Genomic DNA, 227,586 nt, shown 5'->3' with positions numbered 1-227,586 from the left:
ATCAGATAGGGCTCGATGATGTCCTCGATGGCATCGCGCGGCTCGGACAAAGCGGCGGCCATGGTCTCGACGCCGACCGGGCCGCCGCCATAATTCTGCGCGATGGTCGTGAGGTAGCGGCGGTCCATGGCATCGAGGCCTGCGGCATCGACCTCGAGCGCGCTGAGTGCGTGGTCGGCGATCTTGCGGTCGATCTTGTCGGCATCGGCCGCCGAGGCGAAGTCGCGGACCCGGCGGAGCAGACGGCCCGCGATGCGCGGTGTGCCGCGGGCGCGGCGCGCGATCTCGTTGGCGCCATCGGCGGTCATGCCGACATTGAGCACGCGCGCGCCGCGGCTGACGATGCTTTCGAGTTCTTCAATGGTGTAGAAATTGAGCCGCACCGGAATGCCGAAGCGGTCGCGCAGCGGATTGGTCAGCAGGCCAGCCCGCGTGGTGGCGCCGACGAGGGTGAATTTCGACAGCTCGATCTTCACCGAGCGCGCCGCCGGGCCTTCGCCGATGATGAGGTCGAGCTGAAAGTCCTCCATCGCGGGATAAAGCACCTCTTCCACCGCCGGACTGAGGCGATGGATCTCGTCGATGAAGAGCACGTCGCGCTCTTCGAGGTTGGTGAGGAGGGCGGCGAGATCGCCGGCCTTGGCAATGACAGGCCCCGAGGTGGCACGAAAGCCGACGCCCAGCTCCTTCGCCACGATCTGCGCCAGCGTGGTCTTGCCGAGGCCCGGGGGACCCACGAACAGCACGTGATCCAGCGCCTCGCCGCGCTTGCGCGCCGCCTCGATGAAGATCGAGAGATTCTTGCGCGCCTGCTGCTGGCCGACGAAGTCGGACAGCGATTGCGGACGCAGCGCGGTGTCGCCGACGTCGTCGCTGCGGCGCTCGGGCGAGACCATGCGATTGGCCTTGGGATCGCTCACTCAGCGAACTCCTCGTAGGGTGGGCAAAGGCGCCCTTCGCGCCGTGCCCACCACGTCACCGGTCGCTCCAAAGGTGGTGGGCACGTTGCGCTTTGCCCACCCTACGAGACCGAGCATTGACGCGCTCACTTCGCGAGCTCCTTCAGGCCGAGGCGGATGAGCTGCGCGGTCTCGGCATTCTCGCCCGCACTACGCGAAGCCGACGCAATCGCCGCGGCGGCCTGCGGTTGGCCGTAGCCGAGATTGACCAGTGCGGAGATCGCATCCGCCACGGGGCGCGGCGCGCGCTGGTCGTCGACGGCGCCGGCGAGATGCACCACTGCCGGATCGACATTGGCAAAGGCCGGCGCCTTGTCCTTCAGTTCGGTGACGATGCGCTCGGCGACCTTGGGGCCGACGCCGGGCGTGCGCGCCACCGCCGCCTTGTCGCGGAGCGCGATGGCATTGGCGAGGTCAGCCGGCGATAAGGTGCCGAGCACGGCGAGCGCGACCTTGGCGCCGACGCCCTGCACGGTCTGGAGCAGGCGAAACCATTCACGCTCCTGGTCAGTGCGAAAGCCGAACAGTTTGATCTGGTCCTCGCGGACATAAGTCTCGATCGACAGCACGGCCGCTTCGCCCGGAGACGGCAGATGCTGCAACGTGCGTGACGAGCAATGCACCTGATAGCCAACGCCGCCGACGTCGAGGATGACGAAATCCTCACCGTAGGAATCGATCAGGCCCTTGAGCTTGCCGATCATATCCCCACGACCTTCAGCCTGAGCGCGGTGCTCTGGCGGTGATGAGCGTGGGTGATGGCGATGGCGAGCGCGTCGGCGGCATCCGCCGACGGCGGCTCGGCCTTGGGCAGCAAAATCTTGAGCATCATCGCGATCTGTTGCTTGTCGGCGTGACCGGCGCCGACCACCGTCTTCTTGACTTGGTTCGGCGCATATTCGGCGACGACGATGCCGAACATTGCGGGCGCCAGCATGGCAACGCCGCGGGCTTGGCCGAGCTTCAGTGTCGCAACGCCGTCCTTGTTGACGAAAGTCTGCTCGACCGCGGCTTCCATCGGCTGGTGATCGGACAGAACGGCCGCGAGCCCCTCATGGATCGCAAGCAGCCGGCTCGCCAACGGCAAGTCGTCCGGCGGTTCCACCGAACCACAGGCGACGTAGATCAGACGGTTGCCCTCAGCCTCGATCACGCCCCAGCCGGTGCGGCGCAGGCCGGGGTCGATGCCGATGATGCGAACGGGGCCGCGAATCGGGAGCGCAGTCATGGGCCAGTGATAGCGGCTGGCCGCCCGAAGCGAAACAGAAACAGAACGGAAGTAACAGGGGAAGTGGGATACCGCGGGGCGCACCGCCGCTCAGCACACATCCGGTGTCATACCCGCGAAGGCGGTTATCCAGTACGCCGCGGCTTATCGGTATTGTTCGAATGTTTCTGGAATACTGGGTCGCCCGGTCCAGCCGAGCGACGACAGCGGAGGGTTGAGGCCCTAGCCGCCCATCTTCGCCATCAGCGCGTCCGACACCTCGAAATTGGCGTAGACGTTCTGGACGTCGTCGTGCTCATTCAGCATGTCCATCAACTTGAGCAGCTTCTCGCCGGTCTCGTCGTCGACCGACACCGTGTTCTGCGGCTTCCAGATCAGCGCGGCCTTGCGCGGCTCGCCGAACTTGGCTTCCAGCGCCTTGGCGACGTCGCGATAGCCTTCGGTCGAGGCGTAGATCTCGTGTCCGCCCTCGCCGGAGATCACGTCGTCGGCGCCGGCCTCGATCGCCGCGTCCAGCACAGCATCGTCAGAGGCGACGCTGCGATCGTATTCGATGACGCCGGTGCGGTCGAACATGAAGGAGACCGAGCCGGTTTCGCCGAGATTGCCGCCGGACTTCGTGAAGAAGGAGCGGATGTCGGACGCGGCGCGGTTGCGATTGTCGGTCAGCGCCTCGACGATGACGGCGACGCCGCCGGGGCCGTAGCCCTCGTAGCGGATCTCGTCATAATTCTCGCCCTCGCTGCCGAGCGCCTTCTTGATGGCGCGCTCGATATTGTCCTTCGGCATGTTCTCCTGGCGTGCTGCGATCACGGCGGCGCGCAGGCGCGGGTTCATGGCGGGGTCGGGTGTACCCAGCTTGGCCGCGACGGTGATTTCCCGCGCCAGCTTGCCGAACAGCTTCGACTTCTGGGCATCCTGCCGCCCCTTGCGGTGCATGATGTTCTTGAATTGGGAATGTCCGGCCATGCGTGGTCTCTTGAAGGGTCTCGGGATCGTTCGCCGATGGGTGGGAGGCGCGGCCTTATAGGCCGCCAACCCACCGGAATCAAAGGGATCTGCTGCTCTAAGGTAGCACTGTAAAGGTAGCCGCCGTAATGGCCTCTGCCTAGGTGTCAGGCATCGTTAACCCTGACTTCATTTCAGCCTGCGAAAATAGCGTCCGACCGTCCCCCGACCAGAGAGACCCGATGGCGTTCGGACTATTTCGGAAGCGTCTGCCGGACATGGCTGCGCCTGCGGCAGCCTCGCAGGCTGCGCAACCGGTGGCTCATTCCGAGCCCGCCGGGATCGCCGATGGCGACTCGGCCCGCGAGATCCTGGAGCTGCTGGAACTCGAGCTCGGCGCGATGATCCGGCAGCTCGAGCGCGCCGCCAATTCGGTGGCCGGCGGAGCCGAGGCGACCGCCGCAACCCTTGCCGCCATTCGCGACCGCACCGACGCCCTGACCGGCCGCACCAACGCGGCGCAATCGACCGCCTCGACGTTCGCCCATGCCGCCGACAAGTTCACGCAGTCCGCACTGGGAATCGGAGCGCAGGTTCGCGAGGCAGGCAAGCTCGCCGACGAGGCCAGCGCCGCTGCGCAGGAAGCCCGCGCCAATGTCGATCGCCTGCGCGAGTCCTCCGCCGCCATCGGCAATGTCGTCAATCTGATCGCGCAGATCGCACGGCAGACGACGCTGCTCGCGCTCAACTCCACCATCGAGGCCGCGCGCGCCGGCGCGGCCGGCAAAGGCTTTGCAGTCGTCGCGACGGAAGTGAAGGCGCTCGCAGTGCAGACCCAGGGCGCGACCGAAGAGATCACCAAAAAGATCGACGCACTCCAGCGCGACGCCGCCGGCTCTGCGGATGCCGTGCACCGCATCTCGCAGGCGATCGAGGCGATCCGCCCGGTGTTCGAGACCGTCAACGGCGCCGTCGCCGAGCAGAACGCCACCACCAGCGAAGTCTCCGGCAACGCTGCCAGCGCCTCGGACTTCATCGTCTCGGTCGGCGAGAGCGCGGCCGAGATCGACGCAGCGACCAAAGCGGCCGAGACCCATGGCGAGAACGTCGCCAGCGCCGGCCGCGCCGTCACCACCTTCGCGCAAAAGCTGAAGTCGCGTTGCGCCGTGCTGCTCCGCCAGAGCGAGCACGATGACCGCCGCAAGACCGAGCGCTTGCCCTGCCATCTCAAGTTCGAAACCGCGCGCGGCGTGATGCCAGTCTACGAGATCGCGATGGACGGCGTGCTGATCGGCGGGGCGGACGCAGGCCGGCTTGCGCCGCAAGCGCTGGTCGAAGGCACCCTCGAGAACGTCGGCGCCTGCCGCCTGCGCGTGGTCGAGCAATCCAAAGCCGGCGCCCGCGCGCATTTCGTCGGCCCCCATGCCGAGCTCCGCGAGAAGATCGAGGACAGTCTGTGGTCGATCCATGAGGAGAACATGGAATTTGTCACCCGTGCCATGGAAGCCGGCAACGCCCTGACCAAGATATTCGAGCAGGCGGTCGCGCGCGGCGAGGTCAAGATCGACGACCTCTTCGACACCGACTACGTGGAAATTGCGGGCACCGATCCGCAGCAATATCGCACAAAGTATCTGGACTGGGCCGACCGCGCGCTACCGCCTTTCCAGGAGGCATTCCTGGCAAAGGATCAGCGCATGGCGTTCTGCGCCATGGTCGATCGCAACGGCTTCCTGCCGGTGCACAACAAGATCTATTCGCATCCGCAGCGGCCGGGCGACGTGGCCTGGAACACCGCCAACAGCCGTAACCGGCGGATCTTCAACGATCCGGCGGGGCTCGCCGCCGCGCGCAACCTGCGCTCGTACCTGGTCCAGAGCTATGCGCGCGACATGGGCAACGGGAACACCGTGATGATGCGGGAGATCGACGTCCCCATCCGCGTGCAGGGCCGGCACTGGGGCGGATTCAGGACGGCCTACAAATTGTAGTGCACGCTCAGGCAAGACGGCAGGCGCGAATCATCCTTTAAAGCTGAAGCTGGAATGGGAATGCTGCCGTGAGCCGGCGAACGGCTCTCCTTGAGGACTCATCGCACATGTCCGCCGTACAACTTGCAGTCATGGACACCGGCTCCAACCGGGCGCTGGCCGAACGGCTGATCGACCAGCTCGCCGACCGCATCGGCGGCCTCGGCGTGGAACTCGCCGACATCGCCGGCAATGTCCAGGAAGTCGCAAGCCGCGTCGCCAATCAATCGGAACGGTTTCACCACCTCCAGAAGACGGCCGAGACGATGGTCTCGGCAAACCACGACATCGCCAACGCATCTCAGGCGGTGCAAACGACGTCGTCCGCCGCGGCCGACGAGATCGCGCAGTCGCGCAGCACAGTCGATACCGCCGTCAGCCACATCTCCGAGCTCGTCGCCGCGGTGGAGCGGATCGAGGCGCGATTGAGCGCCGTCGGCTCGGCGCTGGCCCAGGTGGCAAAGGTCTCCGGCTCGATCGAGGCGATCGCCAAGCAGACCAATCTGCTGGCGCTGAACGCAACCATCGAAGCGGCACGCGCCGGCAATGCCGGTCGCGGCTTCGCCGTGGTCGCGAGCGAGGTGAAGAACCTCGCCGAGGCCACTCGCCAGGCCACGCATCAGATCTCCGACACCATGCGCGATCTCGACGGCCAGATCGAAGGCCTGATCGGCGAGAGCAGCGACGCTTCGCAGCGTGCCAAGACTGCCGGTGAAGGCGCCCAACAGATCTCCAGCATCATCTCGCGCGTCCAGCAGGGTTTCGCCTCAGTAGAGGCGGAGATCGGCGGCGTCACGCGAGCTGCGACCTCCAACCTCGGGCATTGCGACACCGTGATCGGCGAGCTCAACGAGCTTGCCAAGGGCGTCGATCTGTCCTCGCGCGATCTCAGGAGTGCCGACCAACGGATCGCAAAACTGCTCGACACCTCGGAAGGCCTGATCGCGCTGATCGCCGACAGCGGCGTGGCGACGTCGGACGCGCCGCTGATCCGCGTCGTCGTCGAAACCGCCAAGCGAATCTCCGCCGAGTTCGAAGCCGCGATCGATCGCGGCGATATCACGCTCGACCAGCTCATGGACGAGAAGTACCGCGAAATTCCCGGCACCGATCCGAGACAATTCCTCACCAATTACGTCGAGTTCACCGACCGCGTCCTGCCCGCGATCCAGGATCCGATTCAGAAATCCGATCCCCGCATCGTGTTCTGCGTCGCATGGGCCAAGGGCGGCTATCTGCCGACCCACAATCCGAACTATCGTCTGCCGCAGGGCAAGGACCCGGTCTGGAATAACGCCAATTGCCGCAACCGCCGCCTGTTCACCGATCGCGCGGTGAAGAAGGTCGCGGCCAACACAAAACCGTTCCTGCTGCAGACCTATCGCCGCGACATGGGCGGCGGGCAGTTCGTGCTGATGAAGGATCTGTCCTCGCCGATCCTGGTCCGCGGCAAGCACTGGGGCGCCTTCCGAATGGGTTTTCGGCAAAGTTGACGGCCGCAGCGAGGCGCCTCGCAACGGCGCTTCGGCGCCCTCAAATCAAAAACTGAAAAACAACCCCATGCACAGTAGCCGGGGCCAACGAAATCAAAGACTTACGCGGGCAGGCCCAAAGAAGCCGCGACGAAGTTGACGCGTCGGGCAAAACAGGGGCATAATGCGATTATTCCGAAACCGCGCATTTGCACTTTTGCTGCCTCGTGGGCGAGGGCCGCGTAGCCGGCTGCGCCCCCATTCATCTCGCGCGGAGAGCCCTCACACGCTCGCACATGACCCTGATGCTAGCGTTGCGTAGGGCAAGCGAGAAGATCCTGCAGTCAGACGGAAGCCGAATTGCTCTGAGTTACAAGCCAAGCGCGATCTCGGCCCATTTCAACATGCGGTCGCTATTGAGGAACGCCAGCACCGCCGGTTCCAGTGACGCGGGCGCGGCCGATCCAACCAAAGCCGTGGCGGCCACCATGTCGCAGCGCTGATTGAAGGCGAGTGAGAGCGCGTTGCGATTTCCCTCGACGCGATAGGGCCGGCTGCGGCCGCGCATCGGACCGACGATGATCTCTCGACCAGCACCGATCGGCGTTGCCTTGCCAATCAGCGCCAGGTCGCCCATTTTTTCGAGGTCGTCATCGTCGGCGACGCCGGTGGCGCAATTGCAAAACCCGAGCTTGGCGCGAACGTAGAGCTGGACCTCGCCGCCGCAATCCTCCGCTTTGCAGCGGAACGCCTTTCCTTTCCCCCAGGGATCTGCGCCGAAAGGCCAGTCGGTTTCTGACCACACCGGGCGGACCTCGCCGAGTGCCGCTGTAGCGCGCGCCGGTTCGCCGGATCGCAATGTCCAGACCGCAGCGACTGCGCAGAGCAGTGCGGCGGCTGCGCCGATCGCCACGAATTTGCTTGTCAGGCGCATGGAAGCTGCCACGGCACGTTTGCTAGTTCTGAGCCATGAACCTTCGCGCGGCCGCGAGGTCCTCCCGCGAGGAATCGCCATTGCGCGCCATGGCGACGACTTTCGCGTAGTACTGACGTGCCTTCACGGCGTCGCCCGCTTTCTCGGCGGCGTGAGCGGCGCCGATCGTCGCGCCAAAGCGGTTCGGCTCCTTGCGCATGGTGCTTTCGAACGCGGCCAATGCCTCCGTCGCCATGCCGCGTTCGAGCAGCATGGTCCCGTAAAGTTCGCGGGCCGGGGCAAGCGGTCCCGGCGTCACGATGGACTTTTCGGTCTTGTCTTCGGCGTCGGCGGCAAGGCGCATCGCCTCCAACGCGTCCGCCTGTTTTCCCTGGGCATTGAGCTGCCAGGCTGTGGCGACCTGCCGCTGAATGTCGACGATCTCGGCCCAATACGCATCCTTGTCCTGCTGCAGCTTGTCCCGCAGCTCCGCCAGCTTGGCGATGTCCGCCGTTGCTGCGTCTGCATTGCCGGAGCGCGCGGCGCCAAGGGCGCGGGCGAAATAGGTGATCGCATCGACATAGGCAAACCGGCTCGGCTCAACCTTCAGCGCGGCGGCGCCCTGCCAATCGCCGCGCTCGACCATATAGCGCGCCTGGCTGGCCGCTATCGCGTAGGGACCGGCGCGGACGGCCGGCGCATAGCCCGTGGTCGCAACCATGTCCGCAATGACGTCGCGAGCTCGGCTGTCCTGCGCAAGCTGGAGCAGGGCGTAGACCATATAGTCGTCGGCATGCAGCTGCTCGCTGGGGTCCTTGCCCTCCTTGGCAGCCTTGGCGGAACGGCTGTTGGCCTCGATGGATTCGTTCCAGTAGCCGACGCGTGTGAAGATGTGCGACGGCATATGCAAAGCGTGCGGCGCCGCCGGCGCGATCTCGGAATAGCGTTTGGCAGCGTCGAGACCTTGCTCGGCGATCGCCGGATAGTCGTAGAGGTGGATCAGGTAATGCGCGACGCCGGGATGCCGCGGTTGCCGCTTGAAGATCGGCTCCAGGATGGCCGCGCCCTTGAGCTGGTTAGCATAGGTCTTGTCGTTTGGTGACGCCGTCACATTCAGCGTAATGGCGTAGGCGATCTGCGCCTCGTCATCATCGGGATAGCGCGCGGCGACGGCTTCGGTTGCCTTGAGATAGGCCTGCGCGCGTTGACCAAACGTTGTCTTTTCGTCGCCCGAATAGAAGGCCAGCAGCGCATCGATATAGTCGCGCTCGCGTTCGCTCTTGGCGCCGAGTGCCTTGGCCTTCTGCAGCGCGGCGAGGCCCTCGGTGAGGTTTTCCTTTGGCGCGGGAAAATGCGGATTATACAGCAGGCTGAGGGCAATGCCCCAATAGGCGATCGCGCATTCCGGATCGGCCTGCAACGTCTCCTCGAAAATCTCTTTCGCAGGCCGGTACCAGAACGAGTGCTGATAGCGCATCCCGCGGTCAAAGCGGCGCTGCGCCAATTCGTTGCAGGATGTCTGGAAGTGAACCTTGCCAAACTGCTCGTCGGTCCCGTCCTCCGCGCGTGCGTCAGGCGTGGCAGAGATCGAGCCCAGAATAGTGAGGGTAAGAAGAGAGACGGTTCTCAAGGCGAGCGCGCGCATCGGCCCCTCCGTTTCTATTCAGAAAATTGAGTCGGATAGCGCCGATAAAGTCCGAGGCGCCGAAGTTCGCAGTGCTGAAATTGGCAATTGTAATTGCGTTGTTGGAAGGATTTGCCCATTCGCAAGGGGAGTCAATAGGAGCGGACAAATTTGCATTAGGGAAGCACGCCTGTCAGGCTCCGTGAACGCGCTGAGGCTTGGTCACTGCGGAGGTACGCTGCGGCTGAGCAAACTCCTCAACCGCTTCCCGGGCGATCTGCCAATCTGCAGCCCACCAGGTTCGAGTTCGTGATCAACCTCAAAGTAGCGACGTCACTTGATCTTGAAGTCCCACCGGCGGACCTAGGGCGAGGTGCGCCAACGCGCCACCATCACGAGCAGAGCAGGCTCATACGAAATGGAGCGCAAGTTTAAATGTACACGCCCTAGCTCAACCAGAACTTCGGCGTCGTCGGCTCCAGCCTGCCTCCTAGCCGCACCGGCGCGATCCGCAGCGCGAGCCCCGTTGCATCATCGGTCTCCACTGCTACGCCGCTGAGCGTCGCCGTCCCAGCGGCGGGCTCGAACCGGCCCGACGGAATCCCCGAGGTGAACCGGCGCAGCGGCTCTTCCTTCTGCATGCCGATGATCGAATCGTAATCGCCGGTCATGCCGGCATCGGTCATGTAGGCGGTGCCGCCTGACAGGATCTGATGGTCGGCGGTCGGCACATGCGTATGCGTGCCGACGACGAGGCTGGCGCGGCCGTCGCAGAAAAAGCCGATGCCCTGCTTCTCGCTGCTCGCCTCGCAATGGAAGTCGACGATGATGGCATCGGCTGCGACGCCGAGCGGGCAGGCGCCGAGCTCGCGCTCCAGCGCCGCGAACGGATCGTCGAACGGGGTCATGAAGACGCGCCCCAAAGCGTTGACGACGAGCGCATGCTTGCCGTTCTTGGCCTCGACCAGCGCGGCGCCGCGGCCCGGCGTGCCGCGCGGATAGTTCGCCGGCCGCACCAGGCGCTCGGCGCGCTCGATGAAAACCAAGGCTTCACGCTGGTCCCAGGAATGATTGCCGAGCGTTACCGCGTCGGCGCCGGCATCGAGGAATTCCTGGTAGATCGCTTCCGTGATGCCGAAGCCGCCGGCGGCATTCTCGCCGTTGACCACGACCAAGTCGAGCGACCAGTCCTTGACCATGCCAGGCAGATGATCAGCAATCGCCGTGCGTCCGGCGCGGCCAACGACGTCACCCACGAAGAGAATGCGCAACTTCAGAACTCCGGAAATCGAACACGTCCGATTCCGTTAGCACATAATCCAGCGCGACGTCGTGCGATAGTGCAGGAACCGCCTCGATCTCCTGCGCCGCAAAGGCAAGCCCGATCCCGACGATATTCTTGGCTTTCCGCAAATGCGCGAAGGTGAAATCGTAATGTCCCGCACCATAGCCGATGCGATGGCCGAGACGGTCGAAGGCGGCGAGCGGCGTCAGCATGATATCGGGGATGACTTCGCTGGCCGCCGGCGACGGCTCGGGAATGCCGAGCGGACCGAGCATGAGGCGATCGCTCGGATGAAAGAGACGGAAGATCAACGACTGGCCGCGCGCGGTGACGCAAGGCAGCGCCAGCTTCGCGCCTTGCTCGGCGAGCTTTCGCATCAGCGGCATCGGATCGATCTCGCTGCGGATCGGCGAATAGCCGGAGACGATGCTGCCGGGCAGCAGCTTGAACGGCAGTCCGCGCTCCGCGAGCTTCGCGGCGGCAATGGTGCGCTTCTTCTCGCTCAGCGCGTCACGCCTGCCGAGCGCTTTGGCGCGGAGTTCGGCTTTGGAGTTGGACATGCGCGTTTTCCCCCGAGGGCGAAGTCTTGCTCCGCCGTCATCGCCCGCCTTGTGCGCAATTGCGCACTGGAGCGGGCGATCCAGTATTCCAGAGCCGCCAGTGCTTGAACCTCAACGCCGCGGCGTACTGGATGCCCCGCCTGCGCGGGGCATGACACCGAGATTGACTGAACCGCAAGCGTGTCGGGGACGCAATTCGACAAACACGAACCAGAAGCAAACAGTGCGAAGCCGCGGACGCCGTTGAAGCACTCGATCCCGGAGTTCCCTACGAAAGTAGGTGGGCACCATATGTCCGGGCCCACGGGCCCGGCCAGGGACAGTTCCCTAAAGGATCGATAAGGCCCCGGGGATATATGGCTCCTGACGCACGTCGCAGCCTCGCTTGCGCAATGTAACAACGATATTGACGAACCGCCAGCCCGGCGCGGGTGCGGAGCTTCGGTGCAGCCACGGCGGAAGTGCGCTCCCTCCCCGCTTGCGGGGGAGGGCTGGGGAGAGGGTATCTCCACAGGCGAGACTCCCCAAGAGGTGAGAGCCCTCACCCGCGCCTCCGGCGCGACCTCTCCCGCAAGCGGGAGAGGTTGAGCCCGCCGCCACATCGAGAACGACAGCTCAGCGCGTCTATCGCGGCTCTAACCGATTGCGATGCCGTTGCCGACGGTCCGGTTCAGGACCTGGGTCGACTTCTCGATGCGTTCGGCGGCGGCGTTCAGCGCATTCACCACCGCGGTCTGCGTCATCCGGGCGCGCTCGACGGCGGCGTTGCGGAAATCCCTGAGCTCGATCAGCTCCTGCTCCATCGTGCGGATCCGATTGCCGGCGTCGACCAGCTCGTCGCACACGGTCAGCGCTGCCATCACCGTGAGGCGCGCATCGCCGATTTCGCCGAACTTTCCGCGCAGCGACTGGATGCGGGTCTCCAGGCTTTCGGCGAGCTTCAGCAGCCGCACCTCCTGGCCCTCCTCGCAAGCCATGCGGTATTGCCGGCCATTGATGGTGACATTGATGTGGCTCATCCGTCCTCTCCGGTATCGAGCACCGAACGTATCGTGACGATCGCGGAATCCAGCCGGTCGGAGATCTCGCGATTTGTGCGCTCAAGCTTGCGTGCCTTCACCAGCGCACCATCGAGCTCGTCGGCGAGCCGCGAGCGGTCGGCGCCGAGCGCCTGGATTCTCGCCGCGAGCTCGTTCTCGTCGCGATCGGCATCGCGCCGCCGCTCCACCGCGCTTTCGAGTGCGTCGAGCGCCGCCGTGAGCCTGCGGGTCGCGATCTCGATCTCGACGGCGGATGATTCCGTCATGGCAGAGCTGTTGGATACGCGATCGTTCATGCAGTCAGCGGCGGAACCTACCGGCCTTTGCCCAGTGGCCTTGTTACTGGGGCTCGCCGTCCGGCAAAAGACTCGGTTCGGCAAGCGGTTAGAAGCAGAAATTTACGTGGCAAGCTAGCCAAGCGCAACGTCGCCGCGAAACTATGCACCGATAGATCGGGAGAAGGTCGTGCTGATCCGTCAGTTCTCCTGGGCCCGATCCCGGCGGAAAACCGATTTCCACACAGGCAACTTTTGCGGCCAAACCGGCGTTTGATTGCCTTGGACTCCCGGAACCGAGGTGCTATCCCAGCCCCGACCTTCAGTGGCCGCCAGGCTCCTTCCCGCGCGGGCGTACATCGCCTCCAAGCGCTTCATTTCAGACGGATTTCAGACATGACGCAGGTCGATCACACCCGTATGGCCAACGCGATCCGCGGCCTCTCGATGGACGCCGTCGAGAAGGCCAAATCGGGCCATCCGGGCCTGCCGATGGGCGCTGCCGACATCGCAACCGTGCTGTTCACCCAGTTCCTGAAATTCGACGCCTCCGCGCCGGCCTGGCCGGATCGCGACCGCTTCGTGCTCTCGGCCGGTCACGGCTCGATGCTGCTCTATTCGCTGCTGTACCTGACCGGCAATTCAGAGATGACGCTGGACCAGATCAAGCAGTTCCGCCAGGTCGATTCGCTCACCCCAGGACACCCCGAGAATTTCCGCACCAGGGGTATCGAGACCACCACCGGCCCGCTCGGCCAGGGCATCTCCACCGCGGTCGGCATGGCGCTCGCCGAGAAGATGCTGGCAGCCGAGTTCGGCAAGAAGATCGTCGACCACCACACCTACGTGCTCGCCTCCGACGGCGACCTCATGGAGGGCGTGTCGCAGGAAGCGATCGCGATGGCCGGGCACTGGAAGCTCAACAAGCTGATCGTGCTCTACGACGACAACGGCATCTCGATCGACGGCCCGACCACGCTCTCCGATTCCGTCGACCAGGGGAAGCGCTTCAAGTCGGCGGGCTGGGCGGCCGAGAAGATCGACGGCCAGGACCAGGCCGCGATCACCGACGCGATCACGCGCGCCAGGAAATCGAACAGGCCGACGCTGATCGCCTGCCGCACCACCATTGGCTTCGGCGCGCCGCACAAGGCCGGCACGTCGAAAGTGCATGGCGAGGCGCTCGGCGCCGACGAGCTCAAGGCCGCTAAGGAAAATCTCGGCATCTCGCTCGAGCCATTCGCGGTCGCCGAGGATGTGCTGAAGGCGTGGCGTGAGGCCGGCCGTCGCGGCGCAGCAGCGCGCCAGGAATGGGAAGCACGGCTCGGTGAGCTCGGCAGCCGCAAGCGCGCCGAGTTCGAGCGCCGCCTGCGCCATGAGCGTCCGGCCTCGCTGGCAAAGGCGCTGCGGGCGCACAAGAAGGAGCTGTTGGAAAAGCCGCTGACGGCGGCGACCCGCAAATCGTCGGAGGCGGCGATCGAGGCGATCGCGGCCGCGATGCCGATGGAATTCCTGGCGGGCTCCGCCGACCTCACCGGCTCCAACAACAACAAGGCCAAGTCGGCGACCGCCTTCTCCGCCAAGACGCCGAAGGGCCGCTTCATCCATTACGGCATTCGCGAGCACGGCATGGCCGCCGCGATGAACGGCATCTTCCTGCACGGCGGCTTCGCGCCGAACGGCGCGACGTTCCTGGTGTTCACCGACTACGCACGTCCCGCGATGCGCCTTGCCGCGCTGATGGGCGCCGGCGTCGTCTATGTGATGACGCACGATTCCATCGGCCTCGGCGAAGACGGTCCGACCCATCAACCGGTCGAGCATCTCGCCGCATTGCGCGCCATTCCCAATATGCGCGTGTTCCGTCCTTGCGATTCCATCGAGGTCGCCGAGTGCTGGGAGCTCGCGCTCAACCGCGTGGACGGCCCAACCGTGCTGGCGCTGACGCGCCAGAACCTGCCGCAGCTCCGTACCAGCGCACCGAACGACAATCCCTGCGCGGCCGGCGCCTATGAGCTGGTCGCAGCTCAGGGCGACGCCAAGGTGACGCTGTTCGCCTCCGGCTCAGAGGTGGAGATCGCGGTCGCCGCCCAGAAGCAGCTCGCCGAACGCGGCATCGCGTCACGGGTGGTCTCTGTTCCTTCGCTCGAGCTGTTGTTAGCGCAACCAGAGGCGAAACGCGCCGCGATCATCGGGAACGCGCCGGTCAAGATTGCGATCGAGGCCGCCGTGCGCTGGGGCTGGGACGCCGTGATCGGCCAGGACGGCGAATTCATCGGCATGCATTCCTTCGGCGAAAGCGGACCTGCCAAGGAGCTCTACAAGCATTTCGGCATCACCGCCGAGGCCGCGGTTAACGCTGTGCTGAAGCGCGTTTCCTGAGAGTTGAGCTTGCCGCAAAAAAGGACTACCTAATCTCCCATATGATCAAGCACCGCCCGGCCGAACCGGGCGCCCGCCCCTAAAAAACCCTCGCAGGCGCACGAAAGCGCGTTGTGCGGGATGACAACGGTCATTGAAGGAGACGAAACATGGCAGTCCGCGTCGGAATTAACGGTTTTGGCCGCATCGGCCGCAACGTCCTGCGGGCTATCGCGGAGTCAGGCCGCAAGGACATCGAGGTGGTCGGCATCAACGACCTCGGCCCGGTCGAGACCAACGCCCATCTGCTTCGTTTCGATAGCGTCCATGGCCGTTTCCCCGGCACCGTCACGGTCGACGGTGACTCGATCAACCTGGGCAACGGCAAGATCAAGGTGACCGCCGAGCGCGATCCCTTGAAGCTGCCGTGGAAGGATCTCGGCGTCGATGTCGCGCTGGAGTGCACCGGCATCTTCACCTCGAAGGACAAGGCGTCTGCGCATCTGACCGCCGGCGCCAAGCGCGTGCTGGTCTCCGCGCCCGCCGACGGCGCCGATGCCACCATCGTCTACGGCGTCAACCACGACACGCTGACCAGGGATCATCTGGTCGTCTCCAACGGCTCCTGCACCACGAACTGCCTCGCGCCGGTCGCCAAGGTGCTGAACGATCTCGTGGGCATCGAGACCGGCTTCATGACCACGATCCACGCCTATACCGGCGACCAACCGACGCTGGACACGCTGCACAAGGATCTCTACCGCGGCCGCGCCGCCGCGATGTCGATGATCCCGACCTCGACCGGCGCCGCCAAGGCGATCGGCCTCGTGCTGCCCGAGCTGAAGGGCAAGCTCGACGGCGTCGCGATCCGCGTGCCGACCCCGAACGTCTCGGTCGTCGACCTCAAGATCGTCGCCAAGCGTGCCACCGACGCCAAGGAGGTCAACGCGGCGATGAAGCGCGCCTCCGAGCAGCAGCTCAAGGGCATCCTCGGCTACACCACCGCGCCGAACGTCTCGATCGACTTCAACCACGACCCGCACTCCTCGACCTTCCACGAGGACCAGACCAAGGTGCAGAACGGCACGCTGGTGCGCGTGATGTCCTGGTATGACAACGAGTGGGGCTTCTCGAACCGCATGGCGGACACCGCCGTTGCGATCGCGAAGGTGATCTAAGGCCGCTCTCGTGTCCCGGACGCGATGCAGCGTGAAACGCTGCTTCGCAGATCCGGGACCCATTCAACCGCGGGACTCGCCGCAACGTGCGGTCCCGGTTCTGCACAGCGGCACTACGCGCCGCTAGTAGCGCCCGGGACAAGGGGCCTCCAATGACGAAATCATTCCGCACCCTCGACGACGTCGACGTGAAGGGCAAACGCGTATTGCTGCGCGTCGACCTCAACGTACCCATGGAGAATGGGCGCGTCAGCGACGCAACGCGGCTCGAGCGCGTTGCCCCGACCATCAGCGAGATCTCCGACAAGGGCGGCAAGGTCATCCTCCTCGCGCATTTCGGCCGGCCGAAGGGCCGCGATGCCAAGGAATCGCTCAAGCCCGTTGCCGAAGCGCTGTCCAAGGTCGTGAAGAAGCCCGTTGCCTTCGCCGACGACTGCATCGGCGAGCCGGCGGCCAAGGCCGTCGCCAGCTTGAAGGACGGCGACATTCTCTGCCTGGAGAACACCCGCTTCCACAAGGAAGAGGAAAAGAACGATCCCGCCTTCGTCGCGGAACTGGCAAAGCTCGGCGACATCTGGGTCAATGACGCGTTCTCGGCGGCGCACCGCGCCCACGCCTCGACCGAGGGCCTCGGCCACAAGCTGCCGGCCTATGCCGGCCGCACCATGCAGGCCGAGCTCGACGCGCTGGAGAAGGCGCTGGGCTCGCCGACCAAGCCGGTCATCGCGATCATCGGCGGCGCGAAAGTCTCGACCAAGATCGACCTGCTCGAAAATCTCGTCACCAAGGTCGATGCGCTCGTGATTGGCGGCGGCATGGCCAACACCTTCCTGCACGCCCAGGGCGTCGCGGTCGGCAAGTCGCTGGCCGAGAAGGATCTCGCCGCTACTGCGCTGCGCATCATGGAGAAGGCGGAAGCCGCCAATTGCGCCATCATCCTGCCCGTGGACGCCACCGTGGCCTACCATTTCGCCGCCAACGCACCGTCGCATGCCTATGGGCTCGATGCGATCCCCGCCGACGGCATGATCCTCGACGTCGGCCCGCAATCCATCGTGCGCGTTCACGCCGCGATCGACGATGCGGCGACGCTGGTCTGGAACGGACCGCTCGGCGCCTTCGAGATGCAGCCGTTCGACCGCGGCACGGTCGCGGCCGCCAGGCACGCCGCCGAACGCACCAAGGCGAAGAAGCTGATCTCGATCGCGGGCGGCGGCGACACCGTTGCCGCGCTCAACCAGGCCGGCGTCGCCGGCAGTTTCACCTATGTCTCGACCGCCGGTGGCGCGTTCCTTGAATGGATGGAAGGCAAGCCCCTGCCCGGCGTCGAGGTGCTGCGCATCAAGTAAGCTTTAAGTCGGCAAACATTGAGCGGCCTTGCAGGCCCAAACGGGAGAAAAAGACAGATGGCTCGGATCACGTTACGTCAACTGCTCGACCATGCGGCGGAAAACGATTACGGCGTACCGGCCTTCAACATCAACAACATGGAGCAGGCGCTGGCGATCATGGACGCGGCCAACCAGGTCGACGCGCCCGTCATCATCCAGGCCTCGCGCGGCGCGCGCTCCTACGCCAATGACGTCATGCTCAAGCACATGATGGACGCGGTGACCGAGATCTATCCGCACATTCCGGTCTGCGTGCATCTCGACCACGGCAACGAGCCGGCGACCTGCATGACCGCGATCCAGGCCGGCTTCACCTCGGTGATGATGGACGGCTCGCTCAAGGCCGACGGCAAGACCCCCGGCGACTGGGGCTACAATGTCGGCGTCACCAAGACCGTGACCGACATGGCCCATCTCGGCGGCATCTCGGTCGAAGGCGAACTCGGCGTGCTCGGCTCGCTCGAGACAGGCATGGGCGACAAGGAGGACGGCCACGGCGCCGAAGGCAAGCTCAGCCACGACCAGCTCCTGACCAATCCGGACGAGGCCGTGAAGTTCGTGAAGGAGACCAAGGTCGACGCGCTCGCGATCGCGATGGGCACCTCCCACGGTGCCTACAAGTTCACCCGCAAGCCGGACGGCGACATCCTCGCCATGAACGTGATCGAGGAGATCCACCGCAAGCTGCCGAATACGCATCTGGTGATGCACGGCTCCTCGTCGGTGCCGCAGGACCTCCAGGACATCATCAACGCCTATGGCGGCAAGATGAAGCCGACCTGGGGCGTGCCGGTGGCCGAGATCCAGCGCGGCATCAAGAACGGCGTGCGCAAGATCAACATCGACACCGACAACCGCATGGCGATGACCGGCCAGATCCGGAAAGTGCTCAAGGACAATCCGGAGGAGTTCGATCCGCGCAAGTACCTGAAGCCGGCAATGGAGGCGATGACCAAGCTGTGCAAGCAGCGCCTCCAGGAGTTCAATACCGCCGGCCAGGCCTCGAAGATCAAGAAGGTGCTGACCACCGCCGAGATGGCCAAGCGCTACGCCAAGGGCGAGCTCGATCCCCGCGTCGCATAGCGATCGGGGTCGCATAACGCCCTTAGGCATACCTCCCGTCATTCCGGGACACGCGAAGCTGGGCCGGGAATCCATAACCACAGCCGGGGGTTATGGATTCCGGGCCTGCCTTTCGGCGCATCCCGGAGTGACAGAAGGCCCTTTACCCTGCGACGAACGTTAACTCGGCAATTGCCCGAGAACGGTCTATTTTCACGGGCAAGGGCAGAATCGTTTTGGGAGGACCTCTCGATGAATCTGACTGAGCTCAACAGGATTGCGACCGCCATGGTCGCGCCCGGCAAGGGCATCCTTGCCGCCGACGAATCCTCCGGCACCATCAAGAAGCGTTTTGACGCAATCGGCGTGGAATCCACGGAAACCAACCGCCGCGACTATCGCGAGATGCTGTTCCGCTCCAAGGAGGCCATGAGCCAGTACATCTCCGGCGTGATCCTCTATGACGAGACGATCTGGCAGGACGCCAAGGATGGCACGCCGCTGATCAGGCTGATCGAAGAGACCGGCGCCATCCCCGGCATCAAGGTCGACGAAGGTACGCAAGCCTTGCCGATGTGCCCGGGCGAGCTCGTTACCGTCGGCCTCGATAAGCTCGCCGAGCGCCTGAGGAAATATTACGAGCGCGGCGCGCGCTTCGCCAAATGGCGCGCGGTGATCGACATCGGCAGCGGCATTCCCTCGATGACCGCGATCAGCGTCAACGCCCATGCGCTGGCGCGCTATGCCGCGCTGTGCCAAGCCGCGCAGATCGTGCCGATCGTCGAGCCGGAGGTGCTGATGGACGGCGATCACGACATCGATCAGTGCTATGAGGTGACGCAACGCGTGCTCAACACGACATTTCAGGAGTTGCGCGTGCAACGCGTCGCGCTCGAAGGCATGGTGCTGAAACCGAACATGGCGATCTCAGGCAAGAAGTGCGCGAAGCAGGCTTCCGTCGAGGAAGTCGCGGAGAAGACAGTGCGGCTGCTGAAGGCCTGCGTGCCGGCGGCGGTGCCGGGCATCGCCTTCCTCTCCGGCGGCCAGTCCGACGAGGAGGCGACCGCGCATCTGAACGCCATGCACAAGCTCGGCCCGCTGCCCTGGAGCCTGACCTTCTCCTACGGCCGCGCGCTCCAGGCCGCGCCGCAGAAGGCCTGGTCCGGCAAGGCCGAGAACGTCGCGGCCGGACAGCGTGCCTTCAGCCACCGCGCGCGGATGAACGGCCTTGCGTCCAAGGGCGAATGGCAAAGCAGCCTGGAACAGAAGGCAGCCTAGATCTTGTCGAACAAGCCGCCTCCGCCGCGCCCGGCGCCGCGTCTCTATCTCGCGACGCCTGTTGTCGATAATCCGGCATCGCTCGTCGCCGAGCTGCCTGCCCTGCTCGCCTCTGCCGATGTCGCCGCCGTGCTGCTGCGGCTGAAGGAGACCGACCAGCGCACCATGATCTCGCGCATCAAGGCCTTCGCGCCCCCGGTGCAGAAGGCAGGGGCCGCGTTGCTGATCGACGGCCATGCCGAGCTGGTCGCGCGCGGCGGCGCCGATGGTGCGCACCTCACCGGCCTTGCCGCGCTGGAAGAGGCGGCGCCCTCGCTCAAGCCGGATCGCATCGCCGGCGTCGGCGGGCTTGCCACGCGCCATGATTCCATGAGCGCGGGCGAGATGGGCGCCGATTACGTGCTGTTCGGCGAGCCTGACGCCAAGGGGCAGCGTCCGTCGTCACAGGCGATCGCCGAGCGGCTGGACTGGTGGGCCGAGCTGTTCGAGCCGCCTTGCGTCGGCTTTGCCACCTCGCTGGAAGAGGCTTACGACTTCGCCGCCAGCGGCGCCGATTTCGTGCTGGCCGGCGAGTTCATCTGGGCCGATCCGCGCGGGCCCAAGGCCGCGCTGATCGAGGCCGATGCTGCCATCAAGAAGGCCCATGCGACGGCGCCGGCTCGCCAGGAGCACGGCTAGCACCGGACATGAAGCTCCCGCGCATCACCATTCTGGCCACGCTGCTGCTCACAGGGCCTGCGGCGGCGCAGCTCCAGATCACCCCGCCGGCCACAACGCCGAGCGCGGCACCTGAGAAACCGAAGCCGAAGCCGCACGCGCTCACCAACAAGAAGGAGGCTGCACCGGCGCCGAAACCTTCAGCCTCCCCGAAGCCGGGCCCCTCCTCCAAGCCGGCCCCGGCCGCGACGGTGATCCCCGCGCCGCCGACCGACAATTCCAATGTCGATCTGGTGTTCGGCGCCTACCAGCGCGGGCAGTACAAGACGGCATTCGAGCTCGCCACCGCCCGCGCGCAAGGAGGCGATCCCAAGGCGATGACCATGCTCGGCGAGCTCTATTCCAACGCCATGGGCATCCGCCGCGACTACGCCAAGGCGCAGGAATGGTACAAGCGCGCTGCGGACGCCGGCGACCGCGAGGCGATGTTCGCGCTTGCCATGCTGCGCATCTCCGGCCGCGGCGGCCCGGTCGACAAGGGCGAAGCGGTCAAGCTGATGGCGTCCGCCGCCAAGCTCGGCGAGCCGAAGGCGGCCTATAACCTCGCTTTGCTGTATCTCGACGGCCAGACCTTGCCGCAGGACGTCAAGCGGTCCGCCGAGCTGCTGCGCCAAGCCGCCGACGCCGGCCTTCCCGAGGCGCAATACGCGCTCGCGACCTTCTATAAGGAAGGCACCGGTGTGCCGAAGGACCCCGAACGGGCGGTGCGGCTGCTCCAAGCCGCTTCGCTCGCCGACAATATCGATGCCGAAGTCGAATATGCCATCGCCATGTTCAACGGCACCGGCACGCCGCAGAACCAACCGGCGGCTGTCGCGTTGCTCCGCAAGGCATCCCGCCAGGGCAGCGCGATCGCGCAGAACCGGCTGGCCTGGGTGCTGATCAACGGCATGGGCACGCCCGTGGACAAGATCGAAGGCTTCAAATGGCACCTGGTGGCCAAGACCGCCGGCAAGGGTGACCCGGAGCTCGACAAGCAATTGTCCGATCTGCCGGCCGAAGACCGGGCCAAGGCCGAGGCCGCGGCCAGGAAATGGCTTGGGACCAAATGACTTGACCTTGGCGCCCTCGCAGGGCACCCCATCCCTTAACAGGCGCGATTTCGCGCCATTTCCCCCCGATCAAAGACCAGAGCTCATGCTGTACTCCGCAACGATCAATGTCATGGTGAAGGCTGCGCGTCGCGCCGGCCGCAGCCTCAAGCGCGATCTCGGCGAGATCGAGCATCTCCAGGTCTCGCTGAAGGGCCCGGCGAATTTCGTCTCGCTCGCCGACAAGCGGGCCGAGGAGATCGTCTACCAGGAGCTCGCCAAGGCCCGGCCCGGCTACGGTTTCATCGGCGAAGAGGGCGGCACCCGCGAAGGCAGCGACAAGAGCCATACCTGGATCGTCGATCCCTTGGACGGCACCACCAACTTCCTGCACGGCATCCCGCAATTCGCGATCTCGATCGGCCTCGCGCGCGAGGGCACTGTCATCGCCGGCGTGATCTACAATCCCGCTAACGACGAGCTCTACATCGCCGAGCGCGGCAAGGGCGCCTTCCTCAATGACCAGCGGCTGCGCGTGGCCGGCCGCCGCCAGCTCAACGAATGCGTGGTGGCCTGCGGCCTGCCCCATATCGGCCGCGGTGACCACGAGGAATTCCGCCGCGAGATGACCGCGATCCAGGACCGCGTCGCTGGCCTGCGCCGCTTCGGCGCCGCCTCGCTCGACCTCGCCTTCGTCGCCGCCGGCCGTCTCGACGGCTATTGGGAACGGAATCTGTCACCCTGGGACATCGCGGCCGGCCAGATCATGGTGCGCGAAGCCGGCGGCACGGTGAGCGATATCGACACGCCCGGCGATGCGCTGGTGACCGGGCACGTCGTGTGCGGGAACGAGTTCGTGCACGGGGAGCTTGTGAAGATCTTGCGGAAGTCGGCGTAAGGCGCCGCCACAGCGACGCTGCGCTCCCTCGCCCTGCAACCGGGCGAGGCAAGGGATGTGACGCGACCTGCTTAGTGTCGAACCGGCGCCGGTGGTCCGTAGGCCTCGCCTTCCTTCACCGCCGCCGGCTCCCGATCCCCGCCCAGCACGCGCTGCACCGAGACGAAGAACACCGGTACCATCAAGAGCGCCAGGATCACCACCGCGATCATGCCGCCCATCACGACGGAGCCGAGCGCTTGCTGGCTGGCGCCGCCGGCGCCGTGGGCGATCGCCATCGGCAGCACGCCGCAGATGAAGGCGAGGCCGGTCATCAGGATCGGGCGGAAGCGCAGGCGGCAAGCCTCGATGGTGGCCTCCACCAGCGGCTTGCCCTCCTTGCGCAGATCTTTCGCGAACTCGATGATCAGGATCGCGTCCTTTGCGGCAAGGCCGATGATGGTGATCAGGCCGACGGTGAAGTAGACGTCGTTGGGCAAGCTCCGCAGAGTCGCTGCGACGACCGCGCCGACGATGCCCAGCGGCACGGTGAGCAGCACCGCGAGCGGAATGGTCCAGCTTTCATAGAGTGCGGCAAGGCACAGGAACACCACGAACACAGACAGCGCCAGCAGGAACGGCGCCTGCGAGCCCGAGAGCTTCTCCTGGAGCGACTGCCCCGTCCATTCATAACCAAAGCCGCGCGGCAACCTGCCGGCGAGCCGTTCCATCTCGGCGATCGCATCGCCCGAGGTGAAGCCGGGTTTCGCCTCGCCGGAGATGCGCACAGCCGGGTAGTAGTTGAAGCCGGCGATCTGCGTCGGCCCGCGCGCCCATTCCACCGTGGCGAACGAGGAGAACGGCACCAGCTGGCCGCGGCTGTTCTTGACGTTGTAGTTGAGGATGTCCTCGGTCCGCATGCGGTCGCGGGCGTCGGCCTGCACCACGACGCGCTGCATGCGGCCGCGGTTCGGGAAGTCGTTGATGTAGTTCGAGCCGAGATTGGTCGAGATCGTGTTGTTGATGTCCTCGAAGGTGACGCCGAAGGCGCCGGCCTTCTCGCGGTCGATCACGAGATTGACCACGCCGGCCTCGGGCAGGCCTTCGATATAGACCTTCTGCAGCACGGAGCTCGCATTGGCCTCAGCGATCAGTTGATCAGCGGCGCGCATCAATTGCTGATAGCCCTTCTGGCCGCGGTCCTGGAGGCGGAACGAGAAGCCCGAGGAATTGCCGAGATTGTCGATCGGCGGCGGCTGGAGCGCTGAGATCTTTGCATCGCGAACGGAAGACGACAGGTCGCGGTTGATGTCGTTGACGATCGCGGCGGCGGAGTCCTTTGGCCCGCGTTCCGACCAGTCCTTCAAGGTGATGAACGCCTGCGCGGTGTTCATGCCCTGGCCGGAGAAGCTGAAGCCGGTGAGGAAGGTGACGTTATCGACGCCCGGCCGCTGTGCGAGATATTTTTCCACCTTTTCGATCACGGCTTCGGTGCGTGCGTAGGACGAATCGGACGGCGTCTGCACGTCGGTGGTGACGAAGCCCTGATCGTCGACGGGCAGGAAGCCGCCGGGCAGGTTGACGAAGGCCCAGGACAAGCCGACCAGCAGCGCGGCATAGACCAGCATCAGGCGGCCGGTCCGCTTCAGCGAGAATCCGACGGTTCGGGAATAGCGCTCCTTGCCGCCTTCGAGCATGCGGTTGAACCAGCCGAACACGCCCCTCTTCGCGTGACCGTGACCGGCCTCGACGGGCTTGAGCAGGGTCGCGCACAGCGCCGGCGTCAGCGACAGCGCCAGGAAGGCGGAGAAGCCGATCGCTGCGACCATGGTCACCGAGAACTGGCGATAGATGATGCCGACCGAGCCGGGGAAGAATGCCATCGGCACGAACACCGCCATCAACACCAACGTGATGCCGATGATGGCGCCGGTGATCTGCGACATGGCTTTTCGCGTCGCTTCCTTCGGCGGCAGACCTTCCTCGGCCATGATGCGCTCGACGTTCTCGACCACGACGATGGCGTCGTCGACGAGGATGCCGACCGCGAGCACCATGCCGAACATCGAGAGCATGTTGATGGAGTAGCCGGCAAGCAGCAGCGTGGAGCAGGCCCCGAGCAGTGCCACCGGCACCACGATGGTCGGAATGATGGTGTAGCGGATGTTCTGGAGAAACAAGAACATCACCACGAAGACCAGCACCACGGCCTCGACCAGCGTCGACAGCACCTTTTTGATCGAGGCTTCGACCACCGGCGTGATGTTGTAGGGAATCTCGTAGGTGATGTTCGCCGGAAAGAAGCGCGACAGCTCCTTCATCTTCGCTTCGACCGCGCTCGCGGTTGCCAGCGCGTTGCCGGTCGGCGACATCAGCACCGACAGGCCGGCGGTCGGCTTGCCGTCGAGGCGCGTGTTGAACTGGTAGCTGAGGCCGCCGACCTCGATACGTGCGACGTCGCGCAGGCGCACGGTCGAACCGTCGGCATTGGCGCGCAGGATGATGGCGCCGAACTCGTCAGGGGACGAGAGCTGGCCTTTGACCAGCACCAGCGCGGAGGTGCGCTGGCTCGACGTCGACGGCTCCGCGCCGATGCTGCCCGAGGCGACCTGCGCGTTCTGCGCGGCGATGGCCTTGTTGACGTCGTCGGCGGTCAGCCCATAACCGACGAGCTTGGCCGGATCGACCCAGACGCGCAAGCTGCGCTCGGTCGAGTAGAGCGTGGCGCGGCCGACGCCGGGAATGCGGCGGATCTCACCGAGCACGTTGCGGATCATGAAGTCGCCGAGGCCGACCTCATCGAGGCTGCCGTCGGTCGAGTTCAGCGTGATGATCTGAAGCACCGCGCTGGAGGCTTCCTCGATCAAGATGCCCTGCTGCATCACGGCGCGCGGCAGGCGTGCCTCGACGCGCTTGATGCGGTTCTGCACCTCGACCGAGGCTGCGCTGGTATCAGTGCCCGGCTGGAAATTGGCGATGATCTCGACCTGGCCGAGCGAGTCGCTGGTCGATTCGAAGTTGAGGATGTTGGCCGCGCCGTTGAGCTCCTCCTCGATCAGCCGCGTGACGCTGTTGTAGAGGTTCTCCGGCGAGGCGCCGGGATAGCTGGTCGAAACCGAGATCGAGGGCGGCGCGATGATCGGATATTGCGCGATCGGCAGCAGCGGAACCGCAATCGCACCGATCAAGCAGATGAATAGCGCAACCACCCAGGCGAAAATCGGCCTGTCGATGAAGAAACTCGGCATGGCGCGTTACCGCGTGAGCTTCTGGGCGTGCCGGTTATCCGCAGTCGCGTCCGCCTCCGACCAGGATTGCGGTTTGACCTTGTCGCCGGCCGCGAATTTCTGGAAGCCTTCGACCACGACCTTGTCTCCGGCCTTCAGGCCCTCGGTGACGAACCAGAGTCCGTCCTGCACCGAGCCGGTGCGCACCGCCTGCACCGCGATGTGGTTGTCGTCCTTGACGACGAAGACCTCGCTGCCGCCGCCGCCATTGCGCTGGATCGCCTGCTGCGGCACCGCGATCGCGTCGCTATCGAGACCCTGATCGATGCGAACGCGGACATACATGCCCGGCAGGAGCTCGCGCTTGGGATTGGGGAACTCGCCGCGCAGCGTCACCTGGCCGGTATGGGCATCGACCTTGGCGTCGGAAAACAGCAGCTTGCCGTCGAGCGAATAGATGGTGTTGTCATCGAGCACGAGGCGCACCTTGGCGGCGTCGGCCGCAATACGCTCGAGATCGCCGCTTTCGAAGGCGCGCCGGAGCTGGTTGAGCTCGGTCACCGACTGGGTGAAATCGGCATAAATCGGATCGAGCAGCTGGATGCTGGCGAGATTGGTCTCGTTCTGGACCACGAGCGCGCCCTCGCTGACCAGCGCCGCACCGACGACGCCGTCGATCGGCGCGCGCACGGTGGCGTAATCGAGGTTGAGTTTTGCGCGCGCGAGTTCGGCCTTGCGGCCTTCGACCTCGGCCTGGGCCTGCCGCTCGGCGGCGATTGCCTTTTCGTTCTCGGCCTCTGGCGCGGCGCGATCCTTGGTGAGCGCAGCGACGCGGCGTGCCTGCTGGTGCGCTTGCATTGCAGCAGCCTCGGCCTTGGCGACTGCGGCCTCGTTGGCCATCACCTCGACCTCGAATGGGCGCGGATCGATGCGGTAGAGCGGATCGCCCGCCTTCACTTCGCTGCCTTGCCGGAACAGGCGCTCGACCACGATGCCGGAGACGCGCGGCCGCACGTCGGAGACGCGGGTCGGCGCGATGCGGCCCGGCAGCTCACGCACCACCGCACGGGGCTGCGGCTTGACGACGACGATGCTGACGTCAGGATCGGCCGGCGGGGCGGCGGACACGGCGGAGCTGGACTCCTCGCAGCCCGCCAGCAGCGGCGCTAAGGCCGCGAGCATCATTGCAACGCATGCCGATCGCGCACGAAGTCCTGACATGAAGTGGGGTGCCCCGATGTTGTTGAAACTGATCATGCGCGCGCGAGGCCCGTTCTGGGCCTTTTACACGCGGCTGATGCCGCCAAAATAGAATGCATCTGCTGCGATGCAACGCATGGCGCGGGCGGCTCATTGTCACACAGCGTATGATATTGAGTTTAGGCGGTTTTTGCCCTGTCACTTGATTGTGAGTCGGGGTCCACCGCCGCGTGCTGCGACGGAACATCGCAATTACTCGGCGGCCTTCATCCGGTAGTGGCTGACGCCCCATTCGGTTCCATCAGCGTAGCCGAACAGGCCCGACGTCGCGAGGAGAAACCAACGCCAGCGCCGCATCCAGAGTGCGGTCTCCTCGCCATAGACCTTGCGCAACGCCGCCTCGATGGTGTCGCGATGCGCATCGAAATTGGCGAGCCAATCATTCGCGGTGTGTTGGTAATGCGTGCCGCTCCAGCACCATTCCTTCTCGATTGCGAAGATGTCGTCGAATTGCCTGACAAGATGATGGCTCGGCATCAATCCGCCCGTGAAGGCGCGCTGCGCGATCCAATCCTCGGGCTTCGCCGGGTTGAACAGATGTGAGCCGGAGCGATGAGTGACCACATGCATGAAGAAGCGTCCGTCGGGCGCGAGCCATGCGCGCAGGCGTGTCATCAGCTTGCGCCAGTTCATCATGTGCTCGAACGTCTCGACCGAGACGATGCGGTCGAACTGCCCCTCGGGCGCGAACACGTTCATGTCGGCGGTCACGACCCACAGGTTCGACAGCCCGCGCCGCCGCGCCTCATCCTCGACGTAAGTGCGCTGTGCCTGCGAGGCCGACACGGCCGTCACCTTCGCGTGCGGAAACTGCCGCGCGATCCACAGCGACAGCGAGCCCCAGCCGCAGCCGAGCTCGAGGATGGTCTGCCCGTCGGCAAGACCGGCATGCTCGACGGTCTGGCGTAGAGCCTCCTCCTCCGCCTCCTGCAAGGAGGTCGCGTCGTTTTTGTAGAAGCAGCAGGAATGTTTGCGGCTGGGGCCGAGCACTTGCGCGAAGAACGAAGCAGGCACCTGGTGCTGCCGGCCGCCGGCAGCATCGGCGTCCTCGGCGATCGGCCGCAGCATCATCCGCCCGGCGAAGGCGGCATCGTCGGCCGCCCCCAGCGTGGACAGGCGCGTCGCCGTGCGCGAGCACAGGCGCTGGATCGCGGCACGAATCACCACGTCCGGTAACGGCACACGTTCGGCAGTGCCGATGATCGCGGAAACGACGCTCATGCGGCCCCCGAATGGCGAGCTCTTGCAGACACCTGCCTATCAAACTATCAAAGCGCGGCTTCCGGCCCAGGTTCCCCAAGCTCTCCCCGAAATCGGCGCATCCGGCGCTTTTTTTGGGCTGGCGCTGTGCCATAGTGCGCGCCGCAAGCAAGCTTCGTAACGGATGACACCGGCCATGCCGTCTGGCACTTCCCGCTCCACCATGGATATCGAGTACACAAAACTGTCCTCGCCCAGCGTCTTCCTGGTGCGGATGCTGGTCTTCCTGGTTCTGTGTACGCTGGTCGGCGTCGTGCTCTACAAGCAGATCATCCAAGCTTTCTTCGCCAATCCCGGCCTCAACGCCCTGATCGGGGCGGTGCTGTTCATCGGCATCGTGCTGGCCTTCCGTCAGGTCATCCGGCTTTATCCCGAAGTCTCCTGGGTCAACAATTTCCGCATCGCCGATCCCGGCCTGGCCCCGGCCCGGCACCCGAAGCTGCTGGCGCCGATGGCGGCGATCCTCGGCGGCGAGCGCTCGGGGCGGATGACGATCACCCAGACCACGATGCGGCATCTGCTCGATTCGATCGCGACCCGCCTGGACGAAGCCCGGGACATTTCCCGCTACATGACCGGTCTGCTCGTCTTCCTCGGCCTGCTCGGCACCTTCTGGGGCCTGATCGAGACGGTCGGCTCGGTCGGCAAGGTGATCGACGGCCTCAAGGTCGGCGGCGATGCCGGCGCGCTGTTCGACACCTTGAAGGAAGGCCTCGCCGCCCCGCTCGGCGGCATGGGCATCTCGTTCTCCAGTTCGCTGTTCGGCCTCGCCGGCTCGCTGATCCTCGGCTTCCTCGACCTGCAATCGAGCCAGGCGCAGAACCGCTTCTACACCGACCTGGAAGACTGGCTCGCCAGCACCGTGCGCGAATATGGCAATGGCGAAGTGGCGGTCGCTTCCGGCGGCGGTGGCGTCGCCAGCGGCGAACTCCAGGCCGCGGTCGAGCGGCTGCGCTCCGTGTTCGAGGAAGGCAGCGCCAGCCGCGGCACCACCGCGGCGATGGCGAGCCTTGCCGAAGCGATCCAGGCGCTGGTCTCGCACATGCGCACCGAGCAGCAGATGATCCGCGAATGGGCCGACGGCCAGGGCGAGCAGAACCGCGAGATCCGGCGCCTGCTGGAGCGCCTCGCCCGCCAGCCCGAGAAGAGTTGAGCAGCTAATACGGAAAGGCGATCATGGCTCTTGCCCGCGCGCGCCGCAGCGAAGGCACCTTCAACTACTGGCCCGGCTTCGTCGACGCCTTATCGACGCTGGTGCTGTCGATCGTGTTCCTGCTGTCGGTCTTCCTGGTCGTGCAGTTCTTCCTGTCGCAGGAGGTCACCGGCAAGGACAAGGCGCTGGAGCAGCTCAATGCCAAGATCGCCCAGCTCAACGAGCTCCTGTCGCTGGAGAAGCTCGGCAAGCTCACGCTCGACGACCAGGTCTCGCAACTGAAGGCGGGACTTGCCTCGGCCGAATCCGAGCGCGACCGCATCAAGGGCCTGTATGAGGGGCTCGCCAATGCCGGCAACGACGCGCAAGGCAAGACCGCCGAGCTCGGCAAGGCACTGGACTCGGAGAAAGCAGTCTCGGCGCGGGCGCTGGCGCAGATCGAGGTGCTGAACCAGCAGATCAGCGCGCTCAGGCGGCAATTGGCGGCGCTGGAAGAGGCGCTGGATGCCTCCGAGAAGCGCGACAAGGAATCGCAGAACCGGATCGCTGACCTCGGTTCTCGCTTGAACGTTGCTTTGGCGCAGCGCGTGCAGGAATTGTCGCGCTACCGCTCGGAATTCTTCGGCCGCCTGCGCACCATCCTCGGCAACCGCCCCGACATCCGGATCGTCGGCGACCGCTTCGTGTTCCAGTCCGAAGTGTTCTTCGACACCGGACAGGCGACCTTGCTGCCCGAAGGCCGCGCCGAGCTCGACACCTTGGCGGCAGCGCTGATCGAGCTCGACAAGAAGATCCCGAGCGAGATCCCCTGGGTGCTGCGCGTCGACGGCCACACCGATGTGCGTCCGGTCAATGGCCCGAACTTCAAGTCGAACTGGGACCTGTCCGCGGCCCGCTCCATCTCGGTGGTGCAGTACCTGGTCTCGCTCGGCGTGCCGGCCCAGCGCCTCGTTGCCGCCGGCTTCGGCGAATTCCAGCCGCTCGATCCCGGCAACACCGAGGAGGCCTACAAGCGCAACCGCCGCATCGAGCTGAAGCTGACGGAGCGGTAGTGAGCGCCCTCCACCTCCGCCCCTACCGACCCGAGGACGAGGCGGCCGCGATCGACCTCTGGCATCGCACCTGGCAGCAGGCGTATCCGCAGATCGATTTTGTGGCGCGGCTGGACTGGTGGCGCGAGCGCTGGCGCAAGGACCTGGTGCCGAAGGCCTCTATCGTCGTCGCCGAGCAGGATGGCGCGCTCACCGGCTTCGTCACCATCGACGACGACGGCTATCTCGACCAGCTCGTGGTCGATCCCGCGCATTGGGGCTCGGATGCAGCCAGGCTGCTGGTGGAAGAAGCCAAGCGGCTGTCGCCCTCAGGCGTTACGCTGCTCGTCAACAAGGACAACGCCCGCGCCATCCGCTTCTACGAGCGCAACGGCTTTTCCCATGCCGGCGACGATGTGAACCCGACCTCGGGCCGGCCGGTGCTGAAGATGGCGTGGCGGGCGTGAGGCCTGTCACGCCGGGATCCCGCGACGTTCGTTAGTCGTTGTAGTCAGAGCAGCGATGACAAGCGGATGGAGACGATCGATGAAGCTGCGCGATCTGGCCAAGGGTTGCTCGGTCTTTCTGGGTGTCATCGTCGCCGGATATGTGTCGACGACCTATGTCGACCAGCGCTTTGCGACGCAGGTCAACACAACGAGTTCTCCGTCGAGCAGCCCTGCGCCATCGGCCTGCGTCGATAGGGACGGCAGCTGGAAGAACTGGCCGTGGCCGAACGTGCCGGCGCTCTCGCCGAAGTGCCGGTAAACACGGCTCCTTTACAGACCGCTGTCATTACCCGCGCAGGCGGGTGATCCAGTATTCCAGAGACAACATTGATTGAACCGAGACGCCGCGGCGTACTGGATCGCCCGCTTTCGCGAGCGATGACACTGTGCGTGGGGCAGCGATCGCAGCGCCTCACGTCGATCGCTCAGGCTCTCACGCCCCCTCGAACTGCAACCGCGCCAGTCTCGCGTAAAGCCCGTTCGCTGCCACGAGTTCGGCATGCGTGCCCTGCTCGACGATCCTGCCCTGGTCCATCACCAGGATGCGGTCGCAGGACAAGACGGTGGCGAGGCGATGGGCGATCACCAGCGTGGTGCGGTGGCGCATCAGCTCTTCCAGCGCGGTCTGCACCAGCGTTTCGCTTTCAGCATCGAGGGCGGAGGTGGCTTCATCCAGCAGCAGCAGCGGCGCATCGCGCAGGATGGCGCGCGCGATGGCGATGCGCTGGCGCTGGCCGCCGGAGAGCGTCACGCCGCGCTCGCCGAGCGCCGTCTCGAAGCCTTCGGGCAGCCGGCGGATGAACTCGGCGGCATGCGCGAGCTCGGCGGCCCGCTCGACCTCGGCATCGGTCGCATCCGGCCGGCCGAAGCGGATGTTCTCGCGAGCGCTTGCCGCAAACACCACCGAGTCTTGCGGCACCAGCGCGATGCGGGCGCGGACATCGCGCGGGTCGGCGGACCTGACCGGCACGCCATCGAGCGAGATCGCGCCGCTGCGCGGATCGTAGAAGCGCAGCAGCAGATGAAAGATCGTGCTCTTGCCGGCGCCGGACGGACCGACGATCGCGACCTTCTCGCCCGGATGCACGGTGAACGACACCGCATCGAGCACGTTGACGTCGTGCCGCGCAGGATAGGCGAAGCTGACCCGATCGAAGCCGACCTCGCCGCGCGCCGGCATCGGCAGAGCGCGTGGCGCGGCGGGCGCGGTGATCTCAGGCCTTACATGCAAGATCTCGAACAGGCGCTCGGCAGCACCGGATGCCGCCGACACCTCGCCCCAGACCTCGCTGAGCTGGCCGAGTCCCGCCGCGGCGAACACGGCATAGAGCACGAACTGGCCGAGCCGGCCCGGCGTGATCGCACCGGTGAGCACATCATGCGAGCCGATCCAGAGGATCGCGACAATGCTTGCGAACACGATGAAAATGATGATGGCGGTGAGCACGGCGCGGGCCTGAGTCGAGGTGCGCGCCGCCTCATAAGCCTGCTCGACATTTCCGCCGAAGCGCTTCTCGGCGAACTGCTCGCTGGTGTAGGCCTGCACGGTGCGGATCGCCCCGATCAGCTCGCCGGCATAGGCCGAGGCGTCGGCGAGCGTATCCTGCGCATTGCGCGACAGCCGCCGTACCCAGCGCCCGAAAGCCACCAGCGGCAGCACGATCAAAGGTATGGCCAACAGCACGAAGCCCGACAATTTCGGGCTGGTGATCACCATCATGGCGGCGGCGCCGAGAAACATCATCAGATTGCGCAGCGCGATCGACACCGAGGCGCCGACGGCGGATTTGATCTGGGTGGTGTCGGCGGTGAGCCGCGAGATCAGCTCGCCGCTACGCGCGGAGTCGAAGAAGGTCGGCGAAAGCGAGAGCAGATGCCCGAACACGTCGCGCCTGAGGTCGGCGACGATGCGCTCGCCGATCGTCATCACGAGGTAGTAGCGCGCAGCGCTCGCCAGCGCGAGCACGGCGACCACCGCGAGCATCACCGAGAAGTAGCTGTTGATCAGCTCGATGCCCTCGGGCGTCAGGCCGAAATCGATCATCCGGCGCACCGCAACCGGCACCAGCAGCGTGGTCAGTGCGGCGACCGTCAGCGCGAGGAAGGCCAGTGCCGCGCGGCCGCGATAGCGGCTGATATAGGGCGCGAGCGCGAGCAGCGGCCGCAGCTTGGCGCGGCCCTTGGCCGGCTGCTCGATCAGATCGGCCTCGATCGATGGCGTGTCGGCGGAATTCACCTGGGAATTCACTTGGGAATTCACCTGGGAATTCATTTCAGGCTGATCGACATATTGGTCATCAAGCCGTTCCACTGCGCTCATGAGATCCGACCCATTGCATTCGTTTGCTCCCAATAGGCCGGAGCAAGGGTACTGGCAAATCCGGGGCGTCCCTTAGGGAAGCCCGGTTGACCGCCTGCGATGGCTTGTTTTGCAGGGGATGGTGAGGTATAGAGCCGGCCAAATCCGTCATTCGCGAGCCACCCAAGAAGGCGCCGGGGCGCCGAGGAATTGCCATGAAAGCCGAAATTCACCCGAACTATCATACGATTAAGGTCGTTATGACCGACGGAACCGAGTACCTGACCCGCTCGACCTGGGGCAAGGAAGGCGACACGCTGAACCTCGACATCGACCCGAAATCGCACCCGGCCTGGACCGGCGGCAACGCCCAGCTCATGGACCGCGGCGGCCGCGTCTCGCGCTTCCAGAAGAAGTTTTCGGGCTTTCTCAAAAAGGATTGATCCGGCCACGGGCTGGAGACGAAAAAACGCCCCTGGCAGAGCCGGGGGCGTTTTTGTTTTCTATCACGCTGTCGTTCCGGGGCGGCTCGGAGAGCCGAACCCGGAATCTCGAGATTCCGGGCGCGATGCTCACGCATCGCCCCGGAATGACAGTGAGACCTCTACCGCTCGAACGCAGCCTTCAGCGCGTTGAGGTGCGGCACCAGCGGGTTGCCGATCGCAACGTGTTCGGCGGGCGGGGTGTGGATGGTGGTGTCGAGGCGGCGCACGCGGGTCTGCAGGCTCATCGAACGGTGGATCAGGTCCTGGAGCTGCGCGGGCAGCTTCTCGATGGTGTCGGCGGGACCCGGATCGGCGGCGGTCAGCTTCACCTTGGTCTTCTCGCGATTGGCCTGGCTCAGCGTCATCTCGCCTTCTTTCACCGCGCGGTGCAGCAGCAGCCACGAGGCGAGCTGCATCAGGCGGGTGGTGAGACGCATGCTCTCGGTTGCATAAGTCAGGCTGACGGCACGGTCGAGCGCCTTGGCTTCCGTGCGCCCGGCGCCGTCGAGATAGGCGGCGGTTTCCTCGACGAGGTCCATGCCCTCGCGGAACAGGACGCCGAACGCCGCAGAATTGGTGAACCGCTCGCTGAGTTGAACGAGAGCGCCGTCGGCTTGCAAACGTTCCATGGTTAACGCCCCTTACGCAACTGTCTGACTGTCCGGCTTGGCGCCGGCTTATGATGAACAAATCATTGCCCGGGCAGGACGCCGAGTCCAGCCACAAGCGCGGATATGGTTTCCGCGGGTCTTTCCCAGGGACTCAACCGCAACGAGACGCAAAAAAGCGGCGTGGAGGCAAAAAAAGAGCCGCCGGAGACCGGCGGCTTTGAAAGTTGATAACAGGGAGGCGTCAAACAGAGTGGACAGGAGCCACTCGGTGTCCAAACGAGGACAGTTCCAGTCATAAACCCGAAAGCTTAATCTGGAGTAAACGAGCTAATTTTTTGAGAGTTCGTTAGCCATGTCGGCCAATGGCTGAGTGGGGGTGTCGTGTCCCGGACGCTGTGCCGCACGAACGCCCTCACCGTCGTCCCGGGGCGCCACGAGGGTCGCGAGAATCCATAAGCACGGACGGATGGAGCGGCCCGCCTCTATCAGCGTGCCCGTTTCGATTTCCCGGGGTTATGGATTCCGGGCTCGGCGCTGACGCGCCGCCCCGGAATGACGGCGAAGAGATTACGACTTGAAAACACTGTTCGCCGCATCGCGCGAGGCGCGCTTCTTGGTGGCGGCTTCTTCCAACCTTGCGATCTCGGTCTTGAGCAGGACGACGCGCTCGGTCAGTTCCTCGACCGACAAGAGTGAGAGATCCTGTCCGATTTCATGGCCGATCTTCTTGCGCGGCCGGTCGTCGTCTTCCATCGGCATCGTCGTTCCTCCTGCGTTCGCGGCTGGGGCGGTTGCCAGCTTGGAGCGCGCTGGCTAAGCAATGGCCTCGTTCCCATTTCCGCACCTTTGCTCAAGGACACATCATGGACAAGCTGCCCGCGCAAATGACCGTGGTCGCCATCTCCAAGCACGGCGGACCCGAGGTGCTCGTGCCGGAACAACGGGCCGTGCCGCAGCCCGGTCCTGACGAGATCCTGGTCAAGGTCGAGGCCGCCGGCGTCAACCGGCCCGACGTCGCCCAGCGCTCCGGCGCCTATCCCCCGCCGCCCGGCGCCAGCGACTTGCCGGGCCTGGAGATCGCGGGCGAAGTGGTGGCGGTCGGCAGCAATGCCAAGCGGCACAAGGTTGGTGACAAGGTGATGTCGCTCGTCGCCGGCGGCGGCTATGCGCAGTACTGCATCGCGCAGGACGCCCAGGCCATGAGCGTGCCGCCGTCGCTGTCGATCAAGGAGGCCGGCGCACTGCCGGAAACTCTGATGACGGTCTGGCACAACGTGTTCGAACGCGGCGGCCTCAAGTCCGGCGAGACGCTGCTGATCCATGGCGGCTCCTCCGGCATCGGCACCATGGCGATCCAGCTCGCCAAAGCGTTCGGCGCAAAAGTGTTCGTCACCGTGGGCTCGCAGGACAAGATCGATGCCTGCGTCAAGCTGGGTGCCGACCGCGCCATCAATTACAAGACTGAAGACTTCGTCGCCGTGATCAAGGAAGAGACCAACAAAGCCGGCGTCAACCTGATCCTCGACATGGTCGCCGGCGACTATGTCGATCGCAACTATGACGCCGCCGCAGTTGAGGGCCGCATCGTCCAGATCGCGACCCTCAACGGCCCCAAGGTCAACGTCAACATTGCCAAGGTGATGGTGAAGCGCCTCACCCATACCGGCTCGACGCTGCGCCCCCGTAGTAATGCGGACAAGGCGGCGATGGTGGCCGCGATCGAGGCGAAAGTGATGCCGCTTTTGCGTGAAGGTCGCATCAAGCCGCTGATGGACAGCACTTTCCCGCTGGAAAAGGCAGCCGATGCGCACCGGCGCATGGAGACGAGCGCACATATTGGCAAAATTGTGTTGGAGGTGTAGGCCGCCGGCCCACAGGGCAAGGCGGAAACCCTTTGATTTTCCTCGCTTTCATGGCATCTATCGCGACGCACCGAACCAAGTCTGTCCGGTCTGAAATCGCCTTGCACTCGAAGTTTGCGTCGAACGCGGAGAACTGACCTTGCGTCTGATCAGGTGCCTCGCGCCCATCGCGCTGGGCCTCATGATGCTCGTTGCCGCGTCCCCTGCACGCGCGCTCGACGCTGTCAGCGTTCGCAGTGACGCGCCCGCGATCGATCTCACCGGTGTGCTCGAGCATCAGCGCAGCGATGCCGATCGCATCCAGGTCTCGACCGCGCCCGGCACCGACGGCATCGTCCGCCGCATCGAGGTGCGCGCCCGCGAAGGCGGCCAGAACTGGGTGGTGTTCGCGCTTGCCAACAACACCGACGACCAGCTCGACCGCCTGATCGTCGCCCCGCATTACCGCATCGTCTCGTCAGGGCTGCTCTGGCCCGACCTCGGTCTGTCGCGCATCGCCACCATCACGCCTTCGACCGGTGACCGGCCCGAGCGGCAGGAAAGCCCGACCGCCGATGTCTTCCGCATCACGCTCGACCCCGGCGCCGTCATCACCTTCGTTGCCGAGCTGCGTACCGACAAGCTGCCGCAGCTCTATCTGTGGGAGCCGGAAGCCTACAAGGACAAGGTCAACTCGTTCACGCTCTACCAGGGCATCGTGATCGGCATCTCCGGCTTGCTCGCCTTGGTGCTGACCATCCTGTTCGTGGTGAAGGGCAGCATCATGTTCCCAGCCGCCGCGGCGCTGGCCTGGGCGGTGCTGGTCTATATCGGCGTCGATTTCGGCTTCTGGGGCAAGGTCCTCGACATGTCGAACAACGCCGAGCGCATCTGGCGCGCGGCGGGCGAAGCGATCCTGGCGGCGACGCTGCTGGTGTTCCTGTTTGCCTATCTCAACCTCAGTCGCTGGCATGTGCGCTATTCGCACATCACGGTGGGCTGGCTCGCCTTCCTGGGATCGCTGGTGGCGCTTGCGCTATTCGATCCGGCGGTCGCCTCCGGCATCGCGCGTATCTCGCTGGTGCTGATCGCCTTCGCCGGCTTCGCGCTGATCGTCTATCTCTCCACCCACGGCTTCGACCGCGCGGTGCTGCTGATCCCGACCTGGTTCCTCCTGGTGGTCTGGGTCGTGGCGGCGGGAATGACGGTCGCCGGCTCCGTTACCAACGACATCGTCGGCCCGGCCCTGCTCGGCGGCCTCGTGCTGATCGTGATGCTGATCGGCTTCACGGTGATGCAGCACGCCTTCGCCGGCGGCGGCGCTTCGACCGGTGTCGTCTCCGACATCGAACGGAGGGCGCTGGCGCTGGCCGGCTCCGGCGATCTGATCTGGGACTGGGACGTCTCCGCCGACAAGGTCTTCACCAGTCCCGAGACCGAGGCCTTGCTCGGCCTCAAGCGCGGCACGCTGGAAGGCCCCGCTGCCTCGTGGCTCGAAGTGCTGCATCCGCTCGATCAGGATCGCTTCCGCGCCGCGCTGGACAGCGTGCTCGACCAGCGCCGCGGCCGCCTGGTGCAGGATTTCCGCCTGCGTACGCCGGACGGTCACTTCATGTGGTTCGCGCTGAAGGCGCGCCCGGTGGTCGGCTCCGACGGCGAGGTCTCGCGCGTGGTCGGCACGCTCACCGACGTCACCGAGCTGCGCAACGCCGAAGAGCGCCTGCTGCACGATTCCGTGCATGACAACCTCACCGGCCTGCCCAACCGAAAACTGTTCATGGACCGGCTGGGTGCGGTGGCGCATTTCGCCAAGACCATGCCGACGCTGCGACCGACGCTGATGGTGATCGACCTCGACCGCTTCAAGCAGGTCAACGATTCCGTCGGCATCGCGGTCGGCGATTCCATCCTGCTGACGCTCGCCCGCCGCCTCACCCGCATCCTGAAGCCGCAAGACACGCTGGCACGAATGGCCGGCGACCAGTTCGGCCTGATCCTGCTCTCGGAGCAGGACCCCGCCCGCATCACCGCCTTCGCCGAGACCATCCGCAAGACCATCCGCGCCCCGATCGCCTTCAACGATCGCGAGATCTTCCTCACGGCCTCGATCGGCCTCGCTTTGTCTGATCCGCAGACCCAATTGACGGACGAGATCATCAAGGACGCCGAGCTCGCGATGTATCACTCCAAGCGCATCGGCGGCGATCGCATCGACGTCTACAAGCCGGCGATGCGTGCGCGGAAGACCGACCGGCTGACGCTGGAGAGCGAATTGCGCCGCGCCATCGAGCGGCAGGAGATCACGATCCTGTACCAGCCGATCGTGCGGCTGGAGGATCGTTCGATCGCGGGCTTCGAGGCGTTGGCGCGCTGGGACCATCCGAAGCTCGGGCGCATGGCGCCGTCGGAATTCATCACCATCGCGGAAGAGACCGGGCTGATCGTCGACCTCGGCATGTTCGTGCTCGACCAGACCGCAAAACAGCTCGCGGTGTGGCAGCGCGCGATGCGCTCGCGCGAGCCGATCTTCGCCTCCGTCAACGTGTCGTCGCGGCAGCTGCTGCGCCACGATCTGATCCACGACATCCGCACCGTGCTGTCGCGCTCCTCGGTCGCCCGCGGCACGCTGAAGCTGGAATTGACGGAATCGCTGGTGATGGAGAATCCGGAGCATGCGGCGCAGATGCTGACGCGCATCCGCGAGCTCGGCACCGGGCTGTCGCTCGACGATTTCGGCACCGGCCATTCCTCGCTGGCCTATCTCCAGCGCTTCCCGTTCGACACCATCAAGATCGACCAGTCCTTCGTGCGCACCACCAACCGCGGCACGCGCCCGGTGATCCTGAAGTCGATCATCGCGCTCGCGCACGACCTCGGCATGGACGTGGTCGCCGAAGGCGCCGAGACCGATTCAGACGCGGTCGAGCTTTACCAGATGGGCTGCGAATATGCGCAGGGCTTTGCCTTTGGCGAGCCGATGGATGCCGATGCCGCGATGCGGCTGCTGACGGAAGTGCGGCTGGAAGCGGCGAGCTAGGTTACCTCCCCTGGAGGGTGGCAGCGCGCCGGTGCGCTACCGCCGCCGCTCCTTCTTCTGCTTCCTGAACCGCACGCTCGCACCGTCAGGCATGCGCGTCGCCACAAAGCCGGCGGCGAGGCAGGCTTCGCGTTGCGGCATCTGGATGTCGGGGCTGCGCAGGCTGTCCCACCAGGAGGCACGATGCGCCGCGCGCGGCAGGGCCGCGCCGATGATCTCCTCGATCTGCTCGAAGCTCAGCACCAACTCATCCTGCTTCTGCCGCATCAGATAGGCGCGCAACGCGTCGTAGTCGTTCACAATGGTCCTCTCGTCCCGCTCGCATGAGACTGCCCAAAACCCTGCGCCTCATAAACCGATTCTTAACTCATTGCGGCAAGGCCGTCCTGCCTTAAACACTACTCAAGCTTTCGGGCGCATCCACTAGGATCGGGAGCATGCGATGCTGTCTGGATGGCGCGAAGTCACGGCCCGCCGGCCGTGGCGGATTTCGGCGAAGCTGCTGATCATCTCGTCGGTGGTGACGGTGATCGGCTTCTCCGCCATTTGCGTCAACGTGATGCTGGACATGCGCCGCGGCGAGGAGGCGCTCGCCCGCCAGACGCTGGAGAATTTGGCGACGACCCTCGAGTCCGACGTCAGCCGCAACATCGAGATTTATGACCTGTCGCTGAAGGCGGTCGCCGCCAACATGCTGCTGCCCGAGCTTGCGACGGTCTCGAAGCCGATCCGTCATCTGATCCTGTTCGACCATGCGACCACCGCGAGGCATTTCGGCGCCATCCGGGTGTTCAATGCCGAGGGCCGGCTGACCATCGACGCCTCCACCCTCGACCCGCTGCCGGAGGTCAAGAGCGAGGAAGATTACTTCAGGGTTCATCGCGACAGTCCGGACATCGGGCTCTTCATCAGCCGTCCCATGCTGTTTCGCGGCGCCTATTCCATCGTGCTGAGCCGGCGGGTCAGCGATACCGACGGCGGCTTCATGGGCGTCGTCGCCGGCTCGATCCGATTCAGCTATTTCCACGAATTGTTCGAGCGGCTGAACCTCGACCCCGACGACAGCATCACCGTGCTGAAGCGCGACCGCACCATCATGATGCGGCGGCCGTTCGATCTCGACGTCATCGGCAAGAATCTCGCATCGCAGGGGAGCTGGAAGGCCGACAATCTCAAGGCCGGCGGGTCCTATGCCGGCCAGGGTCCGGTAGACGCGACGCCGCGGCTCTATTCCCGGAGCGGCGACAGCGGGCCGCTGTTCGTGGTGGCGGGCAAGCCGCTGACCGCCGTGTTCGAGCTCTGGCAGAGGGAAGCCTATCGCATCGGCGCCGTGGTCCTGGCGCTGATCCTGTTCATGCTGGCCTCGACGCTGGTTCTCGCGCGCGAGATCGGCCGACGCGCCGAGGCCGAGCACAAGCTCGAGGAGATGGCGACGACGGACGCGCTCACCGGCCTGAAGAACCGCCGCAAGTTCGATTCCGTCATCGACGTCGAATGGCGCCGCGCGATGCGCCAGAAGACGCCGGTCGCGCTGTTGATGATCGATGCCGATCACTTCAAGGCTTACAATGATACGTTCGGCCACCAGGCCGGCGACCAGGTGCTGGTCGGCATCGCCATCTGCATTTCCGACTCGGTGAGCCGCGCCGGCGACTGCGCGGCGCGCTATGGCGGCGAAGAATTCGCCGTACTGCTGCCGAACATTTCGGCCACGGATGCCTTCAAGATCGCCGAGACGATCCGGCTCAAGGTGCAGGGCTGGTCCGACGATCAGGCGAGCACAACGGTCTCCTGCGGCATCGCCAGCCTCGTTCCCAGTGCCGGCATGGACTGGCCCGTCCTGGTCGCCGCCGCCGACAAGGCGCTCTATGCCGCCAAGGCCGGTGGGCGCAACCAGTCGGTGGTCGCGAGCTTGCCGCAGTTGTCGCTGGTGGCGTGAGGGATTCGTCTGGATGTCATTCCGGGGCGGCTCGAAGAGCCGAGCCCGGAATCTCGAGCTTCCGGGTTCGATGCTACGCATCGCCCCGGAATGACGTCAAAGGTGAGGTCAGGTCCCCAGATACTTCTTCATCTCCGCGATCAGCCCATCGCGCAGCTCCGGGCGCGTCATGCCGTAGGCGATGTTGGCGCGGAGGAAGCCGGGCTTGGAGCCGCAATCGTGACGCTCGCCCTCGAACTCGACGCCATAGAATTTCTGGGCCTTGGCAAGACCGATCATGGCGTCGGTGAGCTGGATCTCGCCGCCGGCACCGCGCTCCTGGGTTTCCAGGATCTTGAAGATCTCGGGCTGGAGGATATAGCGACCGGTGATCGAGAGATTTGATGGCGCGGTGCCCTTGGCCGGCTTTTCGACCATGCCGTCGACCTCGAACATCTTGCCGTTGCGCTTTCCGACCCCGCAGATGCCGTATTGATGCGTCAGGTGATCGGGCACCGCCTCGACCGCGACCAGATTGGATTTCTCGCCGAGCGACGATGCCATATCGATCATCTGCTTCAGGCAACCGGGCGTGTTGAGCACGAGCTCGTCCGGCAGCACGACTGCAAACGGCTCGTTGCCGACGATGTCGCGCGCGCACCAGACCGCGTGACCGAGGCCGAGCGGCGCCTGCTGGCGCGTGAAGCTCACGGCGCCAGCGTCCGGCTGGTTCTGCGCCAGGATCTCCTGCTCGGCCGTCTTGCCGCGCGCCTGCAGCGTCGCGTCGAGCTCGAACATCCGGTCGAAATGATCTTCGATGACGTTCTTGTTGCGGCCTGTGACGAAGATGAAGTGCTCGATGCCGGCCTCCTTCGCCTCGTCATAGACGTACTGGATCAGCGGCTTGTCGACGATGGTCAGCATTTCCTTCGGCATCGCCTTGGTGGCGGGCAGGACGCGGGTGCCGAGACCGGCGACGGGGAATACGGCTTTGCGAATTTTCATGGGATCGATCGAATACCTGAGGACGTGAACACAGCAATGGCAACTTGCTAGCCTGTTTGCAGCCGCCAACAAAGGCGGATGTGGGGCCTCGCCCCGACAGAGTTAAGAAAAAGGCCGTCACCAAAATTTCACCTTTGTTAAGCTATTGGCAACGCCTACCAGGCCTCCTGATGGCGGAATTTCAGGCCGATGGGTGGGACATGATGCAATCAGTGGCACGACTGGCAGGACGGACTGGGTCCGTGACCGGCGCGACGATGATTGCGGCGGCTTTGCTGCTGCCTGCATGCGCGCACGCCCAGGCGCAGAACGGCCTATCGAACCTGTTCGGCGGCATCTTCTCCGGCCCGAACGCGGCGCCGTCGCAAGCCTCACCCGTCCCCGGCAGCGCACAAACTGGAGCTCAACCTTGGAGCGGCGAGGACGGCGCCTCCGGCCATCCGCTGATGACGGCCGCTGCGATCCGCGAGGCCGCGGGCAATTTCAACAATTGTGTCGCCGCGATGTGGCCGGATGCCGCACGGCGCAGCATCACGCAGGAGAACTTCCAGCGCTTCACCGCAGGCCTCAGCCCCGATTTGCGCATCATGGATCTGATGGACTCGCAGCCGGAGTTCACCAAATCGATCTGGGACTACCTCGACATTCTCGTGAACGACAACCGCCTCGCCAAGGGCCGCGAGATCCTCGCCACATACAAGGCGCAGTTCGACGCCACTGAAAAGGCCACTGGCGTCGACCGCTACATCATCGCCGCGATCTGGGGCATCGAGTCCAATTACTCGACGCAGATGGGCGACCGCAGCGTGCTGCAATCGACCGCGACGCTCGCCTGCATCGGCCGCCGCCAAACCTATTTCAAGGACGAATTCCTCTCCGCGCTGGAGATCCTCAACCGCGGCGATCTCAGGCCTGAGCAGCTGCGCGGCTCCTGGGCTGGCGCCTTCGGCCCGACCCAGTTCATGCCGACCGCATTCAAGCGCTTTGCCGTCGACGGCGACGGCGACGGGCGGCGCGACGTCGTCGACAATCCGTCCGACCTGATCGCGTCGACCGCCAACAATCTGAAGAAGGACGGCTGGCAGGCCGGCCAGACCTGGGGCTACGAGGTCGTGGTGCCGCAAGGCTTCAACTACATGCTGGCCGACCGCGCCAAGGCGATGACGATCGCCCAATGGGAGAAGCTCGGGCTGAAGCGCCCGAACAACCAGCCCTTCCCGCATCCGGCCGAGAAGGCTTATCTGCTCGCGCCGGCCGGCGCGCAAGGACCAGGCTTCCTGATGCTGCAGAATTACCGCGTCATCATGAAGTACAATCCGGCTGAGGCCTATGCGCTGGCGATCGGGCATTTCGCCGACCGCTTGCGCGGCGGGGGCCCCTTCGTGCAGCCCTGGCCGCGGCAGGAACGGGAGCTGTCGCGCACCGAGCGGCTGCAACTGCAGCAGCTGCTGGCCCAGCGCGGCTTCTACAAGGGCACCCCGGATGGCCAGTTCGGCGGCCAGACCCGGGAAGCCCTGCGCAATTTCCAGGCCTCGATCGGCGTGCCCGCCGATGGTTTTGCCTCCTCCGACGTGCTCGACCGGCTGCGCGGCAGGTAAAATCGCGCCGAAAGTAACCCTGAACAGGGATTTTGGCAGGCAGCCTTGACCGGGGCGGCTGTTCCCCGGTGTATGGCAGAAGATTCTGCGACAGAATCTGCCCGTTTGGCGCCTGATTCCGTTATTATATTCGAGCCACTTCCAATCCCGTTGCGCTGCCCGAGATCGCATGTCGAAGAAGTCCCTGTTCAAGGCGCTGACCGAGACCGGCCCGCTGATCGCGCTGGGGACGGCGCTTGCGATCCTGGTGTCGGTCGCGGCCCCGGCCTCGGCGCAATTCTTCAACTTCCCCGGCTTCGGCGGCCCGCCACAGCGCGCGGCGCCACCGCCACCACGTGGTGGAGGTGGCGGCGGCTGGTTCGGCGGCGACTTCTTCGCACCATTCCAGCAACAACAGCCGCAGGCGCCGCGCCAGGATTTTTCGCGCGCGCCGGCGCCGGCCAAGCGCGACACCATCCCCGACAAGAACGTGCTGGTGATCGGTGACGCCATGGCCGACTGGCTCGCCTATGGCCTCGAGGACGCCTACGCCGAGCAGCCCGACATGGGCGTGATCCGCAAGCACAAGACCACCTCGGGCCTGATCAAGTACCAGCCGAAGGGCGAGCCCGCGGATTGGGCGGCTGCGGCGAAGGGGATCCTGGAGACCGAGAAGCCCGAAATCATCGTGGTCATGCTTGGTCTCAACGACCGCATCGCGATCCGCGAGCCTGTGGCCGACAAGTCGGACAAGGCCTCTGACAAGGACAAGAAGAACGACAAGGGCGCGCGCGGCAAGCCACCGGGCAAGCCCGGCGAGGCCAAGCCCGACACCGCTGCCAAGCCTGAGGACAAACCCGCCGCGGATACTGACCTGCCGCAGGATGACGCCGACAACGCCGATACGCCGGCAGCCGCTGCGCCGGAGAAGACGGCGCGCAACCCGAATGGTCTCTACGAATTCCGCGACGAGCGCTGGGTCGAGCTCTACGGCAAGAAAATCGAGGAACTGGCCAACGTGCTCAAGGCCAAGGGCGTGCCGGTGCTCTGGGTCGGTCTTCCCGCCATCCGCGGGCAAAAGGGTACGGCGGACATGCTGTTCCTGGACTCGCTCTACCGTGAAGGCGCGGCCAAGGCCGGCATCACCTATGTCGACGTCTGGGACGGCTTTGTCGACGAGGCCGGCCGCTTCCTTCAGAAGGGCCCGGACTTCGAAGGCCAGATTCGTCAGCTCCGCAGTTCTGACGGCGTCTATTTCACAAAACCCGGCGCGCGCAAGCTCGCGCACTATGTCGAGCGCGAGATCACGCGCCTGCTTGCGGGCCGCTCCGGTCCGATCGCACTGCCGAGCGAGCCGGCGACGCCCGACACCAGCGCCGAGCCGGGCAAGCCCGCGCCGCGGCCGCTGGCCGGACCGATCGTGCCGCTGGTCGCGGCCTCGATCTCGACCGATCAATTGCTGGGCGGGCCAGGCTCGCGTCCAGCCGCGGTCGATGCACTCGCTGCGAAGACGATGGTGAAAGGCGAGCCGCTGAGCGCCCCCGCCGGGCGCGCCGACGACTATGCCTGGCCGCGCCGCGAAGTCGGACGCGAGCAGGCCAAGGGCGATACGCCGATGGCGACGACGACGCCTGACGGCAGCGCTGCTCAGGGTTCACCGGGTGCGGCCGCCGCGATCGCGCCGCCAAAGCTCGCGCCGAAGAAGCCGCAACAGCTTCAGCTTCCGCCGCAGCAGCCGGCACAGGCAGCGCCGTCATTCCGGGATTTCTTCGGCTTTGGCTCTCCGCAGCCACCGCGTCAACTGGCGCCAGCCCCAGGCCCCCGCAATCCGAATCCGGCGATCCCGCGGCCGCCGGGTAATGTCGGGCGCGCGGCGGAAGCGATCCGGTAAATCGTATCTCTGATTTGACTCGTCATTCCGGGCGCGCAAAGCGCGCGCCCCGGATGACGGGTCTAGCTGTTAGCCCTAATAGCGCCAGCGCGGCGGCGGACGGCGGGCGGGGCGCGACATCAGAAGCGCGAGTGCGAAGCCGATGCCGGCCGCGGTCAGCAGCGCGCCGAGCGGGTTGTCCTGCACCTTGCGGGCGATGGCTTGCGTGCCGTCGCGGAACGTATCGCCGCTGGCCTCATAGGCATCCTTGGCGTAGCTGGAGGCGGTATCCGCAGCTTCGCGCGCCGCGTCCTTCGCCTGGCCGTACAGGTTCTGCACCGTGCCTGCGGCTTCCCGTGCCTTGCCTGAGGCCTGCGTTTTTGCATCGCCCGCCATCTCGCCCACGGTGCCTTCCACGCCGCCTGCCATTTCCTTGGCTGATCCAATGATCCGATCCGCGTCCATGATAATCCTCCTCGGTGATCAGCCGAAGTAACCGATCAGAAGCAGCGCGGTTCCTTGCCATGGCCTACAGAATGAGGCCGCCATCGACGACCAGCGTCTGGCCCACGATGTAGGACGACAGCGGCGAAGCCAGGAACAGCGCCGCGCCCGCCATGTCGGCCGGCGTGCCCAATCGCCGCAGCGGGATGCGCGCGAGCGCGCCTTCGAGTCGCTTGGGATTGTCGGTGGTCACCTTCGTCATCTTGGTGTCGACCAGACCGGGCGCGATGCCGTTGACGCGGATGCCGTCCTCAGCCCAGGCTTCGCCCAGCGTACGTGTCAATCCGACAGCGCCCGTCTTCGAGGCGTTGTAGGCGGGATTGCCCATAGTGGAATGATAGGCCGCGGTCGAGGACACCACGATCAGCGCGCCCTTCGCATCCCGCAGCATGGAATGAAACCGCGTGGCGCAGGCCATCAGGCTCATCAGGTTGACCTCCACGACCTTGCGGAAGCCGGCCATCTCGAATTCGCCGCGGCGATAGAGCACCGCGCCTTGCGCGAGCACCAGGATGTCGAGCCGCTCGAAGCATGGCTTGAACGCCTCGATCGCGCCGGCATTGCTGACGTCGAGCTGCGCGTAGGCGAGGCCGGTGAGATCAGAGCCTTCCTCAATCGAATAATCCTCGGGCCGAGCACGCGTGCCGCAGACGGCGACATGCGCACCCCTGGCGCGAAAAGCTTGCGCAATGCCGTTGCCGATGCCGCTGGAACCGCCGACCACCAGCACCTGCCTGCTTGAGAAATCGAGCTCGTTTGCCATCGCGGCCTCCCGTTTGTTTTTGCTTGTTTGACCTGTCTGCGGATCGATGCCAGCCTTGTCAATCATAACAAGAACAAGCAGGGCGCGAGGAAGCAGCATGTCCGAATTCAAACAGCTCAGCCGGTCTGTAAAGGGCCTGACCGTCCTCGTCACCGGCGCGGCCAGCGGCATGGGACGTGCCACCGCGCGCGTGTTCGCCACCGAAGGTGCGAACGTTGCCGTGACCGATTATGATGAGCAAGGCGCACATGCGGTTGCCAAGGAAATCGCGGCAAGCGGCGGAGCAGCGAGGGCGTGGAAGCTCGACGTTGCCGATGGCGGCGAGATCAAGCGCGTGGTCGGCGATGTCGCGGCGCATTTCGGTGGGCTCGACATCGTCGTCAACAATGCCGGCATCTCAGTGCGGGTTGCGATCGACGACGAGGCCTATGAGGACGCATGGGCCAAGGGCCTCGCCGTGATGCTGACGGCGCATCCGCGCGTGATCCGCGCCGCGCTGCCGCATTTGCGCAAGTCGAAGTGCCCGCGCATCCTCAACATCGCCTCGACCGAGGCGCTCGGCGCCACTGCCCTGCACAGCCCCTATTCGGCGGCAAAGGGCGGCGTTGCGAGCCTCACCCGTTCTCTGGCGGTGGAGCTCGGCCGCGAGGGCATCACCGTCAACTGCATCTGTCCCGGCCCGATCCGCACGGCCATCACCGATCGCATCTCGGAGGAGCACAAGACCATCTATGCCAAGCGCCGCACTGCACTCGGCCGTTATGGCGAGCCTGAAGAGGTCGCGCATGTGACGCTCAGCCTGTGCCTGCCGGCCGCCTCCTTCATCACCGGCGCGGTGATCCCGGTCGACGGCGGCCTGATGGCCCGGAACGCGTAAGAGCCATGCGCGCGGCGCGTTGACATCGCCGGGCGCGGGAGGCATTTTTTTCCACAAACAGAGCGGGAAAACTGCTCAGAGATGCGGGAGAAATCGCCATGACGATCGCCATCCGGCAGCTTCAGAAGCATTTTGTCGGCGAGGTTTCGGGCCTCGATTTGCGCAAGCCACTCACGGCGGATGAGGCGCGCGAAGTCGAGGCCGCGATGGACAAATATGCGGTGCTGGTGTTCCACGATCAGGACATCACCGACGAGCAGCAGATGGCGTTCGCGCTGAATTTCGGCCAGCGCGAGGATGCGCGCGGCGGCACCGTCACCAAGGAGAAGGACTATCGGCTGCAATCCGGCCTGAACGATGTCAGCAATCTCGGCAAGGACGGCAAGCCGCTGGCGAAAGACAGCCGCGCGCATCTGTTCAATCTCGGCAACTGCCTCTGGCATTCCGACAGCTCGTTCCGTCCCATCCCCGCAAAATTCTCGCTGCTGTCCGCGCGCGTGGTGAACCCGAAGGGTGGCAACACCGAATTCGCCGATATGCGCGCGGCCTATGACGCACTCGACGACGAGACCAAGGTTGAGATCGAGGACCTCGTCTGCGAGCACTCGCTGATGTATTCGCGCGGCTCGCTCGGCTTCACCGAATATACCGACGAAGAGAAGGAGATGTTCAAGCCGGTGCTGCAACGTCTGGTGCGCACGCACCCGGTGCATCGCCGCAAGTCGCTGTATCTGTCATCGCATGCCGGCAAGGTCGTCGGCATGAGCGTGCCGGAGGGCCGTCTATTGCTGCGCGATCTCACCGAGCACGCGACGCAAGCAGAGTTCGTCTATGTCCACAAATGGAGGCTGCATGACCTCGTGATGTGGGACAACCGCCAGACCATGCACCGCGTCCGCCGCTACGACCAGTCGCAACCGCGCGACATGCGCCGGGCAACGGTGGCGGGCACCGAGCCGACGGTGCAGCAGCAGGCGGCGGAGTAGCGCCTCATTCACGATACGTGGTCATCGCCCGGCTTGCTCCGGGCGATCCAGTACTCCGAGACGGTTGTATCGCGCCGATAGGCTGCCGCGTACTGCATGCCCCCGATCAAGCCGGGGCATGACAGCGAGGGTGACGTACGACACCGGACGACGGCCAACAACTACGCGTGCCCGGCCTCGTTGGAGAGCATGCCGGGATCAATGCCGATTTTCTGCAAAGCGCGGTTGTATTTGTCATCGACGTCGTCGCCGAAGATCAGATCCGCGTCCGCGTCGCAATGCAGCCAGCCGTTGCTCTGGATCTCGGTTTCGAGCTGGCCCGGCGCCCAGCCGGCATAGCCGAGCGCGAGGATGGCGTGCTTGGGGCCGGAGCCGTTGGCGATCGCACGCAGGATGTCGACGGTCGCGGTGAGGCAGACGCCGTCGTCGATCCGCAGCGTCGCGTTCTCGATGTAGAAGTCGCTGGAATGCAGCACGAAGCCACGGCCGGTGTCGACCGGCCCGCCGCGCAGCACCTTCATGCTTTCGGCATTTTCCGGCAGCTTGATGTGCTCGCCCTTTTTGACGATGCCGAGCTGCATCAGGAGCTCGGGGAAATCGATGGAGCCCGCGGGATGATTGACAATGATTCCCATCGCGCCCTCGGCGGAATGGGCGCAGAGATAGATCACGGAGCGCTCGAAACGGGGATCGCCCATCACGGGCATTGCAATCAGGAGCCGGCCGTCGAGATAACCGGCCGAATTGGGCAGCGCGGGGCCTGCGCTGCGGGTGCTGTCGCCCGTCCTCTTGCCTGTAGGAGCCATGGTGAAGCACTCCGGTTTCAATTCCTATCCTGATGTCGGGCCCGGCCGCTGTCAAATCAAGGCTTGCAGAGACCTGGTCCAGATGCATCCATCACAAGCAATTCAATGGTTTGCCCTAGGGCGCCCCTGTAAAGACGTGCCATGACCAGCATAGTTCCCCTGCGTGCGGCGATTGGCGTCGCGACAACCCTGATCGCAGCGTCGCTGGCATCCGCAGCCCGTGCCGACGACGCTTCGCCGTGGCAGCGCGACGGACATTCCGCAGTGCGGCTGGTTGCGGGCTCGCGCAGCGGCGCTGTCCTGCTTGGCGGTATCGCGTTCCAGCTCCAACCGGGATGGAAGACCTACTGGCGCGTGCCCGGCGACTCCGGCGTTCCGCCGCGGTTCGACTTCTCCAAGTCGGACAATGTCGAAGCGGTGACCGTGATGTGGCCGGCGCCGCTGAAGTTCGACGACGGCGCGGGCGGCCATTCGATCGGCTATCGCGACCAGATCGTGCTGCCCCTGCGCATCGTCGCCAAGGCCGCCGACAAGCCAGTGACCTTGCGCGCCGAGATTAACTATGCGGTGTGCGAGAAGCTCTGCATTCCCGTCGAAGCCCGCGCCGAACTCGGCTTCAACAGCGTCGCCTCGACCGAGGACGCCAATCTGCGCGCGGCGCTCGACACCGTGCCCAAGCCGGCCAATATCGGCGATCCCAATCCGCTTACCATCCGCGACGTCAAGCGCGAGGGCAACAAAGTGGTCGTCGACGTGGTCGCGCCGGCGGACGCGCGCAACGTCAATCTGTTCGTGGAAGGGCCGACGCCCGATTGGGCGCTGCCGATTCCGAGCCCGGTCCATCACAGCCCGCCGGACGTGAAGCGATTTTCCTTCGAGCTCGACGGGCTGCCGCCGGGCGCCAAGCCCGACGGTGCGGCGCTGAAGTTCACGCTGGTGGGACCGGACAAGTCATACGAGTTCAATACGAACTTGGAGTAGCGTCGTCCCAATCCGAGCCGTGGTCCGGGACAAGCGCAGCGAATCGGAGCGCGGACCCACTACCTCAGGAGTAGTGGTGGCGCGAACTCGTTGCCCGAGCCTTCGCTCCAACTTCTCCCTGGGGCAACGGATCCTGGCCTTCGCCTGGCCTTCCGGGACGACGTTGCGGTTTCTACAGCACGCCCACCCAACCGAATCTTCCCACCCAACCGAATCTTAACGAGTGGTTGCTAATTCCCGGGCCTGCCGCAGTATGCGGGCGGGGAACTCGAATTGGCCGTGATGGATGCACAACCCGCAACGACCGGACCAGCCGGGTTGATCGCGCGGCTGCGCGGCAGGCTGACGGGCGGCTCGAGCGAGGCCTCGCTGACGCGGCGGCTGGCCGCGACCATCTTCGTCATCCGCGTCATCAGTGCAGGCCTCGCCTATGTCTCGCAGATCCTGCTCGCGCGTTGGATGGGCACGTCCGACTACGGCATCTATGTCTATGTCTGGACCTGGGTGCTGCTGCTCGGCAGCATGATGGATTTCGGCATTTCCGCTTCCGCGCAAAAGATCATTCCGGAGTACCGCGCCAGCGGCGCGCATGCGTTGCTGCGCGGCTTTCTCTCCGGCAGCCGCTGGCTCACCTTTGCCGTCTCCGCTCTGGTGTCGCTCGGCCTTGCCGGCATCGTCAGGCTGCTGTCACCCTGGATCGATCCGGCCGAGGTGCTGCCGCTCTATATCGGCTGCATGACGCTGCCGGCCTTCGTCGTCGCCAACACCCAGGACGGCATCGCGCGCTCGCACGACTGGATGCAGCTCGGCCTGATGCCGCAATTCATCATCCGCCAGGCGCTGATCATCGGCATCACGGCATGCGCTTTCCTGCTCGGCTATCATCTCGGCGCAGTCGCGGCGATGGTCGCGAGCCTAGGTGCGGTGTGGATCGCGATGGCCGGGCAGATGCTGGTGCTGAACCGCAAGCTCGCCGATCACATCGAACCGGGCCCCAAGGCCTACGACATCGGCGGCTGGCTGGCGGTCTCGCTGCCGATCCTGCTGGTCGAGAGCTTCTACCTGCTGCTGTCCTACACCGACGTGCTGGTGCTGCAGCAGTTCCGCCCCTCCGACGAGGTCGGCGTCTATTTCGCGGTGGTGAAGACGCTGGCGCTGGTTTCCTTCATCCACTACGCGATGTCGGCAACGACCGCGCATCGCTTCGCCGAGTTCAACGCAAGCGGCGACAAGGCGCGGCTGTCTGCCTATGTGGCGCACGCCATCAGCTGGACATTCTGGCCGTCGCTGGCGGCGACCATCCTGCTGCTTGCGTTCGGCAAGCCGCTGCTCTGGCTGTTCGGGCCGCAATTCACCGTTGGCTACGATCTCATGTTCGTCGCCGCGATCGGGCTGGTGGTGCGCTCTGCAATCGGGCCGGTGGAGCGGCTGCTCAACATGCTGGGCCAGCAGAAGATCTGCGCGCTCGCTTATGCGCTGGCTTTCGTCATGAACGTCGTGCTCTGCATCGCGCTGGTACCGCGCTACGGCAGCCACGGCGCCGCCGCAGCGACCTCGATCTCGCTCACCTTCGAGACGGTGCTCCTGTTCTGGATCGTGCGGCAGCGCCTCGGCCTGCACGTGCTGGCGTTTGGCAAATAGGGGACGCGCGACCCTACTCCTGGGGAACGGCACGTTCGCAGCATGCCTCGGAACGAAGCGAAATTCCTACCGATTTGCCGTCCGCAGCATGATTTTTCTTATTGGACCCAGGTAGTTGCATGCGGGAGGAATTTCATTCTACGTCATGTTGCTCAACCGACGAGATCGACCTAAGATTCCCCGGACATGTTTGATCCACTCTACGTCGCCTCTGGATTCGGCGTCGGCTTGCTCGTCGGCATGACCGGCGTTGGCGGCGGTTCGTTGATGACGCCGCTGCTGATCCTGCTGTTCGGCATTCATCCCTCCACGGCGGTCGGGACCGACCTGCTCTATGCCGCCGCCACCAAGACCGGCGGCAGCCTGGTGCATGGCTGGTCGCGTAGCGTGCACTGGCCGGCGGTGCTGCGACTCGCCTGCGGCAGCATTCCTGCGAGCGCCGTGACGCTGCTGGTGCTGTGGAAGCTCGACCTCAGAAGCGATTCCGAGCGTAGCCTCGTCAATCTCGTGCTGTGCTTCGCGCTGATCCTGACTGCGACGTCGCTGATCTTCCGCAAGGCCATCATGGATCGCTACCGCAAACGCCTCGAGCAGGTCGACGAGCGCACCACCGCGATCGCGACCGTGATCACCGGAATCGTACTCGGCGTGCTGGTCTCGATCTCGTCGGTCGGCGCCGGCGCAGTCGGCGTCACTGTGCTCCTGCTGCTCTATCCGCGCCTGCCGATGGCGAGCATCGTCGGCTCCGACATCGCCCATGCGGTGCCGCTGACGCTGGTTGCCGGCATCGGGCACTGGGCGCTCGGTGACGTCGACTGGGCGCTGATGGGCGTGCTGCTGCTGGGCTCGCTGCCCGGCATCATCGTCGGCAGTTTTAGCGCAACGCGCGTGCCCGAGACGGTGCTGCGCCTGACGCTGGCGAGCGTGCTGTTCGTGGTCGCCGGCAAGATCATGTTCGCGGAGCTGAACTTGTCATCGGCGATCGTGACGGCCCTAGCGTGGACGCATTAAACCAGAGACCGCGCCCCACTCTCACTGTCGTCGCCCGGCTTGAACGGGCGATCCAGTATTCCGAGAAAGCTGTGATTGAATGGATAAGCCGCGGCGTACTGGATGCCCCGGCCAAGCCGGGGCATGACAGCGAGCTAGCTGAACCGACGCGAACTACTCCGCGGTCCAGCCGCCGTCGATCGACAGATTGCTGCCGGTGATCTGCGCGGCATCGTCGCTGCACAGGAACAGGGCGAGCGCGGCAACCTGCTCGGAGGTGACGAACTCCTTGGTCGGCTGCGCATCGAGCAGCACGTCGTTGATGACCTGCTCGCGCGTCAGATTGCGCGCCTTCATCGTGTCGGGGATCTGCTTCTCCACCAGCGGCGTCCAGACATAGCCCGGGCTGATGCAGTTGCAGGTGATCTTGTGGGTCGCGAGCTCCAGCGCCACGGTTTTGGTGAGACCGGCGATGCCGTGCTTGGCCGACACGTAAGCCGATTTGAAGGGCGAGGCGACGAGTGAGTGTGCCGACGCCGTGTTGATGATGCGGCCCCAGCCCTTCTTCTTCATGCCGGGCACGGCGGCGCGAATGGCATGGAAGGCCGACGACAGGTTGATGGCGATGATCTGGTCCCACTTCTCGAGCGGAAACTCCTCGATCGGCGAGACGAACTGGATGCCGGCATTGTTGACGAGAATGTCGACCGAGCCAAACGTCTTCTCGCCGAGCGCGATCATCCCGGCGATCTCGGCGGGCTTGGTCATGTCGGCCGGCGAGTAGATCGCCTTGACCTTGAACTCGGACTCGATCTTGGTGCGCTCCTTCTCGATATCCTCGGGCGAGCCGAAGCCGTTGATGACCACGTTGGCGCCGGCGGCGGCGAAGGCGCGTGCGTAAGCGAGCCCGATGCCGCTGGTCGATCCGGTCACAACGGCGTTCTTGCCTGACAGACTACCCATTCTATTCGCTCCTTTTTGCCGGGGGTGCGGTGACGTCCCCCGTGAGATCGTAGGTCACCATGGTCTCGCCGGACTGCGGCTTCTCGAGCCAATCCTTGTGGCGCATCGACAGATGCACGTCGCGCACCCCGGCTTCCCAATGCTCGACCATGGCGACATGCGAGAAGTCGTAGTCCTTGGACGAGGATTCGTAGTTCTTGCTGCGATAGATCAGATGCACCACCGTGACGGTGCTTTCGCGCGACGCTTTCGCGAGGAATTCGACGGAAGGATCGTTCTTCAGGTAATCCGGCAACTTGCTGATGAGATCTCGCACCGCCCTGCGGGCGTTGTGCAGCTGCTTGTTCTTGTCGGTGTTCATCCGCGTGCGGCTGGAATAGCGGATGTCTTTCTCGCGCTCGGCGGCCTCGAGCAGCGAGGTGGGCAGATCGCCGCGCGCGGAAAACAGGTCGACCTGGAAGATCAGCATGTCGCGGTCGACCTCGGCATCGAGCACGTAGTCGAGCGGCGTGTTGGAGGCGATGCCGCCGTCCCAGTAATGCTCGCCGTCGATCACGACGGACGGAAAGCCCGGCGGCAGCGCACCGGAGGCCATGATGTGCTCGGGTCCGATGGTCTTGCCGAGCTTCTTGAACGCGTAATTGTCGAAATATTTGAAGTTGCCGGAGGTGACGCCGACCGCGCCGACGGACAAGCGCGTCTTCAGATCGTTGATGCGATCGAAATCGACCAGACGCTCCAGCGTCTTCTTGAGCGGCGCGGTGTCGTAATAGCTTTCCGCCTCGGGGTGCCCCGGTGGCCAGAGCGGCGCCGGCGGCACGCGGGGTACGAAGAAGCCGGGCACACCGAAGGTCGCGATCAGCGCTGCGCTCGTCGAGTTGAACAGCTCGCGGCTGCGATCGCTCTTGCCGATCGGCTTCCACGGCACCGGCGCCGACACCATCTCCCAGAATTCCTTCAACCGCTTGACGCGGGTGTGGCCCTCATTGCCGGCGATGATCGCTGCGTTGATAGCACCGATCGAGATGCCGGCAACCCATTCCGGCTCGAAGCCGTAGCCGCATAGCGCCTGGCAGGCGCCGGCCTGATACGAGCCGAGCGCGCCACCGCCCTGGAGAACCAGGACGCGTTGCGCATTCGCGGGGATGCTGGCGGTATCAGGACGATGATCTGTCATGAGGGAACATTAGCAAAAGGCAAGCCACCGTGGCGACACTCCGCCGCGGCGTCAATGCATCCAGGATCAAGTCTGGCTTATCGAGGGTCCGCCGAAGCCAAGATCATGGTCCAGAACACCTTGTACTTGGTGCCGGGAGCATAGCCCGCTGCGATGCCAAGTTTTGTGACACCGCTTTTGAGCATGTTGGCGCGGTGGGGTGGCGAGTCGCGCCAGCCGGAAAACGCTTCGGCCAGCGTATGATAACCGGCCGAGACGTTCTCGACGGCCACGGTCGCAGGATAGCCGCCGGCGGCGAGCCGTTTGGCGAGCGGCGCGCGAACGTCGTGGTCCATCTTGTTGGCGGCCGCCATAGCCTGGGACTGGGATTCGGCGAGCCGCATCAGATCGGAATCGATCACGACGGTGCCGAGCCCGTTGTTCTGGCGGTATTGCGAGATCATCACGGCGGCGGCCTGCGCATCGAGCTTGGCGCCCGGGACAGCCATGTCAGTATACATGGACGGCTGCTGGACCAGCGCTTCGTTGCCGGCGCAGCCGGCTAGAAGCAAAGTGATGGATATTGCGGCCGCAGCGCGCATGAATCAGGCCCCCAAATGAGGGGCCGTTGTTGCATATCAACCGTGGCTGAAAGGTGAATTTTGGGGAAAAATTTGACCCGACGAGTCGGCTCAGGCGCCCGCAAATATGCGGTAGCGGCGCGGCTCCAGCCCAATCGTGTCGCCGGCGCGCAGTTCCTTGTCACGGGGGGCATCGATCTCGATGGTCTCGCCACCTGATAGCGCGACCTCGGCGCGCTGCACGGGACCGAAATTGCGGACATGCCGAACCGCGCCCTCGAAGGCGCCGCTGCCGGGCGGGCCGACCAGCATGTCGTGTCGCCGCACGAACAGTTTTGACGCGCCAGGCGCAAGGCCGTCCGCGGCAAGCCGCAGCGGCCGGTCGCCCAGCCTGATCAGGCCGCCCTCGACCTGGATCGGCAGCTCGATGGATTCGCCGATGAAGCCGTGGACGAAGGCGGTCGCCGGGCTTTCATAGACGTCGTCGGGCGAGCCGATCTGCTCGATTCTGCCCTTGTCCATCACAACGACGCGGTTGGCGACTTCCAGCGCCTCTTCCTGGTCATGGGTGACGAAGATCGAGGTGACGTTGATCTCATGATGCAGTGAGCGCAGCCATCGGCGCAGCTCCTTGCGCACCTTGGCATCGAGCGCGCCGAAGGGTTCATCGAGCAGCAGGATGCGCGGCTCGATCGCGAGCGCGCGGGCGAGCGCGATGCGCTGGCGCTGACCGCCGGAGAGTTGGCTCGGATAGCGGTCGGCAAGCCAGTCGAGCTGCACGAGATCGAGCAGCTCCTTCACCCGCGTACGGATCGCGGCCTCGTCCTTGCGAATCGCGCGCGGCTGCACGCGCAGGCCGAAGGCGACGTTCTCGAACACCGTCATGTGGCGGAACAGCGCATAGTGCTGGAACACGAAGCCGACATGCCGTTCGCGCGCGCCCTGCGCCAGCGCGTCCTCGCCGTTGAAGGAGACGTCGCCCGCATCGGGCCAGTCGAGGCCGGCGATGATCCGCAGCAGCGTGGTCTTGCCGGAGCCGGACGGGCCGAGCAGCGCCAGCAGCTCGCCGTTGTCGACCTTAAGATCGACGCCGTCGAGAGCTTTAAAGCTGCCGAACTTCTTGACGAGATTCTTGACTTCAATGGTCACGGGGCTCGTGTCCTTCGTCCAGGTGACGTTCGAGAACAGCTTTTGCGATCAGCGTGATCAGCGCCAGCATCGCCAGCAGCGAGGCGATCGCAAACGCGGCGACGAACTGGTACTCGTTGTAGAGGATCTCGACCAACAGCGGCATGGTGTTGGTCTCGCCGCGGATATGTCCGGACACGACCGAGACGGCGCCGAACTCGCCCATCGCGCGGGCGTTGCAGAGCAGGACGCCGTAGAGCACGCCCCATTTGATGTTGGGCAGCGTGACCCGGAAAAAGGCTTGCAGACCCGAGGCGCCGAGCGAGATCGCGGCCTCCTCCTCCTGCGTGCCCTGCTCCTGCATCAGGGGGATCAGTGCGCGCGCCACGAATGGGAAGGTCACGAAGGTGGTGGCGAGCGCAATGCCGGGCACCGCGAACAGGATCTGGATGTCGTGCTCACGCAGCCAGCTGCCGAAATAGCCCTGCGCGCCGAACAGCAGCACGAAGACGAGGCCCGAGATCACCGGGCTGACGGAGAACGGCAGGTCGATCAGCGTAATCAGAAAGGTCTTGGCCTTGAAGTCGAACTTGGCGATGGCCCAGGCGGCGACGAGGCCGAACACGAGATTGAGGCCCACTGAAATCGCGGCCACCAGCAGCGTCAGCCTGATCGCAGCCAGCGCTTCCGGTTCGGCGAGCGCAGTGAGATAGGCCATGACGCCCTTCGAGAGCGCCTGTGCGAACACCACGACCAACGGCAGCACGACGAAGACGGTGAGGAAGATCATCGCCAGCGCAATGATGGTGATGCGCACCGTCTGTGGCTCGGTGCGAAGGCTGTCGCGCGCGGCAGCCGCATGCGCACGTGCCTTGGCGTCGGGGGCCGGGAGAGAGACCGAATCTGCAATCTGCATCGTCATGGTCGGCCCTTAGCGCTCCGGAATCCGGCTCTGTGCCCAGCGCTGGAGCCGGTTCACAGCGAAGATGATGACGAAGGAGACGACGAGCATGACCACCGCGATCGCAGTCGCATCGGCGTAGCGGAATTCGGACAGCCGGATCACGATCAAGAGCGGCGCGATCTCGGAGATGTTAGGCAGATTGCCGGCGATGAAGATCACCGAGCCGTATTCGCCGACCGCACGCGCGAAGGCGAGCGCAAGGCCGGTGAGCAGCGCCGGTGCGAGTGACGGCAGGATCACGCGGATGATGGTCTGCCAGCGGCTTGCGCCCAGACTGCCCGCGGCCTCCTCGATCTCGGGGTCGAGATCCTGGAGCACCGGCTGCACCGTGCGCACCACGAAGGGAATGCCGATGAAGATCATGGCGACGAAGATGCCGACCGGCGTGAATGCGACCTTGATGCCGAGCGCCGCGAGCGGGCCACCGAGCCAGCTCTTCTCGGCGAACAGCGCGGTCAACGCGACGCCGGCGACCGCAGTCGGCAGCGCGAAGGGCACGTCGACAATCGCATCGAACAGCCGCCGGCCGGGAAAGCGGTAGCGCACCAGCGCCCAGACGATGATGCTGCCCATCACGAGATTGACGCAGGCAGCCGCGAAGGCGAGGCCGAAGGAGACGCGGAGCGCGTTCAGCGTGCGGCGACTGGAAAGGATATTCCAGAACTGTTCCGGGCTCAGCTCGAGCGACCTCAGGAACAGGCCGGCGAGCGGAATCAGGATGATGACGGAGAGCCAGGAAAGCGTCAGCCCCATGGTGAGACCGAAGCCCGGCAATGTCCGGCGTCTTGCTGCGAGTGCGCTCACCAGGCCCCCCTGCTAAAAGCCTCCTAAGACGGCGCTCGATCAGTTCTTGTAGATCTGATCAAAGACGCCGCCGTCGGCAAAATGTTCCCGCTGCGCCTTGGTCCAGCCGCCAAAGACGTCGTCGATCGTGAACAGCTCGACCTTGGCGAAGGCACTTTCGTGCTTCTTGGCGATCTCGGCATCGCGCGGGCGGTAGAAATTGCGCGCTGCGATCTCCTGCCCCTCTTTGGTATACCAATACTGGAGATAGGCGTCGGCGGCGTTGCGCGTGCCTTTTTTATCGGCAACTTTGTCGACGATGGCGACCGGCGGCTCGGCGAGGATCGATTGCGGCGGCGCCACGATCTCGAACTTGTTCGCGCCGAACTCCTTCAGCGCGAGAAACGCCTCGTTCTCCCAGGCGAGCAGCACGTCCCCGACGCCACGCTCGACGAACGTCACGGTGGCGCCGCGTGCGCCGGTATCGAGCACCGGCACCTGCTGATAGAGCTTTCCGATGAAGTCCTTGGCCTTGTCGGCCGAGCCGAACTTTTTCTGCGCAAAGCCCCACGCTGCGAGGTAATTCCAGCGCGCGCCCCCTGATGTCTTCGGGTTCGGCGTGATCACGGCGACGCCCGGTTTGATCAAATCGTCCCAGTCCTTGATGCCCTTGGGATTGCCCTTGCGCACCAGGAAGACGATGGTCGAGGTGTAGGGTGATGAATTTTGCGGCAGCCGCTTCTGCCAATCGGCTGCGGTGAGGCCTTTGGCGGCGATCGCGTCGATGTCATAGGCGAGCGCGAGCGTCACCACATCGGCTTGCAATCCGTCGATCACCGCGCGCGCCTGCGAACCGCTGCCGCCATGCGACTGCTTGATCTCGACGCTCTTGCCGGTTTCCTTCTGATAGGCGGTCGCGAACGCCTTGTTGAACTCGACATAGAGCTCACGCGTCGGATCGTATGACACGTTCAGCAGATTGATGTCAGCGGCGAGAGCCGAGCTTGCCCAGAAGAGTCCTGCAGCGAGCGGAACGATACGGCGCATCATCTCCATCTCCATTCACTTCGGCGACGTCGGTGTCAGCGAAGGCGTGCAGGCATAACTCGGGTCGAAACGCTCTTAAGTCAACGGAACCGGATTTTCTTGTTCACAGCGTGGCAGCGTAACCGTGCTACGAAGTCTCCATCGTGTGAATGCCGCATTCTGTCTTGGCCCGGCCGCGCCAGCGGCCGGCGCGTACATCCTCGCCTTCGGCCGTTCTGCTGGTGCAAGGCATACACCCAACCGACAGGAAACCGGAGGCGACGAGAGGGTGACGCGGCAATTTGGCGCGGACGAACATCGCCTCGAGTTCCTCGCGCGAGACGTTGGCAAAGGGATTGAACTTCAATCGGGCGCCATCGTTCTCGACGACCGGAATGTCGGCCCGCGCATTGCCCTGGAAACGCTTGCGGCCGTTGAGCCAGGCATCGAACGGTTTCAGCGCACGCGCCAGCGGCTCGACTTTACGGATGCGGCAGCACGCGTCGGGATCGGAGAACCAGAGGTCGCGGTCGGGATCCTCGCGCGACAGCGTCTCCTCGGCGGGCTGGACCGAACGGACGTCCTTCAGGCCCAGCGTCGCGATCAAGGTGTCGCGATAAGCGAGCGTCTCCTCGAACAACCAGCCGGTGTCGAGAAAGATCACCGGGATCGCCGGATCGACGTCCGCCATTACTTTCAGCAGCGTCGCCGATTCCGTACCGAAGGAAGATACCAGGGCGAGCTTGTTGCGCCCGACCGCCTTCAGCGCCGCAGCGATAACCTCTGCGGGCGAGGCATCGCGCAAGCTCCGATCGAGCTCGTCCGCCGAGGGCAGCGCAGAGATGGATGAAACCTGAGGCGCGATCGCGTTCACGTGCCGACACCTTCGGAATGGCGCAACTGCATGCGCCGATGCAGGGCCGTGATGCGGCCGTCGCCGGTCGGCTGGTAGAACACCGAATAGCGCTTGGCGGTCTGCATGAACGCTTCCGCGTCGGCCTGCTTCTTGACCTCGAAGGCGTCGAAACCGGCGCGCAGCATGAACACGAACTGATCGCGCAGCACCTGGCCGGTGGCGCGCAATTCGCCGCGGTAGTTGTAACGCTCGCGCAGCAACCGGGCCTGGCTGTAGGCGCGTCCGTCACGGAAAGTCGGAAACACCAGCGCGACCGTGGCGACCTTGCTGAGATAGGGCACGAGTTCGGCGATGTCGCGATTGTTCGGCCAGATCACGCCGACCTTGCCGGCGCGCTTGAGCAAGCCTTCCGCTTCACCGAGGAAACGCTCGGCCGGCACCAGGATATCGCCGCTCTCGGGCAGCGGGGTATCGACGGCGAGCTTGGCGAAGCCGTCGTCGACGATCTTTCCGCCGTTAACGAGTGGCATAGACGCGCTCCTTGAAGGGTTCGACGCCGAGGCGTCTCACCGTGTCCATGAATAGCTCTTCGGGCCGTTCGCGCAGCGCCAGGTAAGCTTCCACGATGTCCTCGACGACGTCGGCGACCTCGTCGAACTTCACCCCGGGGCCGATCAGGGTGCCCAGCGCTGCGTTCTCGTCGGCGCGGCCGCCGATGGTGATCTGATAGACCTCCTCGCCATTCTTCTCGACGCCGAGAATGCCGATGTGGCCGACATGGTGATGGCCGCAGGCATTGATGCAGCCGGAGATGTTGATGTGGAGACGGCCGATCAGGTTGGCGAGCTCGTGATTGGCAAACCGGCGCGTCAGCTCCTGCGCGATCGGGATCGAGCGCGCATTCGCCAGCGAGCAATAGTCGAGGCCCGGGCAAGCGATGATGTCGGTGATCAGATTGACGTTGGGCGTCGCAAGCCCGAGCTTGTCGAGCGCCTTCCAGAGTGCCGGCAGGTCGCGCTTGGCAACGTGCGGCAGCGCAAGGTTCTGCTCGTGGCCGACACGGATCTCGCCGAAGGAATATTTGTCGGCGAGGTCGGCCAGCGCGTCCATCTGCTCGGCGGTGGCATCACCCGGAGGCCCACCGATCGGCTTCAGCGAGATCGTGACGATCGAGTAACCCTGCACCTTGTGCGGGGCCACCGAGTTCTTGCGCCACGCCTCGAAATCCGGATCGGCCGCGGCCTGGCGCAGCTCGTCAGGCATGTGCGGCAGCTTCTCGTAAGCCGGGTAGGTGAAGCGCGAGCGGATGTCCTCGATCACCTCGTCGTCGATCTGGAGCGAGGAGTTGCGGATGTGCTGCCACTCGTCCTCGACCTCGCGGGAGAACTTTTCGATGCCGAGCTCGTGCACCAGGATCTTGATGCGCGCCTTGTAGATGTTGTCGCGGCGGCCGTACTGGTTGTAGACGCGTAGGATCGCCTCGATGTAGCTGAGGATGTCGCGGCCATGCACGAAGTGCTTGATGGTCTTGGCGATGAAAGGCGTGCGGCCGAGGCCACCGCCGACCAGAACCTCGAAGCCGGTCTCGCCCTTCTCGTTCTTGATCAGCCTCAGGCCGATGTCGTGAATCTTGATCGCCGCGCGGTCGTGGTCGGACGCGGTAATCGCGATCTTGAACTTGCGCGGCAGGAACGAGAATTCCGGATGCAGCGTGGTGTGCTGGCGGATCAGCTCCGACCAGATACGGGGATCCTCGATCTCACCGGGCGCGACGCCGGCCCACTGGTCCGAGGTGACGTTGCGCATGTTGTTGCCGGAAGTCTGCATCGCATGGATGCCGACCTTGGCGAGGTCGGCCAGCGCATCCGGCAGCTCGGCGAGCTTGATCCAGTTGAACTGGATGTTCTGCCGCGTGGTGAAATGGCCGTAGCCGCGATCGTATTTGCGCGCGACATGGGCGAGTGCCCGCAGCTGGTTCGTCGCCAGCGTGCCGTAGGGAATCGCGACCCGGAACATGTAGGCGTGCAGTTGCAGGTAGACGCCGTTCTGGAGCCGCAGGATCTTGAACTCGTCCTCAGTGAGCTCGCCGGACAGGCGCCGCTTCACCTGGTCGCGGAACTCCGAGACGCGCTCATTGACGAGCGTGCGATCGATTTCGTCGTAAGCATACATAAGAGAGCGCCTTAAACCTGGGCCGGCTGTCCGATGGTGACGCCGGTGCGGCGGATCTGTTCGCGCAGATTGCCGGGCTGGACCTTGCCGTCCGCACCGACCTGCACGGGCGCGATATAGGGACCGATCGCGCCGACGTCATCGGCAACGGACTCCGCAAGCAACGCCTTCGCCTCGTCGGAGTTGCGTACGATCGCGGCTTCCGAGAGGTCCGCGGACCAGCTCTTGGCGGCGGTGCGATAAACCACGATGCCATCCCAGGTGCGGTTGGCGGTCACGACCGAGGGGCCAGCGATTTTGATCTTCTTCTGTTCAAGCGGGGAGGTCATTCGGCTGCATCCAGGAGGTCAGAGATGATTTGGTTTGGGGTTTTCTTGGGAGTTTGCCGGCCAAGTGAGCCGGCATGCCGGACCACCTCGCCGATGATGAGAATGGCAGGACCGCCATTGGTCCGCCGCACGAGCTCGGGCAGATCGCGCAGCGTGCCGATCACGCCTTGCGCATCGGGGCGCGTGACGCGGGCGAACACGCCGACCGGGGTTTCCGGCGAACGGCCGGCGGCGAAGAGGCCGGCGCGTACGGCGGGCGCGGCGGTCGCGCCCATGTAGACCACAACAGTCATCTTGGCGTCCGTCAGCGTCGACCAGTCCACGACTTCCGCGTCGCGCGCCTTGTGTGCGGTAAGAAAGGTGATGCGGGTTGCTTCATGACGGTAGGTCAGCGGCACCTCGAAGTCGGCGGCACCGCCGAGACCTGCGGTGATACCGGGAATGATCGAATAGGCGACGCCGGCGGCGCGCAGGGCTTCCATCTCTTCGCCGCCACGGCCGAACACGAAGGGATCGCCGCCCTTCAGGCGCACCACGCGCTGACCGGATTGCGCGGCCTCGATCATGCGCTTGTTCATGGCGTCCTGCCCGATGCCGGGCTTGCCGATACGGCGGCCGACGGCAACACGCGTGGTATCGCGGCGGATGCGGTCGAGAATTTCGGGCGAGACCAGCTCGTCGTGGAAGACGATGTCGGCATCCTGCAGCGCGCGCAGCGCCTTGATGGTGAGAAGATCGGGATCGCCGGGGCCTGCCCCGACCAGCGCGACCGAGCCTTCCGGCTTCTCGGCGCGCGCGAAGGCGGAGGGATCGGCGATAGCCTTTAGCGCAGCGTCGGCCTCGGTCTTGCGGCCGGCGAGCACGGCGGCGCCGATCGGCCCGTCAATGACCCGCTCCCAAAAGCGGCGGCGCAGCGGAAATTCAGCGATGCGCTCGTTGATGGATTTGCGGAAGCCGCCGATGAATTCAGCGAGCTCGCCGATGCGGGCGGGCAGCAGCGCCTCGATCTTCTCGCGCAGGCGCCGCGCCACCACCGGCGAGGTGCCGCCGGTGCCAACCGCGACCACGACATCGCCGCGATCGACGATCGCGGGGAAAATGAAGCTGGAATGTTCAAGATCGTCCATCACGTTGACAGGCAAACCCAGCGCCTTGGCGCGAACCGACATCGCTAAACCAACATCACCCGCGCCTGCGCAGACGACCGCGATGATGCCTGAGAGATCGGCAGTAAGCGGATCCCCGGACATGATTTCGACACGCGCTGCGTCCTCGGAGCTGAGGCTCAGATCACGATCGCCGTCGATCGCATGCACGCGGATGCGCGCGCCGGCAGCGGCGAGCACGCGCAGCTTGGCGCGCAAAAGCTCGCCCGCGCCGATGAGGACCACCGGACCGGTCTTGAGATCGAGAAACACCGGCAAGAACCGCATGCGATACCCGCTTCCCCACAAACGGGGTTGACTGGAATTATTTTCTATATATGTCTCGTTTCGAGCGCGCAAAGAGAAAATTTTTTCTTCTCTTCCGCAGTGCGACTATAGAATTTTCGCCTCCAAACGCAAAGTGGCAGAGATGCATCTTCTCAAGGACGATTCCGCTGCTGATCGACTGAGCAATCCGGCGCTGGCCGAGCGCGTGCGCGCGCAAGAATTTTCTGGCGAGCTTGCCCCAAGCATGGATCATCTCGACCAGCTCGAGGCGCAGAGCATCTACATCTTCCGCGAGGCCTTCGCCCGTCTGAAGAAGATTGCCCTGCTGTGGTCGCTCGGCAAGGACTCCAATGTCATGATCTGGCTGGCGCGGAAAGCGTTCTTCGGCAAGATGCCGTTCCCCGCCCTTCATGTCGACACCGGCAAAAAGTTTCCCGAGATGTATCGCTTCCGCGATCACTACGGGAAGGAGTGGGATCTCGATTTGCGCGTCGAGCCCTGCCCGCCGATCGACGCCGTCGACCCAACGCTGCCGCCGGCCGCACGCTCCGCCGCGCGCAAGACCGAAGGCCTCAAGATGGCGCTCGCAAAGTACGGCTTTGACGGCCTGATCGCCGGCATTCGCCGCGACGAGGAGGCGACGCGCGCCAAGGAGCGCGTGTTCTCGCCGCGGGGATTGGAAGGCAATTGGGACGTGCGCGACCAGCCACCGGAGTTCTGGGATCATTTCAATGCCTCGCCGCCGCAAGGCGCGCATTTGCGCATCCACCCGATCCTGCATTGGACCGAGGCCGACATCTGGGCCTACACCAAGCGCGAGAACATCCCGATCATTCCGCTGTATCTCGCCAAGGACGGCAAGCGCTATCGCTCGCTCGGCGATCAGGACATCACCAATCCGGTCGCTTCGACCGCCTCGAGCATCGACGAGATCCTGATCGAGCTCGAACAGACCAAGGTGCCGGAGCGCGCGGGACGCGCGCTCGACCACGAGACCGAGGACGCTTTCGAGCGCCTGCGCGTCGCCGGCTATCTCTGATTCCCAAGGACGCGAGCGTCGCATGAACATGATCGTCACCACGGCTTCGCCGGCCACTCCGAACGGCACCACGCGTCCGCAAGTGCGCATCGTCATCGTCGGCCATGTCGACCACGGCAAGTCGACGCTGGTCGGCCGCCTCCTGCACGAGACCGGCAGCCTGCCCGAGGGCAAGCTCGAAATGCTGAAAGCCGTCAGCGCGCGGCGCGGCATGCCGTTTGAATGGTCGTTTCTGCTCGATGCGCTCCAGACCGAGCGCGATCAGGGCATCACCATCGACACCACGCAGATCCGCTTCCGCACCAATTCGCGTGACATCGTGCTGATCGACGCGCCCGGCCACGCCGAATTCCTGCGCAACATGATTACCGGCGCCTCGCAGGCCGACGGCGCGGTGCTGATCATCGACGCGCTCGAAGGCGTGCGCGACCAGACCCGGCGCCACGGCTATCTGCTGCATCTCTTGGGCGTGAAGCAGGTCGCGATCGTCGTCAACAAGATGGACCGCGTCGACTTCTCCGCCGAGCGCTTCAAGGACATCAGCGACGAGATCTCGGCACATCTGAGCGGCCTCGGCGTGACCCCGACGGCGGTGATCCCGATTTCCGCCCGCGACGGCGACGGCGTTGCGATGCGCACCGACCGGATCGGCTGGTACAAGGGCCCGACGGTGGTCGAGGCGCTCGACCGGCTCGAACCGGCGCGGCCGCTGGAAGCGCTGGCGCTGCGCCTGCCGGTGCAGGCGATCTACAAGTTCGACGACCGCCGCATCGTCGCGGGCCGGATCGAATCCGGCAGCCTCATTGCGGGCGACGAAATCGTGATCATGCCGGCCGGCAAGATCGCCAAGATCAAGACGGTCGAGAGCTGGCTGGTGACGCCGGTCGCGGGCCGACAGGGCGCCGGCCGCTCGGTCGGCATCACGCTCGACCGCGAATTGTTCCTCGAGCGCGGCGACATCATCGCGCATGCAGGCAGCGCACCGCGCGAGACGCGGCGGCTGCGCGCGCGCATCTTCTGGCTGCACGACAAGCCGCTCGCCAAGGGCGACCAGCTCCTGGTCCGCTGCGGGCCGAAGGAAAGCCGCGCCACCGTGGTTGCGATCGAAAAGGCGGTCGATCCCGGCGAATTGTCGAGCGTCGAGAACAAGGCGATCGGCCGCAACCACGTCGGCGAGATCGACATTTCGCTTTCGAATCCGATTGCAACGGATCCCTATACCGACAATCCGCGCACCGGCCGGCTCGTGATCGAGGTTTCCGGGCGCATCGCCGGCGGCGGCCTGGTGCTGTCGGTCGACGCCGGCCAGCGCGCCGTGCCGGTCGACATCGTGCCGGTGGAATCGGCGCTGCGCTCCGACGAGCGCTCCGCGCGCTACCGCCATAACGGCGCCGTGGTCTGGCTCACCGGCCTGCCGGCCTCCGGCAAATCGACCTTGGCGAAAGCGCTGGAGCGGCGCCTGTTCAGCAATGGCGGCTCGCCGGTCCTGCTCGATGGCGACACACTGCGCGCCGGGCTCAACAGCGATCTCGGCTTCTCCGCCGCTGATCGCAGCGAAAACATCCGCCGCCTTGCGGAAGTCGCCACCCACCTCGCCCGCAACGGCCATATCGCGATCGTCGCGGCGGTCTCACCGGCGCGCGAGGATCGCGCCACCGCGCGCCGGATCGCCGACACCGCGTTCCGCGAGATCCATGTCGCGACGCCGGCTGAAGTGTGCGAGGAGCGCGACCCCAAGGGTCACTACAAGAAGGCCCGCGCCGGCACGCTGGCCTCGTTCACCGGCATCGGCAACGACTACGAGACGCCGCAGGCGGCCGAGCTTGTGATCGATACATCGACACGGACGGTCGCCGAAGCGGCAGATGCGATCGAAGAGATGCTGAAGACCACCGGCGTGCTGTTCGACGAAGTCGTGGACCTCGCCGCGAATATTTGAATGCTGTCGTCGCCCGGCTCGACCGGGCGACCCAGCTTTCCAGAGACAGCGCTGGATACGGAGAAGCCGCGGCGTTCCCCGCTTTCGCGGGGAATGACAGCGGTGCGCTGAGCCCCACCTCACCTTGACATTTTGACAAAGGCCTGGGGGTCTTCTCACGGCCTTGATTTTGGGGCTAATAGGCCCCCGAAAGCTGCCCTATGGGCGCATTTTGCTGCTGACGGGTGAAAAGCAGCCAAAAACAGTCATTTCCAACAAGAAAGCCCATCATGAAACGCGTCGATGCCTACGGATTGAAGATCGCTCCCGTTCTGTTCGATTTCATCGCCAAGGAAGCGGCCCCGAAAACAGGGATCGCGCCGGATGCGTTCTGGGCCGGGCTTGCCGGCATCATCAAGGAGCTGGGGCCGAAAAACCGGTCGTTGCTCGCGTTCCGCGACACGTTGCAGGCCAAGATCGACGACTGGCACCGGGCCAACAAGGGCAAGGCGTTCGACCTCAACGCCTATACCGCCTTCCTGAAGGAGATCGGCTATCTCGTTCCGGAGCCGGCGACGCAGAAGGTCGAGACCGCCAATGTCGACGAGGAGATCGGCAAGATCTGCGGTCCGCAGCTCGTCGTGCCGCTCACCAATGCGCGCTATGCGTTGAACGCGGCGAATGCGCGCTGGGGCTCGCTCTATGATGCCTTCTACGGCACCGACGCGATTCCGCATGATCCATCCGAGAGCGGCAAGGGCTACAATAAGGCGCGCGGCGACAAGGTGATCGCCAAGGCCAAGGCGTTCCTCGATACCGCCGTGCCGCTCGCGACCGGCAGCCACACCGACGTCACCGCCTATAGCGTCGTCGCGGGCCAGCTCGCGGTGAAGCTGAAGAGCGGCAACGCCACCGCGCTGAAGAACGCGGCGCAGTTCGCAGGCTTCCAGGGCGATGCGGCCGCGCCGTCCGCCGTGCTGCTCGTCAACAACGGCCTGCATGTCGAGGTCAAGATCGACCGCAGCAGCGCGATCGGGAAAGACGATCCGGCCGGCGTCGCCGACATGATCATGGAGGCCGCGGTCTCCACCATCCTCGACATGGAGGACTCCGTCGCCGCGGTCGACGCCGAGGACAAGGTGCTGGTCTACCGCAACACGCTCGGCCTGATGAACGGCACGCTGTCGGCCGATTTTGAGAAGGGCGGCAAGACGCTGACGCGCTCGCTCAACGCGGACCGCAGCTACAGGACGCCCGATGGCAAGGGCGAGCTCAAGCTGCACGGCCGCAGCCTGCTCCTGATGCGCAATTGCGGTCACCACATGTTCACCGACGCGGTGCTGGACGAGAAGGGCGAGGAGATTCCGGAGGGCCTGCTCGATGCCGCCGTGTCGGGCCTGCTCGCCATTCACGACCTCAAAGGCAATTCCAAGGTCAGGAACAGCCGCACCGGCTCGGCCTATATCGTCAAGCCGAAGATGCACGGCCCCGACGAGGTGTCGCTGACCTGCGAGATTTTCGATCGTGTCGAGAAGATGCTGGGCCTGCCCGAGAACACGCTCAAGGTCGGCATCATGGACGAGGAGCGGCGCACCACCGTCAACCTCAAGGCCTGCATCCAGCGTGCGTCCAAGCGCATCATGTTCATCAACACCGGCTTCCTCGACCGTACCGGCGACGAGATCCACACCTCGATGGAAGCGGGCCCGATGATCCGTAAGAACGAGATGAAGGCGCAGGCCTGGATCAAGGCTTATGAGGACTGGAACGTCGATATGGGCCTGATCTGTGGCCTGCCCGGACATGCCCAGATCGGCAAGGGCATGTGGGCCGCGCCCGACAAGATGGCGGACATGCTGGCCCAGAAGCTTAGCCACCCGCAGGCCGGGGCCACCACCGCCTGGGTGCCCTCGCCGACGGCGGCGACGCTGCACGCGCTGCACTATCACCAAGTCAACGTCATTGCGCGCCAAGAAGAATTGGCCCAGGGCGGCCCGCGCGCAAAACTGTCGGACATCCTCACCATCCCGGTGTCGAAGTCGAACTGGGCGCCTGACGACGTCAAGCAGGAGATCGATAACAATTGCCAAGGTATTTTGGGCTATGTCGTGCGCTGGATCGACCAGGGCGTCGGCTGCTCGAAGGTGCCCGACATCCACGATGTCGGCCTGATGGAAGACCGCGCCACATTACGCATCTCCAGCCAGCATCTCGCCAATTGGCTGCACCAGGGCGTCATCACCGAAGCGCAGGTGATGGAATCCTTGAAGCGCATGGCCGTCGTCGTCGACAAGCAGAACGCGGGCGATCCGATCTACAAGCCGATGGCGCCCGCCTTCGACGGCGTCGCCTTCAAGGCAGCCTGCGACCTCATCTTCAAGGGCCGCGAGCAGCCGAACGGTTACACCGAGTACATCCTCACCGCGCGCCGCCGCGAGGCGAAGGCAGCGGGTTAAATAGCCTCAGTTCGAAGGGCGAAACCGTCCCGGCGCGCAGCGGAACGGCTGCGCGCCGCTTGCGTTGTAGGGCCATCAACTCGATGGAGATGGTCATGGACTGGAATCGCATCGAAGGAAACTGGAAGCAGTTCAAGGGATCGGCCAAGGAGAAATGGGGCAAGCTCACGGACGACGACCTCAGCTCGATCGAGGGACGCCGCGAGCAACTCGAGGGCCGGCTCCAGGAACGTTACGGCAAGGCCAAGGACCAGGTCCGTCAGGACGTCGACGACTGGCTCAAGTCGCTGCATTGAGGCAGCACGAAAAAGCCCCGGCCCAAGCCGGGGCTTTTTTGTTGGAATATCCGGAGGCCCGCTAAAACACCGCGAGATATTTCAAGAGCGACACGATACCGATGATGATGACGATCACGCGCGCGATCTGCTTGGCGCGGCCGTCCATCGGAAGCATGTTGATGAGATAAAGCACGAGAATGACGACGAGAAAGGTGACGAGTACGCCGACCAGCATCGTGAGGGCCCCCCTTCAGGCAAATTACCAATGAGGTCTTAACGCCGGTCGCTCGCGCTGGTTCCATTGCCGCAACCCGCTGCAATTTCTATAGATTACGTACTTCTACGATCGGGTCGCAGCCCGAAGTTTCACCCTTCGCTCTCAGATATCTGTGCGCTCGCGCCGCGAGCGGCGTGCGATTGCCGATGCCACCGCTCGACGGCGGAGATTGAGGCGCCAGCGGCGCCGCTCACTCAACGGCTCCCCCTACTCCTTCGCCACCACCGGTACCTGACGGAATCTGGCGCGCACCGATTCCGGCAGCGGCGAGAAATTCATCGCAACGCCGCGGCGGTCGTTGGCATTGCGGTTGGCAACCACCAGACCGTTGGCACCGGCGACGATGTCGCCCTTGCGTAAGGTGGGATCGTCCTCGATCTTGACCTGGGCCAGGCCGGCCGGATCCTTGCCGTTGCAGGTGCAGCCCGCGACGATCTCGTTGCGGTAACGGAAGGCGTTCGGCAGATCGGAATAGGACTTTCCGTTCTCCGTCGTGGCCTCGTCGATATTGCTGCCGTAGACCAGCGAGGTCTCGGACGCCGGGCAGAAGCTCTTGCAGGACTGCGCCTTGCTTTCGGCATCCGTTCCTTGTGCCGGAAAATAGCGGCCGTCGCATCCGCGCACGCAATAGGCGGTGCCGCCACCATAGGCGGCTCGCTGGCGCGGCACGTCATATCGCGGCATGTCATCGTTCGGGAACGGCGTCCGGATCTGCGGAGGCCGCGCGCCGAACGCACCGAACAACGCCGAGAAAAAGTCCTCCGCATGCGCCGGCGGCGTCAGTGCGAGGCCGAGAGAGATGATTGTGAGCACGGCCGCCGCACCGCCGGTCAGCTTGCCAATCGAGCGTTTACACATCTGACCTCGCTCAATCCTAGTTCAGCGCCGACGTCGTGATGTTCAGCGCCTGCCGCCCCGAAGGCAACGCGGTCACCGCCGGACGCTTGCGCACGGAATCGCCGCCGCCTTTCGCCATCAGAGGCGCGTTCTTCGGCAGCACCACGACCTTGGCGCCGACACTGACGCGGTTAAAGAGATCGATGACGTCCTCGTTGGTCATGCGGATGCAGCCGGACGAGACGAACTTGCCAATGGTGCTGGGATCGTTGGTGCCGTGGATGCGGTATTCGCTCGAGCCGAGATACATCGCGCGGGCCCCGAGCGGGTTACCCGGACCGCCCGCGACGAAACGCGGGAGATAGGGCTGGCGCGCGATCATTTGGGCCGGCGGATGCCAGTCCGGCCACTCCGCCTTACGGCTGACGCTCTGCACGCCCGACCAGGTAAAGCCTTCGCGGCCGACGCCAACGCCATAACGAATGGCGCGGCCATTGCCGAGCACGTAGTAGAGATAGGTGTTGCTGGTATCGATGACGATGGTGCCGGCCGGCTCGCTCCTGTCGAAGCTGACGATCTGCCTGCGCAGGCGGTCGGGCAGCTGGGCATCTTCGTCGGCGGCTTGCGGCGCCTCGCTTCCATAGCCCTGTGAATAGCTCTGATCCTGCGGATACAACTGCGGCCGGATCGGCGCAAAGCCGAGGGTTTGCGCACTCGCGCTGCCAAAGGGCACGGTGAACAGAACGGTCGCGAAGGCAAACGCAGTGACGGCACGCGGCGAGAAGCGGCGGACGAGAGAGAAGCTTGTCATGTGCTGCCCCATTGGATGTGTGCATCCGGGTGATGCGCCAGCCAAGCAACGCCATCGGGCTGATCTAAGTTCCGGCGCGGAGCGCGGCCGCGACGTCACAGTCAAGCGAGCGTTTCTTCACGAAGGCGCGATGGAACTGCTACCGCGATCACGCGTTCTCACCTCGTAAATGGGCGCGCGGATCGCGGCTTCCGTGCGGGAGAGGTATTGTGCGCGTCCTTCCCAGCGAACGTCTGCCTCCCGGCAAAAGCGAAGGTGAACCGCTTCCCGACAGCCATAGCGAGCTGCCGCCGGTCATCCGCCGCACCGAGTTCGTCGCTTTCGCACTCGCAGGCCTGCTGCTGATTGCGGTCGTCACCGTACTCTATGTCGGAAGAGCTTTTTTCCTGCCCGTGGTGATGGCCTTCGTGATCGGCACCATGCTGTCGCCGGCGGCGAGCTTCCTGGAGCGATGCAAGGTGCCACGCGCGCTCGCCGCCGTGCTGATCGTGGTCGCGGGGACCGCGGTGGTTGCCTTCGCCCTGGCGCTGATCGCCTCGCCGATTATGGAGTGGAGCACGCGCCTGCCGGAGCTCGGCGCGCAATTGAGGGACAAGCTGCACGTGTTCGACCGGCCGCTGGCGCTGTGGCGCGAGCTGCAAGGCATGGTCGGCGGCTCGGAGGCATTCCCGAGCTTCCAGATGCCGAAGGTCGAGTGGGTGCAACCGACGCTGGAATTCCTGTCGCCGACCTTCACTGAATTTCTGCTGTTCTTCGTCACCCTCATTCTGTTCATCGCAAGCTGGCGCGACCTGCGCCGGGCCATGATCATGACCTTCAGCGATCACGACGCGCGGCTGCGCACGCTGCGTATTCTCAACGAGATCGAGGTCCATCTCGGCAACTACCTGCTGACCGTCACTCTCATCAATGTCGGCGTCGGCGTCGCCACCGGCCTGATCTGCGCGCTCACCGGCATGCCCAATCCGGCCGGGCTCGGCGCGCTGGCGGCAACGCTCAATTTCATCCCGATCATCGGGCCAGTCGCGATGTTCGCCGTGCTGGTCGTGGTTGGGCTGGTCGCCTTCCCGACCATCAGCGGTGCCCTCATGGCGGCGCTCGCCTTCGGCGGCCTCACCTTCCTGGAAGGGCACTTCATCACCCCGACCATCATCGGCCGGCGGCTGGCGCTGAACGCACTTGCGGTCCTGCTTGCGCTCGCATTCTGGACCTGGATGTGGGGCCCGATGGGCGCGTTCCTGTCGTCGCCGCTCCTGATCGTCGGCCTGATCCTCAAGGAGCATCTGTTGCCGGCGGATTCGCCGCAGTTGCCGCAGGCCTGAGGCGGTTTCCGCAAACGGAACTTCCCCGACGACGAAACGTTCTCCGGCTATCTCAGCCGTCAACAGTTTGGAGCTCCCGATGTCCACGACCAATGCCGAAACCGGGATGAAAGACTGGACCGACAAAGCCACCAGAGAACGCCTCGAGAAGGATGTAGCAGCCGTGAAAAGCGATATCGCCGCCCTCACTGAACAAATCACCGACGCGCTCAATACCTTCGCCAATTCCAGCAGCAAGCAGGCTCGCCGCGGCTATCGCCAGGCGCGCGAGAACGTGGATTCCGCGATGGACGATATGTCCGAGCGCGGCAGCGCGATGATGGAGGCTGCGCAAGACGCCTACGGCTCGATCGAGGAGACGCTGGAAGAGGCCATCACGCAGCGGCCGCTCGCGACCGTCGGGCTCGCCCTCGGCATCGGCTTCCTGATCGGCGTCGCCTGGCGCCGGTAGGTTTGCGGAACGGATCTTGAGACGGCGACGCTGCCGCGCCGCCGATGTCGGCGTGTGGCGGTTCGGCTTGTGGGGATTTGAGGAGCAAGGCCATGTTTCAGCGCATCATCGACGGGATCAGTGCATCCACCGGGACCACTGTGCGACTGACCTCCCTTGCCGCAGGCGCGGCATTCGCGCTCTTCATCACCACGTGCTTCCTCTGCGCCGCGGCCTTCATCTTGGTGCTGGAGAAATATGGTCCGGTGCAAGCCTGCCTCGCGGGTGCCGGCGTTTTCTTTCTGCTTACCTTGGCCGCAGCAGTGAGCTACTGGGCCTATAAGCGGCAGTTGCGCAAGCAAGCCCAGATCGCGGCCGAGCGTGCCGCGAAGTCGGCGGCGCAGAGCATGCTCGCGGACCCCATGCTGCTCGCCACGGGACTCCAGATCGTCCGCGCCATCGGAATCAAGCGGCTGTTGCCGATCTTGGCGATCGGTGGCGTCGCTCTCGGAATCATGGCGAGCCGCGCCGGCGTTCCCGACGAGGCATCGGCCGAGCCCGCCGAGTGACGACCAGCGTGGGTTAGAAAATTTCGCCGCAACTGCTGCCATCTGATCTGGTGGAGCTCGGCAGGAAGGCGCTGCGCAATTTTGCGCCATCCGGCACGGATGTCCCCGCCATCACGCAAACGCTACTCGGATGGGCAGGCGGTTGCCGCTAAAAGCGGCGCCCCTGATTCCAAAAGTCTTTTTCGCAATGAAACCGTCCGTCAAGGCGAACCTCGCCGCATTCCAACCCGACGCCAGGCTGTATTTGACACTCGGCATCGCCAACTGGTCGGTTTTCGTCGACCACATCCCGAACAACGTCGTCAACCTGCTGACGCTGCGAAATTTCGGCTTCAGCGGCGCTGCGGATTTGTTCGTGTTCGTGGTGGGCTATGGCGTCGCCATCATCCACGGCCGGATGGCGCTGGAGCGCGGCTACGTCGTCGCGGCGACGCGCATCTTTCGACGTGTCTGGCGGCTCTACGCCGCCTACGTCGTCCTGTTCGTCATCTATATCGACACCATCGCCTATGTCGCCTCGCAATCGATGGCACCGGAGATCATTCACGAATACAACATCTCGGGGATTCTCGAGCACCCGCTGCGCATCCTGATCCGCGGCCTCGTGCTCCAGGAGGAGCCGCTGAACCTCGATCTCCTGCAATTGATGATCCCGCTGATGGCCTTCTTTCCGCTTGTGCTGTGGGGCCTGTTGCGGCGGCCGAATGTGACGCTCGCGGCATCGGTCGCGCTGTACCTTGCCGCACGCTGGTTCGACTGGAATTTCCGGGTCTACCCGGATCAGGAGTGGACCTTCAATCCGCTCTGCTGGCAGGTGCTGATGGTGCTGGGCGGCTGGTTCGCGGTGACAGGCGCACCCGGACGGACGTTGCGCAGCATGCCCTGGCTGCGGATCCTCGCAGGGACCTATCTCGTTTTGGCGATGGCGGTCACCTTGATGCGCCATTCACCGGCGCTCTCCGCTTATCTGCCGAACTTGCTCCTCGACGCCATTGCGCCGACGGAAAAGGAAAACCTCGCGCCTTATCGCGTGCTTCACTTCCTCGCCCTCGCCTTCGTCGCGACCCATCTCATTCCGGCCGGTCATCCCGGCCTGCAGTTGAAGCCGCTTCAGGCGGTCATCCGATGCGGCGAGGAATGGCTCGCCGTGTTCTGCGTCGGCGTGTTCCTGTCCTTTGCTGGGCATCTCGTCCTGATCACGGGGCCCAATCTGGTGGTGATGCAGGTCGTGGTGAGCCTCGCAGGCTTCGCCGCGATGACCGCGGTCGCCTACTACATCGCCTGGTCGAAGTGGCAGGACCTGCCCGCAGCCCTGCGGCACCAGGCCTAGCGGGGAGCCCATTTCCGATTCTCCTAGGCTCGCCGCCGCGGCTGCGCTATGCGAATCGAGCGCAGGTTGCGCGAGGAGACCGGGCCAGGTCATGGCGAGAAATGAGGGTGAAGAGTCTGACGGCGCGCCGCCCCGGCGCGGCCGGCCGCGGTCGATCGAGACCGCCAACGCCATTCTCGAAAGCGCGTACGCGCTGATGGCTGCGACCGGCCTTGCCGCCACCACCATCGACGCAGTCGCGCGCAATTCCGACGTCTCCAAGATGACGATCTACAAATGGTGGCCATCCCGGGAGGCGCTTTTGATCGACGCCTTTCTTCACCACGCCGCACAGATGCTGCCGCTGCCCCCGGAGAGCTCCGGCACGCCTGCGGCGCGTGCGCGCCGCCACGCCGCGGCCTATGCCGAGGCACTCCAGGGCGAGTTCGGCAAGGTGCAGCTTGCCGTGATCTCCGAATGCATTTCGAAGACCGGCTCCGCCGAACTGTTCTACGCCCGCTATCTGCAATTCCGCCGCGACGCTCTGGTGGAGATGATCGCAGCAGGCCAGAAGGACGGCAGCATCCTGGCCGAGGGACTGCCCGAGGATCTCTATGACGCGATCTACGGCGGCCTGTTCTACCGCTACGTCTTCGGCATCGCGCCGGTCACGCCGGCCTACGCGCGCAATCTGGTCGACCTGGTGTTGCAGCCGAAGGGCTGAGGTGCCGCTCTACCGCACCGGCTGCGAAAACTTCTCGGTGCGATCGCGCTCGGACATGTCGACCACCGTCTCCATCGGCGCGGTCAGCTCGTAGACGTAGGAGACGTCGGTGAAGTAGCGCTTGGCGGTGCCGCCGAGCGCCTCGGGCGCCACGCGGTCGAGCAGGATCAGGCCGAAATCGGAATCGGGGCGGCGCGTCGCCTCGCTGGTGTTGAACTCCTCCCAGCGGAAATTGAAAATCTCGTCGGGCTCCTCGCCCGTCACCGTCCAATTGGCGGTGATGTGCGGATGCTTTCCGACCAGCGACAGGCCTTCGTCGGAATGCGAGGCGAGCTCGAAGAACAGCAGAGACAGGCTCTGCGCCGCGCGCGCGCTGACCGCGATGTCGGGACCGGTGACGGCGATGCGTTCGGCATGCGGGATGGCGCGCGCTTCGAACAGGCCCTTCAGCTTGACACCCTGCCATTGGCTCTCGCTGAGCAGCGAGACCACGTTCGACATGGCGTGGATGCGGCCGATCAGGAGCTCGCGCGCGACGTCGATGTCCGAGCCGTGGCGCAGCGTGCGCGTCACGATCGACTGGATCACCGCCAGGATGTTCTTGACCCGGTGATTGAGCTCGTCGATGACAGCGGTCAGCCGCCGCTCGAAGCCAATCCGCACCTGGATTTCCCGGCTGAGCCGCAGGTTGTTGTAGGCGACATAGCCGAACAGGCCACACACCATCGCGGTGATCGCAAAGCCGATCGCCGCCACGATGATGGCAGTCTGTTCGGCGCGACGCGCCGAATTGGTCTTCGCGTAGTAGGCGAGCTGCCAATCACGGCCACCGAAGCTCACCGTGCGCATGGCCGACGGCGCCAGCCCGTCCGCCGCCGTCGCGCGCGTGGAGACCACGCCCTGGTCGTTGGCAACGAGCTCGCCGCCGTCCTTGCGCGGATCCCTGAGCGCGACCGAGAACAACGACATGTCGTCATTGGTCAGCATCAGCGAGGCAAGCTCATAAGAGAATGTGACGAACCCGGCCGGCTCCGTTGCTCCCTCGGGAATGACGGGCGCGGCCACGATGACGCCGATCGGCCCGTCGCCGCTGAGCAGCGGAATCGGATCCGAGGCAACCGACCGCTTCTCGGCGCGCGCACGCGTCAGCATGGCGCTGGAAACCGGATCCTTATCGTAGCTGCGGCCGGGCAGCGTCTTGGTCTCGTTGCTGCGCGGCTCGAGATCCATCAGCACGTCGATCGGCTGAGTAACCTCGGCGGGATTGATCGGCTTGTCGTCAAACGTGCGGATCCGCGGATTGGGGAAGCCGGCGCCGGCAATGGCAGCCTGCGCTGCGGCAAGCTCATTCGGCTTCAGGCGGGCGATCCAGCCGGCCACCACGAAATCGGTCTTGAAGGCGTAGATGGCCGAGCGCAGCGGCTCCAGCATGTTCGGCTTGATCACGGATGGCGCACGGAACAAGCCGGAGGCGACACGCGCGAGCAGCTCCCGCTCGGTGAGGCGGTCCTGGACCAGGCTTGCGTGAACGTCAATCGCACGCGCGAGCGCGATCCGGTCCAGCGCCAGCTCCTGATCGTGAACGCGATAGGCCGCAAGCCCGGAGAGCAGGGCTCCGAGCAGAGCGATGAAGCCGATGATGAAACCCAGCCGGACCACTTCGACTACTCAGGCGAAAGCAAGAGGTCGGCAATAATTGTGGACCATATGAACGCCGCTCGAACGGCCATCTGCCGAAACAGGGTGAACCCCAGTGGCGGAGATAATGGAGGAGGAGGCATCAGTACGCAACGTAGGTCGGCTGACAAGCTTAATCCGCCCGGCCGATGGTCAGGCCGGAATGGCTGCCCCGAGGCGGAGGTAGTTAATCTCCATGTCTAAAATTTGTTCCGCCGCTCTGAGCCTGCTTCACCCGTCAACCGCGAAAACCACCTGCGCCAAGTCGTCGCGTCGGTCAGCCTGCCCGCCTCAGGCCACCTTTGGCTTCGATGAACGCGACAATGCGGTCGAGCCCCTGGCTCTTCTTCAGGTTGGTCATGACGAAGGGACGCTGGCCGCGCATGCGCTTGGCGTCCGTCTCCATCTTTTCCAGGGAGGCCCCGACATGGGGCGCCAGGTCGATCTTGTTGATGACAAGAAGGTCTGACCGGGTGATGCCCGGGCCGCCCTTGGACGGAATCTTGTCGCCGGCGGCAACGTCGATGACGTAGATGGTGAGGTCGGCCAGCTCCGGGGAAAAAGTGGCAGCGAGATTGTCGCCGCCGGACTCGATCAGCACGAGATCGAGGCCCGGAAACTTCGCGCGCATGTCCGCCACCGCCGCGAGATTCATCGAGGCGTCCTCGCGAATCGCGGTGTGCGGGCAGCCGCCGGTCTCGACGCCGGCGATCCGATCCGGCGTCAGCGAACCCGAACGCACGAGGTATTCGGCATCCCATTTGGTGTAGATGTCGTTGGTGATCGCGGCAATGTCGTACTGCTCGCGCATGGTCTTGCAGAGCAGGTCCATCAGCGCGGTCTTGCCCGATCCGACCGGGCCGCCGACGCCGACACGTAAGGGGCCGTGAGACGTAGCCATTGATTCCTTCCTATCGTCGTCCTGGCGGAGTGTGACGCAACGTGCTCACGATCTGAACAGCCGCGTATATTGTGTCTCGTGCCGGAGGCTGGCGAGATCGGCACGGAAGGTCGCGCTGCCGAGATCGTCCAATGTCGCATTCAGCGCACGATTGGCGGTCGCGACGACGGCGGCTTCCAGCCTCACCAGCACACGCTGGCTGTCGGTCTGGCCGAGCGGAATGAGACGGCTGGCCGCGGAAATCCAGTTCGAGACCAGCGCATGCAGGAAAGCGTGCAGCGTCGGCGCCAGCGGCACACCATGCATCGCGGCGACCACGCCGACGGCGACGGGATAGACCAATGGCGTGCGGCATGCCGCGACCATCGCATCCAGCCCATCGGCATCCCACGCCGCGCGCGCGATGTCGATGAAGGCGCGGCCTTGGGAGGTCGTTTCCAGCTGTCGTTCGCGCGACGGCACGAAGGCGGCCGCGAGCTCGGCGATATCGCTCAAAGTGGTGGTCTCGTCGGCTTCCGCGGCGCGATAGGCATGGACCAGGAACGTTGCATCGCAAAGCCCGGAGCCGTCGCCGAGCATAGTGTCGAGCCAGTCGACCAGCGTCGCGGTATCCGTGATGTCGCCGGCCTCGACCGCCCATTCGATGCCGCTGGAGTAGGAGAAACCACCGACAGGAAACGCCGGCGACAACCAGGTCATCAACCGGTACAGCGCCGCCGCCTCGCGCTCGGCGAGATCAGCGGCGCCGACCGGCTCATTTGTGGTCATGAGCATGCTTATGGCCGTGGTGATGGTCGCGGTGGTCGCAATGCTCGTCGTGGTGATGGCGATGATCGTGACCATGATCAACATGGCCATGTTCGTGATGATGGTGGCCGTGATCGTGATGCGCATGGGCGTCGTGACCATGCGCATGACCGGCGTCGGCATAGGCGCCGCCTTCGGGATCGAACGGCGCCTCGATCTCGATCACGCGGGCGCCGAGACCTTTCACCATGGCTTCGATGACGTGGTCGCGGCGGATACGCAAGGCCTTGGCCATGATCTGCGTCGGCAGGTGGCGGTTGCCGAGGTGCCAGCCGACGCGGATGAGATGGTGCGGATCGTGGCCGCGGATTTCCAGCAGCGGTTCGGGCGCCGCCACCACCTCCACCAGCCGGCCGTCCTCCAGCACCAGCGCATCGCCGCCGCGCAGCGCGACAGCATGCTCCAGGTCGAGCAGGAATTCGAGCCCCCGCGTCCCCGTCATGGCCATGCGGCGACGGTGCCGATCGTCGAAATCGAGCACCACCGTATCCACGGGTGCTTCCGTGAAGCGGTGCTGCCCCCTGACCTGCGTCGCCCGGATCATGCATTTACCCTGTTTACCGTGTCTCGACCTTCTCGGGCGTGATCACCTCGATCTTCGGCGGCGCCGTGAAGCACTTCACCGCGACGCGGCCGAACGTCTTCATATGCTCCATGGCACGATGCGGCACCAGCGCCTCGGCGTTCTCCCACTGCTCGACGAACACCATTTTGGCAGGGTCGGTGACGCTCTCGTGCAGATCATAAGCGATATTGCCGGGCTCTTTGCGCGTCTCCTTGATGCAGGCGGTGGCGGCTGCAATGAATTCGGCGCGCGTTTCGGGCTTGATGGTCAAGGTGGCAACAACATAGATCACGAGAAATCCTCCCGGCTTTTCTTCTGGGTTCAAGATACCGGCGGGACATTAGACCAGGCAGGGTCGAACTCAAGACCGGAAAACAACCCCGAGGCATGCAGCACAGGCTATTTCAGTACATGAAATATCGCTGTGCCATCGGCAGCACCTCGGCGGGGGCGCAGGTGAGCAGCTCGCCGTCGGCGCGGACCTCATAGGTCTCCGGATCGACTTCGATCTTGGGCGTGGCGTCGTTGTGGACCATGCTCTTCTTCGAGATCTTGCCGCGGGTGTTCTGGACCGCATAGAGCTTCTTGTCGATGCCGAGTTTTCGCGCAAGACCTCCGGTGACGGCGGCCTTCGAGGTAAAGACAACGGAGGACGCCGTGCGCGCCTTCCCGAAGGCACCGAACATCGGTTGGTAGTGCACCGGTTGCGGCGTCGGGATCGAGGCGTTGGGATCGCCCATGGGCGCTGCGACGATGCTGCCGCCCTTGACGATGCAGTCCGGCTTGACGCCGAAGAAGGCCGGCGACCACAGCACGAGATCGGCGAGCTTGCCCTTCTCGACCGAGCCGATCAGTTTCGACACGCCGTGCGCGATTGCGGGATTGATCGTGTATTTGGCGATGTAGCGCTTGACGCGGAAATTGTCGTTGTCCTTGCCCTTGTCCTGCGGCAGCGATCCGCGCTGCTTCTTCATCTTGTCGGCGGTCTGCCAGGTCCGGATGATGACCTCGCCGAGACGGCCCATCGCCTGGGAGTCCGAGGACATCATCGAGAGCGCGCCGAGATCATGCAGGATGTCCTCGGCGGCGATGGTCTCCTTGCGGATGCGGCTCTCGGCGAAAGCCAGATCTTCCGCGATCGAGGGGTCGAGGTGGTGGCACACCATCAGCATATCGAGATGCTCGTCGATGGTGTTGCGCGTGAAGGGCCGCGTCGGATTGGTCGAGGACGGCAGCACATTCTTCAGGCTCGCGACCTTGATGATGTCAGGAGCGTGACCGCCGCCGGCGCCCTCGGTGTGGAAGGCGTGAATGGTGCGGCCCTTGAACGCCTTGATCGTATCCTCGACGAAACCGGATTCGTTGAGCGTGTCGGTGTGGATCATGACCTGGATGTCGTGATCGTCGGCGACCGACAGGCAGTTGTCGATCGCTGCTGGCGTCGTGCCCCAATCCTCGTGCAGCTTCAGCGCACAGGCGCCGGCTCTGATCATCTCGACCAGCGCGGCGGGCCGCGAGGCGTTCCCTTTGCCGGAAATGCCGAGATTAACCGGAAAGGCGTCGAACGACTGGATCATCCGGGCGATATGCCAGGGCCCCGGCGTGCAGGTCGTGGCGAAGGTGCCGTGCGACGGGCCGGTGCCGCCGCCCAGCATCGAGGTGACGCCGCTCATCAGCGCGTGCTCGATCTGTTGCGGGCAGATGAAATGGATGTGGCTGTCGAAACCGCCGGCCGTGAGAATCTTGCCTTCGCCCGCGATCGCATCGGTGCCAGGACCGATGATGATGGTCACGCCCGGCTGGATGTCTGGGTTGCCGGCCTTGCCGATCGCGGAAATCATGCCATCCTTGATGGCGACGTCGGCTTTCACGATGCCCCAATGATCGACGATCAGCGCATTGGTGATGACCGTGTCGGCGGCGCCCTGCTTGTTGGTGACCTGCGACTGGCCCATGCCGTCGCGGATCACCTTTCCGCCGCCGAACTTCACCTCTTCGCCATAGGTTGTGAAATCCTTCTCGACTTCGATGATGAGGTCGGTATCAGCTAGACGCACCTTGTCGCCGGTGGTCGGGCCGAACATGTCGGAATAGACGGAACGCTTTATTTTGACGGACATCACAAGCCCCGTATGCGTTTGAATAACTGGTCGGTCACAGCACGGCCCTCGCTGCTTTCACGGCATCGTCGAACTTCTCGTCGAGCCACGCGTTGCCGCCGCGGCAGCCCGCAACGATTTGCGTGGCCCACTCAACGTAATCGACGAGTTCGTCGCGCTCCTCGGCACTCAAATCGGTTTGAATGCGCGCCCCTGTATTGCTGATCTTGTCGGCAATCTTGATCAGCTTCGCGCCGACGGATTTTTTTGGCGCGTCCATCACCTGCCGACGCCGTCGCTCGGCTTTCGGCAGACTCCTGTCGTCGGTGCATTCCGCGACGAGGGCGGCGACACGCTCGGAGAATCTCTGCGCGAGCTCCTCGCGCGTGGTGTCGGTGTCCTCGATGGAATCATGCAACCATCCGGCCGCCACCAGCTCGGCATCGGCTCCATCGGTCGCGGTCGCAAGCAGGTTCGCGACCTCGGCAAGATGATTGATATAGGGCTCGTTGCCGCGCCCCTTGCGCGCCATGCCGTTGTGGCGGCGCGCGGCGAATTCGGCAGCTTCGGAGACGAGGCGGATAGCAGGCAGCATGGCAGATCCCTCCACTTTGGCCTCAACCGTGCCGCATCGCGCTCGTTCCTCCTGATGTCACAGCTTCCCCATCACCTCGCCACGAAAACCGTAGATCGTCTTCTTGCCGGCCATGGCGACGAGCTGGACATCGCGGGTCTGGCCCGGCTCGAACCGGACGGCGGTGCCGGCGGCGATGTCGAGGCGCATGCCGCGGGCGCGTCTGCGGTCGAAATTCAACGCCGGGTTGGTCTCGAAAAAATGGTAGTGCGAGCCGACCTGGATCGGACGGTCGCCGGTGTTGGCGACTGTCAGCGTCACGGTCTTGCGGCCAGCATTGAGCTCGATTTCGCCGTCCTGGATGAAGAGTTCGCCGGGGATCATGCTCTGCTCCTACCTGATCGGCTCGTGGACGGTGACGAGCTTGGTGCCGTCCGGAAAGGTCGCTTCGACCTGGATGTCGTGGATCATCTCCGGAATTCCGGGCATCACCTGATCGCGGGTCAACACCTGCGCGCCAGATTGCATCAGTTCGGCGACGGTGCGGCCGTCACGGGCGCCTTCGAGGATAAAATCGGAGATGATCGCGACCGCCTCGGGATGGTTGAGCTTGACGCCACGCTCCAGCCGGCGGCGCGCCACGATGGCGGCCATCGAGATCAGAAGCTTGTCCTTTTCGCGGGGAGACAGGTTCATGCGAAATCTCTTCCGTTCAACACGTCAATTCAACCACAGCCGCGGCAGCACGGCGCCGGTGCGCGCCAGCACCGCCATCATGTCAGTGCGCAAACGCGCCGCATCTTGGGCACAGAACCGCGCCATTGCAAAGCCATTCCAGGCGGATATCCCGACCTCGCCGGCGAACGAGTCCGATGCTTCGCGCAGGCGCTCAACCAGGGCCTCGTCTCCAGGCAGGATCAGGGCCGTGCCGATCGCGGCGCCATCTTTGGCAACGGCAGATCGGCCGAGTTTTGCGCCGATATTGCCGTCGAGCCTGATAGTTTCGGCGAACACCAGCTTGCCGCCGCGAGAGAGCCGCCAGCGATCGACAAACTCGCCCTGCTCCATCCGCTCGCCCATGGCGGTGCGACCGAACACCACGATCTCGCAGAGCAGAAGCGAAGCCTTCTCATCGAGCGCGATGTCGAAGCGGCGATAGATACGGGCGCGATCGAACAGGATCATCTCCTGAGGCAGCCAGGACAGATGCGCGCCTGCGCCGACCTTCAGCGCGATATTGAGCTCGGCCGCCTGTCCCGGCGCACGATAGACCTTTTCTGCGGCCGCCGTAGTCAGCGTCAGCCGCGCAGCATCAGCGGCCGTGATCTCAATGTCGAAGCGATCGCCGCCAGCGACCCCGCCGGCCGTGTTGACGAACACGCCAGACAGCCCCTCGCCTTCCGGCGATGGAAAGCGCACGCGCAGCGAGCCGCTTTCATGCAACGTGCCACGCCGCGTCACGCCGTCGCGCGCCTGAACATCGAAGCGCACCTCGCCGCGGGCACGGTTCGCCTCGAAAACGGTTGATGTGACTGAAACGTCGCTGCGCATCCGCCTCCCCACCCGGTCGCGGCAGAATGGCCTAGAGCGCCATCTGGCGGCTGATTTCGCTCGCGTCGAGATTGGAGCGGTCGCAGGTGAACTTCACCGCGCCGCGATCCATCACCGCGAAACTGTCGCCGAGTTCGCAAGCAAAGTCGAGATATTGCTCGACCAGCACGATCGCAATGTTGCCGAGGTTGCGCAGGTAGGAGATGGCGCGGCCTATGTCCTTGATGATCGATGGCTGGATGCCCTCGGTCGGCTCGTCGAGCAGCAGCAGCTTTGGCCGCATCACCAGCGCGCGCCCGATCGCGAGCTGCTGCTGCTGACCGCCGGAGAGGTCGCCACCGCGCCGGCCGAGCATGGATTGCAGCACCGGAAATAGCGAGAACACGTCGTCCGGAATGTGCTTGTCCTCGCGCTTGAGCGGGCCGAAGCCGGTCTTGAGGTTCTCCTCGACCGTGAGCAACGGAAAGATCTCGCGGCCCTGTGGCACGAAGCCGATGCCCCTGCGCGCGCGCTCGTAGGGCTTCAGGCCCGTGATGTCTGTGCCGTCGAGCACGATCGCGCCCGAGGAGATCGGATATTGCCCGACCATGGCGCGCAAGAGCGAGGTCTTGCCGACGCCGTTGCGGCCGAGCACGCAAGTCACCTTGCCCGGCTCCGCCGAGATCGAGACGCCGCGCAGCGCCTGCGCCGCGCCGTAGAACAGGTTGATGTCTTTAACTTCAAGCATCGGAAACACCTTTATGGGCGAATAGCGAATGGCGAGTAGCTAGTAAGAGAAGCGGCCAATCCATTCGCCATTCCCTATTCGCCATTCGCTACCTGCCCAGATAGACTTCGATGACCCGCTCGTTGGACGAGACCTGGTCGATGGTGCCTTCCGCCAGCACGGTGCCTTCATGCAGGCAGGTCACCTTGACTCCGAGCTCGCGCACGAAGGTCATGTCGTGCTCGACCACCATCACGGTGTGGGTCTTGTTGATCTCTTTCAGCAGCTCGGCGGTGAGATACGTCTCGACGTCGGTCATCCCGGCGACCGGTTCGTCGACGAGGAGCAGCTTTGGGTCCTGCGCGAGCAGCATGCCGATCTCGAGCCACTGCTTCTGGCCATGGCTGAGGCTGCCGGCGAGACGGTTGCGGGCGTCGGTGAGCCGGATCGTCTCCAGCACCTTGTCGATGCGCTCGGACTCCGCTTTGCTGCCGCGCCAGAACAGCGTGCCGCGGACCGAGTGATCGACATTGAGCGCGAGCAGGAGATTGTCCTGCACGCTCTGACTCTCGAACACGGTCGGCTTCTGGAATTTGCGGCCGATGCCGAGCTCGGCGATGCGGGTCTCATCGAGCCGCGTCAGATCGGTGACCCCGTCGAACAGCACAGTGCCCTCGTCCGGCTTGGTCTTGCCCGTGATGATGTCCATCATCGTGGTCTTGCCGGCGCCGTTCGGACCGATGATGGCGCGCATCTCGCCGGGCTCGAGCGTCAGCGACAGGTTGTTGATGGCGTGGAAGCCGTCGAACGAGACGTGCACGCCGTCGAGATAGAGCATCGCGGAGGTCGCGCGGGTATCCATGACGTTCATCGCGCTACTCCGCCATCTTGGGTTCGGTGACGCCGTCTTCGGCCGCAGCGCTCGCAATGGCCGCGGCGGTGCGCTTCTCCTTCGATGAGTCCCACCAGGCGTTGAAGGTGCCGACGATGCCCTTCGGCAGCAGCAGCGTCACCAGGATGAACAACGCACCCAGCATGAACAGCCAGTACGGCGCGAGCACGCCGGAGGTGAAGAAGGTCTTGGCGTAATTGACGACGACGGCGCCGAGCGCCGCGCCGACCAGCGTGCCGCGGCCGCCGACCGCAACCCAGATCACCGCCTCGATCGAATTGCCCGGCGCAAATTCGGATGGATTGATGATGCCGACCTGCGGCACGTAGAGCGCGCCGGCGACGCCGGCCATGCATGCCGACACCGTGAACACGAACAGTTTGTAGGATTCGACGCGGTAGCCAAGAAAGCGCGTCCGCGATTCCGCGTCACGCACCGCAATCAGCACCTTGCCGAGCTTGGAGGAGACGATGGCGCGGCAGATCAGGAAGCCCAGAATCAGCGCCAGGCAGCTCAGCGCGAACAATGCGGCGCGCGTGCCCTCCGCCTGCACGTTGAAGCCGAGGATGTCCTTGAAATCGGTCAGGCCGTTGTTGCCGCCGAAGCCAAAATCATTGCGGAAGAAGGCGAGCAGCAGCGCATAGGTCATCGCCTGCGTGATGATCGACAGATATACGCCTGTGACGCGGGAGCGGAAAGCAAGCCAGCCGAAGCAAAAGGCGAGAAGGCCCGGCACGACCAGCACCATCAGCGCTGCAAACCAGAACATGTCGAAGCCGTACCAGTACCAGGGCAGCTTCTGCCAGTTCAGGAACACCATGAAGTCGGGCAGGATCGGATTGCCGTAGACGCCGCGGGTGCCGATCTGTCGCATCAGATACATGCCCATGGCGTAGCCGCCGAGTGCGAAGAAGGCGCCGTGGCCGAGCGAGAGGATGCCGCAATAGCCCCAGATCAAGTCGATCGCGAGCGCGAGGATGGCGTAGCAGACGTATTTGCCCCAGAGCGCGACGAGATAGGTCGGCACCTGAAGGAACGAGCTCGCAGGCAGCAGCAGGTTGGAGAGCGGGATGAGGATGCCGCAGGCCGCGACGACGGCAAGGAAAATCGTCGCGCTTCGGTCCAGCGATCGCGTCAGCATGTGAGGGGTCATGCTTCCACCGCACGGCCCTTGAGCGCGAACAAGCCGCGCGGCCGTTTTTGGATGAACAGGATGATCAGAACCAGGATGGCGATTTTGCCGAGCACGGCGCCTGCGACCGGCTCCAGGAATTTGTTGGCGATGCCGAGCGTGAAGGCGCCGACCAGGGTGCCCCAGAGATTGCCGACGCCGCCGAACACCACGACCATGAAACTATCGATGATGTAGCTCTGGCCGAGATTGGGGCTGACATTGTCGATCTGCGACAACGCCACGCCTGCAATGCCGGCAATGCCGGAGCCGAGCCCGAAGGTGAGCGCATCGACGCGCGAAGTGGCGATGCCCATCGAGGCCGCCATGCGGCGGTTCTGCGTCACCGCGCGCATCTCGAGGCCGAGCGCGGTGTAGCGCAGCATCGCGAGCAGGATCGCGAACACGGCCAGCGTGAAGCAGAGGATCCAGAGCCGGTTATACGTGATAGTGATCTGGCCGAGTTCGAACGCGCCGCTCATCCAGGAGGGGTTGCCGACCTCGCGGTTGGTCGGGCCGAACATGGTGCGCACCGCCTGCTGCAACACCAGCGACAGGCCCCAGGTCGCCAGCAGCGTCTCCAGCGGACGGCCGTAGAGGAAGCGGATGATGCTGCGCTCGATCAGGACGCCGATGGCGCCGGCGACGAGAAAGGCGAGCGGCACGGCAATCAGCAGCGAATAGTCGAACAGGGCGGGAGAGCGGGTACGGATCACCTCCTGCACCACGAAGGTGGTGTAGGCCCCGATCATCACCATCTCGCCATGCGCCATGTTGATGACGCCCATCACGCCAAAGGTGATGGCGAGCCCGATCGCAGCGAGCAGCAGCACCGAGCCGAGCGAGAGGCCGTACCAGGCGTTCTGCACCATTGACCAGACCGCAAGCGAGCTTTGGATCGAGCCGATCGCGCTCGCGGCAGCCTTGCTCACCGAGGCCGGCTGGTCGCCCATGCCGGTGAGCAGCGCCAGCGCCTCCTGGTCGCCGCGCGCCTTGAGCGTGGCGACGGCCTCCAGCTTCTCGACCTCGGTGGCGTCCGACTTGAACAGCAGGATGGCCGCACGGGCTTCGCCGAGCACCGTCTTCACGGCTCTGTTGGTTTCCTTGGCGAGCGCACCGTCGACTGCCTCTAGCGCCGATTCCTCATGCGACTTGAAGACGGATTGCGCGGCCTGAAGGCGCGTCGACAGATCTGGCGACTGAAGCGTCAGGCTGCCGACCGCGGCATCGACGCTGCGGCGCAGACGGTTGTTGAGCCGAACCGCGCTCGCGCTGTCGGGAATGCTGGTCACCGCCTGGCCGGACGCGGCGTCGATCGACTTGCCGTCGGCGCCGGTGACGTAGACCTTCTTGCTGTCTGGATCGGCCATGAGGCGGCCGTCTTGCAGCGCGCTGATGATCGGCAATGCCAGCGGGTTGCCGCTGCTTGCGACCGCGCCGATCGCCTCTTCCGTGTCGGAAAAATCGTCGTTGGCGAATTTTGCGACCGCATCCTCGAACGGACCGGCGAAGGCCGGCAGCGCGAACGCGATCAGGAACAACGAGAGCAGGAGCGAACGGAGACGGGCGGACAAATGGGCTAGCACTGTGAATGACCCCGGCGGAAATGGATGGAGAAGGCGGCGGGATCGCCGCCCTCTCCAATCTTGGAGCGTCAGATCGGGATCAGGAGCCCGAACCGAGGCACTTGTTGGTCTTGGTGTTGAAATTGCCGCACTTCTTGCCGACCCAGTCGCCGATCAGGTCCTTGGAGCCCTCGAGCTCCTTCGACCAGGCATCGCCAGCAACGAGACCCGGGGTCTTCCAGACCACGTCGAACTGGCCGTTGCCCTTGATCTCGCCAATGAACACCGGCTTGGTGATGTGGTGGTTCGGCAGCATCTTCGACACGCCGCCGGTCAAGTTCGGCGCCTCGATGCCGGGAAGCGCATCGATCACCTTGTCCGGATCAGTCGACTTCACCTTCTCGACCGCCTTCACCCACATGTTGAAGCCGATCACGTGCGCTTCCATCGGGTCGTTGGTCACGCGCTTCGGGTTCTTGGTGTAGGCCTGCCAATCCTTAATGAACTTCTCGTTCGACCCGTCCTTGGTCTTGATCGACTGGAAGTAGTTCCAGGCGGCGAGATGGCCGACCAGCGGCTTGGTGTCGATGCCGGCAAGCTCTTCCTCACCCACCGAGAACGCGACCACGGGGATGTCCTTGGCCTTGATACCCTGGTTGCCGAGTTCCTTGTAGAAGGGAACGTTGGCGTCGCCGTTGATGGTCGAGACCACCGCGGTCTTCTTGCCAGCCGAGCCGAACTTCTTGATGTCGGCAACGATCGTCTGCCAGTCGGAGTGGCCGAACGGCGTGTAGTTGATCATGATGTCTTCCTGAGCCACACCCTTCGACTTCAGATAGGCTTCCAGGATCTTGTTGGTGGTGCGCGGATAGACGTAGTCGGTGCCCGCGAGCACCCAGCGCTTCACCTTCTCTTCCTTCATCAGATAGTCGACGGCGGGAATCGCCTGCTGGTTCGGCGCAGCGCCGGTGTAGAATACGTTGCGCTCGCTCTCCTCGCCCTCGTACTGCACGGGGTAGAACAGGATGTTGTTCAGCTCCTTGAAGACCGGCAGCACGGACTTGCGCGACACCGAGGTCCAGCAGCCGAACACGACCGCGACCTTGTCCTTCGTGATCAGCTCGCGCGCCTTCTCGGCGAACAGCGGCCAATTGGAAGCGGGGTCGACGACGACGGCCTCGAGCTTCTTGCCGAGCACGCCGCCCTTCTTGTTCTGCTCGTCGATCAGGAAGAGGATGGTGTCCTTCAGCGTGGTCTCGCTGATGGCCATGGTGCCGGAAAGGGAGTGAAGCACGCCGACCTTGATCGTGTCGTCCGCGGCCTTGGCGCCGGTCAATGAAGCCAGACCGAGCATCAGCCCGGCCGTCGCGGCGAGGACGCCGCGGCGGCTAAATGACGCCGCTATATCGTGAGTGGATTTGCTAAGCATGAGTGTATCATCTCCCTGACGCAGACGTGAAAAACGCTGCGAAACGGCCCCACGGCCGCCTGCGATTAACGGATTCGCAAGAACCATGCCATGGACTGAGCACCCCTCAAGCCATTGTTCTTGCTAGCAAAACAGACAGAATTCCAAGTCTCGAGGCGATCTGTTCGCCCAAACCCTAGGCAGTGGGGATGTATGCGAAAGCGGCAGACGGCCTATTTTATATGCAAATCGTCCGCTCTGGCTAAATTTCCGGCACAACTATTTCTGCGCCGCAACCGTCGTTTGGGGCGAACCTGCCTTGAAAGCGCCCCCACGATGTTCCATATGAACGGTCGAGACTGCTTGCGAATCAAGCCGTCGTTGCGAGCTGCGTGTTCTTAAGCCCCTACGGGCCTCTGGCTTGCCCCATATCTCCCAAGCCCATCCGACACCCCAAACACGCAGGTGTCTTCTCGACACCCTATGCGCGCGCCGCGCCGAATGCGCCGGGCGCCCGCCTTTGACATGGAAAGAACCCCTCTTTTGACTTCGTTTCAGGATTTCGGCCTCGCCGAACCCATCGCACGCGCTCTTCGTGAAGAGAACTACGTCACCCCCACCCCGATCCAGGCTCAGACCGTCCCGCTGGCGCTGACCGGCCGCGACGTCGTCGGCATTGCCCAGACCGGCACCGGCAAGACCGCGTCTTTCGCGCTGCCGATCCTGCATCGCCTGCTCGAGAACCGCATCAAGCCGCAGCCCAAGACCGCCCGCGTCCTGGTGCTGTCGCCCACCCGCGAGCTGTCCGGCCAGATCCTCGACAGCTTCAATGCCTATGGCCGCCACATCCGCCTGTCCTCAACACTCGCCATCGGCGGCGTGCCGATGGGCCGCCAGGTCCGCTCGCTGATGCAGGGCGTCGAGGTTCTGGTCGCCACTCCCGGCCGTCTGCTCGATCTTGTCCAGAGCAACGGGCTGAAGCTTTCAAGCGTCGAATTCCTCGTGCTTGACGAGGCCGACCGCATGCTCGACATGGGCTTCATCAACGACATCCGCAAAATCGTTGCCAAGCTGCCGATCAAGCGGCAGACGCTGTTCTTCTCGGCCACCATGCCGAAGGACATCGCCGAGCTCGCCGACGCCATGCTGCGTGATCCCGCCCGCGTCGCGGTGACCCCGGTCTCCTCGACCGCCGAACGGATCAACCAGCGCATCCTCCAGGTCGACTTCTCGGCCAAGCCGGCCTTCCTCGCCAAGCTGCTGAAGGAAGAACCGGTCAACCGGGCGCTGGTCTTCACCCGCACCAAGCACGGCGCCGACAAGGTCGTAAAGACACTGGAGAAGGCGGGCATCCCCGCCAGCGCCATTCATGGGAACAAGTCACAGAACCATCGCGAACGAACGCTGGGCCAGTTCCGGTCGGGCGAGATCCGTACCCTGGTCGCCACCGACATCGCTGCCCGCGGCATCGACGTCGACGGCATCACCCACGTCATCAATTTCGATCTGCCCAACGTGCCTGAGACTTACGTCCACCGCATCGGCCGCACCGCGCGCGCCGGCGCCGACGGCACCGCGATCTCGCTGGTTGCCGGCGGTGACGAGCTCGGCTATCTCCGCGACATCGAGCGCCTGATCCGCGTGGCGTTGCCGCGCGAGGACCACCGCACCGACGCCGGTCGCCGGGATGCCGGTCCTCCCCCGCCGCAGCAACGACAAGGTCGGCCAGGCCGTCCGGGCCAGCGTCCGCAAGGCGCACGGCACGGGCAGGGTGACGGGCGGCGTTCCGACGAGAGGCATGCCGACGGGCGCCACCACAGCGCCGGCAAGCAGGGGGACGGACGCCCCGGCGAGGGACGGCATATTGACGGGCGGCCCGGCACTGGCCCGAAAGCTTCGAAGGCATCTCGTCGCCGCCGTTCCGGTGCTAAGATGCATTCGTCGCTAACCGACCGTCCGGAACAGCGTTCCGCGCATAGCGCCGGGACGCCTGATGGGATACAAGGCGTTGCCTTTTTGCGCCGCGAGAGTCGGCCGAACGGTCAACCGAATCGCAAACCCTTTTCGCACTAGCCGTCCACGACCTGGAGAAATTCATGGCTAAGGAAGAGCTGATCCAGTTCGAAGGACTGGTCACCGAAATCCTCCCCGACGCACGCTACCGCGTGCAGCTCGACGCCGGACACGAGATCGTTGCTTACACCGCCGGCAAGATGAAGAAGAACCGGATCAAGACGCTCGCGGGCGACCGCGTGACGGTGGAGATGTCACCGTATGACCTCGAGAAGGGCCGGCTGATTTTCCGCCACAAGGACGAACGTCCGAGCACGGGAGGCGGACCGCCTCGTCCCGGCCAGCGCGGCGGCCAGTTCCGCCGCCGTTAGTCCTTCGGGCGCGTCAGCGCGGAAGTAAAATTCTGGTCTGTATGCTGATCCGCCGCGCACCTCGCGGCGGATCAAAAAATCGTGCGCTCCGGATTGTTTTGAAGCCCTAATTCCGATAAACTGAATTAATCGATTTTCGGCCGGACGACATTAGCATCCACCGGTACAGCCGGTTCAGACACGCTGACGACCCTTCCAAAAATTCGATCTAACCTGCCTGCGCGAGCGGGCTCTTACATGGTGCTATCTAGAAGGGACTACCCCAGTGAGCATGGGAACCGTGAAGTGGTTTAACGCGACCAAGGGTTATGGCTTCATTCAGCCCGATGACGGTGGCAAGGACGTGTTCGTTCACATCAGCGCCGTCGAGCGCGCCGGCCTCGGCTCGCTGCACGAAGGCCAGAAGGTCTCCTACGAGATCGTGGCCGACCGCCGCTCCGGAAAGTCGGCAGCGGACAACCTCCGCGCCGCAGGCTGAGCCCGCCGGGCCCATAGTCCGGATATTGCCCCGGACCGGCTCAGGCGAGCCAAGGAATCGAAAAGGCCGTGCGCAACGCACGGCCTTATTCATGTCGGAAGGAGGCGCTGCGGTCAGTAGGCCGTGCAGGCCGTAGCCGGGCTGTAATAGACGCAGGTGGACTGGCGCGGGCGGGTATAGGCGACATCGCTCAGCGTGACCGCGTTCTTGAGCACGTAGCCGATCGTCGGCGTGTAGGTGTAGCTGACCTCACTGAAGATCAGGTAGGTGCCGCCGACCGCAAGCGTCGTGGGAATCGTGACCAGGGACTTCTCCGTGCGCGGCACGGATCCCTTGCTCCACTGCACATGCGCCTGCAGGGTCGATGGGTCGACATAGAGTTCGCTGATCGTCGCCGACACCGTCGTGGTGGGATACGGCGTCATGACGCCGGTCGAGGCCGCGAAGAAATTGGTCATGTCGGTATCGCCGACCGAAATCGATTGCGAGGTGAGGTCGGACAGCGTCCGCGCCATCAGCGTCACCTTGCGATCGATCGCCACCGCCGACGAGAACTCGACTGTGCCGAAGAACATCACCAGCATCAGCGGCACGATCACCGCGAATTCGGTCGCCGCGAGCGCCCTGCTGTCCGCGACGAACTCGCCCACGGCGCAATGGGCCACCCACCAGATTCTCGACATCGTCTGCATCGTTCCGTCCAGATCCATTGGTCCTAGTAAGGCTCGTTCTTGAACGCGGCCGTGGCAACCAGCAGCCGCTTGCTGCCGGCAAGATTGGAGGTGTTGTAGCCGAACCCGGTGACGAACAGCGGCCACTGATAGAACACCCGCACCACCACGATGTCGCCCGCACCGCCCGGGCTGTAGCTCGTGTTCGTGTCGAAATTTCCGCTGCCGTCGATATGGGTCGGCAGCGTCACCGCGGCGAAGGACGAGAAGCTGGTGACTTCGACATAGAGCTTGTTGCAATCGAACAGCGCCGGAATCTGGCTACAGACATAGGATTTGAACGTTGCTTGCGTGCAGGGCTTGCTCACGCCGGAGACGGCGCAGGCCGTCACTGAGCCGGATTGTGCCTGCCCGGTCAGAACCACGCGCGCGGAATTCTGGGTGATGGTCTCGAGCACCTGGCCCGCGAAGAACATCAGCGCCGTCTCGATAATGGCGAACAGCAACGCGAAGAACACCGGAGCGACCAGCGCAAACTCGACGACCGCGGAGCCGCGGCGGTTGCCGCGAAACCGGCGCAGCGCGGCGAGCGGCGTGAACCTCGTAGGCGCAGGCGATGGCATCGCGTCAAATTCCCCGGCAACGGCAATCATCTGCCCGCTTCAATAGCGAAAACTGATTGTTTAAGTGTTTCAGGCGATCCGCTCCGGTCAGACCGCCTCGTTAAGCATGCGTTAACCACGAACGCCCAAGCACAGGGGAGGCAGGAAGGCCACGCGGAAACAAGGCGCGCGGAGAGAAGAGCTCCTCGTGAGAGGCGCCAGCGCCCGGGCCGGTGAGGCGATCCTGCCCGAGCAACTTCGCCGGTTCTGCTAGTTGGTCTTGGCGCCGGCTCCGGCCGTGCCGCTGGCATTGCCGCTCAGTGTGCCCGCCTGGTTCATCGTGTTGTTGAAGTAGGCATCGCTGTCGCCGAGCGTGACGCGGCGCTGGCAAAGCGGCAGGCAGCTATAGGACTCGCGCTCGATCCCGCGATAGACGGTGACGAGCCGATCGCTCGGACCTTCGACCTGGATCTGGCGGTCGACCAGAATCTCGCCGCCCCGGTCGAGCGCGATAAAATTGGTGGCACCATAACCTTTCCCGGTCACGACGATCATGCCGCCAGGCTGGAGCGTGACGTCCGCGATCAGGGGATTGCCGACCACGATGGTCGCGACCTTGCCGGGGAGCCGTACCAGCTTGGCCTGGTCGACATTGACGGCGATGGTATCGGCGGTGGGCTCGGCAAGGCCGGCACCAGGCGACGCCAGCACCGCGGCCGCAACCAGAAGGCAGACGCGCGCCTGACGGCGCAGCAACTCTTTACGCATACTCTTACCCCCGGGACGTCACAAACCGGCAGAAACGATCAAACAGCGGAGCCGGTGCCCGACCCGGCTAACCTGCGCTTAATTCGTGAACGTTCCGCAAACTCGCCGACTATTGTTTGAAGGGAGCTTCCGAATCGTCGGCGCCGCGCTAACGGCGGAACGGATAGGCGAGTTGCCCGCCGATTTCCTTCGGCATGGTCGCTTCGTCCTTGCCATAATCCTGCGGCAGCCTGCCCTCCGGCATCCGGAAGGTGCCGAACAGCACGTCCCAGATCGGGAACGTCCCGGCAAAGTTGGTATCGCCGCCCTCTTCGAGCGAGGTGTGGTGCCAGCGGTGGAATACCGGCGTCGCCAGCACATATCTGAACGGTCCGAAGGTCCAGTTCAAATTGGCGTGCACGAAGGCCGAATGAAAGGTGGTGAACGGACCGACCCAGATCATGACGTTCGGGGAGATACCGGCCATCAGCAGCACGACGTCGACGCTGATCGTCCCGAGCATGAGGTTGACGGGATGGAAGCGCGCCGCGGAAATCCAGCCGATCTCCTCCGACGAATGATGAATCGCGTGGTACTTCCAGAAGCCACCGTCGTGGAAAAGCCGGTGCAGCCAGTACAGCATGAAATCGGACAGCACCAGGAACAGCACGGCCTGTAGCCACAGCGGCAGCTGTGACAGCGGGCCATGGCCGTTGTCGTAGAAAGCGATGAGGTCGTCGGCATCGTGGATGCTGAAGACCACGCCGGCGCCCACGATCAGCAGTCCGATCCGCATGGTGCGGGCGAACACCGGTACGAAGAACCAGTAGCAGATGTCGGTGAGGATCTCCCGCTTGCGCCACCACGGCGCGCCGGGATTGCAGGCCCAGAAATGCTCGAGCACGGTGAAGATTGCCGCGAGCACCAGGGTGACGGGGACCATCTTCTGGATCGTCTCGCCGAGCATCAGGGCGACTTGCATGGGCAGGCTCGACATCGTCGCCTCACTTCCGAATTGCTGGTCCCGCCTAGGCCTACTCCGCTAGATTTAAAGGAGGGTGAAGCCGGCGGTGCATGCGCTGCATTCGGAACAGACCGAATTCAACTGCCTTATTAAGACGAAATTCACTCTGGCCAAAAGCACCGCGCCACAAGCGGGTTTGCTCGAATGAATTAACGCTACCGAAAGAGCTCGACTCTCATGTTCGTCGCGTCAAAGACAGCGCCGAACGAGGCGATCCCATCCAGACGGAGTTTTGTTCATGAAGAACCTGATTGCGCGTTTCGCGAAGGACGAATCCGGTGCCACCGCCATCGAATATGGTCTGATCGCCGCCGGCATCGCGCTGGCCATCATCACCGTCGTCAACAATCTCGGCAGCACGTTGAACAGCAAGTTCGGCTCGATCAGCACGTCGCTGAAGTAAGCGGCTTGACGAGCGACCGCAAAAGCCCCGGACCTCCGGGGCCTTTGTTTTTCTGAAGACGGCGAGTTCCAGTGGCGTTGCGCGAGTACAGAACCGATGCCGCCGTCGCGGCGAACGAGGCGGTGTCGCAGACCAGCTCGCCGGCCTATTGGGTCTGCCTTGCGCTGCTGCTGGCGACGCTCGTCCTCGCCGTGCGCATCGCCAGCCTCTGGTGAGCACGCTTGCGGCGGTGCCACCCCCGCCGCCCGGCTGCCGTTGTCGGTTTGTTTAGCACTGCCGGCTAGCATCCGCGCCGCCAGCTTCGGCGACACAACCAGGCCTCAAGACGCAGCCCATGATCCTCGACCTTGCGCGCCTTCTGCTCTTCCCGGCCCTCATGGCGTTCGCCGCCGCGAGCGATCTCTTCACGATGACGATCTCGAACCGCGTCTCGCTGGCATTGGTCGCAGGCTTCTTCGCCCTCGCCCTCGCCGGTGGCATGGCGCCTTACGAGGTGCTGAGCCATCTCGGTGCCGGCGCACTTCTCCTGGTCGTGGCCTTCACCTGCTTTGCGATGGGCTGGGTCGGCGGCGGCGATGCCAAGGTCGCGGCCTCAGTCGCACTCTGGTTCGGCTTTGCACATCTGATCAACTTCCTACTCTACGCTTCGCTGTTCGGTGGCGCGCTGACGCTGCTCCTGCTCCAGTTCCGGCAATGGCCGCTGCCCTACGGACTGGCGGGCCAAGCCTGGCTCGCACGGCTGCACGCCAAGGAGAGCGGCATTCCCTACGGAATCGCGCTCGCACTGAGCGCGCTGATGGTCTACCCAGAGACCGAATGGGTGAAGGCGATCGACCTCGCTCACCTCGCACTGCGCTGAACGCACCGGGTAAACCGGGCGTTGAGGCGATTTAGATACGCCTCATTAACCATGCTTTGACGAATAGCTGGTCAACTGCCGATTACGGCGGCGGCAGCGTCGCGGCGTTTTTGTTGGAAAGTGAAGCGTATGAATAGGGCACGCATTGTCGTCCTGACGGTCGCTATCGGGGCCGGCGGCGTCGCCGCGTACCTGGCGAGCGGCACGGACAATTCTGCGCCGCCTCCGGCTCCGGTCGCGCAGCTTCCGACCGTCGACGTTCTGGTGGCCAAGAACGATATCGGTCTCGGCCAGACCGTGAAGCCGGACGACGTGCAATGGCAGACTTGGCCGGCCGCGACCGCCAGCGCCACCTTCATCCGCCGCAACGAGCGTCCCGAGGGCGCGACCCAGGTGACCGGCTCGATCGCGCGCGCTCCCTTCATCCAGGGTGAGCCGATCCGCGACCAGAAGCTGGTCAAGGCCGAGGGCTCCGGCTTCATGGCGGCAATCCTGCCTTCCGGCATGCGGGCGATCTCGACCGAGATCTCGCCGGAGACCGGCGCAGGCGGCTTCATCCTGCCCAACGACCGCGTCGATGTGATCCTCACGCGCCGCCTCAAGAACCCGGACCAGAGCAGCGGCGCCCCGGACATCGTCACCTCCGAAATCATCCTCGCCAACATCCGCGTCCTGGCCATCGACCAAGCGCCGAAGGAGAAGGACGGCCAGAACACGGTGGTCGGCAAAACCGTGACCTTGGAGCTCAATGCGGCGCAGACCCAGGCGCTTTCGTCGGCCCGCCAGGCCGGAACGCTGTCGCTGGCGTTGCGCAGCATAGCCGACGTCAAGCTCAGCGAGATCACGCTCGACGAATCCGCGCAGAAGCGCGACGGCGTTTCGATCATTCGCTACGGCATTCCAAGTCAGACGGCGAAAGCACGATGAAGACAGTCGATATGAAATGCAGGGCAAATCTGGCGACGATGCGAACCTCACTGGTTCGCGCCCTGTCGTTTTCGGCCGTCCTCGCGCTGACGCTGAACCCGGCCCTTAGCCCGGTGGTCGCCGCCGACTACCGCGCCGTGGTGCCGGTCGCGGCCGACGGCCAGATGAACGCGCGTTTCCTCTCGCTCGGCATCGGCAAATCTGTCGTGGTCGATCTGCCGCGGGACATCAAGGATGTGCTGGTCGCAGACCCCAAGATCGCCAATGCGGTGGTCCGCTCGGCGCAGCGGGCCTACATCATCGGCGCCTCGGTCGGCCAGACCAATATCGTGTTCTTTGATTCCGCCGGCCAGCAGATTGCGGCCTATGACATCGCGGTCAAGCGCGACCTCAACGGCGCGCGGGCCGCACTGAAACAGATCCTGCCCAACTCCGACATCCAGATCGACGGCCTCGGCGACGGCATCGTCCTGACCGGCACGGCTGCGAACCCGCTCGAAGCGCAGCAGGCCAATGATCTCGCCGCGCGCCTCGCCGGCGGCGCCGACAAGGTGGTGAACTCGATCGTGGTCCGCGGCCGCGATCAGGTCATGCTGAAGGTGACGGTGGCTGAAGTTCAGCGCAACATTGTTAAGCAGCTCGGCATCGACCTCTCCGCGAACCTGAACTACGGCACCTCCGTGGTGAGCTTCTCCAATTCCAACCCGTTCACGGCCCTTGGCCACAATCTCGTGGACGGTAACAACCTGACTACGAAATTCGGCGCGACGCCGTCCGTGCAGGCCACCCTGCGCGCGATGGAGACCGCGGGCGTGATCCGTACGCTGGCCGAGCCGAATCTGACCGCGATCTCCGGCGAGTCGGCGACCTTCATTGCCGGCGGTGAATTCCCCGTGCCGGCAGGCTATGCGTGCGATCCGACCACGCATGTCTGTACCACCCAGATCAGCTTCAAGAAGTTCGGCATCTCGCTCAACTTCACTCCGGTGGTCCTGAGCGAGGGCAAGATCAGCCTGCGCGTGATGACCGAAGTCTCGGAACTGTCGAACGAGAATGCGATCACGCTGTCCCAGGCGGTGACCTCGACGTCGGTGAACTCGCTGACGGTGCCCTCGATTAGGACCCGTCGCGCCGAGACTTCGCTGGAAATTCCCTCGGGCGGCGCGATGGCGATGGCCGGCCTGATCCAGCAGCAGACCAAGCAGGCGGTCAGCGGACTGCCGGGGCTGATGCAGCTCCCGATCCTCGGCACGCTGTTCCGCAGCCGCGACTTCGTCAACAACGCGACCGAACTGGTCGTGATCGTGACGCCTTATGTCGTTCGCGCGGTTGCGCAAAAGGATCTTTCGCGGCCGGATGACGGCTTTGCCGCGCCTTCCGATCCGCAGGCCGAGCTGATCGGCAACATCAACCGCATCTACGGCGTGCCCGGACGGACCGAACCGGCCAGAAATTACCGCGGCACCTACGGCTTCATCACCGACTGAGGCGGAACGGGGACTTCACGATGATCATAAGACCACCCCAGCTTCGCAAACGCGCCATCCGCCTCGGTGGCGCGCTCGTCGGCATGGCGCTCGCCCTCGGCGGCTGCCAGCACGACGAAGCGGTCACCGCCTCCATTCCCGACGATTACAAGCAGCGCCATCCGATCGCGATCGAAGAGCAGAACCGCTCGATCGTCGTCTTCGTCGGCCACGCCCGCGGCGGCTTGACCGCCGCCCAGCGCGCCGACGTGATGGGCGTCGCCTCGGCCTGGCTGCACGAGGGCACCGGCGCGATCCGGATCGACGTGCCATCCGGCACGCCCAACGCACGTCCGGTCGCGGACACCATGCGTGAGATCCAGGCGATACTGGCGGCGGCCGGCGTTCCGCCGCGCGGCGTCAACGTTCGCCCTTATCAGCCGGACGACAAGCGCTTCCTGCCGCCGATCCGGCTCACTTACTCCAAGATCGCCGCGGTCGCGGGTCCCTGCGGCCTGTGGCCGGAGGACATCGGCCCCTCGATGAAGAATAAGAGCTGGTTCGAGAACAAGGACTATTACAATTACGGCTGCGCCTATCAGCGCAACCTCGCTGCGATGGTCAGCAATCCGTCGGACCTCGAGCAGCCGAGGGCCGAAACGCCGTCCTACATGGCGCGTCGCACCACGCTCCTCGAGAAATATCGCAAAGGAACGCCGACGGCGGTCTCCTATCCTGAAGCCGACAAGGCCAAACTCAGCGACACCGGCAAATGATCAGCTACGCTCGCCAGCCTCAAGAAGAGCAGCCGGAGGCCCCACCCCCGCCGCTTGATGAGCATATTGCGCCCTCGCCGCGTGTCTCGGTCCAGGCCTTCTGCGAGACCGTAGAGACCGCTGCCGCGGTGCAGTCGGCCGGCGAGGATCGCCGTCTCGGCAAAGCCCATCTGAAGATCCAGATGGGCGGCATGGCGGCGGCGATCGAAGCCTATCGCTCCGCCCCGACACCAAACGTGATCGTGCTCGAAAGCGACGGCCGCAACGATCTCCTGGGCGGGCTCGACCAGCTTGCCACCGTCTGCGACGCCGGCACCCGCGTGGTCGTGATCGGCCGCATCAATGACGTCATGCTCTACCGCGAGCTGGTGCGCCGCGGTGTCAGCGACTACGTGCTCGCGCCGGTCTCCGCGATCGACGTGGTGCGCTCGATCTGCAACCTGTTCTCGGCGCCCGAAGCCAAGGCGGTCGGCCGCATCATCGCCGTCGTCGGCGCCAAGGGCGGCGTCGGCGCTTCCACCATTTCCCACAACGTTGCCTGGGCGATCGCGCGCGATCTCGCGATGGATGCGGTGGTCGCCGATCTCGACCTCGCCTTCGGCACGGCCGGGTTGGACTACAACCAGGACCCGCCACAGGGCATCGCCGACGCCGTGTTCTCACCCGATCGCGTCGATACGGCCTTCATCGACCGCCTGCTGTCGAAATGCACCGACCATCTCAGCCTGCTGGCGGCGCCCGCGACGCTCGACCGCGTCTATGACTTCGGCTCGGACGCTTTCGATGCCGTATTCGACACGCTGCGCTCCACCATGCCCTGCATCGTGCTCGACGTGCCGCACCAATGGTCGGGCTGGACCAAGCGCGCCTTGATCGGAGCGGACGATATCCTGATCGTGGCCGCGCCGGATCTGGCCAATTTGCGCAACACGAAGAACCTGTTCGACCTTTTGAAGGCCTCGCGCCCCAACGACCGGCCGCCGCTCTACTGCCTGAACCAGGTCGGTGTTCCGAAACGTCCCGAAATCGCCGCCACGGAATTCGCCAAAGCGATCGAGAGCCAGCCGGTCGCCTCGATTCCGTTCGAGCCGCAGATCTTCGGCTCGGCGGCCAATAACGGGCAGATGATTGCGGAGATCTCGGCCAATCACAAGTCGATCGAGATGTTCCTTCAGATCGCCCAGCGCCTGACCGGCCGGAGCGAGACCAAGAAACAAAAGTCGTCCTTGTTTTCACCCCTGATTGAGAAGTTGCGGGGAAAATAGCCGCCGCATGGAGTTGTTAAGTGTTCGGTAAGCGTAGCGGAACAGACACCGACCTTCGGGCTCCCAAGCCCGGCGCCGTGTTGCCCGAGCCTTCCCAGGCTCCGGCGGCGACGGTGTCGCGCGGCCCGCTCCCGCCGGCCGTCGCCTCGCCGCCGCTTGCCCCTGCCAAGGCCCCGCCGCCTCCCGCCATGGAGAGCCGGCGGTCGGACAATTATTACGAGGTCAAGGCCACCATCTTCGGCGCGCTGATCGAGGCCATCGACCTCGCCCAGCTCGCCAAGCTCGATTCCGAGTCCGCCCGCGAGGAAATCCGCGACATCGTCAACGAGATCATCGCGATCAAGAACATCGTGATGTCGATCGCCGAGCAGGAGGAACTGCTCGACGATATCTGCAACGACGTGCTCGGCTATGGCCCCCTCGAGCCCCTGCTCGCGCGCGACGACATCGCCGACATCATGGTGAACGGCGCCGGCACCGTCTTCATCGAAGTCGGCGGCAAGATCCAGCGCACCGGAATCCGGTTTCGCGACAACCAGCAGCTCCTCAATATCTGTCAGCGCATCGTCAGCCAGGTCGGCCGGCGCGTCGACGAATCCTCACCGATCTGCGACGCGCGCCTCGCCGACGGCTCCCGCGTCAACGCTATCGTGCCGCCGCTCGCGATCGACGGCCCCGCCCTCACCATCCGCAAATTCAAGAAGGACAAGCTGACGCTCGATCAGCTCGTCAAGTTCGGCGCGATTTCGCCGGAAGGCGCAGAGATCCTCCAGATCATCGGACGGGTCCGCTGCAACGTGCTGATCTCCGGCGGTACCGGCTCGGGCAAGACGACGCTGCTCAATTGCCTGACCAACTACATCGAGCACGACGAGCGGGTCATCACCTGCGAGGACGCGGCCGAGCTCCAGCTCCAGCAACCTCATGTGGTCCGGCTCGAAACCCGCCCACCCAACATCGAAGGCGAAGGCCAGGTCACCATGCGCGAGCTGGTGCGCAACTGCCTCCGTATGCGCCCCGAACGCATCATCGTCGGCGAAGTCCGCGGCCCCGAGGCGTTCGACCTGCTTCAGGCCATGAACACCGGCCATGACGGCTCGATGGGAACGCTGCACGCCAACAATCCGCGCGAAGCGCTGTCGCGCTGCGAATCCATGATTACTATGGGCGGCTTCTCTCTGCCCTCGCGCACCATCCGCGAGATGATCTGCGCATCCATCGATGTCATCGTTCAGGCCGCACGCCTGCGCGACGGCTCGCGGCGGATCACCCACATCACCGAAGTGATGGGCATGGAAGGTGACACCATCATCACCCAGGATATCTTCCTCTACGACCTGATCGGCGAAGACGCCAACGGCAAGATCATCGGCCGGCACCGCTCGACCGGCATCGGCCGCCCGAAATTCTGGGAACGCGCCCGCTATTACGGCGAAGAGAAGCGCCTTGCCGCCGCGCTCGACGCCGCGGAAGTGGCGCCGACAACGTGAGCAGGTCAGCGTCATGAACATGCAGGTCCTCGCGCTCGCGTTTCTCGCCACGGCCGCCGTCGGAGGCATCGCCTGGGTCTTCCTCTATCCACTCCTGTCAGGGGAGCGGAAAGCCGAAAACCGCCGCGCGGCTATCGCGCGCGCCGACGCGCCCGCGGCCAAGCAGACCGACAAGAGCCAACGATCGCGCCGTGAGCAGGTCGAGACTTCGCTCAAGGATCTCGAGGCGCGGCGCCAGCAGGAGAAGAGGATTCCGCTCAGTGTCCGCCTCTCGCAAGCAGGGCTCGACTGGACGGCGCAGAAATTCTGCGTCGTGTCCGCCGTTGTGGCGGGCGTGCTGTTCGCGGCCGCTCTGTTCGTCGGGGGCGGCCTGCTCGGTGCCGCCGGCCTGGCTTTTGCTGGCGGCTTCGGCCTGCCGCGCTGGGCACTGGGTTTCCTCAAGAAGCGCCGCGAGTCCAAGTTCCTGGCGGCGCTGCCTGATGCGGTCGACGTGATCGTGCGTGGCATCAAGGCGGGTCTGCCGCTGTTCGAATCGATCAAGGTCGTCGCTGCCGATGCACCGGAGCCGCTGCGCACCGAGTTCCTCCAGATCATCGAGACGCAGGCGATCGGCATGCCGCTCGGTGAGGCCTGCTTGCGTCTCTATGAGCGCATGCCGCTCCCAGAGGCGAACTTCTTCGGCATCGTGATCTCGATCCAGCAGAAATCGGGCGGCAACCTCTCCGAAGCGCTCGGCAACCTCTCCAAGGTGCTGCGCGACCGCAAGAAGATGAAGGAAAAGATTCAGGCGATGTCGATGGAGGCCAAGGCCTCGGCAGGCATCATCGGCTCGCTGCCGCCGATCGTGATGTTCCTGGTCTATCTCACGACGCCGCACTACATCTCGCTGCTTTGGACCCACCCGACCGGCCAGCTGATGCTGGTCGGCTGCGTCGTCTGGATGTCGATCGGCATCATGGTGATGAAGAAGATGATCAACTTCGATTTCTGACGGTGCCGTATGGTCGAGTTTCTCGTTTCGAAGCTACATGACGTCCGCTTCATGACCATGCTGCTGGCGGCCATTGCCGCCAGCGCCACCGTCTATACGCTGGTGATGCCGCTGTTTGCCGGCGAGGGACTCTCCAAGCGCATGAAGGCGGTGGCGAGCGAGCGTGAGCGCCTCCGGCAGCGCGAGCGCGAGCGCCTCAACAAGAACGAGAAGGTCTCGCTGCGCCAGTCGCCGAAGCAGCTCGTCTCCAAGGTGGTCGAGGACTTCAACCTCACCAAATGGCTGGCGCAGGAGGCCGCCCGCGACAAGCTCATCATGGCGGGCTACCGCGGCCAGGCGCCCTACATCACCTTCCTGTTTGCCCGCATGGTCGCTCCGATCGCGCTCTTCATCGGTACCGCCATCTACGTCTTCTTGATCGCGCATTTGGAGCAGGCGCTGCCGGTCAAGATCGGCATCTGCGTCGGCGCGGCCTATCTCGGCCTCCAGGCGCCGATGCTGTTCCTCAAGAACGCGATCTCCAAACGCCAGCTCTCGATCAAGCGCGCCTTTCCGGACGCGCTCGACCTGCTGCTGATCTGCATCGAATCCGGCATGTCGGTCGAAATGGCGTTCCGCAAGGTCGCCACCGAGATCGTCGGCCAATCGATCGCGCTGTCGGAGGAGTTCGCGCTGACCACGGCCGAGCTGTCCTACTTGCAGGACCGGAAGATGGCCTATGAGAACCTGGCGCGGCGCACCGGGCTCGAAGGCGTCAAGTCGGTCTGTCTGGCGCTTCAGCAGGCAGAGCGCTACGGTACGCCGCTCGGGCATTCCCTGCGTGTCATGGCGCAGGAAAACCGCGACATGCGCATGAATGAGGCCGAGAAGAAGGCCGCTGCGCTACCGCCGAAATTGACGGTGCCGATGATCCTGTTCTTTCTTCCGGTCCTGTTCGTCGTCATTCTCGGACCGACCGGCATCAAGATCACCGAGCTGCACTGACGCGAGAGGCCCTGCGCGCGGTCCAAGATCAGGCCGATCAATCGGGCTGGCCGAGCGAGGCGACCGGCGTCCGCTTCGGTGCCCCGCGCGGAGCGTCGTTGCGGTTCAGCATCTCTTTGAGATAGGCGACATTGGCCGCGGCTTGGTCCGGCGGCAGGTCCGCCTTCACGATGGTCTCGGCTTCGGCGAAGCGCCCTTGCAGGCCGACGACCAGACCGAGATTCTGCCGCACCCGGGCGCTCGCGCGCGGCGAAGCGTAAGCTTGTCGCAGCGCCTCTTCGGCCTTCGGCAGGTTCCTCGTCAACATGTAGGACAGGCCGAGATTGGAGAGGACGCCGGGATCACCTGGTGCGATCTTCAGGGCGCTCGCATAATAGGAGCGCGCCTCGTCGTGCCGGCCCATCTGATCGAGCGCAGTACCTTGCACCGAGAGCAGGCGCCAGTCCGGATTGTCGGGCGAATGCGCCTTCGACAGCACGTCGAAGGCCTGCTGGAAATTGCCGTTGTCGGCGAGCGCGCGGCCGTACTGGGCGAGCAGCGCCTTGTTGCCGGGATTGGCGATGGTCGCCTGCTCGAGCACGGCGGCGGCCTGGGCGCGCTGGCCATTGGCGCGCAAGGCCTGGCCATAGGCGAGCGCGGCGTCAGCATCCTTGGGATTGGCCCGATAGCGCTCGCCATAGACTTCGGCAGCGCGCGCGGGATCGGCCGGAGCGGCTTCCGCCCGCGGCCCGACCGAGCCGGTGATCTCGGAGAGCTTCGACATGCCCGTGCAGCCGCCGAGGCCCATGGCCAACGCCGCGGCCAGCGAGGTGGACGCAAGAAGCCGGGCAAGACTGAATCGTTGACGCATGACGCTTTGAATCTCGAGCCGATTGATCGAGCCGAACGCGCCAGCAATAGACTGTTAACCCTAACGGCCAGTTAACACCGACGAGTGGGAGATACGAGAGCTTCCCGACGGCGGTTGCGCCCCGCCGGTCAATATTCGATGGCAAGTCGCTTGCGGATTTCATCGACGCGCTTGTCCAGCGCATCGAACCGCGCATGGACCGAGCGGTCGTGCAGATAGAAGACGTAGCCGCCGGCAAGGAACGCGAAGATCCAGTGATGATGCTCGACATAGCCGAAAATCGCCTCGACGGCCTGGCCGATGAATGTGACTGCGCTCCACACAATTTCCATTGCATCCTCCCGGCAGGCGTCGTCGGCCCCCGGCGATTTCCATATGTGGCGGCCGTGCTCGGAACCTAGCATGGCCTCCTCGCTGCGAGTAGCGGCTCGCTGAACGGTGACAGCAAAGCCGATTGCGGCGGCGCCGAAACTCTGCGAAGTCTCGTCCGTTCGCACGACTGCTTGATCTGACGATCCGGACCCGCCAATGCCTTCTGTCTTCGAGACGTCGCCCACTGCCATACCGATCACCTTCGTCACCAAATCGAGCTGGGATCAGGTCGCCGAAACGCTACCCGCGGCGCAGCGCCAGTTCGCGGCCGCGAGCGCCTTTGCCGCCAAGCCTGGCGGCTATCTCGCGCTGCCCGCGCCGGACGGCGCAATTGCACAGGTGCTGTTCGGCCTCGAGGACGAAGGCGCCAGATCGCGCGACCTGTTCCGGCCGGGCGCCCTGCCTGGCCTGCTGCCGCCGGGCACCTATCGCTTTGCCAATTCACCGCACGATGCACGGCTGGCGGCGCTGGCCTTCGCGCTCGGCAGCTACCGCTTCGCCCGCTACCGCAAGGCTGACCGGCCCGGCGTCCGGCTGGTGCCGCCTGATGGCGTCGACGCGACCGAGATCAATCGCATGGCCGATGCGGCGATGCTGGCACGCGATCTCATCAACACGCCGGCCAACGACATGGGACCGGAGCAGCTCGCCGCAGCCGCGCAGGCGCTCGCCGCCGACTTCGGCGCAAGCTTCGCCTGCACCATCGGTGAAGATCTGAAGACGAATTTTCCGCTGATCCATGCCGTCGGCATGGCCTCGAGCCGTGCGCCGCGACTGATCGACATTGGCTGGGGCGATCCGGCTCATCCCAAGGTGACGCTGGTCGGCAAGGGCGTCTGCTTCGACACCGGCGGACTCGACCTGAAGCCGTCGAGCGGCATGCTGATCATGAAGAAGGACATGGGTGGCGCCGCCAACGTGCTGGCGCTCGCAGGCATGGTGATGGATGCGAAGCTGAAGGTCCGATTGCGCGTGCTGATTCCGGCCGTGGAGAACGCGGTCGCCGGCAACGCGTTCCGCCCCCTCGACATCTTCACCTCGCGCAAGGGCATCACGGTCGAGATCGGGAATACCGACGCGGAAGGCCGCCTCGTCCTCGCCGACGCGCTGGCGCTGGCCGATGAGGAAAAGCCGGAGCTGCTGATCGATTTGGGCACGCTGACCGGCGCGGCACGCGTTGCGCTGGGGCCGGATCTGCCGCCTTTTTACACCAATGATGAGACGCTGGCGGCCGACGTCGCACGTTGCGCGGTGAGGGAGAACGATCCGTTGTGGCGCATGCCGCTGTGGCCGCCTTACGATGCCTGGCTGGACTCCAAGACGGCGACCATCACCAATGCCCCGTCGGGCGGCTTTGCCGGCTCGATCACCTGCGCGCTGTTCCTGCAACGCTTCGTCGAGCATGCCAGGAGCTGGCTGCATGTCGACATCTACGGCTGGACGCCGTCGGCGAAGCCGGCGCGGCCGGAGGGCGGCGAGTGCCAGGCTGCGCGCGCTCTCTATTCATTGCTGAGTGAGCGCTATGCATGATCCACGGCTGACGCCGGTGCGGGGCGACATCGCCGCGAAATATCTCGAAGGCAAGGTGGAGGCGAATCGCTTCGTCACTGGCGAGGAATTCGAGGTGGTCGAGGCCATCGCAGCCGTGCGTGAGCAGCCATCCTCGAATGCGACGTTGATGACCGAGGCGCTGCGCGGTGAGCGCGTCACCATTTACGACCGCAACGGCGAAGGCTGGGCCTGGGGCCAGCTCAATGCCGACGGGTATGTCGGCTGGTTGCCGGATGCAGGCCTGGCTCGCCCCGCGGCAACGCCAACCCACGTCGTCAGTGTACTCCGGACGTTTGCGTTTCCCGGCCCTTCAATCAAGCTACCGCCGGCCGACACGCTGGTGCTTGGATCAAAGCTCACGATCGTGCGCGAGCATGGGGCCTTCGCGGTGACGCGCGCCGGAACGTTCTTGCCGAAGACCCATCTCGTCCCGCTCGATCATCGCGAGCCGGACTTCGTCGCCGTCGCCGAGCGCTTCGTCGGCACGCCCTATCTCTGGGGCGGTAAAAGCAGCTTTGGCATCGATTGCTCGGGCCTGGTGCAAGTCTCGCTGACTGCTGCCGGCATCGGCTGCCCGCGCGACAGCGACATGCAGCAGGCAGGCGTCGGCCGCGCGCTCGAGGCGCATGAGTGGGACAAGCTGCAACGCGGAGATCTGATCTTCTGGAAGGGCCACGTCGCCATCGTGCGCGACGGGGCCACCATGGTTCACGCCAACGCCTATCACATGGCCACCGTGATCGAACCGACCGGGCCGGCGATTGCGCGGATCAGGCAAGCCGGCAGCGAGGTCGCCGCGATCAACCGGCTCGCTTAATCTCGTAGCGGCGGGCGACAGCTCTCCCGTACGGAGAGCTGAAGCACTACGTCGCGACCGAGCCGTTGCCCGCAGTCTCCAGCCGGAACGCGGCGGCGAACAACGCTCGGGTGTAATCCGTCTTCGGGTTGTTGAACAGCTCGGCGGCCTGCCCCTCCTCGACCACCTTGCCGCCGCGCATCACGATCAGATGGCTGGCGAGCGAGGCGACGACGCGCAGGTCGTGCGAGATGAACATGTAGGTGAGCTCGCGCTTGCGCTGGAGCTCCCGCAAAAGATCGACCATCTGCGCCTGGAACAGCATGTCGAGCGCGCTGGTCGGCTCGTCCAGCACGACGAAATCCGGCTCCAGCACCACCGCCCGGGCGATGCTGATGCGTTGGCGCTGGCCGCCGGAGAATTCATGGGGATAGCGGAAGCGCGTCTCTGGATTGAGTCCGACATCCTCGAGCGCCTTGACGACGCGGCCCTCGCGCTCCTCACGCGAGAGATTCGGCTGATGCACGGAGAGGCCTTCGGCGATGATGTCGGCGACCGACATGCGCGGGCTGAGCGAGCCGAACGGATCCTGGAACACGATCTGCATGTCGCGCCGGAAGGGTCGCATTTCCTTGAAGCGCAGGCCCTGGATGTCCTTGCCCAGGAACACGATCCGGCCGTTCGACGAGATCAGCCTTAGCAGTGCGAGCCCCAGCGTGGTCTTGCCCGAGCCAGATTCGCCGACGACGCCAAGCGTCTCGCCCTTGCGCACGGCGAGGCTGACGCCGTCGACCGCCTTGATGTGGCCGACCGTCTTGCGCATCAAGCCGCGCTTGATCGGGAACCAGACCTTCAGATCGTTGGCCGACATCACCAGCGGCGCACCCGGCTGCGGCGGCGCCGGATCGGGCTTCGGCTCCGCCGCGAGCAGGTCGCGCGTATAGGGATGCTTCGGGGTCTTGAAGACCTGCTCGACCGGCCCGTGCTCGACGATCACGCCGCCCTTCATGACGCAGACCGTATCGGCGATGCGGCGGACGATGCCGAGATCGTGGGTGATGAACAGCAGGCTCATGCCGAGCCGCGCGCGAATCTCAGCGAGCAGTGCCAGGATCTGCGCCTGCACGGTGACGTCGAGCGCCGTGGTCGGCTCGTCCGCAATCAAGAGGTCCGGCTCATTGGCGAGCGCCATCGCGATCATCACGCGCTGGCGCTGGCCGCCGGAGAGCTGGTGCGGATAGCTCTTCAGCCGCGTCTCCGGCTCGGGAATACCGACCTGGGTCAATAGCTCGAGCGTCCGCTTGCGCGCCTCGGCATTGCTGGTCGGATTATGCAGCTGGATCATCTCGCCGATCTGCGCCTCGATCGTGTGCAGCGGATTGAGCGAGGTCATCGGCTCCTGGAAGATGATGGAGATGTCGCTGCCGCGAATCTCCCGCATCTGCTGCTCGGACTGGTCGATCAGCTCCTGCCCCTTGAAGCGGATGCTGCCGGAGGGATGCGAGGCGTTCGGATAGGGCAGTAGCTTCAAAATCGAGAGCGCGCTGACCGATTTGCCGGAGCCGGATTCGCCGACCAGCGCCACGCATTCGCCGCGCTTGATCTGGAACGAGACCTTGTCGACCGCGAGCGTGGTGGCGCCGCCCTGGTGGAAGGCGACCGAGAGATCGCGCACGCTGAGCAGAGGCTGGTTGATCGCGTCCATCGGCTCACCTGAACGTCTTGCGCGGATCGAAGGCGTCGCGCACGGCTTCGCCGATGAAGATCAACAGCGACAGCATGATGGCGACCGAGAAGAAGCCGGAGAAGCCGAGCCAAGGTGCTTGCACATTGGCTTTCGCCTGGGACAGCAATTCGCCCAGCGAAGGCGATCCCGGCGGCAGGCCGAAGCCCAGGAAATCGAGCGCCGTCAGCGTCATCACCGAGCTCGACACGATGAAGGGCAGGAACGTCATGGTCGCGACCATGGCGTTCGGCAGCAGGTGGCGGAACATGATGACCTGATTGGACACGCCAAGCGCCCGCGCCGCCTGAATGTATTCGAAGTTGCGCCCGCGCAGAAACTCGGCCCGCACGAGACCTACCAGTGAGACCCAGGAGAACAGCAACAGGATGCCGAGCAGCACGAAGAAGCCGGGCACGAGGACCGAGGACAGGATCAGGAGAAGGTAGAGCGAGGGAATCGCCGTCCAGATCTCGATGAAGCGCTGGAAGATCAGATCGACCCGACCGCCGAAATAGCCCTGCACCGCCCCCGCCGCGATGCCGATCACCGACGAGATGATGGTGAGGCACAGGCCGAACAGTACCGAGATGCGGAAGCCGTAGATCAGTCGTGCGACCACATCGCGCCCCTGGTCGTCGGTGCCGAACCAGTTGTATTCGAGGTCGCGGCAGCTCTTCAGCCCCTTCTTCTCCACCACCGGCTTGCATTGCTTCTCGGTCAGCATCCAGGTCGGCGGCGACGGCGCCGGCGTCGGCAGGTCAAGATTGTGGGTGTCGTAGGAATAGCGGATCAGCGGCCAGACGATGCTGCCGCCCTTGTCCTTGATCAGCTTCTGCAAATAGGGATCGCGGTAGTCGGCCGCGGTCTCGAAGTCGCCGCCGAAGGTGGTTTCCGAATAGGTCACGAAGGCGGGCCAATAGAGCCGGCCGTCGAACTTGATCAGGAAAGGCCGGTCGTTGGCGATCAACTCGGCGAACAGTGAGACCACGAACAGAATAATGAAGATCCAGAACGACCAATAGCCGCGGCGGTTCGCCTTGAAGTTCTGCCATCGCCGCCTGTTGAGCGGCGAAGGTGCGAACGACTTGCGGGTGATTGGAACGACCTCACCCAGCGGAGACTGCGTCGTGGTCTCGATCGGCGTCGGCGCGGTAATTGTCATCAGACCTCCCGCGCCTCGAAATCGATTCGTGGGTCGATCCACATATAGGTCAGGTCGGAGATCAGGTTGATCACGAGTCCGACCAACGAAAAGATGTAGAGCGTGCCGAACACCACGGGATAGTCACGGTTGAGCACGCTCTCGAAACTGAGCAGCCCGAGCCCGTCCAGCGAGAAGATGGTCTCAATCAGCAGCGAGCCCGAGAAGAAGGCGTGGATGAACGTCCCTGGAAAACCGGCGATCACGATCAGCATCGCATTGCGGAACACATGCCCGTAAAGCACCCGGCCCTCGCTGCACCCCTTGGCGCGCGCGGTCATAACATATTGCTTGCGAATCTCGTCCAGGAACGAATTCTTGGTCAGGAACGTCATGGTGGTGAACGCGCCGAGCCCCATGGCAATCAGCGGCAGCGTCAGATGCCAGAAATAATCGAGGATCTTCCAATACCAGGGAAACTGCGACCAGCCGTCCGAGGTCAGTCCACGCAGCGGGAACCAATTGAAGAAGGAGCCGCCGGCAAACAGGATGATGAGGAGGATGGCGAACAGAAATCCGGGAATGGCATAGCCAAGCACGAGCACGGTCGACGTCCAGGTGTCGAAGCGCGTGCCGTCCTTGACCGCCTTGCGGATGCCAAGCGGGATCGAGATCAGATACGTAATCAGAGTGAGCCAGATCCCGAGCGAAATCGAGACCGGCAGCTTCTCGTTGATCAGCTGGATCACGCTGACGTCGCGGAAATAGCTCTTGCCGAAATCGAAGCGCACGAAATTCCAGACCATCAGGAGAAAGCGTTCCGGTGCCGGCTTGTCGAAACCGAACTGTGCCTCGAGCTTCTTGATGAAGTCAGGATCAAGACCTTGCGCGCCGCGATATTTCGAGTTGATAGCGTCGCCACCGGCCCCGACTTGCCCCGGTGCACGCTGAGCGAAGTCGCCGCCGCCCGATATGCGCGAGCTGCCGCCGGTGTCAGCGCCGGAGAGCTGCGCGATCACGCGCTCGACCGGGCCGCCCGGCGCGAACTGCACGACGATAAAGGACACGAAGAGGATCCCGAGCAGCGTCGGGATCATCAAGAGGATGCGGCGGGCGATATAGGCGCTCATGATTATTTCGCCTGCTCGAGCTTGGCGGCCTTGGCGGGTTCATGCCACCAGATGTCGGGTGCGCCGACGCCGTTGGCATAACGCGGCAGCTTCTGAGGGTGGCCGAACTGATCCCAATAAGCCAGCCGGTGCGTCTTGTTGTACCATTGCGGCACCCAATATCGGCCGGCGCGGAACAGACGGTCAAAGGCGCGGCACGCGACGGTCAAATCTTCTCGGCTGTCCGCCGCCATGATCTTTTCGATCATGGCGTCGATGGCCGGGCTGGCGACGCCTGCGAGATTGTATGAGCCTTTGGTCGCCGCAACCTGCGAAGAAAAGAATGCGCGCATGGCGTCGCCCGGCGTCGCCGACATGCTGAAGCGCTGGATCGTCATGTCGAAGTCGAACTCTTCCTGGCGCGCCCTGTATTGCACCGCATCGACGAGGCGCACGCTCGCTTCGATGCCCAGCGTCCCCAGGTTCTTTATGTAGGGCGCATGGTGCGGCTGGAAGGAGGGCTCGTCCAGCAGGAATTCGATCCTGAACACCTCTCCGTTCGGCAGCACCCGCTTGCCATCCTTGATCGGCACACCGGCTTCGTTTAGCAATTGCTGCGCCTTGCGCAACAGGCTCCGGTCTTGCCCGGAGCCGTCCGAGACCGGCGGCGTGAATGGGGTCGCGAACACGTCGTCCGGCACATGGCCGCGAAACGGCTCCAGCAGCTTCAGCTCGTCCGGCGAAGGAGGCCCATCGCCCGCCATGAGATCCGAGTTCTGGAACGGCGACACCGTACGGGCATAAGCGCCGTACATGATAGTCTTGTTGGTCCACTCGAAGTCAAAGGCATTGATGAGGGCTTCGCGCACGCGGGGGTCTTTGAACTTGTCACGCCGCGTGTTGATGAACCAGCCCTGCGCGCCTGACGGCGTTTCGTCGGGCACGACCTCGAGCTTGACGCGACCATCCTTGACGGCCGGGAAGTCATAGCGCGTCGCCCAGATGCGTGAGGTGAATTCCTCACGGTAGAGATAGTTCTTGCCGGTGAAGCCTTCGAAGGCGACATCACGGTCGCGATAGAATTCATAACGCACGACGTCGAAATTGTAGCTGCCGCGGCAAACCGGCAGATCGGCAGCCCACCAGTCCTTGACCCGCTCGAATTCGATGTAGCGATTGACCTCGAATCTCCCGACCCTGTACGGCCCCGAGCCGAGCGGAATGTCCAGCGTCGATTCGTCGAACGGCCGGGACGTGTAATACGCTTTCGAAAAGATCGGCAGGCCCGCGGCATAGAGCGGCACGTCGCGCGCCCGCCCCTTGGCAAAGGTGACGACGAGCGTGGCATCGTCGATCGCTTCCGCGCTCACCATGTCGCGGAGCTGCACGATGAGCAGCGGATGCCCCTTGGCCTTCAGCGCGGTCAGTGAGAACGCCGCATCATGCGCGGTGAGCTTGGTGCCGTCGTGGAATTTCGCCTCCGGCCGCATCGTGAAGCGATAGACCAGCCGGTCCGGCGATATCTGCACGGATTTGGCTGCGAGCCCGTACATCGCGTCCGGCTCGTCACTCGCCCGCACCATCAGCGGCGAAAACGTCATGTCCATGCCTTGCGCGCCGTCGCCCTTGAGGATGAAGGCATTGAGCGAGTTGAAGGTCTGGTAGGACTGGTTATACGATTTCGTCGACGGGATGAGCGAGAACGTGCCGCCCTTCGGCGCGCCCGGATTGACATAATCGAAATGATGGAAATCGGCGGGATATTTGAGATCGCCGAACGCCGAGATGCCGTGGGCCTCGGCCGGCATTTCCGATGCCGTTGCGCCGCGCTGCCAGGTGGCGCCGAGCGCACCGGCGGCAGCCAGAGCAAGCACATGCCGGCGTGAAAGCTGCGCCATGCGCAAAGGCTCCCTCAAGAGCGTTTTCCGATCCGCGCCGCTTTTTCGGCGTCATACCACCACAGCGTCGGCAGGCCGGACCGTCCATATTTCGGCATTGGCTCGGCGTGGCTGAAGCGATCCCAGCGGGCATAGCGCGCGAACGGATAGGTGAACTGCGGAACCACGTAGAAATTCCAGAGCAGCACGCGATCGAGCGCATGGGTGGCGGCGACGAGGCCAGCGCGATCCTTGGCGAAGATCACCTTCTCGATCAAGGCATCCACGGCAGGGTTCTTGATGCCGATGGTGTTGCGCGCACCAGGCACGTCGGCAGCCTGCGAGCCCCAGAACTCGCGTTGCTCGTTGCCCGGCGAGAGCGACTCGCCCCATTGATCGATGATCATGTCGAAGTCGAAGCTGCGCAGCCGATTCTGGTACTGCGCATCATCGACGGTACGAACCGATGCATTGACGCCGATTCGCTCCAGTGACGGCTTGTAGAACAGTGCGATTCGCTCGGATGAGGGGTCCTGCACCAGGATTTCGACCGTCAGAACCTTGCCCGAGGCGTCCACCAGCTTGTGGTCGCGAACTTCGAAACCTGCCTCTTTCAGCAGCTTTGCCGCTTCGCGCAGATTGGCGCGCACGGCCTCTGGAGTGCCGCCAACCGGATTCTGATAAGGCGTGGTGAAAACTTCCGGCGGCACCTTGTCCTTTACGGTTTCAAGGATCTGCAGCTCCTCGCCCTGGGGCAGCCCGGTCGCGGCGAGTTCCGTGCCTTCGAAATAGCTGTTGATGCGCTTGTACTGACCAAAGAAGAGCTGCTTGTTCATCTCCTCGAAATCGAAGGCATAGTTGAAGGCGCGCCGCACCCGCGCGTCCTTGAATTGGGGACGCCTGATGTTGACGACGAAGGCCTGCATGCGGCCGGAATCGTTGATCGGAAATTCTTCCTTGATGACCCGCTTCTCCGCCACCGCCGGGAAGTCGTAGGCCGTCGCCCACTGCTTGGCGGAGTTTTCCGCGATCCAGTCGGCCTGGTCGGCCTTGAAGGCTTCCAGCGCCACGAGGTTGTCACGGAAGAACTCGAAGCGGAGCTCGTCGAAATTGTTGGTGCCGATCTGGCTGGGGAGATTGGCACCCCAATGATCTTTCACCCGCTCCAGCTTGATCGAGCGTCCCGCCACGAATTCCTTGATCCGGTACGGCCCGGAGCCCAGCGGGATCTCCAGCGTGGTCGCGCTGACGTCGCGTTTGCGGCCCTGGGCGTCGGTGCCTTCCCACCAATGTTTCGGCAGCACGGTCAATTCACCGACGATGGTCGGCAGTTCGCGGTTGCCCGGCCCGTCGAAGCTGAACTTGACGTCGCGCTCGCCAACCTTCTCCGCCTTGGTCACGTGGCGATAGTAGGACGCGTACATGGGGCTCTGCTGCTTGAACGTCTCCAGCGAGAAAATGACGTCCTCCGGCGTCACCGCCTTGCCGTCATGCCAGCGGGCTTCCTTGCGCAGGCGATAGATCACCCAGGAAAAATCGTCCGGATGTTGTGCCGCCTCGGCAAGTTCGCCGTACTCGGTCGCCACCTCGTCCTGCGCCCGGGTCATGAGCGTTTCGTAGATCATCGCCGCAGCTGGAGCGAGGGAGCCCTTGATGCCGGCGACCGCGAGGTTGAAATTGTCGAAGGTGCCGATCGAGATCAGGCGGGCGACGCCGCCTTTGGGCGCATCCGGATTGACGTAATCGAAGCGCTTGAAGTCGGCGGGGTACTTGATGTCGCCGAACAGCGACAGAGCATGGCGCCAAGGAAGCCCATTTTCATTGGCTGATTGCGCCGCTGCCGTGCCGATGACGGAAACGCGGCCCATGGAACCGAGGGCGGGGAGAGCTGCGGCCGCAGTGCCGGTGAGCAGGAGATCGCGTCGGGTAATGGCCAAATCAACATTCCCTGTCTTGAAGGAGGCTACTCCTTTAAGTTCCCAATATAGGCGAGGTTTCGACCGAATATGTTGCTTTTTGCTCATCTTGAAAGCCCAGCCGGCCTCTCGGATGCGGCCAAACGCCCCGATAGCGTTGCCGCGAGGCCGGATAAGCAAACGGCCAGGCTTTTCAGCCTGGCCGCAGATTCCAAGAGAGAACTTTGAGGCTTACTTAGACGCCGTCGGCAGCGGCTGCGGATGCTCCGACAACGAATTCAGATAGGCAATGACGTCGGCCCGCTCGGAATCCTTCGGGATACCGGCGAAGCCCATTGCAGTGCCCGGGATGAAGCCCTTCGGATTGGCGATGAACTTGTTGAGATCCTCGAACGTCCAGGTGCCGCCCTTGGCTTTCATGGCCGCCGAGAAGTTGAACCCGCGGCCTTCGCCCTTCGGCTCGCCGACGACGCCATAAAGGTTCGGACCGACGCGATTCGGGCCGCCCTTTTCGAAAGTATGACAGGCGCCGCACTTCTTGGCGGCCGCCGCGCCCTTTTCGACGGAGGCGGTCTGGAGCAGTTTTTCGATCGGCTCCGAGGAGGCCGCAGCGGCGGCGCCGCCCTCCTTGCCGTGGCCGGCATCTTCCTTCACCGCGATCTCGAAGCCCGGCTTTTCCGGCATCTTCGGCGAGAAAAGCGCCTGGGCGGTGAAGCTCGTCACCAGCAGCACGAGACAGGTGCCAAGAACAGCACCGAGAATCTTGTTGAGTTCGAAAGAATCCATTTCCGGCCAGGCCCCACCGCAAGAAGGAAACGGCGGCCCAAGCGGCCGCCAGGACGAGCCTCGGGAGAAATCGTTCCTTATTGTTTCCCCGAGTTTTGCCATTGAGATATCGGTTTGCCCCGGGTCTGGCAACCCGTATAAGCGACCCGGCTTTCAGCCCGTCCCCATGCCATTTCTCGGCGCGGAAAGCGCTCCGTTTCCAGGCCCTTGACCCAATGATCGATCCCCGCATCCTGGTGCTGATCCCGGCCCGCATGGCCGCCACACGCCTGCCCGGCAAGCCGCTCGCCGATATCGCGGGCCTGCCGATGATCGTGCACGTGCTGCGCCGCGCCGAGGCCGCTGCCATCGGCCGGGTCGCGGTCGCAACCGACACGGCGGAGATCGCCTCGGTCGTCACAGCCCACGGCGGTGAGGCGGTGATGACCCGCCCGGACCATCCCTCGGGCTCGGACCGCATCCACGAGGCCATGCAGAAGCTCGATCCGGACGGCAAGGCCGAGATCGTGATCAATCTCCAGGGCGATTTCCCGACCATCACGCCGCAGACCATCCGCGAGGTGCTGCCACCCTTTACCGAGCCTGCCGTCGATATCGTGACGCTGGCCTCGCAGATCCACACCGAGGAGGAGGATCTCGCCCCGAGCGTCGTGAAGGCGGTAGGCTCGCCGATCGGGCCGCGGCGGCTGCGGGCGCTCTATTTTACCCGTGCCACGGCCCCCTACGGCGACGGACCGCGTTACCACCATATCGGACTCTACGCGTACCGCCGCGCGGCGCTGGATCGATTCGTGTCGCTGCCACGGTCTCCCCTGGAAGTTCAGGAAAATCTTGAGCAGCTCCGGGCGGTGGAAGCCGGCATGCGCATCGACATCATGATCGTCGACAGCGTGCCCCGTGGCGTGGACACGCCGCCCGATCTCGAAACCGCGCGCAGCATCCTTTCCAAATCCTGAGCCGCTGTTACAAGGCCGATCATGAGCAAGCTGAAAGTCGCATTCCAGGGCGAGCCTGGGGCCAATTCCCACATCGCCATCGTCGAGGCCTATCCCGACGCCGAGCCGATGCCCTGCGCCACCTTCGAGGACGCGCTGTCAGCGATCTCGTCCGGCGAGGCTGATCTCGGCATGATCCCGATCGAGAATTCGGTCGCGGGCCGCGTCGCTGACATCCATCACCTGCTGCCGGCCTCCGGCCTCTTCATCATCGGCGAATGGTTTCTGCCCGTTCGACATCAGCTGATGGCGGTGAAGGGTACCAAGCTCGACGACGTCAAGAGCGTGGAGAGCCATGTCCACGCACTCGGCCAGTGCCGGCGCATCATCCGCAAGCTCGGCATCAAGCCAATCGTGCACGCGGACACTGCCGGCAGCGCCCGCGACATTTCCGAGCGCAAGGACAAGACCGTCGCCGCGATCGCCTCGCGCTTGGCCGCGAAAATTTACGGCCTCGACATCCTCGCCGAGGACATCGAGGACGAGGCCCACAACACCACGCGCTTCGTGGTGCTGGCGCGCGAGCCGAAATGGGCAGCCCAAGGCTCGGGCCCGCTGGTCACGACGTTCGTCTTCCGGGTGCGCAATTTGCCGGCCGCGCTCTACAAGGCGCTCGGCGGCTTTGCCACCAACGGCGTCAACATGACCAAGCTCGAAAGCTACATGATCGACGGCAATTTCTTCGCCACGCAGTTCTATGCCGACGTCGACGGACATCCCGACGACAAGGGCCTCGCCTTTGCCATCGAGGAGCTGAAATTCTTCTCGCGCGAATTCCGCATTGTCGGCGTGTATCCGGGGCATCCGTTCCGCGCGACGTTCAACGAGGCGCAGGATTGATAACTGTCGTTCCGGGACACGCGAAGCGTGAACCCGGAACCTCGAGATTCCGGGTTCGATGCTTCGCATCGCCCCGGAATGACGGTGAGTGACTAGGACGCCTGCTTCGCCAGCCCGAACGCCTCCGCCAGCAGCGAATACGACCTCTTTCGCGCCTCGTGGTCATACACGGCGGTGATCACCATCAGCTCGTCCGGCTTGCTCGCGTAGATTAGCGGCTGAAGCTTCTTCTGCACGGTTGCCGGGCTGCCGACGAACAGGCGCGAGCGGTTGCGGAGAATCGAGATGCGCTCGGCGTCCGTGTAGGGATAGGCCAGCGCCTCCTCGATACTCGGCAGCGGAAGATATTGACCGCGGTCGCGGCGAAGGCGGTTGAGATCGAAGGAGCTGGCGAGCCTTTCGGCCTCCTCATCTGTGTCGGCCACGATGGCCGCGACCGCGAGGATCGCATGTGGGCTGGCGCGCCAGGCGGAGGGCTGGAAGCGGTTGCGGTAATGCACCATCGCATCGATGGCGTCGTGGGAAGCGAAATGATGGGCGAAGGCGAAGCCCATGCCGACCTGCGCGGCGAGCTCCGAGGAATAATCGCTCGAGCCGAGCAGCCAGATCGGCGGCAGGGCGGTGTCGTCAGGCATGGCGACGACGCTGTTGTAAGGGTGGCCCGCGGGGAATTTGCGGGTCTCCCACAAGATCAGTTCGTGCAGCCGCTCCAGAAAATCTTCGCCCTCGCGGCGGTCGAGCCGGCTGCGCAGCGCGTAGGCGGTGGCGCCGTCGGTGCCCGGGGCGCGGCCGAGACCGAGGTCGATACGTCCGGGAAACAGCGCCTCCAGCATCTTGAAGCGCTCGGCCACGACCAGCGGCGCGTGGTTGGGCAGCATCACGCCGCCGGAGCCGACGCGCAGGTGCTTCGTCACCGCCGCGATCTGCCCGATCATGACGTCGGGCGCGGGGCTCGCGACCGAGGCGAGGTTGTGATGCTCGGCGAGCCAGTACCTGACATAGCCGAGCCCGTCGACGTGGCGTGCCAGATCGATGCTGTTGCGCAGCGCCGCGGCGGGCTTGGTACCGGTGGTGACGACCGACAGGTCGAGGACTGAGAGCGGGATCATGGTGCGTCAACGTAACGGAGGGCTGTGCGGCGGCAATGGCAGGCTGCGCAGGCCTGACGTGTAGGACTTGGCGGGTACGCTAAGATCCCTGATTGGGACAATTGTTACTTCTATATGCCAAAATTCGGTCCGCCCACCTGCAAAATCGGAACAAAGAAAATGCAATATCGGCAATAGCGTTTTTGTATCAATACATTATGTCTCTGGATGTCTTTCCCAACGAGATCGCAAACTGCGCCAGAATTCGTTCTGGTCATATCCTGGTGGGCAATTTCCCATCCCCGATGGGCTGTCGACTAGACCGCCTTTGCCCTATTTTAGGCCTCCGCGAGATGATCCGACCGCCGGCCGAAATTCGGAGTGAATGGTGCCATGACTGACGTGACGACGCCTGGCCAAGCCAACGGGCAAGACGGGCACCTGAAGCGGCCTGCGATTTCCTTCGAGTTTTTTCCGCCCAAGACCGAGGAAATGGAGCGGAATCTCTGGGACACCATCAACCGGCTCGCCCCGCTCGACCCGCAATTCGTCTCGGTGACCTACGGCGCCGGCGGCTCGACCCGCGAGCGCACCCATTCCACCATTTCCCGCATCCTGAAGGAAACCGCGCTGCTGCCGGCCGCGCATCTGACCTGCGTCGGCGCCTCGCGCGGCGAGATCGACGAGATCGTCGACCGCTATCACGAGGTCGGCGTCCGCCACATCGTGGCCTTGCGCGGCGATCCCGTCGGCGGCATCGGCACGCCCTACTTCAGCCATCCCGACGGCTACCAGACGTCCGCCGCACTCGTTGCCGGCATCAAGAAACGGCATTCCGACATCGAAGTGTCCGTATCCGCCTATCCCGAGAAGCACCCGGAGGCGCGCGACTTCGATGCCGACATCGACACGCTGAAGGCCAAGGTCGATGCGGGTGCGACGCGCGCGATCACCCAGGTGTTCTTCGATAACGACCTCTATTTCCGCTATCTCGACCGCGTCCGCGGGCGCGGCATCAGCATTCCGATCGTGCCGGGCATCATGCCCATGCACAATTTCAAGCAGGCCCGTAATTTCGTCACCCGCGCCGGCACATCTGTGCCCGACTGGTTCGCCGCGAAATTCGACGGCCTCGATGACGACGCCGAGACCCGCAAGCTGGTGGCCGCAACCGTTGCGGCCGGCCAGGTGCAGAAGCTCGCCAAGCACGGCGTCGACACCTTCCATTTCTACACCATGAACCGCGCCGATCTCGTGTTCGCGATCAGCCATTTGCTCGGCATTCGCGCCAAGAGCGCGCAGAAGGCGGCGTAAGACAACATGACCGTAACCATCTCTCCCAAGCGGACTGCCCTGCTCAACGCCGCGCGCGAACGCATCCTCGTGCTCGACGGCGCTATGGGCACGATGATCCAGAACCTCCAGCTCGACGAGGCCGCCTTCCGCGGCGAGCGCTTCAAGAGCTTTCACCGCGACCTGCGCGGTAACAACGATCTCTTGATCCTGACCCAGCCGCAGGCGATCGAGGACATCCACGCCGCGTACTTGCGCGCCGGCGCTGACATCGTCGCCACCAACACGTTCTCGACGACCTCGATCGCGCAGGCCGATTACGATCTCACCGACATCGTCTACGAGATGGCGCGTGAAGGCGCTCGCCTCGCCGGCAATGCGGCAGGGCGCGTCGCGGCCGAGGACGGCAAGCCGCGCTTCGTCGCCGGTGCCATCGGGCCGACCAACCGCACCGCCTCGATCTCGCCCGACGTTTCCAATCCCGGCTATCGCGCCGTCACCTTCGATGATCTGCGCCAATCCTATGGCGAGCAGATCCGCGGCCTGATCGACGGCGGCGTCGATCTGCTGCTGGTCGAGACCATCTTCGATACGCTCAATGCCAAGGCGGCGCTCTACGCGATCGCCGAGATCACGGAAGAACTCGGCATCGACATGCCGGTGATGGTATCGGGCACCATTACCGACAAATCCGGCCGCCTGCTCTCCGGACAGATGCCGGAAGCGTTTTGGAATTCGGTGCGCCACGCGAGGCCGATCACCATCGGTTTCAATTGCGCGCTCGGCGCCGAGGACCTGCGCGCGCATATCGCCGATATCGGCCGCGTCGCCGATACGCTCGTCTGCGCCTATCCCAATGCCGGCCTGCCGAACGAGTTCGGCCAGTATGACGAAAGCCCGGAGTACATGGCGCGCCTGATCGGCGAATTTGCCCGTGACGGCCTCGTCAACATCGTCGGCGGCTGCTGCGGCACCACGCCGGAGCACATTGCAGCGATCGCCGCCGCGGTGGCCCCGCACAAGCCGCGCATCGTGCCGGAGATCGCGCCGCGCTTGCGGCTCTCCGGCCTCGAGCCGTTCGTGCTGACGGATGCGATCCCCTTCGTCAATGTCGGTGAGCGCACCAACGTCACAGGATCGGCGCGCTTCCGCAAGCTGATCACCGCCGGCGACTACACGGCCGCGCTGCAGGTCGCGCGCGATCAAGTCGAGAACGGCGCGCAAATCATCGACGTCAACATGGACGAGGGCCTGCTCGATTCCGAAGCGGCGATGGTGACCTTCCTCAACCTCGTCGCCGCCGAGCCCGACATCGCGCGCGTCCCCGTGATGGTCGATTCCTCGAAATTCTCGGTGATCGAGGCCGGCCTGAAATGCGTGCAGGGCAAGCCGGTCGTCAACTCGATCTCGATGAAGGAAGGCGAGGACAAGTTCATTCACGAGGCCAAGATCGCGCGCCGCCATGGCGCGGCCGTCGTGGTGATGGCGTTCGACGAGGTCGGCCAGGCCGATACGTTCGCGCGCAAGACCGAGATCTGCAAGCGCGCCTACGACATCCTGGTGAACCGGGTCGGCTTCCCGCCTGAGGACATCATATTCGATCCCAACATTTTTGCGATCGCGACCGGCATCGAGGAGCACAACAATTACGGCGTCGACTTCATCGAGGCGACGCGCTGGATCCGCCGGAACCTGCCCGGCGCGCACATCTCGGGCGGCGTATCCAATCTGTCGTTCTCGTTCCGCGGCAACGAGCCGGTGCGCGAAGCCATGCACTCGGTGTTCCTGTATCACGCCATCAAGGCCGGCATGGACATGGGCATCGTCAACGCCGGGCAGATGATCGTCTATGACGACATCGACCCCGAGCTGCGCCAGACCTGCGAGGACGTTGTCCTTAACCGCGATCCGGGTGCGTCCGAACGTCTGCTGGCGCTCGCGGAAAAATTCCGCGGCAAGAAGACGGAAAGCAAGGAAGCCGATCTCGCCTGGCGCGAATGGCCGGTGGAGAAGCGGCTGAGCCACGCGCTGGTGCACGGCATCACCGAGTTCATCGAGCAGGACACGGAAGAGGCCCGCAAATTGTCCTCGCGCCCGCTCGACGTGATCGAAGGACCGCTGATGGCCGGCATGAACGTGGTCGGCGACCTCTTCGGCGACGGCAAGATGTTCTTGCCGCAGGTGGTGAAGTCTGCGCGTGTCATGAAACAGGCCGTTGCTTACCTCATGCCGTTCATGGAGGAGGAGAAGGCGCGCAATCTTGCGAACGGCATCGGCACGGAGGGCTCCTCGTCCGCCGGCAAGATCGTGCTCGCGACCGTGAAGGGCGACGTTCACGATATCGGCAAGAACATCGTGGGCATCGTGCTCCAGTGCAACAATTTCGAGGTCATCGATCTCGGCGTGATGGTGCCGGCAGCCAAGATCGTCGAGACCGTGAAGGCGGAGAAGGCCGACATCGTCGGCCTGTCCGGCCTGATCACGCCCTCGCTCGACGAGATGGCATTCTTCGCCGGCGAGTTGCAGCGCGAAGGCCTCAAGCTGCCGCTGCTGATCGGCGGCGCCACCACGAGCCGCGTGCATACCGCGGTGAAGATCGACCCGAGCTATCGCGCCGGCCCCGTCGTGCACGTCAACGACGCCAGCCGCGCCGTCGGCGTTGCCTCCGCACTGCTCTCGCCGGAGAAGCGCGAGGCCTATGCCGCCGAGGTGCGCGCCGAATACGCCAAGATCTCGGAGGCGCATCTGCGTGCGCAGGCGGACAAGAAGCGGCTGAAGCTCGCGGCTGCCCGCGCCAACCGCGTGCCGGTGGACTTTGCAGCAAACAAGCCGGTGAAGCCGACCTTCCTCGGCATCAAGAGCTTCGACGACTACGACCTCGGCGAGCTCGTCGACTGCATCGACTGGACGCCGTTCTTCCAGACCTGGGAGCTCGCCGGACGCTTCCCCGCCATTCTCCACGACCCCAAGGTCGGCGAGGTCGCGCGCTCGCTCTACGACGATGCGCGCAAGATGCTCGATACCATCGTGAAGGAGAAATGGTTCCGGGCACGCGCGACGATCGGCTTCTGGCCGGCGAATGCGCAAGGCGACGACATCGTGCTCTACTCCGATGAAAGCCGGACCAAGAGCATCGCGACGCTGCACACGCTGCGCCAGCAGCTCGAAAAGCGCGAGGGCCGCTTCAACGCGGCGCTCGCCGACTTTGTCGCGCCCGTCGGCACCGGCGTGCCCGACTATGTCGGCGGCTTCGTCGTCACCGCTGGCATCGGCGAGGACGCGGTCGCCGATCGTTTCAAGATGGCGAACGACGACTATTCCTCGATCCTGTGCAAGGCGCTGGCCGACCGCCTGGCCGAAGCCTTCGCCGAGCGCATGCATGCCCGCGTCCGCCGCGAGTTCTGGGCCTATGCACCTAGCGAGGCGCTCTCCAGCGAGGAGCTGATCCTCGAAAAATACCAGGGCATTCGCCCCGCGCCTGGCTATCCCGCGCAGCCCGATCACACCGAGAAGGCGACATTGTTCGAACTGCTCGATGCGGAAAACACGGCCGGCGTGAAGCTGACCGAGAGCTTTGCAATGTGGCCGGGCTCGTCCGTCTCGGGGCTCTATTTCGCAAACCCTGCGAGCTATTATTTCGGCGTCGGCAAGATCGAGCGCGACCAGGTCGAGGACTATGCCGCACGCAAGGGCATGAGCGTAGCGGAAGCCGAGCGCTGGCTCGCGCCGGTGCTGAACTACATCCCGTCCCAGCCGGAGGCGGAAAAGGCGTTTGCCGCGACGCCCGCGAATGACGAGATGCCGAAAGACCTCGCCTCGCATCCGCCGGGCTGCACCTGCGCGGTGCACCTCGTCTGGCAGAAGAAGCGCGCGGGGGCGGGGTAGGCACCCCTCCAAAACAAAACTGAGAAAACAACCCCATGCACAGTAGCGATGGGGTTGAAAAGCTTGAATAATTTCGGACTTACCGAAAGCGGGTTGCGGCGTCGGGCAAAACAGGGGTAATATTCCATCATCGGCTGCTGCCCCGTCTGACAGTCTCGCCAAGCCCAGCGCCGTCATTCCGGGGCGCGCCTCTTGGCGCGAGCCCGGAATCCCTTTGCCTCGCATCATCTGCTGCGCGATGGATTCCGGGCTCGCGCTGCGCGCGCCCCGGAATGACAGGGGAAGTCCCTCACCCCTTCGGCCGCACCAGTGGCTGCACGATCTCCACTGGAAAAGCGGCAGGGCCGTGAACGTACCGCGCGCTCGCCGCGACCAATGGCGATCGCCGCCGACGAGCAGGAAATCAGATGCTGGATGCCCAGGGATTGATGTGGACGCAGATTGCCGCCGGCATCTCGGTGCTATTGTTTGGATTGATGCTGTTCAATCTGGTCCGCATGCGGGGCCGGATGCTGGCGGCGCGGAGCTGGGACAAGGTCGAGGGCATAATCACGGTCTCCAGGGTCGATCGGCCGGCGACGCACGCCTCGGACGATCAGAACGATGCCAAGCCCATCATCCGCTATCGCTATCACGCCCGCGGCGAAGAGCTGGAAAGCGACAAGGTCTTTGTTGGCGGCACTGCCATGACCACAGGGGTGCTCGCCGAAAAACTGGCGGGACGATATCCCGTTGGCGCCCATGTCGACGTCTATGTCGATCCGAAGTCCCCGGTCGAGGCGCTGTTGGAGCCCGCCGCAGCGCAGAACGTCGCGGCGCTCGTGGCATTCACGATCGTGTTCGGTTTCATTGCCGCCACCCTGACCGCGCACTCGCTCGCCGGTCACGTGCTTTACGCCGACAATGGCGTTCCGCTGTTCGCGTTCGCGCTGCCGATCATCGTGCTCGTGGGCGGCGTGTTCTGCATCGTCGAATATATCAGCACGCGCCGGCTGGCGAGCGCCAGCCTGCGCTGGCCGACTGCGGCCGGCAGGGTTACTCGTTGCGCCGTGATCGAGGAAATCATCGAGGACAAGGGCAGTGACGACGACAAGTCACGGACCACCAAGCTCCAACACCGCTATCAGGTCGACCTCCGCTACGCCTACAAGGTCGGCAAGCGCGACTTCATCGGCACCGAAGTCAATTGGGGCGGCACCATGATCTCCGGGCTGCGCGAGGTCGCCGAACAGGCCGCGGCGAAGTACCGTCCGGGGCAGAACGTCAAAGTTTATTACGATCCGGAACAGCCGGGACATGCGGTGCTCGAGCCTGCAAGCCGTGAAGGCACGCTGGGGCCGCTGATCGGAGCCGCGGTTTGCGCGATCGTCGGAGGCCTTTTCCTGACATTGCTGATCAAGGTCGGGTTCGCATAGCGGCGCTTGATGTCTTTCCGGGAGAAAGCGCGCATCCCGGAAATGACCTCATGGGGCTCACCCCTTCGGCGGCGCCAGCGGCTGCACGATCTCCTTGAAGGGAGCGAGGGCTTCGCAGCGCTCGGCATGCGCTGACAAGGCAGGGTAACGCGACGCGTCGAACAGCTGCGGGTGCGCTTCGCGGGTGAAGCGGACGACGCAAGCCACTGCGACGTCGGCATGACCGATGCGGTCGCCCAGCCAGTACGGCGTCGTCACCTTGGCGCGCTCGACCTCGAGCACCTTCAGCACGTCCGCGATCTGTGCTTGGCAGCGCTCGACCCATAGCGCAAGCTGCTCCTTCCGCAGCACGCGCTCGTAGAGCAGGCTCACCGCCTTGTCGCCGAGGCCGGAGGCGAGCGCGCAGATGCGCAAGTGGCGCCGCCGCTCGGCGCCACCGCGCGGCAGCATCGCCTTCTCGGGACCAACGAGCTCGTCGAGATAATCCAGGATGATCGTGCTCTCGATCAGCGCCTCGCCGTCGTCGAGCACCAGGGTCGGCACGCGGCGCAGCGGATTGTATGGCGCGATTCTGTCGGCATCGCCGAAGGTCGACCATGGCTTGTGCTCGAAGGCGAGGCCATAAAGCTTCAGCGCGATGGCGACGCGGCGGACGAAGGGGGAATCGTATTGGCCGATCAGGAACATGGGTCTCGCTCTTCTCGATCATTGAACAAGGCAGGGCCGATCAGTCTCCACGACCAGCTCGGTGCGGCGCAACAAAAATCTCGGAAATGGAGCATTGCGCCGGCTGCAACGAAGCGTCAGCCGGACGGTACGGACCGCCCGCTCAAAGGCCGTCCTGAATCGAGCGCTTGATGGCGGCGATCGCCGTCTCGTTGCGCTTGTACATCGTCCACTGCTTGATCCGTTTGGCGCGCACCAGTTTCGCGGCGGTCAGCACCCGCATGTGCTCGCTCAATGTTGGTGCGCTGACGCCGAGCTTTTCGGCGATCAGCAATCCGCAGACGCCGTCCTTGACCAGGTCGCCGTCGGCCTGCTCGCGAAAATGCTTCCGCGGATCCTGCAGCCATTCCAGGATCTGCAGGCGGCGTTCGTTGGCGAGCGCGCGCAAGGCAACGGCGAACTTCATTTAGCCATTTTGCTAATTACCTAATGGATGTCAACGCTCCCTTGCGCTATCTGGACGGTATCATGACAAAGACCATGGACATCACGCGGGAGCGGATTGCGGCGACCGAGGCGGTCATCCGTCCGCATATCAGGCGCACGCCGCTTCTGAAGGCCGATCTCGCCGATTTCGACCTGCCGGCCGCGCCCGTCACGTTCAAGCTCGAGATGCTGCAGCATTCCGGATCGTTCAAGGCGCGCGGCGCCTTCGCCAATCTGTTGCTGCGGCAGGTGCCGCAGGCGGGTGTCGTCGCCGCATCCGGCGGCAATCACGGCGCGGCGGTCGCCTATGCGGCGCAGCGGCTCGGCATTCCCGCCACGATCTTCGTGCCCGACATCACCTCGCCGGCCAAGGCCGAGCGGATCAGGGGGTATGGCGCCAAGCTCGTGATCGCGGGCAGCCGCTACGCCGATGCGCTCGCCGCGAGCGAGGCGCATGTCGCGCAGACCGGCGCGCTGGCCGTCCACGCCTACGATCAGGCCGAAACCCTGCTCGGCCAGGGCAGCGTCGGACTGGAATTGGAGCAGGATGCGCCCGGCATCGACACGCTGCTGGTGGCGGTCGGCGGCGGCGGGCTGATCGGCGGCATTGCGGCCTGGTACGCCGGCAGGACGCGTATCGTCGCGGTCGAGCCGGAGCAATCGCCGACCCTGCACGCTGCGTTTGAAGCGGGCGCTCCGGTCGATGCGCCGGCCGGCGGCATCGCCGCCGACAGCCTTGCGCCGCGGCGCGTCGGCGAATTGATGTTTCCGGTCGCGCGCGCCCATGTCGAGCGCGTCATCCTGGTCAGCGACGACGCGATCCGCCAAGCCCAGGCCGCCCTGTGGTCGCACTTGCGCCTCGTGGCCGAGCCCGGCGGCGCAGCCGCCTTTGCCGCGCTGCTCTCGGGCCGCTACCGTCCCTCAGCAGGAGAGCGCGTCGCGGTTCTGGTCTGCGGCGCCAATACGACGGCGGTAAAGTTCGACGGCTGAGTGAGAATGACATGAGGGGACCACGTGGACTGCCGCGCGTTGCTCTGGGAATTGGAAGAGCGATGGCGGCGGTCACACGCCGTCATCGCGAGCCAACGGGTCCGCGCGAAGCGCGGCCCGATGACAGGGTCCGCGAACCAATCCAGAATCTCTCTGCGAAGACAGTCTGGATTTGCTTCGTCGCAAGAGCTCCTCGCAACGACGGTGGGGGGACGGCTGCGATTAATCAATAATTGGCACATGCTTCGCCGCCGACCGCCGCAGCGTTCCGTCAAGGCGCGGATCATCCGCCACCTCGATCTGGCGGCGGAAGGCGCGGAAGCCGGAGCGCTGGTAGAAGGCAACGGCCGATGGATGATCGAGTGTGCAGGTGTGGACCCAGACCCGACGGACGTCGCGTGACCACGCAAGCTCCAACGCGCGGTTCATCAGGAAGCGCGCGGCGCCGGTGCCGATTAGCCCAGCGGTGACGCCGAAATAGGTCAGCTCGCACTGGCCGGGCTCGCGGAAGTCGAGCTCGAGCAGGCCTTCGTCGCTTCCGTCCACGACCAGGGCGTAGACCTCGATGCCAGGCGCGTGGATGATCGCAGCGAGCTCTGCATCGGTCATGCGGGCTCGCGAGAACCACAACCACTCCTCGCCGACACGGCGGAAGAGGTCGCGATACCAATAAAGCGCGGGGGTATCCACCTTGCGCAGGGTCCACGCGCCAGGGGGATCGTCGCGGCGCGCCGGAGGTGCGGTCATCTCCAAATGCGTGACGACGGCTGCGATCTTGCCGGCGGGCACGTCGGAATAGCCGTCCGGTATCATCATCGCGGCGTCAGCGTGATGGCTTCTGCGGTGGCGGCTTCGACCGCGGCTTGGCTGTAGAGCAGCGGCACATATTGTCCGGTCGCCCAGAGCGGGGCGAGGTCGCGGTAGTGGCCGCTGAAGGGATCGCCGGATTGCCCCGGCGTGTTGATGGTGCGGCTCGCGTCCCAATTGCCGACATCGAGCACCATCCGAAACGAGGCGCCTGAGATGAGCTGGTAGTCGGAGCGGCGATAGGTGGCGGCGCGCGGAACGTTGGCTGCGCCGCCGAAGGCGAGCGGGCCCACCGACATTTGCGCTGCGGTCGCCTTGTCGGCAAGCGGGATCAGCGCGTGGTCGAACTTGGCGACATGCAGGCGGCCCCAGCGCCAGCTGGATGCATCGTCCCCGAGCTTGCCGGCGACGTCGGCAACCGCAGCGCCCAAGCTCTCGCGCAGGATCTGGTCGCGTGCGGCAGCGGGATCGGCGCCGAGCGCGGCATCAGGGGACTCGAGATAGGCGACGATCGCCGAAATGCTGGATGCCTCGGGCGCGATCAGGGCCACCGCCTTGGGCGCCGTGGTCTTCAGCAGCGTGGGGCCGAGATGATTGGCGATCCAGACCTCGAACAATGCGGCGGCGGCACTGTCGGCGGCATCGCGCGCGTCCCATGGCCTCAACAGCTCGAGACCCTTCTTCACATTGGCATCGTCCGAAGTCAGAGGCTGCAGCAGCTTGACGAGGCGCCGCCCCAGCATCGCGGTATCGTCGTTCTGCAAATCCATGGCGTCGGCGAGTGTAACCTTGCTGTTGGCCTGGAGCACCTCAACAATGCGCTGCCAGCGGGCGCTGTCAGCCCATTCGAAGCCGACCTTGCGTTCGCTGATGGGGTAATCGGACGGAAGGTTCATCTGATTGGCGGTGGCCAGAAAGCCCTGCTTGGGCTGATAGGCTTTTGGCAGATCGTCGAGCGACAGAAAGCCCTGCCAATCATAGCGGCCGTCGCCGGGCACCGGCATCAGGCCGTCATAGTTGACGCGGCGCGGAGTCTTGCCCGCGGCAACCCAGCCGATACTGCCGCGCGTGTCGGCATAGACCTGGTTCTCCGAGGGCGCGCCCCAGCGCCGCATCGCCGCGAGAAAGCCGTTCCAGTCCTTCGCGGTCATGTAGTCGGACGAGCCGAAATAGGCGGAAGTGCCGGGCTCGAACCAGATCGAGCGCACCGCGAAGGCGCGCTTGTTGCCTTCATCGACATAAATCACCGGACCGTGCCGGGTGAACTTCAGCTCGACGTCGCGATCGCCCTCGCCTTTCACCTGCTCGGTCTCGTGGACGATGCGCATGTCCTCCCAGCCATTGCCGTAACGGTACTGATTGGGATTTTGCGGATTGAGCTCATAGACGTAGAGGTCTTCCTGGTCGACATTGAAGATGGTGAGGCCAAAGGCAATGGTGCCGTTATGGCCGATCGAGATGCCGGGCAGCGCCGGCTCACCGGCGCCGATCACGGAAAGGCCGGGCGCATTCAACCCGACGATATAGCGCAGCGACGGCACGCTGTGCTCGCGATGCGGATCGTTGGCGAGGATCGGGCGTCCGGTCGCGGTGCGCGAAGGCGCGATCACCCAATTGTTGGAGCCGATGGTGTCGCGCTGTTGATCGGCCGCGTCCAGATAGGTGTCGGGATCATGCGCGAGCGCGGCCTGTCGGTCTTTCGGCTGCGGAAAGGCGACCGGGCGCGTCGCAAGGTCATAGGCCGCGAGCACCGCCTTCGGGACGCTACAGGGATCGAGGCCATCGGGGACTTTCGTCGTCCAGGCCGGCTCGAGCTTGACGCGAAACCGATCGGCCTCGAGTCCTGCCGCGCAGGCAACCAGCGAGCGCTTGACCTCCGAGGCGATGTTGCGGGTGAGCCCATGGCTGCGAATACGGACCACGTCGTCCGCGGTCCAGAGATCCGGCCTGGTGCCGGCGATCCTGAACTCGATCGGCAGCGGCCGCTTGCCATCGCGGACATCCGCGACATAGGCATTGATGCCGGCAACGAACGCTTCCGCGTAGGTCTTCGCCCTGGGGCCATAGGACGCCCACTCCGCATTCATGTCGCCGCGATACAGGAAGAGCCGCAGCGCCTTATCCTGCTCGGCATAGGCCGGGCCGAAATCCCGGGCGAGCAGCCCGAGCCCCCGCTTACGCCAGAGATCGATCTGCCAGAGGCGGTCGCGCGCGGCGTTGAAACCCTGCAGAAAGAACAGGTCGTGCTCGTTACCGGCATAGATGTGCGGAATGCCCCAGACGTCGACCAGGATCCTGGCGGGCGCATTGAGGCCGGCGACGTCGGTCTTGACCTGACGCGCGTTCGAGAGCGGGTTCTCCTTTTCGCGTGCGGTTGCGCCGGAAGCAAGCAGCACGCTGCAGACCGCCGCGCTGCACAGCGCCCGCATGACCCGGTTGATATCCGTGTTCATTGTCGTTTCTCCCGTTGTTGTTATTTGAGCGAGCGACGTGAATCCGCTTACCCCTCCCCCTCGTCGCTCGCCAGCACGCCCTTCACCGCTCTTGCCCATCCGGCCAGCTTTCGCTCGCGCGTCGCCTGGCTCATGTTCGGCTTGAAGCGGTGCTCGAGGCGCCAGTTGTCGGCGAATTTTGTCGGCTCGGGATAGACGCCCGCCTGGAGACCGGCGAGGTAGGCAGCCCCTAAGGCCGTGGTCTCCTGGATCACGGGGCGATCGACCGGGGCGTCCAGGAGATCGGCGAGGCGCTGCATGGTCCAGTCGGATGCTGTCATGCCGCCGTCGACGCGGAGCACGACGCTGGCCGTTTCCGAGCTCGGCCAGTCCGCGCGCATCGCGGCCCAGAGGTCAAACGTCTGGTAGCACACGCTTTCCAGCGCGGCGTGGGCGAGCTCGGCAGGGCCGGTGTTGCGGGTGAGGCCGAACAAGGCGCCACGCACGCGCGGATTCCAATAGGGTGCGCCCATGCCGACGAAGGCAGGAACGAGATAGACGCTCTGCGTGGAATCGGACTGGTCGGCGAGCGGGCCGGTTTCGGCGGCGTGCTTGATGATGCCAAGGCCATCGCGCAGCCATTGCACCGCCGAGCCTGCCACGAAGATCGAACCTTCCAGCGCGTAGGTGCGCTTGCCGTCGAGCTGATAGGCGACGGTGGTGAGCAGCTTGTTCTTCGACACCACAGGCGTGGTGCCGGTGTTGAGCAGCGCAAAGCAGCCGGTGCCGTAGGTCGACTTCATCATGCCCGGGCGGAAGCAGGCCTGACCGATGGTCGCGGCCTGCTGGTCGCCAGCGATGCCTGATATCGCAATGGGCCCGCCGAACAGGTCGGGCGTGCTCTCGCCGAAGCGGGCGGAAGAGTCCTTCACCTCGGGCAGCATCGAGCGCGGCACGCCGATGATCTCCAAGAGCTCGTCGTCCCACTGGCCGGTGTGGATGTTGAACAGCAGCGTGCGCGAGGCATTGGTGGCATCGGTGGCATGCACCTTGCCGCCGGTGAGGCGCCAGAGCAGATAGCAGTCGATGGTGCCGAACATCAGCTCGCCGCGCGCGGCGCGCGCCCGCGCACCGGGAACGTGATCGAGGATCCAGGCCACCTTGGTGCCGGAGAAATAGGGATCGATGATCAGGCCGGTCTTCTGCGAGATCACGGGCTCGCGGCCGTTGGCTTTCAGCTTGGCGCAGATGTCGGCGGTGCGGCGGTCCTGCCAGACGATGGCGCGGTGCACGGCCTGACCGGTGGCGCGGTCCCACACCACGGTGGTCTCGCGCTGGTTGGTGATGCCGATCGCGGCGATGTCCTTTGCATTGATGCCGGCCTGCGCGATCGCCTCGCGGCACACCATCACGGTCGAGGTCCAGATGTCCTCCGGCTCGTGCTCGACCCATCCCGAGGCCGGGAAATGCTGCGGAAACTCGGCCTGGGCCTTCGCCGCGATCGAAATGTCGCTGCGAAACACGATGGCGCGCGAAGAGGTGGTGCCCTGGTCGATGGCGAGGACGAAAGACATGGCGGCTATCTCTGGCGTTTTCTTGGCGTTTCCCTGGAAGGGATCATTGTGTCGCGGCAAGAAAACGGGATTGCCGGCAAGAGGTCAAGGCGGCTCTCCGCTTACCTTCCCCTGGAGGGTCAGGGTAAGAGAAGCCGCGCCTCGATGCAACTGAACGTGGTTTCGCCGGCTACACCGCTGCCGTGGTGACGCCGCCGTCGATGACGATGGTCTGGCCGGTCATGAAGCTCGATGCGTCGGAGGCGAGGTAGGCGACGGCGCCGGCGATTTCGTCGGGTTCGCCGATGCGGCGGAGCGGCGTGGTGGCGGTGCGGCGTTTCAGATTGGCTTCGTCTTCCCAGAGCGCGCGGGCGAAATCGGTCTTGACGAGGCCGGGCGCGATGCAGTTGACGCGGACGCCTTTGGGGCCCCATTCGCCGGCGAGCGAGCGGCACAACGCGAAGTCGGCGGCTTTCGAGATGCCGTAGGCGCCGATCACGGTGGAGCCGCGCAAGCCGCCGATCGAGGAGATGATGATGACGGAGCCATTGCCGCGCTCGGCCATCTCAGGGATCGCGAGCGCGGAGAGCCAGATGTTGCTCTTGACGTTCGAGCCCATGATCTTGTCGAAGGCTTCGTCGGTAATGTCGAGCAGTGGGCCGTAATAGGGGTTCACTGCGGCATTGCAGACGAGGATGTCGACCTTCCCGTAGTGCTTCGTTGCGCCGGAGATCAGCGCCTCGACCTCGTTCTTGCGCGCGATGTTGCAGGGAATGACGATGGCATCGCCGCCGCCGGCAATGATGCCGTCGGCGACCTCCTTGCAGGCATCCGCCTTGCGCGAGGAGACCACGACCTTGGCTCCTAATTTTGCCAGCAGCTCGGCGGAGGAGCGGCCGATGCCGCGGCTGGAGCCGGTGACGACGGCGACCTTGCCGGTGAGATCGAACGGGGTGTTTTTCATTTGTTGGGCTCCGCTATGGCCGCATACTCAGTGTCATCGCCCGCGAAGGCGAGAAACGGCGCGGCTGGAATCGAGAAGCCGCGGTGTACTGGGTCCCCCGCTTTCGCGGGGGACGACAGGCGTCGTAAGACTAGATCAATCCGCCCGCGTCGGCGACACGGCGCTGGTGGTAGTCGGTGTCGCCAAAGGTATTTTCGATCATGGTGAGGCGCTTGAAGTAGTGGCCGATCTTCGCCTCCATGGTCATGCCGATGCCGCCGTGGAGCTGGATCGACTGCTGGCCGACGAATTTGGCCGACTTGCCGATCTGCACCTTGGCCGCGGCGATCGCATTGCTGCGCTCCCTGGCGTCCTCGAAATCACCGGCCATGGTCGCGAACATCGACATCGAGCGCGCCTGCTCGGCTGCGACGAACATGTCGGAGGCGCGGTGCTGGAGCGACTGGAACGAGCCGATCGGAACGCCGAACTGCTTTCGCGTCTTGATGTACTCGACCGTGGTCTTGAGCGACTCGTCCATCAGGCCGACCGCCTCGGCGCAGAGCGCGATGCGGGCCTCGTCGACGACGCGCTCGATCAGCGCGAGCGAATCCTCGGGGTTGCCGAGCACGGAATCCGCGCCGATTTCGACGCCGGTGAAGGTGACGTCGGCAGCATGCAGGCCGTCCTGGGTCGGATAGCCCTTCTTAGCTACGCCTTTTGCATTGGCGGGTACCAGGAACACGCCGATGCCCTTATGATCGCGGCGCTCGCCCTTGGTGCGCGCGGTGACGATCAGGGTGTCGGCGTTCTCGCCGTTGAGCACGACGAACTTCTCGCCGTCGATCACCCAACCGTCGCCCTTCTTCTTCGCCGTCGTGGTGACGTCGAACAGATCGTAGCGCGAGTTCTTCTCGAGCTGGGCGAACGCCAGCGTCTTGCTGCCGTCGATGATCCCCGGCACGTGCGCGGCCTTCTGCGCCTCGCTGCCAGCATGGCGCAGGAAGCCGCCGCCGATCACCACCGTGGCGAGATAAGGCTCAAGCACCAGCGCCTTGCCGAGCGCTTCCATCACGATCATGGTCTCGACGCCGCCGCCACCGAAGCCGCCATCGGCCTCTGCGAAGGGCAGGCCGAGCAGGCCCTGCTCGGCGAGCTTGAGCCAGACGGTTTTGCTCCAGCCGCCCTTCTCCTTCATGTACTTCTTGCGGCTCTCGAAATCGTAGGAATCGGTCAAGAGGCCGTCGATGCTTTCCTTGAGAAGCCGCTGCTCCTCGGACAGGTCAAAATCCATGTTGCTTGGTTCCTCGTACCCGGAATTTATGCTTCGTCATTCCGGGACACGCGCGGTAGCGCGTGGACCCGGAATCCAGAGATGTGGCGCGAGATTCCGGGTTCGCGCTGACGCGCGCCCCGGAATGACGCTAAAGCCCCAGCACCGCCTTGGCGATGATGTTGCGCTGGATCTCGTTGGAGCCGCCGTAGATCGAGACCTTGCGGTTGTTGAAGTAGCTCGGTGCGATCTGGGCGGTCCAGTCCATGGCCTCGTTGGAGCCGTCATCCCCGTGCAGGTCGTAAGGCGCGGCGAACGGGCCGATCACTTCCATCAACAGCTCGGTGGTGGTCTGCTGGATCTCGGAGCCCTTGATCTTCAGCACGGACGAAGCCGGATTGGGCTTGCCCTTGCCGTGCTTGCCTTCGTCGGCGACGACGCGAAGCTGGGTCAGCTCGAGCGCTTTCAGCTCGATCTCGCAGGCCGCGAGCTTCTCGCGGAAGGCGGGATCCTGGATGATCGGCTTGCCGCCGGACTCGACCTTCGACGCCAGATCCTTGATGCGGCGGATGCGCTCCTTGGAGACGCCGACGCGGGCAATGCCGGTGCGCTCATTGCCGAGCAGGAATTTGGCGTAGTCCCAGCCCTTGTTCTCCTCGCCGATCAGGTTCTCGTAGGGCACTTCGACGTCGTCGAAGAAAACCTCGTTGACCTCGACGCCGCCGTCGATGGTCTGGATCGGACGCACGGTGACGCCTTTCGACTTCATCGAGAACACGATGAAGGAGATGCCCATCTGCTTCTTTGCGGCGGGATCGGTGCGGCAGAGGCAGAAGATCATGTCGGCGTGCTGGGCCAGCGTGGTCCAGGTCTTCTGGCCGTTGATGATCCATTTGTCGCCCTTGCGCTCGGCTTTCGTCTTCAGCGAGGCGAGATCGGAGCCGGAGCCGGGCTCCGAAAATCCCTGGCACCACCAATCGTCGACATTGGCGATGCGCGGCAGGTACTTCTTCTTCTGCTCCTCGTTGCCGAAGGTGTAGATGACCGGGCCGACCATGCTGACGCCGAAGGCGAGCGGCTGCGGCGCCGGATAGGACTGCAGCTCCTCGTTGAAGATGTAGTGCTGCACGCTTGTCCACCCCGTGCCGCCATATTCCTTCGGCCAGTGGCTGACGCCCCAGCCCTTCTTGTTGAGGATGCGCCACCATGTCACCATCTCGTCCTTCGAGAGGTGGCGGCCCTCGACCAGCTTGCGCCGCGTATCCGGCGGCACGTTGTCGCGCAAGAACTGCCGCACTTCCTCGCGAAACGCCTGCTCTTCTTTCGTGAATGCGAGATCCATCGGATCCTCCTGTGAGCTTCGTCGTCCTGGCGAAAGCCAGACGGTGAACTATTGCAACACCTCGAAAAGTCCCGCCGCGCCCATGCCGCCGCCGACGCACATGGTGACGACCGCGTACTTCGCCTTGCGGCGGCGGCCTTCGATCAGAGCGTGGCCGGTGAGGCGCGCACCCGACATGCCATAGGGATGGCCGACCGAGATCGCGCCGCCATTGACGATCTTGTCGGGGTCGATGCCGAGCTTGTCGCGGCAATACAGCACCTGCACCGCGAAGGCCTCGTTGAGCTCCCACAGGCCGATGTCGTCAACCGTGAGATCATGACGCTTGAGCAGGCGCGGCACGGCGAAAACCGGGCCGATGCCCATCTCGTCCGGCTCGCAGCCGGCGGAGACGAAGCCGCGGAAGATGCCGAGCGGCTTGAGGCCGCGCTTGGCCGCTTCCTTGTCGCTCATGATGACGGAGGCGCTGGCGCCGTCGGAAAGCTGGCTGGCATTGCCGGCGGTGATGGTGAAACCGTCGCCGCGCACGGGCTTGAGGCCGGCGAGGCCTTCAGCGGTGGTCTCCGGACGCGGACCTTCGTCCTGCGACAGCGTGACTTCTTTCATCGAGACCGTACCGGTCGCCTTGTCGGTAACCGCCATCTGCGTGGTGATCGGCGCGAGTTCGTCCTTGAACTTGCCGCCCTGCTGCGCGGCCGCGGTGCGGCGCTGGCTCTCCAGCGAATATTCGTCCTGGCGTTCGCGCGAGATGCCGTAGCGCTTGGCGACGACCTCGGCCGTGTCGATCATGGGCATGTAGACCTCGCCCTTCATCTTGAGCAGCGCCGGATCCTGGGCGTGGAAGCCGTTCATCTTGTCGTTCTGCACGAGGCTGATCGACTCGCCGCCGCCGCCGACCGCGATCTCGACGCCGTCGAAGATCACCGAGCGCGCCGCGAGCGCGATCGCCTGCAGGCCCGAGGCGCATTGCCGGTCGATGGTGGTGCCGGCGACGGTGACGGGAAGGCCGGCGCGCAACAGCGCCTTGCGCGCGATGTTGCCGCCGGTCGCGCCCTGCTGGAGCGCTGCACCCATCACGACGTCCTCGACCTCCTTGGGATCGACCTTGGCGCGGGCGACGGCCTCGCCGATGGCGTGGCCGAGCAGGGTCGCGCCCTCGGTGGCGTTGAGCGCGCCGCGATAGGCCTTGCCGATCGGCGTGCGGGCGGTGGAAACGATGACGGCGTCGGTCAAGAGCGACCTCCTGATGCGGTTTTGGTGGATTGTGACGATTTCTGCTGCTGGCGCAATTCGTGGCGCGACAATTTTCCGACCGGCGTGCGCGGCAGATCGTCGACGAACTCGACTGCGGCCGGCAATTCATGCTTGCCGAGCTTGCCAGCGAGCTGGGTGCGCAGCTCGTCGAGCGAGAACGGTTTGGCTTCCGGCTTCAGCTTGATAAAGGCCTTGGCGGCCTCGCCGCGATAGGGATCGGGAATGCCGAGCACGATCACCTCGTGCACACCGGGGACGGTGTAGATCGCCTGCTCGATCATCTGCGGATAGACGTTGAAGCCGCCGGAGATGATCATGTCCTTCTTGCGGTCGACCAGGAAGAAATAGCCGTCCTGATCCATGTAGCCGATGTCGCCGGTGAGGAAACGGCCGTCGACGAAGGCCTCCGCGGACCCTTCCGGCTTGTTCCAATAACCCTTGGTGACGTTCGGGCCCTTGATGCGGATCTCACCGACTTCGCCCGGCGGCAGCACGCGTCTGGGATCGTCCAGCGCGACCACGTCGAGCTCGATGCCCGGCAGCATCAGACCGATCGAACCCGGCTTGTCGGGACCAACAGGCGGATGGCCGGTGCCGGGCGAGCAGGTCTCGGTCATGCCCCAGCCGCTGCGTAGCTTCTTGCCGACCTTGCGCTCGAAGAAGCTCGCGATCTCCACCGGCAGCGGTGCACCGCCAGAGCCGATGGTAGCAAGCGAGGAGAAGTCGCGCTTGTCGAGGTCGGGCAGCGCCGCAATCGCGATCCACATCGTCGGCACGCCCGGAAAGTACGTCGCGTGCTTGATCTCAATGTCGCGCATCACCGCTTCGACGTCGAAGCGCTGATGCAGCGAGATCAGATTGCCGCGGCGGAGCGAGGAGAGCAGCACGACGGTGAGCGCATAAATGTGAAACAGCGGCAGCACGCAGATCACGCGCTCGACGACATCGCCGCGCGCGGCGCGCGCCGGCTTGCCCCAGACGTCGTAGATCGACACCGCCGCGGTGAGATTGCCGTGCGTCAGCATCGCGCCCTTGGGCAGGCCGGTGGTGCCGCCGGTATATTGCAGCAGCGCCACGTCTTCGGCCGTCACGTTCGGCCACTCGGCCGGCGCGGCCGCGCCCTCCACGAAGGCTTTGAACGTGACGATGCGGGGATCATCGGGGATCGCCGCCTGCGGCGTGCCGACCTTGCCCCAATCGTCGTCCTCGCAGACGACGAGGCGATCGATCAGCCCCTTCTCCAGAAATTTCAGCGCGGTCGGCAGCAGCGCGGCAAGGTTGGAGGTGACGAGCAGGCGCGAGCCGGAATCGGCGACCTTGTGGGTCAGCGCGATCTCGCCGTCGAGCGGCGACAGATGCGCGACGCGGGCGCCGGCCTTGAGCGCACCGAAGAAACTGACGGGATGATCGGGCGTGTTGCCGAGGAACAGTGCGACCGAGCTGTTCCTGCCACAGCCGGCGCGCAGGAAGGCCGCGGCGGCGCGCTCGGCCATCGCGGCAAGCGCGGTATAAGTGATGGGTCGGTCGCGAAACTCGATCGCGGTGCGCGCGCCGTAATCGGCGGCGGCCTGCGACAGCAGGTCGGGCAGCGTGCCCTGGACGATGGTGTCGTCCCAATGCACGCCCTCGGGATAAAACTGTTCGCCGGGATGGGTCATTAAGGTCTCAAGTCCAACAAAGCGTCATTCCGGAGCGATGCGAAGCATCGAACCCGGAATCTCGAGGTTCCGGGTTCGCCCTGCGGGCGCCCCGGAATGACTGAGAGTTGGAGCGCGAAGCTCCATCAAGCCGCTTTCGACGCAGCCGCCAGCGACGCGAACGTCTTGCCCTCATCCGCGAGTTTCTTCAGGAGCGGCGCGGGCTCGAGGCTCGGGTCGTTGGTCTCCTTGGCGTAGAACGACAAGCGGTCGGCGATGTGCTTGAGGCCGACGCTGTCGGCCCAGAACATCGGGCCGCCGCGGTAGATCGGCCAGCCATAGCCGTAGAGCCAGACCACGTCGATGTCGGAGGGGCGTGCCGCAATGCCCTCTTCGAGGATCTTCGCGCCCTCGTTGATCATCGGATACATCATGCGCTCGAGGATCTCCTCGTCGCTGACGACACGCTTCTTGCGGCCGAGGCGGGCCAGCGTCTCGTCGATCAGCTTCTCGACCTCGGGATCGGGCAGCGGCGCGCGGCTGCCGCCTTCATACTTGTAGTAGCCCTTGCCGGTCTTCTGGCCGAAGCGGCCGGCTTCGCAGAGCGCATCCGCGATCTCCGACTTGATGCCGCGATCTTTCCGCGAGCGCCAGCCGATGTCGAGGCCGGCGAGATCGCCCATCGCGAACGGTCCCATCGGCATGCCGAACTTGGTCACGACGGCATCGACCTGCTGCGGCAAAGCGCCTTCGAACAGCAGCTTCTCGGCCTGCTTGCCGCGCTGCGCCAGCATGCGGTTGCCGACGAAGCCGTCGCACACGCCAACCACGGCCGGCACCTTTGCGATCTTGCGTGCAATATTGACAGCGGTGACCAACGCATCGGGCGCAGTCTTGTCGGCGCGCACGATCTCGCACAGCTTCATGACGTTGGCCGGCGAGAAGAAGTGCATCCCGAGAACGTCCTGCGGACGCTTGGTCGACTTCGCGATCTCGTCGATGTTGAGATACGAGGTGTTGGAGGCGAGCACCGCGCCGGGCTTGGCGAACTGGTCGAGCTTGCCGAACACTTCCTTCTTCACCGCCATGGTCTCGAACACGGCCTCGATGACGAGGTCGGCATCGCCGACGTTCTCGATCCCGACCTTGCCGTTGATCAGCGCCATGCGCTTGGCAGGCGCATCGGCCGGGATGCCGCCGCGTGCCGCGGTCGCTTCCCAGTTCTTTTGCATCACGCCCATGCCGCGCTTGAGCTGCTCTTCCCCGGTCTCGATCAGGGTGACGGGAATGCCGGCATTGGCAAACGACATCGCAATGCCGCCGCCCATGGTGCCGGCGCCGAGGATGGCGACACGGTTGACCGGGCGCGGCTTGGTGCCTTCAGGGATGCCCGCGATCTTGGCGGCTTCGCGCTCGGCGAAGAAGGCATAGCGCTGCGCCTTGGACTGATCGCTGGCGACGAGCTTGAGGAAGCCTTCCCGCTCCTTCTTCAGGCCCTCTTCGAACGGCAGGTCGATGGCGTAGCCGACGGCGTCGGCCGCTGCGAACGGCGCTTCCAGGCCGCGCGACTTCTTGGTCATGGCCGCGACCGCATTGGTGAAGATGGAACGATCGGCCTTGGCGGCCGCGAGCTTGGAATCGTCGTCGCGCAGGCGGCGCAGCGGACGTTTCTCGGCCAGCAGCTTGCGGACGAAGGCTTCGCCGCCCGACGCCGGGCCCTCGATGATCTCCTCGATCAACCCGTTCTTCAGCGCTTCCGCAGCGCCAATGGGATCGCCGCCGACGATCATCTTGACGGCGAGCTCGGGACCGACCGCGCGCGGCAGGCGCTGGGTGCCGCCCGCGCCGGGCAGCAGGCCGAGCTTCACCTCGGGCAGGCCGAGCTTGGCCTCTTTCACCGCGACGCGGTAATGACAGGCGAGCGCGACCTCGAGGCCGCCGCCGAGCGCGGTGCCATGGATCGCTGCAACGACCGGCTTCGGCGAGTTCTCGATCTCGGACAGCACGTCGTTGAGGGCGGGCGGCTTCGGCGGCTTGCCGAATTCGGTGATGTCGGCACCCGCAATGAAGGTGCGGCCGGCACAGGTCAGCACGATGCCCTTGATGCCGGGATCGGCGATTGCAGCCTTGACGCACTCCAAAATGCCGCTGCGGACCGCGGCACTCAGCGCATTGACTGGAGGGCTGTCGACCGTGACGATGCCGACTTCATCATGACGCTCAAGCTTGACCACTTCGCTCACGGTGTCCCTCCTTGGTGGGATTAACTTTTGTTCGATTTCGCGGTGCGGAATTTAATTCCGCATCTTGACGGCAGGGTTATTTTGAAGCACGGACGTTGTCAACGACTCCGCGCAAGAAGCAGATCAGGGATGAAGCGTACAGGAAAGAAGACTGCGACCGACCGGAATTTCGTCGTCGCGCTTTCCCGCGGACTGGACGTATTGCGCGCATTCGAACCCAATGACGGCCTTCTCGGCAATCAGGAGATCGCGGCGCGGACAAATCTGCCCAAGCCGACCGTGTCACGCCTGACCTACACGTTGACAAAGCTCGGTTATCTTGCGCCGGTTCCCCGCTTCGAGAAGTATCAGCTCACACCGGCCGCGATGTCGCTTGGCTATGCGGCGCTCGCCAATCTCGGTGTTCGGCATTTGTCCGAACCGTTCCGCGAGGAAGTGATGCGCGCGACCGGCGGCGCGGTCGCCGTCGGCGGCCGCGACCGCCACAGCATGATCTATTTCGGGCAGAGCCGCGGCAGCGAGACCGTCGGCGTTCAACTTGACGTCGGCTCCCGCGTGCCGATTGCAACCAGCGCGATGGGTCGCGCCTATTTCTGGGCGCTCGATGCCGACGATCGCGCAGAACTGTCGCGTCTGCTGCGCGAGCATTACGGCAGCCGCTGGCCGAAGATGCGCGACGGATTGGAACGCTCCGGCGAGACCGTGGCGAAATATGGCTTTGCGATTTCCGTCGGCGACTGGCACGACGACATCGGCGCCGCCGGCGTCGCGCTCAAGCTCAACGACGGAACCGGGCCCTACGCATTCAATTGCGGCGCGCCCGCATTCCGTTTCACGGAAGAGCGTTTGATCAACGACATTGGACCGCGTCTGCTTGCGATGGTAAGGAACATCGAAGCGGCACTCGGGGGTCTGATGCCGCATTCAAAAAAAGACGTCAGCAAAAAGCTGAAATCAGGAGGAAAAGTTGCGCGTGTGGCCGAGGGATTCAGATAGCCTTTGTCATCAGCGGGAGCGGTTCGCATCGCCCCTTCGCCCACTGATCGGTGTGGGCGAGACGAGATGACGCAGGCACAGCTCGCGCAGGGGACATCGCCCCTGCTCGCGGTTCGCGACGTCAGCGTCGTGTTCGGCGGCATCATCGCGCTCAACGGCGTGTCCTTCAACATGCACAAGGGGCAGATCCTCGGATTGATCGGCCCGAACGGCGCCGGCAAGACCACGCTCTTCAACTGCCTGTCGCGGCTCTACCAGCCGTCGTCCGGCGACATCCTGATGGAAGGCGTCAGCATCCTGTCGCGGCCGCCGCACCGGATCGCCGAGATCGGCATTGGCCGCACCTTCCAGAACGTGGCGCTGTTTCCGAACCTTTCGGTGATGGACAATGTCCGTGTCGGCGCCCATTCAAAGACCTCCAGCGACATCATCAGCGACTCCCTGAGATTGGCCTGGGTCCGGCGCAGCGAGACCAGCGTCAATAACAAGGTGCACGAAATCCTCGCTTATCTCGATCTCGAGGACGTCGCCCACACCGTGGTTTCCGGCCTGCCCTTCGGCACGCAGAAGCGCGTCGAGCTGGCGCGCGCGCTGGCGGCGGACCCGAAGATCCTGCTGCTCGACGAGCCCGCCGGCGGCCTCAATCACGAGGAAGTCCATGTGCTCGGCGACCTCATCCGCCGCATCCGCGACGATCGCCACATGACCGTGCTCCTGGTCGAGCACCACATGGGTCTCGTGATGTCGATCGCCGACCACGTCGTCGCGCTCAATTTCGGCAAGAAGCTCGCGGAAGGCACGCCCGCCCAGGTGCAGGCGGACCCCGACGTCATCAAGGCCTATCTCGGGAGCAAGGACCAATGACGACGCTGCTCAACGTCAAGGACCTGCGTGCCTATTACGGCCAGGTCCAGGCGCTCCATGGCCTGTCCTTCTCGCTAAACGAGGGCTCGCTCGTGACGCTGTTAGGGGCCAACGGCGCCGGCAAGACCACGACGCTGCGCGCGATCTGCAACATGGTGCGCTCGACCGGCGGCATCGAGTTCGACGGCAAGCCGCTGAACAACCGCTCCACCGAGAGCATCGTGCGGTTCGGCATTGCCCATGTGCCGCAGGGCCGCGGCACCTTCACCAACATGACGGTGGAGGAGAACCTCCAGCTCGGGGCCATCACCCGCAAGGACAGCGCCGGCATCGTCTCCGACATCGAGCGCATGTACGCGCATTTCCCTGTGCTGAAGCAGCGGCACACCCAGCAGGCCGGCACGCTCTCCGGCGGCGAGCAGCAGATGCTCGCGGTCGCCCGCGCGCTGATGCTGCGGCCGCGGCTGATGCTGCTGGACGAGCCCTCCTTCGGCCTCGCGCCGCTGGTGGTGCGCGATTTGTTCGGCATCCTCGGCAAGATCAACCGCGAGGACAAAGTGTCGATCCTGGTGGTCGAGCAGAACGCCCAGCTCGCGCTCGAGCTCGCCGACCAGGCCTATGTGATCGAGACCGGCCGCATCGTGATGTCCGGCAAAGCCAAGGACATCGCGAACAACGAAGAAATCCGCAAATCCTATCTGGGTTACTGAGGGAGCGGATGATGGCAAGGAATCACCCGCGCTCTCCGTACACCTCTCCCCAACGGGGAGAGGTCGATTTGCGCAGCAAATCGGGTGAGGGGCCGCAGCTTCACCGGAAGACCAAAACCCCTCACCCGGCGCTTCGCGCCGACCTTTCCCTGCGGGAGAGGTGGACGTTCGACGCCGTTGCAGTTCAAACCCAATCGGGCAAGTTTTAGGGAGCCGGGACGATGGAGCTTTTTACCAACCAAGTCCTGGCCGGCATCGCCACCGGCGCCATCTATGCCTGCATGGCGCTGGCCGTTGTCATGATCTACCAGGCCATCGACCATCTCAACTTCGCGCAAGGCGAGATGGCGATGTTCTCGACCTTCATTTCCTGGCAGCTGATGCAATGGGGCGTGCCCTATTGGGGTGCCTTTCTGATCACGCTGATCTTCTCGTTCATTGGTGGCATCGCGATCGAACGCATCCTGTTCAAGCCTCTGGCGAAGGCGCCGGTGCTGACCAACGTCGCCGGCTTCATCGCGCTGTTCGCGATCATCAACTCCTCGGCCGGCCTGATCTGGGACTTCACGATCAAGCAGTACCCGACCCCGTTCGGCTCCGCCCCGTTCCTCGGCAGCCAGCTGATCTCGACCCACCAGGCCGGCATGATCGGCGTCACCGTGCTGCTGCTGCTCGGGCTCTATTTCTTCTTCCAGTACACGCGGATCGGCCTTGCCATGCGCGCTGCCGCCTCGGTGCCTGAATCGGCGCGCCTTGTCGGCATCAACACCTCCTGGATGATCGCACTGGGCTGGGGCATGGCCTCGGCGATCGGCTCGATCGCCGGCATGCTGATCGCCCCGGTCGTGTTCCTGGAGCCCAACATGATGGGCGGCGTGCTGATCTACGGCTTCGCTGCGGCGGTGCTCGGCGGGCTGACCAGCCCGTTCGGCGCCGTGGTCGGCGGCTTCCTGGTCGGTGTCTTCGAGAATCTCGCCGGCACCTACATTCCCGGCGTCGGCAACGAGCTAAAGCTTCCGATCGCGCTCGCGCTGATCATCTCCGTCCTGGTCGTCAAACCCGCTGGCCTGTTCGGCCGGCACATCGTCAAGCGAGTTTGATCATGAGCGCAGTTGAAGATGTCGTAACGGAAGCGCCAGCCGTCGAGGCCGTTCCGAAACGGGCCATGACGCTGGGCACCGGCACCTCGCTGGTGGTGCTCGCGGCGTTGCTCATCGCGCCCGTCTTCGTCAAGAACTTCATCATCTTCCAGATGACGATGCTCCTGATCTACGGACTTGCGGTGCTGGCACTGAACATCCTGACCGGGGGCTCGGGCCAGTTCTCGCTTGGCCAGAGCGCGTTCTACGCCGTCGGCGCCTACACGACCGCAGTGCTGATGGAGCACTTCAACGTCAATTATGCGCTGACCTTGCCGATCGCCGGCGTGGTCTGCTTCGCCTTCGGCTTCCTGTTCGGGCAGCCGGCGCTGCGGCTCTCCGGGGTCTATCTCGCGCTCGCAACCTTCGCGCTCGCCACCGCGATGCCGCAGCTTCTGAAGCTGAACTTCCTCGAGCACTGGACCGGCGGCGTGCAGGGTCTCGTCGTCACCAAGCCGGACGCGCCGTTCGGCCTGCCGATGTCGCAGGACATGTGGCTGTACTACTTCACGCTCGTGGTCACGATCGCGATCTACATTTTCGCGGTGAACCTGTTGCGCTCCCGCTCGGGCCGCGCCTTCATGGCGATCCGCGACAACGAGATCGCGGCCTCCGCCATGGGCGTGGACGTCGCGCTCTACAAGACGCTGGCCTTCGGCGTCTCCGCAGCCATCACCGGTATCGCCGGCTCACTCGGCGCCATCGCCGTGCAGTTCGTGGCGCCCGACAGCTACACCATCACGCTCGCGATCTCGCTGTTCCTCGGCATGGTCGTCGGCGGCGTCGGCTGGCTGCCCGGCTCGATCGTCGGCGCGGCCTTCATCATCTTCGTGCCGAACATCGCGGAAGGCATCTCCAAGGGTCTCTCGGGTGCGGTATTCGGCGTGCTCCTGTTCCTCGTCATCTACCTCGTGCCGCATGGCGCAAGGCAGATCGCGATTCTGGGCCAGCAACTCGCTGGCAAGCTCAGAAAGAACTGAATCCCTCTCGTCAAGTCTGTCGTTTTAACCAAGGAGAACGAATTGCATTTTGGAAGAACACTGCGAGCCGCCGCGCTGATCACGGCAACGGCGGCCATTGCCCTCACCTCCGGCGCTGCACTCGCCCAAAAGAAATACGACACCGGCGCGTCCGATACCGAGATCAAGATCGGCAACATCATGCCCTACAGCGGTCCGGCGTCGGCCTATGGCATCATCGGCAAGACCGAAGAAGCCTATTTCAGGATGATCAACGACAAAGGCGGCATCAACGGCCGCAAGATCAACTTCGTCACCTATGACGACGGCTATTCGCCGCCGAAGGCTGTCGAGCAGGTGCGCAAGCTGGTCGAGAGCGACGAGGTGCTGCTGGTTTTCAATCCGCTCGGCACGCCGTCGAACACGGCGATCCAGAAATACCTCAACGCCAAGAAGATCCCGCAACTATTCGTCGCAACCGGCGCCACCAAGTGGAACGATCCGAAGAACTTCCCCTGGACCATGGGCTGGCAGCCCTCCTACCAGAGCGAAGCGCAGATCTACGCGAAATGGCTGATGAAGGAGAAGCCGGACGCCAAGGTCGCGATCCTCTACCAGAACGACGATTTCGGCAAAGACTACCTCAAGGGCACCAGGGACGGACTCGGCGCCAAGGCCTCGTCCATGATCATCATGGAAGAGAGCTACGAGGTCTCCGAGCCATCGATCGACGGTCATATCGTTAAGATCAAGGCCGCCAATCCCGACGTGCTGCTGATCTACACCACGCCGAAGTTTGCAGCCCAGACCATCAAGAAGACCGCCGAGCTCAGCTGGAAGCCGCTCCAGATCCTCACCAACGTGTCGATCTCGGTCGGCAGCGTGATGAAGCCGGCCGGCTTCGAGAATGCCCAGGGCGTGCTGTCTGCGGCCTATGCCAAGGATTCGACCGATCCGCAGTGGGCCAACGATCCCGGCATGAAGAAGTGGAACGAGTTCGTCGACAAGTACATGCCGGGTGCCGATAAGTCGGACACCAGCATGGTCTATGGCTATGGCGCAGCGTCGACACTGGCCAAGGTGCTGGAAATGTGCGGCGACGATCTGACCCGCGCCAACATCATGAAGCAGGCGGCATCGTTGAAGGACTTTGCTCCAGACACGCTGCTGCCCGGTGTCAAGATCAATACCAGCGCTACCGACTTCGCCCCGATTTCGCAGCTTCAGATGCAGCGCTTCAAGGGTGAGAAGTGGGAACTGTTCGGCGAGATCATCAGCGGCGACGTCGCCTCCGAGTGACACGCTGACGCGATAGCCGAGCCCTGAAGAAGCCCCCGCGAACGATCGCGGGGGCTTTTTGTTGACGGAAGGCGCCAATCTTGTTCAATGCGGCGCCGATCCATCTCGGGGTGGGAGAACAATGACCGCCGTTCGTTTTCAGGTTGCGGCCCTGTCGGCCGCGCTCGCATTGTGCACTGCAATGAGCAGCGAGGCGCTGGCGCAAAAGAAATACGACACCGGCGCGTCCGACACCGAGATCAAGATCGGCAACATCATGCCCTATAGCGGCCCCGCCTCCGCCTATGCCGCAATCGGCAAGACCGAGGAGGCCTATTTCAACAAGATCAATGCCGAGGGTGGCATCAACGGCCGCAAGATCAAGTTCATCTCCTATGACGACGCCTATTCGCCGCCGAAGACGGTGGAGCAGGCGCGCAAGCTGGTCGAGAACGACGGCGTGCTGCTGATCTTCGGCTCGCTCGGTACCTCCACCAACGGTGCAATCCGCAAATACATGAACGAGAAAAAGGTGCCGCAATTGTTCGTGGCGAGCGGCGCATCGAAGTGGAACGATCCCAAGCAATATCCATGGACCATGGGCTGGCAGCCGAGCTACACGAGCGAAGCGCGGATCTACGCCAAGTACATCATGAAAGCGAAGCCGGAGGGAAAGATAGGCGTGCTCTATCAGAACGACGATTTCGGCAAGGACTATCTGAAGGGGCTGAAGGATGGCCTCGGCACCAAGGCCTCGATGATCGTGCTGGAAGAGGCCTATGACACGTCGGAGCCGACGGTCGACGAGCACGTCGTGAAACTGAAGGCTGCCGGCGCCGACATCTTCATCAGCATCACCAGCCCGAAATTCGCCGCGCAGGCGATCAAGAAGGCGGCGGAGATCAATTGGCATCCAATGCAGATCATCTCCAACGTTTCGGCCTCGGTCGGCGGCGTGCTGGAGCCGGCAGGCCTCGAGATCTCGCAAGGCGTCCTGTCGGCGAGCTACACCAAGGACGGCTCCGACCCGCAATGGAACGCCGATGACGGCATGAAGAAGTTCTACAACTTCCTCGCCCAGTACGACCCCAAGGCCAACAAGCTCGATGCCGGCGTGGTGTTCGGCTATGCCGCCGCGCAGACCATGGTGAAGGTACTGCAAATGTGCGGCGACGATCTCACTCGCGAGAACGTCATGAAGCAGGCCGCAAGCCTGAAGGATTTCGAACCCGATACGCTGCTGCCTGGCATCAAGATCAACACCGCGCCGGACGATTTCGCCCCGATCGAGCAACTCCAGATGATGCGCTTCAGGGGCAAGAAGTGGGAGCTGTTCGGCGATATCATCTCCAGCGAGATCGGACGCTGAGCGCTGCAAACGCGGCAATTCAAAATAGCCTGCAATTTCCAAGACAACTTCTGCGCAGCTGATTGACGGCGCATCGCATCTCGCGCGCCGGAATATTCCGCATCCCCTCAAAAAAAGAGCGCGCCGCTGCGACAGCTCCGGCGGGGCGTTCTCCTTGCTGGCCGCCCGGGAAGGGTATTCAATGTGTGCCGAAGCGACGCGCAACGATCGCTTCCAATCAAGAACACGGCACATTCAAACCTACCTAGGGAGATCAAGATGCCTGCAATGCATGTGCGATTGGGGGCCCTCGTGCTGGCTGCAACCCTGTCCACGACAGCGTCCGCGCAGAAGAAATACGACACCGGTGCATCCGACACCGAAATCAAGATCGGCAACATCATGCCCTACAGCGGACCGGCCTCCGCCTACGGCGTGATCGGCAAGACCGAGGAAGCTTTTTTTCGCAAGATCAACGCCGAAGGCGGCATCAACGGCCGCAAGATCAACTTCATCACCTATGACGACGGCTACTCGCCGCCGAAAACGGTGGAGCAGGCGCGCAAGCTGGTCGAGAGCGACGAGGTGCTGCTCATCTTCAACTCGCTCGGCACGCCGCCGAACTCGGCGATCCAGAAATACATGAACCAGAAGAAGGTGCCTCAACTCTTCGTCGCCACCGGCGCCACCAAGTGGAACGATCCGCAGAACTCTCCCTGGACGATGGGCTGGCAGCCGAACTACCAGAGCGAGACCATCATCTACGCCAAATACATCCTGAAGAACAAACCGGACGCCAAGATCGCGGTGCTCTATCAGAACGACGATTACGGCAAGGACTATCTGAAGGGATTCAAGGACGGGCTCGGCGCCAAGGCGGCTTCGATGATCGTCATCGAGGACAGCTATGAGGTTTCCGAGCCGACCATCGACTCGCACATCGTGAGACTGAAAGCCTCGGGCGCCGACGTGTTCATGAACATCACCACGCCGAAATTCGCGGCGCAGGCGATCAAGAAGAACGCCGAACTCGGCTGGAAGCCGCTGCATTTCCTCAACAACGTCTCGGGCTCGATCGGTAGCGTGATCAAGCCGGCCGGGTTCGAGAACGCGCAGGACATCATCTCGTCGCAATATTTCAAGGACCCGACCGACGCGCAATGGAAGAACGACCCGGCGATGATCGCCTGGAACGAGTTCCTGGATAAGTACTATCCGGAAGCGAACCGCGCCGACGCTTCGGTCATGTATGCCTACATCGTGAGCCAGGGCCTCGTTCACGTGCTCAAGGCCTGCGGTGACAATTTGACCCGCGAGAACGTCATGAAGCAGGCCGCCAGCATCAAGGACTATGAGCCTGGCGGCCTGTTGCCGGGCATCAAGGTCAACACCTCGCCCACCGATTTCGCACCCCTCTCGCAGCTGCAACTGATCCGCTTCAAGGGCGAGCATTGGGAGCGATTTGGCGAGATCCTGAGCGGCGACGTCGGCGGCTAGCCTTAACCAGTCGCTAAAGATGTAACCCCAATCGACTAAAGACGAAGCCTCTGCGGCCTTGCCGCAGGGGCTTTTCCTTGAAGCTCTCGGACAAATCGTATTGAATTGCCGCAGCGTCACCAAAACAATCAAGCCAAGAAGAAGGACGCGCACACCAAGAAAATAGGGAGATAGGAATGCCCGCTGTCACCGGCAAATTTGCGGCCGCGTCACTGGCGCTCGCGCTCATTGCGACCTCCGCCTCCACTGCATCGGCCCAGAAAAAATACGATACCGGCGCGACCGACACCGAGATCAAGATCGGCAACATCATGCCCTACAGCGGACCGGCCTCCGCCTATGGCATCATCGGGCGGACCGAAGCCGCCTATTTCAAGAAGATCAATGACGAGGGCGGCATCAACGGCCGCAAGATCAATTTCATCAGCTATGACGACGCCTATTCGCCGCCAAAGACGGTGGAGCAGGCACGCAAGCTGGTCGAGAGCGACGAGGTGTTGCTCATCTTCAACTCGCTCGGCACGCCGCCGAACTCGGCGATCCAGAAATACATGAACTCGAAAAAGGTGCCGCAGCTGTTCGTCGCCACCGGCGCCACCAAGTGGAACGATCCGCAGAACTTCCCCTGGACGATGGGCTGGCAGCCCAATTACCAAAGCGAGACGCAGATCTACGCGAAGTACATCCTGAAGGAGATGCCGAACGCGAAGATTGCCGTTCTGTTTCAGAACGACGATTACGGCAAGGACTATCTCAAGGGCCTGAAGGACGGGCTTGGTTCGAAGGCCGCGAACATGATCGTAGCCGAGGAAAGCTACGAGACGTCGGAACCGACCATTGACAATCACATCGTCAAGCTGAAGGCGACGGGCGCCGATGTCTTCGTCAACATCACCACGCCGAAATTTGCGGCGCAGGCCATCAAGAAGAACGCCGAGATCGGCTGGAAACCGACCCACTTCCTCAACAACGTCTCGGCCTCGGTCGGAAGCGTGATCAAGCCGGCAGGCTTCGAAAACGCGCAGGGTATTATCTCGGCGGCCTATCTGAAGGACACCACCGACACGCAATGGGCCAACGACGCCGGCATGAAAGCATTTCTTGATTTCATGACGAAATACTTCCCCGAAGGCGACAAGACCGACGGCGGCACCATCGTCGGCTACGGCGTTGCGCAGACGCTGGTCCAGGTCCTGAAGAACTGCGGCGACGACCTGACGCGCGCGAATGTCATGAAACAGGCGGCCACCCTGAAGGACTTCCGCACCGAGGTGCTGCTGCCCGGCATCAAGATCAACACCTCGCCGACCGATTTCGCGCCGATCAGTTCGCTGCAGCTGCAGCGCTTCAAAGGCGAGCGCTGGGAGCTGTTCGGCGACGTGATCAACGCTGAAGCCGGCGGCTAGCCCTCTGAAACAGATGACGAGAACACCCCCTGCGCGGCTCGCGCAGGGGTTTTTGCTTGCGCGCCGATTATGATCACGCGATTGCATAATCCAATGATGGCAGAGGGCGCTTACGCTTTGGCGCCCGATGCGGTAGGCAGGGGAGCGGCGGTATCGCCGCCATCGCTTCGCCCGAGACCCTGCCCAAGGCCTTCGTCATGACCGACCGCCGTCCCCTGCTCCGCGCACTCTACGACGCTGCCGTTGCCGCCGCCCACCCCAACGTCGTGCTGGCGCCGCACCTGCGGCCCGCGCCCAAAGGACGGGTGATCTGCCTCGCCGCCGGCAAGGGCGCAGGCGCTATGGCCGCGGCCGCGGAGCGGCACTATCTCGACACCTTGAAGCTCGCGCCGGAGCGCCTCGTCGGCATCGCCACCACGCGCCATGGCTATGGCGTGCCGACGCGCCGCATCCGCGTGGTCGAGGCCGGCCATCCCGTGCCTGACGAGGCTGGCCTCAAAGGTGCGGCCGACACGCTCGCGCTCGCGGGCGAGGCCAGGCCGGACGATCTGCTTCTGGTGCTGCTCACCGGCGGCGGCTCGGCGAACTGGATCGCGCCGGTGGACGGCATCAGCTTCGCGCAGAAGCAGGCGGTCAACAAGGCGCTGCTGCGCTCGGGCGCGCCGATCGGCGAGATGAACACGGTCAGGAAACATCTGTCGCGGATCAAGGGCGGCCGGCTGGCGCGCGCCGGCAAAAATGCCGCCGAGATCGTCACGCTGGCGATCTCCGACGTGCCGCACGACGACCCTTCCGCGATCGCCTCCGGCCCGACCGTGCCGGATCCGACCACGCTTTCAGATGCACGTGCGATCGTGGCGAAATACAAGCTCGACATCGACGACGCCGTTCGCCGCGCGCTGGATGATCCCGCCAATGAAAGCTGCAAGCCCGGTGACGCCCCCTTCGCGCGCGCGCATTTCGAGCTGATCGCGCGGCCCAAGCAGTCGCTCGACGCGGCGGTGAAGCTGGCGCGCGAGTCCGGTTACGAGACCATCGACCTCGGCGCCGATCTCGAAGGCGAGGCCCGCGAGGTCGCTGCCGATCATGCCAAGCTCGCGCTGCAAGCGCGCGCGCAAGGCAGGCGCGTCGCGATCCTCTCCGGCGGTGAGCTTACGGTGACCGTGCGCGGCCAGGGGCGCGGCGGACCGAACCAGGAATACGCGCTGGCGCTCGCGGGCCTCTTGAAGGACACGGCTGGCATCTCGGCGCTGGCCGGCGACACCGATGGCGCCGATGGCGGCGCCGGCCATCCCACCGACCCCGCCGGCGCGCTGATCGACGCGGCCACGTTCGCCAAGATGAAGGCGCTGGGGCTTAAGCCAGAGGTCTATCTCGACAACAACGACGCGACCACGTTCTTCGAGGCGACCGGCGATCTGCTACAGCCCGGCCCGACGCTGACCAATGTGAACGATATCCGTGTGATCCTGGTGGATTGAGGTCGCTCTCCACACTGCGCTGTCATTCCCCGCCACCGGGCCTCGAATTCGGCGAATCCAGTACGCCGCGGCCTCTCGATTTAGCCGCGCCGGCTCTGGAATACTGGATCGCCCGGTCCCGGCTACGCTATAGCTTCGCCGGGCTCTTCAGTGTTGGGCCGGCGAAGCGTTAGCGAAGACGGCAAGCCGGGCCATGACAGCGGAGAATGTGGCTTGGGCTTGCCACGAGACGGCCCGGTTACGCGGTCCCGCCGCACCTCAAAACTCGTTGGCGATTTTCGCGAGCATCGCGAGCAGGGTTTCGCGGTTGGCCTGCCCGAGCAGGTCGTTGAGCCTCGCCTCGTGCTTGGTGGCGACGAGCTTCTTGGCGCGGGTCAGCACGGCCTTGCCCTTGTCGGTCAGGACCAGGATGTGCGAGCGGCGGTCATTGGTGGAGCGGATCCGCGCGCAAAGGTCGCGGCTTTCGAGATTGTCGAGCATGGCCACGAAGTTCGGCCGGAGAATGCCGAGGGTGGAGGCGATCTCGGTCTGGTTACGGCCCGGATTCTTCTCGACCAGCAGCAGCACCGAGAATTGCGCCGGCGTGAGCTGGAGCGTGGCCATGCAACGCAAAAAATTCTCGAACACCTTGAGCTGGGCCCGCTTCAAGACGTAGCCGAGCTGCTCCGAGAGCTCGCCGAGCTGAAGCGCCTCGGGCTGAGCCTCGGCGGCGTCCTTGCGGCCCTTGGCCGTGTCGGCCGGCTTTTCGGAGGACTTTTCAGCAGTTTTGGAAACGGTCATCGCCTCTTGCTCGTAATCCCGCTAAATTCGGCCCGATCGCCCGCGCCACGCTTGAGATTATATTTGATAATTGTTATGGATCATATCAAATATCGCCAGCGTTTTTCAATGGCTGTGAGCGGACCGTCCACCACAATGGGGGGACCGGTCCGTCATCTTTAGGGGGAGCGTCCGGTCTTGAATACCACCATCATGCTGTTCCTGGTGCAGGACGGCATCACTAATGGCGCGATCTATGCGCTGCTCGGCCTGGCGCTGGTGCTGGTGTTCGCCGTCACCCGCGTCATCCTCATTCCCCAGGGCGAATTCGTCACCTATGGCGCGCTGACCTATGCCTCGCTGGCGGCGGGCCAGATGCCGGGCACGGCAAAACTCGCGCTGGCGCTGGGCATCGGCGCCTTCGTCTTCGATCTGTTCGTGGCGCGCAAGGCGCTGCACGGGCGGCTGATCCTGCGCAGCATCGTTGCCAACATCGTGCTGCCGGCGATCGTGCTGGCGCTGACCGTTTACTTCGCCGCCCAGAAGCCCCCGGTGGCAATCTGCATCGCGCTATCGCTGGTGATCGTGGCGATGATCGGCCTGTATCTCTACCGGATCGCCTTCCAGCCGCTGGCGCACACCTCCGTGCTGGTGCTGCTGATCGCATCGGTGGGCGTGCACCTCGCGCTCCAGGGGCTGGGCCTTTTGTTCTTCGGCGCCGAAGGCCAGCGCGGACCGGCCGTGCTGTCCGGCGCCTTCACCGCGGGCGCGCTGCGCTTCACCGGCCAGAGCATCACCGTCTACGCCATCACCATTGCCTTCATCATCGGTCTCTGGCTGTTCTTCGGGCTGACACTCTACGGCAAGGCGCTGCGCGCCACCGCCGTCAACCGGTTAGGGGCACGGCTCGCCGGCATCCGCACCACGCTGTCAGGGCAGATCGCCTTCCTGCTGGCGTCCGTCATCGGCGCGCTGTCGGGCATCCTGATCGTGCCGATCACGACGCTCTACTACGATTCCGGCTTCCTGATTGGCCTGAAGGGCTTCGTCGCCGCGATCATCGGCGGCCTCGTCAGCTATCCCTTGACCGCCGTCGCGGCGCTGGTCGTCGGCATCGTCGAGGCGTTCTCGTCCTTCTATGCTTCCAACTACAAGGAGGTGATCGTTTTCATGCTCTTGATCCCGGTGCTGCTGCTGCGCTCGCTCGCCGCGCCCGCGGTCGAGGAAGAGAAGGACTGACGCGCGATGCAGAGCCGGCTTCCCATCCTCATCTTCGCGCTTGTCATGGCGGCGATCCCGTTTGTGCCCGGCATGCCGCCGTTCTGGATCGTGCTGCTCGACAATATCGGCCTTGCCGCCCTCGTCGCGATGGGCCTCGTGCTGCTGACCGGCGTCGGCGGCCTGACCTCGTTCGGGCAAGCGGCGTTCGTCGGCTTCGGCGCCTACACCACCGCGGTGCTGTCGACAAGCTACGGCCTGTCGCCCTGGCTGACGCTGCCGTTGTCGCTCGTGGTCAGCGGATCGCTCGCGGTGCTGCTCGGGCTGATCACCGTCCGCCTCTCCGGCCATTACCTGCCGCTCGGCACGCTCGCCTGGGGCCTCGGCCTGTTCTACCTCTTCAGCAAGCTGGAGTTTCTCGGCCGCAACGACGGCATCTCGGCGATCCCGCCGCTGTCGATCGGCGCGTTCAAAATGCTCTCTCCCGGGTCGATCTATTACGCAATCTGGGTCGCCGTCATCGTCTCGGCCCTGCTGACGGTGAACCTCTTGGACTCACGCACCGGCCGCGCCATCCGCGCGCTCCGGCGCGGCCATGTCGCGGCGGAAGCCTTCGGCGTGCACACGCCGCGCGCCAAGCTGCTGGTGTTCATCCATGCCGCGGTGCTGGCCGGCCTCTCCGGCTGGCTCTACGCGCATCTTCAGCGCGCGGTGAACCCGACGCCGTTCGGCGCCCAGGCCGGCATCGAATATCTCTTCATCGCGGTCGTCGGCGGCGCCGGCTATGTCTGGGGCGGCGTGCTCGGCGCGGCCATCGTCGTGGTGCTGAAGGAGGTGCTGCAAAGCTATCTGCCGCTGATCCTGCCCGGCTCCGGCCAGGTCGAGACCATCGTGTTCGGCATCATGCTGGTGGCGCTGCTGCAGCTCGCGCCCGGCGGCCTCTGGCCCTGGCTGATGTCGTTCCTGCCCGAGCGCACCACCGGCAGGAAGCCCGATACCTCGTTGAAGCTCGAATCACGCGCTCGCGCTGCAGGCCCATCCGGCATTCTGCTCCAGGTCGAAAAAGCGCGAAAGCAGTTCGGCGGCGTGGTCGCCGTCAACAACGTCTCCTTCGACGTCCAGGCCCGCGAGATTGTCGCGCTGATCGGCCCGAACGGCGCCGGCAAGAGCACGACGTTCAACCTGATCACCGGCGTACTGTCGGCGACCTCGGGCTCGATCTCGGTGCTCGGCAACAAGGTCGACAAGGCGCCGCCGCAGGAGATCGTCAAGCTCGGCATCTCCCGCACCTTCCAGCACGTCAAGCTCATCCCCGACATGACGGTGCTGGAGAACGTCGCGATCGGCGCGCATCTGCGGGGCCATTCGGGGCCGATCGCCTCGATGCTGCGGCTCGACCGTGCCGACGAGGCCAAGCTGCTTGCCGAGGCCGCCCGCCAGATCGAGCGTGTCGGACTTGCCGAGCAGATGCACCAGCTTGCAGGCTCGCTGTCGCTCGGACAGCAGCGCATCGTCGAGATCGCCCGCGCGCTCTGCGTCGATCCGATGCTGCTGCTGCTCGACGAGCCCGCCGCCGGCCTGCGCCATATGGAGAAGCAACGGCTCGCGACGCTGCTGCGCGATTTGCGCGACGGCGGCATGAGCGTGCTGCTGGTCGAGCACGACATGGGTTTCGTGATGAACCTCGCCGACCGCATCGTGGTGCTTGATTTCGGCACCAAGATCGCAGAGGGAACACCCGCGACGATCAAGAGCGATCCCGAAGTGATCAAGGCCTATCTCGGAGTGGCGGCATGAGCGCGCTGTTGTCCGTCACCGACGCACATGTCGCCTATGGCAAGGTCGAGGCCGTGCGCTCGGTCTCGCTCGAGGTCGGGGCCAACCAGATCGTCACCATCGTCGGCGCCAACGGTGCCGGCAAGACCACGCTGCTCTCGGCCATCATGGGCATTTTGCCGCTCAAGGGCCGCGTCGCCTTTGCGGGCCAGGATCTGGCGCAGCTCGATATCGAGGACCGCGTCGCGATGGGCCTCGGCCTCGTTCCCGAGCACCGCGAATTGTTCGTGACCATGAATGTCGAGGACAATCTCGAGCTGGGCGCCTTCCGCATCGAGCGAAGCAGGGCGAAAGCCTCGATGGAGCGGGTCTACGCGCTGTTTCCGCGGTTGAAGGAGCGGCGCAAGCAGCTCGCCGGCACACTCTCCGGCGGCGAGCAGCAGATGCTCGCGATGGGCCGTGCGCTGATGGGCGAGCCGAAGCTCCTGATGCTGGACGAGCCGAGCCTCGGCCTCGCCCCGATCATCGTCGCCGACATTTTCCGCATCGTCACCGAGCTCCGCGCCAGCGGCGTCTCCGTCCTACTGGTCGAGCAGAACGCGCAGGCCGCGCTGAAGATCGCGGACCAGGCTTATGTGATGGAGCTCGGCGAGTTCGCGCTCAGCGGCAAGGCCAGCGAGATCGCGGCAAACGAGCGCGTCGCAGCCAGCTATCTCGGCTTCCAGCACGAAGGCGAGAGTGCGATCTAGATTCGAAGGGCTTCGGCATACTTGCTGTCATCGCCCGCGAAAGCGGGCGATCCGGTATGCCGAGACGGTTGTGATTGAACCGAGGGGCCGCGGCGTACTGGATGCCCCGCCTTCGCGGGCATGACAGCGGAGGGTGCTGCGAAATCCGTGCCTAACGGCCCGCCGCCTTCTCTTTCAGCGCCGCCACCTCCGCTTCCAGCTCCGCGATCTTGGCATCCCTCGCCGCCAGCGCAGCGGCCACATCCGCCGCATCGAACTTCTGCGGGATGTGCTGCGGGCAGTTGGTGTCCCACGCCGCGATCTTGAACAGGATCACCTGCTCCGGCCGCGCGCGATAGCCCTTCGGCATCAGCGACGCGATCAGCGCCTCGTCGTCCTCGACGACGCGCGCCTCACCCCAGATCTTCACCCGGCGGCGATGGGCGTAGTCCATCACGAAGATGTAGGCCTTGGGATTCTCCGAGAGATTACCCTGGGTGATGAACTGCTGGTTGCCGGCATAGTCGGTGAAGGCGAGCGTCTGCTTGTCGAGCACCTTGAGAAATCCCTTCGGGCCGCCGCGGTGCTGGATATAGGGCTGGCCGTCCGCCGAGGCAGTGGCGAAGTAAAAGCTGTTGGCCTCAGTGAGGAACGCCGCGAGGTTGTCGTCGACCTCGGTGCGCCAGCCGCGCTGCTCGGCGCGGGCATAGGCCGCTCGCGAGCCCTTGCGCGCCTGGATCGCCTTCACCGCCGGCGAGAAGGCGACGTCGCTGGCATAGGTGTGGGCTGCTGTCGTCATCGGAACGTCTCCTGAAATCCGGCGCATTCTTCCGTCTTTCGCCAGCTAAGATGGCCTTGCCAGCCGCCAGAACAATCTGGTCGCTTGACACTTCACCGTTGCAATATATGCAATAATGCCATGGATCGCCTGGAAGCCATGCACGTCTTAGTCACCGTCGCCGATTTGCGCGGCTTCGCGCCGGCGGCGCGCAAGCTGCGCCTATCGCCATCAGCGGTGACCCGGCTGATCGCGGCGCTGGAGGAACATCTCGGTGCGCGACTGTTGCAGCGGACCACGCGACAGGTGACGCTGACCGACGTCGGCACCCGCTATCTCGAGCGCGCCCGCCGCATCCTCGCCGACGTCGAGGAGGCCGACGGCTCGGCGCGGCAAGAGCGCAACCGGCCGAGCGGACGTCTCGTGGTGTCGGCGCCGGTCGGCTTTGGCCGGCTCCATGTCGGACCGGTCATGACCGCCTACCTCAAGCGCTATCCCGAAGTCACAGCCGAATTGCGGCTGTCCGACAACCTCGTCAATCTCGTGGAAGACGCCATCGATGCCGCCGTCCGCATCGGCCATCTCGCAGACTCTTCACTCGTCGCGCGCCAGGTCGGCGAGATGCGGCGGATCGTGGTGGCCGCACCCGGCTATCTCAAACGTCACGGCGAACCCAGGACGCCGGAGGCCCTCGTCTCGCACCAGACCATCCAGTTCGGCCCTTGGTCCGCATGGCGCTTCCTGCGCGACGGCCGAGACATCGAGGTGACCGCGGCCCCCCGCTTTATCAGCAACAGCGCCGACGCGGCGCTGCAATATGCCGAGGGCGGCGGCGGCGTGACGCGGGTGCTGGCCTATCAGGCCGCCGAAGGACTGAAGCGCGGGCGGCTCAAAATCGTGCTGGCGAAGTATGAGCAGCCGGCACTGCCGATTCACATCGTCTATCCGACCTCGCGCCTGCTCTCGGCCAAGGTGCGCGCCTTCATCGATCTCGTGGTGGAGACGACGGACTGGAGATTCGGATGATGACTGTCATTCCGGGGCGGTCCGCGGGACCGAACCCGGAATCTCGAGATTCCGGGTTCTCGCTTCGCGAGCCCCGGAATGACGGTCATCCCTCTTCGGCACCACGCGGAACGTCCCGCTCGCCCGTGCGATCACGGTGTCGTCGGACTTGATCAGGCACTGTGCGAAGCAGATCGTCTTGCCGGTCTTGATCACGTCGCTCTCGATCGAACACCATTGGCCGATCTCGGCGGAGCCGACGAAATCGACCGAGAGCGAGACCGTCACGAACGACGTGGTCCAGCCCGTCGCCTGCGCGCAGCTGTAGCCCATGGCATTGTCAGCGAGCGCGGTGATGAGGCCGCCATGGATCAGGCCGCGGCCGTTGGTGTGCGGCTTCGCCAGCCGCAGGCCGATGATGACGGACTTGTCGGTCTTCTTCGCGTAGAGCGGCTCCCAGGGCTCGGTGAGAGGGCTCTTGCGAAAGAGCGGCTCGAAGCCAGCAGGGATATCGGTTGCGGTCATGGCTGTCTCGCGTTGCTGATCGTTGGCATTGAACGCGATGGACGTGACGAACGCATCACCTACAAAGTTTTAAACGGGATTTGCGCGGGCGTTTGAAACGATCCCGCCCTCACTGCGAGGAGCCCTTGCGACGAAGCACCCCAGACTGTCTCCGCGAAGAAAATTTCTGGCTTGCTTCGCGGAGCCTGTCATCGGGCCGCGCTTCGCGCGGACCCGTTGGCGCGCAATGACGATGTGGACGCACCGTCCTAGAACGGCAGCCCCACATAATTCTCCGACAGCGACGTCATCGCGGCCTGCGAGTGCGTGACGTAATCGAGCTCGGCGAGCTGGATTCGAGCGCCGATGGTGCCAGTGTCGGGGAATTTGTGCAGCATCGAGGTCATCCACCAGGAGAAGCGCACGGCCTTCCAGACCCGCGCCAGCGCCTTGGCGGAATAGGCGTCGATCCCGGCGCAGGATTTCTCGTCATAGAATTCGCGCAGCGCGCTCGACAGGTAATGCGCGTCGCTCGCGGCGAGGTTCAGCCCCTTGGCCCCGGTCGGCGGCACGATGTGCGCGGCATCGCCGCACAAAAACATCCGGCCAAAGCGCATCGGCTCGGCGACGAAGCTGCGCAGGGGCGCGATGCTCTTCTCGATCGAAGGACCGGTGACGAGGCTGTCGGCCGCCTCCTGGTCGAGCCGGCGCTTCAATTCGTCCCAGAACCGCTCGTCCGGCCATTGGTCGACATGGTCCTCGAGCGAGCACTGCACATAATAGCGGCTGCGCTTGGTCGAGCGCATGGTGCACAGCGCAAAGCCGCGCGCGTGATTGGAATAGATCAGCTCGTGGCTGACAGGGGGCGTTTCGGACAGAATGCCGAGCCAGCCGAACGGATAGACCCGCTCGAATTCCTCGAGCGCCGTGGCCGGGACACTGGCGCGGCTGACGCCGTGAAAGCCGTCGCAGCCGGCGATAAAATCGCACTCGATCGTGTGGGTGATGCCGTCCTTGACATAGGTGACGCGCGGGTGAGCACCGTCGAAATCATGCGGCTGCACGTCCCTGGCCTCGTACACCGAAATGAGACCTGCAGCCTTGCGCGCATTCATCAGGTCGAGCGTGACCTCGGTCTGGCCGTAGATCATCACGGTCTTGCCAGTCGCGGCCTTCATGTCGATGCGGTGACGGCGGCCGGAGAAGGCGAGCTCGATGCCCTCATGCACCAGGCCTTCGGCATGTGCCCGCGATCCGGCGCCGATCTGGTTGAGCAGCGCAACGGTCCCCTCCTCCAGCAGGCCGGCGCGGATGCGGCCGAGCACATAGTCTGGGCTCTGCCGTTCCAGAATGACATTGTCGATGCCATATGTGTGCAGCAGTTGCCCAAGCAACAATCCGGCCGGTCCTGCCCCGATGATTGCGACTTTTGTCCGCAATACTTGCTCCTTCCGATGCTGTAGGCTTTCGTCGCGGCCTGCTTGTCGCGGCGGCCGGCTGACGATAATTATATCATATAATCGTTGAGCAAAAGGGGAGCGGTCGTCGTCGCAGCGCGACAAATCCATGCAAACATGGCTGACGTAGATGGCGGCGCGGCCAGGCATGCGTCAGTTCCGGCTTGAACACGCCGGCCAATTAGATAACATGTTAATTAATGAGACCGGGGCCGTCGAAGCCCGCCGTCGAAAACAGGGAGAGACGCGTGATGAGGAAAGCCTGTCTGGCGTTGCTGCTGGCAGCAAGCGTGACGCCTGCGCTCGCGCAGGACAAGACCTTCGATTTGAAGATCTCGCACTGGGTGCCGGCCTCGCATCCCCTACAGAAATCGCTGGAAGACTGGGCGGCCGCGGTCGAGAAGGACTCCGGCGGCACTATCAAGGGCAAGGTGTTTCCGGCCCAGCAACTCGGCAAAGCCTTCGACCATTACGACATGGCGCGCGATGGCATCGCTGACGTCACCTATGTCAATCCGGGGTACCAGCCCGGCCGCTTCCCAATTATCGGCGCCGGCGAGCTGCCGTTCCTGATCTCGGACGCCAAGGGCGGCTCGATGGGGCTGGATGCCTGGTACCGCAAATATGCCGAGAAAGAGATGAAGGACGTCAAGTATTGTCTCGCCTTCGTCCACTCGCCCTCCTCCTTCCACTCGCGCACCAAGAAGATCGTGGTTCCCGATGACGTGAAGGGCCTGAAGATCCGTCCAGCCCACGCCACCATGGCGAATTTCGTCACCTCGCTCGGCGGCACCAATGTGCAGTCCTCCGCGCCCGAAGTGCGCGACATCATCGAGCGCGGCGTCGCTGACGGTGTCACCTTCCCCTGGGGCTCCCTGGTGCTGTTCGGCATCGACAAGGTGACCAAATACGACATGGAGGCGCCGCTCTACACCACGACCTTCGTGTTCGTGATCAATAAGGACAAGTACAATGCCATGTCCGACAAGCAGAAGGCCGCGATCGACAAGAATTGCACGGTCGAAATGGCAGGCGCGGTCGGCGAGCACTGGGGCAAGTTCGAGGACGCCGGCATCGACAAGGTAAAGGCGGAATCGAGCCATGAGGTCTACAAGCTCACGGGCGAGCAGACCGCGGCCTGGAAGAAGGCCGCCGAGCCGCTGGTGAAGACCTGGAGCGACGGCGCCAAGAAGGCCGGTGCCGATCCGGATGCAGCCCTTGCGGATCTGAAGGCCTCGCTGAAGAAGTATAACGCGCTGGCCGAGTGATGCGCTGTGGCGGCGCACTCGCTGCACCTCTCCCGCTTGCGGGAGAGGTCGGCGCCTAGCGCGGGTGAGGGCTCTCTCCTCTTGGGGTCCTCAATTGTGGAAGCACCCTCTCCCGTAGCCGATGCTCCGCATCGGCGTTGTCTTCAAGAACGGCGGCCGAAGGCCGCCTATGCCTCCCCCGCAAGCGGGGGAGGGAGCGCAGCTCCATTACGGGCACATCTCGAACTCGTCGGAAGGACTCTTTCCCCATGAAGCGCGCCTGGATGGATCGCTTTATCGACTCGATCGAATGGATCGCGGCCGGCTTTGTCGGCCTCGTCGCACTCGACATCTTCCTGTCGGTGCTGCTGCGCAACACGCTAAACTATTCGATTCCCGACAGTTTTGATATCGGCCGCATGCTGCTCGGCATCCTGATCTTCTGGGGCATCGCGGCGACCTCCTATCGCGGCACCCACATCACGGTCGACCTGGTCTGGGGCAATGTCGGGCCGCGTTATCAGCGCTGGATCGACGTGTTCGCAACGCTGGTGCTGCTGTTCGTCGTCACGGTGCAGACCTGGACGCTGTTCGACAAGGTGCGCGGCACCTACAACGACAACGTCCAGACTTTCGACATGCACATGCCGACCTGGCCATTCTTCGCGATCGCATGGATCGGCGACGTCTCCGCCGTGCTGCTGATCGCGATTCGCACCTACCGGCTGATCTTCCATCCCGAAGAGATGCACGATCCCAAAATCAAGGCGACGGAGTGATCATGAGCACCGATGCCGTCGCCGTAATCGGCTTCGTTTCCCTGTTTGTCCTGATGCTGCTGCGCGTGCCCGTCGGCATGGCCATGGGCCTCGTCGGCGTCTCCGGCTTCTCCTATCTGGTCGGCGCGACGCCCGCGCTAAAGCTGGTTGGCCAGACTTCGATGCGCACGGTCACCGACTACACCTTCGGCGTCATTCCGATGTTCCTGCTGATGGGTTCCTTCGTCAGCAATTCCGGCATGAGCCGCGAGCTATTCCGCGCCGCCAATGGCTTCGTCGGGCATCTGCGCGGCGGGCTCGGCATCGCCACAGTCGGTGCCTGCGGCGGCTTTGCCGCGATCTGCGGCTCCTCGGTCGCAACCGCCGCGACCTTCTCCGCCGTCGCCTATCCGGAGATGCGCCGCTTCGGCTATCCACAGTCCTTTGCCACCGGCGTGATCGCGGCCGGCGGGACGTTAGGTGCGATGTTGCCGCCCTCCACCGTGCTCGCGGTCTACGGCATCATCACCGAGCAGGACATCGGCAAGCTCTTCATCGCCGGCATCATCCCGGGTCTGCTCGCGATGACCATGTACATGATCACGATCGGCCTGATCGGCTATGTCAGGCCTGACTTCCTGCCCAAGGGCAAGGTGCTGCCGTGGCGTGAACGCTTTGCCGGATTGAAGGACATCTGGGCGCCGGTGCTGCTGTTCGTGTTCGTCATCGGCGGCCTGTACGGCCTGCCGTTCCTGCCGCGCTTCACCCCGACGGAAGCCGGCGGCGTCGGCGCCACCGGCGCCTTCATCATCGGCGTGCTGACCGGCCGGCTCGACCGCGAGAAGGTGCTGGCCTCACTGCTGCAGGCGACGCGCACCGCGGCCGCGGTGTTCACGGTGCTGATCGGCGCGCTGATCTTCGGCTACTTCCTGACGGTGACGCAGACGCCGCAGAAGGTCACGGAATTCCTCACCGGGCTCGGCCTCGGTCCCTACGGCGTGCTGGCGCTGATCATGGTGATGTATCTGGTGCTCGGCTGCCTGATGGACGCCATGGCGATGATCATCCTCACCGTGCCGATCATCTTCCCCGTGATCATGCATCTTGGCTTCGACCCGATCTGGTTCGGGGTCATCATCGTCATGACCGTCGAGCTTGGCCTGATCCATCCGCCGGTCGGCATGAACGTCTTCGTCATTAAGAGCGTGGTGAAGGACGTCTCCTTCTCCACCATCTTCAAGGGCGTGATCCCGTTCGTGGCGACGGATTTGGTGCGCCTCGTGATCCTGATCGCCTTCCCGCTGCTGGCAACCTGGCTGCCGACGCGGATGATGGCGCATTGACGAGGTGACGCGATGACCAATCCGACGCTCGAGACAAAGTACGTCTTCACCATCACAGCAAAAATCGGCGACGTCGTCAGCGCCGGCGAGACCGGGATCGGCGTGCGACGCATCATTCCGATCATCGGCGGCGAGGTGACGGGCGCGATCGCCGGTCGTGTGCTCCCCTTCGGCGCCGACTTCCAGACCATCCGTCCCAACGAGCTGATCGACCTCGAAGCCAGATACGCCTTCCAGACCGACGACGGCGCGACCGTTTATGTCGAGAACAAGGGCATGCGCTTCGGCCCGGTGGAGCTGCTGCAAAAGCTCAAGCGCGGCGAGCCGGTCGATCCGAAGCTGATCTATTTCCGCACCGTGCCGAGATTCGAGACCGGGCACGAGACCTATCGCTGGCTGATGGAACATATCTTCGTGGCGTCAGCCGCGCGCCATGCCGACCGCGTGGTGATCGATGTGCACCAGGTGATGTAAAACACACCCCGCCGTCCTCCTGGCGAAGGCCCGGACCCCTACCGCGTGGTCCATCGATTGTAGACGGCCGGAGTACCGGGCAAGGGGTCTTCGCCAAAGTGCTCCCTGGGGGGTATGGGTTTCGGCCTTCGCCGGGACGACGTCGCGTTTTGGAGCAGCATTCTGGCGCGCCTGGACCGCCCCCGCCTTGACTCCCCCAAAATTCGTTATACAACATAACTATTCTGACAAGGACGCAAATGACACAGGGAAACGCCGAGACCGCGAAGGCGGGCGCCTCCGGGCTGTTGAGGATCGAGCGGGCGGACCGGATTCTGACCGTGGGTCTGAACCGGCCGGCCAAGCGCAATGCGCTCAATGACGGCATCATCCTGGAAATCGGCGAGTGTTTTGCGTCCCTGCCCGACGATATCGGCGCGGTCGTCATTCACGGCATCGGTGACCATTTCTCCAGCGGTCTCGACCTGTCCGAGCTGACCGAGCACGACGCGACCGGCGGCCTGCTCCATTCCCAGATGTGGCACCGGGTGTTCGACCGCATCCAGTATAGCCGCGTGCCCGTGATCGCCGCGCTCAGCGGCGCCGTGATCGGCGGCGGGCTGGAGCTCGCCTGCGCCGCGCATATCCGCGTCGCCGAGCCCTCGACCTATTTCGCGCTGCCGGAGGGGCAGCGCGGCATCTTCGTCGGTGGTGGCGGCTCGGTGCGCCTGCCGCGGCTGATCGGCGTCGCCAGGATGATGGACATGATGCTGACCGGCCGGGTCTATAGCGCGACCGAAGGCGCCTCCTACGGCTTTGCGCAATATCTGACGGATGCCGGTAACGGACTCGGCAAGGCGTTGGAGCTTGCGACCAAGGTGGCCTCCAACGCGCCGCTGACGAATTTTGCCGTGCTCCAGGCACTGCCGATGATCGCGGAGGCCAATCCGCAGACCGGCCTGCTCATGGAATCCCTGATGGCGACCGTCGCGCAGAGCGACAAGGAGGCCAAGCGCAGGATCCGCGAGTTCCTCGAACACAAGACCGCAAAAGTGAAGCCGAAGTCATGAGCGCGCAGCCGTCCTCTTCCAGCATGGAGCGCGGCGCGAGCACTTTCCCGCTGCGGCCCATCTCGTTCGGCGATCCCCTCGTCGATATCGAACGCCGCGACGACGGCACGATCTATCTCAGGCCAAAGCAGCCGCTCGGCGACTATCCCCTTCGCATCACCGACCGCCTGCATCATTGGGCGAACACGACGCCCGACCGCGTCTTCATGGCCGAGCGCGAAGGCGGCCGCGGATGGCGCAAGATCACCTATGCCGAGCTGCTCACGGCGAGCCGGCACATCGCATCAAGCCTGATCGCGCGCGGCCTGTCGGCGGAGCGGCCAGTCGTCATTCTCTCCGGCAATTCGATCGATCACGCACTGCTCGCCTTCGGCGCGTTCTATGCCGGCATTCCGTTCTGCCCGGTGTCGCCGGCCTACTCGCTGGTGTCAAAGGACTACGGCAAGCTGTCCTACCTGATGAAGCTGCTGACGCCCGGCCTTGTCTTCGCGGAGGATGCCGACAAGTTCGCCGGTGCGCTCGCCGCCAATGTCTCGCTCGGCACCGAGATCGCCGCGTCCTATGGCAAGGTGCCGGGCCGCGACGTCACCCTCCTCGCCGACCTCATGGCGACGCCGATCCGCAGCGATCTCGACGGCGTCCACGGCAGGATCGGCCCCGACACGATCGCAAAGTTCCTGCTGACATCGGGCTCGACCGGCAATCCCAAGGCCGTCATCAACACCCAGCGCATGATCTGCGCCAACCAGGTGATGCTGCGCGAGACGCTCGCCTTCCTCAAGGACGAGCCGCCCGTCATCGTCGACTGGCTGCCCTGGAATCACACTTTTGGCGGCAACCACAATATCGGGCTGACGCTCTACAACGGCGGCTCGATGTATCTGGACGCCGGCAAGCCGGTGCCCGGCGGCATCGAGGAAACGGTGCGCAATCTCCAGGAGATTTCGCCGACGGTCTATTTCAACGTACCCAAAGGCTACGAATCGCTGCTGCCGTATTTGCGCGACGACCAGGGCCTGCGCGCAAAGTTTTTCGACCGGCTGCATGCGATGTTCTTCTCGGGCGCGGCGCTGTCGCCCTTCGTCTGGAACAGCCTCGACGAGCTCGCGGTGAAGGAGAAGGGCTATCGCGTGCCGATGCTGACCGGCTTAGGTGCCACCGAGACCGCGCCGTTCTTCATGTCCGTCAATCCGCGCACCAGCCGCTCCGGCCATGTCGGGCTCCCGGTGTCAGGCAATGACGCAAAACTGGTGCCGAACAACGGCAAGCTCGAGGTCCGCGCCAAGGGGCCGAACGTGATGCCCGGCTACTGGCGCCAGCCCGACATCAGCGCGAAGTCGTTCGACGAGGAAGGATTTTACAAGCTGGGCGACGCGCTCAAGCCCGCCGATCCCAACGATCTCAACGCCGGCTTCGACTTCGACGGGCGCGTCAGTGAAGACTTCAAGCTCGCCAGCGGCACCTGGGTCAGCGTCGGCCCCTTGCGCGCGCGCTTCGTTGCGGCCTGCGCGCCGCTGGTGCGCGATGTCGTCATCGCCGGCATCAACCGTGACGAGATCTCTGCGCTCGTGGTGCTCGACCTCGACGGTTGCCGGCTGATCAATCCGACGCTGCCCGCCGACGATCTCGTCGTCGCTGCGCGCGACCGGCTCGTGCGCGAGGCGTTCCGCGAACGCCTGACCGGTTTCCTGTCTTCGGCGACCGGCTCGTCCACACGGATCACGCGCGCGATCCTGATGGACACGCCGCTCTCGATCGACAAGGGCGAGGTCACCGACAAGGGCTCGATCAACCAGCGCGCCGTGCTCGAGCATCGCGCTGCATTGATCGACGAGCTCTATGCTGCCAATCCATTCGACCGTGTGATATCGGTCGGGTAAGAAACCATCGCTCTAGGAGAACGCCATGTTGTTGAAGGATCAGCCAGCCATCGTCACCGGCGGCGCATCGGGATTGGGCGCGGCGACCGCGCGAAAACTGGCGGCGCAGGGCGCCAAGGTCGCGGTGTGCGACCTCAATGCCAAGCTCGCGGAGACGGTTGCCGCCGAGATCAAGGGTGTGGCCGTGACCTGCGATGTTTCCGATGCCGCCTCGGCTGAAGCCGCCATCGCGCAGGCGATCAAGGCCCACGGCCCAGCCCGCGTGCTGGTCAATTGCGCCGGCATCGGCGTTGCAAAACGCGTGGTCGGCCGCGACGGTCCGATGGCGCTCGCTGATTTCGACAAGGTGATCAAGGTCAATCTGATCGGCACCTTCAACATGCTGCGCCTTGCCGCCGCCGAAATGTCCAAGCTCGAACCGCAGGCAACCGGCGAGCGCGGCGTCATCATCAACACCGCCTCGGTTGCCGCCTATGATGGCCAGATCGGCCAATCCGCCTATTCGGCCTCGAAGGGCGGCATCGTCGGCATGACGCTGCCGATCGCGCGCGAGCTCGCACAATTCGGCGTCCGCGTGTTGACGATCGCGCCGGGCCTGTTCCTCACGCCCCTGCTCGCCAACCTGCCGCAGGAAGCCCAGGATTCGCTCGCCGCCGCGATCCCCTTCCCTCGCCGGCTTGGCAACGCCGACGAGTTCGCCGCGCTCGCGCTGCACATGGTCGAGAATGCCTATCTGAACGGCGAAGTGGTGCGCCTCGACGGCTCGCTGCGCATGGCGCCGAAATAAGGCGCGTCGCATGTTCGTGAACAGGCGCGACGTCCAGATCCAGTGGGGCGATTGCGACCCCGCCAATATCGTCTACTACCCGCGTTATTTCGCGATGTTCGACGATTCGACGTCGACCCTGTTCGAGGTCGCTGGATTCTCCAAACAGGATCTAGTCCGCAAATACGGCCTGGTGGGGATTCCCATGGTCGACACGCGGGCCAAGTTTTACATCCCCTCGACCTACGGCGACTGGATCACGATCGAGACCAGAATCGAGAGCATCAAGCGCTCGAGCTTCGAGGTGAAGCACAACGTCTACAAGGGTGACGCGCTGGCGCTCGAGGGATTCGAGACCCGCGTCCTGGTCGGGCGCGATCCCGTTAACCTCGACAAGCTGAAATCGGCACCGTTCCCCGCGGAAATGGTAGCCAAATTCACGGGGAGTTAGAGCCCGGAGCTAATCGCCGCATCACCAAAAGAGGGGGCTGAATTACCCCCCGATTTCTGCTTTCAAAGAAGAACGTAAAGGGAGGAATAGATGAAACGCTTTTACCTGACCGCTGTCGTCACCGCGGCCGCGCTGGCGCTGCCGGCCCTGCCCGCGCTGGCTCAGACCAGCGAGATCACCATCGGCATCACCACCACCACGACCGGCCCGGGCGCTGCGCTCGGCATTCCCGAACGCAACGCGCTGGAATTCGTGCCGAAGGAGATCGGCGGCGTGCCGCTGAAAGTGATCGTGCTCGATGATGGCGGCGATCCCACCACCGCGACCACCAACGCCCGCCGCTTCGTGACCGAATCCAAGGCCGACATCATCATGGGCTCGGCGCTGACGCCGCCGACCATCGCGGTCTCCAACGTCGCCAACGAGGCCGGCATTCCGCATTTCGGCCTCGCGCCTTTCCCGATTACGCCGGAGCGCATGAAATGGTCGGTGGCGATGCCGCAGCCGATCCCGATCGTGGGCAAGGTGCTGTACGACCACATGAAGGCCAAGGGCGTGAAGACCCTCGGCTATATCGGCTATTCCGACTCCTATGGCGACCTCTGGTTCAACGACCTCAAGGCCCAGGCCGTGCCGATGGGCATCACCATCGTCGACGAGGAGCGCTTCGCCCGTCCCGACACCTCGGTGACCGGTCAGGTGCTGAAGCTCGTCGCCGCCAATCCCGACGCGATCCTGGTCGGCGCCTCCGGCACCGCGGCCGCGCTGCCGCAGACCGAGCTGCGCGAGCGCGGCTATCAGGGCCTGATCTACCAGACCCATGGCGCGGCCAGCATGGACTTCATCCGCATCGCCGGCAAAGCGGCCGAGGGCGTGCTGATGGCCTCGGGTCCGGTGATGGACCCGGAAGATCAACCGGACACCGCGCTGACCAAGAAGCCGGGACTCGCACTCAACTCGGCCTATGAAGCCAAGTATGGTCCGAACAGCCGCAGCCAGTTCGCCGGCCATTCCTACGATGCGTTCGAGATCCTCAAGCGTATCATTCCGGCGGCATTGAAGACGGCCAAGCCCGGTACGCCGGAATTCCGCGAAGCGATTCGTCAGGCCTTGCTGACGGAGAAGGAATTGGCGGCAAGCCAGGGCGTCTACAACTTCACCGAAAAGGACCGCTACGGCCTCGACGACCGCTCGCGCATCCTGCTCACGGTGAAGAACGGCAAGTACTCGCTGGTGAAGTAGCCACGGCGAAGGTTTCCCAAAGAGAAGAGCCGGCCCGATGGGCCGGCTCTTCCGTTTTACGGTTGAGACCCTCACCCGGCGCTTCGCGCCGACCACCTCCCCCAAACAAGCGGGAGAGGTGCAGCGAGCGGTGGACGCGAATTGCGTCTCAAGCCGCCTGCCGCAGCGGGGTCCAGGCGAACTCCGGATAATACGTGTCCATCATGCGGTCGACATAGGCGGTGAGGTTCGGAAATCCCTCGGCGCGCTTGCGCAAGGCCGATTCGAAGAACGGCGTCAGGATCCCGGCAAGTGCGCCGAAAGCGGTGGCATCGACACCGCAGGGCCTGCTGCCCATCAGATACGACTTGTCGCCGAGCTGCACCGAGAGCGCGAACAGCGAGCGCACGGCGAGATCGACATCGTCGTCGGGCGCATGGCGGCCCAACCCGGAGAGCAGATAATTCTCGGCAACACGGAATTGCGCGTCCTCGCGCAGCTTCTCACGGTTGTGCTCGGGCGCGCCGTCGAAAAAATGCGACGGGCCCTTGGCGAAATTGACCGGATCGACCCAACGCGCCCCGACCAGTGCCCAATAGACGTGGTGCTCGATCATCCGCTCGAACGCCCAGGCCTGTGCGCGCTCGGTCAGCGACAGGCCGGCGTCGAAATCGAAGCCGTAGCGCCGCTCGATATGGGCGCGGATGAAGGTGGAATCGGCCACCGCCTCGCCGCCGTCGTCGATGAAGGGCAGCTGCCCCTTGGGCGAAGCGGGCGGCATCGCGCGCTCCTTCCGGTAGGGCAGCCCCGCCATCTTGAGCTGCACCTCCGTCTTGGTGACGAAGGGGCTGATTTCCGGCAGGCCGAAGCCGGTGCCAAAGCCGTAAAGCGTGATCATGAAACCTCTCCTGAACCTACCGAAAACTGCCGGAACCTATCTGCCGGCTGCTGCCACCATGGTGGCAGCAGCCGTGATATCTTCTGCAAAACGGGCCCCCTGCCAGGCGCGGGCCATGACGTGGTGGACGAGCGCGTCCGCAGCCTGGATCAGCGAGCGTGCCACCACGCTTGCGAACGCAAATCGGAGGTCAGCAGCCATGAGATCGAACGAGACGAGGCGGCGAAGCCCCCGGGCCTGCCACATCTGGGCGCGCCACAGCGGACCGGCCGAGCCGAAATGGGTTGGAATGATCATGGACAAATCCTCTTCAGTCGACGTGTTGTCCCGGTATAGAACTCCCCTGCTGCCAACATCCTGTCAGCAGCCGCGCGCCGCCTTTTGAAAAGACCACGAACAAGAGACCAGTCATGAGACGTGCCGACCGGCTGTTTCAGATCATCCAGGTGCTGAGGCGTACGCGTAAACCGCTGACGGCGGACGCGATCGCGGCCGAGCTCGAGACTTCGAAGCGCACCATCTATCGCGACATCGCAACGCTGATCGGCCAGCGCGTCCCGATTCGCGGCGAAGCCGGCATGGGCTACATCCTGGAAAAGGGTTTCGACCTGCCGCCGCTGATGCTGACGCCCGACGAGATCGAGGCAGCAGTGCTGGGCGCGCAATGGGTCGCGGGCCATGCCGATTCCGCGCTGGCGCGCGCCGCCGAAGATTTGATGGCCAAGATCGCCGACACCGTCCCCGAGCGCCTGCGTCCCTTCGTGCTGGAGCCGGCGAGCCGCGCGCGGCCAAGCTGGAACAGGGAGCCGGACCGCCTCGACATGGCGCGCACGCGCACGCAGATCCACGAAGGCAAGAAGATTATGTTGCGCTATCGCGACGAGCAGGGCCGCGCCAGCGAGCGCATGATCTGGCCGATTTCGGTCGGCTATCTCGAAGCCGTGCGCCTGCTCGCGGCTTGGTGCGAGCTGCGCAGCGACTTCCGCAGCTTCCGCACCGACCGCGTGGTGGAGGCGACCTATCTCGACGAAAAATATCCGGAGCGGCGCGACGTGCTGCGCGCAAGATGGCGGCAGAGCCTGGTCTGGGGTCCGCCAAAGGACACGTGACCACGATGGAACAGATCTCGCCGCTCGATCCGTCGAGCTGTTGCCAGAGTTGCGGTGCCTGCTGCGGCTATTCGGCGAACTGGCCGCGCTTCTCGATCGAGAGCGACGAAGAGCTTGCAGCTATCCCGGAGGCGCTCGTCAACGCGCGCCAATCCGGGATGCGCTGCGAGGGCGATCGCTGCTCGGCGTTAAAGGGAGAGATCGGCACGACGACGGCATGCGGCATCTACGCGGTGCGGCCGGAGGTGTGCCGCACCTGCATGCCGGGTGACGCCGAATGCACGATGGCGCGGCGGAAATTCGGGCTCCCGGCGCTAGAGGCCGTCTAAGCCGGAACGGCTACGCCGATCTCGCCGCTGATCTCGTCGTCGAGCTCGTCCTCGAGCGGGGCCAGCACCGAGAGCGGCTTGGTCGACAGCGTGATCGGCTTGCGCCCGCCCGAGAGCGACGGCGAGGATTTCGCAGCGCCTGCGCGCGACAGCGCATAGAGCGTCGAACCGACGCGGCCGCCGTTCTCGATCAGGTCGCGCTCGCTACAGCTTGCGGCGATCGCGAGCGCCAGCGGATGCAGATGGCTGCGGCGATAGCAGAACAGCGCCAGCCTGGCGCGCGCGTCAGGGGCAACACTCTCGACCAACCTTGGCAGGCCACTCTCGCTGGCGCGGTACATCTCGCCAAGGAGCTCGTCGCGGACCGGGCAGAAATCGCTTTCAAAGGTGTCGCGGCTTGAAAACATTGCAGTTCTCCCTCGTGTACGGAAGATGCCGCGCAATTCTCTAACGAAAGGTTAACCACGCCGCCCGGTAGTCACCCGGGGTCCTTGCGCCCTGGCCGCGAATCGCGGGACGCGACTGCCGCCACAGCGCTCTGGCCGCGCCTTTATGCCGGTCAGGAATTGCCCCGCATCGCGCTAGCCCGGGCTCAGTTCGCCGCCATGAAGATGGAGAGGCCGAAGCCGGTGAGGTGATGCAGTGCCTGATCGACGCCGATCAGGGTCCAGAACCAGGGGTGCGCCATGTCGACACCGAAATTGGCCGAGACCAATCCCTTGGCGCGGTCGATCGTGATGTGGATCACGAAATCGATGAATGCCACGAACCAGAATTTCGGGGCCACGATCAGGATCAGCGGCAACGCAACCGCAAGGTGAACGAGGCAGTGCACCAAAAGCGGCAGGGCCCAGCCGTGCTTCTGATCCTTACCCTGCGCCATCCAGGCGGTCTGGAGGACGAAATCGGCGATGATGTGCTTGAAGGTGAGCAGCAGCATCCAGCCAATGAGCGCTTCAACCGGAACCGCCGATGACATGGGTGGAAACGACAAGCTGACGCCCTCATGACGTGACAAGAAAAATTGGAGCGTTCAGCGCAACTTCTTCTTGGACCGGTCAAACGGCCGGGACCTGTGATTTATGACATCTCCCGCGGCGGAATGCAGCCGGGGGGAACCGGAAAATCATCAACTGTGGCTAACTGGTGATAGGATGACCAATCGCCGCGGTGGCGCCGAGTAAGGTTACCTACGGCTCGAAATTTGCATTCCGCGACCTTGGCGCTATCATCACCGGTAGAGAAATACGTTCTTTTTTCAGGCGTTTACGAATTACAAGCGCCCGCTGCGCTTCCCGTCCACGCGCCGCCGCCAGCCAAAGAATAAGGCCAGAGTGCTGCCATGAGTGCTGAAGGCCCCACCGCATCACCGATCGAGCCTCCGCCCCGGCGCCCCAAAGTGATCAAGACCAACCAGCAGCAGGTTTTCCTCTACGTCGTGCTGACTCTGCTGCTGTCGCTTGCCACCGTCTGGGCCGGCCGCACGTTGGTGCACAATTCGGAAACGCTGACCTTTGCCGTCGGCGGGCCCAATAGCGACGAGGCGCTGTTCGCGGCCAAGCTCGCCGCTCTCCTGAAGAACAACGCCTCGCGCTTTCGGATCAAGATTGCCAACAATGCGGACAACGGCAAGGCGATCGCACAGTTCGACCGCAAGCAGGCCGACCTCGCCGTGCTGCGCACGGACGCAAAAGTGCCGCTGCGGGCGCGCACGCTTGCGGTCCTCGAGCACGATCTCGTGCTCCTGCTTGGTCCCGGCAACAAGAAGATCAAGTCGCTCGCCGAGTTGAAAAAGAAGAAGGTCGCGGTCCTCGCCGAGAACGAATCCTCGCTCGCCTTCGTCCGCAGTGTTCTCGACGTCCCCGACGGCCCCGATGCCACGAAAATCCAGATGGCGCCGCAGGGCGCAACGTTCGACAAGCTGTTTGCCCCGGCAAATGGCTTTGGCGCGGTGATTGCCATCGTCCACGCCTCCAGAGCTGTCAGGGACAAGTCCTATCAGCAGGTCGCCAAGCGCGGCGGCTTCACGCTCAACGCGATCGATGAGGCCAAGGCCCTGGCGCGCAAATTCCCGGGCATTTCCGACGAGACGCTGACAGCGGGCACGTTATCGACATCCCCGCAAATTCCCGAGGACGATCTCGACACCATCGGGCTCGAATGGCTCCTGGTCGCACAATCGAGGATGTCGCCGACCACCGCAGGCGAGCTCGCGCGCATCGTCTACGAGAACAAATCCGCGCTCGGGCTCGACAACGGCTTTGCCACCAGGATAGAGCCGGCCTCTGTCGAGAAGGATGCCTTCGTGATCGCGCATCGGGGCGCCGCCGATTACATCAACGACGACACCAAGTCGTTCATGGATAAGTACAGCGACCTGCTGTATCTGGGCGCCGCCGCGTTCAGCATCATCGGCTCGATCTTCGCTGCGATCTACGCCAAGATCACGAGGATCGCGCCGGAGAAGGCCAGCGAGCTCTCCACCGCCATTCTCGACATCGGCGAGCGGATCGAGCACGCCCATTCGCTGGATCAGCTCGAGTGCCTCCAGGATGAGTTGGAGAGCATCTTGCGCGGGGCCGTCATTGGACTCAGAGACGGTACGATCAGCACCGACGGGCTCGATACCTTCAAGCTCGGCTATGAGCTCGTCCGCGACGAGATCGGGATGCGCCGCGACTATCTGAAACGTCATGCCAGTGAGAATGAACAGGCCGCCCGCGATGCCGGCTCGCCCCAGCACGACGATAGCAATGTCGTGGTGGTCAAGACTGCCCAGAGCGCCTGATCCGCGGGTTTGATGCCCTCAGCTCGGGCTGACGGACGTCCTGCCCGGGAGATCGACGGCAGGAACTCAGGAACCGTCACCAGCCACAACCGTTGGCTCCCGGATTGCAACCGGAGAACGCGCCATGCGTACACTCCTCGTCATCTTCCTGCTGGGAATGCTGGCGGCGGTTGGCTATTTCGCCTATTCCGCCATGGCGGTCGAAGGCGAGCCGATCCCGGCGGAAGGCTATTGGGCCCTCGCGCTGGGGGCCGGATTTTCCGTCGTCGTCGGCATTGGCCTGATGGTGCTGCTGTTTTTCAGCAGCCGCCGCGGCTACGACGAGCCACCGCATTTCAGGTAGCGTCTCTCGGCTTGGCGCTCCGCCAGGCACCTTGCCTGCCCTCAGTGTCCGCCCCCGACGACGCTGCGGCCCGAGGCCGTCGTTGACGGCCTAGGCCCGGGCGGGCACTTTGGTCCTGAAGTCCCAGCCGGGACCACGAGCCAGAACCGAGCCGCCTTCCCCATGTCCAAGCCGCTGATCTCCGCTCTGGCCCAGTTCGCGGCCGCCACGGCCGGCCGCAACATGACCAAGGCGGCCTATGTGGCCGTCGGCGTTGGCGTGCTCGGCATGGTGCTGCTGACGGTCAATCCGGCTTATGAGGCGTCGCGCCGCTGGGTCGATATCCTGCTGTGGGCCTGCCTCCTCTATTTCGTATTCGAGTGGCTGGTCCGGCTGCGCCATATGGCGCGGCAGGGGCGGCTTTCGCTCTACATGTCGTCCTCGGCCGGCATCGTCGACGCGGTCGGAGCGCTGGCCGTGCCGACTGCGCTGGTTCTCGGCGTCGAGCCGAAGACGGCATGGCTGCTCAGCGTGCTCTGGGTGCTGAAGGTGGTGCCGGGCATTCCGGGCTTGCGGCAGCTGCGCCGCGTGCTGGTGCTGGAATCGGGACCGCTGATCAGCGTGCTCGTGATCTTCTTGATGGTGATCTTCCTCGCCTCGGTCGCCGAATATTTCCTGGAACGGGACGTGCAGCCGCAGACGTTTGGCAGCGTCCCTGCCGCGCTATGGTGGGCCGTCGCCACACTGACGACGACGGGCTATGGCGACGTCGTGCCGATCACTCCACTCGGACGCATGGTGGCGGCGCTGGTCATGATCTCCGGCCTCGGCGTGTTCGGGCTATGGACCGGTATTCTGGCGACCGGCTTTGCCGCGGAGACCAGGCGCGACAATTTCCTCAAGACCTGGGAATCCGTCAGCAAGGTGCCGTTCTTCGCGGCGCTCGGGCCTGCGGCCATCGCCGACGTCACCCACATGCTGCGTACCATGGAGCTGCCAGCACGCACCGTAGTCATCCGCAAGGACACGCAAGGCGACTGCATGTATTTCATCGCCGCCGGCGAGGTCGAGGTCGACCTGCCCGGCAAGAAGGTGCAGCTCGGCGAGGGTGCCTTCTTCGGTGAGATGGCGCTGCTCGGCAACAACAAGCGCGGCGCCAATGTCTCGACCACGAAAGTGTCGCGGCTGTTGGTGCTCGACCTCGTCGATTTCCGCGTGCTGATGGCGCGGCATCCCGAGCTCGCCAAGACCATCGACGCCGAGGCGAAGCGGCGCGCGCTCGAAAACACATGAATGGAGACAAGAATGTCGGACGCAGCCGACGCGACCAGCCCCGTGCTCGAAATCACTGGCGCACGCGCCACGATCCGCCTCAATAGACCAAAGCATCTCAACCGGCTCCAGGCGGAGGATCTTGGCGAACTGGTCAAATTGTTCGACCGAATCGAGAGCGATCCTGAGATCCGCGTGCTGGTGCTCACCGGCACCGGGCGCGCCTTCTCCGCGGGCTACGATCTCAATTCGGTGGCGGAACGCGCTGTCAGCGCCCAGGAGCAGCAGAGCGCGGGCTCGGCTTTCGAGGCGGTCGTCAATCGGCTCGAGGATTTGGGCGTACCGACGATCTGCCGGCTCAACGGCGGCGTCTATGGCGGCTCGACCGACCTCGCGCTGGCCTGCGATTTCCGCATCGGCGTCGACACCGCCGAGATGTTCATGCCGGCGGCGCGGCTCGGGCTGCATTATTACCCGAGCGGCATCAAACGCTACGTGACCCGGCTCGGCGTCGACAATGCCAAGAAACTGTTTCTGACCGCGCAGAAGATCAGCGCTCCCGAAATGCTGCGCATCGGCTATCTCACTGCCATGGAGCCGCTGGAATTCCTGGACGAGGAGGTCGACAGGCTCGCCACTATCCTCGCCGGCAACGCGCCGCAGGCGATGCGCGGCATGAAGCGCGCCATCAACGAATTCGCCCGCGGGGAGCTGGACGAAGCCGCCGCCGACCAGCGTCACCGCGACAGTATGCGCGGCGACGAGATCAAGGAAGGCATCAAGGCGTTCGCGGAGAAGCGGCCGCCGCGGTTTTGAGAGCTTGTGGCCGACGATGCCGCCCCATATTGCATCGTCGTCCCGACCAGCGCGCCGCGGGCGCGCGACCCATCACCCTCCAGCGGCCGCCGCATGCTGCGCGGCCATCTCCTCATCCGCCGCATTGATGCGCTGGAACGCAGGCCGCGATGTCATGCGCTCGGCATAGCGGACGAAAACGTCCTTCTTCGGCACGATACCGAACATCATGGTCCAGCTTAACGCGACGCCCCACAGCACGTCCGCCGCCGTCATGCGCTCGCCGAGCAGATACGGCCCCTTCGCCAGCTGCGTCTCGAGGGCGCCCAGCATGGTGTCGTAATCGGCATAGGGCGATTGCGTGATCGGCGCCGGCTCGCGCTGCATGAACTTGTCGATGAGGGCCGGTTCGAAGGATGAGCCGTAATAGGCAATCCAGCGCAGGTAGGGCCCGCGCAGCGGATCGTTCAACGCGGGCGTCAGCCCCGCCTGCGGGAAGAGATCGGCGAGATAGATGGTGATGGCGACCTGCTCGGTCACAAGCGCCTCGCCGTGGCGGACCGCGGGCACCTTGCCGAGCGGGTTGATGGCGAGATAGGCGGGCTTGCGCTGCTCGCCGGCCTTCATGTTGAGGACATGGAGATCATAGGGGGCACCCAACTCCTCCAGCAGCACCCGCGTGCCGGTGGCGCGGCTCTGGGGCGAATAATACAGCGTGATGCGGTTCGGATCGGTCATGGCGGGTCTCCCATCTGGCCTTTTGGCTATAGTGCAGCTTGTAGCGGAGCATACCTGACATCTTGTGTCAGGTATGATCTAAGGAGATCATGCGCGCGAGCCGGATGTTGTCGATCCTCACCACCCTCCAGGCCAAGGGGCAGGTCACCGCGCCCGAGCTGGCGGAAGCCTGCGAGGTGTCGGTGCGCACGATCTATCGCGACATCGATGCGCTCGCTGCGTCCGGCGTGCCTGTCTACGCCGACCGCGGCGCCGAGGGCGGCTATCGCCTGCTCGACGGCTATCGCGTGCGGCTGAACGGACTGTCGCAAAGCGAGGCAGGCGCGCTGTTCCTGGCGGGATTGCCGGGCCCGGCCGCGGCGCTCGGGCTCGACGCCGCGATGATCGCCGCGCAGAACAAGTTGATGGCGGCGCTGCCCGCGAATCTGCGCGAGGACGCCGGACGGATGCAGGAGCGATTTCACCTGGACGCGCCGGGCTGGTTCGGCGAGGCCGAAGAGCCAAAGCATCTGCGCACCATCGCTGGCGCAGCTTTGCGCGGGACGCTGATCAAGATCCGCTACCAGAGCTGGCGCGCTGAGAAGCAGCGCCGCGTCGCTCCGCTCGGCCTCGTGCTGAAGGGCGGCAGCTGGTATCTCGCAGGGCAAGTCGACGGCAATGTGCGCACCTACCGCGTTGCGCGGGTGCTCGACTGCACGGCGCTCGACGATCGCTTCGATCGTCCCGCCGGGTTCGATCTCGCTTCTTACTGGCAGGCCGCGACACTTCGTCTCGAGGCCGAGATGCACCCCAATGTGGCGATCGTCCGGCTGTCGCCATTCGGCGTCAAGCTGCTGGACGCGTTGAGCCAGCCTTACGTCAAGGCACGCACGCAGCTTGAAGCTACCGCCGACGCAGACGGCTGGCGCATCGCCAGGGTCCCGGTCGGCAAGACGTCATGGCATGCCGCGGCCGAACTGCTGCGGTTGGGCCCCGAGGCCGAAGTGCTGGAGCCCGCCGATCTCCGCGACAAGATGATCGAGCTGACGCAGGCGATGGCCGCACGCTATCACGTGACGCGGAAAGCCTGACGGCGGCACTATTGTCGCGGCGCACGAAACAATCCTGAAACACGATTCTCAGCCAACGCCATGAACGCATTCGCGTCTCGGTCCGACCGAGATGCAGGGACACAACAATGGCACTGCGCCAAATGGAGAATGAAGATGTTTCGTAAGCTTGCACTTGGTCTGATCGCTGCCGGCTCGCTCGGCGTTGCCGCGCTCGCCCCCACCGCCGCCTCGGCCGGCGGCTTCCATCACCATTGGGGCCATCACCATTGGGGTCCCGGCTGGGGCTTTGGCGGCGTCTACGTCAACACCGGCGTCAGCAACTGTTACCAGGAGCGCCTCATCCAGACCCGTCACGGCCTGCGCGTGCGCGTCGTGAATGTCTGCGCCTACGGGATCTACTGATACCTCGCATCGTCGACAGAGCCCCGATCGCTCCGCGATCGGGGCCTTTGCGTTGAGCTAGCTAGCCAAGCTGCCGCTGCCGACGAAACCAGGCCCAGGTCTCGCGCGTCGTTCTGATGTAGCCGCGGCCGCGATGGACGATCTCGCTATCGACGATCTCGTTCAGCTTCGGCAGCGCATGAAAGGGGATCGAGGGATAGGCGTGATGCTCGATATGATAGGGCATATTCCACGCGAACCATTTGACGATCGCGCCGGTATAGGTCGTGCGGGTATTCTGGAAGGCGCTGCGGGTGCGGTCGCAGCCAGTATGCTCGGCGTAGAGATAGGGCCGCAGGAACAACTGCCCGACCACGAGCGGGACGGTCCAGACCCAGAGCAGCATGGCCGACGAGAGCCACAGCGACAGCGCAAGCAACATCGCGTAGAGCGCGACATAGGCGCGCGCCTCGGCCACGATGATGGCGCGTTTGCTCTCAGGGATCCAGGGCACGACGACCTTGCCGGTGACGGCATGGCCGAGCATCAGCCATAGCCGGCCGGCGACCTGAAGCAGGCCGCTATAGGCGATCGCGAGCTGGGTGTCGGATTTCGGCGTCACGCCGACGATCAGCTCGGGGTCTTTGTCCGGATCCTGGGTGTAGCGGTGGTGATCCCAGTGGAACAGGCAATAATATTCGTAAGGCAATCCGATGATGAAAGCCGAGAGATAGCCAACAGCGAGATTGAGGCCGCGGCTTTTGAAAGCGGTCTTGTGCGCTGTCTCGTGCACCGCCATGAACAGGAAGGCAACGATATAGCCCTGCACAGCCATCAACGGCAGCGCCCAGAGCACGCCATGGCGCGATGCGACCATCCAAATCAGCATGCCCACCAGCACGATCGCGCCATAATGACCGAGGCTCTGCGCCGCGCCCCTGAGGTCGGAGCGGACCGACAATTGGCGCAGCATCGCCGGTGTCAGCGGTTTCAAGCGATGGCCGGGATCTGAAACGGTTGTGTCAGCCATGTCCGAATGCCTGCCTACCTGCTGAGAAGCGCTGCGATCTCGGCCTTGATGAAAGCCTGATCGCGCGGATTGTTGACGGGGTTGCCGGCGCGATGGCCGTGCAGCGACGGGATCGGATGCAATACCGCCGATTTCGCGCTGGTCAACCGGCCGAGCTCATCTTCGTTGTCGCGGACGTCGAAATAGCGATCGGTCGCACCGGGCATCAGCAACATATGTGCCTTGATCGCGGCGAGCGCGCGGCCGAAATCGCCACCGAATGCGGCGCAGCGGCTGACATCGCCATTCTGCCAGATCTCGATCTGCGCCAGGAGATCGTTGGCGTCGCGTCGCGCAAAGGCGGCATCCCAGCCACGCACGAGATAATCTTCGAGCGAGGTGAAACCGGCGTCGCGCCAAATCTCGTCGCGATAGAAGCCGTGCGACATCGCCCAGCCGGCATAGACACGTCCCATCGCGCGGTAGCCGGCGACGGGCTTCTCGACGAAGCGGCCATCGCGGAAGGCGGGATCGGCGGTCAGGGCGGCCTTCACGCTTTCCAGAAAGACATGATTATAGGGCGCGCAGCGCGCGCTGCCGCAGACGATCGCTGCGCGCTCCACCATATCAGGGTGCAGCGCCACCCAATGATAGGCCTGCATACCGCCCATCGACCAGCCATAGACCAGCGCGAGCTTCGAGATGCCGAAACATTCGGTGAGCAGCCGGTGCTGGACCGAGATCGCGTCGTGATAGGTGACCTTCGGGAACGGCGCGGCGGTATTCGACGGCGATGAGGACAGGCCGTTGCCGAACAGGTTCGGTATGATGATGAAGTAGCGTGTTGGATCGAGCACGCCGTCGGGCCCGATCAGCCATTCGGTGTCGACGTGCTGCGCGCTGAAGGAGGTCGGGTAGAGGATGACGTTGTCCCTGGCCCGGCTCAGCGTTCCATAAGTCTTGTAGGCGAGCTTCAGCCCGGGAAAGACGGTGCCGGACTGGAGCGTGACGTCGCCGGCCTCGAATATCTCGTAATCGCTCGCTGCCGTCATGGGCCAAACTCCCGCTCACGCATCGCAAGGCGTGCGGCGTTTGGCAATGCACCGATCATGCCGAATCCACCAGCGCGCCATCGCGCCCGCACTCAATAATGTACTTATAGTACAGTTATTCTGGCGCGGCAAGCGCTCCCAAACCGGCATGTGACTCAGGCGATGGCCGCCAGATAGCGTGCGACCGAGGCAGCAAAAGCGGCCTTGGCGCCTGCGGCGACGTTGCGGCCCCACCAGGCGCCATAGATGCGGTCGAAGGCGAGCGGCTCGACGGCAGATGCGATCCGCCGCACCGCGGCGGCGTTGAGCGGCATGTAGTTGGGGTAGGAATACATGAAGCTGACGAACCGGCGATCCATCGTCACCTGCGCGATATCGCCGGTGAGCAGCGCGCCCCTGCCGTCCGCACCATGCCGCCAGTGCAACACGGTGGCACCGGCGAAATGACCGCCGGTGCGCAGCAGCAGCACGTCGTCGGAGATGCGGTGGTAATCGCCGGTCCAGTGCACGATCGATGCATGCGGCCGCGTCACCCATTGGCGATCATCTGCGTGTAGATAGACCGGCACGCCGCCGAACGCCTCGCTCCAGTCGGCGAGCGCGCCATAATAATGCGGATGCGAGATCGCGATCGCCTTCAGTTCGCCGAGCGAACGCACATGCGCAATCGCCTCTGGTGTTGCCAGCGGTATGCAGTCCCACATCATGCAGCCGCCGCTGAGCGGGACCAGCAGCGCGCGCTGGCCGATAGCGAAGCTCGGCTCGAGCGAGAGGCCGGTCAGGCCGAGATCGTCGCGCCAGACGACGCCGTGGCGTTCTGCCAGCGCCTCGCGCGTCAGGAAACTTTGCCCTTTCCAGCCCACAAACTGCCGTTCGTCCTCGCAGATCGGACAGGATGCGGGCGGACGTCCGCTGTCCGGAAATTGCGCGCCGCAGGTTTCGCAAGTCCAGAGTGGCATGGCCGAGATCCTGATTGAGACAGTCGCAAGTATGACATGACGTCGCGGTCCTGCGATCGCAAGGGCGATCGGAACCAACGCGACGAGCGCAGGTTAGGTTCTGGTCCGCCCGGGCATCTATGGGCCCGAACCCTCCGCCTCATGCGAGATCCTATTCGATCGGCAGCATTGCGTTCAGCGTCTCGATGACATCGCGCCCTTCACCGTCTCGTATCTGGCCCCTATTCGCGCTCAACTTCTTCATGGCCGACATGCAGTCGGGCATCGGGCCGTTCGTCGGCGTCTTCCTCCAGGAGCGCGGCTGGGCGAGTGGATTGATCGGCACTGCACTGACGATCGGCAACGTCGCGGGCATGTTGATCACCACCCCGATCGGCGGCTTAATCGATTCCAGCCGCAACAAGCGCATGTGGGTCGTCATCCCCGGCATCTGCGTGGTGCTGGCATCTGCAATCATCCTGATCTCGCAAAATTTCTGGGCCGTCACCTTTTCCCAGGTCGCCCAATCGCTGGCGAGCGCCGCGATCGTGCCAGCGGTGACAGGCATCACGCTCGGCATCGCCAAGCAGAAGGGCTTCAACGCGCTCAACGGCCGCAATCAGGCATTCAACCACGCCGGCAACATGGTCGGCGCCGCGCTGTCGGGCTATCTCGGCTACAAGTTCGGCTATGTCGCCGTGTTCGTGCTGGCGGCCATATTCGGCGCGATCGCGATCGCCTGCGTGCTGATGATTCCTGCCAAGGCGATCGACGATCGCGCCGCGCGCGGCAGCAAGGAGGACGATTCCAAAGCTCCGCCGGATGCGATGACGATGCTGCTCAAGCACAAGCCGCTGCTCGTGTTGGCACTCGCGCTCGCCCTTTTCCATCTCGGCAATGCCGCGATCGTGCCACTCTATGGACTTGCGGCAGTGGCCGACGGCCAGGCCAATGGCCCGAGCTTCGTCGCGACCACTGTCGTGATCGCGCAGGGCGTGATGATCGTGACCTCGCTGATCGCGATGAAGGCCGCGAGCAAGCGCAATTACTGGCCGGTGATCCTCATCTCCTTCATGTTCCTGCCCATCCGCGGCGTGCTCGCTTTCTTCGTCACGGGATGGTGGGGCGTCGTGCCGATGCAGGTGCTCGACGGCATCGGCACCGGACTCCAGACCGTTGCCGTCCCCGGCATGGTCGCGCGGTCGCTTAACGGAACCGGTCGCATCAATCTAGGCCAAGGCGCGGTAATCACGGTGCAGGGCGTCGGCGCGAGCTTCAGTCCCGCGCTCGGTGGCTGGATCGCGCAATGGATCGGCTACGGCCCGACGTTCCTGCTGCTCGGCAGCTTTGGGCTAGCCTCGATGGCGCTGTGGCTGGCGTTCGCCGCGACGGTGAAGAAGTATTGAGGGCGCATCTCCGCAATGACGATGTGGAAACGCTGTTGTTCCAAGGCTGACCGTGGAGTCGCGGGGCTCCCTCACCCGGGATTCTCTCTCAAATTCCAGCTCTCCCGGCACGCATGGAGAGGCGAAAAGCGCGTTCATGTTCCAAAATTCTTCTGGATCGCCTTGTCGAGCGTGTCGCCGCCGACGAAGCGCTGGCGCAGCTCCCGCTTGAGCAGCTTGCCGCTCGGATTCTTCGGCAAGCTATCCACGAAGATGACGCGCTTGGGCACCTTGAAATGCGCCATCTGGCCGGCGCAATGCTTGATGACGGCCTCTTCGTCCAGCGTCTCGCCGTTCTTGACCACGATAATCGCGGTCACCGCCTCGATCCAGCGCGGATCGGGCAGGCCGACGACGGCGACCTCGGACACAGCGGGGATGCGGTAGACCATTTCCTCGACCTCGCGGCTTGCGACGTTCTCGCCGCCGGTCTTGATCATGTCCTTGACGCGATCGACCACGGTGATGTGGCCCTCGTCGTCGACGGTCGCGAGATCGCCCGAGTGAAACCAGCCGCCTGAAAACGCCGCCGCGGTCTTCACCGGATCGTTGTAATAGCCGGAGAGCAGATGCGGCGAGCGGTGCACGATCTCCCCGACCTCACCCACCTTGACGTCCTCCATGGCAGTGTTGACCACCCGCGTCTCGACGTTGAGCACCGGCTTGCCGGCCGAGCCGGCCTTGCGCAACTGATCCTCCGGTCGCAGCACGGTCGCGAGTGGCGCAATCTCGGTCTGGCCGTAGAAATTCCAGAATCTGACGTTGGGCAGGCGGCGCTGCAGTTCGAGCAGCACCTCCACCGGCGTGATTGAAGCGCCGTAATAGCCCTTCTGCAAGCTTGACAGGTCGGTCTTGTCGAAATTCGGCGAGCGCAGCATCGCGATCCAGATCGTCGGCGGCGCGAAGAACGAGGTGATCTTGTGCGCCTGGATGTGCGCCAGGATGTTGTCGGCGGTCGGCTTGCCCGTGATCACGCCGGAAGCGCCGAGATAGATTTGCGGCCCCAGAAAGACGTCGAGCTGGGCGCAATGATAGAGCGGCAATGCGTGCAGGAACTTGTCATCCACGCTCATGCCGCCGTCGATGATGCAGCTAACATACTGCCACATCACGGCTTCATGGGTCAGCATCGCGCCCTTGGGCAGCGATTCCGTGCCGCTGGTATAGACGATTTGTGCGAGATCGCGGCTGTCGACCGACGCGTCCAGGAACGAGCCGTCGGCATGCAAGATATCATCGAAGGTGGTGAGGCCCGAAGGTGCCGTGGCCGGATCCTCGCCCGGCACCCAGATCATCTTCTCGACGGCGCAATCCTTGGCGCTGGCCGCGCGCCCTGGCTCGACGAAATCAGGACCGGTTGCGAGCAGCTTTGCCCCAGAACTCTTCAGGATGAAGTTGATCTCGTCCGGATTGAGCATGAAGTTGATCGGCACCAGCACGGCGCCGATCCGTGCCACGGCAAAGCGAAGCGCCGCGAAGGCGTGCGAATTGCGCGAGAGCACGGCGAGACGGTCGCCTTTTTTGACGCCGAGACGGACCAAGCCGCGGCCGAGCCGGTTGCAGATCATGTCCATCTCGGCAAAGCTCCAGCTCACATCGCCGCAGCTCACCGCGAGCTTGCTCGGCTCGCGGCCTGCCGACCGACGTAGGAGATCGCCGATGGAATGCTCGCGGGCTTTCGCGATGGTGGCTGCGGTATCGCTGGTCATTTCCGTCCCCTGATTTGCGATCTGCGCGGAGCCGGCCCGAACAGTCGTCACGCGGGTTGCATGCGCACGCTTCCCATGTTTGCGCAAACCGTAGTTGGCGCGATCGCCCGCGTCAATTCAGCCGGTGAGCGCGGCGCCGTTACGCAAGAATTGGCACTTCAGAGAGGCAATCTGGGCTGGTGCACCAATTATAAATATCAGAGGAAATGCCATGTGTCGGATTATGCGTGCCGCTTTCGCGGCCGGACTCGCCGTGCTCGCGACCAGCCCGTCTTCTGCCCAGCAGGCACCGCTCAAGATCGGCGTGCTCTCCGACTTCTCCTCCGTCTATTCCGACATCGGCGGCATGGGGAACGTCGAGGCCACCAAAATGGCGATCGAGGATTTTGGCGGACAGATGTTCGGCAAGCCGATCGACCTGGTCTCGGCCGACGTGCTCAACAAGCCCGACGTTGCCTCCACCATCGCCCGCAAATGGTGGGAGACCGAGGGCGTCGACATGATCATCGACCTGCCGACTTCGGCCACTGCGCTCGCGGTGATGGAGCTGTCGAAGCAGTACGAAAAGATCATGATCGTAACCGATGCGGCCAGCTCCGACATCACCGGGAAATCCTGCTCGCCTTACACCGCGCACTGGACTTACGACACCTATTCCAACGCCCACACCGTCGGCAGCGCCATCGTCAAGAACGGCGGCGACAGCTGGTTCTTTCTCACCGCGGACTACGTGTTCGGCCATTCCATCGAGCGCGACACCGGCGAAGTGGTGAGGGCGGCTGGCGGCAAGGTGCTCGGCAGCGTCAAGCATCCGCTCAACACCGCGGACTTCTCGTCATTCCTGCTCCAGGCCCAGGCCTCCAAGGCCAAGATCATCGGGCTCGCCAATGGCGGCGGCGACACCATCAACGCGATCAAGCAGGCCGGCGAGTTCGGCATCGTCGCCGGCGGCCAGAACCTGGCGTGATGTTCATCTCCGACGTGCACAGCCTTGGGCTCAAACTCGCGCAGGGGGCTGATCGTCACCGAGGCCTATTACTGGGATCTCAACGACAGGACCCGCGCCTTCGGCAAGCGCTTCCTGGAGCGCGTCAAGCGCATGCCGACGATGAACCAGGCCGCGACCTACAGCGCCACGCTGCATTACCTCAAGGCCGTGCAGGCCGCGGGCACGAAGGACACCAAGACGGTCATGGCCAAGATGCGCGAGCTGCCGGTGCGCGACGCCTTCACCGACAACGGCGTACTGCGAGAGGACGGCCGCATGGTGCACAGCATGTACCTGTTCCAGGTGAAGAAGCCGGAGGAATCGAAGGTGCCATGGGACTACTACAAATTGCTGGCCGAGGTGCCCACCGACCAGGCGTTTCGGCCGTTGAAGGACGGTGGCTGTCCGCTGGTGAAGTGAGGCTCGCGGCAAGCATAGAACCCGTCGGTCGGCCTCAGTTCGTTCGCAGTGACGCTGAGGTCGGCCGCAGCGGTGCCGTCGCGGACCCTGTCGGGGTCAGGTCAGCTCGTCGCCCCGCGCCAGCATATCGTTCAGCATCGCCTCGGCCTTGTGCTGGAGCGGCCGCGCGCCGCTCTCGGAGGCGATCGCGATGCTGGCGCGCAGCGCGGCGAGGACGGCGGCCTTGCCTTCGGCGCTGGACGCCGGCGTCACCACGGCTTCGCCAAGCAGGGCCTCGGCCTCGAGGCCCGAAAACCCCTGCTGGCGCGCCGTGTTGCGCGCCTCGCGCAGCATGTTCTGCGCAGTCCCGGCATCGCCGAGGCGCCAGGTCGCCAGCGCCAGGTAGATCGAGCTGCGCAGCACCGCCGAGGTATAGCCGACCGCCTTCGCCTCCTCGCGCGCCTCGGTCAACATGCCCCGCGCCCGGTCGAACAGGCCCTGGTCCAGATAGGCCATGCCGAGATGGCAGGCGAGCACCGGCACGAACAGCCGGATGCCGTGCTTCTGCGCGAGGACAAACCCGTCCTCAAGGATGGAAGCGGCGGCTGCCGGATCATTCTGCCCCAGCTTCAGCCAGCCGCCGCTATAGGCGGCTGCGACGCGGTCGTAGGGACGACCCGTCTCCCCCGCTATCGCAGCGGCCTCACGCTGGAGCTGCTCGGCGACATCGAGCTCGCCCATCACGGTGCGGGTGATGCTGTTCATCATGCAGCAAAGGAGGAGCAAAGATCGTGGGGTCGTGCCGATCGGAGCACTCGCTGTTGGACTCGCGAGATGGGCGCGGGCCGTGGCCAGCATCTTCTCGGCGTGATGGTAGCGGCCGGAAAGAAAATAGGCCTGCCCAAGACCATATTGGGCGAGGTTGCGCCAGCCGGGATTGCCCGAGCTTTCGGCCAGATCCACCACGTCTTCCCCGATCGCGACAGCTTCGACCGGCGCTCCATAGAAGTTCTGTGCGCCCGCCCTCATGGTCATGGCCGCGACCTTGCGCTCAATGTCGTTGATCGCATCGGCTCGCCGTTCGGCCTCCCTTCCCAGATCCAGGGCTTCCGCGACGCGCCCAGATCCGGCAAAGGCCAGACGTGCTTCCATTCGGATGTCAATGGCGTCCACCTCTCGCGCGTGCGTCATTGGGGTCTTGTCGAGAGATCCCATCGCAATCTCGAAATAGTCGACCGCGCCGGCATAGGCCGAGCGAACCAGGCATTTTCGAGCAGCGCTCCTGCCATGCTCGAACGCCTTCTGCCAGTCCTTTGCTCGCGTCGCGTGATAGCAGAGCGTATCCGGATCGTCGGCCCATGCCTCGTCGCCTTCGAGGGCGGCAAGTATGCTGGCATGGATGCTTTCGCGCACCTTCTCGACCATCGAATCGTAGGTCACCTGCCTGACCATCTCGTGCCGAAATTCGAGCGAGTCCTCCAACTCACTGTCGATCTTGACCAGCAATTCGGCCCGGTCGAGTGCGGCGAGGCAATCCTGCAGGACTTTTTCCGGCAGGGCCGCTACTTTCCGCAACATGGCTTGGTTGGCCCGGCGTCCGAGCGCCGCGGCGATCTGAAGAAGTGACCTTTCCTGCCGAGACACGCGATCGAGCCGTGCCGCGATCACACCTTGAATGCTGCTGGGAATGCCGAGCTCGTCCACAGGACGCACAACGGAAAGATCACCCCACTGGCCAAGAAGCAGGCCGCTGTCCTTCAGACTGCGGCAGACCTCCTCGATGAACAGCGGAACGTTGGCCGTGTGAGAGATGATCCGATTCTTCAGGTCCGTATTCGAGGTAGCGGGGCCAAGCATCTCCGCGAGCATGGCCAGACCCGAATCGTCGTCGAGAGGCCGCATCGCCACGATCTCCGCCTGACAATTTGCGATCCACACCGGCATTCCGTTGGGCCGCGTCGTCAGCAGCACAAGCAAATCGGGGCTTTGCAGCCCGGAGAGGGTGGCCACAATCGTGTCGCTGGCCCGATCGATCCAATGCAGGTCTTCGATCAGAAGGACGGTGCGTTGGCGACGGGCGACGCTCGCGACGATCGCGCAGCTCGCGTCTGAAATCGCGCGGCCGCGGGCGTGAGGCTCCAATTCGTCCCATTGCGGATCGGAAATCGGTAAGTCCAGGACCGCATCGATGGCGCGCTGCTGCACCACCGGCAACGCGCCTCTGGGATTATCCGTCCTGGTCTGATCCCTCCCAGCTGCATCAAATACCGACAGCAACAAGCGCTTGAGGGCGCTGTACGGAGCGCCCTGGAGATTCGGGCTGCACTCGGCATCGATCAGCCGCCAGCCGCTGGCTCGAAGGTCCTGGGCGAACTCATGTGCGAGCCGCGACTTACCAATGCCGGCATCCCCCATCAGCAGAACCGTTTGCCGGCCGGCGGCGACCCTTTCCGTCGCGCGCCATAGCAATGCCCGCTCCGTCGTGCGGTCGACGAAACGGGAAACGCTGCGCGCACGTCGGACCCGCCAGCTCGACAGATCGCTCGCGCCCATGATCCGGTACACGGGCATGGGCTCGCCAAAACCACGGAGCGCTTTTCGGCCCAGGAATTCAAAGCGCACATGTCCGTCCGCGAGCTCCTGGCAGGCTTGCGAAACATAGATCTGGTTCGCCTCGGCCGCGGCTTCCAGCCGGGCTGCCAGATGCTGGGCGGCTCCGCCGATCTCATAGACTTTGGAAAATTCGCTGGCGACCATGTAGGCCACTACATGGCCTGAGTGGAGGCCAACCCGGACCTGAAGCCCCGGGTCCCCCAGGCTGCCGACACGCCGGACAAGTTCGATGGCTGCGTGGCACGCTAGCGGGGCATGGTTGTCGTCGGCGATCGGAGCGCCGAATACCGCGGCCAACCCGTCGCCCAACTCTTTACTGACGATGCCGCCAAACTGGCGCACCGCGCCTCTCATCGCCGCAAGAGCCGGTTCGAGACGCGACACCGCCGCCTCGGGCTCCAGCTCGGCAACAAGTCCCGTGGAATCGACGACGTCAGCGCGCAGAATGGTCACAAAGCGTCGCTCGCTGTCGGGATCAACACGCTCGCGCACCGCCGCTCCGCATTTGGAGCACCAGCTATCGCCGGGATCAATCGTCGACTGACACGCGAAGCAATGCATTTCAGCCCCTTCAACGAACTGCCTCGGCAGTCCCGCTTCCAACGCCTGCGAGGCGTTTGGCGTACATTACCCATAGAGGAATGCATGGCAATCGGGCTTGCGCGATACGCGATGTTACCGGATCGTGGCTCTCTGGACGAAGTGCAGTCGTGGGTGGTAGCGTGCCTGCACACAACGAATGTGTGATCGGCGGCAGCGTGACGCGTATTTCGGCCGCCAGCACCAAGTTTTGACAACAGGCATATCGGGGAAAGAGGCGATGGCCGGACTGGTATATAGCGGCAAGGCATTTCGAGACTTGATGAACAGAAATTACTATCCCCTGGCGAACATGAAAAAGAGCGTCGCCAAGCTCAAGGAATCGGACGACATCGATCTGCCGACGCTGGAATATGGCCAGTACCACCTGATCCTGAACCCGCCATCCAAGTGGCCGCAGGGAAGCGCCAAGTACTGGCACAAGGAGAAGGGCCGGGCCCGCGTCGACCTCAGCACCCAGCCGAACACGGCCCCGCTGTCCAAGGACGAGCCCGGTGTCATCCCTCTGACGCGATGCGATCTGCTCGATGCGTGCGTCCGGAAATGTTTCAATTCCGAACCGCCGATCCCGATGAAGACGAACATCATCACGCACAAGGCGAGCGATGCCTATGCGCACCGCCACGAGATCCGGCTGGAGTGGGAGTACAGGAATGGCGAGGACAAGGCGCCGACGCTGCTCTATCTGACGATGGTCTGTCCGCACCGATCGTGATCTTCAGAAGCATTCTTCTTGGTTCAAGAACCCATTGCCGCCCGCGCGACAGGCGCGCGGGCGCCTTATTGCGACTGACGCCACTCGCCCAAGGCCTGCCGTCCGGCGCTCTACCCCTTCGAGCGCATGCCCCCGTGACAACGTCGTTGCCAGCATGGCGTAGCCGAGAGCTGGCGCCACGGCGGCAACGCGTCGCGCCTGTCCTGGCCGCCGTCATGGGCCTGTCGCACGAAGATGCTCGGTTACGCCTCACTGTTCGCGCGAATCGCTTCCTCAGAAGTCGTCGTGCGCCGTGACAGGAGCGGCCAATGCCCGTTGGACTGTTGGAGGTTGAAGGTACGATTGATGTCGGCCAGTTCTGGCCGGAGGGGCGGTCGGACGCCGACACCACCAAGGTCGTGGTGGCCATCGCGCCGGACGCGACCCGCTTCCGCAAGAACGACTCTTCGCCATTCCAGCCGACCCACGCCTTCGGGGGCGCCAAGGTCAAGGGCCGGACCACAACGGCACCGATCAAGAACGGCAAGCTCACCGTCCGCCTCCAGGGCATCGACGCACCGGAGCTGCACTACCAGCCCTCGCCTCTCTCGACGGCCGAGAAGAAGGGGCTGACGGAGGCCAAGCGGCAGGCCTATCACGAGGTCACGCATTCCTACCGGCAATTCCTCGGCGCCACCGCCAGCAAGGTGCTGCACGATTTCCTCAGCCGTCCCGGCGAAGTCACCCTTCCCTGCCGCGTGTTCACCCATGTCGATGCGCCGAACGAGGTGTTCGACACTTATGCGCGGCTGGTCGGCGACATCGAGGTGACGATTGGTGGCGAGACCATCGACATCAATCACTGGCTGGTCGAGCAGGGCTTTGCCTATCCGACGTTCTACTCCTCGATGAATGAGGACGAGATCAGGGCCTTCCTCGCGCTCGCCAAGACGGCGCGCGCGAAGAAGCTGCCGGTCTGGAAACATCTCGCCAAGACGATTGGCGCCTTCGACTTCGGCCTGCGCGAGCCCAGGGCCGGCGAGACCGCTGTGCTCGCGACCGACAAGGGCCCGGTGATCCTGCCAAAGCTCTACCGCCGCTACACCAACTGGTCGGCACGCAAGAAGGCCAAGATCGCGAGCCAGACCTTCCAGAAGTTTTTGGGCGAAGGCTCCGGTGGCAAGCCCGACACCTGTTACGAGATCGATGACTTCCTGGCGAACGGCGTGCACTCGGCGACGCCGCGCAATTTTGCGGAGTTCGTCGAGGGCGGGAAGACCATCAAGTTTCAGCCGGAGGGGCTGGTGTTTGGGGAGGCGCCGTCGACGCTGGTGGGCGCGGACGGGAAGGTGGTTAGGGAATTTTGAGGGGCGGGCTTTAGCAAACAAACATTTACTGAACAAAAATGGCCCGCTTCATGCGGGCCATTTCGTATCAGATCTGGTCAATCCGAATTTGGTTGCGGGGATAGGATTTGAACCTATGACCTTCAGGTTATGAGCCTGACGAGCTACCGGGCTGCTCCACCCCGCGTTAAACACTTGCTTTGCCTTCGCCAAAGGCCGGGGACGATCGGTTGAGGCCGGCGCTGTTCGCGTGGCTTGCTTCGTCCGTCCCAAAGGCTTCCTTGGAAGGCGACCCGGGGCAAAGCCCGTCGGGTGCGGGGCGTATGTAACAAGGCGGGCCGCCTTTGGAAAGGGCTGCGGGAACGTTTTTTTTCGACTTTGTGACATGCGGATGGACCGGTTTTGGGGCCGCTTGGCATGCACTTGCCAGGAGTTCCGCATAGAGCCAGCTTGGCCGCAGCAAAATCAGGGTGCATCGTCATTTTTGGGGAATGCTGCCAGGACCGTGCCTGGACCACCCCTTGGACAGTCCCTGACAAACACCCCGCTGTGCAGGCACTGGAGGATGCCTTTCGTGCCATGGTCGCGCGGGCGCGGCCGAGCCGGGTCGCGGCGGCCGCGGGACGCAATCTGATGCCTGTTGCTTTGTCCGGGACGAGATCGGAGTAAAGCTCTCGCGCGCCAATAGCGCAGCGTAACTCAATTCAACAAGAACCCGCCGTCCACCGTCACCACACTGCCCGTCATGTAGCGCGAGGCGTTCGACGCCAGCAGCAGGATCGCGCCGTCGAGATCGGACTCGGCGCCGACGCGGCGCTGGGGGATGCGCTTGGTCAGGCGCTCGCCTGCGGGCGTCGACCAGAAGGCGTGGTTCATCTCGGTATCGATATAGCCGGGCGCGAGCGCGTTGATGCGGATGTTCTGGCCCGCAAGCTCCAGCGCCATCGCCTTGGTCGCTTGGAGGATGCCGGCTTTGGAGATCGCGTAAGGAGAGACCGCCTTCAGCACGCCGGTGCCGAGCACGGAGGCGATGTTGACGATGTTGCCCGGCTGCTTGCGCGCAATCATGCGCCGCACCACTTCCGTCGCGAGAAAGTAGGCGCCCTTCAGGTTGGCGCCGATCACGGCATCCCAATCAGCCTCGGTCTGCTCGGTCGCGAGCTTCTCGATGGCGATGCCGGCATTGTTAATCAGCACGGTGACAGGCCCGAGCGCGGCTTCCGCCGCATCGACCGCCCTGGCGATCGACGCGGTATCGGTGACGTCGAGCGCGACAGCCGCGGCGCGACCACCCGTGCCGCGGATCTCTTCTTCCAGGCTCTTCAGCTTGTCGGTCTGCCGCGCCGCAAGCGCGACGGATGCACCATGCGCCGCCAGCACCCGGGCAAATTGCCGCCCCAGCCCCTGGCTCGCGCCGGTCACGAGGATGGTTTCTTTACTGACGTCGAATAGGTCTGCCATGACGATTTCCTTGGGCGTAATCCCTGAGCTTTTGAAGCCATCAATACAGACGATTTTAGCGATCTGAAACCGGAATGATCGGCTTGGCGTTCATTCGTTCCAGCGCAGCAGCGTTCGCCGAGGTGGGCTCGCAGGCATGAACAGTTTCGATCTCGCGGTCTATTCGGCACCCGCCATCGCGGTCGGCCTCGGTTTCAGGACCGGGCTGCTGCGCAGCGCCATGACCATCCTCGCCTATCTGCTCGCCGCGCCGATGGCGGTGGCGCTGATGCCGCTGATCGCGCCGCAGATCGCAGCCAACGCGAATTCACCGCTGCTCCAGAACTGGATCTGGTTCTTCGCCATCTTCGTGGTGATCGGCATGCTGCTCGGGCATATCGGCCGCACCGCGCTGAACGACACTATCGGCGAGGCCGGCATCGGCGACCGGCTCGGCGGCGCCGCGCTCGGCACCATCAGGGTCGGCCTCGTCGCCACCACGCTGGTAGCGGTGTTCGACCAGATCGTGCCGGCCAACCGCCAGCCGCCTTTTCTCGCCGGCTCGCATCTGCGCCCGCTGTTCTCGACGGTAGGACAGATGGGATTCAAGTCGCTGCCGCCGGAGGCGGCTGCCGCGATCGACCGCCTCAAGCAGGAGCGGCGCATCTGAAGCGCGATAAGATCGCGCTTTGTTGTTTGGGCATGATCTCTTCGGAAAACCGCGATAAATTCTTCCGGACCATGCCTGCGCATTTGCATCGCCGCAACGCGCGCCATGCATTTTGAAGCGGGCCCGTCCCTTATCAGCAGCGTCGAGGTTGGATAGAGTAGCCGCTGTCCAAAACCAATCTGACATTACGGGAGTGAAACAGTGGATCTTGGGATCAAAGGTCGCCGCGCCATCGTCTGCGCATCCAGCAAGGGCCTCGGGCGCGCCTGCGCCATCTCGCTGGCCGAGGCCGGGGTTCATGTCACCCTAACCGCGCGCGGTGCCGAGGCCTTGAAGAAGACGGCCGACGACATCCGCAAAGCCTATCCCGACGTGACCGTCACCGAGATCGTCGGCGACATCACGACGCCGGCAGGCCGCGAGGCCGTGCTGAAGGCCTGCCCCGAGCCTGATATCCTGATCAACAATGCCGGCGGCCCGCCGCCCGGCGATTTCCGCAACTGGACTCGCGACGATTGGATCAAGGCAATCGACGCCAACATGCTCACCCCGATCGAGCTGATCAAGGCGACGGTGGACGGCATGATGGCGCGCAAGTTCGGCCGCATCGTCAACATCACCTCGGCCGCCGTGAAGGCGCCGATCGACATCCTCGGCCTTTCCAACGGCGCGCGCGCCGGCCTCACCGGCTTCATCGCCGGCCTGTCGCGCAAGACCGTGATCAACAACGTCACCATCAATGGCCTGTTGCCTGGCCCGTTCGAGACTGACCGCCTGACGGGCACCGCCAAGGCCGAGGCCGACAAGCGCGGCGTCACGCCGGAGCAGATCCTGGCCGAGCGCGCCAAGCAGAACCCCGCCGGCCGATTCGGCCAGCCCGACGAGTTCGGCTATGCCTGCGCCTTCCTGTGCGGCGCCAAGGCCGGCTTCATCACCGGGCAGAACATTTTGCTGGATGGCGGCGCGTTCCCGGGGACGCTGTAGTCGCGCATCTCGCTCTCCCCGTTCTTACGGGGAGAGCACTCTCCGTCTCACCGCTGCTTGGTCGGCTCGTCTTCGTCCTGCTGACTTGGAGCCGAGGAATCAGCGGTGGTGCGCTCGTCGGTCCAGTCGATGCCGAATGCGTCGAGACCGTCGGCGAGCAGATCGCCCAGCATGGGCTCGCCGAGCAGATAGCGCACCGTTTCGCGGCGCGGACTGCGATATTCACTCCGCGCCTCCACTGCGCGGGTGCGCAAATCGTCCCAATCATCGATCGTGCCGTCGCCGCGGCCGAGCCAGGTCAGCGCGACGAGATCGAGCTGCTCGTCCTCGTTCAGGGCAATCATGAAGCTCCCGAGCTCTTGGACGACGGGATCGGAGCCGTCGTCCTCGAGAACGTCGAGCGCATCGTCATCGCTCGGGTTCGAGCCGGAATCCGGATCGGAATCGCCCTCCTTGACGTCCAATTCGCGCGCCTTCTCAATGATGAAAGCGACTTTTTCAGCGGATATTGCAAGCTCTGGCATGGCTCCTCCTCCGGTTCCCGCGATAACGCCGCATCGCGTCAGATGATCCATTGCGCTCCATGGCGGAAGGCCGCATGTTTCGGCACCAAAACAAGAACATGGGAAGGCGCCGATGCGGTGGAAGGTGGGCAGGGTCAAAATCACGAAGGTGGTGGAATTGGAGACGGTCGGCTCGACCCGCTTCATCCTGCCGCTCGCAGGGAACGCAGAGATCCAGAAGTTGCCGTGGCTGATCCCGCATTTCGCCACCGAAGAAGGCCGGCTGAAGATGTCGATCCATTCGCTGGTGGTGGAGACGCCGACGCGCCGGATCGTGGTCGACACCGGGCTCGGCAACGACAAGCAGGGCCGCAACGTCCCAACCTGGAATCATCGCAGCACACCATTTCTGGAGACGATGACAGCGGCAGGCTTTGCGCCTGACAGCATCGACACGGTGCTGTGCACGCATCTTCACGTCGATCATGTCGGCTGGAATACGACGCTGGTCGACGGCCGATGGGTGCCTACATTCCCGAAGGCGCGGTACGTCTTCGGCAAGACCGAATACGAGCACTGGCGCGACCACTCCGCTGAACCGGACAAGGCAGCGGTGTTCAATGATTCCGTGCAGCCGATCATCGATGCCGACAGAGCCGATCTTATCGCGAGCGACCACCGGCTCTGCGACGAGATCAGCATCATCCCGACGCCAGGCCACAGCCCCGGCCATATGAGCATCCTGATCCAGTCCGACGGCGAGCAGGCTCTGCTCACCGGCGACGTCGCTCATCATCCTTGCCAGATGGCGCATCTCGACTGGTCCTCGACCGCGGATTCCAACCAGGCGCAATCGGCCGAAACGCGGCGCGACTTGTTCGGCCGCTTTGCCGACACGCCGACGCTGGTGATCGGCGGGCATTTCTCGGCCGGGCATATCAAGCGGGATGGAGATGCGTTCAGGTTTGTGGCGCTGGGGTGACGGTACTCCTCATGGTGAGGAGCGCGTCTTCGCGCGTCTCGAACCATGAAGGCCCCGCCCGCGGCCATCCTTCGAGATGCCCGCCTTCGACGGGCCCTCAGGATGAGGGGGTGTAATGCGGAAACGCCCGGCAGTGAGCGGTTGAATTTCCCGCCGCCCTGTTCCATGAAGCTGTTCAACCGATCGGTCCATTCCCAGGGAGAAACGAGAATGAAGCTTGTTCGTTATGGCGAGAAGGGTGCGGAAAAGCCCGGCCTGATCGACAAATCCGGCCAGTTGCGCGACCTGTCGGCGCATGTGAAGGACCTGACCGGTGAGGCCTATGCGCCGGAATCTCTGAAAAAGCTGGCGGGCCTCGACCCCGCCTCGCTGCCCGCGGTGTCCGGCAAGCCCCGCTTCGGCGCACCCGTCACCGGCATCTCGAAATTCGTCGCCATCGGCCTCAATTACAGCGACCACGCCAAGGAGACGGGCGCTGCAATCCCGACCGAGCCGATCATCTTCATGAAGGCCAACACCTCGCTCTCCGGCCCGAACGATCCGGTCGAGAAGCCGCGCGGCTCGACCAAGCTCGACTGGGAAGTCGAGATCGCCGCGATCATCGGCACCCGCGCCAAATATGTCTCGGAAGCCGACGCGCTGAACTACGTCGCCGGCTATTGCGTCTGCAACGACGTCTCCGAACGCAACTTCCAGACCGAGCGCCTGGGCCAATGGACCAAGGGCAAGTCGCACGACACGTTCGGCCCGCTCGGCCCATGGCTCGCCACCAAGGACGAGATCAAGGACGTGCAGGAGCTCTCGATGTGGCTCGACGTCAACGGTCAGCGCCGCCAGACCGGCTCGACCAAGACGATGATCTTCTCGATGGCCAAGTGCGTCTCCTACGTCTCGCAGTTCATGACGCTCTTGCCCGGCGACATCATCACCACGGGCACCCCGCCCGGCGTCGGCCTCGGCATGAAGCCGCCGACCTTCCTCAATGTCGGCGACGTCGTCACGCTCGGCATCGAAGGTCTCGGCGAGCAGCGCCAGGAGATCATCGCGGCGTAGGCGTCTCCGCCTCATCCTGAGGAGCGCGCAATGCGCGTCAAGGATGCGCCAATAACACGGTCACTCGACGCATTGGCCGGGTGACGAGAGAACGCCTCCCATTCCATCCTTCGAGACGCGCGAAGAGGCGCGCTCCTCAGGATGAGGCTTGTATGTTTGGATAGAGGTTATTCAGATGAAACTCACCTTCTCCCCCGCCTCGCCCTTCGCCCGCAAGGTGCGCATCGCTGCGATCGAGCTCGGGCTGATCGACAAGATCGAGCTCGTGCCCGCAACGGTCGCGCCGGGCATGGCCAACGAGGATTATTCGCGCATCACGCCGCTGAAGAAGCTGCCGGTGCTGATCACCAACGACGGCGACGTGATTTTGGACTCCTACGTCATCGTCGAATATCTCAACGAGATCGCCGGCGGCAGCCTGATCCCGGACTACGGGCCGCGGCGCTGGAAGACCAAGACCAACCACTCGCTGCTCAACGGCATGCTCGATTCCATGCTGCTGTGCCGCTACGAGAAGATGGTGCGGCCGCAGGGCCTGCAATGGCAGGCATGGTCGGACGACCATTGGAACAGGGCCTGGACCGGCATGGCACGCTTCGAGAATATGCCAGAGGTTCTGAACGGCCCGTTTGACATCTCGCAGATCGGCCTCGTTTGCGTGCTCGGCTATGCCGACTTCCGCTTCGCCGATTGCGGCTGGCGCAAGGCCTATCCGAAGCTCGACGCCTTCCATCAGAGAATGCTGGAGCGGGCTTCCGTGAAAATCTCGGCGCCGCCTCCGGCATAATTCGCAGGAGCTCTCATGAGCCTCAAATACTCCGTCGGCGAGCTCACCATCCATCGCGTCATCGAGCAGGAAGTCCCGTTCTTCCCGGCGCTGGAGTTCATTCCCGGGCTGACGGCGGAGGTGCTGGCCGAGAACCGGGCATGGATGCGGCAGGCCAAGGCACTGGACGAGCAGGACACGCTGATCCTGTGCTTCCAGTCCTACGTGGTGAAGACGCCGCATCACACCATTCTGATCGACAGTTGCATCGGCAACGACAAGCCGCGGCCGCAGCGGCCGAAATGGCACATGAAGACCGACGACACGTATCTGCGCGGGCTCAATGCTGCCGGCGTATCGGTGGACGACATCGACTTCGTGATGTGCACGCATCTGCATGCCGATCATGTCGGCTGGAACACCCGGCTCGAGAACGGCCGCTGGGTGCCGACCTTCCCCAAGGCGCGCTACGTCTTCGCTAAGCGTGAGTTCGACTACTGGACCGAGCAGAATGCGAAGGCGGAGATCCCGCCCTTTGCCGACAGCGTGCTGCCGGTGGTGGAGGCGGGGCGCCACGAACTCGTCGGCAGCGACCATCAGATCGGCGATCACATCCGCATCCTGCCGACGCCGGGCCACACGCCGGGCCATGTCGCCTTCACTGCCGGACGCGGCAAGGACGATGCGGTGTTCTCCGGCGATCTCATCCACTCGCCGTTGCAGGCGCTCTATCCCGAGCTGTCGATGAAGTTCGACGTCGATCAGGCGACCGCGGCGAAAACGCGCCGCGGCTTCCTGGAGCGCTATTGCGACACCGACACGCTGTGCTGCACGGCGCATTTCCCATCGCCGTCGGTGGGCAAGATCAAGCGCAAGGGCAGCGGCTTCGTCTGCGCGGCGGCCTAGCGGAACGGCCTCTCTTCACATGCCCGGGCTTGTGCCTGGCATCTAGGTTCTTACAATCAACGGCAACGAAGAACGTAGATGGCCGGGACAAGCCGGGCCATGACGAGGAAGCGCCTATGGCCGATCTCCCCGACATCCCGCTCCCCGCGGGCATCCGCGCACGCTATGTCGATGGCATCAACGGCTTGCGCATGCATGTGCTGGAAGCCGGGTTCGAGACCGGGGGCCGGCCCTGCATGCTCCTGCTGCACGGCTTTCCCGAGCTGGCCTTCTCCTGGCGCAAGGTGATGCCGGTGCTAGCTGGGGCGGGCTATCACGTGATCGCGCCGGACCAGCGCGGCTATGGGCGCACGATGGGATGGCGCGCCGAGTACGACGGCGATCTCGCGCCCTTCTCGCTCTTCAACCTGGTGCGTGATGCGCTCGCCCTGGTGGCGGCGTTCGGCTACCGGCAGCTCGATGTGGTCGGCCACGATTTCGGCAGCGCGGTCGCGGCCTGGTGCGCCCTGATCCGACCCGACGTGTTTCGCTCGGTGACGATGATGAGCGCGCCGTTCGGCGGACCGCCGCCGCTGCCTTTCAACACAGTCGACACGCCGGCAAAGCCCGCGGCCGAAGACGCCGTTCATCGCGAGCTCGCAGCGCTGCCGCGTCCGCGAAAACACTATCAATGGTACTATTCGACACGCGCAGCCAACGCCGACATGCACTGCGCGCCGCAGGGCGTACACGATTTCCTGCGCGCCTATTATCATCACAAGAGCGCGGACTGGTCCGACAACAAGCCGTATCCGCTGGCGTCATGGTCGGCGAATGAACTGGCGAAGCTGCCGACCTACTACGTGATGGACCTGAACGAGACGATGGCCGAGACGGTGGCCAAGCAGATGCCGTCGCCGGCCGCGATCGCCGCCAATCAATGGCTGCCGGATCGCGAGCTCGCCTACTACAGCGCCGAATATGGCCGCACCGGATTCCAGGGCGGGCTGCAATGGTATCGCTGCGGCACCTCGGGCGCTTTCAATCGCGAACTGCAATTGTTCTCTGGCCGCAGCATCGACGTGCCCTCCTGTTTCATCTCGGGCAAGCAGGATTGGGGCACCTATCAGCGCCCCGGCGCGTTCGAGGCGATGCAGGCGCGCGCGTGCACGAAGATGCTCGGCTGCCATCTCGTCGATGGCGCCGGTCATTGGGTGCAGCAGGAGCAGCCGGCCGAAGTCAGCCGGTTGTTGCTGGACTTCCTCGCCAAGGCCCGCACCGGCTGATTTGACCGGGGAACCGCGGCGGCCTATAGTTTAGAATAGTTCTAAACTAATGGCAGGGCCGTCGTGAAGAACTTTGCCGACCTGACCGAGCGCGAGGTGCTTGCGGTCGCGATTTCCTCCGAGGAGGAGGACAGCCGCATCTACATGACCTTCGCCGAGGACTTGCGCGAGCGCTACCCGGACACGGCCAAGATCTTCGAGGAGATGGCCGAGGAGGAACGCGGCCACCGGCATCGCCTGCTCCAGCTCTACGAGGCGCGGTTTGGTACGCATCTGCCGCCGATCCGCCGCGAGGACGTGAAGGGTTTCCTGCGCCGGCGCCCGATATGGCTGACCAAGAACCTGCCGCTCGACACGATCCGGAAGGAAGTCGAGACCATGGAGCTTGAAGCCGAGCGCTTCTACGCGCGGGCTGCCGAGCAGGCCGAGGATGTCGGTGTGCGCCGCCTGCTCGGCGATCTCGCCGAGGAAGAGAGGCATCACGAGAACCGGGCCGTCGCGCTCACCGACGAGATCCTCAAGCCCGACGTGCGCGCCGAGGAAGACCGCACGCGGCGGCGGATGTTCGTGCTGCAATATGTGCAGCCGGGCCTCGCGGGCCTGATGGACGGATCGGTCTCGACGCTCGCGCCGCTGTTTGCGGCAGCCTTCGCCACGCATCAGAACTGGCAGACGTTTCTGGTCGGCCTTGCGGCGTCGATCGGCGCCGGCATCAGCATGGGCTTTGCGGAAGCGCTCTCCGACGACGGCTCGCTCACGGGGCGCGGCTCGCCCTGGCTGCGCGGCCTCACCTGCGGCGCAATGACGACGCTCGGCGGGCTCGGCCACACCGCGCCCTATCTCGTGCCCGACAGCTGGGCCAACGCATTCTGGGTCGCGACCGCCATCGCCTGCGTCGTCGTGTTCTTCGAATTGTGGGCGATCGCCTTCATCCGCTCGCGCTACATGGACACGCCGTTTCTCCAGGCCGTGTTCCAGATCGTGCTCGGCGGCGCCATCGTGCTGGCGGTCGGGATCGTGATCGGGGCGGCGTAGTAGCCTCACCCTCGGTTGGCCGGACGATGACGCTGGAGAGAGCTTGGCGACGCCCGAGACGCTTACTCCTGCACTCTCTGCTGCAACCGCGCCATCGCGATCCCGTCCCGCGCCAGCTGATCGGCACGCTCGTTCTCCGGGTGCCCGGCATGGCCCTTGACCCAATGCCAGCGGACCTCGTGCTGCTTCAGCGCGGCATCGAGACGCTGCCACAGTTCGACATTCTTCACCGGTTTTTTGTCGGCGGTGCGCCAGCCGTTGCGCTTCCAGCCGAAGATCCACCCCGTGATGCCCTGACGGACATATTGGCTGTCGGTATAGAGATCGACCGTGCACGGCCTCTTCAGTGCTTCGAGCGCGGAGATCGCCGCCATCAACTCCATCTGGTTGTTGGTGGTGTGGCGCTCGCCGCCGTTCAGCTCCTTCTCCTTGTCGCCGAACTTCAGGATTGCGCCCCAGCCGCCCGGACCGGGATTTCCCGAGCAGGCGCCGTCGGTATAGATCGTGACGTTGGGACGCTCGCTCACGCCACCAGTCCTGACGGCATCAGCCCATAGTCGCGCACGCTCGTCACGCTCTGGTGGAAGCGCAGCTTGCGGACATATTCCAGCGGATCCTTTGGCCGCACCAGCGCGCCCGGCGGCACGTTGAGCCAGTCGACCAGCCGCGTCAGCAGGAAACGGATCGCAGCGCCGCGCGCGAGCAGCGGCAGCGCCGCCTCTTCGGCTTCGGAGAGCTTTCGCACCCGGCCATAGGCATTGAGGAAGGCGCGCGCCTTGGTGACGTTGAAGGAATGATCCGGCTCGAAACACCAGGCGTTGAGGCAGATCGCGACGTCATAGGCCAGTATGTCGTTGCAGGCGAAGGTGAAGTCGATGATCCCCGAGAGCCGGTCGCCGAGAAAGAAGACGTTATCGTTGAAGAGGTCGGCGTGGATCACGCCCTCCGGTAGATTGGTGGGCCAGACCCCGCTCGAGAGATGATCGAGCTCGGCGGCGAGAAAAGCGCGCAGACCCGGCTGCACCTCGTCGGCGCGGCTTGCGGCGGCATCGAACAGCGGCCGCCAGCCCGCGACCGAGAGCGCATTGGCGCGCTTGATCGCAAAGTTGGCGCCAGCCAGGTGCATCTTCGCCAGCGCCTCGCCGACGCCGGCGCAATGGGCCACATTCGGCTTGCGCGGCCACATGCCCTCGAGAAAGGTGATGATCGCGGCCGGCCGGCCCGCCAGCTCGCGCAGCGCCTCGCCGTCCCTCGCCTTCACCGGCAACGGGCAGTTGATGCCATGCTCGGCGAGATGCGTCATCAGCGCGAGGAAGAACGGCAGGTCGTTCTTCGCCACGCGCTTCTCATAGAGCGTGAGGATGAACGAGGCCTGCGTGTTTCCCTGGCGCGTGTGCAGCAGGAAGTTGGAGTTTTCGACGCCCTCGGCGATGCCCTTGTAGGAGAGCAGTTCGCCGAGATCGTATTGCTTCAGGAAATCCGCAAGCTCATCGGCGGCAACGTCGGTGTAGACCGCCATGCAGATTTACTCTGCGGCGGCTTCGGGGCGCACCGAGCGCGGCAGCGGGAAGAACTCGTTCTCTTCCGCGGCCGAGACCGTCTCCACATGCAGCGTGTAGCGCTCTGCGAACGCGTCCATGATCTCCTCGACGATCACTTCCGGCGCGGATGCCCCCGCGGTGATGCCGAGGCTGGCGATGTTGTCGAACTTGCCCCAGTCGATGTCGGCGGCGCGCTGCGCCAGCACCGCGGTCTTGCAGCCCTCACGCTCGGCGACCTCGCGCAGGCGCTGCGAGTTCGACGAGTTCGGCGCGCCGACCACGATCAGGGCGTCCACCACCGGCGCCACCTTCTTCACCGCGAGCTGGCGGTTGGTGGTGGCGTAGCAGATGTCTTCCTTGTGTGGCCCGTTGATGTTCGGGAAGCGTTCCTTGAGCAGCGCCACGATCTCCGCCGTGTCGTCGATCGACAGGGTGGTCTGGGTCACGAAGGCGAGGTTGTTGGGGTCCTTTGGAGTGATGGTCTTGGCGTCCTCGGCGGTCTCGATCAGGGTCACGGCGCCGACTGGAAGCTGGCCGAGGGTGCCGACCACTTCAGGATGATGGGAGTGGCCGATCAGGAAGATCTCGCGGCCCCGCTTGAAGTGGATCGCGGCCTCGCGGTGCACCTTGGTCACCAGCGGGCATGTCGCATCCAGCGAGAACAAATTGCGGGACTGGGCATCGGCCGGAACCGACTTCGGCACGCCATGGGCCGAGAACACCACTGGCGCGGTGGTATTCTCAGGGATTTCCGCGAGCTCCTCGACGAAGATCGCGCCCTTCTTCTTCAACCCATCGACGACGTACTTGTTGTGCACAATCTCGTGGCGAACATAGACGGGAGCACCGTATTTATCGAGCGCCCGTTCCACGGTGTCGATCGCCCGGACCACCCCGGCGCAGAAGCCGCGGGGAGAACAAAGCACGATCTTGAGGTCTGGTTTGGCTGACATTGAGCGATCTCGGGACCGAATCACCCGTTTCGCCTTCTGGCGGGGGGCGGTCGATGGATGGATTGGGCTTTAAAACAGTCTGCCTGGACTTTACAGGCACTTCAGAGGGAATTGGGCCCCCTTTCGGGCGCTGTCAAGGCACTATCTATAGCAGAACCATTGCGTGGCTACCCCCTCCGGGCTTATATAGCGCGAATTCCCTGTCATCGCTGATGACCACCGGTTTCGCCTCCAGAGGGGTGGGCGAAGCACAAAGGAGATTTGCCATGAGCAACGCACCTCTGATGCCCAAGGCGACCGCCGTCTGGCTGCTCGACAACACCGCGCTGACCTTCGACCAGGTCGCCGATTTCACCAAGATGCATCCCCTCGAGGTGCGCGCGATCGCCGACGGCGACGCGGCCCAGGGCATCAAGGGCATGGACCCGCTCTCCAACGGCCAGTTGACCCGCGAGGAGATCGAGAAGGGCGAGAAGAACCCGGACTACCGGCTCCGCCTCCAGGAGAGCAAGGTGGTGCTGCCGCCCCAGCCCAAGCGCAAGGGCCCGCGCTACACGCCGGTCTCGCGCCGCCACGAGCGCCCGAGCGCCATCCTCTGGCTGCTGCGCAACCATCCTGAGCTGAAGGACGCCCAGATCATGCGTCTGGTCGGCACCACCAAGAGCACGATCGCGAGCGTGCGCGACCGCACCCATTGGAACACGTCGGCGCTGACCCCGATCGACCCTGTCACTCTCGGCCTGTGCTCGCAGATCGAGCTCGATTTCGAGGTGCAGCGCGCAGCCAAGGAAAAGCCGATCGACGCAGCCTATGGCGGCGCCACGCTGCTGCCGGCCTCCGAGACCACCCGCAAGGACGAGTACGAGCCCGCGCAGAAATCCAGCGACGACCTCAATGTCGACGCGGTATTCGCCAAGCTCAAGACGCTCGGCGGCAAGAAGCAGGAGAACGAGCAGGAGTAGGCTCACTTCCCTGCACTGCATCCGGTTCGAACGCGGCGGGAGCGATCCGCCGCGTTTTTGTTTGCGAGGGGAACTTTCGCGACGCCTCTGCCGGGAACGATGCGGCCGACCTCGCATTGTTTCCAGCGCGGAGGATCAGCGATGCGGGACGACGAAGATCATTTTGCGTTGATGCTGGGACGCGCTGTCCTGGCAGCGTGGGGCGACATGCCCCGGGATATCCAGGAAGCCTTGTTCGAGATTGCCGTCAGAGACCGCCCTGGCGATCGCGACGACCTGGCGAAGCTGCTGCATGATCGGCATCCGCGGACGGTGCACGCCGGCTAGCCGCGTCCCGTGTGTTCACATTCGCCGATGTGACGGCGCCAACCGCACCGTCAAGGTCAGCATCTCCTTCAGCTATTTGTAGCGCGTTGTTGCGCGAGTCAACGTCGGAACAGAGAGCGGACAAGGATTTCGACTGCTGCGTTGCAGGCGCATCATGGGAGACGTGAATGCGAGCAAGCGGCGCGGCACGATAATTCCGGGTCGGCACTCACGGCCGTTCGGGATGGTTCAGCATGTATTCGCCGAGATCACGCTGACGGCGATCGGCACGCGCGGTGGCCGCATTGCGCTGGACATCACGATCCTTGCGGCAGGCCACGTATTCCGGCGAGCCCTGCGCATAACCGCGGCTCTGGCACACCGCGTCGTCATCGTCGCCGCCGACCGCTATAGGCGTCTGGTAACGCGCGGAGCAGGCGGAGAGTGCGATGGCGAGTAGGAAGATGGCGCCATACTGCGCGAGCTTGGCTGACATTGATCGGTCCTGTCTCATTCGTCATTGCCGGGCTTGACCCGGCAATCCATCGAAATCAAGGCAATTGCCTGCTCATTGATGGATGCCCGGGTCAAGCCCGCGCATGACGACCGGAGCGCACAATTCACACCCGTCCCTTCAGCGCCGCGCCGATCTCGTCGAGCACCTTCGGATCCTCGATCGTCGCCGGCATGGTCCAGGCTTCGCCGTCGGCGATCTTCTTAATGGTGCCGCGCAGGATCTTTCCGGAGCGCGTCTTGGGCAGGCGGCCGACGGTGATCGCAAGCTTGAAGGCGGCGACCGGGCCGAGCTTGTCGCGCACCAGCGCGACGATCTCCTTCTCGATCTCGGCGGGCGCACGCGTCACGCCCGCTTTCAGCACCAGGAAGCCGCAGGGCACCTCGCCCTTGATCGCATCCTTGATGCCGAGCACGGCGCATTCGGCCACGTCCGGATGCGACGCCAGGATCTCCTCCATGCCACCGGTGGAGAGGCGATGGCCGGCGACGTTGATGATGTCGTCGGTACGGCCCATGACGAAAACATAGCCGTCCTCGTCCTTGTAGCCGGCGTCCGAGGTTTTGTAATAGCCGGGGAATTCGCTGAGATACGCTTCCTTGAAGCGCGCGTCCTGATTCCACAGCGTCGGCAGGCAGCCCGGCGGCATCGGCAGCTTGATGACGATCGAGCCCATGGTGTTGGGGCCGACCGGCTTTGCGGATTCGTCGACGATCTCGACCTGATACCCCGGCATCGGCACCGTCGGCGAGCCGTGCTTCACCGGCAGCATGCCGAGGCCGACCGGGTTGCCGGCGATGCACCAGCCGGTCTCGGTCTGCCACCAATGATCGATCACCGGCACCTTCAACTGCTGCTCCGCCCATTCCACCGTCGGCGGATCGGCGCGCTCGCCGGCGAGGAACAGCGTGCGGAATTTCGAGAGATCATATTGCCGGATGAATTTGCCTTCGGGATCCTCCTTGCGGATGGCGCGGAAAGCGGTCGGCGCCGTGAAGAAGGCGACCGCCTTGTGCTCGCTGATGACGCGCCAGAACGCGCCGGCATCGGGCGTGCCGACCGGCTTGCCCTCATACATGATCGAGGTCGCGCCGTGCAGCAGCGGGCCGTAGACGATGTAGCTGTGACCGACCACCCAGCCGATGTCCGAGCCGCACCACCAGACCTCGCCCGGCTTGACGCCATAGAGGTTGAACATCGACCATTTCACCGCGACGAGATGGCCGCCATTGTCGCGCACCACACCCTTGGGAATGCCCGTTGTGCCCGAGGTGTAGAGGATGTAGAGCGGATCGGTCGCGGCAACCGGCATGCAGGGCGCCTTCTTGCCGTCGTTCAGCGCCTTGCGCCGCAGGCTCGCCCAATCATAGTCGCGTCCCGGAGTGAGGTCGCAGGTGTGCTGCGGACGTTGCAGCACGATGCAGGCCTTCGGCTTCGCGCTCGCGAGCTTGATCGCCTCGTCGAGCAGCGGCTTGTACTGCACGATACGGCCAGGCTCGACACCGCAGCTCGCGGAGAGAATGAGCTTTGGCTGCGCATCGTCGATGCGGGTGGCGAGCTCCTTGGCAGCAAAGCCGCCGAACACCACGGAATGCACCGCGCCGATGCGCGCGCAGGCGAGCATCGCGACGACCGCCTCCGGCACCATCGGCATATAGAGGATGACGCGATCGCCCTTGGCGACACCAAAATCCTGCATGATTGCGGCGAGTGCCTGCACCTCGCTCAAGAGCTCGGCGTAGGTGAATTTGGTGATGCTGGCCGTCAGCGGCGAATCATGGATCAGCGCGACCTGGTCGGCGCGGCCGCGTTCGACATGGCGGTCGAGCGCATTGTAGCAGGTGTTGACCACGCCGCCGGTGAACCAGCGGCCGTAGGTTCCTTGCGTCGCATCGAAGATCGTTTTCGGCGGCTCGATCCAGTCGATCTCCTTGGCCGCCTCGGCCCAGAATCCTTCCGGATCGGCCAGCGAGCGCGCATGGACCTCGTGATAGAGACTCTTGCCCTGGATGTTCATTCCCGCGCTCCCGTTCCCTTTGGTCGCCTCGTCTTGACCTGACGGCAGGAGAAGCGTCCCGCCAGGACCAGGATCAAGTGCCGGCCTTGCTTGACGCGTATTTTCCCGGGAACGGGCCGCGGTTCAAGCCGAAAAGGATGGGCCTTTTGGAGGAGAGGCGTAGAGCTTGCGCGCATCGGCACTCCCTCTTCCGCCTGCGAGGAGGCTGGGGTGCCTCCGCGTCGGGAGGCCTATGGAGGAAGTCTGCAAGGCGATAAAGCCCTCACCCGCCGCGCTCTGGAAGATGCTTCGCACCGCCGGGGAGACATCGATCTCTTCCGCAAGCGGGAGAGCTAACCGAGCCCGCCGTGCGACTTCGGTTCTTCAGTGCTTCTCAGCTTGCCATCGCATTGAGCCACTGCAGGCGGTCCTTCGGGACCTTCTTCAGATCATAGCCGGGGCGGCCGAAGCTCGCGTTGCGCGTCGTGAGGAAATCGCGCTGGGTTTTGCGCAGGTCGGCCGCCAGACGCGCTGTCGCAGCCCGCAGCACACGCTCGTAGGTCTCGGCGATCTGGCGGTCCAGCACGCCGAGTTGCGGATCGGCACAGATCACCTTCTCGACCTCGCGGAGGTGCGCACATTCGCTTCGGCGCGCGCGACGAGGGCCGCGGAGCGATCCGACGCCGGATCTGCGGTCTGGTGGCAAAGGATGGGTTCAAATCGGGCGTGCGGAGAGCTGCCCGCACTCCCTCGCCCCGCTTGCGGAGAGAGGCGGAGGTCCCGTCAATATCCGTCCACACCGTTCAGCCGCTGCAGGCGCTCCTGCATCGCCTTCTTCAGGTCGTACCCTGGCCGGCCGAATCCGGCATTGCGACGCGCGACGAATTCATCCTGCGCGCGCTGGAGCGTCTTGGCTTCACCCGCATTGCGCGTCTCCCGGACCACGCGCTCATTGGCGGCAAAGATCTCCCGGTCGAGATCGGCGAGCTCGCGATTGCCGCAGATCGCCCTTTCCACGGCGCGTCGCGCACGGGCGCAATTGAAGCTGGGCTTGCCGGCGACCGCCATCTGCGCCCCGATCCGCTCGAGCTCGCGCGCCATTGCCTTGTGATTGGCCTTGGCCTTCTCGTGGTTGGGATCAATCTTCAATGCCGCGCCGAAATCCTGCACTGCCTTGGGCCTGTCCCCCTTCTTCAGCCAGAGCTCACCGCGCGCGTTGAAGATGTCGGCGAGACCGGGATCGAGCTGCAGAGCCCGGCTGTCGTCCGCGATCGCACGGTCGATCTGCTCGTGCCGCGCATAAAGCGCGCCCCGCGCGACCAGTGCCTTGATCAGGTCTTCCTTCGCGGTCTTCTCATCGTCGATCACTGCCGCGCAGGCCGTGAGGGCCTTGTCCATATCGTCGGCCGCGGTCGCCGCAAGGCATGGCGCGACATCGACCTGCGCCACCGCGACCGGCTCGCCGCCCGTCGCGGCATGGGCCGCGGCGACCGAGAGCGCGCAGAGCAACCCCGCGCCTGACAGTCGAATGAGAAAGGAACGCATGTTCGTCACGATCGGAACGTCTTGCCTTCAATCTTGCCGGTCGCCCCACTATCCATCATTACGGCCGGATTGGTGCTAGCTTGTGGCGCCGCTCAAATCGGTTTCGGGAATCATCGTGTCGACATTCGAATGGATCATCGTGCTTCTGCTCGGCGCCGTCGGCTTATCGGCGCTGGCGCGGCGGATCAAGGTCCCCTACCCGACCTTCCTCGCCATTGGTGGCGCGCTGATCGCTTTCGTGCCGTCGAGCCCGTCCTGGACGCTGGAGCCGGACCTGGCTTTGGCGCTTTTTGTCGCACCGGTCCTGCTCGATGCCGCGTTCGACACCTCGCTGCGCGATCTGCGCAACAATTGGGTTCCGGTCTCGACCCTGGTCGTCGCCGCGGTCGGCTTGACCACGGCCGCCGTGGCCTATGTCGCGCACCGGCTGATGCCCGATATGCCCTGGGCTGCCGCGGTCGCGCTCGGCGCCATCGTGGCGCCGCCGGACGCCGCGGCTGCGGTCGCGATCCTCAGCCAAGTGAAGCTGCCCCACCGGATGGTGAAGGTCCTGGAGGGCGAGAGCCTGCTCAACGACGCGACTGCGCTCTTGATCTATCGCATCGCGGTCGGCGCGGTTGCTACCGAGCACCTGACGTGGAGCCAGGTCGCACCGACCATGGCGCTGGCGCTGGTTGGCAGCGTCATCGCCGGCCTGCTCGCGGGCCGCATTGTTCCGCTGTTCATCGAACGGGTGAAAGAGGCACCGAGCGCGATCATCTTGCAGTTCGCCACCACCTTCCTGGTCTGGATCGCCGCCGAGCATCTCGGGCTTTCCGGCATTCTCACCATCGTCGTCTATGCCATGACGATGGCACGCAGGGCGGGGCTGCGCATGCCGGCGCGGCTACGGGTGCCCTCCTATGCGGTGTGGGAGACGATGGTGTTCGTGCTCAACGTGCTCGCCTTCATGCTGATCGGCATGCAGATGCGACCGATCTGGACGCGGCTCGATGCCGACGTGCGCTGGGAATATTGCGTCGCCGCCGCCTGGATCCTGCTCACGGTGGTGCTGGTCCGGCTGCTCTGGGTGACGTTCTACCGGACGACGCTCCGCGCGCTGATCGCGCAGCGGATCTATCGCCCGAAGGATCCGAAGCAGGTCGCCTCTGCCAAGGGCGGCCTCATCATCTCCTGGTGCGGCATGCGCGGCCTCGTCACGCTCGCCACCGCTTTTGCCCTGCCGGAACACTTTCCACATCGGGATTTCATCGTCTTCATCGCCTTTGCGGTGGTGCTGGGTTCGCTGGTGATCCAGGGCCTGACGCTGCGGCCGCTGATCCTGACGTTCGCCCTCAGGGACGACGATCCCGTCGGCATCGAGGTCGCGCGCGGACGCGCGGTCGCCTATCGCGCCGCGCTCGACGCCATCGAGAGCGATCCGTCGGAGGAAGCGGAAATCCTGCGGCTCGAATATCGCGCGATCCTGATGCAGGCGGAAAACGATCCGAACGGCGGCATCGCCAATGGCGAGCTGCCCGCCGATCCCCTGCGCCGCCGCGCCATCGAAGCCGCGCGCAAATCGATCTTCGACCTGCGCGCGACCGAGGTGATCGGCGACGACGCGTTCCACAAGCTTGAGGAAGAGCTCGATCGCGCCGAATTGAGCGCGGGGGGATAGTCTCATCGTCCCGGATCTGCGCTTACACTTGTGCGGGACGACAGCGGGATTGAACCAAACCCCGCCTTGCCAGACTCATTCCAGATGACGACCCTGATCGACGACCGTCGTGTCCGCGCGCGTGATGCGTCGCCAGCACGATATTTCTATCCCCATATGTCGCTCGCTTGCGCGGCTACCGCGTTTCTGGGCTTTGCACCGACCTATTGGGTGCCGCTTGCCAACCGGACATTCTCCGCAAGTCCCGTGATTCATTTTCACGGTCTCTTGTTCTTCACCTGGTCACTCTATTTCGTGCTTCAGACCTGGCTCGCAGCCTCGGGCCGCGTGGCCAATCACCGCGCACTCGGCATCGCCGGAGTCTCGCTCGCGACCGCGATGACGATCTTCGGCTTCCTGGCCTCCGTGCATGTGATGCAGCATTCCGCCACGCTCGGGCAGAAGGAGGCCGGCATCGCGTTCTCGATCGTCCCGATGAGCGGGATCGCGTTTTTCGCGATGGTATTCGTGCTCGCGATCGTGAACGCGCGGAGACCCGAGGTCCACAAGCGCCTGATGCTGCTCGCGGCGGTGTCAATTCTGGATGCCGCGATCGCGCGCTGGTTCCTCACCTTCCTCGCGCCTCCAGGACCGCCGGGGCCGCCGCCGGTGCCCGTCACCATCGCGCCGGCCGCCGTCGCCTCGCTCCTGCTCCTCGTCGCCATGGTGCGCGACTGGCGCACCATGGGCCGCGTGCATCTCGTCTACATCTACGGCACGCTCGCACTGCTGGCGGTGAAGGTGCTGAACTGGCCGGTCAGCGAGACGGCGGCTTGGCACGCGTTTGCGGGCGGGATTCTGGCGCTGGCACAGTAGGTAGCTCTCACCTCCGCTGTCGTCCCGGATGAGCGAAGCGCAGATCCGGCACGACGGCGGCGCCTAGGCCCCCGCCTTGCAGGTGATCCCGCCATCAACCACGAGCTCGATCCCCGTCACGTATTTCGACTCGTCCGACGCCAGGAACAGCGCGGCGTTGGCGACGTCGAAGGCATCGCCCATGTGGCCCATCGGCACCTGCGCATCGCGCGCGCGCCACATCGCCTCGACGTCGCCCTTGGCATAGCTCGCGGCAAGCCCGGCAGAGTGCTCGACCATCGGCGTCTTCATCAGGCCGGGCAGGATTGCATTGACCCGCACATGATGGCGCGCGAACTCGATCGCGGTGGTGCGCGTCATCTGGTTCATCGCCGCCTTCGAGGCGCCGTAGGTGACGTAGGAGATGCCCATGTGGCGGATCGAAGCGATCGAGGAGATGTTGATGATCGAGGCGCCACCCTGCTTCACCATCACGGGAATGACGTGCTTCATAGCGAAATAGGCGCTCTTGAGGTTGACGCTGAAGACACGATCCCAGCTCTCCTCGGTCACCTCGACCACGCTGCCCATCTCGGCGATGCCGACATTGTTGTCGAGCACGTCGATGCGGCCATGGGCCTTCAGGCACGCCGCCACCATCGCCTCGATCTCGGCAGGCCGCGAGACGTCGGCCGTGAATGCCGTCGCCTTGCCGCCTTCGCCATTGATGATCTTCGCGGTCTCCTCGGCCGCCGCACCGTTGCGATCGACGCAAAACACCTGCGCGCCCTCGCGCGCAAAGGTCACCGCGGTCGCCTTGCCGTTGCCCCAGCCGGGTCCAATCGAGCCGGCGCCCACCACCATGGCAACCTTGCCGTTGAGCCGATCCATCGTGATCTCCCTTATTTCTATTGTTGTTCGCAGATGCTCATTTTGGTGACGTTAGCACCGATCGGATGGCCGACAATCTCTGACAATGTCCGGCACTTTCCAGCATGGCACAGCCGCCACTCCCCCGCCGTGCCCGAATTGCCCAGCACCACCTCCGGCATCGGCGCGCGGTTCGGCTGCCACTGAAACCAGCCGTCGACCAGCCGCGCCGCGGGCGGCGGCTCCATACCGGGGCCAGTGCCCTTGACGCGGGCCTGCACCAATTCGAGGCCGGCGGGCGTGGCCCGCCAGTCTTCCTGCCACTCGACCTTCGCGATCGAATGCGTCCAGGCCAACGTGAAGGCGGACAGCGCCAGCGCCTTGACGCCGCCTGCCGTTGCCAAGCAGAGGCTCACACTGCCTCGACCGCCGCCGGCGGACGCCGGTGCCATTGCCACAGCACCAGCGCCGCGGAGAGCACGAAGCCGGCCGTGTCGCTGAACGGGAATTCGCCGAGCAGGCAGAACGCGGCGCCGAGCGCGACCAGCCGCTCGACCAGCGTCAGCCGCGTGAACAGGAAGCCGATCGCGACCATGCCGAACAGCGCAATCGCCACCAGCGCCTTGAAGCTCGCGAGTGCCACCGCGCCGTAGAAGCCGAGCTTGGCCGCCATGGGATCGCCGGCCTGCAGCATCAGCGCAGGCGAATAGACGAAGATGAAGGGGATGACGTAACCGGCGAGCGCGATGCGCATCGCCTCCCAGCCGATCTTGTCCGGGTTCTCCTTCGCGATCGGTGCCGCCGCCAGCGCGGCGAGCGCCACCGGCGGCGAGAGGTCGGCCATGATGCCGTAATAGAACGCGAACATGTGGCTCGCGATCAGGGGAACGCCGAGCTTGGCGAGCGCCGGCGCGGCGAGCGCGGCGGTGATGATGTAGGTCGGGATGGTCGGGATGCCGGTGCCGAGCAGAATCGACAGCAGCATGGTCATGATCAGCGCCAAGAACAGGCTCTTCTCGCCGAGGCCAATCACCCAGCCGCCGAAGATGGTGCCGACACCGGTCTGCGACATCATGCCGATGATGACGCCAACGATGGCGCAGGCCATGCCGACGGTGATGGCGGATTTGGCGCTCTCGGCCAAGGCATCACGGCAGGCGCGCAACGCCGCAAAGCCGCCGCGCACGAACGCCGTGATCACGATGAGCCCGACCACGACGCAAGCGACCGGCACGATCTGGAGGCCGTCGCGCGACAGCGCGGCGACGACCAGCGCGAGGCCGATCCAGAAGATGTAGCGAATGACCGTCGCGGACATGCCGGCCGTGATGCTGGTCCCCAGGATCAGCGCCACGGTCAGCGCAAGGCCCATGCTGCCGGCATAGAGCGGCGTAAAGCCTTCGAACAGCATGTAGACGAGCGCGGCGAGCGGCAACACGAGATACCAGCGCGTCACCAGCGCCTTCCAGGCGCTCGGGATCTCCGAGCGCTTCATGCCGACGAGCCCGTGCTTGCCGGCTTCCAGATGCACCATCCAGAACGCTGAGGCGAAATACAGGATCGCAGGAATTGCCGCCGCCTTCACGATCTCCGAATATCGCACGCCGAGCGTCTCGGCCATGATGAAGGCAACCGCGCCCATCACTGGCGGCATGATCTGCCCGCCCATCGAGGCCGTCGCCTCGACGCCCGCCGCGAACGCGCGGCGGTAACCGAACCTGATCATCAAGGGGATCGTGAACTGGCCAACCGTGACGACGTTGGCAACCCCGGAGCCGGAGATCGTGCCCATCATGCCCGAGGCGAACACAGCAACCTTGGCAGGTCCGCCGCGGGTGCGGCCGAACAGGCCGAGCGAGACGTCGGTGAAGAGCTGGATCATGCCGGCGCGCTCCAGGAAGGAGCCGAACAGGATGAACAGAAAGATGTAGGTCGCCGAAACGTAGATCGGCACGCCGTAAAAGCCTTCCGTGCCGAACGACAGATGCGTGACGATCTGGTCGAAATCATAGCCGCGATGGTTGAGCGGCGACGGCAGATATTGGCCGAAGAACCAGTAGACGAGACAGGCGCCGCACATCAGCGGCAGCGCCGCGCCCATCAGCCGCCGCGTGCCCTCGAAGATCAGCACGGCCAGCAGCGTGCCAACGACGAGATCAAGCCGCGTGGGATCGCCGTCCCGGGCGATCAGGTCGGCATAGAAGATCCATTGATAGAGCCCGCAGAAAAAACCGGCGCCGCCGATCACCCAGCCGAGCGCACGGCCGAAATTACTCTTGGCGGTGAAATTGCCGATCAGGCCAAAGGTGAGCAGCACGAGGAAGCCGACATGGACGCCGCGCACCACCTGGCTCGGCAGATAGTTGAAGGCGGCGACATAGAGCTGGAAGGTGGCAAACGCGATTCCGATCCAGTAAGCGAGATGGCCCCACCAGCCCGGACCAAAGCCTTCCGGAAAGCCGTGCTCGAAATTGTCGAACTCGACCTTGATGGGCGCAGCTTCGGTGCCCTCTGCCTGCAACATCGATATGTCCCCGCGCCCTGAAATCGTTATGCCCGGGCTTGACCTGGGCATCCATCGAAAGATGAATCCTGGTGGATGGATGGCCGGGTCGAGCCCGGCCATGGCACCTGTATTACTTGATCAGCCCCTTTTCCTTGTAATAGCGGATCGCGCCGGGGTGCAGCGGAACCGGGCTGCCGCTGGCGGCCGTCTCGAGCTTGATCTCCTTGCCGGCTGCATGCGCGTTGGCGAGCTCGGGCAGCGACTCGTAGACCAGTTTCGTCATCTGATAGGCGAGATCATCCGACACCGCCGAGCTGGTCACGAGGTAGTTCACGACGGCAGCCGTCGGCACGTCCTTGTCCTGCCCGGTGTAGGTGTTGGCCGGAATGATCGCGGAGATGAAGGGCGGGCCGATCTTGTCGACGGTCTCCTTCGGCACCGACACCACCGTGATCGGGCTCGAGGTCGACAGGTCCTTCAGCGAGGCGACGCCGAGGCCGGCCGATTGCAGCGTCGCAGCGAGCTGGCGGTTCTTCATGAGATCGACGGACTCGGCGAAGGGCAGATATTCGACCTTTCCGAGATCCTTGTAGCTCATGCCGGCGGCGGCGAGGATCGCGCGGGAATTGAGCTCGGTGCCGGATTTGGGCGCGCCGACCGAGAGGCTCTTGCCCTTGAGGTCGGCGAGCGTCTTGATGCCGGACTCAGTGGTCGCAACGATCTGGATGTAGTTCGGATAGATCGCGCCGATGGTCCTGAGCTTGTCGAGCTTGGTCTTGAAGCCCGCCTCCTCCTCGCCGTTCCAGGCGGCTTTGAGCGAGTCACCCAGCGTGAAGGCGAGCTCGCCGCGGCCCTGCTGCAGCAGGATGAGGTTCTCGACCGACGCCTTGGTGGCCTGCACCTGCGTCTTCACATTCGGAATCTTATCGCCGTAGATCTTTCCGATCGCGACCCCGAGCGGATAGTAGACGCCGGAGGTGCCGCCGGTCAGCACATTGATGAAGGATTGCGCCTGAGCGCAAGGCGCCGACGCCGCCAGAGCAAGAGCCGCGGCTACGCCGAAGATCGTCCGTTTCATGGTTGTTGTACTCCCCAAACCGGCGGCGAAATTGGCCGGATGAAGGGGACGGGTCAACCCATCCAAAAGGCAAAACAGGACTGCGGTAAACGGCCGTTCCGGCTCGATTTTTTTGGGGAACCCGGCGGGGTGCGGCGAGGTGGCGCAGCGCTCGCCTCTCCCGCTCGCGGAGAGGTCGCGAGGCTCTCTCCTCTAGGGGGATTGCCCCGACCGCGGATGCCCGCTCTCGCCAACACTCCCCGCAAGCAGGAGGGAGCGCACCCTCACTGGAAGGTCATGTCCAGGCACTTGGAGATATCGGAGCCGAGGCCGGAGGAGATGATGATGCAGCCGCGCACCTTTTGCGCGCCGGCATCGGCGGCCCAGACCGAATAGCCGCCGGGGCCGAAGAACGAGTTGGTGTTCGGCGGCTCGGTCTCGGTGGCGTCGAAATCGTATTTGCCGTCGGTCTCGAAGATGCGCGGCTTCCTGGTGCAGCCGCCGTCGGTCTGGACGTTGATGACTTCCTTGTTGTCGCGGGTCAGCGCCAGCGAGACCTGGCAGCGGAAATATTCCGAGGTCTTGGTGTTGAACAGATAGGTGTAGGACTTGCAGGTCGCGGTGTTCAGCTTGCCGGGGGCAAGGCCGCGGCTGCACGAAATGCGCTGGTTGTGGCTGAGCTGGTAATCATCGGCCCGGGCGGCTGGTGCCAGCGCCGTCAGTGACAATGCAGCAGCCCAGCAGAGTTTAATCACATGGCGCATCCGAATCATCCCCACCCATAATTTGTCGAGTTGCGTTCTAGACGGAAAGCGGAACATAGTCGCGAGGGGACGAAGGGAAAATCACAAACCGCTGGGCGAGACGTGATGCGCTGCGGCGCTTTCGCGAATTGACCCGGAAATACCGTTCGTGATTTGTTCAAACCCAGAATGTCCCGACGGTGGGAGGATGGGAATGACGGGATTTTCAACCAAGTCATTTGCAATTGCAGTCGCGCTCGGCGCCGTTGCCGCGCCCGCACTGGCGCAGACCGCGGCAACGCCGTGGGAGCTCAAGCCCGACACGGGCTACGCCTACGACAAGGAGGGCAAGACCTATTCCTATAAGATGGGCACCAGCAATGCCGGCGAGCTGCTGAAGGGCGCCAAGAAAGTGCCGAAGGGGACGCTGTTCTTCATCGGCCACAACGGCCAGCTCTACATGCGCACCGGCCCGTATCTCGAAGGCGACGGCAAGTTCAAGTTCGGGCCGGATCAGTAGGGCTTGACCTGGTGGGCGATAGCGGCGCCACACACTCGGCGTCATCGTCCGCGAAGGCGGACGATCCAGTATTCCAGTGGGTACGCTTCGCTTTGCCTACCTACGACAGCGCTCACTAAAACGCCCCCGCCAGCTCCTTTGCGCCGGCCTTGCTGCTGTTCGAGTCCATGCGATCATCCGTCACCGCCAGCAACTTCGCCACCGTGTTGTGGCGGATCGCGACCGGATTGCGCTCGTAGCCGCCGCGCTGGAAGAAGTTCGAGGTCGGCACCTGTTCGCGCATCGCCTGCGGCATCGTCACCATGTCGAGGCCGGTGCCATCGCCGGTGAGGTTCATCATCTCGAGCTCGGCCGCGCTGAGCGGCCGGGTATAGCCCTTGGCCCGCGCGAACAGCACCGAGGTCAGGAGCTTGTGGGTCTGGAGCATCGGGCCGACATCGACGTCGAGCACCATGGCATGCATGGCCCAGCCCTGGGCGGTGTTGCCGATCTTCTCGTGCTCGGACCAGGTGTCGGGCACCGACTTCGCATGCGCGACCATTTTCTTCAGTACCGCGAGCTTGTGCTCGAGCGCCTGGCGCGCCGGGCCCGAGCTGCGCGCCACCTTCTCCGAAAGCGCACGGATGAATTCATGGCCCTGCTCGGCCAAGAGCTCGACACTGTTGGTGGTGAGCAATTGGTTGTAGCCCATCGCGGTCGAGATCGCGCGCTTGCCACCATGCTCGATTCCCGCCTGCACGTCGTAACTGCCGGTGCCGCCGGTCTCGAACGAGTAGACCCGCACGGCCTGCTCCCGCGTCAGCCCCGAGGCGAGCGCGTAGCGCGCATAGGCGCGCTTGAACTCGACCTCGTTGGTCGGGCGCTGCGGCGTGAACTGGTAGAGCTCCTGCGCTGCGCGCAGGAAATCAGCGACCACCGGAATGGGCTTTCGTGGCGGGCGCTCCGGCGCTTCCTCCGGCTCCGGGTTCACCGGGCGCTTCGGCCCGCTGTAGAGCGGCGGATGCTCCAGCACGTAATCGTCGAGCGTGATCTGTTGGCCGCTGCGCCGCTTGGCGTTGCGGGTGCGGCGCTTCTCCGAAATCTGGCTCCAATAGGCGCCCGCTTCGGCGTCGAAGGCGGCCCGCGCCGCCTGATATTCCGCGAGCTTGCGGCGATATTCGAGCACAGCCGGCGAGGCCCCACCTTGCGCAAAAAACTGCGACAGGAGCTGAGCGTTGGCATTGCTGACGGCGGGCGGAAGCGCATCGGCGCCGCCGCGCGCGGCGGGTGCGAGCAGCACGAGCGCGAATGGAACCAGCGTCAGGGCGCGTCGAATCGGTGGGTGATGCATGCTGCCCTCTTAGCAGGCATCCGGTAACCGTCACGTTAACGTGCCGTTTACCATCGTCATTTCCAGGCGAACACCGGTTGTTCCAGCTCAGTCACGCGGGTGTGCCGGCCCGCCAGCACCTCGCGGAATTGGTAGATGAGCGCGGCCGTCGGCGCGTGGATCAGGCTCGCCTGATGATGGAAGCGAATCACGCGTCGCGCGCTTTCGGGGATCGCGACGAAGTCGAAAGCGTCCTCGCGCTCGATCGTGGCGAGCGCGACGCGATGGACGGACGCCACCTCGTCCGGGTTCGGCCTGATCACGGCGCTATCCGACGCCCAGACCACGACCGGCGTGATCAGATAGCCGGAGCGTGTCGGATAATCGTCGAGGGTGCCGAGCACGTCGGCGCTGGTGAGGCGAAGGCCAAGCTCCTCGTCGAGCTCGCGCAGCGCCGCCTCGACCGGCGTCTCGCCGGGATCGCAACGTCCGCCCGGCAAGGCCCATTGGCCGCGATGGGCACGCAGATGCGATGCGCGCAGCGTGAGCAGCAACGCAGTGTCATCGCCCTCGCCTGCCGCGGTCAGCGCAACTGCCACCGCGGCACGCTTCAATGCCGCCGGCGCTTCTTCCTCAGGCAGGCGCGCGAAGGCCGCGCAGGCGGCGGCGATATTCCGCCGTGTGGCATCGTCGAACGGTCTCATGATGCTTGACTACACCACGTCCGGCCTCGATGAAATGAGATCGCAAGGGCCGCACAGGAATGGACGACGACATGACCAACAAGGCCGCCGCAAGCCTGAAATCAGAGGGCTGGACCATTCTCGAGACCACCGGCTTCATGCACCTGATCGGCCCCTTGTGGGAACGCAAGGTCGACGGCCATTACGAGTTCGCGCTCGCCACCGAAGACAAGCACCACAACCGCCGCGGCATGGTCCAGGGCGGCGTGATGATGACCTTCGCCGACCGCACCTGCGGCATGACCGCCCGCTACGTCTCCGGCAAGGAGTTCATGGCGACGGTGCAGCTCGACACCCATTTCGTCGAGGCCGGCCAGATCGGCGACATCCTGATCTCCCGCCCGCGCGTCGTGCGGGCGACGCGCAGCCTGATCTTCATGAGCACCGAGGTCTCGGTCGATGACCGCTGCATCGTGATGGCCAATGGCGTGTTCAAGTTCTTGAAGGGGCCGGGGTAAATTCCACACCCACGGCTGTCATTCCCCGCGAAGGCGGGGAATCCAGCACGCCGCGGCCCCTCAATCAATCACAACCGTCTCGGAGTACTGGATCGCCCGCCTTCGCGGGCGATGACACTAAATATGAGGCACAAGCGTGCCCACCATCATTGCGAGCGCAGCGAAGCAATCCAGAATCCCTCCGCAGACACATCTCTGGATTTGCTTCGCTACACTCGCAATGACCGGCGTTGCTGGCTATGCTGCCCTCCACCAATATCGAGGACAGCCCATGCAATACCGCCAGCTTGGCCGTAGCGGCCTGAAAGTGTCGCCGATTTGTCTGGGCACCATGATGTTCGGCGGGCCGACGGATGAAGCCGCGTCCAAGCGGATCGTCGCGAAGGCATTCGATGCCGGGATCAATTTCATCGACACCGCAGATGCCTATGCGAAGGGTGCATCCGAACAGGTCGTCGGACGCGCGATTGCCCACAATCGTCACGCCTGGGTGCTCGCCACAAAACTCGCCAATCGCATGAACCATGATATGGGAGACGATCCCAATCGCGGCGGGCTGTCGCGGCGCTGGGTGTTGCAGGCAGCGGACGAGAGCTTGACGCGGCTCGGCACCGACCACATCGACATCTACTATCTGCACAAGGAAGACCACGCGACGCCGCTGGAGGAGACGGTGCGCGCGATGGGCGACCTGATCCGCGCGGGCAAGGTGCGCTATTTCGGCGTGTCGAACTACCGCGCCTGGCGCGTCGCCGAGATCTGCAACATCTGCGACCGGCTCGGCATCGACCGGCCCGCGGTGAGTCAGCCCTATTACAACGCGATGAACCGCATGCCCGAGGTCGAGCATTTTCCGGCCTGCGCCTATTACGGCCTCGGCATCGTGCCCTACAGTCCCTTGGCGCGCGGCGTACTCACCGGCAAATACAAGCCCGATGCGCCCCCCGACAAGGAGACGCGCGCAGGCCGCAACGACACCCGCATGATGCAGACCGAATGGCGGCCGGAATCGCTCCAGCTCGCCCAAGAGATCAAGCATCACGCCGAGAACAAGGGCATCACCGCCGGCCAGTTCGCGGTCGCCTGGGTGCTGAACTCCGCTTTCGTGACCTCCATCATCGCCGGCCCCCGCACGGAAGAACAGTGGAACGACTACATCCGCGCGCTCGACTATCGCTTCACCGCAGAGGACGAGGCACTGATCGACCGGCTGGTCGTGCCGGGCCATCCCTCGACGCCAGGCTACAACGATCCCGCCTATCCGATCGAAGGACGCCGGGCGCGGACGGCTTGAACTGCGGAGACGACCATGGCTCACGAAGACCGCTACGGCCTGCCGCTCTCCACCACATCCGATGCGGCAGCCTCCGCCTATCGCGACGGCGTCGACCTCATGCTCTCGGGGTGGACCGGCACGGCAGAGGCGCTGGAGCGCGCGATTGCGACTGACCCGGATTTCGCGCTGGCCCATATCGCCCGCGCCCGCGTGCACGCGTTCTACCAGCAGGGCGATCTCGCGCGCGGCAAGGCGGCGATCGCGCGCGAGCTCGTGGCCAAACGCGGCACCGAACGCGAGCGCTCCCATGTCGAGACGCTGGCGTTGGCGATCGCGGGACGGCTGCCCGAGGCGATCGCGGCGACGCGCAAGCACGTCGAGACATGGCCGCGCGATGCATTGGTGCTGTCGCTGCCGCTCGGCGCGTTCGGTCTGTTCGCCTTCTCCGGCATGGCTGATCACGACCGCGCCCGGCATGAGCTCTGCGAGAGCGTCGCGCAGCACTATGGCGAAGATTGGTGGTTTCTCACCATGTATGGCTGGGCGATGACGGAGGATGGCGACGTCGCCCGCGGCCGCGACGTCACCGAGCGCGGCTTCGGACTGCGCCGGGCGAACGCCCATGCCGCGCATGCCGTGCTGCATGCGATGTTCGAGGACGGCTCGTTCGAGGCGGCCGATCGTCTCGTTGACGACTGGATCCCGTGTTACGACCGGGCCGGAATTTTGCACGGTCACATCCGCTGGCACCAGGCGCTCGGCGCGCTGGAGCACGGCGATGCAGCCCGGGCGCTGTCGATCTATGCCGACGTGCTCCAGCCGTCGGTGACGCAGGCGCCGCCGCTCAACGTCATCACCGACGCCGCATCGCTGTTGTGGCGCCTCTCGACCTACGGCCACACCGTACCGAAGGCGCTCTGGCTCGATGCCGATGCCACCGCGCAAGAGCTGTTTCCGAAGTCGAGCCTGCCGTTCGCCGACGTCCACATGGCCCTGCTCGCCGCCGCAACGCAGAATCACGAGGCGCTTGCCGCGCGCCTTGCGGTGATCGAACAGCGGCTCGCGGACGGCAAGCTGCCGGCCGGCCCGGTGGTGCCCGCGATCTGCCGCGCGCTTCTGGCCTTTGCGGATGAGGATTACACGGCGTGCGTGAAAACGCTCGCGCCGGTGCTGGCTGACGTCGTGCGCATCGGCGGCAGCCACGCCCAGCGCGAATTGATCGAGGACACCTACCTCGTCGCGCTGATGCGCAGCGGCGAGCTCTCCCGCGCCCGCGCCGTGCTCGACGCCCGCCTGCACCGCCGGCCATCCTTGCGCGATCGGCGTTGGCAGGCGGCGATGGGCTAGCTCTGCCACCAAAAAAACACTAGCCTGACGGCAAGTGCCGGCTGGGACAGGCTGGGCGATTTCGGCGAATCGCCGTTGGGATGACGCGGTGGTATTCCAGATGGGTTGGGCAAGGCACACGGGATCGCAGCCAATTTGCGGTTCGATGCTTATCGGACGGAGCTTTTCCCTGGTTCTCTGGCATATGAGCCTTCCGATGCGCCTCCGCCGACCGGTCCTCGGTGCCGCCCTCATTGCCCTGGCAAGCCCTTGCTTTGCCGAGTCTTCCGCTCCCATTCCCGTCAAAAATCCGCTCGAGCAGCAGAACGCCTTCATTGACCTGCTGGCGCTGATGTCGGGCAAGTGCAAGACGCTCAAAGTCGCCGGGCGCACCTATGCCTGCAAGACGATCGCCTACGCCCATGGCGACAAGGGCCGGGTCAATTTCGCGGTCGCGGTCGACGATCCCACCGACGCAAATCATGTGGTGTCGTTCTCGGGCGAGAACGGCAAGCGCGCCGACGACAATTCCTACGAGCTGCCGATCGACCGCATGCTGCTCAACTCCAAGGACCGTCCCAAGGTCGACGGCCTGCCGGTGCCGTCCGAGCAGACCTCCACCGGAATCTGCCGCCAGACCGGCAATTTCGCCGCCAGGAAGGTGAACGACGTCACCTGCTCCGCCACCGACAGCGAAGGCCGGCGCTACGAGCTCTTGTTCGTCTCCGACGGCACGCCGGTCAGCGTGCGCCGTATCCGGCAATCGGCGCCGTCGATTCAGGATCCGTTCAAGTAGCATCCTCTGTTCGCGGCGGCATGATGGCAGCGGCGCAACAACGCCTACCTTGCGACAATAAATCCGACGACACGCGTCATTCGCACGAACCGGACGTCAGACGCTGCGTCGTTTCGACGCCCGCTCTGGTGGGAACGCGTTGCATGCTCATCTGTTGTCACACGACATTCAACCGGAGTGATGACATGAAGTATCTCTTTGTCGCGATGGCCATCGGTGCTGCGGCGCTTGCCGGGGGATCTGCGGCGAACGCGGCCAATAATTCGAGCGCGAAGCAGAACGCGCAAGACAGCCGATCGACCGACATCAGCGCGCAGCACAGGCACTATTATCACGGCCATCGGCACCATCATCACTGGCGTCATCACCACCATGGCCATTATCGCCCCCATTACCGCAGCTACGGCTATTACCCGCGGCACCACGGCTATTATGGCGGCGGCCCGTACGGATATTACGGCGGTGGTCCCGGCGTAACGTTCAGCTTCGGCGGCGGTCGCTGGTAAGACGAAAAGGGCCCGCAAGGCCCGCAGAGATGCGGGCCTTCTTTCTTAGCTCCGCAAGATCATCCCTGCCGTCTCCAGGCCGCTCGTCAGCGCCGCTTCAACCGTGCCCATATCGCGGCCGCGGTAGAGCGCTTCGCCGGACAACAGCACCAAGCCGTCGGCGCGGGCGAGTATCGCTTGCGCCTCGCGCGTCCGCGGCGTCGCCCAGGAATAGGCGCCGCGGGCAAAGCGATCGTGCGCCCAATTGCTCGCGGCCGCCGCCACGAGATCGCGCGCGATGTCCTCGCGTGACCGCTTGAAGATGGCGGCGAGCGAATCGAGCCCGGCCTCGATCAGTCCTTTCGAATCGAGATGCGACAGCGCCGCCGTCCGTGGACCGCCGAACCAGCCGGTGAGCAGGGGATGCTGGTCAGGATATCGCGTCCACCACACCGGAATCGCTTCGTCGGACAGCAGGAAGGTCATGTCGACGAGGTCGTCTTGTCGGTCGCGCCACCATGGCCGCGCGAAGCAAAGCAGGATCTTGATGACGTTGCCGAAGCCGATGTCGTCGGCGGCAGCAAGCCTCGCGCTTACGCTCGCCGGCAGCGCGATCTCGCGCAGCAGCGGCAGCGGCACGGTGAGGATCGCCCGGTCGCAGACAAGCCCATCGCCGCCGGCGCAGCGAATCGCTACGGCGCCGCCCTCTTCCACGATCGCCAACGCGGCGCAACCGAGCCGGATCGCAACGCCGCAGGCGCGGCACTCGGCCGCCAGAAAATCGATCAGTGCGGCATAGCCACCGTTGATGCGCGCCTGCGGAGCGTGACCGCCATCCATCCATTCCTCGCGCAACGCCAGCGTCGAAGCACGCTCGGGGTCTGCCGCGTCATAGCCCTCGACCATCCGCTCGATCGAATGGCGCAGCCGCGCATAGTCCTCCCCGGCAAAATGACGGCGCAGGAAATCGGCCACAGTCAGATCATTCTTCAAGTCCCGCAGCGCGGCTTGCAGCTCCGCCTCATGCGGATCGTGGCGGTCCTCACGCGAGAGGCTTGTGCCGTCAAAGCTCCATTGCGTCCCTTCGATCTCCTGAAGGAACAGCCCGGCTTCGCGCAGCAAAGCCCGCGTGACCGGCGCCTCGCCATGGACGAACTCGGCTCCGCCGTCGGCGGGATAGCCGAATTGCAATCCCGGCAGCGGATGGATGCGCCCGCCGCAGCGCTCGCGCGCCTCCAGGATGGTCACGCGTCTGCCCGCACGCGCCAGCTCCCGCGCTGCCATCAGGCCGGCGGCGCCGGCGCCGACGATGACGATGTGCTCCGATGATTCCGACATGCCGGCGCTTACTTGGCCACGGCCTGCGGGTCGTTCTGGATCAGATAGCGCAGCAGCAGGACCCCGCCGCCGAGCTCGCGCGTGCTCTCCAGCGTCATCGCCACGATGGGCGCACGCTTGTCGCTGTCCGCGGCCGCCGAGTCGAACACGAAGGGCGCGCCGCTCGCGCCATCCACCGCGGGGCTGAGGATCAGATTGAATTCGT

212 protein-coding genes, 1 tRNA gene, 1 other RNA gene and 3 pseudogenes (2 of these 217 running past the window's edge) are annotated in these 227,586 nt (G+C 64.4%); 108 read left to right on the top strand and 109 right to left on the bottom strand.

Annotation, left to right across the window (positions count from 1 at the left end):
* The 4 genes from ruvB to IVA87_RS23005 all read right to left on the bottom strand — a co-directional run.
* Positions 1–896, bottom strand: the 5' portion of a protein-coding gene (gene ruvB, locus IVA87_RS23020) for a Holliday junction branch migration DNA helicase RuvB (protein WP_247278114.1). It extends 136 nt beyond the left edge of the window; the window shows 896 of its 1,032 coding nt (coding positions 1–896); the start codon lies at positions 894–896; its stop codon lies beyond the left edge, outside the window.
* 149 nt (positions 897–1,045) lie between these two features.
* Positions 1,046–1,663, bottom strand: a complete 618-nt coding sequence (ruvA, locus tag IVA87_RS23015; protein WP_028182470.1) for a Holliday junction branch migration protein RuvA — start codon at positions 1,661–1,663, stop codon at positions 1,046–1,048.
* The gene (gene ruvC / locus IVA87_RS23010; RefSeq protein ID WP_247304644.1) at positions 1,660–2,187 is read right to left on the bottom strand and encodes a crossover junction endodeoxyribonuclease RuvC; all 528 of its coding nucleotides are present in this window, start codon (positions 2,185–2,187) and stop codon (positions 1,660–1,662) included. The genes ruvA and ruvC overlap by 4 nt, the downstream gene beginning before the upstream one ends.
* Before the next feature lie 222 nt (positions 2,188–2,409).
* The gene (locus tag IVA87_RS23005; protein ID WP_247304647.1) at positions 2,410–3,156 is read right to left on the bottom strand and encodes a YebC/PmpR family DNA-binding transcriptional regulator; all 747 of its coding nucleotides are present in this window, start codon (positions 3,154–3,156) and stop codon (positions 2,410–2,412) included.
* A gap of 221 nt (positions 3,157–3,377) precedes the next feature.
* Between IVA87_RS23005 and IVA87_RS23000 the strand changes: the two genes are divergently transcribed.
* Together IVA87_RS23000 and IVA87_RS22995 are read left to right on the top strand one after the other, a co-directional pair.
* Positions 3,378–5,126 carry a methyl-accepting chemotaxis protein gene (locus tag IVA87_RS23000; protein ID WP_247304650.1) on the top strand — a complete coding sequence of 583 codons (1,749 nt, stop codon included), beginning with the start codon at positions 3,378–3,380 and terminating at the stop codon, positions 5,124–5,126.
* Positions 5,127–5,233: 107 nt separating this feature from the next.
* Complete coding sequence (locus tag IVA87_RS22995) at positions 5,234–6,658, top strand: methyl-accepting chemotaxis protein (RefSeq protein ID WP_247335029.1); 1,425 nt, start codon at positions 5,234–5,236, stop codon at positions 6,656–6,658.
* 349 nt (positions 6,659–7,007) lie between these two features.
* Here the strand turns inward: IVA87_RS22995 and IVA87_RS22990 are convergent, their stop codons facing one another.
* The 7 genes from IVA87_RS22990 to IVA87_RS22960 form a co-directional block, all read right to left on the bottom strand.
* On the bottom strand, positions 7,008–7,571 hold the full coding sequence (locus IVA87_RS22990; RefSeq protein ID WP_247304657.1) for a hypothetical protein: 564 nt from the start codon (positions 7,569–7,571) through the stop codon (positions 7,008–7,010).
* A gap of 22 nt (positions 7,572–7,593) precedes the next feature.
* Positions 7,594–9,195, bottom strand: coding sequence for a hypothetical protein (locus IVA87_RS22985; protein WP_247304660.1), 1,602 nt, complete (start codon positions 9,193–9,195; stop codon positions 7,594–7,596).
* A 425-nt stretch (positions 9,196–9,620) separates the two neighbouring features.
* Positions 9,621–10,445 (bottom strand): TIGR00282 family metallophosphoesterase, encoded by an 825-nt coding sequence (locus tag IVA87_RS22980; RefSeq protein WP_247304663.1) that lies wholly within the window; start codon positions 10,443–10,445, stop codon positions 9,621–9,623.
* The gene (locus tag IVA87_RS22975; protein WP_247304665.1) at positions 10,423–11,019 is read right to left on the bottom strand and encodes a 5-formyltetrahydrofolate cyclo-ligase; all 597 of its coding nucleotides are present in this window, start codon (positions 11,017–11,019) and stop codon (positions 10,423–10,425) included. Before IVA87_RS22975 ends, IVA87_RS22980 begins: the two co-directional genes overlap by 23 nt.
* Before the next feature lie 224 nt (positions 11,020–11,243).
* A non-coding RNA gene (gene ssrS / locus IVA87_RS22970) (6S RNA) lies at positions 11,244–11,404 on the bottom strand.
* Positions 11,405–11,654: 250 nt separating this feature from the next.
* Positions 11,655–12,038 carry a cell division protein ZapA gene (locus IVA87_RS22965; protein ID WP_247278097.1) on the bottom strand — a complete coding sequence of 128 codons (384 nt, stop codon included), beginning with the start codon at positions 12,036–12,038 and terminating at the stop codon, positions 11,655–11,657.
* Positions 12,035–12,325: a DUF4164 domain-containing protein gene (locus IVA87_RS22960; protein ID WP_008546526.1), complete on the bottom strand. Its 291-nt coding sequence runs from the start codon at positions 12,323–12,325 to the stop codon at positions 12,035–12,037. The genes IVA87_RS22965 and IVA87_RS22960 overlap by 4 nt, the downstream gene beginning before the upstream one ends.
* A gap of 405 nt (positions 12,326–12,730) precedes the next feature.
* Here IVA87_RS22960 and tkt point away from each other — a divergent pair, with 405 nt between their 5' ends.
* From tkt to IVA87_RS22920, 8 genes are all read left to right on the top strand, one after another.
* A complete protein-coding gene (gene tkt, locus IVA87_RS22955) occupies positions 12,731–14,716 on the top strand; it encodes a transketolase (RefSeq protein ID WP_247335025.1) in 1,986 nt (661 codons plus the stop codon).
* A 149-nt stretch (positions 14,717–14,865) separates the two neighbouring features.
* Positions 14,866–15,873: a type I glyceraldehyde-3-phosphate dehydrogenase gene (gene gap / locus IVA87_RS22950; RefSeq protein WP_247304669.1), complete on the top strand. Its 1,008-nt coding sequence runs from the start codon at positions 14,866–14,868 to the stop codon at positions 15,871–15,873.
* Between the two features lie 152 nt (positions 15,874–16,025).
* Positions 16,026–17,222 carry a phosphoglycerate kinase gene (locus tag IVA87_RS22945; RefSeq protein ID WP_247304671.1) on the top strand — a complete coding sequence of 399 codons (1,197 nt, stop codon included), beginning with the start codon at positions 16,026–16,028 and terminating at the stop codon, positions 17,220–17,222.
* A gap of 57 nt (positions 17,223–17,279) precedes the next feature.
* Positions 17,280–18,347 (top strand): class II fructose-bisphosphate aldolase, encoded by a 1,068-nt coding sequence (gene fba / locus IVA87_RS22940; RefSeq protein WP_247304673.1) that lies wholly within the window; start codon positions 17,280–17,282, stop codon positions 18,345–18,347.
* Between the two features lie 231 nt (positions 18,348–18,578).
* Positions 18,579–19,604 carry a class I fructose-bisphosphate aldolase gene (locus IVA87_RS22935; RefSeq protein ID WP_247304675.1) on the top strand — a complete coding sequence of 342 codons (1,026 nt, stop codon included), beginning with the start codon at positions 18,579–18,581 and terminating at the stop codon, positions 19,602–19,604.
* Positions 19,605–19,607: 3 nt separating this feature from the next.
* Entirely contained in the window at positions 19,608–20,282 is a 675-nt protein-coding gene (locus IVA87_RS22930; RefSeq protein WP_247335022.1) for a thiamine phosphate synthase, read from the top strand.
* An 8-nt stretch (positions 20,283–20,290) separates the two neighbouring features.
* Positions 20,291–21,373 carry a tetratricopeptide repeat protein gene (locus IVA87_RS22925; RefSeq protein WP_247304682.1) on the top strand — a complete coding sequence of 361 codons (1,083 nt, stop codon included), beginning with the start codon at positions 20,291–20,293 and terminating at the stop codon, positions 21,371–21,373.
* Positions 21,374–21,458: 85 nt separating this feature from the next.
* Complete coding sequence (locus IVA87_RS22920) at positions 21,459–22,250, top strand: inositol monophosphatase family protein (protein ID WP_247304685.1); 792 nt, start codon at positions 21,459–21,461, stop codon at positions 22,248–22,250.
* A 71-nt stretch (positions 22,251–22,321) separates the two neighbouring features.
* Here IVA87_RS22920 and IVA87_RS22915 read toward each other — a convergent pair whose 3' ends face one another.
* The 3 genes from IVA87_RS22915 to IVA87_RS22905 form a co-directional block, all read right to left on the bottom strand.
* Positions 22,322–25,477 carry a multidrug efflux RND transporter permease subunit gene (locus tag IVA87_RS22915; protein ID WP_247304688.1) on the bottom strand — a complete coding sequence of 1,052 codons (3,156 nt, stop codon included), beginning with the start codon at positions 25,475–25,477 and terminating at the stop codon, positions 22,322–22,324.
* Between the two features lie 6 nt (positions 25,478–25,483).
* Complete coding sequence (locus tag IVA87_RS22910) at positions 25,484–26,677, bottom strand: efflux RND transporter periplasmic adaptor subunit (protein WP_247304691.1); 1,194 nt, start codon at positions 26,675–26,677, stop codon at positions 25,484–25,486.
* A 231-nt stretch (positions 26,678–26,908) separates the two neighbouring features.
* Complete coding sequence (locus tag IVA87_RS22905) at positions 26,909–27,937, bottom strand: cyclopropane-fatty-acyl-phospholipid synthase family protein (RefSeq protein ID WP_247304694.1); 1,029 nt, start codon at positions 27,935–27,937, stop codon at positions 26,909–26,911.
* Between the two features lie 175 nt (positions 27,938–28,112).
* On the opposite strand from IVA87_RS22905, the gene IVA87_RS22900 reads away from it, so the two are divergent.
* The 4 genes from IVA87_RS22900 (at position 28,113) to IVA87_RS22885 (ending at position 30,928) form a co-directional block, all read left to right on the top strand.
* The gene (locus IVA87_RS22900) at positions 28,113–29,129 is read left to right on the top strand and encodes a flagellar motor protein MotA (RefSeq protein ID WP_247278086.1); all 1,017 of its coding nucleotides are present in this window, start codon (positions 28,113–28,115) and stop codon (positions 29,127–29,129) included.
* A 23-nt stretch (positions 29,130–29,152) separates the two neighbouring features.
* Positions 29,153–30,181: a peptidoglycan -binding protein gene (locus IVA87_RS22895; protein ID WP_247304698.1), complete on the top strand. Its 1,029-nt coding sequence runs from the start codon at positions 29,153–29,155 to the stop codon at positions 30,179–30,181.
* On the top strand, positions 30,181–30,627 hold the full coding sequence (locus IVA87_RS22890) for a GNAT family N-acetyltransferase (protein WP_247304701.1): 447 nt from the start codon (positions 30,181–30,183) through the stop codon (positions 30,625–30,627). The genes IVA87_RS22895 and IVA87_RS22890 overlap by 1 nt, the downstream gene beginning before the upstream one ends.
* A gap of 79 nt (positions 30,628–30,706) precedes the next feature.
* A complete protein-coding gene (locus tag IVA87_RS22885) occupies positions 30,707–30,928 on the top strand; it encodes a hypothetical protein (protein WP_247304704.1) in 222 nt (73 codons plus the stop codon).
* Between the two features lie 174 nt (positions 30,929–31,102).
* Here IVA87_RS22885 and IVA87_RS22880 read toward each other — a convergent pair whose 3' ends face one another.
* The gene (locus IVA87_RS22880; RefSeq protein WP_247304912.1) at positions 31,103–32,941 is read right to left on the bottom strand and encodes an ABC transporter ATP-binding protein/permease; all 1,839 of its coding nucleotides are present in this window, start codon (positions 32,939–32,941) and stop codon (positions 31,103–31,105) included.
* 242 nt (positions 32,942–33,183) lie between these two features.
* Between IVA87_RS22880 and rpmE the strand changes: the two genes are divergently transcribed.
* Positions 33,184–33,411 carry a 50S ribosomal protein L31 gene (rpmE, locus tag IVA87_RS22875; RefSeq protein ID WP_007599895.1) on the top strand — a complete coding sequence of 76 codons (228 nt, stop codon included), beginning with the start codon at positions 33,184–33,186 and terminating at the stop codon, positions 33,409–33,411.
* Between the two features lie 161 nt (positions 33,412–33,572).
* Here the strand turns inward: rpmE and IVA87_RS22870 are convergent, their stop codons facing one another.
* On the bottom strand, positions 33,573–34,082 hold the full coding sequence (locus IVA87_RS22870) for a DUF1465 family protein (protein WP_008569199.1): 510 nt from the start codon (positions 34,080–34,082) through the stop codon (positions 33,573–33,575).
* 549 nt (positions 34,083–34,631) lie between these two features.
* Positions 34,632–34,823 (bottom strand): DUF1192 domain-containing protein, encoded by a 192-nt coding sequence (locus tag IVA87_RS22865; protein ID WP_247335019.1) that lies wholly within the window; start codon positions 34,821–34,823, stop codon positions 34,632–34,634.
* Positions 34,824–34,927: 104 nt separating this feature from the next.
* Here IVA87_RS22865 and IVA87_RS22860 point away from each other — a divergent pair, with 104 nt between their 5' ends.
* Positions 34,928–35,926: an NAD(P)H-quinone oxidoreductase gene (locus tag IVA87_RS22860; protein WP_247304710.1), complete on the top strand. Its 999-nt coding sequence runs from the start codon at positions 34,928–34,930 to the stop codon at positions 35,924–35,926.
* A gap of 139 nt (positions 35,927–36,065) precedes the next feature.
* On the top strand, positions 36,066–38,942 hold the full coding sequence (locus IVA87_RS22855; RefSeq protein ID WP_247335013.1) for an EAL domain-containing protein: 2,877 nt from the start codon (positions 36,066–36,068) through the stop codon (positions 38,940–38,942).
* Positions 38,943–38,978: 36 nt separating this feature from the next.
* Here IVA87_RS22855 and IVA87_RS22850 read toward each other — a convergent pair whose 3' ends face one another.
* Positions 38,979–39,242: a hypothetical protein gene (locus IVA87_RS22850; RefSeq protein ID WP_247304715.1), complete on the bottom strand. Its 264-nt coding sequence runs from the start codon at positions 39,240–39,242 to the stop codon at positions 38,979–38,981.
* 142 nt (positions 39,243–39,384) lie between these two features.
* Here IVA87_RS22850 and IVA87_RS22845 point away from each other — a divergent pair, with 142 nt between their 5' ends.
* Positions 39,385–40,881 carry a sensor domain-containing diguanylate cyclase gene (locus IVA87_RS22845; protein WP_247335011.1) on the top strand — a complete coding sequence of 499 codons (1,497 nt, stop codon included), beginning with the start codon at positions 39,385–39,387 and terminating at the stop codon, positions 40,879–40,881.
* Positions 40,882–40,989: 108 nt separating this feature from the next.
* Here the strand turns inward: IVA87_RS22845 and galU are convergent, their stop codons facing one another.
* A complete protein-coding gene (gene galU / locus IVA87_RS22840) occupies positions 40,990–41,865 on the bottom strand; it encodes a UTP--glucose-1-phosphate uridylyltransferase GalU (protein WP_247304721.1) in 876 nt (291 codons plus the stop codon).
* Between the two features lie 200 nt (positions 41,866–42,065).
* On the opposite strand from galU, the gene IVA87_RS22835 reads away from it, so the two are divergent.
* Together IVA87_RS22835 and IVA87_RS22830 are read left to right on the top strand one after the other, a co-directional pair.
* Positions 42,066–43,463 carry a lytic murein transglycosylase gene (locus tag IVA87_RS22835; protein WP_247335049.1) on the top strand — a complete coding sequence of 466 codons (1,398 nt, stop codon included), beginning with the start codon at positions 42,066–42,068 and terminating at the stop codon, positions 43,461–43,463.
* Positions 43,464–43,632: 169 nt separating this feature from the next.
* Positions 43,633–45,333, top strand: a complete 1,701-nt coding sequence (locus tag IVA87_RS22830) for an SGNH family hydrolase (protein ID WP_247304723.1) — start codon at positions 43,633–43,635, stop codon at positions 45,331–45,333.
* Between the two features lie 75 nt (positions 45,334–45,408).
* Here IVA87_RS22830 and IVA87_RS22825 read toward each other — a convergent pair whose 3' ends face one another.
* Together IVA87_RS22825 and IVA87_RS22820 are read right to left on the bottom strand one after the other, a co-directional pair.
* Complete coding sequence (locus IVA87_RS22825; RefSeq protein ID WP_247277787.1) at positions 45,409–45,777, bottom strand: CsbD family protein; 369 nt, start codon at positions 45,775–45,777, stop codon at positions 45,409–45,411.
* Positions 45,778–45,841: 64 nt separating this feature from the next.
* Complete coding sequence (locus IVA87_RS22820) at positions 45,842–46,579, bottom strand: SDR family oxidoreductase (RefSeq protein WP_247304726.1); 738 nt, start codon at positions 46,577–46,579, stop codon at positions 45,842–45,844.
* A gap of 97 nt (positions 46,580–46,676) precedes the next feature.
* On the opposite strand from IVA87_RS22820, the gene IVA87_RS22815 reads away from it, so the two are divergent.
* Together IVA87_RS22815 and IVA87_RS22810 are read left to right on the top strand one after the other, a co-directional pair.
* A complete protein-coding gene (locus IVA87_RS22815) occupies positions 46,677–47,456 on the top strand; it encodes an SDR family NAD(P)-dependent oxidoreductase (protein WP_247304729.1) in 780 nt (259 codons plus the stop codon).
* 98 nt (positions 47,457–47,554) lie between these two features.
* Positions 47,555–48,442 (top strand): TauD/TfdA family dioxygenase, encoded by an 888-nt coding sequence (locus IVA87_RS22810; protein ID WP_247304732.1) that lies wholly within the window; start codon positions 47,555–47,557, stop codon positions 48,440–48,442.
* Between the two features lie 161 nt (positions 48,443–48,603).
* Here IVA87_RS22810 and IVA87_RS22805 read toward each other — a convergent pair whose 3' ends face one another.
* On the bottom strand, positions 48,604–49,248 hold the full coding sequence (locus IVA87_RS22805; protein ID WP_247304735.1) for a YqgE/AlgH family protein: 645 nt from the start codon (positions 49,246–49,248) through the stop codon (positions 48,604–48,606).
* Between the two features lie 141 nt (positions 49,249–49,389).
* Here IVA87_RS22805 and IVA87_RS22800 point away from each other — a divergent pair, with 141 nt between their 5' ends.
* From IVA87_RS22800 to IVA87_RS22790, 3 genes are all read left to right on the top strand, one after another.
* The gene (locus IVA87_RS22800; RefSeq protein WP_247335008.1) at positions 49,390–50,229 is read left to right on the top strand and encodes a protein-disulfide reductase DsbD domain-containing protein; all 840 of its coding nucleotides are present in this window, start codon (positions 49,390–49,392) and stop codon (positions 50,227–50,229) included.
* Positions 50,230–50,502: 273 nt separating this feature from the next.
* Positions 50,503–51,870: a flippase gene (locus IVA87_RS22795; protein ID WP_247304741.1), complete on the top strand. Its 1,368-nt coding sequence runs from the start codon at positions 50,503–50,505 to the stop codon at positions 51,868–51,870.
* A gap of 186 nt (positions 51,871–52,056) precedes the next feature.
* Complete coding sequence (locus IVA87_RS22790; protein ID WP_247304743.1) at positions 52,057–52,881, top strand: sulfite exporter TauE/SafE family protein; 825 nt, start codon at positions 52,057–52,059, stop codon at positions 52,879–52,881.
* Positions 52,882–53,034: 153 nt separating this feature from the next.
* Here IVA87_RS22790 and IVA87_RS22785 read toward each other — a convergent pair whose 3' ends face one another.
* From IVA87_RS22785 to cysG, 12 genes are all read right to left on the bottom strand, one after another.
* On the bottom strand, positions 53,035–53,823 hold the full coding sequence (locus IVA87_RS22785) for a 3-hydroxybutyrate dehydrogenase (protein ID WP_247304747.1): 789 nt from the start codon (positions 53,821–53,823) through the stop codon (positions 53,035–53,037).
* A gap of 1 nt (position 53,824) precedes the next feature.
* On the bottom strand, positions 53,825–55,000 hold the full coding sequence (locus IVA87_RS22780; protein WP_247304748.1) for a DUF3734 domain-containing protein: 1,176 nt from the start codon (positions 54,998–55,000) through the stop codon (positions 53,825–53,827).
* A gap of 77 nt (positions 55,001–55,077) precedes the next feature.
* The gene (locus IVA87_RS22775) at positions 55,078–55,581 is read right to left on the bottom strand and encodes a CAP domain-containing protein (protein ID WP_247304750.1); all 504 of its coding nucleotides are present in this window, start codon (positions 55,579–55,581) and stop codon (positions 55,078–55,080) included.
* 90 nt (positions 55,582–55,671) lie between these two features.
* A complete protein-coding gene (locus tag IVA87_RS22770) occupies positions 55,672–56,709 on the bottom strand; it encodes a sulfate ABC transporter ATP-binding protein (protein ID WP_247304753.1) in 1,038 nt (345 codons plus the stop codon).
* Positions 56,699–57,610 (bottom strand): sulfate ABC transporter permease subunit CysW, encoded by a 912-nt coding sequence (cysW, locus tag IVA87_RS22765; protein WP_247304756.1) that lies wholly within the window; start codon positions 57,608–57,610, stop codon positions 56,699–56,701. The genes IVA87_RS22770 and cysW overlap by 11 nt, the downstream gene beginning before the upstream one ends.
* A gap of 9 nt (positions 57,611–57,619) precedes the next feature.
* Entirely contained in the window at positions 57,620–58,456 is an 837-nt protein-coding gene (gene cysT, locus IVA87_RS22760; RefSeq protein ID WP_346657758.1) for a sulfate ABC transporter permease subunit CysT, read from the bottom strand.
* Between the two features lie 39 nt (positions 58,457–58,495).
* A complete protein-coding gene (locus IVA87_RS22755) occupies positions 58,496–59,485 on the bottom strand; it encodes a sulfate ABC transporter substrate-binding protein (protein ID WP_247304759.1) in 990 nt (329 codons plus the stop codon).
* A gap of 124 nt (positions 59,486–59,609) precedes the next feature.
* On the bottom strand, positions 59,610–60,335 hold the full coding sequence (locus IVA87_RS22750; RefSeq protein ID WP_247304762.1) for a phosphoadenylyl-sulfate reductase: 726 nt from the start codon (positions 60,333–60,335) through the stop codon (positions 59,610–59,612).
* The gene (locus IVA87_RS22745) at positions 60,332–60,847 is read right to left on the bottom strand and encodes a DUF934 domain-containing protein (protein WP_247304764.1); all 516 of its coding nucleotides are present in this window, start codon (positions 60,845–60,847) and stop codon (positions 60,332–60,334) included. The genes IVA87_RS22750 and IVA87_RS22745 overlap by 4 nt, the downstream gene beginning before the upstream one ends.
* Positions 60,834–62,489, bottom strand: coding sequence for a nitrite/sulfite reductase (locus IVA87_RS22740; protein WP_247304767.1), 1,656 nt, complete (start codon positions 62,487–62,489; stop codon positions 60,834–60,836). The genes IVA87_RS22745 and IVA87_RS22740 overlap by 14 nt, the downstream gene beginning before the upstream one ends.
* Before the next feature lie 11 nt (positions 62,490–62,500).
* Positions 62,501–62,818, bottom strand: a complete 318-nt coding sequence (locus IVA87_RS22735; protein WP_247304770.1) for a DUF2849 domain-containing protein — start codon at positions 62,816–62,818, stop codon at positions 62,501–62,503.
* The gene (cysG, locus tag IVA87_RS22730) at positions 62,815–64,251 is read right to left on the bottom strand and encodes a siroheme synthase CysG (RefSeq protein ID WP_247335005.1); all 1,437 of its coding nucleotides are present in this window, start codon (positions 64,249–64,251) and stop codon (positions 62,815–62,817) included. Before cysG ends, IVA87_RS22735 begins: the two co-directional genes overlap by 4 nt.
* 244 nt (positions 64,252–64,495) lie before the next feature.
* On the opposite strand from cysG, the gene cysD reads away from it, so the two are divergent.
* The 4 genes from cysD (at position 64,496) to IVA87_RS22710 (ending at position 69,960) form a co-directional block, all read left to right on the top strand.
* Complete coding sequence (gene cysD / locus IVA87_RS22725) at positions 64,496–65,290, top strand: sulfate adenylyltransferase subunit CysD (protein WP_131872081.1); 795 nt, start codon at positions 64,496–64,498, stop codon at positions 65,288–65,290.
* Positions 65,291–65,312: 22 nt separating this feature from the next.
* A complete protein-coding gene (gene cysC, locus IVA87_RS22720) occupies positions 65,313–67,229 on the top strand; it encodes an adenylyl-sulfate kinase (protein ID WP_247335003.1) in 1,917 nt (638 codons plus the stop codon).
* Positions 67,230–67,498: 269 nt separating this feature from the next.
* On the top strand, positions 67,499–69,664 hold the full coding sequence (locus tag IVA87_RS22715; protein ID WP_247304781.1) for a malate synthase G: 2,166 nt from the start codon (positions 67,499–67,501) through the stop codon (positions 69,662–69,664).
* Between the two features lie 95 nt (positions 69,665–69,759).
* Entirely contained in the window at positions 69,760–69,960 is a 201-nt protein-coding gene (locus IVA87_RS22710) for a CsbD family protein (protein WP_247277808.1), read from the top strand.
* A gap of 61 nt (positions 69,961–70,021) precedes the next feature.
* Here IVA87_RS22710 and IVA87_RS22705 read toward each other — a convergent pair whose 3' ends face one another.
* The 3 genes from IVA87_RS22705 to IVA87_RS22695 all read right to left on the bottom strand — a co-directional run bounded on the left by IVA87_RS22705 (position 70,022) and on the right by IVA87_RS22695 (position 71,867).
* Positions 70,022–70,177, bottom strand: a complete 156-nt coding sequence (locus IVA87_RS22705) for a Thivi_2564 family membrane protein (protein ID WP_008546817.1) — start codon at positions 70,175–70,177, stop codon at positions 70,022–70,024.
* A gap of 249 nt (positions 70,178–70,426) precedes the next feature.
* Positions 70,427–71,077: a DUF2865 domain-containing protein gene (locus IVA87_RS22700; protein ID WP_247304784.1), complete on the bottom strand. Its 651-nt coding sequence runs from the start codon at positions 71,075–71,077 to the stop codon at positions 70,427–70,429.
* Between the two features lie 16 nt (positions 71,078–71,093).
* The gene (locus IVA87_RS22695; protein ID WP_247335001.1) at positions 71,094–71,867 is read right to left on the bottom strand and encodes a L,D-transpeptidase; all 774 of its coding nucleotides are present in this window, start codon (positions 71,865–71,867) and stop codon (positions 71,094–71,096) included.
* A gap of 209 nt (positions 71,868–72,076) precedes the next feature.
* On the opposite strand from IVA87_RS22695, the gene IVA87_RS22690 reads away from it, so the two are divergent.
* From IVA87_RS22690 to IVA87_RS22670, 5 genes are all read left to right on the top strand, one after another.
* A complete protein-coding gene (locus IVA87_RS22690) occupies positions 72,077–73,189 on the top strand; it encodes an AI-2E family transporter (RefSeq protein ID WP_247304790.1) in 1,113 nt (370 codons plus the stop codon).
* Positions 73,190–73,268: 79 nt separating this feature from the next.
* The gene (locus IVA87_RS22685) at positions 73,269–73,640 is read left to right on the top strand and encodes a DUF883 family protein (RefSeq protein WP_247304793.1); all 372 of its coding nucleotides are present in this window, start codon (positions 73,269–73,271) and stop codon (positions 73,638–73,640) included.
* Between the two features lie 92 nt (positions 73,641–73,732).
* Entirely contained in the window at positions 73,733–74,188 is a 456-nt protein-coding gene (locus tag IVA87_RS22680; protein ID WP_247277813.1) for a hypothetical protein, read from the top strand.
* 187 nt (positions 74,189–74,375) lie between these two features.
* A complete protein-coding gene (locus IVA87_RS22675; protein WP_247304796.1) occupies positions 74,376–75,518 on the top strand; it encodes an OpgC domain-containing protein in 1,143 nt (380 codons plus the stop codon).
* 91 nt (positions 75,519–75,609) lie between these two features.
* Entirely contained in the window at positions 75,610–76,221 is a 612-nt protein-coding gene (locus tag IVA87_RS22670) for a TetR/AcrR family transcriptional regulator (RefSeq protein ID WP_247304799.1), read from the top strand.
* Positions 76,222–76,230: 9 nt separating this feature from the next.
* Here the strand turns inward: IVA87_RS22670 and IVA87_RS22665 are convergent, their stop codons facing one another.
* The 15 genes from IVA87_RS22665 to urtA all read right to left on the bottom strand — a co-directional run bounded on the left by IVA87_RS22665 (position 76,231) and on the right by urtA (position 90,158).
* The gene (locus tag IVA87_RS22665; protein ID WP_247304801.1) at positions 76,231–77,880 is read right to left on the bottom strand and encodes an HWE histidine kinase domain-containing protein; all 1,650 of its coding nucleotides are present in this window, start codon (positions 77,878–77,880) and stop codon (positions 76,231–76,233) included.
* Positions 77,881–78,175: 295 nt separating this feature from the next.
* On the bottom strand, positions 78,176–78,799 hold the full coding sequence (gene ureG / locus IVA87_RS22660) for an urease accessory protein UreG (RefSeq protein WP_247304803.1): 624 nt from the start codon (positions 78,797–78,799) through the stop codon (positions 78,176–78,178).
* 45 nt (positions 78,800–78,844) lie between these two features.
* On the bottom strand, positions 78,845–79,573 hold the full coding sequence (locus tag IVA87_RS22655) for an urease accessory protein UreF (protein WP_247304921.1): 729 nt from the start codon (positions 79,571–79,573) through the stop codon (positions 78,845–78,847).
* Positions 79,554–80,150 (bottom strand): urease accessory protein UreE, encoded by a 597-nt coding sequence (ureE, locus tag IVA87_RS22650; protein ID WP_247334998.1) that lies wholly within the window; start codon positions 80,148–80,150, stop codon positions 79,554–79,556. The genes IVA87_RS22655 and ureE overlap by 20 nt, the downstream gene beginning before the upstream one ends.
* A gap of 13 nt (positions 80,151–80,163) precedes the next feature.
* The gene (locus tag IVA87_RS22645; RefSeq protein WP_007599815.1) at positions 80,164–80,463 is read right to left on the bottom strand and encodes a putative quinol monooxygenase; all 300 of its coding nucleotides are present in this window, start codon (positions 80,461–80,463) and stop codon (positions 80,164–80,166) included.
* A 112-nt stretch (positions 80,464–80,575) separates the two neighbouring features.
* Positions 80,576–82,291: an urease subunit alpha gene (gene ureC, locus IVA87_RS22640; protein WP_247334997.1), complete on the bottom strand. Its 1,716-nt coding sequence runs from the start codon at positions 82,289–82,291 to the stop codon at positions 80,576–80,578.
* 34 nt (positions 82,292–82,325) lie between these two features.
* A complete protein-coding gene (locus IVA87_RS22635; protein ID WP_247334996.1) occupies positions 82,326–82,865 on the bottom strand; it encodes an HD domain-containing protein in 540 nt (179 codons plus the stop codon).
* A 57-nt stretch (positions 82,866–82,922) separates the two neighbouring features.
* Complete coding sequence (locus IVA87_RS22630) at positions 82,923–83,228, bottom strand: urease subunit beta (protein WP_247304813.1); 306 nt, start codon at positions 83,226–83,228, stop codon at positions 82,923–82,925.
* A gap of 9 nt (positions 83,229–83,237) precedes the next feature.
* Positions 83,238–83,540: an urease subunit gamma gene (locus IVA87_RS22625; protein ID WP_006612146.1), complete on the bottom strand. Its 303-nt coding sequence runs from the start codon at positions 83,538–83,540 to the stop codon at positions 83,238–83,240.
* A 24-nt stretch (positions 83,541–83,564) separates the two neighbouring features.
* Positions 83,565–84,395: an urease accessory protein UreD gene (locus IVA87_RS22620; protein WP_247304816.1), complete on the bottom strand. Its 831-nt coding sequence runs from the start codon at positions 84,393–84,395 to the stop codon at positions 83,565–83,567.
* 31 nt (positions 84,396–84,426) lie between these two features.
* A complete protein-coding gene (urtE, locus tag IVA87_RS22615; RefSeq protein ID WP_247277824.1) occupies positions 84,427–85,122 on the bottom strand; it encodes an urea ABC transporter ATP-binding subunit UrtE in 696 nt (231 codons plus the stop codon).
* An 88-nt stretch (positions 85,123–85,210) separates the two neighbouring features.
* A complete protein-coding gene (gene urtD / locus IVA87_RS22610; protein ID WP_247304818.1) occupies positions 85,211–85,972 on the bottom strand; it encodes an urea ABC transporter ATP-binding protein UrtD in 762 nt (253 codons plus the stop codon).
* A gap of 4 nt (positions 85,973–85,976) precedes the next feature.
* On the bottom strand, positions 85,977–87,146 hold the full coding sequence (gene urtC, locus IVA87_RS22605; protein WP_247304820.1) for an urea ABC transporter permease subunit UrtC: 1,170 nt from the start codon (positions 87,144–87,146) through the stop codon (positions 85,977–85,979).
* The gene (gene urtB / locus IVA87_RS22600; RefSeq protein ID WP_247304822.1) at positions 87,143–88,750 is read right to left on the bottom strand and encodes an urea ABC transporter permease subunit UrtB; all 1,608 of its coding nucleotides are present in this window, start codon (positions 88,748–88,750) and stop codon (positions 87,143–87,145) included. Before urtB ends, urtC begins: the two co-directional genes overlap by 4 nt.
* Positions 88,751–88,829: 79 nt before the next feature.
* Positions 88,830–90,158, bottom strand: a complete 1,329-nt coding sequence (gene urtA / locus IVA87_RS22595) for an urea ABC transporter substrate-binding protein (protein WP_247304824.1) — start codon at positions 90,156–90,158, stop codon at positions 88,830–88,832.
* Between the two features lie 480 nt (positions 90,159–90,638).
* Here urtA and IVA87_RS22590 point away from each other — a divergent pair, with 480 nt between their 5' ends.
* The 3 genes from IVA87_RS22590 to IVA87_RS22580 all read left to right on the top strand — a co-directional run bounded on the left by IVA87_RS22590 (position 90,639) and on the right by IVA87_RS22580 (position 92,999).
* Positions 90,639–92,210 carry a DEAD/DEAH box helicase gene (locus IVA87_RS22590; protein WP_247304826.1) on the top strand — a complete coding sequence of 524 codons (1,572 nt, stop codon included), beginning with the start codon at positions 90,639–90,641 and terminating at the stop codon, positions 92,208–92,210.
* Positions 92,211–92,233: 23 nt separating this feature from the next.
* Entirely contained in the window at positions 92,234–92,521 is a 288-nt protein-coding gene (gene infA, locus IVA87_RS22585) for a translation initiation factor IF-1 (protein WP_247304828.1), read from the top strand.
* Positions 92,522–92,786: 265 nt separating this feature from the next.
* Positions 92,787–92,999, top strand: coding sequence for a cold-shock protein (locus IVA87_RS22580; RefSeq protein WP_247277830.1), 213 nt, complete (start codon positions 92,787–92,789; stop codon positions 92,997–92,999).
* A 113-nt stretch (positions 93,000–93,112) separates the two neighbouring features.
* Here the strand turns inward: IVA87_RS22580 and IVA87_RS22575 are convergent, their stop codons facing one another.
* From IVA87_RS22575 to IVA87_RS22560, 4 genes are all read right to left on the bottom strand, one after another.
* Positions 93,113–93,682 (bottom strand): TadE/TadG family type IV pilus assembly protein, encoded by a 570-nt coding sequence (locus IVA87_RS22575; protein WP_247304830.1) that lies wholly within the window; start codon positions 93,680–93,682, stop codon positions 93,113–93,115.
* Between the two features lie 32 nt (positions 93,683–93,714).
* The gene (locus IVA87_RS22570; RefSeq protein WP_247304833.1) at positions 93,715–94,293 is read right to left on the bottom strand and encodes a TadE/TadG family type IV pilus assembly protein; all 579 of its coding nucleotides are present in this window, start codon (positions 94,291–94,293) and stop codon (positions 93,715–93,717) included.
* A 249-nt stretch (positions 94,294–94,542) separates the two neighbouring features.
* Positions 94,543–95,040, bottom strand: coding sequence for a pilus assembly protein N-terminal domain-containing protein (locus tag IVA87_RS22565; protein WP_247304836.1), 498 nt, complete (start codon positions 95,038–95,040; stop codon positions 94,543–94,545).
* Between the two features lie 148 nt (positions 95,041–95,188).
* Positions 95,189–96,016, bottom strand: a complete 828-nt coding sequence (locus tag IVA87_RS22560) for a sterol desaturase family protein (RefSeq protein WP_247304839.1) — start codon at positions 96,014–96,016, stop codon at positions 95,189–95,191.
* Between the two features lie 265 nt (positions 96,017–96,281).
* On the opposite strand from IVA87_RS22560, the gene IVA87_RS22555 reads away from it, so the two are divergent.
* The 10 genes from IVA87_RS22555 (at position 96,282) to IVA87_RS22510 (ending at position 105,204) form a co-directional block, all read left to right on the top strand.
* A complete protein-coding gene (locus IVA87_RS22555; RefSeq protein WP_247304840.1) occupies positions 96,282–96,446 on the top strand; it encodes a Flp family type IVb pilin in 165 nt (54 codons plus the stop codon).
* Positions 96,447–96,523: 77 nt separating this feature from the next.
* Complete coding sequence (locus IVA87_RS22550; protein ID WP_247277941.1) at positions 96,524–96,661, top strand: hypothetical protein; 138 nt, start codon at positions 96,524–96,526, stop codon at positions 96,659–96,661.
* A gap of 119 nt (positions 96,662–96,780) precedes the next feature.
* On the top strand, positions 96,781–97,305 hold the full coding sequence (locus tag IVA87_RS22545) for a prepilin peptidase (protein ID WP_247304842.1): 525 nt from the start codon (positions 96,781–96,783) through the stop codon (positions 97,303–97,305).
* A gap of 129 nt (positions 97,306–97,434) precedes the next feature.
* On the top strand, positions 97,435–98,232 hold the full coding sequence (gene cpaB / locus IVA87_RS22540) for a Flp pilus assembly protein CpaB (protein WP_247304844.1): 798 nt from the start codon (positions 97,435–97,437) through the stop codon (positions 98,230–98,232).
* 11 nt (positions 98,233–98,243) lie between these two features.
* Positions 98,244–99,719: a type II and III secretion system protein family protein gene (locus tag IVA87_RS22535; protein ID WP_247304923.1), complete on the top strand. Its 1,476-nt coding sequence runs from the start codon at positions 98,244–98,246 to the stop codon at positions 99,717–99,719.
* A 20-nt stretch (positions 99,720–99,739) separates the two neighbouring features.
* Positions 99,740–100,474 carry a CpaD family pilus assembly protein gene (locus tag IVA87_RS22530; protein ID WP_247304846.1) on the top strand — a complete coding sequence of 245 codons (735 nt, stop codon included), beginning with the start codon at positions 99,740–99,742 and terminating at the stop codon, positions 100,472–100,474.
* The gene (locus tag IVA87_RS22525) at positions 100,471–101,739 is read left to right on the top strand and encodes an AAA family ATPase (RefSeq protein ID WP_247304848.1); all 1,269 of its coding nucleotides are present in this window, start codon (positions 100,471–100,473) and stop codon (positions 101,737–101,739) included. The genes IVA87_RS22530 and IVA87_RS22525 overlap by 4 nt, the downstream gene beginning before the upstream one ends.
* Positions 101,740–101,759: 20 nt before the next feature.
* Positions 101,760–103,229 (top strand): CpaF family protein, encoded by a 1,470-nt coding sequence (locus IVA87_RS22520; protein ID WP_247304850.1) that lies wholly within the window; start codon positions 101,760–101,762, stop codon positions 103,227–103,229.
* Between the two features lie 13 nt (positions 103,230–103,242).
* Entirely contained in the window at positions 103,243–104,220 is a 978-nt protein-coding gene (locus IVA87_RS22515) for a type II secretion system F family protein (protein WP_247334994.1), read from the top strand.
* A 9-nt stretch (positions 104,221–104,229) separates the two neighbouring features.
* A complete protein-coding gene (locus IVA87_RS22510; RefSeq protein WP_247277841.1) occupies positions 104,230–105,204 on the top strand; it encodes a type II secretion system F family protein in 975 nt (324 codons plus the stop codon).
* Between the two features lie 37 nt (positions 105,205–105,241).
* Here the strand turns inward: IVA87_RS22510 and IVA87_RS22505 are convergent, their stop codons facing one another.
* Entirely contained in the window at positions 105,242–106,054 is an 813-nt protein-coding gene (locus tag IVA87_RS22505; RefSeq protein ID WP_247304854.1) for a tetratricopeptide repeat protein, read from the bottom strand.
* A gap of 128 nt (positions 106,055–106,182) precedes the next feature.
* The gene (locus IVA87_RS35405; protein ID WP_346657762.1) at positions 106,183–106,386 is read right to left on the bottom strand and encodes a hypothetical protein; all 204 of its coding nucleotides are present in this window, start codon (positions 106,384–106,386) and stop codon (positions 106,183–106,185) included.
* A 196-nt stretch (positions 106,387–106,582) separates the two neighbouring features.
* Here IVA87_RS35405 and IVA87_RS22495 point away from each other — a divergent pair, with 196 nt between their 5' ends.
* Entirely contained in the window at positions 106,583–107,956 is a 1,374-nt protein-coding gene (locus IVA87_RS22495) for a leucyl aminopeptidase family protein (RefSeq protein WP_247334989.1), read from the top strand.
* Positions 107,949–108,794, top strand: coding sequence for a C40 family peptidase (locus IVA87_RS22490; RefSeq protein WP_247304860.1), 846 nt, complete (start codon positions 107,949–107,951; stop codon positions 108,792–108,794). Before IVA87_RS22495 ends, IVA87_RS22490 begins: the two co-directional genes overlap by 8 nt.
* Positions 108,795–108,840: 46 nt before the next feature.
* Here IVA87_RS22490 and IVA87_RS22485 read toward each other — a convergent pair whose 3' ends face one another.
* From IVA87_RS22485 to IVA87_RS22460, 6 genes are all read right to left on the bottom strand, one after another.
* Entirely contained in the window at positions 108,841–110,478 is a 1,638-nt protein-coding gene (locus tag IVA87_RS22485; RefSeq protein WP_247304862.1) for an ABC transporter ATP-binding protein, read from the bottom strand.
* A 4-nt stretch (positions 110,479–110,482) separates the two neighbouring features.
* Positions 110,483–111,661, bottom strand: coding sequence for an ABC transporter permease (locus IVA87_RS22480; RefSeq protein ID WP_247304864.1), 1,179 nt, complete (start codon positions 111,659–111,661; stop codon positions 110,483–110,485).
* A complete protein-coding gene (locus IVA87_RS22475) occupies positions 111,661–112,770 on the bottom strand; it encodes a microcin C ABC transporter permease YejB (RefSeq protein WP_247334988.1) in 1,110 nt (369 codons plus the stop codon). The genes IVA87_RS22480 and IVA87_RS22475 overlap by 1 nt, the downstream gene beginning before the upstream one ends.
* Positions 112,771–112,772: 2 nt before the next feature.
* Complete coding sequence (locus IVA87_RS22470) at positions 112,773–114,647, bottom strand: extracellular solute-binding protein (RefSeq protein ID WP_247304869.1); 1,875 nt, start codon at positions 114,645–114,647, stop codon at positions 112,773–112,775.
* Between the two features lie 14 nt (positions 114,648–114,661).
* Positions 114,662–116,563: an extracellular solute-binding protein gene (locus IVA87_RS22465; RefSeq protein ID WP_247304871.1), complete on the bottom strand. Its 1,902-nt coding sequence runs from the start codon at positions 116,561–116,563 to the stop codon at positions 114,662–114,664.
* 210 nt (positions 116,564–116,773) lie between these two features.
* Positions 116,774–117,328, bottom strand: coding sequence for a cytochrome c family protein (locus tag IVA87_RS22460; protein ID WP_247304874.1), 555 nt, complete (start codon positions 117,326–117,328; stop codon positions 116,774–116,776).
* Positions 117,329–117,543: 215 nt separating this feature from the next.
* Here IVA87_RS22460 and IVA87_RS22455 point away from each other — a divergent pair, with 215 nt between their 5' ends.
* A complete protein-coding gene (locus IVA87_RS22455) occupies positions 117,544–118,284 on the top strand; it encodes a 3-deoxy-manno-octulosonate cytidylyltransferase (protein WP_247304877.1) in 741 nt (246 codons plus the stop codon).
* A 21-nt stretch (positions 118,285–118,305) separates the two neighbouring features.
* A complete protein-coding gene (locus IVA87_RS22450) occupies positions 118,306–119,163 on the top strand; it encodes a prephenate dehydratase (protein ID WP_247304880.1) in 858 nt (285 codons plus the stop codon).
* Positions 119,164–119,255: 92 nt separating this feature from the next.
* Here IVA87_RS22450 and IVA87_RS22445 read toward each other — a convergent pair whose 3' ends face one another.
* The gene (locus IVA87_RS22445; protein ID WP_247304883.1) at positions 119,256–120,272 is read right to left on the bottom strand and encodes an LLM class flavin-dependent oxidoreductase; all 1,017 of its coding nucleotides are present in this window, start codon (positions 120,270–120,272) and stop codon (positions 119,256–119,258) included.
* Positions 120,273–120,644: 372 nt separating this feature from the next.
* Between IVA87_RS22445 and metF the strand changes: the two genes are divergently transcribed.
* From metF to IVA87_RS22430, 3 genes are all read left to right on the top strand, one after another.
* Positions 120,645–121,565 carry a methylenetetrahydrofolate reductase [NAD(P)H] gene (gene metF, locus IVA87_RS22440; RefSeq protein WP_247304886.1) on the top strand — a complete coding sequence of 307 codons (921 nt, stop codon included), beginning with the start codon at positions 120,645–120,647 and terminating at the stop codon, positions 121,563–121,565.
* A gap of 6 nt (positions 121,566–121,571) precedes the next feature.
* Entirely contained in the window at positions 121,572–125,429 is a 3,858-nt protein-coding gene (metH, locus tag IVA87_RS22435; protein WP_247304889.1) for a methionine synthase, read from the top strand.
* A 407-nt stretch (positions 125,430–125,836) separates the two neighbouring features.
* Entirely contained in the window at positions 125,837–126,844 is a 1,008-nt protein-coding gene (locus IVA87_RS22430; protein ID WP_247304891.1) for a DUF3592 domain-containing protein, read from the top strand.
* A gap of 57 nt (positions 126,845–126,901) precedes the next feature.
* Here IVA87_RS22430 and IVA87_RS22425 read toward each other — a convergent pair whose 3' ends face one another.
* Together IVA87_RS22425 and IVA87_RS22420 are read right to left on the bottom strand one after the other, a co-directional pair.
* Positions 126,902–127,531 carry a glutathione S-transferase family protein gene (locus tag IVA87_RS22425; RefSeq protein WP_247304893.1) on the bottom strand — a complete coding sequence of 210 codons (630 nt, stop codon included), beginning with the start codon at positions 127,529–127,531 and terminating at the stop codon, positions 126,902–126,904.
* Between the two features lie 142 nt (positions 127,532–127,673).
* Positions 127,674–127,976 carry a winged helix-turn-helix domain-containing protein gene (locus IVA87_RS22420; protein WP_247304894.1) on the bottom strand — a complete coding sequence of 101 codons (303 nt, stop codon included), beginning with the start codon at positions 127,974–127,976 and terminating at the stop codon, positions 127,674–127,676.
* Positions 127,977–128,038: 62 nt separating this feature from the next.
* Between IVA87_RS22420 and IVA87_RS22415 the strand changes: the two genes are divergently transcribed.
* Positions 128,039–128,986 carry a threonine/serine dehydratase gene (locus IVA87_RS22415; protein WP_247304897.1) on the top strand — a complete coding sequence of 316 codons (948 nt, stop codon included), beginning with the start codon at positions 128,039–128,041 and terminating at the stop codon, positions 128,984–128,986.
* A gap of 222 nt (positions 128,987–129,208) precedes the next feature.
* On the opposite strand, the gene IVA87_RS22410 is transcribed toward IVA87_RS22415, so the two are convergent.
* The 9 genes from IVA87_RS22410 to IVA87_RS22370 form a co-directional block, all read right to left on the bottom strand.
* Positions 129,209–129,802 carry a GNAT family N-acetyltransferase gene (locus IVA87_RS22410; RefSeq protein ID WP_247304898.1) on the bottom strand — a complete coding sequence of 198 codons (594 nt, stop codon included), beginning with the start codon at positions 129,800–129,802 and terminating at the stop codon, positions 129,209–129,211.
* The gene (locus IVA87_RS22405; protein ID WP_247304901.1) at positions 129,799–132,246 is read right to left on the bottom strand and encodes a penicillin acylase family protein; all 2,448 of its coding nucleotides are present in this window, start codon (positions 132,244–132,246) and stop codon (positions 129,799–129,801) included. Before IVA87_RS22405 ends, IVA87_RS22410 begins: the two co-directional genes overlap by 4 nt.
* Before the next feature lie 47 nt (positions 132,247–132,293).
* Entirely contained in the window at positions 132,294–133,799 is a 1,506-nt protein-coding gene (gene glpK, locus IVA87_RS22400) for a glycerol kinase GlpK (protein WP_247304903.1), read from the bottom strand.
* A 169-nt stretch (positions 133,800–133,968) separates the two neighbouring features.
* Entirely contained in the window at positions 133,969–134,742 is a 774-nt protein-coding gene (locus IVA87_RS22395; RefSeq protein WP_247304906.1) for an SDR family oxidoreductase, read from the bottom strand.
* 130 nt (positions 134,743–134,872) lie between these two features.
* Entirely contained in the window at positions 134,873–136,015 is a 1,143-nt protein-coding gene (pimD, locus tag IVA87_RS22390) for a pimeloyl-CoA dehydrogenase small subunit (protein WP_247334986.1), read from the bottom strand.
* A 130-nt stretch (positions 136,016–136,145) separates the two neighbouring features.
* The gene (gene pimC, locus IVA87_RS22385; protein ID WP_247334984.1) at positions 136,146–137,336 is read right to left on the bottom strand and encodes a pimeloyl-CoA dehydrogenase large subunit; all 1,191 of its coding nucleotides are present in this window, start codon (positions 137,334–137,336) and stop codon (positions 136,146–136,148) included.
* 48 nt (positions 137,337–137,384) lie between these two features.
* Positions 137,385–138,569: an acetyl-CoA C-acyltransferase gene (locus tag IVA87_RS22380; RefSeq protein WP_247300234.1), complete on the bottom strand. Its 1,185-nt coding sequence runs from the start codon at positions 138,567–138,569 to the stop codon at positions 137,385–137,387.
* Positions 138,566–140,248, bottom strand: a complete 1,683-nt coding sequence (gene pimA / locus IVA87_RS22375; protein ID WP_247334982.1) for a dicarboxylate--CoA ligase PimA — start codon at positions 140,246–140,248, stop codon at positions 138,566–138,568. The genes IVA87_RS22380 and pimA overlap by 4 nt, the downstream gene beginning before the upstream one ends.
* A gap of 125 nt (positions 140,249–140,373) precedes the next feature.
* Complete coding sequence (locus IVA87_RS22370) at positions 140,374–142,470, bottom strand: 3-hydroxyacyl-CoA dehydrogenase NAD-binding domain-containing protein (protein ID WP_247334981.1); 2,097 nt, start codon at positions 142,468–142,470, stop codon at positions 140,374–140,376.
* A gap of 129 nt (positions 142,471–142,599) precedes the next feature.
* Here IVA87_RS22370 and IVA87_RS22365 point away from each other — a divergent pair, with 129 nt between their 5' ends.
* The 10 genes from IVA87_RS22365 (at position 142,600) to IVA87_RS22320 (ending at position 154,148) form a co-directional block, all read left to right on the top strand.
* Positions 142,600–143,466, top strand: coding sequence for an IclR family transcriptional regulator (locus IVA87_RS22365; protein WP_247277870.1), 867 nt, complete (start codon positions 142,600–142,602; stop codon positions 143,464–143,466).
* A gap of 66 nt (positions 143,467–143,532) precedes the next feature.
* On the top strand, positions 143,533–144,330 hold the full coding sequence (locus IVA87_RS22360) for an ABC transporter ATP-binding protein (protein WP_247294586.1): 798 nt from the start codon (positions 143,533–143,535) through the stop codon (positions 144,328–144,330).
* Positions 144,327–145,040 (top strand): ABC transporter ATP-binding protein, encoded by a 714-nt coding sequence (locus IVA87_RS22355; protein WP_247277872.1) that lies wholly within the window; start codon positions 144,327–144,329, stop codon positions 145,038–145,040. The genes IVA87_RS22360 and IVA87_RS22355 overlap by 4 nt, the downstream gene beginning before the upstream one ends.
* 221 nt (positions 145,041–145,261) lie before the next feature.
* Positions 145,262–146,140 carry a branched-chain amino acid ABC transporter permease gene (locus tag IVA87_RS22350; protein WP_247277873.1) on the top strand — a complete coding sequence of 293 codons (879 nt, stop codon included), beginning with the start codon at positions 145,262–145,264 and terminating at the stop codon, positions 146,138–146,140.
* A 2-nt stretch (positions 146,141–146,142) separates the two neighbouring features.
* Complete coding sequence (locus IVA87_RS22345) at positions 146,143–147,159, top strand: branched-chain amino acid ABC transporter permease (protein WP_247294583.1); 1,017 nt, start codon at positions 146,143–146,145, stop codon at positions 147,157–147,159.
* Between the two features lie 42 nt (positions 147,160–147,201).
* On the top strand, positions 147,202–148,437 hold the full coding sequence (locus IVA87_RS22340; RefSeq protein ID WP_247294580.1) for an ABC transporter substrate-binding protein: 1,236 nt from the start codon (positions 147,202–147,204) through the stop codon (positions 148,435–148,437).
* A 121-nt stretch (positions 148,438–148,558) separates the two neighbouring features.
* A complete protein-coding gene (locus IVA87_RS22335) occupies positions 148,559–149,785 on the top strand; it encodes an ABC transporter substrate-binding protein (protein ID WP_247294579.1) in 1,227 nt (408 codons plus the stop codon).
* Positions 149,786–150,043: 258 nt separating this feature from the next.
* Positions 150,044–151,261 (top strand): ABC transporter substrate-binding protein, encoded by a 1,218-nt coding sequence (locus tag IVA87_RS22330; RefSeq protein WP_247334980.1) that lies wholly within the window; start codon positions 150,044–150,046, stop codon positions 151,259–151,261.
* A gap of 176 nt (positions 151,262–151,437) precedes the next feature.
* A complete protein-coding gene (locus tag IVA87_RS22325; protein WP_247294574.1) occupies positions 151,438–152,667 on the top strand; it encodes an ABC transporter substrate-binding protein in 1,230 nt (409 codons plus the stop codon).
* 197 nt (positions 152,668–152,864) lie between these two features.
* A complete protein-coding gene (locus IVA87_RS22320) occupies positions 152,865–154,148 on the top strand; it encodes a glycerate kinase (RefSeq protein WP_247294571.1) in 1,284 nt (427 codons plus the stop codon).
* Between the two features lie 258 nt (positions 154,149–154,406).
* Here the strand turns inward: IVA87_RS22320 and IVA87_RS22315 are convergent, their stop codons facing one another.
* Positions 154,407–154,928, bottom strand: coding sequence for a MarR family transcriptional regulator (locus tag IVA87_RS22315; protein WP_247294568.1), 522 nt, complete (start codon positions 154,926–154,928; stop codon positions 154,407–154,409).
* Positions 154,929–155,105: 177 nt separating this feature from the next.
* Between IVA87_RS22315 and IVA87_RS22310 the strand changes: the two genes are divergently transcribed.
* Genes IVA87_RS22310 through IVA87_RS22300 form a run of 3 tightly spaced genes read left to right on the top strand, consistent with a single transcriptional unit; the run spans position 155,106 to position 158,650 of the window.
* Positions 155,106–156,146: a branched-chain amino acid ABC transporter permease gene (locus tag IVA87_RS22310; RefSeq protein WP_247277881.1), complete on the top strand. Its 1,041-nt coding sequence runs from the start codon at positions 155,106–155,108 to the stop codon at positions 156,144–156,146.
* A 6-nt stretch (positions 156,147–156,152) separates the two neighbouring features.
* Positions 156,153–157,922, top strand: a complete 1,770-nt coding sequence (locus tag IVA87_RS22305; protein ID WP_247294566.1) for a branched-chain amino acid ABC transporter ATP-binding protein/permease — start codon at positions 156,153–156,155, stop codon at positions 157,920–157,922.
* Positions 157,919–158,650, top strand: a complete 732-nt coding sequence (locus IVA87_RS22300; RefSeq protein ID WP_247294563.1) for an ABC transporter ATP-binding protein — start codon at positions 157,919–157,921, stop codon at positions 158,648–158,650. Before IVA87_RS22305 ends, IVA87_RS22300 begins: the two co-directional genes overlap by 4 nt.
* Before the next feature lie 151 nt (positions 158,651–158,801).
* Here IVA87_RS22300 and IVA87_RS22295 read toward each other — a convergent pair whose 3' ends face one another.
* The gene (locus tag IVA87_RS22295) at positions 158,802–159,428 is read right to left on the bottom strand and encodes a pyridoxamine 5'-phosphate oxidase family protein (protein ID WP_247294560.1); all 627 of its coding nucleotides are present in this window, start codon (positions 159,426–159,428) and stop codon (positions 158,802–158,804) included.
* A gap of 120 nt (positions 159,429–159,548) precedes the next feature.
* Between IVA87_RS22295 and IVA87_RS22290 the strand changes: the two genes are divergently transcribed.
* A complete protein-coding gene (locus tag IVA87_RS22290) occupies positions 159,549–160,433 on the top strand; it encodes a LysR family transcriptional regulator (RefSeq protein WP_247294559.1) in 885 nt (294 codons plus the stop codon).
* 90 nt (positions 160,434–160,523) lie between these two features.
* On the opposite strand, the pseudogene IVA87_RS22285 reads toward IVA87_RS22290, so the two are convergent.
* Positions 160,524–160,937, bottom strand: a pseudogene (locus IVA87_RS22285) (PaaI family thioesterase); the annotation flags it as partial.
* Positions 160,938–161,185: 248 nt separating this feature from the next.
* The gene (pobA, locus tag IVA87_RS22280) at positions 161,186–162,355 is read right to left on the bottom strand and encodes a 4-hydroxybenzoate 3-monooxygenase (RefSeq protein ID WP_247294558.1); all 1,170 of its coding nucleotides are present in this window, start codon (positions 162,353–162,355) and stop codon (positions 161,186–161,188) included.
* 269 nt (positions 162,356–162,624) lie between these two features.
* On the opposite strand from pobA, the gene IVA87_RS22275 reads away from it, so the two are divergent.
* The 9 genes from IVA87_RS22275 to IVA87_RS22235 all read left to right on the top strand — a co-directional run bounded on the left by IVA87_RS22275 (position 162,625) and on the right by IVA87_RS22235 (position 171,583).
* Positions 162,625–163,641, top strand: coding sequence for a TRAP transporter substrate-binding protein (locus IVA87_RS22275; protein ID WP_247277891.1), 1,017 nt, complete (start codon positions 162,625–162,627; stop codon positions 163,639–163,641).
* A 248-nt stretch (positions 163,642–163,889) separates the two neighbouring features.
* A complete protein-coding gene (locus tag IVA87_RS22270) occupies positions 163,890–164,399 on the top strand; it encodes a TRAP transporter small permease (protein WP_247277892.1) in 510 nt (169 codons plus the stop codon).
* Positions 164,400–164,401: 2 nt separating this feature from the next.
* A complete protein-coding gene (locus tag IVA87_RS22265; protein ID WP_247294557.1) occupies positions 164,402–165,721 on the top strand; it encodes a TRAP transporter permease in 1,320 nt (439 codons plus the stop codon).
* Positions 165,722–165,733: 12 nt separating this feature from the next.
* The gene (locus IVA87_RS22260) at positions 165,734–166,195 is read left to right on the top strand and encodes a DUF3237 domain-containing protein (RefSeq protein WP_247294556.1); all 462 of its coding nucleotides are present in this window, start codon (positions 165,734–165,736) and stop codon (positions 166,193–166,195) included.
* A gap of 239 nt (positions 166,196–166,434) precedes the next feature.
* Positions 166,435–167,244, top strand: coding sequence for a crotonase/enoyl-CoA hydratase family protein (locus IVA87_RS22255; RefSeq protein WP_247294555.1), 810 nt, complete (start codon positions 166,435–166,437; stop codon positions 167,242–167,244).
* Positions 167,241–169,124 carry a feruloyl-CoA synthase gene (locus IVA87_RS22250; RefSeq protein ID WP_247294554.1) on the top strand — a complete coding sequence of 628 codons (1,884 nt, stop codon included), beginning with the start codon at positions 167,241–167,243 and terminating at the stop codon, positions 169,122–169,124. Before IVA87_RS22255 ends, IVA87_RS22250 begins: the two co-directional genes overlap by 4 nt.
* A 25-nt stretch (positions 169,125–169,149) precedes the next feature.
* Positions 169,150–169,911, top strand: a complete 762-nt coding sequence (locus IVA87_RS22245) for an SDR family NAD(P)-dependent oxidoreductase (protein WP_247294552.1) — start codon at positions 169,150–169,152, stop codon at positions 169,909–169,911.
* A 10-nt stretch (positions 169,912–169,921) separates the two neighbouring features.
* Positions 169,922–170,341 carry a thioesterase family protein gene (locus IVA87_RS22240; protein WP_247294550.1) on the top strand — a complete coding sequence of 140 codons (420 nt, stop codon included), beginning with the start codon at positions 169,922–169,924 and terminating at the stop codon, positions 170,339–170,341.
* Positions 170,342–170,431: 90 nt separating this feature from the next.
* Positions 170,432–171,583, top strand: a complete 1,152-nt coding sequence (locus tag IVA87_RS22235) for an ABC transporter substrate-binding protein (RefSeq protein ID WP_247294547.1) — start codon at positions 170,432–170,434, stop codon at positions 171,581–171,583.
* A 148-nt stretch (positions 171,584–171,731) separates the two neighbouring features.
* On the opposite strand, the gene IVA87_RS22230 is transcribed toward IVA87_RS22235, so the two are convergent.
* The gene (locus IVA87_RS22230) at positions 171,732–172,460 is read right to left on the bottom strand and encodes a glutathione S-transferase family protein (RefSeq protein WP_247294544.1); all 729 of its coding nucleotides are present in this window, start codon (positions 172,458–172,460) and stop codon (positions 171,732–171,734) included.
* Positions 172,461–172,496: 36 nt separating this feature from the next.
* Positions 172,497–172,757 (bottom strand): hypothetical protein, encoded by a 261-nt coding sequence (locus tag IVA87_RS22225; RefSeq protein ID WP_247294543.1) that lies wholly within the window; start codon positions 172,755–172,757, stop codon positions 172,497–172,499.
* A 113-nt stretch (positions 172,758–172,870) separates the two neighbouring features.
* On the opposite strand from IVA87_RS22225, the gene IVA87_RS22220 reads away from it, so the two are divergent.
* Together IVA87_RS22220 and IVA87_RS22215 are read left to right on the top strand one after the other, a co-directional pair.
* Positions 172,871–173,569, top strand: a complete 699-nt coding sequence (locus IVA87_RS22220; RefSeq protein ID WP_091890491.1) for a YafY family protein — start codon at positions 172,871–172,873, stop codon at positions 173,567–173,569.
* A gap of 5 nt (positions 173,570–173,574) precedes the next feature.
* Positions 173,575–173,898, top strand: a complete 324-nt coding sequence (locus IVA87_RS22215; protein WP_247294541.1) for a YkgJ family cysteine cluster protein — start codon at positions 173,575–173,577, stop codon at positions 173,896–173,898.
* Here IVA87_RS22215 and IVA87_RS22210 read toward each other — a convergent pair.
* Positions 173,895–174,305 (bottom strand): hypothetical protein, encoded by a 411-nt coding sequence (locus IVA87_RS22210; protein WP_247294539.1) that lies wholly within the window; start codon positions 174,303–174,305, stop codon positions 173,895–173,897. The two genes, IVA87_RS22215 and IVA87_RS22210, sit on opposite strands and share 4 nt — an antisense overlap.
* A 185-nt stretch (positions 174,306–174,490) precedes the next feature.
* Positions 174,491–174,838 (bottom strand): DUF3307 domain-containing protein, encoded by a 348-nt coding sequence (locus IVA87_RS22205; protein WP_247277938.1) that lies wholly within the window; start codon positions 174,836–174,838, stop codon positions 174,491–174,493.
* 402 nt (positions 174,839–175,240) lie between these two features.
* On the opposite strand from IVA87_RS22205, the gene IVA87_RS22200 reads away from it, so the two are divergent.
* The 4 genes from IVA87_RS22200 to IVA87_RS22185 all read left to right on the top strand — a co-directional run bounded on the left by IVA87_RS22200 (position 175,241) and on the right by IVA87_RS22185 (position 179,096).
* Positions 175,241–176,686, top strand: coding sequence for a TAXI family TRAP transporter solute-binding subunit (locus IVA87_RS22200; protein ID WP_247334979.1), 1,446 nt, complete (start codon positions 175,241–175,243; stop codon positions 176,684–176,686).
* 124 nt (positions 176,687–176,810) lie between these two features.
* Positions 176,811–177,029, top strand: coding sequence for a hypothetical protein (locus tag IVA87_RS22195; RefSeq protein WP_247294533.1), 219 nt, complete (start codon positions 176,811–176,813; stop codon positions 177,027–177,029).
* A gap of 162 nt (positions 177,030–177,191) precedes the next feature.
* Complete coding sequence (locus tag IVA87_RS22190) at positions 177,192–178,301, top strand: cyclic nucleotide-gated ion channel (RefSeq protein ID WP_247294532.1); 1,110 nt, start codon at positions 177,192–177,194, stop codon at positions 178,299–178,301.
* A 12-nt stretch (positions 178,302–178,313) separates the two neighbouring features.
* Positions 178,314–179,096 (top strand): enoyl-CoA hydratase/isomerase family protein, encoded by a 783-nt coding sequence (locus IVA87_RS22185; RefSeq protein WP_247294531.1) that lies wholly within the window; start codon positions 178,314–178,316, stop codon positions 179,094–179,096.
* 72 nt (positions 179,097–179,168) lie between these two features.
* On the opposite strand, the gene IVA87_RS22180 is transcribed toward IVA87_RS22185, so the two are convergent.
* On the bottom strand, positions 179,169–179,813 hold the full coding sequence (locus IVA87_RS22180; protein WP_247294530.1) for a glutathione S-transferase family protein: 645 nt from the start codon (positions 179,811–179,813) through the stop codon (positions 179,169–179,171).
* A gap of 89 nt (positions 179,814–179,902) precedes the next feature.
* Here IVA87_RS22180 and IVA87_RS22175 point away from each other — a divergent pair, with 89 nt between their 5' ends.
* Together IVA87_RS22175 and IVA87_RS22170 are read left to right on the top strand one after the other, a co-directional pair.
* Positions 179,903–180,883: a YafY family protein gene (locus tag IVA87_RS22175; RefSeq protein ID WP_247294528.1), complete on the top strand. Its 981-nt coding sequence runs from the start codon at positions 179,903–179,905 to the stop codon at positions 180,881–180,883.
* A gap of 135 nt (positions 180,884–181,018) precedes the next feature.
* Complete coding sequence (locus IVA87_RS22170) at positions 181,019–181,267, top strand: hypothetical protein (RefSeq protein WP_247294526.1); 249 nt, start codon at positions 181,019–181,021, stop codon at positions 181,265–181,267.
* Between the two features lie 61 nt (positions 181,268–181,328).
* Here the strand turns inward: IVA87_RS22170 and IVA87_RS22165 are convergent, their stop codons facing one another.
* The 3 genes from IVA87_RS22165 to IVA87_RS22155 all read right to left on the bottom strand — a co-directional run bounded on the left by IVA87_RS22165 (position 181,329) and on the right by IVA87_RS22155 (position 184,266).
* On the bottom strand, positions 181,329–182,276 hold the full coding sequence (locus IVA87_RS22165) for a fatty acid desaturase (protein WP_247334977.1): 948 nt from the start codon (positions 182,274–182,276) through the stop codon (positions 181,329–181,331).
* Between the two features lie 14 nt (positions 182,277–182,290).
* Positions 182,291–183,307, bottom strand: coding sequence for an alpha/beta fold hydrolase (locus IVA87_RS22160; protein WP_247334974.1), 1,017 nt, complete (start codon positions 183,305–183,307; stop codon positions 182,291–182,293).
* A gap of 155 nt (positions 183,308–183,462) precedes the next feature.
* Positions 183,463–184,266 (bottom strand): MBL fold metallo-hydrolase, encoded by an 804-nt coding sequence (locus tag IVA87_RS22155; protein WP_247334972.1) that lies wholly within the window; start codon positions 184,264–184,266, stop codon positions 183,463–183,465.
* Between the two features lie 185 nt (positions 184,267–184,451).
* On the opposite strand from IVA87_RS22155, the gene IVA87_RS22150 reads away from it, so the two are divergent.
* Positions 184,452–185,651 carry an MFS transporter gene (locus tag IVA87_RS22150; protein WP_247294518.1) on the top strand — a complete coding sequence of 400 codons (1,200 nt, stop codon included), beginning with the start codon at positions 184,452–184,454 and terminating at the stop codon, positions 185,649–185,651.
* 134 nt (positions 185,652–185,785) lie between these two features.
* On the opposite strand, the gene IVA87_RS22145 is transcribed toward IVA87_RS22150, so the two are convergent.
* On the bottom strand, positions 185,786–187,399 hold the full coding sequence (locus IVA87_RS22145; RefSeq protein ID WP_247334970.1) for an acyl-CoA synthetase: 1,614 nt from the start codon (positions 187,397–187,399) through the stop codon (positions 185,786–185,788).
* Between the two features lie 211 nt (positions 187,400–187,610).
* Between IVA87_RS22145 and IVA87_RS22140 the strand changes: the two are divergent.
* Positions 187,611–188,807 (top strand): annotated as a pseudogene (locus IVA87_RS22140) (ABC transporter substrate-binding protein).
* A gap of 96 nt (positions 188,808–188,903) precedes the next feature.
* Here the strand turns inward: IVA87_RS22140 and IVA87_RS22135 are convergent.
* A complete protein-coding gene (locus IVA87_RS22135) occupies positions 188,904–191,960 on the bottom strand; it encodes an AAA family ATPase (RefSeq protein ID WP_247334968.1) in 3,057 nt (1,018 codons plus the stop codon).
* Positions 191,961–192,219: 259 nt separating this feature from the next.
* Here IVA87_RS22135 and IVA87_RS22130 point away from each other — a divergent pair, with 259 nt between their 5' ends.
* Positions 192,220–192,714 (top strand): hypothetical protein, encoded by a 495-nt coding sequence (locus IVA87_RS22130; protein ID WP_247277917.1) that lies wholly within the window; start codon positions 192,220–192,222, stop codon positions 192,712–192,714.
* A gap of 308 nt (positions 192,715–193,022) precedes the next feature.
* On the top strand, positions 193,023–194,060 hold the full coding sequence (locus tag IVA87_RS22125) for a thermonuclease family protein (RefSeq protein WP_247334964.1): 1,038 nt from the start codon (positions 193,023–193,025) through the stop codon (positions 194,058–194,060).
* Positions 194,061–194,149: 89 nt separating this feature from the next.
* Here the strand turns inward: IVA87_RS22125 and IVA87_RS22120 are convergent.
* Together IVA87_RS22120 and IVA87_RS22115 are read right to left on the bottom strand one after the other, a co-directional pair.
* A tRNA-Met gene (locus IVA87_RS22120) sits at positions 194,150–194,226 on the bottom strand.
* 512 nt (positions 194,227–194,738) lie between these two features.
* Positions 194,739–195,500 (bottom strand): SDR family oxidoreductase, encoded by a 762-nt coding sequence (locus IVA87_RS22115; RefSeq protein WP_247294508.1) that lies wholly within the window; start codon positions 195,498–195,500, stop codon positions 194,739–194,741.
* 136 nt (positions 195,501–195,636) lie between these two features.
* Between IVA87_RS22115 and IVA87_RS22110 the strand changes: the two genes are divergently transcribed.
* Complete coding sequence (locus IVA87_RS22110; RefSeq protein WP_247334962.1) at positions 195,637–196,149, top strand: CvpA family protein; 513 nt, start codon at positions 195,637–195,639, stop codon at positions 196,147–196,149.
* A gap of 201 nt (positions 196,150–196,350) precedes the next feature.
* Positions 196,351–197,133, top strand: coding sequence for an SDR family oxidoreductase (locus tag IVA87_RS22105; RefSeq protein WP_247294506.1), 783 nt, complete (start codon positions 196,351–196,353; stop codon positions 197,131–197,133).
* Positions 197,134–197,180: 47 nt separating this feature from the next.
* Here the strand turns inward: IVA87_RS22105 and IVA87_RS22100 are convergent, their stop codons facing one another.
* Positions 197,181–197,657, bottom strand: a complete 477-nt coding sequence (locus IVA87_RS22100) for a DUF3775 domain-containing protein (protein ID WP_247294505.1) — start codon at positions 197,655–197,657, stop codon at positions 197,181–197,183.
* 112 nt (positions 197,658–197,769) lie between these two features.
* On the opposite strand from IVA87_RS22100, the gene IVA87_RS22095 reads away from it, so the two are divergent.
* From IVA87_RS22095 to mbfA, 6 genes are all read left to right on the top strand, one after another.
* Positions 197,770–198,618, top strand: a complete 849-nt coding sequence (locus tag IVA87_RS22095) for an MBL fold metallo-hydrolase (protein ID WP_247334961.1) — start codon at positions 197,770–197,772, stop codon at positions 198,616–198,618.
* Between the two features lie 210 nt (positions 198,619–198,828).
* Complete coding sequence (locus IVA87_RS22090; protein ID WP_247294503.1) at positions 198,829–199,671, top strand: fumarylacetoacetate hydrolase family protein; 843 nt, start codon at positions 198,829–198,831, stop codon at positions 199,669–199,671.
* A 175-nt stretch (positions 199,672–199,846) separates the two neighbouring features.
* Entirely contained in the window at positions 199,847–200,458 is a 612-nt protein-coding gene (locus IVA87_RS22085) for a glutathione S-transferase family protein (protein WP_247294502.1), read from the top strand.
* A 15-nt stretch (positions 200,459–200,473) separates the two neighbouring features.
* Complete coding sequence (locus tag IVA87_RS22080; protein ID WP_247294501.1) at positions 200,474–201,343, top strand: MBL fold metallo-hydrolase; 870 nt, start codon at positions 200,474–200,476, stop codon at positions 201,341–201,343.
* A gap of 116 nt (positions 201,344–201,459) precedes the next feature.
* Positions 201,460–202,608, top strand: a complete 1,149-nt coding sequence (locus tag IVA87_RS22075) for an alpha/beta hydrolase (protein ID WP_247294500.1) — start codon at positions 201,460–201,462, stop codon at positions 202,606–202,608.
* A 63-nt stretch (positions 202,609–202,671) separates the two neighbouring features.
* Positions 202,672–203,643, top strand: a complete 972-nt coding sequence (gene mbfA / locus IVA87_RS22070; protein ID WP_247294499.1) for an iron exporter MbfA — start codon at positions 202,672–202,674, stop codon at positions 203,641–203,643.
* Positions 203,644–203,705: 62 nt separating this feature from the next.
* Here mbfA and rnhA read toward each other — a convergent pair whose 3' ends face one another.
* Genes rnhA through ispH form a run of 3 tightly spaced genes read right to left on the bottom strand, consistent with a single transcriptional unit; the run spans position 203,706 to position 206,137 of the window.
* Positions 203,706–204,170, bottom strand: coding sequence for a ribonuclease HI (rnhA, locus tag IVA87_RS22065; RefSeq protein ID WP_247294498.1), 465 nt, complete (start codon positions 204,168–204,170; stop codon positions 203,706–203,708).
* The gene (locus IVA87_RS22060) at positions 204,167–205,162 is read right to left on the bottom strand and encodes a homoserine kinase (protein WP_247334960.1); all 996 of its coding nucleotides are present in this window, start codon (positions 205,160–205,162) and stop codon (positions 204,167–204,169) included. The genes rnhA and IVA87_RS22060 overlap by 4 nt, the downstream gene beginning before the upstream one ends.
* A 6-nt stretch (positions 205,163–205,168) precedes the next feature.
* The gene (gene ispH / locus IVA87_RS22055) at positions 205,169–206,137 is read right to left on the bottom strand and encodes a 4-hydroxy-3-methylbut-2-enyl diphosphate reductase (RefSeq protein WP_247294494.1); all 969 of its coding nucleotides are present in this window, start codon (positions 206,135–206,137) and stop codon (positions 205,169–205,171) included.
* Positions 206,138–206,403: 266 nt separating this feature from the next.
* Here ispH and IVA87_RS22050 point away from each other — a divergent pair, with 266 nt between their 5' ends.
* Both IVA87_RS22050 and IVA87_RS22045 read left to right on the top strand, forming a co-directional pair.
* A complete protein-coding gene (locus IVA87_RS22050; RefSeq protein WP_247294491.1) occupies positions 206,404–207,099 on the top strand; it encodes a cell cycle transcriptional regulator TrcR in 696 nt (231 codons plus the stop codon).
* A 141-nt stretch (positions 207,100–207,240) separates the two neighbouring features.
* Complete coding sequence (locus IVA87_RS22045) at positions 207,241–207,426, top strand: hypothetical protein (RefSeq protein ID WP_247294489.1); 186 nt, start codon at positions 207,241–207,243, stop codon at positions 207,424–207,426.
* A gap of 208 nt (positions 207,427–207,634) precedes the next feature.
* On the opposite strand, the gene IVA87_RS22040 is transcribed toward IVA87_RS22045, so the two are convergent.
* The 4 genes and pseudogenes from IVA87_RS22040 to IVA87_RS22025 form a co-directional block, all read right to left on the bottom strand.
* Positions 207,635–207,901, bottom strand: a complete 267-nt coding sequence (locus IVA87_RS22040) for a hypothetical protein (RefSeq protein WP_247294487.1) — start codon at positions 207,899–207,901, stop codon at positions 207,635–207,637.
* A gap of 124 nt (positions 207,902–208,025) precedes the next feature.
* Positions 208,026–209,936: a propionyl-CoA synthetase gene (locus tag IVA87_RS22035; RefSeq protein ID WP_247334958.1), complete on the bottom strand. Its 1,911-nt coding sequence runs from the start codon at positions 209,934–209,936 to the stop codon at positions 208,026–208,028.
* A 373-nt stretch (positions 209,937–210,309) separates the two neighbouring features.
* Positions 210,310–210,543: pseudogene (locus tag IVA87_RS22030) on the bottom strand (lysozyme inhibitor LprI family protein); the annotation flags it as partial.
* 155 nt (positions 210,544–210,698) lie between these two features.
* Positions 210,699–211,460 (bottom strand): tetratricopeptide repeat protein, encoded by a 762-nt coding sequence (locus tag IVA87_RS22025; protein ID WP_247334956.1) that lies wholly within the window; start codon positions 211,458–211,460, stop codon positions 210,699–210,701.
* Positions 211,461–211,542: 82 nt separating this feature from the next.
* Here IVA87_RS22025 and IVA87_RS22020 point away from each other — a divergent pair, with 82 nt between their 5' ends.
* Entirely contained in the window at positions 211,543–213,120 is a 1,578-nt protein-coding gene (locus IVA87_RS22020; protein WP_247334955.1) for a sodium:proton antiporter, read from the top strand.
* Between the two features lie 84 nt (positions 213,121–213,204).
* Positions 213,205–213,975 carry a hypothetical protein gene (locus IVA87_RS22015; RefSeq protein WP_247294483.1) on the top strand — a complete coding sequence of 257 codons (771 nt, stop codon included), beginning with the start codon at positions 213,205–213,207 and terminating at the stop codon, positions 213,973–213,975.
* A 63-nt stretch (positions 213,976–214,038) separates the two neighbouring features.
* On the opposite strand, the gene IVA87_RS22010 is transcribed toward IVA87_RS22015, so the two are convergent.
* The 5 genes from IVA87_RS22010 to IVA87_RS21990 form a co-directional block, all read right to left on the bottom strand.
* Positions 214,039–214,845: a glucose 1-dehydrogenase gene (locus tag IVA87_RS22010; protein ID WP_247334954.1), complete on the bottom strand. Its 807-nt coding sequence runs from the start codon at positions 214,843–214,845 to the stop codon at positions 214,039–214,041.
* Positions 214,846–214,862: 17 nt separating this feature from the next.
* Positions 214,863–215,276, bottom strand: a complete 414-nt coding sequence (locus IVA87_RS22005; RefSeq protein WP_247294481.1) for a DUF1850 domain-containing protein — start codon at positions 215,274–215,276, stop codon at positions 214,863–214,865.
* Entirely contained in the window at positions 215,237–217,348 is a 2,112-nt protein-coding gene (locus IVA87_RS22000; RefSeq protein WP_247334953.1) for a TRAP transporter permease, read from the bottom strand. The genes IVA87_RS22005 and IVA87_RS22000 overlap by 40 nt, the downstream gene beginning before the upstream one ends.
* Before the next feature lie 112 nt (positions 217,349–217,460).
* Positions 217,461–218,408 (bottom strand): TAXI family TRAP transporter solute-binding subunit, encoded by a 948-nt coding sequence (locus IVA87_RS21995; RefSeq protein ID WP_247294478.1) that lies wholly within the window; start codon positions 218,406–218,408, stop codon positions 217,461–217,463.
* 263 nt (positions 218,409–218,671) lie between these two features.
* A complete protein-coding gene (locus IVA87_RS21990) occupies positions 218,672–219,151 on the bottom strand; it encodes a hypothetical protein (RefSeq protein WP_247334952.1) in 480 nt (159 codons plus the stop codon).
* Between the two features lie 193 nt (positions 219,152–219,344).
* On the opposite strand from IVA87_RS21990, the gene IVA87_RS21985 reads away from it, so the two are divergent.
* Positions 219,345–219,650 (top strand): hypothetical protein, encoded by a 306-nt coding sequence (locus tag IVA87_RS21985; protein ID WP_247281448.1) that lies wholly within the window; start codon positions 219,345–219,347, stop codon positions 219,648–219,650.
* 115 nt (positions 219,651–219,765) lie between these two features.
* Here IVA87_RS21985 and IVA87_RS21980 read toward each other — a convergent pair whose 3' ends face one another.
* Both IVA87_RS21980 and IVA87_RS21975 read right to left on the bottom strand, forming a co-directional pair.
* Positions 219,766–220,980 carry a hypothetical protein gene (locus IVA87_RS21980; protein WP_247294476.1) on the bottom strand — a complete coding sequence of 405 codons (1,215 nt, stop codon included), beginning with the start codon at positions 220,978–220,980 and terminating at the stop codon, positions 219,766–219,768.
* 56 nt (positions 220,981–221,036) lie between these two features.
* Complete coding sequence (locus IVA87_RS21975; RefSeq protein ID WP_247294473.1) at positions 221,037–221,663, bottom strand: CoA pyrophosphatase; 627 nt, start codon at positions 221,661–221,663, stop codon at positions 221,037–221,039.
* A 71-nt stretch (positions 221,664–221,734) separates the two neighbouring features.
* Here IVA87_RS21975 and IVA87_RS21970 point away from each other — a divergent pair, with 71 nt between their 5' ends.
* The 5 genes from IVA87_RS21970 to IVA87_RS21950 all read left to right on the top strand — a co-directional run bounded on the left by IVA87_RS21970 (position 221,735) and on the right by IVA87_RS21950 (position 226,064).
* The gene (locus tag IVA87_RS21970; RefSeq protein ID WP_247294471.1) at positions 221,735–222,160 is read left to right on the top strand and encodes a PaaI family thioesterase; all 426 of its coding nucleotides are present in this window, start codon (positions 221,735–221,737) and stop codon (positions 222,158–222,160) included.
* 271 nt (positions 222,161–222,431) lie between these two features.
* Entirely contained in the window at positions 222,432–223,454 is a 1,023-nt protein-coding gene (locus IVA87_RS21965) for an aldo/keto reductase (RefSeq protein ID WP_247294470.1), read from the top strand.
* A 15-nt stretch (positions 223,455–223,469) separates the two neighbouring features.
* Positions 223,470–224,783 (top strand): tetratricopeptide repeat protein, encoded by a 1,314-nt coding sequence (locus IVA87_RS21960; RefSeq protein WP_247334951.1) that lies wholly within the window; start codon positions 223,470–223,472, stop codon positions 224,781–224,783.
* A gap of 196 nt (positions 224,784–224,979) precedes the next feature.
* Positions 224,980–225,558 carry a hypothetical protein gene (locus IVA87_RS21955; RefSeq protein ID WP_247281454.1) on the top strand — a complete coding sequence of 193 codons (579 nt, stop codon included), beginning with the start codon at positions 224,980–224,982 and terminating at the stop codon, positions 225,556–225,558.
* 185 nt (positions 225,559–225,743) lie between these two features.
* Complete coding sequence (locus IVA87_RS21950; protein ID WP_247334950.1) at positions 225,744–226,064, top strand: hypothetical protein; 321 nt, start codon at positions 225,744–225,746, stop codon at positions 226,062–226,064.
* Positions 226,065–226,109: 45 nt separating this feature from the next.
* On the opposite strand, the gene IVA87_RS21945 is transcribed toward IVA87_RS21950, so the two are convergent.
* Positions 226,110–227,381, bottom strand: a complete 1,272-nt coding sequence (locus IVA87_RS21945; RefSeq protein WP_247334949.1) for an NAD(P)/FAD-dependent oxidoreductase — start codon at positions 227,379–227,381, stop codon at positions 226,110–226,112.
* 8 nt (positions 227,382–227,389) lie between these two features.
* A protein-coding gene (locus IVA87_RS21940) for a dihydrofolate reductase family protein (RefSeq protein ID WP_247294461.1) crosses the window boundary here: on the bottom strand, positions 227,390–227,586 show its final stretch. The gene runs 514 nt beyond the window's last position; 197 of the gene's 711 nt are visible here — the last part of the coding sequence; the start codon falls outside the window, past its right edge — the gene reads right to left on this strand; its stop codon occupies positions 227,390–227,392.

The sequence above is a fragment of the Bradyrhizobium sp. 147 genome, assembly GCF_023073935.1.
Classification (GTDB): domain Bacteria; phylum Pseudomonadota; class Alphaproteobacteria; order Rhizobiales; family Xanthobacteraceae; genus Bradyrhizobium.
This window is presented reverse-complemented; position numbering and strand designations above follow the sequence as displayed.

Coding starts and splice junctions, on each gene's coding strand:
- IVA87_RS22100 (WP_247294505.1), bottom strand. CDS start 197,657: ATGCCAGAGCTTGCAATATCCGCTGAAAAAGTCGCTTTCATCATTGAG.
- IVA87_RS22335 (WP_247294579.1), top strand. CDS start 148,559: ATGACCGCCGTTCGTTTTCAGGTTGCGGCCCTGTCGGCCGCGCTCGCA.
- IVA87_RS22095 (WP_247334961.1), top strand. CDS start 197,770: ATGCGGTGGAAGGTGGGCAGGGTCAAAATCACGAAGGTGGTGGAATTG.
- IVA87_RS22680 (WP_247277813.1), top strand. CDS start 73,733: ATGTTTCAGCGCATCATCGACGGGATCAGTGCATCCACCGGGACCACT.
- IVA87_RS22420 (WP_247304894.1), bottom strand. CDS start 127,976: ATGAAGTTCGCCGTTGCCTTGCGCGCGCTCGCCAACGAACGCCGCCTG.
- IVA87_RS22040 (WP_247294487.1), bottom strand. CDS start 207,901: ATGTCAGCCAAGCTCGCGCAGTATGGCGCCATCTTCCTACTCGCCATC.
- IVA87_RS22295 (WP_247294560.1), bottom strand. CDS start 159,428: ATGACGACAGCAGCCCACACCTATGCCAGCGACGTCGCCTTCTCGCCG.
- IVA87_RS22535 (WP_247304923.1), top strand. CDS start 98,244: ATGAAATGCAGGGCAAATCTGGCGACGATGCGAACCTCACTGGTTCGC.
- ruvA (WP_028182470.1), bottom strand. CDS start 1,663: ATGATCGGCAAGCTCAAGGGCCTGATCGATTCCTACGGTGAGGATTTC.
- IVA87_RS22220 (WP_091890491.1), top strand. CDS start 172,871: ATGAGACGTGCCGACCGGCTGTTTCAGATCATCCAGGTGCTGAGGCGT.
- IVA87_RS22395 (WP_247304906.1), bottom strand. CDS start 134,742: ATGAAAAACACCCCGTTCGATCTCACCGGCAAGGTCGCCGTCGTCACC.
- urtD (WP_247304818.1), bottom strand. CDS start 85,972: ATGAACGTCATGGATACCCGCGCGACCTCCGCGATGCTCTATCTCGAC.
- IVA87_RS22200 (WP_247334979.1), top strand. CDS start 175,241: ATGAGTGCTGAAGGCCCCACCGCATCACCGATCGAGCCTCCGCCCCGG.
- IVA87_RS22160 (WP_247334974.1), bottom strand. CDS start 183,307: ATGACGGCAGCGAGCGATTACGAGATATTCGAGGCCGGCGACGTCACG.
- IVA87_RS22975 (WP_247304665.1), bottom strand. CDS start 11,019: ATGTCCAACTCCAAAGCCGAACTCCGCGCCAAAGCGCTCGGCAGGCGT.
- IVA87_RS22315 (WP_247294568.1), bottom strand. CDS start 154,928: ATGACCGTTTCCAAAACTGCTGAAAAGTCCTCCGAAAAGCCGGCCGAC.
- gap (WP_247304669.1), top strand. CDS start 14,866: ATGGCAGTCCGCGTCGGAATTAACGGTTTTGGCCGCATCGGCCGCAAC.
- IVA87_RS22780 (WP_247304748.1), bottom strand. CDS start 55,000: ATGACAGATCATCGTCCTGATACCGCCAGCATCCCCGCGAATGCGCAA.
- IVA87_RS22050 (WP_247294491.1), top strand. CDS start 206,404: ATGAGCAACGCACCTCTGATGCCCAAGGCGACCGCCGTCTGGCTGCTC.
- urtC (WP_247304820.1), bottom strand. CDS start 87,146: ATGACCCCTCACATGCTGACGCGATCGCTGGACCGAAGCGCGACGATT.
- IVA87_RS22445 (WP_247304883.1), bottom strand. CDS start 120,272: ATGATCCCGCTCTCAGTCCTCGACCTGTCGGTCGTCACCACCGGTACC.
- IVA87_RS22455 (WP_247304877.1), top strand. CDS start 117,544: ATGATCGATCCCCGCATCCTGGTGCTGATCCCGGCCCGCATGGCCGCC.
- IVA87_RS22460 (WP_247304874.1), bottom strand. CDS start 117,328: ATGGATTCTTTCGAACTCAACAAGATTCTCGGTGCTGTTCTTGGCACC.
- IVA87_RS22450 (WP_247304880.1), top strand. CDS start 118,306: ATGAGCAAGCTGAAAGTCGCATTCCAGGGCGAGCCTGGGGCCAATTCC.
- IVA87_RS22075 (WP_247294500.1), top strand. CDS start 201,460: ATGGCCGATCTCCCCGACATCCCGCTCCCCGCGGGCATCCGCGCACGC.
- IVA87_RS22945 (WP_247304671.1), top strand. CDS start 16,026: ATGACGAAATCATTCCGCACCCTCGACGACGTCGACGTGAAGGGCAAA.
- cysW (WP_247304756.1), bottom strand. CDS start 57,610: ATGACGATGCAGATTGCAGATTCGGTCTCTCTCCCGGCCCCCGACGCC.
- IVA87_RS22635 (WP_247334996.1), bottom strand. CDS start 82,865: ATGCTGCCTGCTATCCGCCTCGTCTCCGAAGCTGCCGAATTCGCCGCG.
- IVA87_RS22620 (WP_247304816.1), bottom strand. CDS start 84,395: ATGCGCAGCGACGTTTCAGTCACATCAACCGTTTTCGAGGCGAACCGT.
- pimD (WP_247334986.1), bottom strand. CDS start 136,015: ATGGATTTTGACCTGTCCGAGGAGCAGCGGCTTCTCAAGGAAAGCATC.
- IVA87_RS22365 (WP_247277870.1), top strand. CDS start 142,600: ATGAAGCGTACAGGAAAGAAGACTGCGACCGACCGGAATTTCGTCGTC.
- glpK (WP_247304903.1), bottom strand. CDS start 133,799: ATGTCTTTCGTCCTCGCCATCGACCAGGGCACCACCTCTTCGCGCGCC.
- IVA87_RS22275 (WP_247277891.1), top strand. CDS start 162,625: ATGAGGAAAGCCTGTCTGGCGTTGCTGCTGGCAGCAAGCGTGACGCCT.
- IVA87_RS22825 (WP_247277787.1), bottom strand. CDS start 45,777: ATGGACGCGGATCGGATCATTGGATCAGCCAAGGAAATGGCAGGCGGC.
- IVA87_RS21945 (WP_247334949.1), bottom strand. CDS start 227,381: ATGTCGGAATCATCGGAGCACATCGTCATCGTCGGCGCCGGCGCCGCC.
- IVA87_RS22415 (WP_247304897.1), top strand. CDS start 128,039: ATGACAAAGACCATGGACATCACGCGGGAGCGGATTGCGGCGACCGAG.
- IVA87_RS22045 (WP_247294489.1), top strand. CDS start 207,241: ATGCGGGACGACGAAGATCATTTTGCGTTGATGCTGGGACGCGCTGTC.
- cysD (WP_131872081.1), top strand. CDS start 64,496: ATGGATCATCTCGACCAGCTCGAGGCGCAGAGCATCTACATCTTCCGC.
- pimC (WP_247334984.1), bottom strand. CDS start 137,336: ATGGATCTCGCATTCACGAAAGAAGAGCAGGCGTTTCGCGAGGAAGTG.
- IVA87_RS22575 (WP_247304830.1), bottom strand. CDS start 93,682: ATGTCGAGAATCTGGTGGGTGGCCCATTGCGCCGTGGGCGAGTTCGTC.
- IVA87_RS22885 (WP_247304704.1), top strand. CDS start 30,707: ATGAAGCTGCGCGATCTGGCCAAGGGTTGCTCGGTCTTTCTGGGTGTC.
- IVA87_RS21990 (WP_247334952.1), bottom strand. CDS start 219,151: ATGCGCCATGTGATTAAACTCTGCTGGGCTGCTGCATTGTCACTGACG.
- IVA87_RS22740 (WP_247304767.1), bottom strand. CDS start 62,489: ATGTATGCTTACGACGAAATCGATCGCACGCTCGTCAATGAGCGCGTC.
- IVA87_RS21950 (WP_247334950.1), top strand. CDS start 225,744: ATGAAGTATCTCTTTGTCGCGATGGCCATCGGTGCTGCGGCGCTTGCC.
- IVA87_RS22150 (WP_247294518.1), top strand. CDS start 184,452: ATGACATCGCGCCCTTCACCGTCTCGTATCTGGCCCCTATTCGCGCTC.
- IVA87_RS22700 (WP_247304784.1), bottom strand. CDS start 71,077: ATGTGTAAACGCTCGATTGGCAAGCTGACCGGCGGTGCGGCGGCCGTG.
- IVA87_RS22215 (WP_247294541.1), top strand. CDS start 173,575: ATGGAACAGATCTCGCCGCTCGATCCGTCGAGCTGTTGCCAGAGTTGC.
- IVA87_RS22135 (WP_247334968.1), bottom strand. CDS start 191,960: ATGCATTGCTTCGCGTGTCAGTCGACGATTGATCCCGGCGATAGCTGG.
- fba (WP_247304673.1), top strand. CDS start 17,280: ATGGCTCGGATCACGTTACGTCAACTGCTCGACCATGCGGCGGAAAAC.
- IVA87_RS22510 (WP_247277841.1), top strand. CDS start 104,230: ATGGTCGAGTTTCTCGTTTCGAAGCTACATGACGTCCGCTTCATGACC.
- IVA87_RS22685 (WP_247304793.1), top strand. CDS start 73,269: ATGTCCACGACCAATGCCGAAACCGGGATGAAAGACTGGACCGACAAA.
- IVA87_RS22670 (WP_247304799.1), top strand. CDS start 75,610: ATGGCGAGAAATGAGGGTGAAGAGTCTGACGGCGCGCCGCCCCGGCGC.
- IVA87_RS22830 (WP_247304723.1), top strand. CDS start 43,633: ATGTCGAAGAAGTCCCTGTTCAAGGCGCTGACCGAGACCGGCCCGCTG.
- urtA (WP_247304824.1), bottom strand. CDS start 90,158: ATGCTTAGCAAATCCACTCACGATATAGCGGCGTCATTTAGCCGCCGC.
- IVA87_RS22545 (WP_247304842.1), top strand. CDS start 96,781: ATGATCCTCGACCTTGCGCGCCTTCTGCTCTTCCCGGCCCTCATGGCG.
- IVA87_RS22870 (WP_008569199.1), bottom strand. CDS start 34,082: ATGGAACGTTTGCAAGCCGACGGCGCTCTCGTTCAACTCAGCGAGCGG.
- IVA87_RS22260 (WP_247294556.1), top strand. CDS start 165,734: ATGACCAATCCGACGCTCGAGACAAAGTACGTCTTCACCATCACAGCA.
- IVA87_RS22775 (WP_247304750.1), bottom strand. CDS start 55,581: ATGCGCGCTGCGGCCGCAATATCCATCACTTTGCTTCTAGCCGGCTGC.
- IVA87_RS22820 (WP_247304726.1), bottom strand. CDS start 46,579: ATGGCAAACGAGCTCGATTTCTCAAGCAGGCAGGTGCTGGTGGTCGGC.
- IVA87_RS22060 (WP_247334960.1), bottom strand. CDS start 205,162: ATGGCGGTCTACACCGACGTTGCCGCCGATGAGCTTGCGGATTTCCTG.
- IVA87_RS22745 (WP_247304764.1), bottom strand. CDS start 60,847: ATGCCACTCGTTAACGGCGGAAAGATCGTCGACGACGGCTTCGCCAAG.
- IVA87_RS22470 (WP_247304869.1), bottom strand. CDS start 114,647: ATGGCGCAGCTTTCACGCCGGCATGTGCTTGCTCTGGCTGCCGCCGGT.
- IVA87_RS22235 (WP_247294547.1), top strand. CDS start 170,432: ATGAAACGCTTTTACCTGACCGCTGTCGTCACCGCGGCCGCGCTGGCG.
- IVA87_RS22655 (WP_247304921.1), bottom strand. CDS start 79,573: ATGCTCATGACCACAAATGAGCCGGTCGGCGCCGCTGATCTCGCCGAG.
- pimA (WP_247334982.1), bottom strand. CDS start 140,248: ATGACCCATCCCGGCGAACAGTTTTATCCCGAGGGCGTGCATTGGGAC.
- cysG (WP_247335005.1), bottom strand. CDS start 64,251: ATGCGGTTCTTGCCGGTGTTTCTCGATCTCAAGACCGGTCCGGTGGTC.
- IVA87_RS22705 (WP_008546817.1), bottom strand. CDS start 70,177: ATGCTGGTCGGCGTACTCGTCACCTTTCTCGTCGTCATTCTCGTGCTT.
- IVA87_RS22345 (WP_247294583.1), top strand. CDS start 146,143: ATGAGCGCAGTTGAAGATGTCGTAACGGAAGCGCCAGCCGTCGAGGCC.
- IVA87_RS22035 (WP_247334958.1), bottom strand. CDS start 209,936: ATGAACATCCAGGGCAAGAGTCTCTATCACGAGGTCCATGCGCGCTCG.
- IVA87_RS22805 (WP_247304735.1), bottom strand. CDS start 49,248: ATGGCTCCTACAGGCAAGAGGACGGGCGACAGCACCCGCAGCGCAGGC.
- IVA87_RS22170 (WP_247294526.1), top strand. CDS start 181,019: ATGTTTCGTAAGCTTGCACTTGGTCTGATCGCTGCCGGCTCGCTCGGC.
- IVA87_RS22630 (WP_247304813.1), bottom strand. CDS start 83,228: ATGATCCCCGGCGAACTCTTCATCCAGGACGGCGAAATCGAGCTCAAT.
- IVA87_RS22900 (WP_247278086.1), top strand. CDS start 28,113: ATGCCGTCTGGCACTTCCCGCTCCACCATGGATATCGAGTACACAAAA.
- IVA87_RS22210 (WP_247294539.1), bottom strand. CDS start 174,305: ATGTTTTCAAGCCGCGACACCTTTGAAAGCGATTTCTGCCCGGTCCGC.
- IVA87_RS21955 (WP_247281454.1), top strand. CDS start 224,980: ATGCGCCTCCGCCGACCGGTCCTCGGTGCCGCCCTCATTGCCCTGGCA.
- IVA87_RS22025 (WP_247334956.1), bottom strand. CDS start 211,460: ATGCGTTCCTTTCTCATTCGACTGTCAGGCGCGGGGTTGCTCTGCGCG.
- IVA87_RS22490 (WP_247304860.1), top strand. CDS start 107,949: ATGCATGATCCACGGCTGACGCCGGTGCGGGGCGACATCGCCGCGAAA.
- IVA87_RS22515 (WP_247334994.1), top strand. CDS start 103,243: ATGAACATGCAGGTCCTCGCGCTCGCGTTTCTCGCCACGGCCGCCGTC.
- IVA87_RS22790 (WP_247304743.1), top strand. CDS start 52,057: ATGTTTGATCCACTCTACGTCGCCTCTGGATTCGGCGTCGGCTTGCTC.
- IVA87_RS22405 (WP_247304901.1), bottom strand. CDS start 132,246: ATGAACACGGATATCAACCGGGTCATGCGGGCGCTGTGCAGCGCGGCG.
- IVA87_RS22005 (WP_247294481.1), bottom strand. CDS start 215,276: ATGGCACCGGCGTCCGCCGGCGGCGGTCGAGGCAGTGTGAGCCTCTGC.
- IVA87_RS22480 (WP_247304864.1), bottom strand. CDS start 111,661: ATGACAATTACCGCGCCGACGCCGATCGAGACCACGACGCAGTCTCCG.
- IVA87_RS23005 (WP_247304647.1), bottom strand. CDS start 3,156: ATGGCCGGACATTCCCAATTCAAGAACATCATGCACCGCAAGGGGCGG.
- IVA87_RS22240 (WP_247294550.1), top strand. CDS start 169,922: ATGTTCGTGAACAGGCGCGACGTCCAGATCCAGTGGGGCGATTGCGAC.
- IVA87_RS22695 (WP_247335001.1), bottom strand. CDS start 71,867: ATGACAAGCTTCTCTCTCGTCCGCCGCTTCTCGCCGCGTGCCGTCACT.
- IVA87_RS22430 (WP_247304891.1), top strand. CDS start 125,837: ATGCTGGATGCCCAGGGATTGATGTGGACGCAGATTGCCGCCGGCATC.
- IVA87_RS22625 (WP_006612146.1), bottom strand. CDS start 83,540: ATGAACCTGTCTCCCCGCGAAAAGGACAAGCTTCTGATCTCGATGGCC.
- IVA87_RS22865 (WP_247335019.1), bottom strand. CDS start 34,823: ATGCCGATGGAAGACGACGACCGGCCGCGCAAGAAGATCGGCCATGAA.
- IVA87_RS22810 (WP_247304732.1), top strand. CDS start 47,555: ATGACGATCGCCATCCGGCAGCTTCAGAAGCATTTTGTCGGCGAGGTT.
- IVA87_RS22735 (WP_247304770.1), bottom strand. CDS start 62,818: ATGACCTCCCCGCTTGAACAGAAGAAGATCAAAATCGCTGGCCCCTCG.
- IVA87_RS22425 (WP_247304893.1), bottom strand. CDS start 127,531: ATGTTCCTGATCGGCCAATACGATTCCCCCTTCGTCCGCCGCGTCGCC.
- IVA87_RS22915 (WP_247304688.1), bottom strand. CDS start 25,477: ATGCCGAGTTTCTTCATCGACAGGCCGATTTTCGCCTGGGTGGTTGCG.
- IVA87_RS22475 (WP_247334988.1), bottom strand. CDS start 112,770: ATGAGCGCCTATATCGCCCGCCGCATCCTCTTGATGATCCCGACGCTG.
- IVA87_RS22485 (WP_247304862.1), bottom strand. CDS start 110,478: ATGGACGCGATCAACCAGCCTCTGCTCAGCGTGCGCGATCTCTCGGTC.
- IVA87_RS22505 (WP_247304854.1), bottom strand. CDS start 106,054: ATGCGTCAACGATTCAGTCTTGCCCGGCTTCTTGCGTCCACCTCGCTG.
- IVA87_RS22960 (WP_008546526.1), bottom strand. CDS start 12,325: ATGACGGAATCATCCGCCGTCGAGATCGAGATCGCGACCCGCAGGCTC.
- IVA87_RS22785 (WP_247304747.1), bottom strand. CDS start 53,823: ATGGGTAGTCTGTCAGGCAAGAACGCCGTTGTGACCGGATCGACCAGC.
- IVA87_RS22080 (WP_247294501.1), top strand. CDS start 200,474: ATGAGCCTCAAATACTCCGTCGGCGAGCTCACCATCCATCGCGTCATC.
- IVA87_RS22155 (WP_247334972.1), bottom strand. CDS start 184,266: ATGCCACTCTGGACTTGCGAAACCTGCGGCGCGCAATTTCCGGACAGC.
- IVA87_RS22965 (WP_247278097.1), bottom strand. CDS start 12,038: ATGAGCCACATCAATGTCACCATCAATGGCCGGCAATACCGCATGGCT.
- IVA87_RS22190 (WP_247294532.1), top strand. CDS start 177,192: ATGTCCAAGCCGCTGATCTCCGCTCTGGCCCAGTTCGCGGCCGCCACG.
- IVA87_RS22245 (WP_247294552.1), top strand. CDS start 169,150: ATGTTGTTGAAGGATCAGCCAGCCATCGTCACCGGCGGCGCATCGGGA.
- ispH (WP_247294494.1), bottom strand. CDS start 206,137: ATGTCAGCCAAACCAGACCTCAAGATCGTGCTTTGTTCTCCCCGCGGC.
- IVA87_RS22265 (WP_247294557.1), top strand. CDS start 164,402: ATGAGCACCGATGCCGTCGCCGTAATCGGCTTCGTTTCCCTGTTTGTC.
- IVA87_RS22165 (WP_247334977.1), bottom strand. CDS start 182,276: ATGGCTGACACAACCGTTTCAGATCCCGGCCATCGCTTGAAACCGCTG.
- IVA87_RS22835 (WP_247335049.1), top strand. CDS start 42,066: ATGATGCAATCAGTGGCACGACTGGCAGGACGGACTGGGTCCGTGACC.
- IVA87_RS22895 (WP_247304698.1), top strand. CDS start 29,153: ATGGCTCTTGCCCGCGCGCGCCGCAGCGAAGGCACCTTCAACTACTGG.
- IVA87_RS22565 (WP_247304836.1), bottom strand. CDS start 95,040: ATGCGTAAAGAGTTGCTGCGCCGTCAGGCGCGCGTCTGCCTTCTGGTT.
- IVA87_RS22320 (WP_247294571.1), top strand. CDS start 152,865: ATGACCGACCGCCGTCCCCTGCTCCGCGCACTCTACGACGCTGCCGTT.
- IVA87_RS22410 (WP_247304898.1), bottom strand. CDS start 129,802: ATGATGATACCGGACGGCTATTCCGACGTGCCCGCCGGCAAGATCGCA.
- IVA87_RS22800 (WP_247335008.1), top strand. CDS start 49,390: ATGACCAGCATAGTTCCCCTGCGTGCGGCGATTGGCGTCGCGACAACC.
- IVA87_RS22525 (WP_247304848.1), top strand. CDS start 100,471: ATGATCAGCTACGCTCGCCAGCCTCAAGAAGAGCAGCCGGAGGCCCCA.
- IVA87_RS22010 (WP_247334954.1), bottom strand. CDS start 214,845: ATGGATCGGCTCAACGGCAAGGTTGCCATGGTGGTGGGCGCCGGCTCG.
- IVA87_RS22815 (WP_247304729.1), top strand. CDS start 46,677: ATGTCCGAATTCAAACAGCTCAGCCGGTCTGTAAAGGGCCTGACCGTC.
- IVA87_RS21980 (WP_247294476.1), bottom strand. CDS start 220,980: ATGCATCACCCACCGATTCGACGCGCCCTGACGCTGGTTCCATTCGCG.
- IVA87_RS22195 (WP_247294533.1), top strand. CDS start 176,811: ATGCGTACACTCCTCGTCATCTTCCTGCTGGGAATGCTGGCGGCGGTT.
- IVA87_RS22225 (WP_247294543.1), bottom strand. CDS start 172,757: ATGATCATTCCAACCCATTTCGGCTCGGCCGGTCCGCTGTGGCGCGCC.
- IVA87_RS22130 (WP_247277917.1), top strand. CDS start 192,220: ATGGCCGGACTGGTATATAGCGGCAAGGCATTTCGAGACTTGATGAAC.
- rpmE (WP_007599895.1), top strand. CDS start 33,184: ATGAAAGCCGAAATTCACCCGAACTATCATACGATTAAGGTCGTTATG.
- IVA87_RS22255 (WP_247294555.1), top strand. CDS start 166,435: ATGACACAGGGAAACGCCGAGACCGCGAAGGCGGGCGCCTCCGGGCTG.
- IVA87_RS22555 (WP_247304840.1), top strand. CDS start 96,282: ATGAAGAACCTGATTGCGCGTTTCGCGAAGGACGAATCCGGTGCCACC.
- IVA87_RS22985 (WP_247304660.1), bottom strand. CDS start 9,195: ATGCGCGCGCTCGCCTTGAGAACCGTCTCTCTTCTTACCCTCACTATT.
- ureG (WP_247304803.1), bottom strand. CDS start 78,799: ATGGCTACGTCTCACGGCCCCTTACGTGTCGGCGTCGGCGGCCCGGTC.
- ureC (WP_247334997.1), bottom strand. CDS start 82,291: ATGTCCGTCAAAATAAAGCGTTCCGTCTATTCCGACATGTTCGGCCCG.
- IVA87_RS22185 (WP_247294531.1), top strand. CDS start 178,314: ATGTCGGACGCAGCCGACGCGACCAGCCCCGTGCTCGAAATCACTGGC.
- IVA87_RS22110 (WP_247334962.1), top strand. CDS start 195,637: ATGAACAGTTTCGATCTCGCGGTCTATTCGGCACCCGCCATCGCGGTC.
- IVA87_RS22530 (WP_247304846.1), top strand. CDS start 99,740: ATGATCATAAGACCACCCCAGCTTCGCAAACGCGCCATCCGCCTCGGT.
- IVA87_RS22300 (WP_247294563.1), top strand. CDS start 157,919: ATGAGCGCGCTGTTGTCCGTCACCGACGCACATGTCGCCTATGGCAAG.
- IVA87_RS21985 (WP_247281448.1), top strand. CDS start 219,345: ATGACGGGATTTTCAACCAAGTCATTTGCAATTGCAGTCGCGCTCGGC.
- metF (WP_247304886.1), top strand. CDS start 120,645: ATGACTGACGTGACGACGCCTGGCCAAGCCAACGGGCAAGACGGGCAC.
- IVA87_RS22305 (WP_247294566.1), top strand. CDS start 156,153: ATGCAGAGCCGGCTTCCCATCCTCATCTTCGCGCTTGTCATGGCGGCG.
- IVA87_RS22250 (WP_247294554.1), top strand. CDS start 167,241: ATGAGCGCGCAGCCGTCCTCTTCCAGCATGGAGCGCGGCGCGAGCACT.
- IVA87_RS22570 (WP_247304833.1), bottom strand. CDS start 94,293: ATGCCATCGCCTGCGCCTACGAGGTTCACGCCGCTCGCCGCGCTGCGC.
- IVA87_RS22085 (WP_247294502.1), top strand. CDS start 199,847: ATGAAACTCACCTTCTCCCCCGCCTCGCCCTTCGCCCGCAAGGTGCGC.
- IVA87_RS22920 (WP_247304685.1), top strand. CDS start 21,459: ATGCTGTACTCCGCAACGATCAATGTCATGGTGAAGGCTGCGCGTCGC.
- IVA87_RS22355 (WP_247277872.1), top strand. CDS start 144,327: ATGACGACGCTGCTCAACGTCAAGGACCTGCGTGCCTATTACGGCCAG.
- IVA87_RS22925 (WP_247304682.1), top strand. CDS start 20,291: ATGAAGCTCCCGCGCATCACCATTCTGGCCACGCTGCTGCTCACAGGG.
- ruvC (WP_247304644.1), bottom strand. CDS start 2,187: ATGACTGCGCTCCCGATTCGCGGCCCCGTTCGCATCATCGGCATCGAC.
- IVA87_RS22935 (WP_247304675.1), top strand. CDS start 18,579: ATGAATCTGACTGAGCTCAACAGGATTGCGACCGCCATGGTCGCGCCC.
- tkt (WP_247335025.1), top strand. CDS start 12,731: ATGACGCAGGTCGATCACACCCGTATGGCCAACGCGATCCGCGGCCTC.
- IVA87_RS21975 (WP_247294473.1), bottom strand. CDS start 221,663: ATGAGACCGTTCGACGATGCCACACGGCGGAATATCGCCGCCGCCTGC.
- IVA87_RS22990 (WP_247304657.1), bottom strand. CDS start 7,571: ATGCGCCTGACAAGCAAATTCGTGGCGATCGGCGCAGCCGCCGCACTG.
- IVA87_RS22330 (WP_247334980.1), top strand. CDS start 150,044: ATGCCTGCAATGCATGTGCGATTGGGGGCCCTCGTGCTGGCTGCAACC.
- metH (WP_247304889.1), top strand. CDS start 121,572: ATGACCGTAACCATCTCTCCCAAGCGGACTGCCCTGCTCAACGCCGCG.
- IVA87_RS22845 (WP_247335011.1), top strand. CDS start 39,385: ATGCTGTCTGGATGGCGCGAAGTCACGGCCCGCCGGCCGTGGCGGATT.
- IVA87_RS22290 (WP_247294559.1), top strand. CDS start 159,549: ATGGATCGCCTGGAAGCCATGCACGTCTTAGTCACCGTCGCCGATTTG.
- galU (WP_247304721.1), bottom strand. CDS start 41,865: ATGAAAATTCGCAAAGCCGTATTCCCCGTCGCCGGTCTCGGCACCCGC.
- IVA87_RS21995 (WP_247294478.1), bottom strand. CDS start 218,408: ATGAAACGGACGATCTTCGGCGTAGCCGCGGCTCTTGCTCTGGCGGCG.
- IVA87_RS22880 (WP_247304912.1), bottom strand. CDS start 32,941: ATGAATTCCCAGGTGAATTCCCAAGTGAATTCCCAGGTGAATTCCGCC.
- IVA87_RS35405 (WP_346657762.1), bottom strand. CDS start 106,386: ATGGAAATTGTGTGGAGCGCAGTCACATTCATCGGCCAGGCCGTCGAG.
- IVA87_RS22350 (WP_247277873.1), top strand. CDS start 145,262: ATGGAGCTTTTTACCAACCAAGTCCTGGCCGGCATCGCCACCGGCGCC.
- ureE (WP_247334998.1), bottom strand. CDS start 80,150: ATGATCCGGGCGACGCAGGTCAGGGGGCAGCACCGCTTCACGGAAGCA.
- IVA87_RS22675 (WP_247304796.1), top strand. CDS start 74,376: ATGAAACCGTCCGTCAAGGCGAACCTCGCCGCATTCCAACCCGACGCC.
- IVA87_RS22860 (WP_247304710.1), top strand. CDS start 34,928: ATGGACAAGCTGCCCGCGCAAATGACCGTGGTCGCCATCTCCAAGCAC.
- IVA87_RS22090 (WP_247294503.1), top strand. CDS start 198,829: ATGAAGCTTGTTCGTTATGGCGAGAAGGGTGCGGAAAAGCCCGGCCTG.
- IVA87_RS22175 (WP_247294528.1), top strand. CDS start 179,903: ATGCGCGCGAGCCGGATGTTGTCGATCCTCACCACCCTCCAGGCCAAG.
- IVA87_RS22590 (WP_247304826.1), top strand. CDS start 90,639: ATGCGCCGGGCGCCCGCCTTTGACATGGAAAGAACCCCTCTTTTGACT.
- IVA87_RS21970 (WP_247294471.1), top strand. CDS start 221,735: ATGACCAACAAGGCCGCCGCAAGCCTGAAATCAGAGGGCTGGACCATT.
- IVA87_RS22000 (WP_247334953.1), bottom strand. CDS start 217,348: ATGTTGCAGGCAGAGGGCACCGAAGCTGCGCCCATCAAGGTCGAGTTC.
- IVA87_RS22905 (WP_247304694.1), bottom strand. CDS start 27,937: ATGAGCGTCGTTTCCGCGATCATCGGCACTGCCGAACGTGTGCCGTTA.
- IVA87_RS21965 (WP_247294470.1), top strand. CDS start 222,432: ATGCAATACCGCCAGCTTGGCCGTAGCGGCCTGAAAGTGTCGCCGATT.
- IVA87_RS22495 (WP_247334989.1), top strand. CDS start 106,583: ATGCCTTCTGTCTTCGAGACGTCGCCCACTGCCATACCGATCACCTTC.
- IVA87_RS22715 (WP_247304781.1), top strand. CDS start 67,499: ATGAAACGCGTCGATGCCTACGGATTGAAGATCGCTCCCGTTCTGTTC.
- IVA87_RS22325 (WP_247294574.1), top strand. CDS start 151,438: ATGCCCGCTGTCACCGGCAAATTTGCGGCCGCGTCACTGGCGCTCGCG.
- infA (WP_247304828.1), top strand. CDS start 92,234: ATGGCTAAGGAAGAGCTGATCCAGTTCGAAGGACTGGTCACCGAAATC.
- IVA87_RS22755 (WP_247304759.1), bottom strand. CDS start 59,485: ATGATGCGCCGTATCGTTCCGCTCGCTGCAGGACTCTTCTGGGCAAGC.
- IVA87_RS22270 (WP_247277892.1), top strand. CDS start 163,890: ATGAAGCGCGCCTGGATGGATCGCTTTATCGACTCGATCGAATGGATC.
- IVA87_RS22360 (WP_247294586.1), top strand. CDS start 143,533: ATGACGCAGGCACAGCTCGCGCAGGGGACATCGCCCCTGCTCGCGGTT.
- IVA87_RS22910 (WP_247304691.1), bottom strand. CDS start 26,677: ATGTCAGGACTTCGTGCGCGATCGGCATGCGTTGCAATGATGCTCGCG.
- IVA87_RS22180 (WP_247294530.1), bottom strand. CDS start 179,813: ATGACCGATCCGAACCGCATCACGCTGTATTATTCGCCCCAGAGCCGC.
- IVA87_RS22205 (WP_247277938.1), bottom strand. CDS start 174,838: ATGCTGCTGCTCACCTTCAAGCACATCATCGCCGATTTCGTCCTCCAG.
- cpaB (WP_247304844.1), top strand. CDS start 97,435: ATGAATAGGGCACGCATTGTCGTCCTGACGGTCGCTATCGGGGCCGGC.
- IVA87_RS21960 (WP_247334951.1), top strand. CDS start 223,470: ATGGCTCACGAAGACCGCTACGGCCTGCCGCTCTCCACCACATCCGAT.
- IVA87_RS22115 (WP_247294508.1), bottom strand. CDS start 195,500: ATGGCAGACCTATTCGACGTCAGTAAAGAAACCATCCTCGTGACCGGC.
- urtE (WP_247277824.1), bottom strand. CDS start 85,122: ATGCTTGAAGTTAAAGACATCAACCTGTTCTACGGCGCGGCGCAGGCG.
- IVA87_RS22710 (WP_247277808.1), top strand. CDS start 69,760: ATGGACTGGAATCGCATCGAAGGAAACTGGAAGCAGTTCAAGGGATCG.
- IVA87_RS23000 (WP_247304650.1), top strand. CDS start 3,378: ATGGCGTTCGGACTATTTCGGAAGCGTCTGCCGGACATGGCTGCGCCT.
- IVA87_RS22145 (WP_247334970.1), bottom strand. CDS start 187,399: ATGACCAGCGATACCGCAGCCACCATCGCGAAAGCCCGCGAGCATTCC.
- IVA87_RS22230 (WP_247294544.1), bottom strand. CDS start 172,460: ATGATCACGCTTTACGGCTTTGGCACCGGCTTCGGCCTGCCGGAAATC.
- cysC (WP_247335003.1), top strand. CDS start 65,313: ATGAACATGATCGTCACCACGGCTTCGCCGGCCACTCCGAACGGCACC.
- IVA87_RS22125 (WP_247334964.1), top strand. CDS start 193,023: ATGCCCGTTGGACTGTTGGAGGTTGAAGGTACGATTGATGTCGGCCAG.
- IVA87_RS22015 (WP_247294483.1), top strand. CDS start 213,205: ATGACGACCCTGATCGACGACCGTCGTGTCCGCGCGCGTGATGCGTCG.
- IVA87_RS22995 (WP_247335029.1), top strand. CDS start 5,234: ATGTCCGCCGTACAACTTGCAGTCATGGACACCGGCTCCAACCGGGCG.
- IVA87_RS22560 (WP_247304839.1), bottom strand. CDS start 96,016: ATGTCGAGCCTGCCCATGCAAGTCGCCCTGATGCTCGGCGAGACGATC.